We start from the raw sequence: 225040 nt of genomic DNA on the forward strand, positions 1-225040 counted from the left end.
GATGCTCCGCCTTCAATTTGCATTGCTTCTCTGATGAGGGCATCATTCGAGATGACTGCAGTGTTGGACGAATATTTTCCTTGTCGAACTGCAACATTGACCTTCCAGCCATCTGACGCCATGGCTGATAGTTTTTCGGGATAGCCGATTTCAAAGCTTGAATAATTGAATTTTGTGAAGTCTCCAAGTCGGCAAAGAAAGTTTTCCGCTGGATCGTCTAAATCCTCCCAAGGGATTTTGCTTGTTTTGATGAATTTTTTTAGTTTTTTAGGGTTTTGATAATTTACTGGTGATGAGAACACAAAATATGCCCCGTAGGGGTGAATTACTGTTGAATTACCCCCTGAGTAGTCGGTTGTTAGTATTGCAAAATCAAGTATTGATGCCTTTTGGGCGGCGATAGAAAGTGGGTTGAGTGCTTTTTCGCGATCTTCTTTGTTTTCAAATAAATGAACTTGATGAGCTCTTTCAATTTTCAAAGGCTCGACTTCCTCTTGTGGTATAAATTGACTAACTTTATTAATTTCGCCATCTTGATTTGCGGAAATGACTAAGCCGATGGTAGAGATATTTGTTGCCCTTAAATATTCTGAAAAAGGAGTGCTTAGCTCATGCCATTCGGTTGAGACAAGAATTGCTCGAATGTTGTGTATTTTTATACCGAGTGAGGAGGTTAGCAGTGTTGAGTATTTTGTTAGTTCGTGAAGTGCCGCTCTGGCTGCCTCGTTGCTTCTTTTTATTTCTATTATAGTAAAATGCCCTAAACTATCTTTTGCTAAAATATCAATAAAGCCGCCAGCTCCTAAATTGTTCTGAATGTAAAATTCTTTTTTGACGAGGAGCATTCCTTCTTCTATAATTTTGAGATTTTCGCTTAAATAATCTCTAATTCGTGATTCGTGTTGGTTCAAGGTGGTATCCAATGCAATTTTAGTTACAGTGATTCAGTATGGGTATAACGCTTGAATTCTGGTGGGGCTCTTAAATCAAAAATGGTCGCAGTCACGCTATAAAATCAATAAATTAAGCATTGAAAAATGGTTTGAGAAGTCCCTCTTGGCTAAACCGCAGGAATAAATCTACGATACCTGAATTTGCATACATCAGCCAGAATTTTTTGCACTCAAGCCAATGATTTACGCCTGCACAGAGCCAATATTCGGAAGGCTTGAGGGATGCCCAGACATAGACGTCTGGCTTTTTGCTTATCCCAGCAATGGCACCAGATCCGGATCCCCCTTTGCCAGCGCGCGCTGGTACGCCGGCCGCGCGCCAATGCGTTGCAGGTAGGCGCGGATGTTCGGATACGGCGCAAGGTCCAGCGGCTGGAACAGCCGCATGGTGGTGAGCGAGAACACGCTCATTACATCGGCGGCCGTGAACTCCTGCCCTGCGAAATAGGGCACCTCGCTCAGGCGGGCCTCCACCAGCGCCAGCACCCGATCGAGCCGCAGCTGCGCGTTCTGCTGCACCGGGTGGTCCGCCGGCAACTGGGCGCGGTTGACCACCATCATGCGGCCCAGCACGGGCATCAGGTTGCCGTTGGAGAAGTGGAACCAGTACAGGAACGCCGCGTAGTCCGCATGGTCCGGCGAGAGCTTGAGGCGGCCGCCGCCGTGCCTGGCGATGATGTACTCGACGATGGCGGCCGACTCGGCCAGCAGCAGGCCACCGTCTTCGATGACCGGCGCGGCGCCCAGCGGGTGCAGTGCCCTGAGTTCGGGCGGCGAGAGGCGCGTGACGGCATCGCGTGTGTAGTGCACCAATTCATAGGGCAGGCACAGTTCTTCGCAGAGCCAGACGATGCGTTCGGACTGGGAGTGGCCGAGGTGGTGGATTTTGAGCATGGGGAGTGGATGCGGGGGCAGGATTGAAAGTGTCGAAAGGCAGCCGGATCGGAGTGGTGGGTGTGCAAAAGTTTCTGGTTCCTGGCCTTTTTAGGGGGTAGCACCAATCCCATTCTGTGCCAATCCGATCAAGCGGGTGTCCTACAGTGACCGCTTTGCGGGCAGGGCATGGACACGACACACTGGCCGCTTTTCCCACACAGGAGACCTGCATGCCTACCGCCAAGAACACCGTCTGCATCTGGTACGACAGCGAAGCCGAGGCCGCTGCCAATTTCTATGCCCAGACCTTCCCGGACAGCAAGGTGACTGCGGTGCACCAGGCGCCCTCGGACTTCCCGGGCGGCGGCAAGAAGGGCAATGTGCTGACGGTGGAATTCACCGTCGCCGGCATCCCCTGCATCGGCCTCAACGGCGGCCCGCAGTTCAAGCACAGCGAGGCCTTCTCGTTCCAGATCGCCACCGATGACCAGGCCGAGACCGACCGCCTGTGGAACGCCATCGTCGGCAGCGGCGGGCAGGAGAGCCAGTGCGGCTGGTGCAAGGACCGCTGGGGCATCAACTGGCAGATCACCCCGCGCGTGTTGACCGATGCCATGGCCCAGGGCGGCGAGGTGGCCAAGCGTGCCTTCCAGGCCATGATGCCGATGAGAAAGATCGATGTCGCAGCGATAGAAAAGGCCGTTCGCGGCTGAGCCTGACCGCGTGCAGGTTCGTTGGCGCATCGGGAAATATTTTTCTCCGGTGCGGTTGACGGGCAGCGAAACACCACGCCATAATCCGCCCGCAGCTGCCAGCCAGCCTGTCGTAAGCGTTACCGTCATCCAACGCGTCCTTTGTCGAGAGGAGCCCAGTAAGGGCGTGTCTCGGCGTTTTAAAGGCGCGCTCTCCATGACGTCACGCATTTCGCATTCTTCTTCTTCTCCATCCCCCTCCGCTTCTTCCGTAGTTCGCCCGCTCGGGTCCGTTTCTGCACCTGCGCCTGCCTTGTTCGCGGCGCTGGCACCGGTGGCGCTGGCGGTCTTCCTCGGTTTTCTGTCCATCAGCATTCCGCTCGGCGCACTGGCGCTGGAGGTGCGCGACCACCTGGGCTTTGGCGCGGCCACGGTAGGCTGGGCCATCGGCCTGCAGTCGCTTGCCACGTTGCTCACGCGCCACCAGGCGGGCACGCTCTGCGACCAGCGCGGGCCGCGTTTTGCCGTGTTGCTGGGCCTGCCGCTCACGGCCTGCTCGGGGCTGGCCTATGTGCTGGCCAGTGTGCTGCCCTTCGGCGCTGCAGCCAGCCTGGCGGTGGTGATCCTCGGCCGGCTGGTGGCGGGCCTCGGTGAAAGCCTGTTCCTCACCGGCCTCATGAGCTGGGGCATTGCGCGCGTGGGGCCGGCGCGCACGGGCTCCGTGATGTCCTGGGTGGGCATTGCCATCTATGCCGCGCTGGGCCTGGGCGCACCGCTGGGGCTGGCGGTGCAGCCATCCTTCGGCTTTGCCGGCGTGGGCGTGCTCGCGCTGATCACACCGCTGCTGGCCTGGGCCATTGCGCTGCGGCTGCCGGCCGTGCCAGCCTCGGGCGGGCAGCAGCGCGTGCCGTTCCACCGCGTGCTGGGCCTCATCTGGCGGCCGGGCCTGGTGCTGGCGCTGGCCACCGTGCCGTATGCAGCCATGGCTGCGTTCCTCACCCTCAGTTACGCGGCCCACGGCTGGGCCCATGCGGGCACGGCGCTGCTGGGTTTCAGCGCGGCCTACATCCTCGTGCGCCTGGTGGGCTCGGGCCTGCCGGACCGCTTGGGTGCCACGGCCGTGGCCGTAGGTTCGCTGGCCTTCGAGGCTGTGGGCCAGGTGCTGATCTGGCAGGCGGGCAACCCCGCCATGGCGGTGCTGGGCGCCACGCTCACTGGCCTGGGCTTCTCGCTGGTGTTCCCGGCCATGGGCGTGCTGGCCACGCGCTCGGTGCCGCCCGAGCAGCGCGGCCGCGCGGTGGGCAACTTCATCGCCTTTGCCGACATTGCGCTAGGCGTGACGGGGCCGGTGGTGGGCATGGCGACACACTGGTTCGGCATCGGCACGGCCTTTCTGGTGGGGGCAGCGGCCACGTGCGTGGCACTGGCGCTGCTGGCTACCGTGCGCCTGGGGCGCAGTACGTAGCGCCGTGCACCCAGAGGTTACTCCGCATCCACCGACGTGGAGCGCCGCTCGATCAGCCGAAATCCCAGGTCCACAATGGGCTGCGCCACCGCTTCGCCATTGCAGCGCGCCATGATGAGCTGCGCGGCCAGACGGCCGATCTCGGGGCCGTCCACGTGCACGGTGGTGATCGATGGCAGCATGTGCGCGCCGAACTCGGCGTTGCCGAAGCCGACCACGGCCAGGTCCTCGGGCACACGCAGGCCGCGGGCCTGGGCCTCGACCAGCACGCCGTGGGCCAGGGTGTCGGAGCTGCAGCACACGGCCTGCAGCCCTGGTTCCTTGTCCAGCAGTTCGGCCAGTGCGCGGCGGCCCAGGGCCAGGCTGCTGGGGGCGGGCACCACGGCGGTGGGCACGTCGTCGCGGCCCAAGGTGGCCAGAAAGCCTTCGCGGCGCAGCATGGCGCGGTGGTCGCTGCCGGTGGCGATGCCCACCTTGTGCCAGCCGCGCGAGAGGAAGTAACCGGCCACCGCACCACCCACCTTGAGGTGCGAAAAGCCGATCACCATGTCCACCGGCCGGTCGCTCAGGTCCCAGGTTTCCACCACGGGGATGCCGGATCGCCTGAGCCGGTCGCGTGCTTTTTGCGACTGCACCAGGCCGGTCATCACGATGCCGTCCGGCTGGCGGCTGATCATGGTGTTGAGCACAGCCTCCTCGCGCTCGGCGTCGTAGTTGGTCTGCCCCACGATGACCTGGTAACCGCCAGCGGCCAGCGCCGAGGTGAGGGTCTGCACGGTGGGCAAAAATTGCGATACCGACAGCGCCGGCACGATGGCCGCCACCATGCGGCTGCGTTTTGACTTGAGGCCGCCCGCCAGCAGGTTGGGAATATAGCCCGTGGCCTCCACGGCCTCGCGCACCCTGGCGATGGTCTTGTCCGACACCACGCCCGGGTTGCTCAGCGCGCGCGACGCGGTGATGAGCGACACGCCCGCGACCTTGGCCACATCGTGCAGGGTGACGGGCTTGTGAGGGGAGGGGGTGTTCATGGGGGAGGGCAATGCAATGGCAAGGGTGTGGCGAGTGGGGCCATACCCTACCAAAAATCCCGGGAGGCCCCCGCACTGGCAGGGTGGCGCGTGGCGCGGTGACGACGGGTTAGGGGGGCTCTCGCTGGCGGAGCCGATGGGCGTGCGGGCGGTGGTTTGCGGCCCTGGCAGGCCTGTCTTCTTCGGGCAAACCCTGATCCGAATCGGGTTGACGGTACAAAATGACAACGATATCATTTGCGCCGGACTGTGGCAATGAGCAGCTGGTGGGTGCGACAAACCAACATATAAATAGCATCCAACCATTCTGCTCTGGCAATGAAATGACAACGTTGTCATTATTGACTGTGCCATCAGACCTTTTCCCCCAAGGCCACAGCAACTGCGCGGGCAGGCCATCAGGACCATTTTCATAAAGAAGGAGACAACGCATGAAGAAGACACTCACCGCCCTATGCATCGGCCTGGCGGCCCTGGCATCGCACGCGCAGACCTGGCCCGACAAGTCGGTGACGCTGGTCGTGCCGTTCCCGCCCGGAGGCTCCACCGACCAGGTGGCACGCGCCGTGGGCCCGCTGCTCACCAACAAGTTCAAGCAGTCCTTTCTGGTGGAGAACAAGGCCGGTGCCACGGGCACCATCGGCGCCACCTTCGTCAAGCGCGCACCGGCCGATGGCTACACCTTCCTGGTCACCTCGTTGGGCCCGCTGGTCATCACGCCGCACCTGCTCAAGGGCATGCAGTACGACCCGCTCAAGGATTTCGACCTGATCACCGTGGCCGTGCAGTCGCCCAATGTGCTGGTCGTGCCCACCAATTCGCCGTTCAAGACAGTGGCCGACGTGATCGCCAGCCTCAAGGCCAACCCCGGCAAGCTCACCTTTGCCTCGGCTGGCAACGGCTCCAGCGACCACCTGACGGCAGAGCTGTTCTGGCAGCAGACGGGCACCACCGCCATCCATGTGCCCTACAAGGGTGGCGCCCCTGCGCATACCGACATCATGGGCGGGCAGGTGGATGCCTCGTTCCAGAACGTCAACTCGGTGGTGCAGTACATCAAGGGCGGCAAGATGCGCGCCCTGGCCGTCACCAGCGCCGCGCGCTCGCCCGTGCTGCCCGATGTGCCCACCCTGACCGAAGCCGGCGTGAAGAACGTCGTGGTCACCTCCTGGCAGGCCATCGTCGCGCCCAAGGGCTTGCCGCCCGCCGTGCGCGAAAAGGCCCACGCCGCGTTCGCCGAGGCGCTGAACGACCCGAAGGTGAAGGACCAGTTCGTCGGCATCGGCTTCGAGATGGTGGTCAACACCCCGGCCCAGTTCGCGGACTTCCAGAAGAAGGAATACGCGCGCTGGAAGACGGTGATCGAGACCGGAAAAATTTCCATCGACTGATGCATTGCGACCCCAAGGCGAAGTCTTGGGGTCGCGATTTCATTGTTGCTTCGTAGCCCCAGCCCATGACTTCCTCCACCCCCTCCACCGCCAGCGACTCCATCGCCTGGGTCCGCGTTTCTTCGTGCTACCTGCCGCTGGCCAACCCGATCAGCGACGCCAAAGTGCTCACCGGCCGCCAGAAGCCGATGACCGAGATCGCGATGCTCTTCGCCGAGATCGAAACCAAGGACGGCCACAAGGGCCTGGGGCTGAGCTACTCCAAGCGCGCGGGCGGGCCGGGGCAGTTTGCCCACGCCAAGGAGATCGCGCCCGCGCTGATAGGGGAGGACCCGAGCGACATCTCGCGCCTGTGGACCAAGCTGTGCTGGGCCGGGGCCTCGGTGGGGCGCAGCGGCATGTCCACCCAGGCCATCGGTGCCTTCGACGTGGCGCTGTACGACCTCAAGGCGCGGCGCGCGGGGCTGTCACTGTCCAAGCTCCTGGGCTCGCAGCGCGACTCGGTGCAGTGCTACAACACCTCCGGCGGCTTCCTGCACACGCCTATCGACCAACTGGTGGTGAACGCGGGGGCCTCCATCGAGCGCGGCATCGGCGGCATCAAGCTCAAGGTCGGCCAGCCCGACCGGGCGCTGGACATCACGCGCGTGGAGACCGTGCGCAAGCACCTGGGCGAGCAGGTGCCGCTGATGGTGGACGCCAACCAGCAGTGGGACCGCCCCACCGCGCAGCGCATGTGCCGCATCTTCGAAGAATTCAACCTGGTGTGGATCGAGGAGCCGCTTGACGCCTACGACTTCGAAGGCCACGCCGCGCTGGCTGCGACCTTTGACACACCCATCGCCACGGGCGAGATGCTGACCAGTGCCGCCGAGCATGGCGAGCTGATACGCCACCGCGCGGCCGACTACCTGATGCCCGATGCACCGCGCGTGGGCGGCATCACGCCCTTCCTCAAGATCGCGTCGCAGGCCGAGCACGCCGGCCTGAGCCTGGGCCCGCATTTCGCGATGGAACTGCACGTGCACCTGGCCGCGGTGTATGCCACCGAGCCCTGGGTGGAGCATTTCGACTGGCTGGAGCCGCTGTTCAACGAGCGCCTGGAGATCAAGGACGGCCACATGCTCGTGCCCACGCGCCCTGGCCTGGGCCTGAGCCTGAGCGAGCAGGCGCGCGCCTGGACGCGCGAGACGGCAGAGGCAGGCCAGAGGCAATGACGCACCTGCGGTAGATTGAGCAAAACAGCACAGAGAACCCCCATGACCGATAGCACCGCATCCACCACGACCCCGGCGCGGCCGCCCCTGCACATCAAGATGGACGAGCGCGACAACGTCGCCATCGTCGCCAACGACGGGGGCCTGCCCGCAGGCACCGTATTCCCCTCGGGCCTGACCCTGGTGGACAAGGTGCCGCAGGCGCACAAGGTGGCGTTGGTGGACATCCCCGAAGGCGGCGAGGTGCGCCGCTACAACGTGCCCATCGGCTATGCCTTGAAGCCCATCCCCGCGGGCAGTTGGGTGCACGAGCGCCTGCTGCGCATGCCCGAGGCGCGCGAGCTCGAAGGCCTGCCCATCGCCACGGTCAAGCCCGAGCCGCAACCCGCCTTGGAAGGCTACACCTTCGAGGGCTACCGCAATGCTGACGGATCGGTGGGCACGCGCAACATCTTGGCCATCACGCAGACCGTGCAGTGCGTGGCCGGCGTGACCGACTTTGCCGTGCAGCGCATCAAGTCCGAGCTGCTGCCGCGCTTTTCGAACGTGGACGACGTGGTGGCGCTGGAGCACAGCTACGGCTGCGGCGTGGCCATCGACGCGCCCGATGCGGTGATCCCCATCCGCACGCTGCGCAACATCTCGCTCAACCCCAACTTCGGCGGCGAGGTGATGGTGGTGAGCCTGGGCTGCGAGAAGTTGCAGCCCGAGCGCCTGCTGCCGCCCGGCAGCATTCCGCTGGTGGACGAGCGCAACGTGGCCGATACGGGTACGAGCGCCGATACGCCGCTGGACGTGGTGTGCCTGCAGGACGATGCGCACGTGGGCTTCATGTCCATGGTCGACTCCATCCTGCGCCAGGCCGAGCTGCACCTGGAGCGCCTGAACGCGCGCCGCCGCGAGACCGTGCCCGCCAGCGAGCTGGTCGTGGGCGTGCAGTGCGGTGGCAGCGACGCGTTCTCGGGCGTCACGGCCAACCCGGCCGTGGGTTACTGCACCGACCTGCTGGTGCGCGCGGGCGCCACGGTCATGTTCTCCGAAACGACCGAGGTGCGTGACGGCATCGACCAGCTCACCTCGCGTGCCTCCACGCCCGAGGTGGCCGAGGCCATGATCCGCGAGATGGCCTGGTACGACGCCTACCTGCAGCGCGGCCGGGTGGACCGCAGCGCCAACACCACGCCGGGCAACAAGAAGGGCGGCCTGTCCAATATCGTGGAAAAAGCCATGGGCTCCATCGTCAAGTCGGGTAGCTCGCCGATCTCGGGCGTGATCGCTCCGGGTGAGAAGCTCCGGCAGCGTGGACTGATCTACGCAGCCACCCCCGCCAGCGACTTCATCTGCGGCACCCTGCAACTGGCTGCGGGCATGAACCTGCACGTGTTCACCACCGGCCGTGGCACGCCCTATGGCCTGGCCCAGGTGCCCGTCATCAAGGTGGCCACGCGCGACGACCTGGCGCGCCGCTGGCACGACCTGATGGACATCAACGCCGGAACGATTGCCACCGGCGAGAAGACGATTGCCGACGTGGGCTGGGAGATGTTCCAGCTGATGCTGGACGTGGCCAGTGGCCGCAAGAAGACTTGGGCCGAGCATTGGAAGCTGCACAACGCGCTGGTGTTGTTCAATCCTGCGCCAGTGACCTGAAGACCAGGCAACCTTCAGATTCCTTTCAAAACCACAACACAGGAGACAAGAGAGATGACGACAACCAAGAACCAGGGGATGACCTCCGCCCGCCGCCAGTTCCTGAAAACAGCGGCCGGCACCGGCGTGGCAGCCCTGAGCGGCCTTGCCGGCGCGCAGGCCTTCGACTTCAGGCCCAACCAGCGCTACCCCGACCCTTCGGTGTTCATCCTGGACCCGAGCTTTGCCAAGTACCGCATCTACAGCAGCACGGTGGAGCAACTGGGCACGGGCATGCGCTGGGCCGAGGGGCCGGCCTACTTCTCCCAGGGCGGCTACCTGCTGCTCAGCGACATTCCGAACAACCGGCTGATGAAGTACGACGAGAAGTCTGGCCAGTTCTCGGTGCACAAGACCAACGTCAACTACGCCAACGGCAATGTCTGCGACCGCCAGGGCCGGCTCATCACCTGCGAGCATTCGGTGACGCGCCGCGTGGTGCGCACCGAGAAGGACGGGCGCACCACCGTGCTGGCCGACCGCTTCGAGGGCAAGCGCCTGAATGCGCCGAACGACATCGTCGTCAAGTCGGACGACAGCGTCTGGTTCACCGACCCGACCTTCGGCATTGGCGGTGAATGGGAGGGCTCGCGCGCCACGCCCGAGCAGGCCACGACCAACGTCTACCGCATAGCGCCCGATGGCAAGCTCACGGCGGTGATCACCGATCTGGTGAACCCCAACGGCCTGGCGTTCTCACCCGATGAAAAGAAGCTCTACGTGGTGGAGTGGAAGGGCACGCCCAACCGCAGCATCTGGGCCTACGACGTGTCGGCCGATGGCGCCACCGTCTCCAACAAGACCAAGCTGATCGATGCCGCTGGCCCCGGTGCGTTCGACGGCTTCAAGGTGGACCGCGACGGCAACCTGTGGTGCGGCTGGGGCTATACCGGCGCGCTGGCGGCCGAGCCTGCCGACATCGGCGGCGGCATGAAGGCGCACCTGCCCACGGGGCGCTCCGACGAGATGGACGGTGTGAAGGTCTTCAACCCCGAGGGCAAGCCCATCGGCTTCCTCCGCCTGCCCGAGCGCTGTGCCAACCTGGCCTTTGGGGGGCCCAAGCGCAACCGGCTGTACATGACCAGCAGCCATTCGCTGTACGCCCTGTATGTGGAGTCCCACGGCGCGGTGTAAGGTTCTGCTTTCTCCATTGTTTCCTACCCAACAGGAGTATTTGCGTGTCCTCTCTTCCCGCCCAGAAAGTCGCTCTCGTCACCGGCGCCGGCAGCGGCATCGGTCGTGCCGTTGCCAAGGCGCTCGCGCACGACGGTTTCTTCGTCGTGGCGACCGGTCGCCGTGCCGAGTTGCTCGATTCGCTTGTTTCGGAAGTGCATGCCCTGGGCGGCAAGGCCCTGGCCGTCACCTCCGACGTGCGCGACCCCGCCAGCGTGGATGCGCTGTTCCAGGCGGTTGAAAAGGAATGCGGTCGCCTGGATGTGCTGTTCAACAACGCCGGCATCGGCGCGCCCGCCGTGCCCATGGACGAGCTGCCCGTGGAGAAGTGGCTGGACGTGGTGGACACCAACATCACCGGCGTGTTCCTGTGCGCGCGGGCGGCCTTCGGCCTCATGCGCCGCCAGTCGCCCCAGGGCGGGCGCATCATCAACAACGGCTCGATCTCTGCCCACACGCCGCGGCCCTTCAGCAGCCCCTACACGGCCAGCAAGCACGCCGTGCTGGGCCTGACCAAGTGCCTGGCGCTCGATGGGCGCCCGTTCAACATCGTGGGTTGCCAGATCGACATCGGCAATGCGCTGACCGACCTGTCGGCCCGCATGACCAAGGGCGAGGGCGTGCGCCAGGCCAACGGCACCATGGCCACCGAGCCCATGATGGACGTCAAGCATGTGGCCGAGGCCGTGAGCTACATGGCCGGCCTGCCGCTCTCCGCCAACGTGCTGAACATGACCGTGATGGCATCCAACATGCCCTTTGCAGGTCGAGGCTGAGCGCTACTCGGTAGCAGTCTTGGCCTTGGCGCCCGCTGCCTTGGCCTTGCTCTGGGCCAGGGCGCGGCTTTCCTTCTTGAGCCCCGTGGACACGGGGCACACACTCTGCATGAAGCCCGTGAGGGTGTGGGCCAGGTTGTCGCGCTGCAGGCTGTAGAAGACGAACTGGCCGCGCTTTTCCGAGGTGACGAGGCCGGCGTTCTCCAGCACCTTGAGGTGCTGCGAGAGCGAGGGCTTGCTCATCTCGAAGCGCGTGGCGATCTCGCCCGCCGACAGCTCGGTCTCGGACAGGTAGGCCAGGATCTTGCGCCGGGGTGTGGACGCAAGCGCTTCGAAGATTTTTTCCATCCACACATTCTAGCCAAGCTGGGTCGTGATTTATTTAATTAAATAGTTAGGTATTTAACTAAATATTGCTATGATGGCTGCAAAGGAAATAGCCATGCGCAACACCCCCAACCCCACCGCCACTGTGTACTACAACAGTGCCTGCCTGTGTGCGATGCCGGCATCTGCGCCATGCGGGAGCGGCTGGCAACTGATGGGGGTGTGCAGTGGGTGGACGTGCACCAGCACCCCGAGGTGCTCGATGACCTGGGCCTGGACCTCGAGGCCGTGCGCGAGCGCCTGCACGTGGCCGACGGGCAGGGGCGCATGCAGGTGGGTGCCGATGCGCTGGCCGCCACCCTGCGGCGCGTGCCGCGCTGGGGCTGGTTGGCCGCGCCGCTGCGCTGGTGGGGTGTGCGCCGCATCACTGACCTTTTCTACAACGCCTTTGCGCGCGGGCTCTACCGCTGGAACCGGGCCCGGGGCCACTGGTAAGCCGATCGATCGTTTTCCCATTCCAAAGAAGGAGTTGCACCATGGTCCACACCAATTTCGACGCCGCCGAACTCGCCAAATTCCAGCAACTGGCGGACCGCTGGTGGGATCCCCAATCGGAATTCCGCCCGCTGCACGAGATCAATCCGCTGCGCCTGCAGTGGATCGACGATGCGGTGTCATCACTCCAGGGCAAGCGGGTGCTCGACGTGGGCTGCGGCGGCGGCATCCTGGCTGAGTCCATGGCCCGGCGCGGGGCCGATGTGCTGGGCATCGACCTGGCGGACAAGCCGCTCAAGGTGGCCACGCTGCATGCCCGCAAGACCGGCGCCAGCGTGGCCTACCGCGCTGTGTCGGCCGAGGAACTGGCGGCCGAGCAGCCCGGAGGCTACGACGTGGTGACCTGCATGGAGATGCTGGAGCATGTGCCCGACCCGCGCCTGGTGATCGAGGCCTGCGCACGGCTGGTCAAGCCCGGTGGCTGGGTGTTCTTTTCCACGATCAACCGCACGCCCTTCGCGTGGCTGATCGCGGTGTTCGGTGCGGAGCGCGTGCTGCGGCTGCTGCCGGTGGGCACGCACGACTGGCGCAAGTTCATCCGCCCGCACGAGCTGGTGGCCGATGCGAAGGCGGCGGGCCTCACGCTCAAGGATGCGCGCGGGCTGGGCTACAACCCCTTCACACGGACCTTCCGCCTGCACCGCGCGCAGCGCGTGGGCTACCTGCTGGCGATGAAGAAGGACCGCTGAGGCGGGTCAGCCGGCAGCGACCTGCAGCGCCTGCTCCACATCGGCCGCCTGCTGCGGGCGCACCAGGCGCTCCACTTCCTTGCCATCCTTGAGGAAGACCAGCGTGGGCCAGAGCTTCACGCCGAAGGTGCGCCCCAGGCGCTGGCCGGGGCCGTCTTCGACCTTGATGTGGGCCACGTCGGTGCGGTCCTTCAAGGCCCCTTCGATCAGGGGCTGGGCGCGCTGGCAATGGCCGCACCAGGGCGTGCCGAACTCGACGACGGTGGCACCGGCCAACTGGTCCACGTCGTCGCGCGAAGGGGGTTGTACAAGGTGTTTGGCTGCGTAGGGCATGGTGAATCTCGTTCGAATGGGATGTTCAGTACAGCGTAGGCCGTGTTTCGGCATGCGTGGAGAAGTCCATGCCGCACCTGCGTGTCAGATCACGCCGTCAAACACCATCACGTCCACGGGGTCGCCAGGGGCCACATCGCCCTGGCCATGGTGCAGCACGATGAGGCCGTTCGCCTGCACCATGGAGCTGAGCACGCCCGAGCCCTGGTTGCCGGTGGTGCAGACCTGCAGGCTGCCATCGGTGGCCGTGCTCACGGTGCCGCGCTGGTACTCGGTGCGGCCGGGCTTCTTGCGCAGGGCCTCGGTGCTGATGGCGCGCATGAGGGGGGCGGGGGCATGGGTGCTGCCCATCATGCGCAACAGGGCGGGGCGCACGAAGGCCAGGAAGGTGACCATCACCGCCACCGGGTTGCCGGGCAGGCCGAACAGCACGGCGCTGCGGCCATCGGACGTATCACTGGCCAAACGCCCCACGGCCATGGGGCGGCCCGGGCGCATGGCGATGCGCCAGAAGGCCACGTCGCCCAGTTGTTTCATCATGGTGCGCGTGTGGTCGGCCTCGCCCACGCTCACACCACCGCTGGTGATGATGGCATCAGCCTGCTGCGCCGCCTGGCGAAAGGCCGCCTCCAGCAGGGCGGGCTCGTCGCGCACCACGCCCAGGTCGATCACCTCCACGCCCAGGCGCGTGAGCAGGCCGAACACGGTGTAGCGGTTGCTGTCGTACACCGCGCCTTCGCGCGGGGCCTCGCCCAGGCTCAGGATCTCGTCGCCGGTGGAAAAATAGGCCACGCGCAGGCGGCGGTGCACCGTGACCGTGGGCAGGCCCAGGCTGGCCACCAGGCCCAGCGCGGCCGGCGTGAGCAGTTCGCCCTGCGCGAGCGCAACGCTGCCTTGCATCAGGTCCTCGCCCTTGAAGCGGCGGTTGTCGCCCGGGCGCAGCACGTCGGCGGCGATGGTGATGGAGCCGTCTGCCCCGGTGGTGGTGAACTCCTGCGGCACCACGGTATCCAGGCCCGTGGGCATGATGGCCCCGGTCATGATCTTGACGCACTCGCCGGCGGCCACCGTGCCCGCCCAGGCCTTGCCGGCCAGGGCCGTGCCCATGGGGCGCAGCGTGAGCGACTGGCCCGGCACCAACTGGGCGCCGGCCAGCGCATAGCCGTCCATGGCCGAGTTGTCGTGCGGCGGCACGCTCACGGGCGAGACGACATCGCTGGCCAGCACGCGGCCCAGCGCATCGAAGAGGGGCAGGGTCTCGGTGCCTTGAACGGGCTGCACCAGGCGCGAAAGGAAGGCATTGGCATCGCCAACACTCAGGGCCTTGGGGTCGTAGCCCTGCAGTTCGGCGGCAATCTCGGCAAGGGTCTTCATGGGCGGTCGGATGGTGTACCGGCCTCCAGCGCGTGCAGCTCGGCCAGGGTGTTGGCGTTGAAGAAGGCCTGTGGGTCGTCGCCCGGGGCGTTGAAGGGCACGATGGCGCAGGCATGCTGGCCGGTCCACGCATCGATCTTGCGGCCGCCGGCCTGGGTGAAGGCCACCAGGCTCTCCAGCAGGTCCACTCGCAGCAGGCAGAACACGGGCTGGGGGCGCACCGCCACCTCGCCGCTGCCATCGTCCTCGGGGGCGGCCGCCATGGCGATGTCGGCACCCGCTTCGTCGGCCGCTGCGGCCAAGCGCGCGGCCAGGTCCAGCGGGAACAGGGGGGTGTCGCAGGGCACGGTCAGCATCCAGGGGGTTTCGCAGCGCTCCAGCCCGGTCATGAAGCCGGCCAGCGGGCCCGCGTAGTCGGCCAGCACGTCGGGCCACACCGGGGCGCCGAATGATTCGTAGGCTGCCAGGTTGCGGTTGGCGTTGACCATGCTGGCACCGGTCTGCATCTGCAGCCGCATCAGCGTGTGCAGCGCCAGCGGCATTCCGCGAAAGCCCTGCAGGCCCTTGTCGACCCCGCCCATGCGGGAGCCGCGGCCCCCGGCCAGCACAAGGCCGGTGATGTCCTGGATGTCGATCATGGAGAGGGGTGGCCCGGTGTGCGTTGAAGAAAAAGAAAGGGCAGCAGTGCCTGCATCACCCGCCGATATAGCTCATCTCCACCCGGCGCGGCCCCGGCGTGGCATCCGCAGGCAGGCTGCTGCGCAGCTCGGAGTAGCGGTCGCTGCGGCCCTGCCAGATGGGGGCGATGGCCGAGGCGATGGCCTCGTCGCTCGCGCCGCCGCGCAGCAGGCTGCGCAGGTCATGGCCCTGGGTGGCGAAGAGGCACAGGTACAGCTGGCCTTCGGTGGACAGGCGCGCGCGGTTGCAGTCGTGGCAAAAGGCCTGGGTGACGCTGCTGATCACACCGATCTCGCCCAGGGCAGGGTCGTACAGGCCGCTGGCGTCGGCATAGCCCCAGCGCTCGGCGGTCTCGCCCGGGCTGGCGGGATCGAGCGGCACCAGCGGCAGGTGGGCGCGCAGGCGCTCGATGAGTTCGGCCGAGGGCAGCACCTCGTCCATGCGCCAGCCGTTGGTGGCGCCCACATCCATGTACTCGATGAAGCGCAGCGTGGTGCCCGTGCCGCGAAAGTGCCGCGCCATGGGCAGGATCTCGTGGTCGTTGGTGCCGCGCTTGACGACCATGTTGACCTTGATGTGCGACAGGCCGGCCGCATGCGCGGCCTCGATGCCCGCCAGCACGTCGGCCACCGGAAAGTCCACATCGTTCATGCGCCGGAACACCGTATCGTCCAGACCGTCGAGGCTCACTGTCACGCGGTTCAGGCCGGCGTCCTTGAGCGCCTGCGCCTTGCGCACCAGCAGCGATCCGTTGGTTGTGAGCGTGAGGTCGGGGGGCGTGCCGTCCACCGTGCGCAGGGCGGCGAGTTGCGCCACCAGGGCTTCGAGGTTCTTGCGCAGCAACGGCTCGCCCCCTGTGAGGCGGATCTTGCGCACCCCGTGCGCCAGAAAGAGTTTTGCCAGCCGCGTGATCTCCTCGAAGCTGAGCAGCGCACTGTGCGGCAGGTAGGGGTAGTCCTTGTCGAACACCTCCTTGGGCATGCAGTAGCTGCAGCGGAAATTGCAGCGGTCCGTCACGCTGATGCGCAGGTCGCGCAAGGGACGCCCGCGCGTGTCCACCAGGTGGCCGGTGGGCACCTGGCCATGCAGCGGCACCACCGCCCTGAGTGCGGCGCTGCGCTGGTCCACCAGGGGGATCACACGTTCGGCCATGGGGGCATTTTGCCGCAGTTGCTGCATTGGGGATGCGGTCCCCCAACTTGCCCTTGTGAGGGGGGCTTATACGCAGCGGCCGCCGTCTACCTCGATGCACACGCCATTGATGAACGAGGCTTCGTCGCTGGCCAGGTAGAGCGCGGCGTTGGCCACGTCGAGCGCGGTGGAAAAGCGCCCCAGCGGGATGGTGGCCAGGAATTTGGCGCGGCGCGCGTCGTCCACCGGGCCGCCCGCGAACTCGGCGGCCAGGCCCGTATCGGGGTTGAACACGGGGTTGATGCAGTTCACGCGGATGTTGTCGGGGCCGAGCTCGGCCGCCATGGACTTGCTGGTGATGATCACGGCGCCCTTGGAGCCGTTGTACCAGGTCAGGCCCGGGCGCGGGCGCAGGCCGGCCGTGGAGGCGATGTTGATGATGCTGCCGCCGCCCACCTTGCGCAGCACCGGCACGGCGTGGATGGCCGAGAGGTAGATGCTCTTCATGTTGATGGCATAGACCTTGTCGAACTCATCTTCGCTCACCTCCAGCATGGGGCGGTTGCGGTGCGTCCAGCCGGCGTTGTTGACCATCACGTCGAGCTGGCCGTACAGGCGCACGGCCTCATCCACCAGGGCCTTGACCTGGGCCGAATTGGTCACGTCGGCCTTGAAGAAGGCGGCCGTGCCGCCGGCTGCGGTGATTTCGGCCACCACGCGCTGACCGCCGGCTTCGTTGATGTCGTTGACGATGAGCTTGGCGCCCTCGGCCGCCAGGCGCTTGGCGATGCCCTCGCCAATGCCGTTGCCGGCGCCGGTGACGATGGTGGATTTGTTCTGTGCACGCATGGAGTGTCTCCCTGTCTTTGGAAAAAAGTGTGGCGGTAAAAGCGGCGGGCCGGTCGTGGTCAGCGCTCGGCGGGCGGTGCCGCCGTGTCGGGCTTGCTGACCGGGGCAGGCACGCGGCCGTAGAACTGCGGAAAGTGCTCCTTCACGCCGTTGCCGTCGAAGGCCCAGCCCGTGCACTGGTTCAAATGGCGTGGCGGGTCGCCATTGGCGGGCGGCGCGAACACGGCGGTGACAGACTGGAAGGCGGCCGTGGCCAGGTTGAACAGCAGCTCGCGCAGGTGGGTGCAGCTGGCCACGCCACCCAGGTGTTTCTGGATGGCCTGGCGCCAGCCGCGGGTCATGCTGCAGCCCACCATCTGCTGCAGCGCGGCCTGGGCCAGCGGGCAGTCCTTGAGCGGGTGGGCGTCCATGGCCACGTCGATGGCCTGCACCACGAGCTGGCGGTCCACCGTGACGCGCAGCAGCATGTGGTGGATGGGCTCGCCCGCGCGGCGCACGCCCTCGCCACGGTGCACGGGGGCATCGTAGGCCTTGCTGTCGTGCAGCTCGCCTTCGATGTCCCACAGGCCGTCGTCGCGTTCATAGCCCTGGTAGGTCACGCGCCGGACATGCCGGGCGGTGCGGGGGGTGGGGGGGCTCAGGGGCATGGAAAGAGGTCTTGCGCAAATCAGTGCCCGCCAGGTCGGCGAGCGCTGCAATCAACCGTGCTTGATCGCCACGGTCTTGAGCGTGGTGAAGCCGTACAGCGCCTCGAAGCCCTTTTCGCGCCCGTAGCCGCTGGACTTCACGCCGCCGAACGGCAGCTCCACGCCGCCCCCGGCGCCGTAGTTGTTGATGAACACCTGGCCGCTGTGCACGCGCTTGGCCATGCGGAACTGGCGCGAGCCGTCGCGCGTCCAGATGCCGGCCACCAGGCCGAACTGCGTGGCATTGGCCAGCTCCACCGCATGGTCCTCGTCCTGGAAGGCCATGGCCGAGAGCACCGGGCCGAACACTTCTTCCTGCGCCAGGCGGTGCTGCACCGGCACGTCGCGCAGCAGCGTGGGGGCCTGGTAGAAACCGCCCTCGGGCGATTCGTCCACCACCACGCCCTGGGCCACCATGGGGATGCCGGCCACCTGTGCGTCGGACAAAAAATCCCACACGCGCTGTTGCTGGGTCTGGCGGATCAGCGGGCCCACATCGAGGTCCATGGCCGCCGGGCCCACGCGCAGGGCCTCGAAGGCCTTGCCCAGGCGTTCGAGCAGCGGTTCGTAGATCAGCGAGTCGATCAGCACGCGCGAGCCGGCGCTGCAGGTCTGGCCCGCGTTCTGCACGATGGCGTTGATCACCACGGGCACGGCGGCATCGAGGTCCGCATCGGCAAAGATGATCTGCGGGCTCTTGCCGCCGAGCTCCAGCGTCACCGGGCAGTGGCGCTCGGCCGCCACCTGCTGGATCAGCGTGCCGATCTTGGGGCTGCCGGTGAAGCTGATGTGGTCGATGCCCGGGTGGCGCGCCAGCGCGTCGCCCACCTCGTGGCCATAGCCGGTGACGATGTTCAGCGCGCCAGAGGGGAAGCCCACTTCGGCCGCCAGCTGCGCCACGCGGATCAGCGACAGGCAGGCGTCCTCGGCCGGCTTGACCACGCAGACGTTGCCGGCGGCCAGGGCACCGCCCACGCTGCGGCCGAAGATCTGCATCGGGTAGTTCCAGGGAATCACATGGCCCGTCACGCCATGCGGCTCGCGCCAGGTGAGCACGCTGTAGCCGTCCAGGTAGGGCAGGGTCTCGCCATGCAGCTTGTCGCAAGCACCGGCATAGAACTCGAAGTAGCGGGCCAGCGCCAGCGTGTCGGCGCGGGCCTGCTTGGTGGGCTTGCCGCAGTCGCGCTGCTCCAGCGCGGTCAGCTCGTCGGCATGTTCGAGCACCTTGGCCGACAGGCGCTGCAGCAGGCGGCCCCGGTCGGCGGGTGCCATGCGCTGCCACACGGCGTTGTAGCACTGGCGCGCCGCATGCACCGCCGCGTCGATGTCGTCGGCGTTGCTGCGCTGGATCTCGTCGAAGGGCTGGCCGTCCGAAGGGTCGATCACGGCAAGCGTGCGGCCCGACGAAGACGGAACAGAGGCGTTGGCGATGTAGTTCAGTTGCATGCCGCCATTTTGCCCGGAAATGCAAAGTGTTCTTAGTATTTTGCTCCCAAATGCACTTGGGTAATAACCCGCGTGCGCTGGGTGCTATTGATTCAGTAGCAAGTGGCGCGCAGGGCCGCCAGGTCCAGGATCTCCACCTCGCCGCGGTGCACGCGCACCAGGGCGCGGCCCTCCAGGTCCTTGAGGATCTGGTTCGTGGTCTGGCGCGAGATGGCCAGCATCAGCGACAGCTGCTCCTGAGAGATGCCGATCACCCGGCGCGACTGGCCCTCCGCCGTCCACTGGCCATAGCCCTCGGCCATCATCACCAGGCGGCGCGCCAGGCGCTGGCCGGCGGGCAGCAATGCCAGCTCTTCCATGGCCACGAAGGCGGTGCGCAGCTTGTCGGTGAGCAAGAGGGCCAGTGCATGCCAGTGCTGCGGGTGGCCGGTGAGCCAGGCCTGCAGCGGCTCGTGCGGTATCTGCAGCAGGGTGCTGGCCTCGGCCGCATGGGCATCGTGTGTGCGCGCCGAGTTGTCGAACACCGAGATCTCGCCGAACCAGTGCGGCGGCTCCAGCCGCGTGAGCAGGGCGGCGCGCGCCTCGTCGGCCCGCCCGCCGGTGCCCGAGATGCTGATCGCGCCGCGCACCACCGCATACAGCCCGCAGGGTGCATCGCCGCGCAGAAAGAGCACCTCGCCCGGCGCCAGCTGGCGCAGGTGGGCCATGCCCAGCAGCGGCTGGGCGAAGTCGGGCGGCAGGTGGGCGAACCAGCGGCCGGTCTGGAGCACGGGAAGGTAGGCGGCGGGGTCGGTCATGCGGTCAGGGAAGGCTGGGTTTGTGTCGGCTCCCCGACAGACGGGGGGCGGGCGCCGCACGAGTATGGATGCTGCTCACAACAACAACCAGGAGACACCCATGAAAACCCTGATCGACCACCTGGCCCAGTACGCCGACTACCACCGCGACCCGCGCAACATCCACACCCATTTCGTGGGCGTGCCGATGATCATGTTCGCCGTGGTGATCCTGCTCTCGCGCCCCACCTGGCTGCTGGGCGGGGTGCCTGTGGGGCCGGCGCTGGTGGCGGCCATCGCGGCCAGCGTCTTCTATTTCCGGCTCGATACGCGCTTCGGCCTGGTGATGGCCGCGCTGCAGGCCGCCATGCTGGCTGGCGGCCAATGGCTGGCGCTGCAAGGCACCACGCTGTGGCTGGCCACGGGTGTGGGTCTGTTCGCCGTGGGCTGGGTCATCCAGTTCGTGGGCCACTACTACGAGGGCCGTAAGCCCGCGTTCGTGGACGACCTGGTGGGCCTCATTGTTGGCCCGCTGTTCGTGGTGGCCGAACTGGGCTTTCTGATGGGCCTGCGCAAGGAAGTGCAGCACGCCATCGAGCAGCGCAGCGGCCCGGTGCGCCTGCGCACAGGCCCGGCCGCTACTGCCTGAGCTTCGGCTTCTCTCCTTTTCATCGTCTTTCGGCCCACGGCACCGCATGGCGGCGCCGTGGGCTTTGCCACAGGAGCGCGGCCAGCCCAGGCCGCGTGAGCGCACCATGAGTTTCATTTCCATCCTGCCCACGCTGCTGTTCATTGCGCTGGGCCTCGTCATGTTCGGCCTGGGCCTGTCGCTCACCGTGGCGGACTTCAAGCGCCTGCTGCAGTACCCGCGCGCTGTGGTGCTGGCCCTGGTGCTGCAGGCGCTGGTGCTGCCGGCAGCCTGCTACGGCCTCATCGTGCTGCTGGGCGTGCCGCCGCTGTATGCCGTGGGGTTGATGCTGCTGGCGGCCTCGCCGGGTGGCGTGTCGGCCAACCTCTTCAGCCACCTGTTCGGCGGCAACGTGGCGATGAACATCTCGCTCACGGCCATCAACACGCTGCTGTCCATCGTGAGCCTGCCGCTCATCACCAACTGGGCCATCGCCACCTTCGCGAAGACGGGCCAGGTGGTGCCGCTGCAGTTCGGCAAGGTGCTGGAGGTGATCGTGATCGTGCTCATCCCCGTGGTGGTGGGCATGTGGGTGCACCGGCGCGCGCCGGCCTTCAGCGCGCGCATGGAAAAGCCCATGAAGATCTTCAGCGCCGTGGTGCTCGCGGCCTTCGCGCTGATCGCCATTGCCAAGGAATGGGCGGCGCTGTCGGCATCGTTCGCCGACATCGGGCCGGCCGTGCTGCTGTTCAATGCCCTGAGCCTGGGTGCCGGCTACTTCCTGCCACGCGCTGTGGGCATGGACAAGTCCATGGCCACGGCCATCGGCTTCGAGATCGGCATCCACAACTCCACGCTGGCGATCTTCATCGCGCTGTCGGTGCTCAACAACTTCCAGCTCGCACTGCCGGCGGCCATCTACTCGGTGAGCATGTACATCATGGCGCCGCTGTTCGGTGCGCTGGTGCTGCGCAGACCGGGGCAGAACGCCAGGGTCTCATAACCTGCTTTCCACGCTGTTGCGCATGGCGGCCTGCGCAACAGCGTCCAGGGCGACATCCACCACGGGCTGTTGGCTGAGCACCTGCAGGCTGCCTTGCTGGAAGCACCGGTCGAGCAGCCGCAGGGTCATCGACTGGGTGCGCCCGGACGCATTGGTGAAGAGGAAGAAGGTGCCCTGCGAGCCGACCCAGGACAGCTGGGTGCGCTCCCACTGGCCTGCCACCAGCAGGTTCACCCAGCTGCCGACGGCCAGTGCAGGTCGGGTGGGTCCATCCACCGGGGTGGGCTCGGGCGGGGGCTCCAGGATCCCGGGCTGGGAAGGCTGCAAGTCGTCCATGAAGCCGGAATCCTGGGCTTCCGATGGCGCAAGCCACGGCTCCTCGTCCTCTTGCGTGAGCAGGGTTGGCGCCGGCTGCCCTGCAGGCTTCGGCCCGCCCTGGAAGGCCTGCTGGTGCAATTGCATCAACTGCTCGAAGACGGCTTCGGTCCTGTCGGCGGGGTAGTCGATCAATGCGAGGCCCTCGCGCAGGCGAGGCAGCAGTTGGGGGATCAGGCGCGCGAGCTCACCGGTGTTCGTGCGGGTCAGTTCGGGCTGCGCGCTCCAGACCAAGGCGCCCACCAGCTCCTGGTAGCGGCCCGGGTCGGCGCTGCCGGTCCTGTCGGTCAGGCGCGCCTGGGCCAGGACCTGGGCCCAGGGGCCGAGCAGGAAGTGGGCAATCTCGCCGGGAATGTTGTCGATCTGCGGCAGCAACCGGATCTCGCCGGACAACCTGGCCGCCAGTATGTGGCGCTGCTCCGCGTGCTCCAGCGCCTCGATGGCGCGCAGGCGCTCCTGTTCGCGCACCTGCTCGCCGTCTGCCCATTGCGCGTGCAACTGCTGGCGGACCTGCTCGAAGTCGTCGGCCCCTTCGATGGTGGCCGTGGCCAGCGGGCCGGCAATGTCCATGAGGGAGCGCATGAATCGCTTGAAGCCGGGTGCCTCGGCCCCGTTGAAAGCCATGCTGTGGTCGGTGATGTCCTGCAGCAGGCGGCGCGCGGGGTGCTCCTTGTTGCTGAAGAACCGGGGGTCGGCCAACGCCAGCTGCATCAGGGCGGGCTCCAGGGCGCGCACGAACTGCTGCACAGGCCACAGCAGCCGGCTGTCGCGCGCGATGTTGTCCACCATCAGCGCGACCACCTCCATGCCCAGGGCGTCTCCCAGCCCCGCGGCGCGCCTCTGCCCTGGGCCGTCGCCGGGCTGAGCGCGCTGGCTGCCCAGGCGCTCCATCATCTGGCCGACCTGGTTCATTTCCTGCAGCGCCTCGAAGGCGGCGGGCACGGTCATGGCGAAATCCGTTGCGGGCGGGTCGATCTGCGGAAGCTGCACCGGGTTGTCGAACTCGCGTGCAAAACGTTCGGCGAAGGGCTCATCGTCCGGCGTGGCCGCCGGGGCCTGCGCCGGCGCGGGCTGCTCGCTGAACTCGCCGAGCAGCAGGCGGCGCAGCCGGTCGAGCGTGAGCAGCGGGTCGGCGCCGCCGGCCGGTACCGGCATGTCCGTTTCTGCCCCGAACCCGGGGGATGCTCCGCCGCCGCCCGGCGCGACGTATACATACTGGTACTGGCCGTCGGTCTGGCGCATGGCGTAGCCCACGGGCTGCACGCCGCCTTGCTTGAGCAGCTCGATCTGTGCCAGGTAGAGCCCCTTGAGTTCGGTGCCCAGCGCCTTGGCCATGTGCGCCATCCAATCGTTTCGCACCTGCGCGGTGGCCTGCATCTGCGACACCACGGCCTGCAGTGCCTGCAGGAAGACTTCGGGGCGCAGGGGGTTGTGCTCGGGCTGCACCCTCGGCAGTCCCTGTGCTGCGCACACCAGGGCGTCGAGGTCGGCCAGCGGCCCCTCCACGGCAGAAGCCAGGACCTGCCTGGCGCGGGCGCGCTCGACGCTTTCGGTGATCTGCGACTCGTCCATCAGTTCGAGCTCGTCGAAATGGATGGTGAACAGGGAGCGCGAGGGTTTTTCCTCCCCCGGCGCCGCAGTCTGCTGTTCGAGTGCCTTGCGCAGCGCGCCAGGGTAGCGCTCGCCCATCACCGAGGTGAGCCGCATCAACTGCTGCTGCGCTTCGCGCATGCCTTGGTGCTCGCCCGGCGTACGGGCCTGGTCCTGGCGCAGTTGCAAAGACATGCGCGTCGCCTCGGCAACGCGCTCCATCAGGTGCCTGGAATCCGCCAGCACGCCATCGACGATGCGCTGGTAGTGCGGGGCGTTGCCGCCGAGAGGGGCAGGGTCAGGCAGTGCGGAGTGTGTCAAGGCCATCTTCTCTGGTAATACCGGAATGCCTGTGATGGTACGCGGGCTTGCTGCCCAGGTGCCCAAGAATCTGTTCAAGCGGACCTTGAACAGGTTCTAGGTTCCTCAGCCCGGTTGGCCCGGCCCTGGCCGGGCCCAGGCCAGCAGCGCCGCGGTGCATGCAGCGCACAGCGCCACCAGCGCACACAGCTGGGGCAAGGCCGCCGCGAGGGGCGCGCCCAGCTGGTTGAGCCGCAGCGAGGCCTGCACGCCCGAGGTGCTGGGCAGCAGCCAGCGCAGCCACTGCAGCGGCTCGGGCAGGGCCTCCACGGGCCAGGAGAAGCCGGCGACGAAGGCCATGGGCAAGGTGGTGAACAGCAGCACCTGCAGTGCGCGCTCGCGGTTGCCCACCCACAGGCCGATCAGTGCGCCCAGGGCCGCGATGGCGGGCACGTAGCAGGCCAGCAGCGCCAGCGCACCGAGCGGGTTGCCGCCGCGCGGGTAGTCGTGCAGCAGAAAGATCCAGCCGAAGTAGAACAGACCGCTGACCCAGCCCAGCGTGCACAGCGCCAGCAGCCGGCCCAGCCAGGTGCGGGCCCGTGCCCGGTGCTGGCCGGACTCGACCCAGGTGCCGGTGAGCATGGCCGCGCCCATGAGCAGCGTCTGCTGCAGGATCAGTAGCGCCACGGCGGGTACGACGAAGCTGCCGTAGCCTTCGGTGGGGTTGAACAGCGCCACCATCTGCAGCTGCACCGGGTTGCGGCTGGCCGCTGCCTGCTGCGCGCTCTGGCCCGCAGCCTGCAGCTTGCGGATCTCGATGCCGGCGGACACGGTGCCCACGGCCTCGGCAAAGCCGTACTGCACGGCCTTGTTGAGCAGCGCATAGGCGCCGTTCCCTTCGACGCGGACCAGGGCCTCCTCGCCGCGCGCCACGCTGCGCTTGAGGTTCGCGGGGATCAGCGCATAGCCTTCCACCTCGCCGCGCCACAGCGCTTCCTGCGCCTCGCGCTCGCTGGCGGTCACCAGGCGCACCTCGATGCGCGGGTCGGCTTCGGCAAAGCGCGTGATCTGGCGCGACAGGCTGCTGCGGTCCATGTCCACCACGGCCACGGGCACGCGCGTGAGCACCTCATCGGCATAGAACCAGGGGTAGAAGAAGCCGTAGAGCACCGGCGCCGCCACGAGCAGCAGCAGCACGCCCTTGTCGCGGCCAATGGTGGCCAGGGCCTGGAGCCAGGCGCTCCAGAGACTGCCGGGTTCATCGTTGGGTGGGGTCATTGCGTGGGTGGTTTGTTCCATCACCTTCCTCCCCAGCTCTCGGGCCTGCGCCGTGCCAGCTGCAGGGCCAGCGTGCACGCCAGCAGCAGCACGGCAGTGGCCGCCATCAGCGCGACCACGGTGGAAATACTGGTGCGCAGCGGTGCGCCAATCTGCAACTGCTCGATCTGCAGGCGGATGTAGTGGGTGTAGGGCATGGCCTCGGCCCAGGCGCGCGCGCTGGCCGGCATGCCCGCCAGCGGAAAGGCCACGCCGCTGAACGCAAACGCCGGTGCCGCGAAGAAGCCGGCGCCCGACAGCGCCGTGCGCAGCGAGCGCGTGGCGCCCGCCAGCGCCGCACCGGCGGCCAGCGACACGGCCATCAACAGCGCCAGCCCGGCAGCCACCCAGGCCAGGTTGCCCGGCGGGTGCCAGCCGCGCCCCCAGGTGATGCCCGTCAGCGCCATAAGTGCCACCAGCGTCAGCGAGGCCCAGGGCAGGGCGAGCTTGCCCACCAGGGCCGCACCCGTGCGCAGCACACCACCGCCCGCACCCAGCCATTCGCCCAGCGTGCGGTCGCGCAGTTCGCGCCCCACAGCCCAGGCGCCGGCCGTCATGGCCAGGATGTGCAGCAGCGCGGGGATCAGCGCCGCGCCCAGAAACTGCTCGTAGTTGGTGGACACGTTGAACAGCGCCACGAGTTGCGTGTGGATGGGCTCCATGCTCACGCGCACGGCCTGGGCCGGCTCGCCGCGCTGGTTGCGCGCGGCCATCTCGATGCCGGCCGACAGCGTGCCCACCACGGCGCGCACGTCGCGTTGCAGCACGCCCGAATGCGTGCCCAGCTGCGCGTTGTGCAGCAGCGTGACCTGGGCCGTGCGGCCCTCCTTCACGGTGCGCGCGAAGTCGCGCGGGAGGGTGACCACGGCATACACCTCCACGCTGCGCAGGGCGCGTTCGGCCTCGGCCGTGTTGGCGTAGTGCTGCACCACCTGCAGGCCGGGCGTCGCGTCCAGCATGCGCACCACCTGGCGTGACAGGGCCGAGTGGTCGTCGTCCAGCACGCCCACGGGCAGGTGCCGCGGCAGGCCTGCCGAGAAGATCCAGCCCATGAGCAGCACGGCGAGCAGCGGCACCCAGGTGACCATGGCCAGGTCCCAGGGGCTGGCAGAGAGGCGCCGCGCCTCGCGGCGAAAGCTGTGGACCAGGGCGCTCATGGTGGGGTGGCGGTCAGGGTGCGGTGGTGGGGCGTTGCGTGCCGGCTCATTGCACCAGCACCGTCATGCCGGGGCGGGCGCCTTCGATGGGGGTGGCCGGGCGGGCGCGTACTTCGAAGGTGCGCACGTCAAAGCCCTGGCCGGCGCGCGTGGCGCGCCAGGTGGCGAAGTCGGGCAGGGCGGCCGTGTGGTAGACCTTGAAGCGCACGGGCTTGCCAGCGCTGCCGATGGCGGGCAGCGTGGCCTCGAACTCCTGGCCGATGGCAAAGCGCTGCAGGCGGTCTTCGCGCACATTCAGCACCACCCATTGGTCGGCCAGGTCCACCACCGTGACCACGGCCACGCCTTGGGGCGACAGCTCGCCGCTGCGTGCCAGCACCTTGGCCACCTCGCCGGCCACGGGGCTCTTGAGCTCCGTCTCGGCCTGGGCGGCCCTGACCTCGGCGACCACACCAGCCACCTGGCGCGCCTGGGCGCTGGCGGCGGACCGGTCCTCGGGCCGGGCACCGGCACGGGCCAGTTCGTACTGGGCCTTGGCGGCCAGGGCCTGGTCGCGCGCGGCCTTGTGGTTGGCCTCGGCCTCGTCGCGCTTTTGTGCGGCCACCAAGCCTTCGCGGGCCAGGCCGTCCACCCGGCGGTAGGAGGATTCGGCCAGGTCGGCCGCCGTCACGGCGCGCTGCCAGGCCAGGCGGGCCATCTCCACCTCCTGCGGGCGGGCGCCGTGCGCGGCCTTGTCGGCCACGGCCTGGGCCGCTTCCTGCGCGGCGGTGGCTTGCGCCAGCTTGGCCTGCACCTCAGGGCTGTCCATGCGGATCAGCGGGGCGCCCACGGCGATCTGGTCGCCTTCCTTGACCAGTATCTGCGCGATGCGCGCCGTGACCTTGGGCGCGATGTCGGCCTCGCGGGCTTCCATCTGTCCCTGGAACACCTCGGGGGCCGGTTGCGAAGCCTTCCACAGCCCGAAGCCGACGAAGCCACCCACGGCCACCAGGGCCACGGCGCCCAGCACCGCAGCCTTCCGGCTGCCCTTGCCGCTGCGGTTGGCGTTGTTATTGTTGCTGTCGCTCATGTTCATTCCACCTTCACATCGGCACGTGCCATGTATTTGCCAAATTCATCGGACAGGCCGCAGCTTTCGAGCAGCTCGGCCAGGGCCTTCACGTAGTCGTGGGCGGCCTGTGCCCCTTCGGTCTGTGCCTTGGCCTGGTTGACCTGGGCGTCGATCAGGTCCAGCGTGGTGCTGGTGCCTGCGCGGAGGCCCGAGGTGCGCAGGCGCAGCACCTCGTCGGCCACCTCCAGCCCGGGCTGCAGGGCGAAATAGGCGCGCCGCGCCTGCTCCAGCGCCTGCCAGCGCTTTTCCACCAGCAGGGCGATGTCGTTCTGCGCCTGGGCGCCGCTGCGCTCGGCCTGCTCGATCTGGCGCGAGGACGATGCGGCCAGCGCATCGCGGTCGATGGAGTCCCACAGCGTGAAGCGCACACCGATGCCGGCCACCCAGTCGGCATCCCTGCCGCTTTTGAGCTGGCGCTGGCCGAAGGCGAAGACCTGCGGCTTGCGCAAGGCCTCCTGCGCGGCATGCAACTGCTCGGCCTGGCCCTTTTTGGCGGCCACCTTGGCCAGGCCCGGGTGGCGCTGCAGCGCGGCATCAACGAAATGGGGCAGGGGCTCCACCGGCTGGCCGAGCACGAAGAGCGGGCTGGTGGGCGTCACGCGCTCGCTGGCTTTCACCGTGCGGGTGAGGGCGGTGGCGGCCAGGTCGGCGTCGTCGCGGGCCTTGCGTGCGTTGCGGCGGGCTTCCTCCAGTGCGGCGCGGGCCTGCAGGCGCTCCACGCGGGCGATCACGCCGGCGTCCAGCATCTTCTGCGCGGCGGCATCGTGCTGCTCGATGGTGGCCAGGGCCGACTCACGCAGGCGGGCCGCGTGTTCGGCCAGTTGGGCGCCGAAGTAGCGCTGCACCAGCACGGTGGTGACCTCGTGGCCGGTCTTGTCGGCATCGGCCTGCGCCTCGGCGGCCTGCGCCTCCACCAGGCCGCGTGCGGCGTCGCTGGCACCGCCCATGTAGATCGGCCAGATGCCCGAGACCGAGGTGCTGGTGTCCGTCTTGTGGCGGTTCAGCGTGTAGCTGGCCGGCAGGTGCGGCAATTGGGCCAGCGAGCCCGCCAGCTGCGGCGGCAACTGCTGCAGCACGCCCGGCAGGGCCTGGTTCACGGGGTTGAGGTCGAGGTCCAGGTTGGCGTTGTAGGCGTACGCGGCACCGCTGAACGAGACCACGGGCCCGCCCAGGCGCGCCAGGGCCTGGCGGCGCAGCTGTGCGCTTTGCACCGCATTGCGCGATGCGGCGAGCTGGTCGGAGCGCGCCGCCAACTGCTCCTGCGCCGTATGGAAAGCCATGGGTTCGGCCTGCGCAGGCCACTGCATGGCGAGCGCAGCCAGCAGGGCGGCGGCCCGCAGTGTGGAAATACGCAGGCAAGGGCGGGGCTGGCCGGCCGCCGCGTGCGGCCGGTGGGAGGGGCTCTGGATCATGGTGGGAGGGGTTAGCGCGCGCCTACGGGGGTATAGGCATCGCGGTGGTCGGCCAGCCAGCGCTCGGAGAGGTCGCTGCCCTGCTGGCTGGGGTGGAAATCGCGCCGCAGGTACGCGCGCCAGGGGCGCCAGGTCTCGCGCACCAGGCCCCCCTTGCCGAAGAGCGTGCGGGCCGCGCTGCGCCAGGTGCGCCAGTGCCACAGCGTGCCGTCGCGGCGCAGGTTGCCCACGGTCTGGCGCAGCACGTCGCCCAGAAAGACCAGGGTGATGCGCCGGAACCAAGTGATGCGCCAGGCATGGTCGCCGTCCAGCGCCTGGTAAATGTCGAAGGCCGTCCTCTTGTGCTCGGCCTCTTCGGCGCAGTGCCATTGCCACATCGTGGCCAGGCGTGGATCGGAGCCGGCGAGGACCTCGGGGTGGCCCAGCAGCCACTCGGCCAGCAAGGCGGTGAAGTGCTCGTTGGCGGCGGTCACCGCCAGCGGATGGCGCGGGTCGGCGCCCTCGAAGAGCTTCATGCGCTCGGCCGCGCGCGGGCCCCAGGTGTTGACCAGGCCCTGCGTGTCGAGGTGGCCGTTGAACAGCGCGTGGATGCGCCGGTGCGTGGCCTCCTGCCCGATGAAGCCGCGCACCTCGTCGGCGTGCTGCGCCTGCCGGTCGGCGGGCAGGGCCTTGTGGCCATTGCGCACCGCGTCGATGAAGAACTGCTCGCCCACGGGGAAGCTCATGGACAGCGCATTGAAGAGCGCCGTGCGAAAGGCATCGCCGCCGCACCAGTGGCGCGCAAAAGGCGCTTCCAGGTCGATGAGCAGACGGCGGACGACGAGTTCGGTCATGGCGGGCTCCAAGGGATGAAAGGTTTTGGTACTGCATGGTACCAGTTGCATATCATGCGTGGCGAGTGTGGTACTGTCAAGTACCTTTTCGGAGTTTCACCGCGCCATGACCGAAGCCACGACCGCCGCCAGCCCATCCACATCCACCGTACACCGCTCCCGCCTGCTGGAGGGCATGGCGCGCGCCGTGGCCGCGCGCGGCTATGCCGACACCACCATCGCCGACATCGTGCGCGAGGCCAGCGTCTCGCGCCGCACCTTCTACGAGAACTTCGCCGACAAGGCCGAGTGCCTTATCGCGCTGTACGAGGTCGCCAGCGGCAACGCCATCACGGTGCTGCGCAACGCCATCGATCCGCACAGCGACTGGCAGGCCCAGGTGGAGCAGGCCATGGGTGCCTACTTCGGCGTGCTTGAGAGCAACCCCGTGCTTCTGCGCACGCTGTTCGTGGAGATGCTGGGCCTGGGCGCGCCGGGCCTGGCCGCGCGCCGCCGCGCCAACCAGCAGCTGGCCGACCTGATGCTCGACGTGGTGAACAACCGCCCGGGCGAGCGCCTGCGCAAGGCCCCGCTCAAGCCCATGATGGCCATGGCCGTGGTGGGCGGCATCAACGAGATGGTGCTGCAGTCCATCGAGCAGGGGCGCGCCAACGACCTGCAGGAACTGGTGGAGCCGGCCGCGATGCTGCTCAGGGCCGCGATCTCGGCGGAGTTTTGAGTCAGACCTCGTTCGCTATTTCGATCAGGTTCTCGTCCGGATCGTAGATATAGACCGAGCGCATCCGCTGCCGCGCACCGGTGGCACCCACGGGCCCCTGCACCACGGCCACGCCCTCGGCGGCCAGATGCACAAGGACTGCGTCGAGCGGCGTGTGCGTGAGAAAGCACAGGTCGCCCGAGCCTGCCGTGGCATGGCGCACGTTCGGGTCCACCACCGTGCCCACCTCGTGCAGGTTGATCTTCTGTTCGCCGAAATGCAGTGCGTAGCGCCCCGGCTTGAACTCGCGCGCCGCCATGCCCAGCACGCGCTCGTAGAAGGTAATGGTGGCCGGAATGCTGGCGACGGTCAGGACCACATGGTCCAGCGATTGCACGGTGATGGGCATGGCAGTGCGGTGAAATGGCTTGGAAAAAGAAAAGGCCCGCCGAAGCGGGCCGTGGCCGTACAGGCTGCTACCGCAGCGTATCAGCTCCCATGGAATCGCACCACCAGCGGCACGATCAGCAGCGCCACGATGTTGATGATCTTGATCAGCGGGTTGATGGCCGGGCCGGCCGTGTCCTTGTAGGGGTCGCCCACGGTGTCACCGGTCACGGCGGCCTTGTGCGCCTCGCTGCCCTTGCCGCCATGGTGGCCATCTTCGATGTACTTCTTGGCATTGTCCCAGGCGCCGCCGCCCGTGCACATGGAGATGGCGACGAACAGCCCGGTGACGATGGTGCCCATGAGCAGGCCGCCGAGCGCCTTGGGCCCCAGTAGCAGGCCGACCACGATGGGCACCACCACGGGCAGCAGGCTGGGGATCACCATTTCCTTGATGGCGGCGGTGGTCAGCATGTCCACGGCCTTGCCGTACTCAGGCTTGCCCGTGCCGTCCATGATGCCGGGGATGGTGCTGAACTGGCGGCGCACCTCCACCACCACCGCGCCGGCCGCGCGGCCCACGGCCTCCATGGCCATGGCGCCGAACAGGTAGGGGATCAGCCCGCCGATGAACAGGCCGACGATGACCAGCGGGTCCGACAGGTCGAAGCTGATGGCCTTGCCATAGCTTTCCAGCTTGTGCGTGTAGTCGGCAAACAGCACCAGCGCCGCCAGGCCCGCCGAGCCGATGGCATAGCCCTTGGTCACGGCCTTGGTGGTGTTGCCCACAGCATCCAGCGGGTCGGTGACGTCGCGTACGCTGCTGGGCAGCTCGGCCATCTCGGCAATGCCGCCGGCGTTATCGGTGATGGGGCCGTAGGCGTCCAGCGCCACCACGATGCCCGCCATGCTCAGCATGGACGTGGCCGCCACGGCAATGCCGTAGAGCCCGGCGAGCTGGTAGGACGCAAGGATGGCCAGGCAGACGAAGAGCACCGGCCAGGCGGTGGAGCGCATCGAGACCCCCAGGCCGGCGATGATGTTGGTGCCGTGGCCGGTGGTGGAGGCCTGTGCGATGTGCTGCACGGGCGAATACTGCGTGCCGGTGTAGAACTCGGTGATCCAGACCAGCGCGGCCGTGAGCACCAGCCCCGTGGCGCAGGCGCCGAACAGGCGCATCTGGCTGCCGCTGGCGCGGATGGCGTTGTCCGGCATGATCCACATCGTGACGAAGTAGAACGCGATCAGCGACAGAATGCCCGCGATCGCCAGGCCCTTGTACAGGGCGGGCATCACGTTCTTCATGCCCGGCGAGGCCTTCACGAAGAAGCAGCCGATGATCGATGCCACGATGGACACGGCGCCCAGCGCCAGCGGGTACACCGCAGCGTTGACCGGCGCGGCCACCACCATCAGCGCGCCCAGCACCATGGTGGCGATCAGCGTCACGGCATAGGTCTCGAACAGGTCGGCCGCCATGCCGGCGCAGTCGCCCACGTTGTCGCCCACGTTGTCGGCGATCACGGCGGGGTTGCGCGGGTCGTCTTCAGGGATGCCGGCCTCCACCTTGCCAACCAGGTCGGCGCCCACGTCGGCGCCCTTGGTGAAGATGCCGCCGCCCAGGCGCGCAAAGATCGAGATCAGCGAGGAGCCGAAGGCAAAGCCGATCAGCGGGTTGAGCGCCTCGGCCAGCATGGGCCCCGAGGTGATGCCCCGCGACAGCGCCCAGTAAAAACCCGTTACACCCAGGAGGCCCAGGCCCACGACCAGCATGCCGGTGATGGCACCGCCGCGAAAGGCCACGTCGAGCGCGGGGCCGATGCCCTGGGTAGCGGCCTGCGCGGTGCGCACGTTGGCGCGCACCGAGACGTTCATGCCGATGAAACCGCAGGCGCCCGAGAGAAAGGCCCCCAGCACGAAGCCGAGCGCGGAGGTCAGGTCCAGAAAGGCACCGATGAGAATCGCCAGCACCACGCCGACGATGGCAATGGTCTTGTACTGGCGTGCCAGGTAGGCGGCTGCACCGGCCTGTATGGCGGCGGCAATCTCCTGCATGCGCGCGTTGCCCGCATCCTTGGCAAGAATCCACCCACGGGCCCAGATGCCGTAGGCCACCGCAATCAATCCGCAAACCAATGCCAGTATCAGAGGGGACGTCAGCGCTGAGTTGTCAGCCATGCATTTCTCCTTGGTTTTTTCAGTTGCACGGAAGGAAACACAACGCAGGTCGGTGGTGCTTCCGCTGCGTTGCTTCCTCGTGCTCCTGGGGGAAGAATCTGCTCAAAATCGGGAGCAGCTTCTCAAGGAGTCGATTGGCCAACGGACCCAATTTACAGGCAAACGCCGGTTTGCAAGCGGGCAGAAAGGGGCATGCGCCTAAAATCAGGGTTAATCCCGACGCTCTTGGTCCCTATTGGTCCTGAACCGGGCTCGCGGGTTATCGTTTCAAACCACTATCCACAGACATGTCCCTGAACCACGTACCTCCTGGCAAGAACGCCCCCGACTCCTTCAACGTCGTCATCGAGATCCCGATGAACGCCGATCCGATCAAGTACGAAGTGGACAAGGAATCGGGCGCGATCTTCGTGGACCGCTTCATGACCACGGCCATGCACTACCCCACCAACTACGGCTATGTGCCGCAGACGCTGTCGGGCGACGGCGACCCGGTGGACGTGCTGGTGATCACCCCCTACCCGCTGTTCCCCGGCGTGGTCGTGCCCTGCCGCCCCATCGGCATCCTGATGATGGAAGACGAAGCCGGCGTGGACGGCAAGGTGCTGGCCGTGCCCACCGACAAGGTGCTGCCCATCTACACCCACTGGCAGAAGGTGGAAGACGTGAACCCGATGCGCCTGAAGGCCATCAGCCACTTCTTCGAGCACTACAAGGACCTGGAAGCCGGGAAGTGGGTCAAGGTGCTGGGCTGGGAAGGCCTGGACGCAGCCAAGAAGGAAATCATGGACGGCATCGCCAGCTTCAAGGCCAAGAACAGCCAGGCCTGATCCCCGGCTGCCTTGCCGGCGGCCCGCTGACCAAAAAGCATGCATGCCCTCGCGGGCTGCATGCTTTTTTCATGGAAACCCCGCACTGTGCAGTGCCCCGGCCGTTGCTAGACTGCGCAAAGCCAGGGTGTCGGTGCGCAATCCTGCGCCCGCCCTGGCACGAATGGCCGTGGCCAAGGGATGATATGAAGATTTCCGACGTGAGTATCGGGCTCAAGCTGGGGATCGGGTTCTTTGCCCTGGTGCTGCTCACGGCCTTGCTGGGCGCGGTCTCGTTTTTCCAGCTGTCACGCATCCACCACAACGCACAGGAGATCGCCAGCAACCTGCTGCCCAGCGGGGGCTACACGGGCGAGCTCAGGGTGTTGATGAACCGCATGCGGCGCTCCGAGGCCGGCATGATCACCGCGCGCAGCACCGCCGAAGTCCGGGCCTTTGCTGAGCAGATGAACGCGCTTGCCAAAGACCTGGAGCGTGTGGAGGCGCAGTACGAACCGCTGGTCACTGCCGGTGAGGAGCGTGAGGCCTTCCAGACCTTTCGCACGCGCAAGGCCGTGTACTACAAGCTCCAGGCCAACCTGGTGGATGTCGCCAAGGCGGTGGACTTCAGCACCAACGACACCCTGGCGTTGAGCGCCGATGCCTTGTCGGGGCTGTTTGCCGGTGAATCCGAAACCGCCTTCGTGGCCGCTGCCGAAACCCTGAGCGAATTGCAGAAAATCAATTCCGCGCAGGCCGACAAGGAGCAGGCCGAGGTGCAGCCGGTCTTCCAGGCAGCCCGGGTCTGGGTGCTGGGCACGCTGGCAGCCTGTGTGGCGCTTGCGGTCGTGCTGGGCGTGTCGATCACGCGCTTGGTCACTCGCCCCGCAAGAAAGGCGGTGAGCGCTGCGCGCGCCATTGCCGAAGGCGATCTCACGGCGGCCATGCCGGCGCATGGCAAGGATGAAATGGGCCAGTTGCTGTCGGCGCTGGAGGACATGCGCGCCAACCTGGCCCGCGTGGTCACCGGCGTGCGCGGCAACGCCTAAAGCGTAGCCTCGGCCAGCGCACAGATTGCCTCGGGCAACAACGACCTGTCGGCGCGCACCGAGCAGCAGGCCTCGGCACTGGAAGAGACAGCCGCATCGATGGAAGAACTGGGCTCCACCGTGCGCCAGAACGCAGACAACGCACGCCAGGCCAACCAGCTGGCGCTGAGTGCGTCCACCGTGGCCGTACAGGGCGGCGACGTGGTGGCCGAAGTGGTCGAGGCCATGAAAGGCATCAACGCCAGCAGCAGCAAGATCGCGGACATCATCAGCGTCATCGACGGCATCGCCTTCCAGACCAACATCCTGGCCCTGAATGCAGCGGTGGAAGCTGCCCGGGCCGGCGAGCAAGGCCGGGGCTTTGCCGTGGTGGCCAGCGAAGTGCGCAGCCTGGCCGGGCGCAGCGCCGAAGCGGCCAAGGAAATCAAGGGCCTGATCACCGCCAGCGTCGAGCGTGTGGAGCAAGGCACGCAACTGGTGGACAAGGCCGGGGCCACCATGACCGAAGTGGTGGCCGCCATCCGGCGCGTCACGGACATCATGGGCGAGATCAGCGCCGCCAGCAGCGAACAAAGCGCAGGGGTGGGCCAGGTGGGAGAAGCGGTCACGCAGATCGACCAGGCCACCCAGCAGAACGCAGCGCTGGTGGAAGAGATGGCCGCAGCAGCGAGCAGCCTGAACAGCCAGGCGGGCGAACTGGTGAACGCGGTGGCGGTGTTCCGGCTGGCGGGCGATGTCAGCGGTGCTGGCAACTACCGCGCACCGGCACCGGCGCCAACGGCTCGCAAGCCAGCGCCGGCCCCGCGCGCGGCAGTCACGTCCACGCCGGCGGTCAACGCCCCGGTGGCCAGCCGACTGGCGGCGCCCAAGGGCCCCCTGGCGCCCAAGGCCGCACCGGCGGCAAGCCCTGCGCCAGCGCCAAAGGCGCCGGCCAAGGCGGCCGGAGGTGGGGATGATGACTGGGAGAGCTTCTAAGCGCTTGATCGGGATCAAGCGCCTCGTCTGACAGTGCTGCGGCCTGACAGACGTCGCCACGCGCAGCGCGTGGGGCTTACAACGGAAGGACAGCGAGCGGTACCCGAGCGGTGCCGCTTGACAATCCCTTCACTTCCAAGGAGAAGCCCATGATCCCCTCCCTCACCCTGGACAAGGACCTCGCCGAGCAGGCGCGCCCCGGCCATGGCATTCCATCGCAAGACCCCGATCCTGCAGCACAGTTGCCGTTGTCGGATGCCGAGAAAGAGCGTGAGTCCCAGTCGGCCCTCGTGGGCGGCGGTGTCGTGGCCGGCGCAGCGGCAGGGGCTGCGGTCGGCGCGGTCGTTGGCGGGCCGGTGGGCGTGGTCGTCGGAGGAACGCTGGGTGTATTGGCGGGTGCTGTTGGCGGTGCCGCTGCGGGCTCAATCGCCACGCCGGATGAACCCAGCAAGACCATTCCCGATTCCGGGGAGCACGAAGTCGTGCGCACTGGGGAAACCGGGCACGAAGACCTCAATCGCTGAGCACCATGCTCCCGATCGACAATGAAATAACGCGCTAAGGCGGGTCATTGCATTGCATCATTCGAGCTGCCCAGCGTGCCTTGCGTCAGCGTGGCCGGTGCGGATCCGGAAACACGAGCTGCAGCCCCGGCAGGGCAGGGCGTTTGAAGGCTTGCCACGCGGCTCCCGGCACCTGTGGCTGTGCCAGCCGGTCGGCCACAACCCACCAGGCGCTCGGGTTCAGCCCCATGCCGAAATGGCTGGCCACCACCTCGATGTTCTCGGTGTGCGGGTTGTGCGGGGCGGGGGCCTGCAGGCTGCCGCGCCAGGCCACCACGCCATCGCTGCGCGAGTAGATGCTGGTGGTGGGCACGGGCGGGGCCTCGGGAAGGTTGTAGTTCTCGGTCTCGCGCTCGATGCTGCGGCCGCTGGCGAACTGGTAGATGCGCCAGGCATTGGTGGAGGTGTGGGGCCCGGCAAAGGGCGTGCCCAGTGTCACCACGCAACGCACCAGGTCGGGCAGTTCCTTGGCCAGCTCGCGGGCATAGATGCCGCCCAGGCTCCAGCCCACCAGGCTCACCTTGTCGCCACTGCGCTGCGCGGCCTGCTGCAACTGCTGCTTGGCGTTGTCCAGCACGCCTTCGCGCGGACCCAGGTTCAGGCCCTGACCCCAGCCCTGGGTGTCATAGCTGCGCGATTCCAGGTAGCGGCGCAGTGGCGCCGTGGTGGCGTCCCCGGCCGTGAGCCCGGGAAAGACGATGACGGAATGCCCGTCCCCTCGGGGGGCGCGCTGCAGTACCGGCCAGGCGGGCAGCACGGCCCCGAATTCCCAGGGCGCACGCAGCTCCAGCGCCAGCAAGGGCAGGCCGGGTGCGGGCATGTGGTGGGGGTTTGTCTCTTTCCTTGTGAACAGCGGCATCAGGTCATTCCGTGGGGCACCAGACAACAGCCTGGTGGTGCTAGGGATCCTCGGTACCCAGCTCGCCGGGCGGTGTCGGTACGGATCGGGACGGAACGCAAGGCGACTTCTGGCCGCCAACAACCCCGGCTATTGGCAAGAAAAGCACCGCAGCGGACCGCCCGACGCCGGACCACCAAGAGGCGCAGGGATTGGTGCAGAGGGTCCTATGGCAACGGTAACATTTTTTTTGCACCAGAGACCTTGCCGCGAATGGAGGCAGCTCTCCAATGAGGCGGGTAACGGCCATTGTGAAACCAGAAGAAGACAGGCACGCACGGGGTCTATTTGTATCAAATTGCAACAATCGCTGCTATGCTTTGCAGCATGCCTGCATCCGTGGAGCGACCGTCGCTCGAATCGGTTGCGCACGCCCCCCTCCAGACCGAAATGAGTGATCCATGACCGAACCCTTCGCAGCATCCCCACCAGGCGCCCCTTCGCGCAATGTCTCTGCAGGCCCGGCTGGGGAATACCTCAGCTTTCGCCTGGGCGTGGAGGAATACGGCATCGACATCCTGCGCGTGCAGGAGATCCGCTCGTACGAGCGGCCTACCCGCCTGGCCCATTCGCCCGACTTCATCAAGGGAGTGATCGACCTGCGCGGGCGCATCGTGCCCATCCTGGACCTGCGCATGAAGCTGCACTGCCCCGAGGCGAGCTATACCGATTTCACGGTGGTCATCATCCTGGACCTGGGGTCCCTGCTGGTCGGGGCGGTGGTGGATGCCGTGGCCGACGTGGTCACCCTGACCCCGGATCTCATCAAGCCCGTGCCGCAGTTCGAGCCCCAGGGCCACCTGGACCCTGCCTTCATCACCGGCATTGCCAGCCTGGGCGAGCGTATGTTGGTCCTGATGGACATCGAGGCCCTGCTCGGCAGTGCCGACATCGGGCTGGTGAAGGCTGCGGCGACCTGATGCAAAGCCAGGCGGCGCAGGAGTCGGCAGTGGAATGGTACCCTGTGGACCGGTCAGGTATTTTCTGGAAACGACACCATGAACAATCTCAGGATATCGACTCGCATGGCGGGCACCTTTGGCGCCCTTGTGCTGTTGTTGCTCGCAGTCATCGTCACAGCGCTGTCGCAACTGACCGCGATTTATGGCAGTACGTCGGACATCACCGAAAATTGGCTGCCCAGTGTCGAGCTGGTGAATCGGCTCGACGCCCAACTGGCAGAAGCGCGGCTCAATGAGTTCCAGCATCTGACCACCCAGGACCCTTCGGCCAAGGGTCAGGTGGAAAAAGCGATGGAGGGTATGCGCGCCGAGATCAAGACGACAGAGGCCGCCTACGAAGGCTTGATCGCCAGCGATGCGGAACGCAAGCTGTATGAAACCTATGTCCAGGCGCGCAAGGGTTATGGCGAGTCTGCCGTAAAGCTGCTGGAGCTGTCGCGCAAGAACGAGAGCGAGCAGGCTTTTGCGTTCTTGCAGGGCGAATCGCGCAAGTGGTACATGGAGTCGATTGATACCCTGAAGAAACTCGCGGCATTGAACGGCGCTGGTGCCAGGGCCGCTAGCGCCAGCGCCGCTTCGATCTACCTCAATGCGCGTTTCGTGATGTGGGCTGCAGCCGCGTTCGCGATCCTGCTGGCAGTCTTGGCGGCGGTGTGGCTCATCCGCTCCATCACGCGGCCCCTGGCCCAGGCAGTGGAGGCTGCCGACCGCGTGGCCGCCGGCGACCTGAGCGTCGACATCGCCGTGACGTCCCAGGACGAAACCGGGCAGCTGCTCAGCGCCCTGCAGCGCATGCAGCAAAGCCTGGTGAGCACCGTGACCACGGTGCGCATCAACTCCGAAAGCGTGGCGTCGGCCAGCGCGCAGATTGCCTCGGGCAACAACGACCTGTCGGCGCGCACCGAGCAGCAGGCCTCGGCACTGGAAGAGACGGCCGCCTCGATGGAAGAGCTCGGCTCCACCGTGCGCCAGAACGCAGACAACGCGCGCCAGGCCAACCAGCTGGCGCTGAACGCCTCCACGGTGGCCGTACAGGGCGGCGACGTGGTGGCCGAAGTGGTCGAGACCATGAAAGGCATCAACGCCAGCAGCAGCAAGATCGCCGACATCATCAGCGTCATCGACGGCATCGCCTTCCAGACCAACATCCTGGCCCTGAATGCAGCGGTGGAAGCCGCCCGGGCGGGCGAGCAAGGCCGGGGCTTTGCCGTGGTGGCCAGCGAAGTGCGCAGCCTGGCCGGGCGCAGCGCCGAAGCGGCCAAGGAAATCAAGGGCCTGATCACCGCCAGCGTGGAACGGGTGGAACAAGGCACCCTGCTGGTGGACAAGGCCGGGGCCACCATGACCGAAGTGGTGGCAGCCATCCGGCGCGTGACCGACATCATGGGCGAGATCAGCGCGGCCAGCAGCGAGCAGAGTGCAGGCGTAGGCCAGGTGGGAGAAGCGGTCACGCAGATGGACCAGGCGACCCAGCAGAACGCAGCGCTGGTGGAAGAGATGGCCGCAGCAGCGAGCAGCCTGAACAGCCAGGCGGGCGAGTTGGTCAATGCGGTGGCGGTGTTCAGGCTGGCGGGCGATGGCAGCGGAGGCGGCAACTACCGTAGCGCGGCCCCCGCACCGGCCCCCGCGGTGCGCAAGCCGGTGGCCATGGCGGCGCCGGCTGCGCGCGCGGCAGTAGCGTCCAGGCCTGCGGCCAAGGCCCCGGCGGCCAGCCGGCTGGCGGCCCCCAAGGCCGCAGCGGCGGCAAGCCCTGCGCCAGCGCCCAAGGCGCCGGCCAAGGCGGCCGGGGGTGGGGATGATGACTGGGAAAGCTTCTGATTCCCAGTTTCTGTTGTCGTAAGGCACCCCTCATGCGATGACACACCGGGAGAGTAAAGATGCCTTGAACGAGGGGGTGTGTTGGCCTGGATCTTGCGATTCTGTGCTTACAGATCGTTACTTCAGGAGACAGGGCATGAACCGGTTCAAGATTTCCACCCGCCTGGCGGGGCTTCTGGCGGTGTTGTGCTGCCTCGTGCTGCTGGTCGGCGGCGCCGGTCTGCTGGGCATGGGGCAGTCCAACGCCGGGCTCAAATCGGTGTACGACGACCGGGTGGTGCCCCTCAAGCAGATCAAGATCGTGGCCGACATGTACGCGGTCAACGTGGTCGATGCAGCGCACAAGGTGCGCGACGGCGGCATGACCGCCGCGCAGGGCCAGCAATCGGTGGCCGATGCGCGCAAGGCCATCGACACCAACTGGAACGCCTACCTGGCCACAAAGCTGGCGCCCGAGGAAAAGACCCTGGTGGACCGCTTCAAGCCCTTGCAGGCCAAGGCGGACGCGGCCACCGAGGCCCTGGTGGGCCTGTTCCGCGCAGGCGACGTACCCGCCCTCACCGCCTTTGCCGCCAAGGAGCTGTATCCGGCCATGGACCCGCTGCAGGAGGTGCTGGGCCAGCTCATGCAGGTGCAGCTCGACCAGGCCAAGATGGAATACGACCGTGCCGCAGCCAGCTACCAGACCATCTGGGTCCTGGTGGCGGTGGCTGTGGTGGCGGGCGTGTTGCTCGCCGTGCTCGTCGGGGGCTCGATGATCCGCCAGATCTCGCGCTCGCTGGGCAATGCGGTGGACATCACCGATTCCGTGTCCCGCGGCGATCTCACGGTCACCATTCCGGTACAGGGGCGCGATGAGATCGCGCGCCTGCTCACCGGCCTGACGGCCATGCGTGACAACCTGGCCCAGGTGGTATCGGGGGTGCGTGGCAATGCGCAGGGCGTGGCCTCGGCCAGCGCGGAAATCGCCTCGGGCAACCACGACCTGTCCATCCGCACCGAGGAGCAGGCCAGTGCCCTGCAGCAAACGGCCGCCTCCATGGAGGAACTGAGCTCCACCGTGCGCCAGGACGCCGACAACGCGCGCCAGGCCAACCAGTTGGCCATGAGCGCCTCCACCGTGGCCGTGCAGGGTGGCGACGTGGTGTCCGAAGTGGTGGAGACCATGAAAGGCATCAACGACAGCAGCAAGAAGATTTCCGACATCATCGGCGTGATCGACGGCATTGCCTTCCAGACCAATATCCTGGCGCTCAATGCGGCGGTGGAAGCCGCCCGTGCGGGCGAGCAGGGCCGGGGCTTTGCCGTGGTGGCCAGCGAGGTGCGCAGCCTGGCCGGGCGCAGCGCAGACGCCGCCAAGGAGATCAAGAGCCTGATCCACGCCAGCGTGGAGCGGGTCGAGCAGGGCACTGCGCTGGTCGACAAGGCGGGCGCCACCATGACCGAGGTGGTGGCTTCGATCCGCCGTGTGACCGACATCATGGGCGAGATCAGCGCTGCCAGCACCGAGCAGAGCCAGGGTGTCTCCCAGGTCGGCGATGCCGTCACGCAGATGGACCAGGTCACGCAGCAGAACGCCGCCCTGGTCGAGGAAATGGCCGCTGCCGCCGGCAGCCTGAGCCACCAGGCCCAGGCCCTGGTGGGCGCGGTGGAGGTGTTCAAGCTGTCGGGTGATGCGCCAGCGGTTCAGGCCACCACCGCACCTCGCCCGCGCCCTTCTCCCCCGGTATCGCCGCCCGCCGCCCGCAAGCCGGTCGCCGGGGTGGCGCAGCGCAAGCTCGCGGCACCGACTCCCACCGTGGCAAAAACCGCTGCCAAACCGCCTGCGCCCGCAGCGGGAGCCACCGTCAAGGCGGCGTCCGATGATGAGTGGGAAAGCTTCTGAGACGGCGCGCAGGTTCTGCGCTTGGCAGGAGCGGCGATTGCACCAAAGTGATGCGTCTTTTGGCGCGCGATAGCCAAATGGTTGTGAGTTGCCCTTGTTTGGTGCTTTTTGGGTGGTTGGTTGAATCGTTGTGGTGCATCTGATGGGGCTCAAGGCCCATCGTGGTCAAGAATCAACGGCTGGTTCAGTGCACTGGTATGGCGTCCGGCTGTTCCAGGGTGTCAAGCCGTGCCACTGCCTCGGGAGGCAATTGCAGTTGCGCCGCCGCCAGGTTCTGCTGCAGGTGGGTGACCGACGAGGTACCCGGAATCAGCAGCACATTGGGTGAGCGCTGCAGCAGCCAGGCCAGCGCCACCTGCATGGGCGTGGCGCCGAGTTCGGCCGCCACTTCCGACAGCACGCCCGACTGCAGCGGCGTGAAACCGCCCAGCGGGAAGAAGGGCACATAGGCCGTGCCTTCGGCGGCCAGCTGCGTGAGCAGGGCCTCGTCTTCGCGGTGGGCCAGGTTGTACATGTTCTGCACGCAGGCAATCTGGGTGATCCTGCGCCCGTCCTGCACCTGGCGCGCCGTCACGTTGCTCAGGCCGATGTGGCGTATCAGGCCCTGGCGCTGCAGCTCGGCCAGCGCCGTGAGCGGCGCCTCCAGCGATCCTTCTGCCGGGCCGTGCACGCTGAACATGGCACGCAGGTTCACCACGTCCAGCACGGGAAGGCCCAGGTTGCGCAGGTTGTCGTGCACGCCCTGCGTAAGCTCCGCGGCCGAGAACGCGGGCAGCCACGAGGCATCGTCGCCGCGCCTTGCGCCCACCTTGGTCACGAGGGTCAGGCCGTCGCGGTAGGGGTGCAGTGCCTCCTTGATGATCTGGTTGGTCACGTGCGGGCCGTAGAAGTCGCTGGTGTCGATGTGGCCCACGCCGCTCTCCACGGCGGCGCGCAGCACGGTCACGGCCGCGGCACGGTCCTTGGGCGGGCCGAACACGCCGGGGCCGGCCAACTGCATGGCGCCATAGCCCAGGCGCTTCACATCACGGTGGCCGAGGCGGTAGCTGCCGGCCTTGTCGATTGCTGTCATGGGAGAGTCCTTTCAATGGGGATGCATCGACTGTAGGCACGCAGCCTGTGTACGATAAGTCGGTTGAGTGCGCACAGGCTGTGCGGCACAGCGAACAATCCATCAAGGGATCCTGTCCATGGCCGAGCAGTTGGGTGATCTGGCCGCCTTTGTCTCGGTGGCACGCGGCGGCGGTTTCCGCGAGGCGGCACGCTTGGGCGGTGTCAGCGCGTCGAGCCTGAGCGAGGCGGTGCGTCGGCTCGAAGCGCGGCTGGGCGTGCGCCTGCTGCACCGCACGACACGCAGCGTGGCGCCCACCGAGGCCGGGGCGCGCCTGCTCGAACGCCTGGGCCCGGCGCTCGGCGAGGTGCAGGCCGCGCTCGACGTGGTCAACGGCTTTCGCGACCGGCCCGCCGGCACCCTGCGCCTCAACGTGCCCGCCAGCGCGGCACGCCTGGTGCTGCCCGCCATCGTGCCGCCGTTCCTCGCGGCCTACCCCGACATCCGCCTGGACGTGGTGGTGGAGGAAAGCTTTGTCGACATCCTCGCCGAGGGCTGCGACGCCGGTATCCGCTATGACGAGCGGCTGGAGCAGGACATGATCGCCCTCCCCATCGGCCCGCGCTGGCAGCGCATGGCCACGGCCGCTGCACCCGCCTATCTGGCCGCGCGTGGCCGGCCCGAACACCCGCGCGACCTCATGCAGCACGCCTGCCTGCGCGGCCGTTTTGCCAGCGGCACCATGCCCACCTGGGAGTTCGAGCGCGGTGGCGAAGTGGTCGTCGTGGATCCGTCCGGCCCCTTGATCGTGCGCATCTCGGGCGGTGTGGATCTGGCGGTGGAAGCGGCGCTTGCTGGCTGCGGCATCATCCACATGTTCGAAGGCTGGTTGCAGCCCCATCTCGACAGCGGGGCGCTGGTGCCGGTGCTGGGCGACTGGGCGCGGCCTTTTTCAGGGCCGTTTCTCTACTACTCCGGGCGGCGGTACCTGCCGGCGCCGTTGCGGGCGTTTGTGGATTTTGTGCGGGGGCAGGGCGCAGATGGCGCGGTCGCCAACCCGTGAGTGGGCTGGCGATATGTTGACTGGTCAACGCGGATCGTGGATAAACCCTCTCAACGCTGTGACAAGGACAACCATGCAAGCCCAGCTCAACCCGCGCGCCGGCTCTGATTTGCTGCGACGCTACCGCGAGCGCGGACTGTGGGGCGGTTTGGCGCTTGGCGCGATAGGCGGGGCCATGGTCTGCGGCCCGCATTTCCATGACTGGTCGCTCTCTGCTTCAGGTGCTGTGATGCTTGGCCTCAGTACGGGGCTCGGATTGCTGGGCTGGTTTTTCGGGTCCTTGGCGGCGGGCTCGGTCGCAGGTGTGGGAGCGCACGATGCCGCCGAACCGGACGGGCATGCCGATGGTGCGCACCATGCTGACCCGGGCAGCGACGCCAATTGATATCCGCCAGATACCTCACCCCTGCCTGAACGGACTGCGCCCCTGCAGTTCCTCCAGATAGCCTTCCACCCCCTGGCCTTCACGTTCAAGAAAGCGCTCCACCGCTTCGGCAAAGGCCGGGTGCGCGATCCAGTGGGCACTGCTGGCCTGCACGGGCAGCAGGGCACGGGCCATCTTGTGCTCGCCCTGGGCGCCGCCCTCGAAGCGCTGGGCGCCGTGTTCAATGCACCACTGCAGCGGCTGGTAATAGCAGGCCTCGAAGTGCAGGCAGTCCACGCGCTCCAGCGCGCCCCAGTAGCGTCCATACGCCACGAGCCCCTCCGTGCCGTAGTCACCCAGCGCGATCAGGCTGCTGGCGATCGGATGGCCATCCCGCTCGGCGATGAACAGCAGCCAGGCCTCGGGCATGTTCTGCGCCATGCGCGCGAAGAAGTCGCGCGTGAGGTAGGGCGGGTTGCCGTGCTCCAGGTAGGTGCGCTCGTAGCAGCGGTAGAAGAAGTCCCAATCGGCGGGGCTGATGTCGGCGCCGCGTGACCAGCGGAACGTGACGCCCGCCTCGGCCACGCGGCGGCGCTCCTGGCGGATCTTCTTGCGCTTGTCCTGGGCCAGGCTGGCGAGGAAATCGTCGAAGCTGGCGTAGCGGGCTGGTGGTGCTGCGTTGCTCCCATCCGGGGATGCCGTTGACTCGGGTGCCGTCGGCGATTCATTCTTCCAGTGGAATTGCACGGTGTGGCGCAGCATCAGGCCTTCGTCGGCGCTGGTCTTGATGTCGTCATTGCTGGCGAACAGCACATGCACCGACGACACGCCCTGGCTCTCGCACCACTGGCACACGGCCTGCACGAGCAATGCGCGGCTCTCGTCGTCCCGCGCCATCAGGCGGGTGCCGGGCACGGGGGTGAAGGGCACGGCGATGGTGGCCTTGGGGTAGTAGGGCACGCCGTGCTGTTCGTAGGCGCTGGCCCAGGCCCAGTCGAAGACGTATTCGCCGTACGAGTGGCTTTTGAGGTACAGCGGGCAGGCGGCCAGCAGCGTGTCCTCGCCGTCCCACAGCGTCATGAAGCGCGGCGTCCAGCCGCGCTTGGGCGTGGCGCTGCCGCTCTCGTGCAAGGCCGTGAGGTACTCGTGGCGCAAAAAGGGCGTGGGGTGGCTCTGCAAAGCCAGCAGGCCGTTCCAGGCATTGGCGTCCACCTCCTGTGGGGAGGCCAGCACGCGGGCGATAATGTGCAATTGCTCAGCCATGTGTGCCCAGCGGCCTGCATTGCACTGCCAGATGGCGGTCTGCGGCGGGTTGCGGGCCTGCATTGGCGGTTGTCTTCAACCTGGCCCCAAGGGGCTTCTCCAGTTCCATGACGCTCTCCATTTGCACAGCGCAGCTCAATTTTGTGGTGGGCGACATGCCCGGCAATGCGCAGAAGATCATTGCTGCCGCTCGCCAGGCCCATGCCCAGGGTGCGCAGTTGCTGCTCACGCCCGAATTGGCGATCTGCGGCTACGCGGCGGAGGACCTGTTCCTGCGCCCGGCCTTCATCGCTGCCTGCGATGATGCCGTGAAAACCGTGGCCCGTGAGACTGCGGGGTTGAAAGGCCTGGCCATCGTGCTCGGGCATCCGCAGGCGACGCGCGCCGATGCCCCGGCTTTCAGTGCCTGTTTCAACGCTGCCAGCGTGCTGCGCGATGGCGTGGTGGAGCAGACCTATGCCAAGCGCGAGCTGCCCAACTACCAGGTGTTCGACGAACGGCGCTACTTCGTGGCCGGGCGATCGCCCTGCGTGTTCGAGGTGGGCGGGCTGCGCGTGGGCCTGCTGGTCTGCGAGGACGCCTGGTTCGCCGCGCCCGCGCGTGACGCGGCTGCCGCCGGTGCGCAACTGCTGGCGGTGATCAATGCCTCGCCCTTTCACCTGGGCAAGAGCGCCGAGCGCGAGGACACCATGCGCGAGCGCGTGCGCGAAACGGGGCTGCCCCTGGTCTACGCCCACCTGGTGGGCGGGCAGGACGAGGTGGTGTTCGAGGGCCGCTCCTTCGCCCTGGGTGCCGATGGCGCTGTGGCTGCGCGTGCGCCGGGCTTCGAGGAAGAACTGTTCTGCGTGCAGGTGGTGGCCGGAAACGGCACCACGCCGCTGGCGGTCCAGGGTGACATCGCCCCGCTGCGCAGTGCCGAGGCCGATCTGTGGGACGCGCTGGTGATGGGCGTGCGCGACTATGTGGGCAAGAACCGCTTCCCCAGCGTGCTACTGGGCCTGTCGGGTGGCATCGACTCGGCCCTGGTGCTGGCGATCGCCGTGGATGCGCTGGGCGCAGACAAGGTGCGTGCGGTGATGATGCCCTCGCCCTACACGGCCGACATCAGCTGGATCGATGCGCGCGACATGGCGGCCCGCATGGGCGTGCGCTATGACGAGATTTCCATCCAACCGCAGTTCGAGGCCTTCAAGGCCGCGCTGGCCAGCGACTTCGCAGGCCTGGCCGAGGACACGACCGAGGAGAACCTGCAGGCGCGCATCCGAGGCACGCTGCTCATGGCGCTCTCCAACAAATTCGGCTCCATCGTGCTGACCACGGGCAACAAGAGCGAGATGTCCACCGGCTACTGCACGCTCTATGGCGACATGGCCGGCGGTTTCGCCGTCATCAAGGACGTGGCCAAGACCACCGTGTTCGCGCTGTGCCGCTGGCGCAATGCCCACGACCCGTATGGCACGGGCGCCAGCCCCATCCCCGAGCGCATCATCACCCGCCCGCCGAGTGCCGAGCTGCGCCCCGACCAGAAGGACCAGGACAGCCTGCCGCCCTACGACGTGTTGGACGCCATCGTCTCGCGCTACATGGAGAACGACGAGCCCATCGAATCCATCATCGCCGCCGGCTTTGCGCGCGCCGACGTGGAGCGCGTGACCCGGCTCATCAAGATCAACGAATACAAGCGCCAGCAGGCGCCCGTAGGGATTCGCGTCACGCGCCGCAGCTTCGGCAAGGATTGGCGTTACCCTATCACCAATAGCTTTCGCGCTTGAGGCAGTTCTGACGGCATGAGCCCAGGCCACGAGCAGCCGTTCCCTTTTTTTCATCTCCAGGAGACCCGCCATGAAAATGATCACCGCCGTCATCAAGCCCTTCAAGCTCGAAGAAGTCCGCGAAGCCCTGGCCGAATGCGGCGTGACGGGCCTGACCGTCACCGAGGTCAAGGGCTTCGGCCGCCAGAAGGGCCACACCGAGCTGTACCGTGGCGCCGAGTACGTGGTGGACTTTCTGCCCAAGGTGAAGGTCGAGGTCGTGGTCAAGTCCGAGGACGTGGACCGCTGCGTGGACGCCATCGTCAACGTGGCGCGCACCGGCAAGATCGGTGACGGCAAGATCTTTGTGACGGCTGTCGAGCGCACGGTGCGCATCCGCACCGGAGACCTGGACGACGCTGCTGTATAGGCTCCCCCTGAGTCGCTTCGCGCCATCCCCCTGAGGGGAACGCCACCAGTGGCTTGGCAAAGCCAGTTCCACGGTGGCACTGGCTTTGCATCACGCCAGTTTTGGCGGGCCTTTGGCCTAGATCACCGAACGCAGCGGGATGTGGCGCGCATTGCTGCCGGCCTGTTCGACCAGCGTCTGTAGCAGTGCAGGAGTATCACTGCCTGCGTGCAGCAGCCCCATCTGCCATTCGCCCATGAAGCCGCTGGCCACGCTGTGGTTCAAAAAGGCCAGCAGGCCGTCGTAGTAGCCGGCCACGTTGAGCAGGCCCAGGGGCTTGTCGTGGTAGCCGAGCTGGCGCCAGGTCCAGACCTCGAACAGTTCCTCGAAGGTGCCGATGCCGCCGGGCAGGGCGATGAAGGCATCGCTGCGCTCGGCCATCATGGCCTTGCGCTCGTGCATGGTCTGCACGATGTGCAATTCATCGCACTGGCGGTTGGCCAGTTCCTTGTCGACCAGGGCCTGGGGGATGATGCCCACCACGCGGCCACCGGCCTGGCGCGTGGCCTCGGCCACGGTGCCCATGAGGCCGCTGCGCCCGCCGCCATAGACCAGTTGCCCGCCATGCGCGCCGATCCATGTGCCCACGGCCGTGGCCGCCTCGGCATAGGCCCCGTTCTCGCCGGGGCGCGAACCGCAGTACACGCAGATGGAAAAAGCCGGTTCAGCCATGCGCGATCCTTTGAAAAATGGCCCCTGCCCAGATGCCCGCGCACAGCAGCAGGGCCAGCAGCACGGCGGCACTGCCCATGTCCTTGGCGCGCTTGGACAGATCGTGCCATTCAGGCCCGATGCGGTCGATGGCGGTCTCGATGCCGGTGTTGAGCAGCTCGACGATCATCACGATCACCACCGAGCCGGCCAGGAGGGCCACCTCCACCCAGCTGCGCCCCAGCCACAGCGAGGCGGGCAGCAGCACGATGGCGGCGATGGCCTCCTGGCGAAAGGCCTTTTCACCCCAGCCGGCGCGCAGGCCTTCGAACGAGTAGCCGGCCGCATGCCAGATGCGGTTCAGGCCCGTGCGGGCTTTCTGGGGATTGGCGGGGGCAGTGGGCTGGGGTGTGGACATAAGAAAAACCGGGATTCTCGCGCAGTGTTGTGACGGTGGGCTTAAGAACCTGCTCAAAGAAGCCTGCACCGAAGGAGCCTATTTCTTGCGGTGCTCGAAATGCACCAGGCGGGTGCCGGCCAGTGCATCGTGCCAGAACTGCCGCTCTGGATGGAAGCGCGCCAGAATGGCCCAGACGGCCACCCAGCCGATGACGAGGACCGTGGTCTCCCCGCCCGAGAGCGCGAAGGGCGATACGGCGGCCAGCGGCGGCAAGAACCACAGCCAGCTGAGCACGTAGCGCAGCAGAGCGCGCGGCTGGCTGATGGGGCGGCCGGCACGGTCCACCATGCGGATGTTCCAGGTCTTCATGGCCAGGGTCTGGCCCTTGGCCCAGAACCAGGTGAAGTAGATGCCGAACACCACGAACAGAAAGGCCTGCAGTGCATGGCGGTTGTCCATGGCATTGCGTGTCTGGCTCAGGGTGCCGAACAGGTAGCCGGCGATGAAGACCACGCCGAACATCAGCATGCCCTCGTACAGCCAGCAGGCCATGCGGCGCATGAGGCTGGGGGTGGTGGCGGGTGCTGTGGCCGGGGGCGCCATGTCTGCCTGCGGCGTGCTGGGGGTGGGGGATGCGGGCATTCCGGGCTGCGGGATCGGCGCGGCAGGCGCCGTCAGTTGTTGGGGTACAGGCCGGAATTGTCGGCGCTGGGCGGTGCTGCGGGGGCAGCCGGGTCGGAGCCTGCGGGCGCCAGCGGTGGCAGCGCGGCCGGCACGGCGGTGGGCACGGCCACGGGGGCTGTTTCCACCACCACGGGGCCGGCAGGGTTGGAGGCCGAGGCCTCTGCAGCGGGCATGGCGGCGGGTATTGGCATCGCCAGGCGCGGGCCGTGGTCGGTCACCGGGGGAATCTTGGGCGCATTGGGGCGCAGGGGGTTGGCCTGCGTGGCGGCGGGCACCTGCACCAGTTTGCGTGGGGACACAGGGCGCAGCGCGGTCGCCGCACCCTGGGGGTTGGGCGGCGCCGTGGCTGCCAGCAGGTCGCGCTCCTCGGCCGTCAAGGCCTGGTAGGCCTCCCACTGGGCGAGCTTGTTGTCCCGGGCCAGGCGGTTGGTGCTGGCGTAGTTCAGGCGGGCCTGGCTGCGCTGCTGAGCGCTCAGGCTGGCCCATTCGGTCATGCGGCTGTGCAGCTTGGCCTGCTCCTCTTCGGGCAGTTCCGGGAAATTCACCGCCAACGCCAGCCAGCGGCGCTTTTGCACCTCGCTGATCAGCGACCAGCGTTCGGCCAGGGGGTAGAGCGCGAGCTTTTGCCGGGTGTTCAGTGTTTCCCAGCCCGGGCCTGCAGCCACTTCGGCCAGACCTTCGGAGGGCAGGGCGGTGGCGCCGCCCGCGGGGCGCAGGGCTGTTGCCGCCGCAGGGGTGGGGCGCGTGGCGGCCGAGGGCAGCAAGGTGGCTGGCGCCATGCCCACCTGCTGCACGACGACCGTCACGGCGAAGGCGGTCAGCGCGCCCAGAAGCGCCAAAGCCAGCACGATGGCTGGCAGTGGTGGGGGGGCGTCGGGAAGTCCTTTATGCATGCATCGGGCAGTGGGCCAAATCAGTGATTCTGCGCTGCCGTTTTGAGGAACTGGACAAATCCCGGGTCGGAGTAGGCTTCTGGAGGCAACTCATCGGTCAGCAGGGCGGCATCCACCTCGGCGACCTCGTTGGCGCCAAATTCGTCCTGCACCGTGCTGATGAAGAACAGGCCCACCACCAGCGCGATCAGCGGCACGGCGGACACCAGGGCATTCCACCAGCTGTTGCCCTCGCTGCCACCGCCGCCGAGGGCGGCCGAGGCGCCGCCGGCCAGCACCACCGGAGCGGCTGCCCTGGCGGGTGCGCGCACGGGGGCCAGCACCTTGCGCCGGGCCAGTGCCTGCATGCGCGATGCGCGCAGGCGCTCCGAGATGTCATAGGGCAGATCCTGCGAGCCATCCGTCAGCCGCGCCGATACGCGGCGGGCAAAACGTTCTGCTGCAGCTTCCTGGGAGAGGGTAGGGGCGGTGTTCACAGTTCTATTCCTTTGGCTTTCAGTGCCTTGCTCAGGGTTTGTATGGCACGAAAACAGTGCGTTTTCACACTGCCTTCCGAACAACCCATGGCGGCTGCCGTTTCTGATACATCCATTTCTTCCCAGTAACGCATGAGGAAGGCTTCCCGTTGACGTGCTGGCAATTCTTCTATCTCGGCCTCTATCTGGTGGAAGGTCTGGGCCCTTCGGGTCAGGTCTTCGGCACTTTCGGCCTTGTCCCCGTCGTCGGGGCCGGAGTACGCCTCCAACAGATCAAAATCCATGCCATCTTCTCCGGGCCCTTCGAAGTCACTCATGCTCGAAAACAGTGCATTGCGTGTCTTCTGGCGCCGAAACCAGTCCAGGGTGCAGTTGGAGAGGATGCGCTGAAAGAGCATGGGCAGCTCGGCCGCCGGCTTGTCCCCATAGTGTTCGGCCAGCTTGAGCATGCTGTCCTGCACGATGTCCAGGGCCGCTTCCTCATTGCGGACGTGGTAGACCGAGCGCTTGAAGGCACGCTTTTCTACGCTTTTGAGGAAATCGGAGAGTTCTTGTTCGGTTGCCAAGACGGGTCAGCCCGGGAATGGGATGCTGCGGGGCATGCGCCAGTGCGGCGCCCCAACAACAGGTGCAGAACCCCTCCAGAGAAGAGCCCAGCCACCGATTATCGCATCCTCTGGTGTTTTTTTAGACGCAGCATGCATTTGCACGTGTTGCAGTGCGATAATCGCGGCTGCAATTCAAAAGGCAAACGGGTCACGGTCCGGCGCGGCAATCATCCCGCCCATGTCCTTGGCCTCAAGTTCCAAGCTGGCTCCACAAGAGTCCATGCAAGGGGCACCCAAGGTTTTTCGTCAGAGAAATTCACAAAGGTTGATCATGGAAATCTCCAAGGCCGAGCTCACATCGGCAGCCGCTGCTTCGCAGGGCAACAACACCCCCTCCGCTTCCGGCTCTCAGGACCTCATGGGTGCCGAGATCCTCATCAAGTCGCTCCAGGCAGAGAATGTCGAGTTCATCTGGGGCTACCCCGGCGGTGCAGTTCTGTACATCTACGACGCGCTGTACAAGCAAGACACCATCCAGCACGTGCTGGTGCGCCACGAGCAGGCGGCTGTGCACGCCGCCGACGGCTATGCTCGCGCCACCGGTGAAGTGGGCGTCGCCCTGGTCACTTCGGGCCCCGGCCTGACCAATGCCGTCACCGGCATCGCCACGGCGTACATGGATTCGATCCCCATGGTGATCATCTCCGGCCAGGTGCCCACGGCCGCCATCGGGCTCGATGCCTTCCAGGAATGCGACACCGTCGGCATCACGCGCCCCATCGTCAAGCACAATTTCCTGGTCAAGGACCCGCGCGACCTGGCCGTCACGCTCAAGAAGGCCTTCCACATCGCCCGCACCGGTCGCCCCGGCCCCGTGGTGGTCGATATCCCGAAGGACGTGTCCTTCAAGAAGGCGGCCTACACCGGCTACCCCCAGAGCGTGGAAATGCGCTCGTACAACCCCGTGCGCAAGGGCCACAGTGGCCAGATCCGCAAGGCGCTGCAGCTGCTGCTGGCCGCCAAGCGCCCCTACATCTACACCGGCGGCGGCGTGCTGCTGGGCAATGCCACCAACGAGCTGCGCACGCTGGTGGACATGCTGGGCTACCCGGTCACCAACACGCTGATGGGCCTAGGGGCCTACCCCGCTTCGGACCGCAAATTCCTGGGCATGCTGGGCATGCACGGCACCATCGAAGCCAACAACGCCATGCAGAACTGCGACGTGCTGCTGGCCGTGGGCGCGCGCTTCGACGACCGCGTGATCGGCAACCCCAAGCACTTCGCGCAGAACGACCGCAAGATCATCCACGTGGACATCGATCCGTCGAGCATCTCCAAGCGCGTGAAGGTCGACATCCCGATCGTCGGCGACGTGAAGGACGTGCTCACCGAGCTGATCTCCATGGTCCGCGAGAGCAGCACCCGCCCCGATGCCGGCGCCCTGGCCGCCTGGTGGGACACCATCGAAGGCTGGCGCAAGCGCGACTGCCTGAAGTACAGCATGGGCAGTCCCGACGTCATCAAGCCCCAGTACGTGGTGGAAACGCTGTGGAACATGACCAAGGACGTGGACACCTACATCACGTCCGACGTGGGCCAGCACCAGATGTGGGCAGCCCAGTACTACCGCTTCGACGAGCCGCGCCGCTGGATCAACTCCGGTGGCCTGGGCACCATGGGCGTGGGCATTCCCTATGCCATGGGCATCAAGCTGGCCAAGCCGCAAGCCGAGGTGTTCTGCATCACCGGCGAAGGCTCGGTGCAGATGAACATCCAGGAGCTGTCGACCTGCCTGCAGTACAACACGCCGATCAAGATCTGCTCGTTGAACAACCGCTACCTGGGCATGGTGCGCCAGTGGCAGGAGATCGAATACTCCGGCCGCTACAGCCACAGCTACATGGATGCGCTGCCCAACTTCGTGAAGCTGGCCGAGGCCTATGGCCACGTCGGCATGCTGATCGAGCACCCCAAGGACGTCGAGCCCGCGCTGCGCGAAGCACGCAAGCTCAAGGACCGCACGGTGTTTATGGACTTCCGTACCGACCCCACCGAGAACGTGTTCCCGATGGTGCAGGCCGGCAAGGGCATCACCGAAATGCTGCTGGGCTCCGAAGACCTGTAAACACAGGCCTTCGGCTCCCGCTACGGCCTGCAGCAAGCGGCAATTGCGATTGCGACTGCTGCGGGCCAATCTCCTGCTATCAACCTGATAGCGTCACTTCGACGAATCTATTGTCTGCCGAGCCTGCGCATTACCGTGCGCAGGGGAGGGCAGCGAAAAGAGGAATGTCTTCACCATGAAACACATCATTGCCGTTTTGCTTGAGAACGAACCCGGTGCGCTGTCGCGCGTCGTGGGCCTGTTCTCTGCCCGTGGCTACAATATCGAATCGCTCACCGTGGCGCCCACCGAGGATCCATCGCTCTCGCGCATGACGATCCAGACCACGGGTTCCGACGACGTGATCGAGCAGATCACCAAGCACCTGAACCGCCTCATCGAAGTGGTCAAGGTGGTCGACCTCACCGAGGGTGCCTACACAGAGCGCGAGCTCATGATGGTGAAGGTGCGCGCCGTAGGCAAGGAGCGCGAGGAGATGAAGCGCATGGCCGACATCTTCCGCGGCCGCATCATCGACGTGACCGAAAAGAGCTACACCATCGAGCTCACCGGTGACCAGTCCAAGAACGATGCCTTCCTGCAGGCCATCGACCGCACCGCCATCCTGGAAACCGTGCGAACCGGCGCCAGTGGCATTGGCCGTGGCGAGCGAATTCTGCGCGTGTAAGACAATCCACCCCGCTTTTCCAATTTCACCCCCCCAAACAACGCATTTCAACCGGAGCGACCCATGAAAGTTTTCTACGACAAAGACTGTGACCTGAGCCTGATCAAGGGCAAGACCGTTGCCATCATCGGCTACGGCTCGCAGGGCCACGCCCACGCACAGAACCTGAACGACAGCGGCGTGAAGGTCGTGGTCGGCCTGCGCAAGGGTGGCGCCTCGTGGGACAAGGTCGGCAAGGCCGGCCTGAACGTGATGGAAGTCAACGACGCAGTCAAGGCGGCCGACGTGGTCATGATTTTGCTGCCCGACGAGCAGATCGGCGAGGTCTACACCAACAACGTGGCCCCCAACATCAAGCAAGGCGCTTCGCTGGCCTTCGCCCACGGCTTCAACGTGCACTACAACCAGGTCGTGCCCCGCGCCGATCTGGACGTGTGGATGGTCGCCCCCAAGGCCCCTGGCCACACCGTGCGCAACACCTACACCCAGGGCGGCGGCGTGCCCCACCTGGTGGCCGTGCACCAGGACAAGTCCGGCAAGGCCCGTGACCTGGCCCTGTCGTACGCCATGGCCAATGGTGGCGGCAAGGCCGGCATCATCGAGACCAACTTCAAGGAAGAAACCGAGACCGACCTGTTCGGCGAACAGGCCGTGCTGTGCGGCGGCGCCGTCGAGCTGATCAAGATGGGTTACGAAACCCTGGTCGAAGCCGGCTACGCCCCTGAAATGGCCTACTTCGAATGCCTGCACGAGCTCAAGCTCATCGTGGACCTGATCTACGAAGGCGGCATTGCCAACATGAACTACTCGATCTCGAACAACGCCGAGTACGGCGAGTACGTGACCGGCCCTGAAGTCATCAACGAGCAGTCGCGCCTTGCCATGCGCAATGCCCTGAAGCGCATCCAGAGCGGCGAATACGCCAAGATGTTCATCCAGGAAGGCCGCCTGAACTACCCAAGCATGACGGCCCGCCGACGCAACACCGCCGACCACAGCATCGAAGTGGTGGGTGGCAAGCTGCGCGCCATGATGCCCTGGATCGCCAAGAACAAGCTGGTCGACCAGACCCGCAACTGATCTCGCGATCCACTGCGCCCTGCGTACACGATCCCAAAGGCCACTTCGGTGGCCTTTTTCGTTGCCGAGTGGGGCTGGGCATGCCACCTGCGGCGCGCCGCATGGCCTTGCGTAATCAATTGTTAACAGGTGCATGGTCCGGGTGCCTGCCGGTGCAGCTACACTGCGCCTTCGGTTCTCTCGGAGGGGGTGCCATGCGCCGTGCGGCGCAGGTGCCGATTACTATAAATTTGGTGGCTGTTCACGCCGGCTGGTCTGGCGATGGAGATTTGTTCGATGCATGACGGCAAGGATTCCGCCGACGGTTCTGGCGTGATGGTGCGCAAACGGCGCAAGGGCATCTACATCCTGCCCAACCTGTTCACGCTGGCGGCGCTGTTCGGGGGCTTCTATTCCATCGTGATGGCGATGAACGGGCGCTTCGACCTGGCGGCCGTGGGCGTGTTCTGCGCCATGGTGCTCGACAGCCTGGACGGGCGCGTGGCCCGCATGACCAACACGCAAAGCGCCTTCGGTGAGCAGATGGATTCGCTGTCGGACATGGTGTCCTTTGGCGCCGCACCCGCGCTCATCGCCTACGAATGGTCGCTCAAGGGCCTGGGCCGCTGGGGCTGGATCGCGGCCTTCGTCTACTGCGCCTGCGCCGCGCTGCGCCTGGCGCGCTTCAACGTGAACACGGGCGTGGTCGACAAGCGCTACTTCCAGGGCCTGCCGTCGCCTGCTGCCGCTGCGCTGGTGGCCGGCTTCATCTGGCTCATGACCGAGCTCGGGGTGCAACGCGGCATGGACACCTGGCTCACCTGGAACCAGGTCACCTGGATCATGTTCGCCTTCACGCTGTACGCCGGCCTCACCATGGTGACCAACGTGCCGTTCTACAGCTTCAAGGACATCCAGATGAAAAAGAGCGTGCCCTTCGTCGTGATCGTGCTGATCGCGCTGGGCATCGCCGTCATCAACATCTCGCCGCCCATCATGCTGTTCAGCGTGTTCGTGCTGTATGGCCTGAGCGGCTACGGCGTATACGCCTGGCGCAAGGCCAAGGGGCAGCACAGCAGCGTGATCAGCACCTCCACCGACGAGCCCGACGAGCGCGGCCTGCACAAATGACGGCAGGGCGCCGCATTGACCGCACTTGTGCTACATTGCACTGCATGAACACGTTGGCCATTGCAATCCTACTGCTAGCTCCCCACGGGCGGAGACGGTAGGCGCACGCGCACACGTTTTCCACAAAGGCCCGTATGCACCCGCAACGGGCCTTTTGCTTTGGGCGCCAGAATTCAGCGTTGCGGACCACCCCACCATCAATACCAGGAGAACCCCATGGCCGACAAACTCATCATTTTCGACACCACCTTGCGCGACGGCGAGCAATCGCCTGGCGCCTCCATGACCAAGGACGAGAAGCTGCGCATCGCACGCCAGCTCGAGCGCCTGAAGGTGGATGTGATCGAAGCGGGTTTTGCGGCCAGCTCCAACGGCGACTTCGAGGCCGTGCAGGCCATTGCCCACGCCATCAAGGACTCGACCATCTGCTCGCTCTCGCGCGCCAATGACCGCGACATCTCGCGTGCGGCCGAAGCGCTCAAGGGCGCCAACAGCGCACGCATCCACACGTTCATCGCCACCTCGGCGCTGCACATGGAAAAGAAGCTGCGCATGACGCCCGAGCAGGTGCTCGAGCAGGCGCGCCAGTCGGTGCGCTTTGCGCGCAACCTCGTGGCCGACATCGAGTTCAGCCCCGAAGACGGCTACCGCAGCGACCCGGACTTTTTGTGCCGCGTGCTCGAAGCGGTGATTGCCGAAGGCGCCACCACCATCAACGTGCCCGACACCGTGGGCTACGCCATCCCCGAGCTGTACGGCAACTTCATCAAGACGCTGCGCGAGCGCATTCCCAACAGCGACAAGGCCATCTGGTCCGTGCACTGCCACAACGACCTGGGGATGGCCGTGGCCAACTCCCTGGCCGGCGTGAAGATCGGCGGTGCCCGCCAGGTCGAGTGCACCATCAACGGCCTGGGTGAGCGCGCCGGCAACTGCTCGCTCGAAGAAGTCGTCATGGCCATCAAGACGCGCCGCGACTACTTCGACCTGGACCTGAACATCGACGCCAAGCACATCGTTGCGGCCAGCCGCATGGTCAGCCAGACCACCGGCTTCGTGGTGCAGCCCAACAAGGCCGTGGTCGGCGCCAACGCCTTCGCCCACGCCAGCGGCATCCACCAGGACGGCGTGCTCAAGGCACGCGACACCTACGAGATCATGCGCGCCGAAGACGTGGGCTGGAGCGCCAACAAGATCGTGCTGGGCAAGCTCAGCGGCCGCAACGCCTTCAAGCAGCGCCTGCAAGAACTGGGTGTGAGCCTGGAGAGCGAGACCGAGGTCAACAGCGCCTTCACCCGCTTCAAGGAGCTGGCCGACCGCAAGAGCGAGATATTCGACGAGGACATCCTGGCCTTGGTCAGCGACGAAAGCGTGACCGCCGAGAAGGAGCAGTATGGCTTCGTCTCGCTGTTCCAGCAGAGCGAAACCGGCGAGCACCCCCGTGCGCGCATCGTCTTCACGGTGGACGGCCACGAAGTGCGCGGCGAGTCCGAGGGCAATGGCCCGGTGGACGCGTCCCTCAAGGCCATCGAGTCCCACGTCAAGAGCGGTGCCGAGATGGTGTTGTATTCCGTCAACGCCATCAGCGGCTCCACCGAGAGCCAGGGCGAGGTCACCGTGCGCCTGCAGAACAGCGGCCGCGTGGTCAACGGAGTGGGCGCTGACCCCGATATCGTGGTCGCATCGGCCAAGGCCTACCTCAGCGCGTTGAACAAATTACAAAGTAAAGCTGACCGGGTGGCTGCACAGGGTTAAGTGTTGAATTTATAATTCATTCACTTTCTTGGAAAGTCGCGCAAGGTATTGATCTTGCGCGACTTTTTTTGATTCTGTACACTGGCCCACACTTCTTACCCTTTGGAGCACTTTGATGCACCATGGCCGCAGCACCGCAATGAACCGTTTTTTCCAGCTTCTGGGCTTTGTTGTTGTGAGTGCGGCGCTTGCCTCGCCCATGGCACACGCCAACGAGCGCAAGAAGGCGCCCGCCAAGAAGCAGGTGGCATCCGCCACCGCCAAGAAGTCCGCCGGCCCGCGCAAGGCCGCCGTTGCCGCCAAGCCGGTGCGCGTCTCGGCCAAGACCTCCAAGGCCGCCACCCGCGTGGCCTTCATCCCCGCCAAGCAATCGTTTGGCCAACTGGCCGGCCTGCACGAAGTCAATGACCCCCTGGACCTCAAGTCCAGCGTGGCCCTGGTGATCGACCAGGACACCCATGAAGTGCTGCTCAGCAAGAACGACCACGCCGTTCTGCCGATCGCATCGCTCACCAAGCTCATGACCGGCCTCATCATCTCCCAGGCCAAGCTGCCCATGGATGAGCAGCTGACCATTACCCAGGACGATGTGGACACTGAAAAAGGCAGCCGTTCGCGCCTGACGGTGGGCTCCACGCTGACCCGCGGCGAAATGCTGCACCTGGCCCTGATGTCCAGCGAGAACCGCGCAGCCCACGCCCTGGGCCGCACCTTCCCTGGCGGCCTGGACGTGTTCGTGGCGCAGATGAACGCCAAGGCACGCCTGCTGGGCATGACCGACACCAAATATGTCGAGCCCACGGGCCTGTCCAGTCGCAACCAGAGCAGCGCCCGCGACCTGGCCACGCTGGTCAATGTGGCCCATGGCGACCCTGTCATGCGCGAGCTGTCCACCTCGCCCGGCTATGAGCTGGCCCTGGGCGCGCGCACCCTGCAGTTCAACAACACCAACGGCCTGGTGAAGAACCCCACCTGGGACATCGGCCTGCAAAAGACCGGCTACATCTCCGAAGCTGGGCGCTGCCTGGTGATGCAGGCCCAGTTCGCTGGCCGCAAGGTCATCATGGTGTTCCTGGACTCGGCCGGCAAGTTCAGCCGCCTGGGCGACGCCGAGCGCGTGCGCCACTGGGTCGAATCCATGCCCGCCGCCATCAGCCCCGTGAAGACGGTGGTGCACGGCAACACCAACGGCTGAAGAGGCGCTGCCGGCCCCCCGCCTTGACCGGTTGCCAGGCGGTCAGCAACCACCCCACAAAACAAAACCCCGGTGGCGAGAGCCCCGGGGTTTTGTTTTTGCCTGGTGTCCAGCCGCGTTGGCCGCAGCTTTCAATCGGCAGGCGTATGCGCTGCTTCGCTGCCGTGCAGCGATGACGCCAGTGCGGGCATGGGTGCCTTGGCCTGCACATAGCCCAGCGCCAGCGAGATCTCCTGCGCAGTGGCCTGCAGCTTGGCCATCCAGCCTTCGTCCAGCCGGTCGGCCGGGGCCGAGATGGACAGGCCGGCCACTAGCTTGGCCTGGTCGTCATAGACGCCAGCGGCCATGCAGCGCACGCCCAGTTCCAGCTCCTCGTTGTCGCGGGCAGTACCGTACTGGCGCGCCTTGGCCAGCTCGCGCTCCAGCACGGGCAACTGCGTGATGCTGTTGCGGGTATGGCCGGCCAGCCCGGTGCGGGTGGCATAGGCGCGCACGCGCTGCGGGTCGTCCAGCGCCAGGAAGAGCTTGCCGGTGGAGGTCAGGTGCAGCGGCGCACGGCCGCCGATGGCGCGCACCACCTGCATGCCCGAGCGCTCGCTGTAGGCGCGCTCCACGTACACGATCTCGTCGCCCTGGCGCATGCTCAGGTTCACCGGCTGCTGGATCAGCTTGTGCAGGTTGCGCATGGGCGCCAGCGCCGCATCGCGCACGCTCAGGCGCGCCTTCACCAGGTTACCGAGCTCCAGCAGGCGCATGCCCAGCCGGTAGCTGCCCGACTCGGGCCGGTCCACAAAGCGGCCGATGGTCAGGTCGTTGAGGATGCGGTGCGTTGTGGAGGGGTGCAGCCCCGTCTTCTCGCTGATTTCCTTGAGCGAGATGGCGTCCTCACGCGATGCGAGCACGTCGATCAGCGTGAACATGCGCTCCAGTACCTGGACGCTGGGTTTGATCGGGATACCAGGGTCGATTTTTTTCATGGGCTGCAGGAATGCGGGAATGGTGTGGAGTAAGGGATATCCACAACATCCTCTGATCGCTGCATCTTACCTTGTGAAATGCAATGGCACCATCAGGTGCCCTGGGCGGCCCCACCCGGGGTGCCGCCTGCGTGACTGCTGCGGTCCACGCGCTGCCACACATTGTCCTGGCGGATCTCGTGCGGCAGAAAGCGCGCCTTGTAGTTCATCTTCGGGCTCGCGGCGATCCAGTAGCCCAGGTACACATAGGGCAGGCCCATGGCGCGCGCCTGCTCGATCTGCCAGACCACGTTGTAGGTGCCGTAGCTGGCGCGCGCCTCGGGCTCGTAGAAGGTGTACACGGCCGACAGGCCATCGTTGAGCACATCGAGGATGGACACCATCTTCAGCGCGCCGGGCTCGCCGGTGGTGGCATCCACCTCGCGGAACTCCACCAGCCGCGAATTGACCCGGCTTTGCAGCAAAAACTGGGTGTACTGGTCGATGCTGTCCTGGTCCATGCCGCCACCCGCGTGGCGGCCGTTCTGGTAGCGCAGGTACAGCTGGTAATGTTCGGGCACGAAACACAGGCGCAGCACACGCGCCTGCAGCGCACCGTGCTGCACCGCCGAGCGGCGCTGGCTGCGGTCGGGGCGAAACTCGCTGGCGCGCACGCGCAGCGGGGTGCAGGCCTGGCAGCCGTCGCAATAGGGGCGGTAGGTGAACATGCCACTGCGCCGGAAACCCGTGGCCACGAGGCCCGAGTACACATCGCTCTGGATCAGGTGGCTGGGCGTCGCGACCTGTGAGCGCGCCTGCCTGTTCGGCAGGTAGCTGCACGGGTAGGGCGCTGTCGCATAGAACTGCAGGGTCTGCAGCGGCAGGTCGTTGAGTTGCGTCATGCCATGGGCGTGGGGTGGGCCAGCAGTTGATTCCAGTATACGGGCTCGAAAGTCCACGTGCCGCCCGGCAGGTCTTGCGCCACGGCGATCTTGCGCAGGAACTCGTTGCGCGGGATCTCGCGCGCCCCCAGCGACGCCAGATGGCGCGTGTTCTGCTGGCAGTCGATCAGCGCCACCCCCTGCACGCGGCAGATCGCTACCAGCGCCGCCAGCGCGATCTTGGAGGCATCGGTGGCGTGCGCAAACATCGACTCGCCAAACACCGCGCGCCCTAGCGCCACGCAGTACAGCCCGCCCACCAACTGGCCATCGACCCAGGTCTCCACGCTGTGGGCTGAGCCCGCCGCATGCAGCGCCTCGTAGGCGCGCACCATGTCCGGCACGATCCAGGTGCCCGCCTGCCCCTCGCGCGGTGTGGACGAGCAGGCGCGTATCACCTGGCCAAAGGCCGTGTCCACCCGCACCTCGCAGTGGCTGCTGGCGGCGGCAAATTTCTGCAGCGTCTTGCGCAGCGAGCGGTGCAGCCGGAACTCGGCCACCGGCAGCACCATGCGCGGGTCGGGCGCCCACCACAGAATGGGCTGGCCCTCGCTGAACCAGGGGAAGGTGCCCTGCCCATAGGCCGCCCGCAGATGCTCCACATCCAGCGCTCCACCGGCGGCCAGCAGGCCCGGCGCCGGATCGCGGGGGCCCCAGGCACTGGCCGGGTGGGGGAAGGGGTCATGGGGTTCCAGCCAGGGGAGTTGGGCGGGCATGGGGGCAGGGGTTGCGAAGGGTGGTTTGTTGGATTGTGCGGCAACATCCGGTTCCACCGTGGCGCGGGCCGTGTGCGCTATGTCGGCTGCAGGCGACAGATTTCCTGCTGCATCGCCGTGGCATGCGCCATCCGGTGCCAGCGGCCTGCACAATGCCGCGATCACAAGACAGGAGAGGGGATCCCCATGCGCCGTGGATATGGATTGGCATTGCTGCTCACCGTGCTTGCAGGCTGCCAGAAGCAGGAAGCACCCGACGCTTTCTATGAGCGCTACTACCAGAAGTCGGCCAGCGGCATTGCCACCCTGGAGGAAGAAGCCCATTTCTATTCCGCCAGGAAGCGCGCCGATGTGGAGCAGAAGATTCCAGCGATGATGAAGATGATGGGAAAGACGCGCGACGAGGTAGCACGCGTCTATCTGGACATGTCCCAGACACTCGCGCGGTGCAAAAAGATCGAGCTGGCTGGGCAGAGCGTGTCTGGCAACGTGGCCGAGCTCACCTACCGGCAGACGGATGTGTGCGGCAGCACGTCCACATCGCCAGAGAGCCAGAAGGTGCGCCTGGTGAACGAGGACGGGTGGAAGATCGACCACGTGGAAATAAGCCTATAGGGACCCTCTGCACAAATCCCTGCGGCCGTTGGCAGCGCGGACTCGGGCGGTCCGCTGCGTTGCTTCTCTTGCCAATAACCCTGCTATTGACTGCAAGAAGACGCCTTGCGGCCCATCCCGATCCGCACTACCACCGATCCGCGAGGTTTATGCGGAGGGTCCTTAGACCGCCTGGCCGGCGCGGGCGCTACTTGCGCCGGTACTCGCCCACAAAGGTCACGTGCATGCCGCCGCAGCCGTCGTCGTCCTTCACGGCCAGGCCGCCGCGCTCCAATGCCAGCGTGGCCGTGCAGCCATCACCGTCGTACGCCAGCAGCCCGTTGCGCAGGGTGCCCACGCCGCGTATCTCGCCCACATTGACCTGACCATTGGCGGCGTTGGGGCCGTACCAGACTGCATCGCCCGCCAGGTAGACCTTGCCGTCCTGCAGGCCGACGACGGCCAGGCTGGCGCTGTCCTTGTCGGGCTTGCCCTGGTGGTAGCGGGTGTATGCGCCATTCCACTTGGCGCTTGCTGAGGTGGCGGGCGCAACGCTCTGTAGCAGGGCAATGCGGCCCGCGAACTCCTGGCCCAGGCAGCGGGCGTCTTTGCACTGCGTGACCTCATAGGATTGGAGCCATTCGCGCTGCCACTGCACCAGCTGCGGCCGTGCTTTGGAGCGCGTGATCGCATCCTTGAACGCAGTATTGAGCTGTTCATCCAGCGCGGAGAGCGGGGCATCCGAGCAGATCAGCTTTTCCATGGCCGAGCGGGCCTTGGCGCAATCGAAACTGGCAGCGCTGGCCAACGGGGCCAGGGCTGCGATCAGGGCCGCCAGGGCAAGGCGCAACAAGGGCTGGGCAAGGGTGGTCGGCATGGCGGGGTTCCTGCTCGGTAAGATGCGCGCGCGAACAGTGCGGCAGGCAGAAATCATACGATCCCGCCCGGCCAATTGCCGCTTGACACAAGCGCATGCCAATCGCACGCTACGGCCCCGCACCAGCGGTGTATACGAACAACCAACCATCGGAGAGAAGCATCGTGATCAACAAGCGTGATTTTGTCGCCAGCGTCGGCCTGGCAGGGGTGATGCTGCCGGCTGCCAATGCCATCGCGGCCCCCGGCAACAAAGCCGGCAATGCGCAACCCGTTCTGCTGACGGTGAGCGGCGCCATTGGCAAGACCAACCGCGGCGCGCTCGACCCCGTTATCGACCAGATGATGGGCAAGCACAGCATCCAGTTCAGCAAGGCCTTCGCGTTCGACGCGGCCGCGCTGCAACGCCTGCCGTCAGTGACCATCAAGCCCACGCTCGAATACGACAGCAAGCCCCACACGCTGGAAGGCCCGCTTCTGGTCTCGGTGCTTGAAGCCGCGGGCGTGCCGCGCGGCAGCAACGTGCAACTGGGCCTGCGCGCTGTGGACGGCTACAACGTTGCCATCAGCCTGGCCGACGCAGCGCAGTACCGCATGATCGTCGCCACCCGCATCGACGGCCAGCCCATGGCGCTCGGCGGCCTGGGGCCGCAGTGGGCCGTGTACGACGCGGACAACGTGGCCCCCTTCAAGGACAAGCCCGTGAAGGAACGCTTTGCGCTGTGCCCCTGGGGCCTGTACCACATCGACGTGAAAGCCTGAGCCCCCGAGACCTCGACAAAGTCCTCTATAGGTGTCATCGCATCCCTTCTCAGCGGCAACTGGTGCAGGCAGGCAGCAGGAGTCGTCCGGCCAGACGCAGCAACGACGCCAGAAGAGTTTTGTCAGCCGTTTCTCAGCGCGTCTTGTCGTCGGTCTCGCCTGTCACGCCGGTGCCCTGCCGCGATGCCGGCTTGGGGTTCGGATGCTCTTCAATGGCGCCCAACCGATGCCCCGATGGGTCTACCGCATCCACCGGCCCCACCCCGGGCTGCTCTCCGCCGGGCCGGTTGGCGTACGCTGGGCCGGGTGTGCCGCTTTCGTCTTTCAAACCATACTGGTTGTAGCCGGGCTTGGGTGTGTTGCTGGGCATGGCGTGCTCCTGGGGGATTTAAGCCCTCATGCTAGGCGCGCTACCCGTGGCGGCTTGTAGGACCCTGTCGGCTGCGCCGGTGCTCGCCGTCCTGCCAACGCTTTGGCAGTAGGTGGTTCAGTTGCTGCGCAACAGCACCACGGCGTAGGTGCAGTTCGCCGCCGTCTCGTTGCTGAACACGCAGTCCGCAGGCGGCCCCAGTTCCAGGCAGTCGCCCGCATCCATCGCATGCCGGGTGTCGCCCTCCATGAACACCAGCGAGCCGGCCAGCACCCAGATCAATTGCCGCTTGGCGGTATAGGCCGCAGCGGGCATGGGCACCCGCGCGCCCGCAGGCAGCACCACTTGCACCAGGTCCAGCGGCAGGTCGGAAGGGGGCGACACGTGCGTGCGCACATAGCGGGTCTGCGGGTCGGTCCACACCGGCTGGTCGGCCCGGCGCAGCAGCCGGCCCTCCTTGGCCTCGGCGCGGGCGATCAGCTGCGACATGCTCAGCCCGAACGCGCCCGACAGCCGCGCCAGCAAAGTCGCCGTGGGGCTCGATTCGCCCCGCTCCAGCTTGTGCACCATGGCCCGCGACACACCCGAGTTTGCTGCCAGGTCGGTCAGCGACCAGCCCCGGCCCTCGCGCTCGATGCGCACGCGCGCACCGATGCGCTGGCTCAGGCTATCGACTGCGGCATCTACTTTGGTGGACATGTGTTTCATCATGATGGACAATAATCTACCAAAATACGTTATTCGTCCATCATAGTGGATGGCGAGCCCTGCAACCCCTGACAGCCATGACCACCCTACAGATACGCGATGCCCATGCGGGCGACATCGAAGGCATCCTCGCCATCTACAACGACGCCGTGGCCAACACCACTGCCATCTGGAACGAAACCCTGGTGGACGCCGCCAACCGCGCCGCCTGGCTGGCCGACCGCCAGCGCCTGGGCTACCCCGTGCTCGTCGCCGTTGACGAACAGGGCGCCGTGGCCGGCTACGCCTCGTTCGGCGACTGGCGCGCTTTCGACGGCTACCGCCACACCGTCGAGCATTCGGTGTACGTGCACCAGAACGCCCGCGGCGCGGGCCTGGGCAAGCGGCTGATGCAGGCCCTCATCGAACGCGCCCGCGCCATCGGCAAGCACGTCATGGTCGCCGGCATCGAGGCCGGCAACACCGCATCGATCCAATTGCACGAGCGCCTGGGCTTCACCCAGGTGGGCCTGCTGCCCGAAGTGGGCACCAAGTTCGGTAAGTGGCTGGATTTGGCCTTCTTGCAGCTCAAGCTGGATGCGCGGACGGATCCTGATGGGGCAGGGCGGGGTGGTGCCTAAGTCGGTGCTTTGAGCCGCCTTCTCCCTCTTTTTGAAGCAGGAGAGCGGCTGGAAAAACTCAGCGAAGCGGTTCTGGCTAGGCGCTGCGTCGCGGGCAGTACGACTAGTACGACAAGACGCAGCAACAACGCCAGAAGAGTTTTCTCCAGACGCTCAATCGTCTTCTTGGGCGCTGATTTCGGGGAAGAGAATTTCCGTGTACCCAAACTGAGTAAAGTCCCGCACCCGCATCGGGTACAGCTTGCCGATCAGGTGGTCGCACTCGTGCTGCACCACCCGGGCATGGAAGCCATCCACCGTGCGGTCGATCGGGTCGCCATACAGATCGAACCCCGTGTAGCGAATGCGCGCCCAGCGCGGCACCTTGCCCCGCAGGCCCGGCACCGACAGGCAGCCCTCCCAATCCTCTTCTTCCTCATCGCCCAGCGGCGTGATCACCGGGTTGATCAGCACCGTGGGTGGCACGATGGGGCGGCTCGGGTAGCGCGGGTTACGGTCGTTTGAGCCAAAGATCACCAACTGCAAGTCCACCCCGATCTGCGGCGCCGCCAGCCCCGCGCCGTTGACGGACCGCATCGTCTCCAGCATGTCGCGCACCAGCAGGTGCAGCTCGTCCGTGTCGAACGCGGTCACGGGCTGGGCCACGCGCAGCAGGCGCAGGTCGCCCATCTTCAGGATGGTGTGTATGGTCATGGGCTGGAAGCAATGAGTGGATGAATGCTTGCTGTCATCAAGGTCGGCCACATCATGCCGCAAGGCCGCCAACCCCGCAGCCAAGGGGCCCGCCAGCCCCTTGCCACCCATGCATGTTCCGCGCGCAACACAGCCTGATGGCCAAGATCATCGCGCCGAGTGGAAAACGCCCAAGTTTTGTGTATATAATCTAAGTCTTGATGTTCCTCGATAGCTCAGTTGGTAGAGCGCCGGACTGTTAATCCGTAGGTCCCTGGTTCGAGCCCAGGTCGAGGAGCCAAAAATTCAGTGCCAGGCCCTGCATGTGTACGCGGGGCCTTTCACTTAGTCAGCCTAAGAGCAGGCTGGCTGGTCAGTAGATAGTAGTCAGTGCAAGTGTCAGTACCCATCATTCCTCGATAGCTCAGTTGGTAGAGCGCCGGACTGTTAATCCGTAGGTCCCTGGTTCGAGCCCAGGTCGAGGAGCCATTCATTGGCAGTAAAAGGCTACCCTTTGCGGGGTGGCCTTTTTGCTTTGGGGCTGCGGATCATGCTGGTCCGATGGGCGCTGCGATGAGGCGCACATCGTCGGTTGATGGCTGCAGGCATCGCGGGTCGGTGCGGTTCGGCGGGTTCGGCTGCGAGGTTGTTGCATGGAAAGGCTCTGTGGGCCGCTCGGGTCTGCGAACTCTCGGCCATGGGTTGATGATGGCCGGCATCGTCGGGCGCTATGCGCAGGTCTCGCGGGCCTCGATGCGGGGTGGGCCTGGGCGGTGCTCATTGAGGCGATAGATGGCGCGCGGATTGATGCCGGGTGCATCGATGGCGGCTATGACCCTCGGCGGGAGCGGGACGCACCCGTGCACCTCGTCAGGCCGTCACCTTCTTGTCATCGGTAGGGTTCGGACGCGCAATTTCAAGCCGAAGCTTGCGCTACATTGTCCTGATGCGAGGTTGCGAGCGGCCAGCACAGAAACATTCGGGGAGCACGCATGAGCAACGGAGACGAGCCATTCATTGAGGGCGCTAAAGCTGTCCAAGAAGTCGCGAAGACAAGTGGGAAGGCGATTGACGCTGCTGAGAAGTTCGGAAGCTTCGTGTCAACATATATTGCTGGCTCCCTTGAGCAAGGCATGGGCATCTTCGAGGACAAACTGAAATTCATGCGCTGGGAGAGGCAGCTTCGAATGATGAAAAGGGCGAACCAACTGCAAGAGGAGGCAGGCTTGGATGCGCCAACCAGACCCATTCCACTCAAGTTTGCAATCCCCCTCCTTGAAGGCGCATCCCTTGAAGACGACGACTCATTGCAGGACATGTGGGCAAAGCTATTGGTAAATGCTGCCAACAAGGACAGTGGCGTGGATTTGCGAAGGGCGTATATCGATCTCCTTGCACAAATTTCGCCTGAAGAAGCGTCCATCCTTCACCTAATCTACAGCCCCACTCTGCCCTACGACATCACCAAAAGGTACGGCGTCATTGTGGGGGATCTTCCAAATTCCGTCAGAGCTGGGGGTGCGCCAATGGAGCCCATCTACGCGTACAGAGACCCGGTAGCGGGAATTCCTCCGCCTCGCACACCGGAACTGCTAGAGCCTCCGGACCACATCAAGCTTGCACTTGCAAATCTCAAGCGACTTGGCTGCATTTCTCTTCCAGAGACATGGGCGGGTCAGGAGGTTTTCACCCAAGTGCACATCACGTTACTCGGAAAGCACTTCATTGAAGCCTGTACGCTAAAGTTAGCCTAATAAGCTGCTTCGGTCGTGCTTAAGCTGGAGAGTAATTGATTAGGGCTGGGGAAATTTCTGGTGTTTAGGTGTCGCCGGGATCTCACGCCTGTGCTCTTCCATTGATCAAATTGCAAAAGCAGAGCGGTCCTTGTCTGCGATCCACACAGGAGCACGGCCCCGTCCTGTCCAAGTCGCCCCCGTCGCGGGATCGCGGTATTTCGCCTCAACCTTCGTACCTTTGGCGCTGGAAGCCTTCCTAGCCTTGGCGCCGCCGAACACATCCTCGGAAGTCAGTCCGAACTCCGCGATGAGTGCGCGTGCTTCGGCGATAGCGCCTGAGACTTCGGCCTTGCGGGTCTCCTCGATGAGTCGGTCAAGTTCCGCTTTGCGGGCGATGAGTGCTTTGTAGTTGGACATGTGGAGAGTCTAGAAAAGTGAGTTGAGCGCAAGTGTGCCGCCATTCAAAAGAGCGGACAAGGGGGTAGTTTGATGGCACACTTAGCGAGCAACAACACACAAGCAGCTATGTCTGATTATAAAAAAACAAGCCTTTGGAAAAAAGCTTTTGATCAAAAAAATGACGGTTTTGATGATAAACGAGCTTTGCTTGAATGTGCATATGATGCGTTCCGAGAACGTGTGGCAATATTATTGGCGCACATAAGAAGTGAGATACCTAGCCTCACGATTCATGATATCACGCATGTAGATTCTCTTTGGCGTGTTGGATCTGAAATCGCTGGTGCGGACTATGAAATTAATGCAGCAGAAGCATTTGTTTTAGGTGGCGCATTTCTTCTTCATGATGCGGCGCACTGCAGGGCAGCTTTTTCCGGCGGCATTGAGGAAATTCAAAGTATGCCTGAGTGGAAGGATGCCGCAGCACAATTTGGTATTGATTCATCGACTGTTAAAATGGGTTCTGCTGATTTTCAGCGGCTTCTTTTTGAAACGCTTCGGGTTTTTCATCCCAGGCAGGCAAGACGGCTTCCTTTTGCGAAGTGGGATGATGGCTCGGGGAATAATATGTACCTTTTGCCACATGATGATATTCGAGAGGCTTATGGTGACCTCATTGGTCAAGCAGCAGAAAGTCATTGGTTTAACCCGGAACAGTTAGAAGAATTTTATCGAGTGAATCGGTCGGTGCCCATCTGCCTTTCTCCGGCGCCGTGGAATGTTAATTTACTAAAGATTGCTTTGCTTCTTCGAGTTGCAGACGCTGCACATATTGATCAGTTTAGGGCGCCGCGACTGCTGATGCTTATGAGTGGCTTATCGGGTGTATCAAAAGATCATTGGTCATTTCAGGCGCGGATGCACATCCCTCGTTGTGAAGTTAATACTTCACAATTGTCGTTCACTTCTAACCCATTTCCGATTTCAGCGCAGGCGGCTTGGTGGCTTGCTTACGAAACCGCAATGATGGTTGATCGTGAACTTTTGGCGGCAGACCACCTTCTTCGTGAAAATAATTTACAGTGTTTCGCAGCTAGGGAGGTTGCGAGGGTCCGAACGCCAGAGTCGTTTGCAATATTGGTGCCAGCAGAAGGTTGGCAACCGGTTGATGCGTCATTGAAAATTGGCGATGTACGATCTGTAATGAAAAAATTTGGTGGAGAGGAGCTGTATGGGAAAAAGCCTCATTTGGCTCTGCGAGAAATTCTTCAAAATGCGCGTGATGCTGTAATTGCACGCAGAGGAATTGGAGATCTTGAAGTGAATGAAGGAAGTATTCTAGTTCATCTGGAAAATGTGAATGGCGAGGACTGGTTGCACGTCTCTGACACAGGAGTGGGCATGAGTCGATATGTTCTAACTCAGGTTTTATTAGACTTCGGCCGATCTCTCTGGAAGGATGCTGGCGTGCGGCGCGAATGGCCGGGTCTACTATCAAAGCAATTTAACCCTGTTGGGCGTTTCGGCATAGGATTTTTTTCCATTTTTATGCTTGGGGATCATATAAAAGTTGCTACCAAGCGAATAATCAGGGCGCAGCAGGATAGTCACAACGATTTTTTGCTGGAGATAGCTGAGGGGCTTGACTCTCGCCCAATTATTCGAGCGCCAAGTGAAGCTGAACGTCTCCTTAAACATGGGACGCGAGTATCGGTCAGGCTTAAGGATAAGAAAGGCCTACTTTCTATCATTTTTGGTGGATTTGATATTTTTTCATTGCGGCAAGGTTCTGGGCGTGAATCCCTGACCCTTCATGAGTTAGTCGGCGCTCTGGTTCCCGCACTGGATATAGATGTTTATACACAAGAGGGAAATGAATCAAGGGTTAAAACGATATCTGCAGGTGACTGGAAAACTATCTCATCGCGAGAATTGGTTGATAGAATATCTCCGCATGCTGCGAAAAATCCATCTCATTATAGGTATGTGAATATTCCTCTCTCCGTGGAAAATATGGAGGAAATGTTTGATCAGCATGGCAATGTTGTGGGGCGCGCTGCGCTAAGTGGCATTGGTAGTAGGGCGTTTGGTCTCAATGCCGGTGTAATTTCTACTGGCGGTGTTTTGGGTGGAGAGATTTCAAATTTCGCTGGAATTATTGAAGGTGATGTGCCTTTGGGGCTCGATAGAAGTTGTGCGAAGCCGTTGGTTTCTAAAGATGCACTGATTAATTGGGCAACTTCTCAGGCTAAAAAGCTTATTAAAAATGGCCGACTTGGTTTGTCTGATAGTGCTATGCTGATGGAGATGGGCGCAGAAATCGAGGGGCTCTATATAGTCTCCAAGGGTAAGGTGAATCTACGAAGAAGTGAAGTGGCTGAAATTCTCCGGGGTATTGACTTTATATTCATAGCATCGCGAAGGGACTGTGAATACAAGGCTGATGTTGATCTTGTGCTAAAGACGCAGTATGAGGCTGATTTCATTTTTCTTGATAATGTATTTATTCTGAATGAAGGTATTGCTCCAAATAGTTTTATTACAAAAATTCAGTGGCCGAGATCCTTGTTGGGGGAGGAGTCTAGACAGCCGAATGCAGTCCTGGAGAGTTTGATTAACGAAGTTTGGCCCGACTGTGCTGTGGAGGAGGATGTGATGGCTTCAATAGGTGTTGTGAATGGATTTCCTATTAATAGGGAAGTGACCTTGGTGTATAAGGTCGGAGGTAAGAGGCCGTCTTTATCTTCCTAGAACGGCGCCCTCGAAACCACCACCTCGGCGCGCCCCTCGCCCTGGAAAACCACCTCACCGGTGGCTATGACCAACACCGTGCACAACTCCCCGTGGCGCAGCACCTCGTAGTGATCTATGGGCAGCGGCAGCAGGCGGTCGTCCATCACCACGCCATTCTTCACGGGCACCCGGAGCAGGGTGGGGTGACCTAGTGTGACCCGTCGAAGCGACGATCCGTCGATGGGTTGTCGTTGAGTCGTCAGGTCGTCAGATGGTCATGAGAAGTTTTCCCGGAAGCGCAGGTCATCAAGGGGCGGCCTGGCAATAGCATCGGCAGCAACTGCGTGAAGGTGCCGACACACCTCTACAAGCTGGTCTATGACGCCACCACGCAGCGGGCCTGGGCACACTGGCAGCGGAACGAGGAGGGCGAGCGCTCAGGGCCGCCGATCAGCTATCAGGAGCTGGTGAAGCGCACCGGCATTGAATTCCTGCCACGGGTCACACCGCAGCATTGAGATGTCGCGCCACCAGCTACTCGGCAATCTTCCTCTCGTAACTATTCGTGAGCGCCGCTATCATGTTGCCAGCTAGAGAGGGCAGCACAGATGAAATACTTGTTAGTGGTGGCGATTTTTTTCAACATTTCGATTTGTTCAGCGCAGACACCTAAAGCGCCGCTTGGAAAGCAGCCTGCAAAGGTCTCTGTTCCTCCTGCCACGGCACCCGAAAACCGAGCCTCCCCACCGCCAGCGGCTCTGGATCTGTTATCAAAGCCATTTGTGTTTCTCAACATTTATTCGGAACCCGAAGGGGCTCAACTAGTGCTTGTTGAGAGCAACGAAAACTTTGGACGGACTCCTTTTAGTAAAAAGTACAGTGTCGATCTATTTAGGAATCATACTCGGTCTGATGGCTGCTTACACATGTTGCGGATGGAGGCTAGGTGGGTAAGTGGCGCCACCGCTAGTGAGGTAATTAGGCTATGTGGAGGTACCACGGCTGATTATCATTACACATTCAAGCGCCCTAAAGATGCACCATTTTTTGATAGAGATGAAAATTATGCGACTGCACTAAGAGAAAAACGAGAGAGAGAAGATAAGAGTTTGGGTGAATTCGTTGTTGTTGTGAAAACAGTCCCGGAGGGAGCAGAAATTGTTGAGGAAGCTTCATCTGGAAATAAGGTATGGGGACGATCACCAATTCAACTAACCTATGAAGTCGGAGCATGTAAGCGAATCGTGGCCAATTCGCAAGACAATTGTATGTTGTCAAGAAATTTCGTGGCCCACTGGCCGAGTGGCGTTCGATCCAAGGCTGAAAAATTCTCTTTTTGTGGAGAAGTTGGCAAGGAGGAAATACGAGTAATTGAGCGCCCTGTGGACGCACCTGGGCTTCAAGTAGACCAGAACTTCGCCGCTGCACTCATATTGGAGCGTATTCGAAAGGAAAACAACGATCAGCAGGCTCAGCAAGTTCAGCGCGCTCAGGATCAGGCTAATCAAGTGCAGCAACGTTTGGCGCAAGAGGCTCAACGGCAAGCTGAACAAGACGCCTTCGATAACAAGGCAGCCGCCGTGATTAATGGACTGATGTCCCTTGTTCCTCAGCGACAACCTGCACCTATCGTCATCGAGCAACGCTCGGCACCTACTCAACTGCGGTGTGTGACCAAGCCACGCTTCGGAAAGTTGGAAACTGTCTGCGAGTGAGACCCGGTTGGTATGACCATCACCTTTCATCACCCCAGAGCCGCTGTGCCTCGTAGTGGTCGAAGGGTAGCGGCAGCACGCGATTACACAGCAGGCGATTGCTGATGGGCACCCAGAGCAATGTGGGGTGGCTCCCGGTGTCATCGGCACTCCCAGTGTGATCCGTCGAAGCGTCGTCCCGTCGAGGTGTGGTCGTCGAGTGGGCGTGGGGAGTTCCGGCAGTTCGGGCCAGGGTGGGCTCGGCTGGCTCAAGCATGGAACGCAACGGTGTAGATGGTGCCGACACACCTCTTCAAGCTGGTCTAGGACTCCACCATGCAGCATGCATGGACACATTGGCAATACAACGAGAAGGGCGAGCGTGCGGGTGCACCCATCAGCTATCAGGAGCTGATGAAGCGCTCCGAGATTGAATTCCAACCAATGACCACCCTGCAGCACTGAACTGCGCGAAGATTGAATTTGAGCAAGCTTGTGTCTTGGCAACGATGGCTGCTATCGGCTAGAAATGGACCTACGCTATAGAATCCTTCTACGTGCACTGCGAATTGTAAATTGGATACTTCGCTATATCACCGCTGAGCGCCTTTCCTCATCGCTATTTAGAAATGCCGTGAGCAACTTATTGCTTTAAGATGGTCATCCATCTAAATTAAAAATCTAATCATGATAGAGCAATCAAAAGATAAAATATTTATGGCCGCCGCTGTCGAAGAGATGAGGAAAAGCGATACGGCCGTAAAGGTTGGTGTGGTAATTGTGGTGGATGATAATATAGTTGCCAGCGCTTTTCGAGCAAAGGGCGAGCATGCGGAACGTGCTGCGATCCAACTGGCGCGGCAACGCGGGGTAAATTTAAAAAAGGCGACCCTTTACGCCACTCTTGAGCCATGCGTGGACTTGCGGCCTGGACAACAGATTCAATGTTGCGCGGATCTAATTGTTTCTTCAGGAATCAAAGAGGTGGTTATCGGTCGATATGATCCTAATCCGAATATTTACCGCCAAGGCTGGAAACGTCTGAGAGACGGCGATGTATTTTTGCGTGATTTTCATGCGGATCTGCGTGAAGAGATCGACGAGGTCAACAGCCGCTTCATGGGATTTTTCGACAAGGGTATGGGCCCTACCGGGGGGGCAAAGGTGGGGCATAAAGATGGAGGTAAATTCCTCGTTCAATTTGCTGAGGATGATGATCGAACAATGGAAATCGCCTGGACAGTCGCCGGTGTCAACGCGGCTTACGGCTATGCGTTGCAACCAGTCGAAGTAGCAATGGCTAGATTTGCAAAGGCGTTTGACGAAGTTGACGATCCGACTGCCTACGAATTCCGCCACTCGGTTCGGATCGAAGTTGGCGAAATCGGTATATTCAAAGGACCTGAAGCCTGTGTTTTCGTCAAGCCGAAGCAGATTGAAAGTGGCCCCAAATACGGCAACACTGACTATTTTGTCAGCTTCGACTATCAAGTGCGCGTTCTCAAATCGCGTTAAACAATGGCGGTGCCATCAAAGAAATATTCGCGAATATTAAGCAGTGGCGAACCCCATCTGGAGCCCAAGGGCGGCGTTCCCCCTGGGGGCGTCGAGTCGTCAGGTTGTCGGGTGCTCCCGCAGAATCCCTTGCCTGTGCCCGTCGAACTGTCGGGTCGTCAGGTCGCGGAAGACTCCAGCGCCTCAATGAAAACCTTGGCGACCTCCCGCCGAGCATCCGGTGGCCGCTTGTGCAACGCAAGCAGCAGCGCCGCTATCTCGTCATCCTCGCAGTACAGGTAGGCCAGGGGCACCCCGAACACACGCGCAATGAGCCGCGCGGTGCCTACAGGGGGCTCGTGGACGCCCCGCTCGTAGCGGCTGATCCGCATCCGGCTGGCTGATTCTTCCAGGCCGATTTCCACACCAACCTTCTCCTGGGACCAGCCGAGGCCTTCCCGGAGGGCCTGCATGCGTCTTCCCACGATCGCGGGAGAGGAGGACGGCTGGACCTGATGCATGTATCGAGTTTCGTGACAAGACACCATCTGGTCGGCCTATATCCCGATGGGGCACGGACCATGGGACTGTGCCATACGGCACACATCATGGCTTGATGGGCTGCGAATTCTGGGTTGGTTGGCCGTGGCGGCCGCAACACTCTCCGCTGAATTCGGGCTGGCGTGCCGCCTACCCAGCTGCCTTGTTTTGTGTGGGTCTAGGCCTTGCAGGTGCCGGCGGATTTGCCCTGCAAGGCCTGGGTCAGGCGCGCATGCGCATTCAAGGCAAGTTCAAGGTCCTGTTTGAAGTTCGCAACATCATTCTTGGGCAGTGTGACGTAGCCCTTGTCACCGGTCAGCCGGATAGTCAACTGTTTGGATTCCGCCAGCTTCTTGAATACATCCATCTCGTCCTGATTCAGGATGGCCATGCCGCGCTCTATTACGCGCACTTTCTTGAATGATTCGGTGTCCTGCTGGATCGAGTCACGCGGCAAGCTGCGCTCCCACACGACAACCCCATCGGCCAAGATAGCCACGTTGTTCAAGAAAATCCAGGTATCGCCGTAGAAAGTGGGACGCATCACGAGCCTTGGCAGGTTGCAGCCCACAACCACAATTGAAGAGCCAAGGTAGTGTGCCAAGGGCGTCGATTCAGTGATTGCCGTGTACAGGCCGCGCATATGGAAGCTCTTTTTGAACGCGTCGTAGTCGGTGAGCAGGCAGTCGCCTCTTCCTCCATCAGGCGCATTGAAGCAAGCACCGTAGTGCGTGACACCATCCGCAGTCTTGGGGTCTTTTTTGGTAAACGCCCCCTCTACAGCGGCTTGCCACTCGGCAACCGTGGGCGCAGGTGGCGGAGGCGGTGAAGGAGCCGCAATGGCTACCTCCTCAGACTGAGCGGCGGTGCCTGGCGCAGCAGGTTGTTTGGAATCCCCGCACCCACTCAACAGCACCGCCAGTGGCAGCAGCAGTAAACCGCGCATTGCATCCCCCTTGTTCGTGTCTCGGCGTCTTTCCGCTGAGACTTTAGCGCATATGGTGCCGTGGGATAGATCCTCTACGAGCCGAGAAAGGACCGGGTTTTGAGGCCGGGCGTGAGGGTAGTGCAACAGTGCACGCCGCTGTAAACCTGCCCCTCTACCCTGCCACTTTAGGCGTCCAGGGGCAAGAGGCACCACGATCGGTGGACTGGCACACGTGGCACAGGCTCGCTCGGTTGAATTCGGCTTCCGAGCGGCTAAAAAAACTCTTCTGGCGCGGTTGCTGCGTCTTGTCGCGCTGACCGTACTGCCTGCAATGCATCTGGCGTTTTGCGCCTGGCCAGAACCGTTTCGCTGAGTTGTATGAGCCGCTCTCAGTGGGCCTTGTGGCGCACGGGCTTGGTGCCCCTGGTTGTCCCCAGCGCCTGCAACGCCGCCACCGTCTCCCGCAACCCCCGGTGCAGCCGCTTGTCCTTGCGCACCACCACGGCCAGGGTGCGGGCCAGGGGCGGTGACAGCGGGCGCACTTCCACCGCACTGCCATGTGCGCCCTGCACGGCCATGCCGGGCAGCACGGCGCAGCCCAGGCCGGCGGCCACCAGCTCCTTGATGGCTTCCACGCTGCCCAGCGACATGGCGGGCTGAAGGGCCACGCCGGCGCGGGCGAACCAGGCGTCGGCGATGCGGCGGGTCTGGCCACCGGGCTCGAACAGCAGCACGGGGTGGCGGGCCAGGTCGGCGGCGGTCACCTTCTTGTGCAGGGCGGTGCCCTTGGGGGCGATGGCGACGAAGGCGTCCTGCAGCACAGGCGTGACGTCGAGCATGCGGCCGCTGGCGGGCAGGGTGACCAGGCCCAGGTCCAGCGTGTTGTCTTCCACGGCCTGCACGATGTCGGCGGTGTTGCCGGTGCGCACGGTGATCTCCAGGCCCGCAAAGCGCTGGCGCAGCGCGCCCAGCACCGGCGGCAGCAAGAAGATGCAGGCCGTGGCGCCCGTGCCCAGGCGCACGCGGCCTGCCGTGCCGCTGGCGTGGTGGGCCACGGCGTGCAGCGCATCGGCCACGGCGGCGTCGATGCGGGCCACGTGCACCAGCAACTCAGCGCCCGCCGCAGTGGGGCGCAGCACGCGGCCCACGCGCTCCACCAGCGGCGTGCCCAGGCGCTTTTCGAGCTGGCGCACCTGCAGGCTCACGGCCGGTTGGGTCAGGTCCAGCCGCTGGGCGGCGGCCGAGAAGCTGCCCAGTTCGATGGCGGTGGCAAAGCCGTGCAGCTGGTCGAGGTTGATGCGTTCCATACCAAAGAATTTCTCATACTTTGCATAAGTTGTGAAAGCTTCTTTTATGGGCTGTGGCGCGCCACACTGGCGCCATGCATTCCTCTTCAGCGCTCACCGCGCCACTTTCTTCCTCTACCGCTGCGCCGCATGTGCGCGATGCCGCTGATGCCGATTTGTCCGTCATCCAGGCGATCTATGCCCACCATGTGCTCCATGGCCTGGCCTCGTTCGAGGAAGTGCCACCCGGCGTGGACGAGCTGCGCACCCGCCTTGCCGCTGTGCGCGCCGCGGGCCTGCCCTATCTGGTGGCCGAGGTCGATGGCGCGGTGGCCGGCTATGCCTATGCCACGCTGTACCGCCCGCGCTCGGCCTACCGCCACACGGTGGAAGACTCGGTCTATGTGGCGCAGGGCATGGCAGGGCAAGGAATTGGTGCGGCGCTGCTGGCCGCACTCATCGCGCGCTGCGAGGCGGGGCCCTGGCGCCAGATGCTGGCAACCATAGGGCAGGGCGATTGCAATGCGGGCTCCATCGCACTGCATGCGCGCATGGGTTTTGCGCGCATCGGGGCCCTGCGGTCGGTGGGTTTCAAGCACGGGCAGTGGCTCGATACGGTGCTGATGCAGCGGCCCCTGGGTGTGGGTGACGGCGCATTGCCCGCGAGCGTGGCTGCGGCTGGTGCGTGACGGTGGCGCCTGGGCAGGCTCCGTAAACGACAACGCCCCGGCGCAGGCCAGGGCGTTGTCGGTTGCTTCAGGGCTCTTACTTCGGTGCGAGGCGGATCGCGCCGTCCAGGCGGATCACTTCGCCGTTGAGCATGTCGTTTTCGAGGATGTGCTTGACCAGCTTGGCATAGTCCTGCGGGGTGCCCAGGCGGCTGGGGAAGGGCACGCCGGCGGCCAGTGCGTCCTGCACTTCCTGGGGCATGCCGAACAGCATGGGGGTACCGAAGATACCGGGGGCGATGGTCATGTTGCGGATGCCGTTGCGCGCCAGGTCGCGGGCGATGGGCAGGGTCATGCCGACCACGCCGCCCTTGGATGCGGCGTAGGCGGCCTGGCCGATCTGGCCATCGTACGCGGCGACGCTGGCGGTGGAGATCAGCACGCCGCGCTCGCCGGTGGCTTCGGGCTCGTTCTTGCTCATGGCTTCGGCGGCCAGGCGGATCATGTTGAAGCTGCCGATAAGGTTCACCGTGATGGTCTTGCTGAACACGGCCAGCGCGTGCGCGCCGTTCTTGCCCACGGTCTTTTCCGCGGGGGCGATGCCGGCGCAGTTCACCAGGCCGGCCAGCTTGCCCAGCGACACGGCCTTGGCCACCACGGCCTGGCCGTCGGCCTCGTTGCTCACGTCGCACTTCACGAAGGCGCCGCCGATGTCCTTGGCCACGGCTTCGCCCTTGTCGGCCTGCATGTCGGCAATGACCACGGTGCCGCCCTGGGCGGCCAGCATGCGCGCCGTGCCTTCGCCCAGACCCGATGCGCCGCCGGTCACGATGAATACCTTGCCCTTGATGTCCATGTGCTGTCTCCTGAAAAATAAGTGACGTTAACGTAAACGTCAATTATGGCCCAGCTCCCTGCAGGCGCAAAAAAGCCCGGGCGCTGCCGGGCTTGATGGGGTGCCGCCGGCCGGGGCCGGGGCAGGGTGGCGGGCTTACTGGAAGCCCACGCGGTCCAGCATCTGCTGCACCTTGGTCACGTTGGCGCCCACGGCGCTGATCGGGATGGTCTCGCTCTTGAACGGCGCGTTGCCCGTCATGGCCTTGAGGGCCGGGTTGTCGATGTTCAGGCCCTTGGCGGCAGGCCACTCGTTGTTGCCGTTGGCAAAGTAGTTCTGCGCTTCGGCGCTGGCCAGGTACTCGAGGAACTTGATGGCGTTGTCGCGGTTCTTGGCGTTCTTGGCCACGGCGCCGCCAGCGATGTTCAGGTGCGTGCCCCAGGATTGCTGGTTGGGGAACACCACGCCCACCTTGTTGACCACGGCCACGTCTTCGGGCTTGCCCGAGCGCATCATGCGCGCCAGGTAGTAGCTGTTGGTGACGGCGATATCGCATTCACCCGATGCCACGGCCTTGATCTGGTCGGTGTCGCCACCCTTGGGCGCACGGGCCAGGTTGCCCACCATGCCCTTGAGCCAGGCCTCGGCCTTCTGCTCGCCCATGTGCTCGGTCACGGCGCCGAACAGGCTCAGGTTGTAGGGGTGCGAGCCCGAGCGGATGCACAGCTTGCCCTTGTTCTTGGGGTCGCCCAGTTCCTCGTAGGTGTCCACGTCTTCCTTTTGCACCTTGACCTTGTTGTAGACGATCACGCGGGCGCGGGTGGACAGGCCGAACCAGGCAATGCCGCCATCGGCCGCAGGCATGCTGCGCAGATTGGCGGGGATGGCGTCGGTCAGCACTTTTGACTGGATGGGCTGGAACAGGCCATCGACCTCGCCCTTGTACAGGCGGGCTGCATCGACCAGCAGGATCACGTCGGCGGGGGAGGCGGTGCCCTCGGCCTTCAGGCGCGCGAGGATGCCGGCGTCGTCCGCGTCCACGCGGTTGATCTTGATGCCCGTGGCCTTGGTGAAGCCGGTGTACAGCGCTTCGTCCGTGGAGTAGTGGCGCGCCGAGTACAGGTTCACCACCTGCTCCTGGGCAGATACGGCGCCAGCGGCTGCGGCCAGTGCGCAGGCGGTCAGCAGGGCTTTCACGGTCTTCGACATGGAATGCATCTTTCGAGGTGTAACGACAGTGCAATGATAAAACAAACGCGAATTATTCTTAATAAAAACCAAGGGGCGAGGGATGGATTTGATGCCGTGCTCCACAGGCTTGGATCCATCCATGGCAAGCGAAATCGCAGGCCGCCTGCATGCTATCAAATGAGGAGCAAGTCGGGCAAAAAAAAGCCCGGGGTTACCGGGCTTTGAATTGGATCCAGGAAACGGGGGTTTCGAGAGGATCCAAGGAGACAACTGAGGGCCCCGAACTGTGTTCCGGGCCATGGGTTGAATTATCAGGGTAATCCCTGCGTTGCGCCTAGAGTCTGCACTCCAGACGCAGTGGATGGCTTAGCGCTTGCGGGGGGCAGCGGTCTTCGCGGCGTTGGCAGCGGTGCTGGCCACGGCGTTGAAGTTGGCTTCTGCCACGTCCGACGCTTGCTTGACGGCCTTTTGCACCGATTCAAACGCGTTGTTGGCAGCAGAGACGGCGCTCTTCATCACGGCCACGGCGGTTTCGGAACCGGCGGGGGCGTTCTTGGCAGCGCTGTCGACCAGGTTGGTGAAGCTCTTTTGAGCGTCAGCAGCTTGCGATTCGATAGCCTTGCCGAATTCGGCTGCGGTGCCCGACGAGATGTCGTACAGGTGACGGCTGTAGGCAGCGGTCTTTTCAGCCAGGGGCTGGAACAGGCCGGCTTGCAGGGCCAGCAGTTCTTGTGCGTCCTTCACGCCCAGGAAAGCCTGGGTGTGGGTGGAGGCTTCCGACAGGGCAGCGCGCGAAGCGGTCACGTTCAGTTCGACCAGCTTTTCGACGCCTTCGAAAGCCTTGGTGGTCAGACCAAACAGGGTTTCGATGTTGGCCTTGTGGGATGCCAGAATTTGTTCAGCGGTCAGCGACATGTCATATCTCCTAAAAATAAGGCCCGGGGGGCCGAGGTGGTTTACAGACAATCTGCGCTGTCGTTGACCTGGTGAGTCATGTTGCAGTGCAGCATGGGTTGAATTTTAGGGACTTGGTGGATGATTGCAAGTGCTTTTTGTTGCGCTGCAGCAATTTAGAGGTGACACCCCAACACCGCCGCCGTTGCCACAATGGCGTCATGCATGCCTATTACGCAGACCAGTTCGTGCTGCCGCTGCCCGAGGGCCACCGTTTTCCCATGGCCAAGTACCGCCTGCTGCGCGATGCGGTGGCCACCCACCTGCCCGGCGTGGCCCTGCAGGTGGCGCCGCCCGCGTCCGACAGCGAGCTGGCCCTGGCCCACGCGCCGGGCTATATCGACGCCATTGCCACCGGCACCTTGCCGGCGCCCGCGCAGCGCGAGATCGGCTTTCCCTGGAGCCCGGCCATGGCCGAGCGCGCGCGCCGCTCGGTAGGCGCGACCATCGCCGCCTGCCGGGGGGCCATGGCGGGTGGCGTGGGCGGGGGCATCGCGGGCAACCTGGCCGGCGGCACGCACCACGCCTATGCCGACAAGGGCAGCGGCTTTTGCGTCTTCAACGACATGGCCGTGGCCGCGCGGCTGATGCAGGACGAGCATGCGCGCGCCGCCTCGGCCATGGGCGCCAACCCGCTGCCGCTGCGCGTGGCCGTGATCGACCTCGATGTGCACCAGGGCAATGGCACGGCGCGCATCTTCCAGGGCGACGACTCGGTGTTCACCCTCTCGCTGCACGGCGCGCGCAACTTCCCGTTCCGCAAGGAAGCCGGCGACCTCGACGTGGAGCTGCCCGACGGCTGTGGCGACGACGACTACCTGCAGGCCCTGGAGCAGGCACTCGACACGCTGGACCAGCGCTTCGCTCCCGGCCTGGTGCTCTACCTGGCCGGGGCCGACCCGCATGTGGGCGACCGCCTGGGGCGCCTTCACATCAGCCATGACGGGCTGGAAGCGCGTGACCGGCGCGTGTTCGACTGGGCCTGGCAGCGCCGCGTGCCCGTGGCCTTTGCCATGGGCGGCGGTTACGGCACGGACATTGCCGACACCATCAAGGCCCAGCTCACCACCTGGCGCGTGGCGCAGCAGTACCAGCAGCGCTGGCAGAATTTCTTGCAACCCTCTGTTTGACCATGACCGATACCGCTTCTTCCGCAGCCACCGCGCGGCCAGCCCCGCAGCCGCGCAGCGCCTACCGCGCCTTCCGCTCCATCAGCACCCGCTGGGCCGACAACGATGTCTACGGCCACGTGAACAACGTCGTGTACTACAGCTGGTTCGACACGGCCGTGAACGCGCACCTGATCGAGCAGGGCGTGCTCGACATCCACGCCGGCACCACCATCGGCCTGGTGATTGAGACGCAGTGCAACTACTTCGCGCCGCTGGCCTTTCCGCAGACGGTGGAAGCGGGCATCCGCGTGGCGCGGCTGGGGGGATCGAGCGTGCGCTACGAGGTGGGGCTGTTCGCCGAGGGCGAGCCGCTGAGCGCTGCGGCCGGGCATTTCATCCATGTGTACGTGGACCGCGAAACGCGCCGCCCAGTGCCCGTGCCCGAGCCTCTGCGCAAAGTGTTGCAGGCGCTGTTGGCCACGGCCTGAACCAGCTTCCCCGGCAGGACGCCCGTCCATAGGCGCAAACCCCGGGGGGCAGGCGCTGCGGCGATCGGTGCGATGGCCTACACTTTGCGGCTTTGCTGCCCATTGAGCCGGCGGCGCGGACACCCTGGGTCCCTCTGCTGCGGCCCGTTCTCACAATGATCATCACCAGCCTGCTCGACACCGACCTGTACAAGTTCACGATGATGCAGGTGGTGCTGCACCAATTCCCCGGGGCGCAGGTCGAGTACCGTTTCAAGTGCCGCAACCCCGGTGTGCAGCTGGCGCCGTTCGCCAATGAGATCCGCGACGAGATCCGCTCGCTGTGCAGCCTGCATTTCCAGGACGCCGAGCTGGCCTACCTGCGCTCCATGCGCTTCATCAAGAGCGACTTCGTGGACTTTCTTGGGCTGTTCCGCCTGAACGAGAAGTACATCACCATCACGCCGCAGCACAACGGCGAGATCGAGATCACCATCCGCGGGCCCTGGCTGCACACCATCCTGTTCGAGATCCCGGTGCTGGCCATCGTCAACGAGGTCTACTTTCGCAATACGCAGAAGGTGCCGAATTTTCCCGAAGGCCGCCGCCGGCTGGACACCAAGATCGCCCAGCTGCAGGCCGATGGCCTGTCGGAGCTCAAGATCGCCGACTACGGCACGCGCCGGCGTTTCAGCCGCGCCTGGCACGAGGAAGTGCTGCGCGTGCTGTGCGCGCGCTTGGGCACGGGCGACCGCCGGCCTGGTGCGCCAGTTGGCCCCGGACAGTTCGCCGGCACCAGCAATGTGCTGTACGCCATGAAATTGGGCGTGACGCCGCTGGGCACCATGGCGCACGAATATCTGCAGGCCTGCCAGGCGCTGGGGCCGCGCCTGCGCGACAGCCAGGTCTTCGGCTTCGAGATGTGGGCCAAGGAGTACCGGGGCGACCTGGGGATCGCCCTGTCCGACGTGTACGGCATGAGCGCCTTCCTGCGCGACTTCGACCTGTATTTCTGCAAGCTGTTCGATGGCGCACGCCACGACAGCGGCGATCCATTCGCCTGGGGCGAGCGCCTCCTGGACCACTATCGCAAGAACCGCGTGGACCCGCTGACCAAGACGCTGATCTTCAGCGACGCGCTCACCGTGCCGCGCACCATCGAGCTGTACCAGCAGTTCCGTGGCCGCTGCCAGTTGGCCTTCGGCATCGGCACCAACCTGACCAACGACCTGGGCAGCCCGCCAGAGCACGAGCCGCTGCAGGTGGTGATCAAGATGACGCAGTGCAACGGCCAGCCCGTTGCCAAGCTGTCGGACACACCGGGCAAGGGCATGTGCGACGACGAGAAGTACCTGGCCTACCTGCGCCAGGTATTCGACATTCCCGCCGGCGCCTGATCGCTTCGCGCCAGCGGCGCACCCCGTTTTTTGATTGATGGAGTTACGCGTATGAAGATTTCACGCTGGCTGGCCCTTGCGGGCCTTGCCGCGCTGCCGGGCATGGCCATGGCGGCTGACATCGATGGTAGCGCCTTGTCCGTGCTGTGGGGTGTGCCGTTTGCAGGCCTGCTGCTGTCCATCGCTCTCATGCCTTTGCTGGCGCCCAGTTTCTGGCACCACCACTTCGGCAAGGTGGCCGCCGCGTGGGGCCTGGCCTTTCTGGCACCGTTCGCGGTGACTTTCGGTGCCCCGGCCGCAGGCATCAGCCTGGTGCATGCGCTGGTTGCCGAGTACATCCCGTTCGTGATCCTGCTCACGGCGCTGTACACGGTGTCCGGCGGCATCTACATCCGTGGCAACCTGCATGGCAGCCCGGGGCTGAACACGGCCATCCTGGCGATCGGCGCGGTGCTGGCCAGCTTCATGGGCACCACGGGTGCGTCGATGCTGCTGATCCGCCCGCTGATCCGCGCCAACGACAACCGCAAGCATGTGGCGCATGTGGTGGTGTTCTTCATCTTCATCGTTTCCAACGCGGGGGGCTCGCTCACTCCGCTGGGGGACCCGCCGCTGTTCCTGGGCTTCCTCAAGGGCGTGGATTTCTTCTGGACAGTGCGCCAGATTTTTCCTGAAACCCTGTTCCTCGTGGGCGCGCTGCTGGCCATCTTCTATGCGCTTGATTCCTGGTTCTACCACCGGCGCGAAGAGCTGCTGCCGGCCGACCCGACACCCGACAGCCGGGCCATCGGTTTCGACGGCAAGGTCAACTTTGCCTTGCTGGGTGTGGTGGTGGGCCTGGTGCTGGTCAGCGGATTCTGGAAGTCGCCCTTGTCCTGGACCATAGCCGGCGCCGAGGTCGGCCTGCCCGGGCTGGTGCGCGATGTCGGCCTGATCGTTGTGGCGCTGGTATCGTTCAAGCTCACCCCCGCACAGGTGCATGCGGACAACCAGTTCGGCTGGGGCCCGATGCAGGAGGTGGCCAAGCTGTTCGCGGGCATCTTCCTGACCATCATCCCCGTGATCGCCATGCTCAAGGCTGGCGTCAACGGCCCGTTCGGCGCCGTCGTCTCGGCTGTCACGCGGCCCGACGGTTCGCCCGACCCGGCCATGTACTTCTGGGCCACCGGCGCGCTCAGCTCCTTCCTCGACAACGCGCCCACCTACCTGGTGTTCTTCAACACCGCCGGCGGCGACCCGGCCGTGCTCATGACCACGCTGGCCCCCACGCTGGCCGCCATCTCGGCGGGCGCGGTGTTCATGGGCGCCAACACCTACATCGGCAATGCACCCAACATGATGGTCAAGGCGATTGCCGAAGACCGCGGCGTGCAGATGCCCAGCTTCTTCGGCTACATGCTGTGGTCGGGCGGCATCCTGGTGCCGCTGTTCGTCGTGATGACCCTTATTTGGTTTCGCTGATCTGGAGATCGAACTTTCATGAGCAAGCCCCGCATCCTGGTCGCCCGCGCGATCTTCCCCGACATCGTCGAGCGCCTGCGCCAGCACTTCGAGGTGCAGGACAACCCCGAGGATGCGATCTGGACCCCGGCCGAACTGGCCGAGCGCCTGGCCGACAAGGACGGCGCCTTCACCACTGGCAGCCAGCGCATCGACGCAGGGCTGCTGGCGGCCACGCCGCGCCTGCGCATCGTGGCCAACATGGCCGTGGGCTACAACAACTTCGACGTGGAGGCCATGGCCGCCGCAGGCGTGCAGGGCACCAACACGCCCGACGTGCTGACCGAGACCACGGCCGATTTCGGCTTTGCGCTCTTGATGGCCACCGCGCGCCGCATGACCGAGAGCGAGCACTACCTGCGCGCCGGGCAGTGGACCAAGTGGAGCTACGACATGTTCTCGGGCTCGGATATCCATGGCAGCACGCTCGGCATCATCGGCATGGGGCGCATCGGCCAGGGCATCGCGCGCCGCGGTGCCCACGGCTTCGGCATGAACGTGATCTACCACAACCGCTCGCGCCTGTCAGCCGAGCTCGAGGCCGAATGCAAGGCCCGTTACGTGGGCAAGGAGGAGCTGCTGCGCACGGCCGACCATGTGGTGCTGGTGGTGCCCTACACCCCGGCATCGCACCACACCATCGGCGCGGCCGAGCTGGCGCTGATGAAGCCCACGGCCACGCTGATCAACATTGCGCGCGGCGGCATCGTGGACGACGCGGCCCTTGCCGTGGCGCTGCGCGAGCGGCGCATCGCGGCGGCGGGGCTCGACGTCTTCGAGGGTGAGCCCAGCGTGCACCCCGACCTGCTCACCGTGCCCAACGTGGTGCTCACCCCGCACATCGCCAGCGCCACCGTGCCCACGCGCCGCGCCATGGCCAATCTGGCGGCGGACAACCTGATCGCCTTCTTCGAAGCCGGAGCACCGCTGACCCCTGTCAACACCCCTGTGCCACGCGCACGCTGATCCGTTTTTGCATACACAATAGCCGCCTGCCATCGTGCACCGCATCGGTGCGCAATCTCCTAGCCAGGCTTCTTTTTTGACTACCGACACCCTCATCCTGCTGGCCGCGCTGGCCCTTGTCCTGTTGCTGCTGGTGCTCGTGCTGCTGCGCCGCACGCGCGTCGATCTGCCGCCCGAGCTGGCGGCCCGCCTGCAGGCGCTGGAGCAGACGGCCCAGGCCACGCAACTGGCCGTGGCCCGCAACGACGGGGCCATGGAAGCCCTGGCCCAGCAGATGCGTGGCTTTACGCAGACTACCCAGGCTACGCTAGAGACCGTGCGCCACGCCGTGGACGAGCGCCTGGCCCAGGCCGTGACCGAGTCGCGCAATGGCCGGGCCGAACTGCTGGCCGCGTTCGGCGTTTTCGAGGGACAACTGGCCAAGCGCTTCGACGGGCTGCAGCAGTCCGTGGCGGGCCGGCTGGAGGAAAGCAGCAAGGCACTGCTGGCCAACCTGGCGCAGGGCCAGGCCGATTCGGCCGTGGCGCGCAAGGAGCTGTCGGACACGCTCACCGGTTTTCGCACCGAGCTCACCACCACCACGGCCGGGCTGGCGGCCGAAAGCGTCAAGTCGCGCGAGGCCATGGCCGAGAGCGGGGTGCTGTTCGAAAAGCGCATCCAGGAGCGCTTCGAGGCGCTGACCCTGGCCACGCGCACCACGCTCGACTCGCTCAAGGGCGACATCCAGAGCCAGCTCGGGACCATGTCCGGCGCGCTCAAGGACCAGCTCGAAGCCAATGGCAACCAGATCCGCCACCAGTTCTCGGTGCTGCAGGACGCCGTCTCGCAGCAGCTCACCGGCATGCTGCAAGGCAGCCAGACCAATGCCGAGCAGCTGCGCAATGCGCTCAACGAGCGCCTGGCTGCCATCCAGGCCGACAACTCCACCAAGCTCGAAGAGATGCGCCGCACGGTGGACGAAAAACTGCACGCCACGCTGGAGCAGCGCCTGGGCGAGTCCTTCAAGCTGGTGAGCGACCGCCTGGAGCAGGTGCACAAGGGCCTGGGCGAGATGCAGACCCTGGCCGGCAGCGTGGGGGACTTGAAGCGCGTGATGACCAACGTGAAGTCGCGCGGCACCTGGGGCGAAATGCAGCTCGGCGCCATCATCGAGAACGTGCTCACGCCCGACCAGTTCGCGCGCAACGTGAAGACCGTGCCGGGAAGCGACGACCTGGTGGAGTTCGCCATCCGCCTGCCGGGCAAGAGCGACGAGCACCCCGTGTGGCTGCCCATCGACTCCAAGTACCCGGTGGAGCAATACCAGCGCCTTATGGATGCACAGGACGCAGCGGACAAGGGGCTCATCGCCTCGGCCGGCAACGCCTTCGAGACCTCGATCAAGCTTGAGGCGAAGAAGATCTTTGCCAAGTATGTCTCGCCCCCGCACACCACCGATTTCGCCGTGCTCTACCTGCCGACCGAGGGCCTGTTCGCCGAGGTGATCCGCCGCCCCGGTCTGGTGGAAGCGCTGCAGAACGACTGCCGCGTGATGATCACCGGCCCCGCCAACCTGGCGGCCATGCTCAACAGCCTGCAGATGGGCTTCAAGACCCTGGCCATCGAAAAGCGCTCGTCCGAGGTCTGGAGCCTGCTGGGCATGGTCAAGACCGAGTTTGCCAAGTTCGGCGACGTGGTCGAGGCCACCAAGAAATCCATCGACTCGGCCGCCAAGCGCTTTGAAGAAGTCGGCGTGCGCACCCGCGCCATCCAGAAGCGCCTGCGTGACGTGCAGGACCTGCCCGCACCCGATGTGGCAGGCGTCCCCGTGCTGCGGCCCCCGATGTCGGCGGCTGACGCGCAGGACGAGCTGCTGTGAACGCGGCGCTGGCCCGCCTGATCGCCGGCCAGATCTGCGTGCACGCCTGCATGGCGGGCATGCGCCTGGCCGCCCCTCTGCTGGCCCTGCGCGAAGGCTACAGCGCCGCCGCCGTGGGGGTGCTGCTGGCCTTGTTCGCGCTCACCCAGGTGTTCCTGGCGCTGCCGGCCGGGCGCTATGCCGACCGCCATGGCCTCAAGCGCCCGGTGGGCTATTCCGTGGCCGTGGCCACCGCAGGCGCTGCGGCTGCGCTGGTGTTCCCGGTGTTCCCCGTGCTGTGCCTGGCGGCGCTGGCCACCGGGGGCGCCACGGGCGCGGCCACCATTGCGCTGCAGCGCCATGTGGGGCGCGCCGCGCACGATGCCACGGCGCTCAAGCAGGTGTTCAGCTGGCTGGCCATCGGGCCGGCGGTGTCCAACTTCATCGGGCCGTTCTGCGCCGGGCTCATGATCGACCATGCCGGCGTCATCGCCGGCGACACCCAGGGCTACCGTGCGGCGTTCGCGCTCATGGCGCTGCTGCCGCTGGCCACCTGGTTCTGGGTGCGCGACACCGTGGAGCTGCCGCCGGTGATCGCCGCAGCCGGCGGCCCGCCCCAGCGCGCCTGGGACCTGATGAACGAGGTGCCGTTCCGGCGCCTGCTCATCGTCAACTGGATCCTCTCCTCGTGCTGGGATGTGCACACCTTCGTGGTGCCGTTGATCGGGCATGAGAGGGGGCTGTCGGCATCGGTCATTGGCTCCATCCTTGGGGCGTTTGCGATTGCCGCGGCCGTCATCCGCGTGCTGATGCCCCTGGTGGCCGAGCACCTGCGCGAGCGCGTGGTGGTGGCCGCGGCCATGGTCGCCACGGCGGCGCTGTTTGCGGTGTACCCGGTGATGCCCACCGCGCTCACCATGGGCCTGTGCTCGGTGCTGCTGGGCTTTGCGCTGGGTTCGGTGCAGCCCATGGTGATGAGCCTGCTGCACCAGATCACGCCCTCCCACCGCCATGGCGAGGCGCTGGGCTTGCGCCTCATGGCCATCAACGCATCGAGCGTGCTCATGCCCATGCTGTTCGGCACCGCCGGTGCCGTGATCGGTGTGGGCGGGGTGTTTTGGGTGGTAGGCGCCGCCGTGGGGGCCGGTGCGCGCCTGGCCTGGAACATGGGCAAGCCGCAGGCGGCGCACTGATGGCGGCCCTTTTGTAAAAAAACGCCTGTGCTGCTGAAATCGGAGTAGATTTCGGTAGCGTCTGCTCACATCGTTTGCAAAAAGCTGCATGGCCGGCCCGACTTTGGGGTGCCGGCCTGGTGGCCTTGCGGCTGTCTCGGGGCAAGACGCCCAACCCGCATGAGGAGACTTCCCATGGGTGTTTTTCGTCTCGCCCGCTGTGGCGTGGGGCCGCTGGCCCTCTCATCCCTGCTGTGGCTGGCGCCCGTGGTGGCGGCGCAGGCCGATGCGCTGATCGACCAGGCGGCGGCCCTGGTGCAGCGCGGTGCTGCCCGCGAGGCCTTTGACCTGCTCGATGCGCAGGAGGCGGCCCGCGCGGGCGACCCCGCCTTCGATGCCGCGATGGGCAGCGCCGCCCATGCCGCAGGCCAGTACAGCCGCGCCGTGATGGCATGGGAGCGCGTGGTGGCCGCACAGCCGGACAACATGGCCGCGCAGGTGGCACTGGCCCGTGCCCTGTATGCCGTGGGGGACCAGCGCGGCGCGCTGGCCCTGTCCGAACTTGCCCGGGCACAGGGCATCCCGGTGGATGCCGCACTCAGCATCGACCAGTTCCTGGTCTCCTACGACCGGGCCGCAAGCGATGGCGGCTCCAGCCTCAAGGGCTATGCTGAGCTGGCGCTGGGACATGACTCCAATGTGAATGCCGGGCCGGCATCGATGCTGCTCCCATCCCCGGTGCCGGGCACGCCGGCGTGGACGCTGGCGCCCTCGGCCCTGGCGCGGTCGACCGATTTCCTGGCGGCGCTGGTGGCGGTGCGCGGGCGCTACGTGATGGACGCACGCTGGTCCCTGGTCGGCGCTGCGGCGGGTACGCCACGCCGCAACGAGGGCGGCGCCGGCGCATTCGATTCCGACCAGTTCGATGCCAGCGCCGGTGTGTCCTGGCGCTCGGAGCGACACGAATTGATCGTGCAGGGGCAGGGCGCCTACTATGCGCTGGATGGCAAGCGGCTGCGCAGCATCGGCGGGGTGCTGGGCGAGTGGATCTACCGGCTCGATGGCTTTCGCCAGTGGGGTAGCTTTGTGCAGTCGGCGCGCCTGCACTACCCCACGCAGCCGCTGCGCGACGTGCAGCGCACGGTGCTGGGTACCACCTACGCCCATGTGTTCCGCGAAGGCAGCGTGGCCTATGCGGGCGTACATGGCGGGCGCGAGGAGCCCGACGCGGCCGGTGTGGACTACCTCGGCCACCGCCTGGTGGGCGTGCGTGCGGGCGGGCAACTGGCGCTGGCCCGCAACTGGGCGCTGTTCGCCAACCTGGACTGGGAGCGGCGTCGCTATGGCGCGGCCGACCCGTTCTTCGCCGTGGTGCGGCGCGACCGGCAGGTGAATGCCTCGCTGGGAGTGTCATGGGTTCCTGCCACGGCCTGGCGCATCACGCCGCAGTGGACCGGCACGCACAACGACTCCACGCTGCCAGTCTCCGAATACCGGCGGCGCATCTGGTCCGTCACCGTTAGGCGCGAGTTTTGAACACAGAAGAGGTGCAGCCATGAAAACCGAACCTCGCCTGTCCCGTATCGCCCTGCTCATGGCCATGGTGGCCGCCTGGCCGGCATCGGGCCTGGCTGCGGCTGGCCTGGTGCAATTTGCCACCGGCGAGGTCAGCCTGCGCCGGGGCGATGCCACCAGCGGCGTGGCCAAGGGCGCCGAAGTGGACGCGGGCGATGTGCTCCTCACCGGCAGTGCGGGGCGGGCCCAGATCCGCTTCACAGACGGTGGCCTGGTGGCGCTGTACCCGGATTCGCAGTTCACCGTGACCCGGTATTCCGACAGTGGCGACGTGGCGCAGGACGGCTTTGCGGTGACCTTGCTGCGCGGCGGCATGCGTGCGATCACGGGCCTGATCGGCAAGCGCAACCCGGGCAGTTACAAGGTCATCACGCCCACGGCCGTGGTGGGTATCCGGGGCTCGGCCTTCCTGGTGGGCTTCAATGCGCAGGGCCAGCTCACGGTGGCTGGCGAACAGGACGAAATAGAGGTTTGTACCGAGGCGGGCTGTGTCGGCGTGAAGGCCGGCGAGGCGGTGCTGGTGCTGTCCAGCCAGAAGCTGCCGGTGTACACGAACACGCGCGCACTGCTGCCCTTGCCCGCGCTACCCCTGCCGCAGATGGCGGGCGATCAGTTGGGCGGCGATGGCCACCGCACCAGCGTGTTCGTCATTCCACCGCCTCCTCCTCCTCCTCCCCCACCGCCGGTGCATGTGCCGCCTCCGCCGCCTGTGGTGGATCCGGTGTTGCCTTTGCCACCACCTCCGCCGCCACTGCCACCGCCAGCCCCTGTTCCGCTGCCACTACCGCCGCCACCTCCCCCGCCACCGGGGCCGGTTCAGCCGCCGATACCTGCACCGGGTCCTGCGCCGGTACCGGTGCCGCCACCGGAGGTCGTACCTGCGCCGCCACCGCCCAGTACCGGCACGGGCACCACTCCAGGCGCCACGACGACACCGCCCGCCACAACGCCACCCCGACCCGTGCCGCCGCCGCCAACGTTCACGCCCATCTTCGTGCTGCCGCCAGGGGTGGTCTTGCTGCCTCCGTCACCGCCCCCGATACGCTGATTCCGTTCCAGCAGGGCATGCGCAGTGGCGCCCACCACTTGACGGCCCCAAGGGCTGCCGCTGCCGTCCCCGGCCGCGCCGGGGCGCGAAGCGTTCAGATCTTGTAGAACGACTTGATCAGGTCCCAGGCTTCCTGGGGGTCGTCGGTGTAGTGAAAGAGCTTCAGGTCCTGCTCCGAGATCGTGCCTTCTTCCACCAGCACGTCGAAGTTGACCAGCCGCTTCCAGTAGTCGGTGCCAAAGAGCACGATGGGCACGGGCTTGGCCTTGCCGGTCTGCACCAGGGTCAGCACCTCGAACAGTTCGTCCAGCGTGCCGAAGCCGCCAGGGAAGGCCACCAGCGCCTTGGCACGCATCATGAAATGCATCTTGCGCAGTGCGAAGTAGTGGAACTTGTAGCACAGCGAGGGCGAGATGAAGCGGTTGCCGCTCTGCTCGTGGGGCAGGGCGATGTTCAGGCCCACGTTGAGCGCGCCCACATCATGGGCGCCGCGGTTGGCGGCTTCCATGATGCCGGGGCCGCCGCCGGTGCACACGTAGATGCGGTCGGCCGGCGCATTGCGTTCGCTGTGCTCGGCCACCAGGCGGGCGAACTGGCGCGCCAGATCGTAGTAGCGCGCATTGCGCACGGCCTGCCGGGCCTTGGCAATGGCGGCCTCGTCGCCGCCGGCCTCGGCAGCGGTCAGCTGTTCGGCCGCCTCGTCGGGGGCGACGAAGCGGGCGCTGCCATAGACCACCACCGTGCTCTCGATGCCCTGCGCGGCCTGGCCCAGGTCGGGCTTGAGCATCTCCAGCTGGAAGCGGATGCCGCGCGTCTCGCGGCGGAACAAAAATTCGGGGTCGGCAAACGCCAGGCGGTAGGCATCGGCATGCAGCGGGTTGCCTTGGGAGGCATGGGTCTGCAGTTCGGCCCAGGCATCGGCCAGGCGGCTCTCGTTGAGTTGGGTATTGGCGTCCATGGGGCCATTGTGCCGAGATTCTGTGGCACTTTCTGGCGCAAGGGTGCTCTTTTTGTGAGCAACCGCCTCATACGGTTTTGCATTTAATCGGATAACTAGACGGGGAGCCGCAGACAGTGCTGTAGCACGGCAAGGCGAACCAACGACGTTATACGTTTGAAGGCAAATCCGTATCAGGCACGCTGTGCGAGAAACCAGGTGGCGCTCTGGATGCCCAAGACAGTCAGCACCAGCGAACCCACCACGTGCATCCCGGCCGTGCCCAGTGCCAGAAGATAGCGCTGCTGCATCAGCATGGTCACCACTTCGGCCGAGAAGCTCGAGAAGGTGGTGAGCCCTCCGAGGAAGCCGGTGACCAAGGCCAGGCGCCATGCAGGATCGAGCTGCGGCAAGGCCTGGAACACCGCCACGGCCACGCCGATGAGGTAGCCGCCCACCAGGTTGGCGGCCAGCGTGCCCCAGGGCAGAAGGGAGGTGCCTGTGGTGAGCCACAGGCCCAGACGCCAGCGGGCCAGTGCGCCCAGGCTGGCTCCAATGCAGATGGCAAGAATGGGCAGCATGGCGCCAATGTACCAGCGGCAGCGGCACGTCTGTGCCGCTGCTGCTGCGCGTCGCTCAGCGCGTCGTCGCCATCTGCTGCGGCAGCCAGGTGACGATGCCCGGGAAGATGTAGATCAGCGCCACGGCGCCGCACATGAGCAGGAACATCGGCATGGCCGTCTTGGCGATCCAGGGCAACTGGCGATTGGTCATGCCCTGCAGCACGAACAGGTTGAAGCCCACCGGCGGCGTGATCTGCGCCATCTCCACCACCAGCACGATGAAGATGCCGAACCAGATGGGGTCGATGCCAGCCGCCTGTACCGTGGGCATGAGCACGCCCATGGTCAGCACCACCATCGAGATGCCGTCCAGGAAGCAGCCCAGGATGATGAAGAACACGGCCAGCGCAGCGATCAGCTGGGCCTTGTTCAGCCCCAGCGACGCGATCCATTCGGCCAGGTGCCGGGGCAGCCCGATGTAGCCCATGGACAGCGTCAGGAAGGCGGCGCCCGCCAGGATCAGTGCGATCATGCAGTACAGCCGCGTGGCCCCCATGAGCGAATCCCTGAAGGTGCTCCAACTCATGGAGCCCTGTACCGTGGAGAGCACCAGCGAGCCGACCACGCCCACGGCTGCGGCTTCGGTGGCAGTGGCAAAACCGGTGTAGATGGACCCCAACACCGCCACGATCAGCAACACCACCGGAATCAGGCTGCGCGACTCCGAGAGTTTCTCCATGAACGTCATCTTTTTGTCCGCAGCGGGAACCTGGTCGGGATTGCGCAGCGCCCACACCATGATGTAGCCCGAGAACAGGGCCGCCAGCAGAATGCCCGGGAATACCCCCGCGATGAACAGCTGCGAGATCGAGACCTCGGCCGATACGCCGTAGACGATCATGATGATCGATGGCGGGATCAGCAACCCCAGGGTACTGGCGCCCGCCAGCGTGCCTACGACCATCTTTTCCGGGTAGCCCCGTCGCGTGAGCTCGGGCAGCGTCATCTTGCCGATGGTGGCGCAGGTGGCGGCGCTGGAGCCAGAGACGGCCGCGAAGATGGTGCAGCCCACCACGTTGGTGTGCAGTAGTCGCCCGGGCAGCGACTGGACCCAGGGTGCAAGGCCCTTGAACATGTCTTGCGACAGCCGGGTGCGGAACAGGATTTCGCCCATCCAGATGAACAGGGGCAGGGCCGTCAGCGTCCAGCTGGAGGCTGAGCCCCAGATCGTCACTGCCATGGCATCGCCCGCAGGGCGCGCGGCAAACAACTGCATGCCGATCCAGGCCACGCCGGACAGCGTGAGCCCGATCCAGACACCGCTGCCCAGGATCAGGAACAGCGAAAGAACCAACAGGCCGGTAATGGCGATATCACTCATGGGGGCGGCCTTGTGTCATTCGTTTCGCAGGGCTTCGCCAGGCGATGCCTGGCTGCGCCTGTCCAGGATCTCGAGCACCAGCTCGTCGATGAAGGCGATGGCCAGGATCACGGTGCCCAGGGCCATGGCAATCTGGGGGATCCACAGTGGCGTGGCATCGTTGCTGGTGGAGATGTCGTGGAACTCGTGTGACTGCCAGGCCAGCTTGCAGCTGTACGCGGCAAACAGCAGCGCCAGCAGGCAGGCGATGGCCAGCGCCCAGATCTCGAAGGCCTTCTTGGCCTTGCCCTTGAGCGCGTTGAGCAGCAAGGTCACGCGGATGTGCTCGCCCCGCTTGAGCGTGTGAGCCAGTGCCAGAAAGCCCGAAGCGGCCATGAGGTAGCCGGCATAGGCATCGGCCCCGGGAACGTGGAAATGCAGCTGGCGGCTGACGATGGACAGCAGCACCATTCCAAGCAATCCAACCATGAAAAGCGCCGCCAGGGCGGCGGCGCTGTCGTACACGAAATCAAGCAGTCGGCGCATGTTGGCGTCGTGCTTACTTGCGGTACGCGTCGATCAGGGCCTTGCCGTCAGGCCCGGCCTTTTCCAGCCACTCCTTGAGCATGGTGTCGCCCACCTTGGACATGTCGGACTTGAGCTGCGCAGCCGGGGGCAGCACTTCCATGCCGCTGGCCTTGAGTTTGGCCAGGGTGTCCGTGTTGACCTTGGCGCTGGCGGCCCAGCCGCGCGTCTCGGCATCGGCCCCAGCCTTGCGCAGGGCATCCTGGGTAGGCTTGTCCAGCGCGTCGAAGGCCTTCTTGTTCACCAGCACGGCGTTCTTGGGCAACCAGGCCTGGGTGTCGTAGTAGTACTTGAGGTGTTCGTAGAGCTTGCTGTCCACGCCGGTGGCACCGGAGGTCATGGTCGATTCGACCACACCGGTTGCCAGTGCCTGCGAGAACTCTGCGGCCTGCACGGTGACTGGCTGTGCGCCCACCAGTTCGGCGATGCGCGCGGTGGCCGGGCTGTAGGCGCGCCACTTGATGGCCTTCAGGTCGGCAGCGCTGGCCAGGGGCTTTTTCGTGTAGATGCCCTGGGGTGGCCATGCCACGGCGTACAGCAGCGTCATGCCCTGCTCGGCCAGCTTCTTTTCCAGGAAGGGCTTTTGCGCGGCGTACAGCTTCTTGGATTCGTCGTAGCTGTCGGCCAGGAAGGGCAGGCCATCGACGCCGAAGAGCTGCCATTCGTTCTGGAAATTGGCCAGCAGGATCTCGCCCATTTGCGCCTGGCCGCCTTGCACGGCGCGTTTGATTTCAGGCGCCTTGAACAGGGCTGCGTTGGCGTGCACGGTGATCTTGAGCTTGCCGCCCGTGGCCTTGTCCACATCGGTGGCCAGCTGCATCATGTTCTCTGTGTGGAAGTTGGTGGCCGGGTAGGCGGCGGCCAGGTCCCACTTGGTCTGGGCGAAAGCCGCAGGAACAGACAGAGCACAGGCCAAGGCCAGCGCGGTGAGGGGAAGGAATCGACGCTTCATTGATAGCTCCGCAAGGTAGGAAACGGGGGTATGCCACTGTATAGGAAGCACTTCGTTACGACATAGGTGTTTTGCCTGAACGTTGACAAAATGCCAACAAATCATTGGTGACTTGCCTACAATCAGCCCATGCACATCCCGTGCCAGATTCGACTTTTGCGAAAGCATCCTCCATGAAACCTGCGGCCCGCCCCAAGGGCGATTCCGGCCCCATCGTGTCGTCCGCGCACCTGGTATCGGCGCAGAGCGCCGAGATGAGCGAGTTCGAGTTTGGCCTCATCGTCGCGGGCAATGCCTTTCACCGCTGGGTGGTGCACTGCATGTCGGCGGCGGGGCTCAAGGACCTCACACCGCTGGACGTGGTGGTACTGCACCACGTGACCCATCGGGCGCGTGACAAGCGCCTGGCCGACATCTGCTTCATCATGAACGTGGAAGACACGCACCTGGTGAACTACGCTTTGAAAAAGCTGCAGAACCTGGGTGTGGTGGCCTCCCAGAAGAACGGCAAGGAGGTGACCTATGCGGCCACCGACGTAGGCCGGGCCTACGTGCAGCGGTACCGCGAGATCCGCGAGCGCTGCCTCATTGATGCGCTGCACGCCGACGATGCCCTGAACCGCGACATCGGCGAACTGGCACGCCTGCTGCGTGTGCTCTCGGGCATGTACGACCAGGCGGCGCGTTCGGCGGCTTCCCTGTGATGGGCGGCGGCACCGTCCCCTGGCTTCCTCCTTTTTACCTACCGATTTCATGACGATGGCATCCTCTGCTCCCACCCACCCTGCGCGCTGGCAATTCTGGATCGACCGGGGAGGCACCTTCACCGACGTGGTCGGCAAGCGCCCCGATGGCACGCTGGTCACGCACAAGCTGCTGTCCGAGAACCCCGAGCAGTACAAGGACGCGGCCGTGGCCGGCATCCGCCACCTGCTGGGTCTGAAAGCGGGGGAGCCTGTGACGCCGCAGGTGGTGGAGTGCGTGAAGATGGGCACCACGGTGGCCACCAATGCGCTGCTCGAGCGCAAGGGCGAGCCCACGCTGCTGATCACCACCAAGGGCTTTCGCGATGCGCTGCGCATCGCCTACCAGAACCGCCCGCGCCTGTTCGATCGCCACATCGTGCTGCCCGAGCTCTTGTACACCCGCGTGATCGAGGCGCAGGAGCGCATGGGTGCGCATGGCGAGGTGATCGAGGCGCTCGACGAGGCGCACTTGAAGGAACGCCTGTGGGCCGCCTACGACGCCGGCCTGCGCAGCGCGGCCGTGGTCTTCATGCATGGCTACCGCTACACCTCGCACGAAGAAGCCGCCGCCCGATTGGCGCGCGAAGCCGGCTTCACGCAGGTGAGCGCATCGCACGCCACCAGCCCCATGATGAAGCTCGTGAGCCGCGGCGACACCACGGTGGTCGATGCCTACCTCTCGCCCATCCTTCGCCGCTATGTGGAGCAGGTGGCCAGCGAGATGCCGGGCGTGCCGCTGTTCTTCATGCAGTCGTCCGGCGGCCTGACCGACGCGCATGCCTTCCAGGGCAAGGACGCCATTCTCTCGGGCCCGGCTGGCGGCATCGTCGGCATGGCACGCACGGCCGGCCTGGCCGGGCACCAGCGCGTGATCGGCTTCGACATGGGCGGCACGTCCACCGATGTGAGTCACTACGCGGGCGAGTTCGAGCGCGAGTTCGAGACCCAGGTGGCCGGCGTGCGCATGCGCGCCCCGATGATGAGCATCCACACCGTGGCGGCTGGCGGCGGCTCCATCCTCGGCTTCGATGGTGCACGCTTTCGCGTGGGCCCCGAGAGTGCGGGCGCCAACCCCGGCCCGGCCAGCTACCGCCGCGGCGGCCCGCTGGCGGTGACCGATGCCAATGTGATGGTCGGCAAGATCCAGCCCGCGCACTTTCCGCGCGTGTTCGGGCATGGGGCCAACGAGGCGCTCGATGGCGATGCCGTGGCGCAGAAATTCGCCGAGCTGTCGCAGCAGACCGGACGTGCCGGCGAGGACGTGGCCCACGGTTTCATCCAGATCGCCGTGCAGCAGATGGCCAATGCGATCAAGAAGATCTCGGTGGCGCGCGGCTACGACGTGACGCGCTACACCCTGCAGTGCTTTGGCGGCGCAGGCGGCCAGCATGCCTGCCTGGTGGCCGATGCCCTGGGCATGACGCGCGTGTTCGTGCACCCGCTGGCGGGCGTGCTCAGTGCCTATGGCATGGGGCTGGCCGACCAGAACGTGATCCGCGAGCAGGCGGTGGAATGCAAGCTGGCGCCCGAGGCACTGGCGGGCATCGAGTCCACGCTGGAGCGCCTGGCCACGGCCGCGCGCTCCGAACTGGAGCAGCAGGCGGGCGACGGCACTGCCACGGTGCACCGGCGCGTGCACGTGCGCTATGAGGGCAGCGACTCTGCTTTGATTGTTCCATTTGGCAGCGTCGAGGCCATCACGGCCAGCTTCGAGGCCGCCTACCGCCAGCGCTTTGCTTTCCTGATGCAAGGCAAAGGCCTGGTGGTGGAGGCCGTGTCGGTCGAGGCCGTGGTGCCGGGCGATGCGCCCGTGGAGCCGCGCCACGCGCTGCAGCCCGCGCGCGAGGTGCCGCGCCGCAGCACGGTACGCATGTACACCGGCGGCATCGACGGCGTGGCCGCCTGGCATGACGCGGCCCTGGTGGTGCGCGAGGACCTGCGCCCGGGCGACGTGATCCCCGGCCCGGCCATCATTGCCGAGAAGAACGCCACCACGATCGTCGAACCCGGCTGGGAGGCACAGCTGACCCACCTGGACCATCTGCTGCTGGAGCGCCGCGTGGCGCGTGCCGTGCAGCACGCCGTGGGCACCACGGTGGACCCGGTGCTGCTCGAAGTGTTCAACAACCTGTTCATGAACATCGCAGAGCAGATGGGCCTGCAGCTGCAGAACACCGCCTACTCGGTGAACATCAAGGAGCGCCTGGACTTCAGCTGCGCGCTGTTCGACACTGCGGGCAACCTGATCGCCAATGCGCCGCACATGCCCGTGCACCTTGGGTCCATGGGCGAGAGCATCAAGACCGTGATCCGCGACAACGCGGGCCGCATGCAGCCGGGTGACGTGTACGTGCTCAACGACCCCTACCACGGCGGCACGCACCTGCCCGACATCACGGTGATCACGCCGGTCTACATCGGCGAAGAAGCCGAACCCACCTTCTACGTGGGCAGCCGCGGCCACCATGCGGACGTGGGCGGCATCACGCCGGGCTCCATGCCCCCGTTCTCCACGCGCATCGAGGAAGAGGGCGTGCAGATCAACAACGTGAAGCTGGTCGAGCGCGGCGTGCTGCGCGAGGCGGAGATGATCGCGCTGCTCGAGAGCGGCGAGTACCCCTCGCGCAACCCGCAGCAGAACATGGCCGACCTGCGCGCGCAGATCGCCGCCAACGAAAAGGGCCAGCAGGAGCTGCGCCGCATGGTGGGCGAGTTCGGCCTGGATGTCGTGCAGGCCTACATGCTCCATGTGCAGGACAACGCCGAGGAATCGGTGCGCCGCGTGATCACGCGCCTGAAGGACGGGCATTTCACGCTGCCGCTGGACAATGGCTCGCAAATCACCGTGGCCGTGCGCGTGGATGCCAAGAACCGCAGCGCCGAGATCGACTTCACGGGCACCAGCGCGCAGCAGACGCATAACTTCAATGCGCCCACGGCAGTGTGCATGGCGGCCGTGCTCTACGTGTTCCGCACCCTGGTGCAGGACGACATTCCGCTCAACGCGGGCTGTCTCAAGCCGCTCAAGGTCATCATCCCGCCGGGCTCCATGCTCAACCCGAACCCGCCGGCCTCGGTGGTCGCGGGCAACGTGGAGACCTCCACCTGCATCACCAACGCCCTCTATGGCGCGCTGGGCCTGATGGCGGCGGGGCAGTGCACCATGAACAACTTCACCTTCGGCAGCGAGCGCTACCAGTATTACGAGACCATCTCGGGCGGCAGTGGTGCCGGCGGCGTGTGGGATGCCTCAGGTGCGCTGGTGGACGGCTTTGCGGGCACGAGCGTGGTGCAGTGCCACATGACCAACTCGCGCCTGACGGACCCCGAGGTGCTGGAGTTCCGCTTCCCCGTGCGCCTGGAAGGCTACGAGATCCGCAAGGGCTCGGGCGGCGCGGGGCGCTGGGCGGGCGGTGACGGCGGTGTGCGCCGCGTGCGCTTCCTGGAGCCCATGACGGCCAGCATCCTCTCCAATGGCCGCCACCATGGCGCCTTCGGCATGGCCGGCGGTTCACCGGGGGCCGTGGGCGTCAACAAGGTGGTGCGGGCCAATGGCAAGGTGGAAGCCCTGGACCACATCGGCCAGGCGCAGATGCAGCCGGGCGATATCTTCGAGATCCACACGCCAGGGGGCGGCGGCTTCGGAACACCCGGTTGACGTTTCGCGCTCAGGAGTCTTTTTGTCCAGCAGGCGTGACGCTGCTCAGGCTGGGCGGCACGTCCTGCCCAGCCTGGCGGGCCCGGAAGAGGGCTGCACGCATCAGGAAGATCGAGGTCACCGGCACGGTGACCGCCACGAAGCCGGCGATCAGCAGGGCATGCAGTGCCAGGCTGCCGTCCGCGACCGAGAAGTAGACCACCGTGGCATGCATGATGCACCAGCAGCCCATGGTGGCGGCGATGGAGGGCGCATGCATGCGCTCGAAGAAGGTCGGCAGGCGCAGCAGGCCGGTGGCGCCGAGCAGGGCCATGCCCGCGCCCAGCAGCACCAGCGCAGCCACCACGACCTCCAGCCACAGGGGCAGGGCGGCGGTGTTGGTCATTCGATCACCTCGCCGCGCAGCAGGAACTTGGCCATGGCCATGGACCCGACGAAGCTGAACAGTGCCAGCAGCAGTGCCGCCTCGAAGTAGTTCTTGCTGCCGTACAAGAGACCCAGCACCAGCATGGCAAGCATGCCGTTGAGGTACATGCAGTCCAGCGCCAGCACCCGGTCCTGCGCCGAGGGGCCCTTAAGCAGGCGGGCCAGCGCACAGCCCATGGCCAGCACCAGCATGAAGAGGGCGGCGGGCAGGGCCCAGTCGAGTATCGGGGTCATGATTCAAAGATCTCCATCAGGGGGCGCTCGTAGCGCTGCTTGATCTGCGCGGCAACGGCCTGGGCGTCGTCCACCTCCAGCACGTGCAGCATCAGCATGCTGCGGTCCACCGAGAGTTCGGCCCAGGCCGTACCCGGGGCGATGCTGACGATGACGGCCAGCACCGCCAGGGCATTCGCGTCGCGCAGCTCCAGCGGGATCTGCACGAAGCCCGAGGGGTGGCGCCTGCGGCCGGGCGACAGCAGCAGCCGAGAGACGGCGATGTTCGATTGCACGGTGTCGGCCATGACGGTCAGCGCCAGGCGCAGCACCGCTCCCGGCGCGCGGATGCGCACGGGCACAGGGCGCAGCCCTGCCGTGAGCAGTGGAATGGCGAGAGCGAGGAGACCGCCCAGCACGATGTGGCCAGCGCTGACCGAGCGGTTGAGCAGCAGCCACAGGGCGAGCAGCGCCAGCGACAGCACAGGGGCGGGGAGGATGCGCTTGATCATCACTGCGGCCTTCCGTTGGCGCCCGGTGCCGTGCCGGGCGGGTTGGGGATGGGCCTGGCGGACATCACGGCCTGCACATAGGTGCTGGGCGCGTGCAGGGCATCGGCCGTGGCCTGGGTGTAGCGCATCACCGCGCCCGCCTGCCAGGTCAGCAGCGCGCAGCCGGTGAGCAGCAGGGCAATGGGCAGGCCTTCGAGCACCAGCAGCTTGGGCGACGCACGCCCGTGCGATGCCCAGAAATGCCGTATGCCGGCACGGGTGAGTGCGATCAGCGCCAGCAGGCCCGTGCCCACCATCAGTGCCAGCAGCGCCCAGCCCGCAGACCCGAGCACGAGCCCGCCCGATGGCCCCAGGCCCAGCGGGTTGAGCAGGGCATGGATCATTGCGAACTTGCCCACGAAGCCGGGCAGCGGCGGCAGCCCGGCGATCACCAGGGTGCAGGCCATGAAGGCCAGGCCCAGGAAAGCCACGGCGGCGGGAATGACCTGGCCGATCAGCACCTCCTCCTTGTCGTCCAGGTTCAGGCCCTGCGCGGGCACCAGGTCGGGGGTTAAGAAGGGGGCGTCGTCCGTCTGCTCGTAGGGCGCGAGGTTGGAGCCATCGTTGCGCCAGCGGTCGATCAAATCGGTCAGCAAGAAGAGGGCGCTCACGGCCAGCGTGGAGCCCAGCAGGTAGTACAGCAGCCCGGCCGTGAGCAGGGTCTGCCCGAAGCCCAGCGCCGCCAGCAGCGTGCCCGACGAGAGGATGGCCGCGTAGCCCGCAAGGTGCCCCAGGCGCTGCGAGCCCAGCATGCCGATGGCGCCAAAGGCCATGGTCACCAGGCCCGCGCCGATGATCCACTGGCTGCCGAACTGGGCCGAGTCGCCCGCATCGCTGCTGAACATCAGCGTCCACAGCCTGAGGATGCTGTACACGCCCACCTTGGTCATGAGCGCGAACAGCGCGCCCACCGGCGCGGTGGCCGCGCTGTAGGCCGGCACCAGCCAGAAGTTGAGCGGCCACACGGCTGCCTTGATGAGAAAGGCCACGGCCAGGATGCCGGCCGCTGCATGCAGCAGCCCCCGGTCGGACGGGTCGATGCCCGCGATGCCACGCGCCAGGTCGGCCATGTTCAGCGTGCCGGTGATGCCGTAGAGCATGGACACGCCGATCAGGAACAGCGATGACGCCGCGAGGTTGATCGCGATGTAGTGCAGCCCGGCCGACACGCGTGGACGGCCCGACCCGTGCAGCAGCAGCCCGTAGGAGGCCGCCAGCATGATCTCGAAGAACACGAACAGGTTGAACAGGTCGGCCGTGAGGAAGGCACCCGCCAGCCCCATGAGCTGGAACTGGAACAGCGGGTGGAAGTGCACCCCCGCCTTGTGCCAGCGTGCGACCGAGAACAGCACCGTGGCCAGCGCCACCGTGCTGGCCAGCACCAGCATCATGGCCGACAGGCGGTCGAGCGCCAGCACGATGCCGAAGGGCGCCGGCCAGTTGCCGGGCAGGTAGACCCCCAGGCTGGTCTGCACGCCAGGCTGCTTGGCCTGCACCAGCAGCAGCACGGCGATGACGAGGCCGAGGAGCGTGGAGCCCACGTTCATGACCACCTTGGTGCGCTGGCGCTCCTCGCGCAGCAGCAGCATGAGCCCGGCCGTGAGCAGCGGCAGCGCAATCGGCGCCAGGATCAGGTGCGGCATCAGCAGCGCCGTGACGTGTGCGGTCAGCTCGCCCATCATGGCATCTCCTGCGCGTCTTTGGCGCTGGTGCCGTCCACATGGTCGGTGCCCGACATGCCGCGCGATGCCAGCAGCACCACCAGGAACAGCGCCGTCATGGCAAAGCCGATCACGATGGCTGTGAGCGTGAGCGCCTGGGGCATGGGGTCGGCGTAGTGCGCCAGGTCCTGCGGCAGGCCGGCCCGCAGGACCGGCTCCTTGTTGATGGCAAGGCCCAGGCGGCCCATGCTGAAGATGAACAGGTTCACGGCGTACGACAGCAGCGCCAGCCCCATGATGATCTGGAAGGTGCGCGGGCGCAGCAGCAGCCATACGCCCGAACCGGTGAGCACGCCAATGGCCAGGGCCAGAATCAGTTCCATCAGTGGGCTCCTTGGGCGTTGTCGTGGGGGGCGCTGGCGACCGATGCGGCAGCCATGGCGGCGGCCTGTTCCTCCTGCGCTTCCTCGGCAGCGCGGGCGTTGTAGCGGTGGCTGCGCACCGACTGGTGGGCAATGGCCGTGAGGATCAGCAAGGTGGAGCCCACCACCAGCGTGAACACGCCGATGTCGAAGAACAGGGCGCTGGCCACATGCACCTCGCCCACCACCGGGAGGTGCAGGTGTGCCGTGTGGCTGGTGAGGAAGGGGTAGCCCCAGAACAGCGCACCCAGGCCCGTGGCCAGGGCGACAAGCAGGCCCGCGCCGATCCAGCGGCGCGGGTACAGCGGCAAGTGGTCTTCCACCCACGACGTGCCCGACACCATGTACTGAAGCAGCAGTGCCACCGAGAAGACGAGCCCGGCCACGAAGCCGCCGCCGGGCTCGTTGTGCCCGCGCATGAAGAGGTACACCGCCACCAGGGTCGCAAAAGGCAGCAGCAGGCGCACCAGCACGGCGGGCACCATGAGGTAGCCTACGGCGGTGTCCATGGTCTGGCGCGGATTGGCCAGGTCGGTGGCCACGTCGGCCGGCACGGCACGCTGCTGGGGCGGCAGGTCCATCACCTCGCGCGCCGGGCGAAAGCGCCGCAGCAGCGCATACACCGTGAGGGCCACGATGCCCAGCACCACGATCTCGCCGAAGGTGTCGAAGCCGCGGAAATCGACCAGCATCACGTTGACCACGTTGGTGCCACCGCCGTCGGTGAGCGCACGCTCCAGGAAGAAGGTGGAGGTGCTCTCGGGGAAGGGCCGGCTCATCATGGCGAACGACAGCAGCGCCATGCCGCCGCCGGTGAGCAGGGCCAGGGTCATGTCGCGGTAGCGGCGCAGCTGCGTGCGGCGCTCCTGGGCCAGCGTGGGCACCCGCAGGCTCTCGTCGCGCCGGGGCAGCCAGCGCAGGCCCAGCAGGATGAGGATGGTGGTCACCACCTCCACCACGATCTGCGTGAGCGCCAGATCGGGTGCCGAGAACCACAGGAAGGTCAGGCAGGTGCACAGCCCCGCGCCGCCCAGCAAGGTCAGTGCCGCCAGCCGGTGGTACTTGGCCTGCCAGGCCGCAGCCACGGCACACATGGAGCCCAGGAACCACAGCACCGCGAACGCGGGCGAGAGGGGCAACTGCTCGCGCGCACCGATGGGCAGGCCGCGTGCCCACAGCGGCAGCGTGCCTGCCACCAGGGCTGCGGCCACCAGCCACAGCATCTGCCACTGCAGGCGCTCGGTGCCCAGCAGGCGCCGGCCGTTGCGCCCAGCCAGTGAAAGCCGCGCCAGGGTGCCGTCAAACAACTGCTGACCGCTGATGTGGCGCATGAGCGGCGGTGCATCGAGCGCGCCGCGAGCGCGCAGCCAGCGCAGCAGCAGGTACAGCGCAATACCGCCCGCCAGCGCCACCAGGCTCATCACGAACGGGGTGTTGAAGCCGTGCCAGACCGCCAGGCTGTATGTGGGCAGCTCGCCCCCCACCACGGGCCGCGCAGCGGCCTGCAGCACGGCGCCCACGGACCAGGCCGGCAAAGTGCCCACCACCAGGCAGGCCAGCACCAGCAACTCGACCGGCACGCGCATCCAGTGCGGGGGCTCGTGCGGGGTGCGGGGCAGGTCGGTGGCGGGCGGGCCCCAGAACACATCGACCGTGAAGCGCAGCGAGTAGGCCACGCTGAAGATGCCGGCCACGGTGGCGGCTACGGGCAGCAGCATTTCGAGCCAGGGCGTGGTGTTCACGAACACCGTTTCGGCAAAGAACATCTCCTTGGACAGGAAGCCGTTGAGCAGGGGCACGCCCGCCATGGCGGCACTGGCTACCATGGCCAGCGTGCCGGTGATGGGCATCATGCGCACCAGGCCCGACAGGCGGCGGATGTCGCGCGTGCCGCTTTCATGGTCGACGATGCCGGCCGCCATGAACAGCGAGGCCTTGAAGGTCGCGTGGTTCATGATGTGGAACACCGCCGCCACGGCGGCCAGCGGGCTGTTCAGGCCCAAGAGCAGCGTGATGAGCCCCAGGTGCGAGATGGTGGAATAGGCCAACAGCCCCTTGAGGTCGTTCTGGAACATGGCCGCATAGCCGCCCACCAGCAGCGTGCACAGGCCCGCGCCACCCACCAGCCAGAACCACTGCTCGGTGCCCGCCAATGCAGGCCAGAGGCGTGCCAGCAGGAACACGCCGGCCTTGACCATGGTGGCCGAATGCAGATAGGCCGACACCGGCGTGGGCGCCGCCATGGCGTTCGGCAGCCAGAAGTGGAAAGGGAACTGCGCGCTCTTGGTGAAGGCGCCCAGCAGGACCAGCACCAGCGCCGTGAGGTACAGCGGGTGCGCCTTGATCAGCGCGCCTGCGGCCAGCACGTGGTCCAGGTCGTAGCTGCCCACGATGTGGCCCAGCACCAGCATGCCGGCCAGCATGCACAGCCCGCCGGTGCCCGTGACGGTGAGCGCCATGCGCGCCCCGCGCCGCGCATCCTTGCGGTGGTGCCAATAGCCGATCAGGAGGAAGGAGAACAGGCTGGTCAGCTCCCAGAACAGCGCGATCTGGATGATGTTGCCCGAGAGCACCACGCCCACCATGGCGCCCATGAAGGCCAGAAAGAACGAGAAGAAGCGCGGCACCGGATCGGCCGCCGACATGTAGTAGCGTGCATACAGCACCACCAGCGACCCCACCCCCAGCACCAGCATGCAGAACATCCAGGCAAAGCCGTCGAGCCGTATCACCAGGTTCAGGCCCAGCGCCGGCAGCCAGCTGATCTCCTGGCGCAGCACCTCGCCGCCCGCGATCTGGGGGAAGTACAGCGCGGCCTGCACCGTGCAGAACAGGGCGATGAGCCCGGCCAGGGTGGACTCGGTGTTGCGGGCGTTGGCGGGCAGGATAGCCGCCAGAAGACTGCCGATGAAGGGGAGAAGGATGAGGGTGATCAGGGACATGCCCGAACGATTTTAGGGTGTGCCTCGAAAGTCCCTTTGTGAGGTCCGGAGAGGCTGCGCCTGCAGGGCACGGGCTGCGCCCATGAAAAAGCCCGCCGAAGCGGGCTGGTGGGCATGCGGGTGGGCCCGGGGCGCAGTCCGAGCCTTACTTCTTTGCGTCGCTGGCAGCTGCCTGGGGGGTGGACGCAGCGGTAGCAGGTGCGGCCGCTTTGTCCTTCTTCTTGCTGGCGGGCTTGTCATCGCCTTTGGCGGTCTTGCTCGCCTTGGTTTCTGCGTCTTTCTTCTTCTTGTCGGCCTTGGCCTGGGCTGCGGCGCTGAAGCGCTTGCCGTTGACGGTCAGGCCCTCGGCCGAGAACTTGGCCGCCGTCTTCTCGCCCACGCCGCCGACGCGGCCGATGAAGTCGTTCCAGTCCTTGAACTCGCTGGCCTTGCGCTCGTTGATGATCTTCTCGGACATGGCCGGGCCGATGCCCTTGATGCCGTCCAGTTCGGCCGCGCTGGCCTTGTTCACGTCCACGGCCGCAAATGCGGTGCCGGCAAACAGCAGGGCGATGATGAACAGGAATTTCTTGAACATGGATACGACTCCCTCGGTGTTGTGGTGCCGATCATCATATCGGTCGGCACCCGGGGATCAAGTCTCTTGTGCCACCGCTACAGTTCTTCCACGCGCCGAGCCGGGTAGCTGTCCCAGGTCTGGCAGCCCGGGCATTGCCAGAAGTGCTGGCGCGCCTCGAAGCCGCAGGCCGCGCAGCGGTAGCGGGTGAGGGGCTTGACGGCGTGGTCCAGCGCGCGCTGGACCTGCGGGTGGAAGGACTCGTGCTCCAGCTTCTCGCCCGCCAGCCACTTGGCGGCGGCCACCAGGGATTTCTCCTTGTCCAGGTGGTCCACATAGCGCTGGCGGGCGCCTTCGCCTGCACCCTGCGCCGTGTCAATGGCGACCAGGCTTTCCAGCACGTCGAGCGAGGGCGCGCTGTCGTAGTGCTCCTGCAGCAATGCCTGGGCTTCCGTGCTGCGCCCGGTGCTGGCTGCGGCCTCGACCATCAGCGGTGCGGCCAGGGGCAGGGCGGCAGGGTTGTGCTCGCCCAGCGCCTTCAGGGTGGCCAGCGCGGCGGCGGGCTGGCCCATGAGGTGCTGCAGGCGCGCCATGTCGATGCGCGCGCGTGCGGCGCCGGGGGCAGCGGCCACGGCCTGCTCCAGCAGGGCCAGGGCGCCGGCATGGTCGGCCTGGCCGCTGAGGGCCGCTGCCTGCTCGCACAGGTAATGCGCCTGGCGGGTGCTGAAGTCGCCCTGGTCGGCGTCGTGCATCTTGCGCGCAATGGTGGTGGCATGGGGCCAGTCGCGCGAGCGCTCGTAGATGGCCAGCAGCGCCAGCCGGGCCTGGGCCTCGAAGGGCGTGCCTTCCAGGCGGTTCAGCGCGTCTTCTGCACGATCGAGCAGGCCGGCCTTGAGGAAGTCGAGCGCCAGCGCATGCTGGGCACGTTCACGGTCGGTGCGGCCCAGGTCGCCGCGCGAGAGCAGGTGCTCGTGCACACGCACGGCCCGGTCGTACTCGCCGCGGCGGCGAAACAGGTTGCCGAGGGCAAAGTGCAGCTCCGAGGTGTCGGGGTCGTTCTGCACCGCCTCGATGAAGGCATCGATGGCCTGGTCCTGCTGCTCGTTGAGCAGGAAGTTCAGGCCCTTGAAGTAGGCCTTGGGTGCGCGCCGGTTCTCGGCACGCAGTTGGCGCAGGTCGAAGCGCGATGCCAGCCAGCCAAGCACGAAGGCCAACGGCAGGCCCAGCAAAATCCAGCTGAGGTCAAATTCCATGGATGGGCGGCATCTCGGCAGGTGCGGCTTCGGCGGGGACGGCGGCCTTGGCGGGTGGCGCCTGCTTGAGGGCCTGGCGCGCCGCGCTGCGGTGCTTCCACCAGCGCGGCACCATGCCCAGCACGCCCACGATGAGGCCGGCGGAGAAGGCCGTGAGCACGACCAGCACCAGCGGCGCGCGCCATTGCGTGCCGAAGAAGAAGTGCACGGTGGCGTCCTGCTGGTTGTTCAGCGCGAAAGCGAAGAGGGTAAAAAAAATGGCTGCCTTGAGCAGCCACAGGAGGTATTTCATGGGGCTCCCCGGTGGTGGGGAGATTCTACGGCGCCAAAATGGTGTGCACCCCCATGGGGAGCGTGTCATCTGGCAGCGCTGCGCCCGTCTGGTGCGTCAACCCGACGTGCCAGTGGCTTTCGCGGGTGCCTGCACCACGGGCGTGCTGTCTTCCATTTCCGCCGTGCGCTTGTCCACGGCTTCGCGCAGGGCCTTGCCCGGCTTGAAATGGGGCACGCGCTTTTCCGGGATCGCCACGGCTTCGCCGCTGCGTGGGTTGCGGCCCATGCGCGGTGGACGGTGGTTCACCGAGAAGCTGCCAAAACCCCGGATCTCGATGCGATGGCCGCGCACCAGCGCGTCGCCCACCGCGTCAAGAATGGTCTTGACGGCGTATTCGGCATCGCGGTGGGTGAGCTGGCCAAAGCGGGCGGCCAGTTCTTCAACAAGGTCAGAGCGGGTCATGGCGTCAATGTAGGGGTGAATGAGCAGCGGGCGCACTAGGCGCCCGCTGACTGACCTTCAAGGGGTCAGATTATCACTTGTCGGAGTTGTCCAGCTTGGCGCGCAGCAGGGCGCCCAGGCTGGTCGTACCGGCGCTTTCGCGGCTCGATTGCTGGCTCAGGTTGGCCATGGCGCCTTGCTCGTCGGCCATGTCCTTTTGCTTGATCGACAGCTGGATGTTGCGGGTCTTGCGATCCACATTGACCACCACGGCAGTGACTTCGTCGCCTTCCTTGAGCACGTTGCGGGCATCTTCCACGCGGTCGCGGGAGATTTCCGAAGCGCGCAGGTAGCCCACGATGTCTTCGCCGAGGTCGATTTCAGCGCCACGGGCGTCCACGGTCTTGACCTTGCCGGTCACCGTCTGGCCCTTGTCGTTCACGGTCACGAACGTGGTGAACGGGTCGCCGTCGAGCTGCTTGATGCCCAGCGAGATGCGTTCGCGGTCCACGTCCACGGCCAGCACGATGGCTTCCACTTCCTGGCCCTTCTTGTAGTTGCGAACGGCGGCTTCGCCGGGTTCGTTCCACGAGAGGTCGGACAGGTGAACCAGGCCGTCGATGCCGGCAGCCAGACCCACGAACACGCCGAAGTCGGTGATCGACTTGATCGGACCCTTGACGCGGTCACCGCGCTTCGTGTCCTGTGCGAATTCTTGCCATGGGTTGGCCTTGCACTGCTTCATGCCCAGGCTGATGCGGCGCTTGTCTTCGTCGATTTCCAGAACCATGACTTCGACTTCGTCGCCCAGCGAAACCAGCTTGGCGGGAGCGATGTTCTTGTTGGTCCAGTCCATTTCGGAGACGTGCACCAGGCCTTCGATGCCCGGCTCGAGTTCGACGAACGCGCCGTAGTCGGCAATGTTCGTGATCTTGCCGAACAGGCGCGTGCTCTGGGGGTAGCGGCGGTTCACGCCCATCCATGGGTCGTCGCCCATTTGCTTCAGACCCAGCGAGACACGGTTCTTTTCGGTGTCGAACTTGAGGATCTTGGCGGTGATTTCCTGGCCAGCCGTCACCACTTCCGATGGGTGACGCACGCGGCGCCATGCCATGTCGGTGATGTGCAGCAGGCCGTCGATGCCGCCCAGGTCCACGAACGCACCGTATTCGGTGATGTTCTTGACCACGCCTTGAACGATGGAGCCTTCCTTCAAGGTTTCCATCAGCTTGGCGCGCTCTTCGCCCATGGAAGCTTCCACCACGGCGCGGCGGCTCAGCACCACGTTGTTGCGCTTGCGGTCGAGCTTGATGACCTTGAATTCCAGGGTCTTGTTCTCGTAGGGCGTCAGGTCCTTGATAGGACGCGTGTCGATCAGCGAACCGGGCAGGAATGCGCGGATGCCGTTGACCAGAACGGTCAGGCCGCCCTTGACCTTGCCGCTGGTGGTGCCGGTGACGAATTCGCCGGATTCCAGGGCCTTTTCCAGGCTCATCCACGAAGCCAGGCGCTTGGCGGTGTCGCGCGACAGGATGGTGTCGCCGTAGCCGTTTTCGATGGAGCCAATGGCCACCGACACGAAGTCACCCACTTGGACTTCGACTTCGCCCTTGTCGTTCTTGAATTCTTCCAGCGGCACGTAGGCTTCGGACTTGAGGCCGGCGTTGACCACGACGAAGTTGTGTTCCACGCGCACGACTTCGGCGGTGATCACTTCGCCTGGGCGCATTTCGGTACGCTGCAGGGATTCTTCAAAAAGGGCGGCAAAAGATTCTGACATGTGTTTCCTTGCCACAAACAGGATTCCGGGAGCACCATTGCTTCCGTTTTTATAGCTGCTTGCGGTGGTTTTTTGCGGCAAAGCCGCGGTTAGGTGGTGGTTGATCCACAGGGCCCGTGCGCTGGTGAGCGAGCGGTGCCATTGGGGCCGTGCAGGGCTTGCGCCCTGGCTTGCAGCGCCTTGCGGCCCTGCCAGTCAGCCCTGCGCGGCCGGGGCTGCGAAAGGCTGCCGCTCCTGCCACCAGACAAGCACCTGATCGACGGCTTCATCAATCGTCAATTCGGAGTTGTCCAGTACCAGGGCGTCCTGCGCGGGCTTCAAGGGGGCGACGCTGCGGGAGCTGTCCCGCGCATCGCGCGCCTCTAGGTCTGCACGAAGGTCGGCTATGTTAGCCGAAAATCCCTTTGAAATCAACTGCTTATATCGGCGCTCCGCGCGGCAGGCGGCGCTGGCCGTCAGATACACCTTGAGCGGGGCTTCGGGGAAGATCACCGTGCCCATGTCGCGGCCGTCCGCCACCAGGCCTGGCAGACGCCGAAAGCTGTGCTGCAGGTCCACCAGGGCCTCGCGCACGGCGGGCAGGGACGATACGCGCGAGGCGTTCATGCCCGCCTCTTCGGTGCGGATATCGTCGGTGACGTCGTCCTGGCCCAGCAACACGCGCCCACCCTCGAAGTGCACGGGCAGGGTCTTGGCCATGTCGGCAATGCGGGTTTCGTGTGCCGCGTCGATGGCCAGGCCCTGGCGGATGGCCGCCAGAGCCGTGATGCGGTACATGGCGCCCGAGTCGAGGAAGCGGTAGCCCAGGCGCTGGGCCACGGCCGCCGCCACAGTGCCCTTGCCCGAGGCGGTGGGGCCGTCGATGCAGATCACCGGGGTGCGCTCGGTGGCCGCATGCGCCACCGAAAACAGTGCCTCGAAATAGTCCGGGAAGGTCTTGGCCACGCACCTGGGGTCTTCGATGCGCACCGGCAACCTGGCAGGATTGAACGCCGCGAGCGAGAAGCACATGGCCACGCGGTGGTCATCGTAGGTGTGGATGCTGGCGGCCTTCCAGTCGGCCAACTGCGCGGGCGGGGTCACGCGGATGAAATCGGTGCCTTCCTCCACCGTGGCGCCGAGCTTGCGCAGCTCGGTCGCCATGGCGGCGATGCGGTCGGTTTCCTTCACGCGCCAACTGGCGATGTTGGTCAGCGTGGTGGTGCCCTCTGCGTACAGCGCCATCACCGCCAATGTCATGGCCGCGTCGGGAATGTGGTTGCAATCGAGGTCGATGGCCTTCAGGGGCCAGCCCTCGCCGGGCGCGCCGCGGCGGATGTGCAGCCAGTTGGCGCCGCCGGTGACCTGCGCGCCCATGGCGCGGGCCGCCTCCACGAAGCGGATGTCGCCCTGGATGGAGTCGAGCCCCACGCCATGGATGCGGATGCCTTCGGGCAGGCCTTCGTGCCCGGCGGCAATGGCGCCCAGCGCAATGAAGTAGCTGGCCGAGGAGGCGTCGGCCTCCACATGGATGTCGCCGGGCGAGCGGTACTGGCTGCCCGCAGCAATGGTGAAGCGCTGCCAGTCCTGGTGTGTGACCTCGATGCCGAAGCGGGCAAGCAGCTGCAGCGTGATGGCGATGTAGGGCTTGGAGATCAGCTCGCCCACCACGTCGATCACGATGTCCTGGTCGCGTGCTGCCAGGGGCAGCGCCATGAGCAGGGCCGTGAGGAACTGGCTGGACACGTCGCCGCGCACGCGGATGGGCGCGGCCAGCGCCAGGGCCGGCACACCCTGGCCGTGCGCAATGCGCAGCGGCGGGTAGCCATCATTACCCAGGTAGTCGATGCGGCAACCGAGCTGGCGCAGCGCATCGACCAGGTCGCCGATGGGGCGCTCGTGCATGCGCGGCACGCCCGACAGCTCGAACTCGCCGCCCAGCAGCGACAGCGCGGCGGTGAGCGGGCGCATGGCCGTGCCGGCATTGCCCATGAACAGCCTGGCCGGTGAGCGGGGTGTGGCGCCGCCCAGGCCGGTGATGCGCACGGTGCTGCCGTCCTCGTCCACCGTGCAGCCGATCTGGCGCAGGGCGTCGAGCATGACGCGCGTGTCGTCCGAGGCCAGCAGGTCGTGCACGGTGGTGGTGCCTGTGCTCAGTGCGGCCAGCAGCAGCACGCGGTTGGAGATGCTCTTGGAGCCGGGCAGGTGGACTTCGCCGCCCGCCGCGTCAAGGGCCGGCAGGTCGAGATAGGGTGTGCTGAACATCAGCGCCCCTTGCTCGTGCGCTGCGCGCCCATGCGCCAGTGCGCGCGGGTCTCGCTGGCCAGGGTGATCATGTCCTCGAGCGCCTGCGCGTCGCTCTTTTGCATGGCCTGCTCGATGTTCTGCAGGGTCTGCTGGAACAGGCGCGACTGGGCCAGCAATTCCTCGCGGTTGGCCAGCAGGATATCGCGCCAGACCTTGGGGTCGCTGGCGGCAATGCGCGTGAAATCGCGAAAGCCCGGACCTGCCAGCGACAGGAAGTCGTCGCCATCGTTCTGGCCGGTGATGCTGTTCATCATGGCAAAGGCCAGTAGGTGGGGCAGGTGGCTCACGGCGGCAAAGGCCGCGTCGTGCGATTCGGGCGACATGCTGCTCACGCGGCAGCCCAGCGCGGTCCACACGGTCTCGGCCTGGCTGAGCTGGGTGGTCAGCGTTTTCTCGGTGGGGGTCAGGATGACCTGGCGGCCGGTGTACAGCTCGGCATCGGCGTGCTCCACGCCCGCGACCTCGCGGCCCGTGATGGGGTGGGCGGGCACGAACGAGCCCACCTGGTCGCGCAGCGCGCGGCGTGCGGCCTGCACCACGTCGGCCTTGGTGGAGCCCACGTCCATGATCAGCATGTTGGGCGTGACCAGGTGCTTGATGGCCTTGAGCGTGGCTTCGGTGGCAGAGACGGGCACGGCCACCAGCACGATGTCGGCGCCGGCCACGGCCAGCAGGGCCGAGGGGGCCTCCACGTCGATCACGCCCATCTGGCGCGCACGGTCCGTGGTGGAGGGCGACTTGCTGTAGCCGACCACGCGCTTGACCAGGCCGGCCTTTTTCATCGCCAGGGCGAAGGAGCCGCCCATGAGGCCGCAGCCGATGAGTCCCAATTGTTCAAACATGGTGCGATTCCGGCATGTATCGGTGCGGGGCTGTTCCCCGCGAGAGCGCAGCCGTCCCCAGGGGGGCGGTGGCCAGGCATCGGGCGGTGCGCGCTGGCGTCATGGCGCGACCGGGTAGGTGCCCAGCACCTTGTAGAAGGCGCACAGGCTGCGCAGCTCTTCGAGCGCGCGCGCCAGGTGGGGCTGGGCGGGGTGGCCGTCCAGGTCGATGTAGAAGTAATACTCCCACTGGCCGGTGCGCGCAGGGCGCGATTCTAAGCGCGTCATGGACACGCCGTGGGTCTTGAGCGGCACCAGCAGGTCGTGCACGGCGCCGGGCCGGTTGGGCACCGAGACCACCAGGCTGGTGCAGTCCTTGCCCGAGGGCGGTGGGGTCTGCAGCGTGTGCGGCAGGCAGATGATGGCAAAGCGCGTGCGGTTGTAGGCATCGTCCTGGATGGCGTGCGAGACGATGTGCAGGCCGAACTGGGTGGCGGCGCGTTCGCTCGACAGCGCGGCCCAGGCAGGGTTGGTCGTGGCCAGCCGGGCGCCTTCGGCATTGCTCGACACCGGGCGGCGCTCGGCATGCGGCAGGTGCTTGGACAGCCAGGCCTGGCATTGCGCCAGGGCCTGCGGGTGGGCCAGCACCGCCTCGATGCCGTCCAGCGAATTGCTGGTGCGCAGCAGGTTGTGGCGCACCAGCAGGCTGACCTCGCCCACCACATGGGTGGGGGTGTGCAGGAACAGGTCGAGCGAGCGCGTGACCACGCCTTCGGTGGAGTTCTCCACGCCCACCACGCCGTACTGGGCGCTGCCTGCGGCCGTGGCGTGGAACACCTCGTCGAAGTTGGCGCAGTACATCAGGTCGGCGGCGCCGCCGAAGAACTCGATGGCCGCCTGCTCGCAGAAGGTGCCCTCGGGGCCGAGCACGGCCACGCGCTGGGGCGATTCGAGCGCCAGGCAGGCGGACATGATCTCGCGCCAGATGGCGGCCACGTGCGCGCCCTTGAGCGGGCCCGGGTTGGCGGTCTGGATCTTGTCGATGACCTGGGCCACGCGGTCGGGGCGAAAGAACGGCGTGCCCTCGCGCTTCTTGACCTCGCCGACCTGTTCGGCCACCAGGGCCCTCTGGTTGAGCAGCGTGAGCAATTGCTGGTCGATGGAGTCGATCTGCACGCGCAGGCTGGCGAGATCAGGGGAGGCTTGCGGTTGGGTCATGTAAGAGGCAACTTTTCGGGCTGGCGTCCGGATGAGAGGGAGGGGCAGGGGCTCAGGCGCGCTTTTGTTCAAATTCTCGCATGTAGTCCACCAGCGCCTGTACACCGGCCAATGGCATGGCGTTGTACACGCTGGCGCGCATGCCGCCCACGGACTTGTGGCCCTTGAGTTGCAGCAGGCCGCGCTCGCGCGCGCCGGCCAGGAAGGCATCGTTGCGCGACTCGTCGCGCAGGAAGAAGGGGATGTTCATGCGCGAACGGCAGTTGACGGCCACCTTGTTCACATAAAGCTGCGAGGCGTCGATGGCGTTGTAGAGCAACTCGGCCTTGGCGATGTTGCGCTGCTCCATCGCGGCCACACCGGTCAGCTCGCCCTCGCGCTGGCGCAGCAGCCACTGGAAGGTCAGGCCCGCCACGTAGATGCCCCAGGTGGGCGGAGTGTTGTACATGGACTCGTTGTCCGCCACAGTCTTGTAGTCGAAGGCGCTCGGGCAGGCGGGCAGGGCATGGCCCAGCAGGTCCTCGCGCACCACCACCAGGGTCAGGCCGGCAGGGCCCAGGTTCTTCTGCGCGCCGCCAAAGGCCAGGCCTACGCGCGACCAGTCCACGCTGCGCGAGGCCACGTGGGACGAGAAGTCTATGACCAGGGGGGCATCCGAGCCCAGGGCCTTGAGGTCGGGCAGTTCGTGGAACTCGATGCCGTTGATGGTCTCGTTGCTGCAGATGTGCAGGTAGCTGGCGCCCCGGCTCAGGCTCCAGGTGGCGGGGGCGGGCAGGGTTGTGAAGTCGCTGTCCTGGCTGCTGGCGGCGATGTTGACTTCGGAGGCGTACTTGCGCGCCTCCTTCTGCGACTTCTGGCTCCAACTGCCGGTGACCACGAAGTCCACCGCGGCGGCGCGCGAGAGGTTCAGCGGCACGATGGCGTTCTCGGCCAGGCCGCCGCCCTGCATGAACAGGATCTTGAAGTTCGCCGGCACGGCCAGCAGCGTGCGCAGGTCGGCCTCGGCCTGCTGGTAGATGGACAGAAACTCCTTGCCGCGGTGGCTCATCTCCATCACGCCCATGCCGCTGCCGTGCCAGTCCAGCATTTCGGAGGCGGCTTGCTGCAGCACTTCGGCGGGGATGGCGGCGGGGCCGGCGGAGAAGTTGTAGGGGCGGTTCATCTGAAAACGAAAAATAAGACTGTCGTTCGATGGGCCTGGCGGCTTGCTGCCCGCTGTGGCCCGCACTGCTGTCGCTTGCTGCCCGATGGGTAGGGCCTGCGGCACCCGGCGCCCCGGTGTGCCGCAGCCTGCAAACGGCCCCTCAGGACTCTGGAGTACCGTCGGCGCCTGGCGCGGCATCGCCTTCGGTTCCGGCGCCACCCTCATCCGAACCCTCTGGCTCGATCACGTTGGCGTCGTTCTCCACGATGCGTTGCAGGCCGCTCAGTTGCGAGCCTTCATCCATTGCGATCAGCGTCACGCCCTGCGTGGCACGGCCCAGTTCCCGGATCTCGGACACGCGGGTGCGCACCAGCACGCCCTTGTCGGTGATCAGCATGATCTCGTCGTCTGCATGCACCAGGGTGGCGGCCACGACCTTGCCGTTGCGCTCGCTCTGCTGGATGGCGATCATCCCCTTGGTGCCCCGGCCATGGCGCGTGTACTCGACGATGCTGGTGCGCTTGCCGTAGCCGTTCTCGGTGGCGGTGAGCACGCTTTGCGTTTCGTCCTCGGCCACCAGCATGGCGATCACGCTCTGGCCATCTTCCAGCGTCATGCCGCGCACGCCGCGGGCCTGGCGGCCCAGGGGGCGCACGTCGTTCTCGTCGAAGCGCACGGCCTTGCCGCCATCGCTGAACAGCATCACGTCGTGCTGGCCATCGGTGAGTGCGGCGCCGATCAGGTAGTCGCCGTCATCGAGGTTGACGGCAATGATGCCGCCCTTGCGCGGGTTGCTGAATTCGTCGAGCGCGGTCTTCTTCACGGTGCCCATGCTGGTCGACATGAACACGTAGCGGTCTGCCGGGAAGGTGCGCATATCACCCGTGAGCGCCAGCACCACGTTGATCTTCTCGCCCTCTTGCAGCGGGAACATGTTCACGATGGGGCGGCCGCGCGAGCCGCGCGAGCCTGCGGGCACTTCCCAGACCTTGAGCCAGTACAGCCGGCCGCGGTTGGAGAAGCACAGGATGTAGTCGTGCGTGTTGGCGATGAAGAGCTGGTCGATCCAGTCGTCTTCCTTCGTCGCCGTGGCCTGCTTGCCGCGCCCGCCGCGCTTTTGCGAGCGGTACTCGGACAAAGGCTGGCTCTTGATGTAGCCCGTGTGGCTGAGCGTCACCACCATGTCGGTGGGGGTGATCAGGTCCTCGGTGGAGAGGTCCTGCGCGCTGTACTCGACGATGCTGCGGCGTGCGCCCAGCTTGTTCTGGCCGAACTCCGTCTTGATGGAGGTGAGCTCTTCGCTGATGATGGTCGAGACGCGCTCGGGCTTGGCCAGGATGTCCAGCAGGTCTTCGATGACCGACATGACTTCCTTGTATTCGGCAACGATCTTGTCCTGCTCCAGGCCGGTGAGGCGCTGCAGGCGCATCTGCAGGATTTCCTGGGCCTGCGTTTCCGACAGGCGGTACAGGCCGTCCTGGCCCATGCCGAATTCCTTCTCCAGCGAGTCGGGGCGGTAGTCGTCGGCGCTGATCACGCCGCCGTCGGCACGCGTGCGGGTGAGCATCTCGCGCACCAGCTTGCTGTCCCAGGGGCGGGCCATCAGCTCGGCCTTGGCCACCGGCGGGGTGGGGGCGTTGCGGATGATGGCGATGAAGTCGTCGATGTTGGCCAGCGCCACGGCCAGGCCTTCGAGCACGTGGCCGCGGTCGCGCGCCTTGCGCAGCTCGAACACCGTGCGGCGGGTGACCACCTCGCGGCGGTGCTGCAAAAAGACGCTGATCAGGTCGCGCAGGTTGCACAGGCGGGGCTGGCCGTCGATCAGCGCCACCATGTTCATGCCGAAGGTGTCCTGCAACTGCGTCTGCTTGTACAGGTTGTTGAGCACCACCTCGGGCACTTCGCCACGCTTGAGCTCGATCACCAGGCGCATGCCCGACTTGTCGGACTCGTCCTGGATGTGGCTGATGCCCTCGATCTTCTTCTCGTGCACCAGCTCGGCCATGCGCTCCTGCAGCGTCTTCTTGTTGACCTGGTAGGGCAGCTCGTCGACGATGATCGCCTGGCGCTGGCCGCGGTCGATGTCCTCGAAGTGGCACTTGGCGCGCATCACCACCTTGCCGCGGCCGGTGCGGTAGCCATCCTTCACGCCGTTGATGCCGTAGATGATGCCGGCCGTGGGGAAGTCGGGTGCCGGGATGATCTCCATCAGATCATCGACCGTGGCATCGGGGTTGCGCAGCATGTGCAGGCAGCCGTCGACCACTTCGTTCAGGTTGTGCGGCGGGATGTTGGTGGCCATGCCCACCGCGATGCCCGACGAACCATTGACCAGCAGATTGGGCAGCTTGCTGGGCAGCACGATCGGCTCTGTCAGGCTGCCGTCGTAGTTCGGTCCGAAGTCGACAGTCTCCTTGTCGATGTCGGCCAGCATTTCGTGGGCAATCTTGTCCAGGCGAATTTCGGTGTACCGCATGGCTGCGGCGTTGTCGCCATCGACCGAACCGAAATTGCCCTGGCCATCGATCAACGGGTGGCGCAGGCTGAACGGCTGGGCCATGCGCACGATGGTGTCGTAGATGGCAGAGTCACCGTGCGGGTGGTACTTACCCATCGTCTCGCCAACCGCCTGGGCACTCTTGCGGTACTTGCTGTTGTAGTTGTTGCCCATCTCGTGCATGGCATACAGCACGCGCCGGTGTACGGGCTTCAGTCCATCGCGCGCATCGGGCAGGGCCCGGCCCACGATCACGCTCATCGCGTAGTCGAGGTAACTGCGCCGCATCTCCTCTTCGAGGCTGATGGGCAGGGTTTCTTTGGCAAACTGGGTCATAGGACGGCGGTGGCGGCGAAGGAGAATCATTTTAGAGGGGAAAGCGTGTCGCGCTCCCGCAACATATCGTCGCAATTACGGTTTTGTCCTACGGGCCCCAATGCGGTGCGGGCGCTTTTGCCTAGTTACGTATGGCACAATCGTTTGAACGCTTTGGGTGATGGTCACCTCAAGCGTCCTGATTCGCAGCGAGGCTGCGGCTTTTTCCCCAAGAGGAGAACCATGAAGAAACTGAACAAAGTGGCGATGTTGTTTGCCTCTGCAGCGCTCGCAACCGCCGCTGGCGCCCAAACCGTTGACAACTGGAGAGATGCTTCTGGCCAACTGGTCTGGAAGAACGGCACCAACGAATACTGCTGGCGCAATGCCAACTGGACGCCAGCCACCGCTGCTCCAGGCTGCGATGGCGCTATCGCCGCTCCAGCTTCCGCACCTGCTGCTGCTCCAGCACCTGGCGCTGCTCCAGCACCTGCCGCTGCTGCGCCTACGCCTGCTGCTCCCGCAGTCATGGCAAGCAAGGTGACCTACGCTGCCGACGCATTCTTCGACTTCGACAAGTCGGTGCTGAAGGCAGAAGGCAAGGCCAAGCTGGACGACCTGGTCTCCAAGGTCAAGGGCATCAACCTGGAAGTCATCATCGCCGTGGGTCACACCGACTCCGTGGGCTCCGATGCTTACAACCAGAAGCTGTCGGTCCGCCGTTCCGAAGCCGTCAAGGCTTACTTGGTGTCCAAGGGCATCGAAAAGAACCGCGTGTACACCGAAGGCAAGGGCGAAAAGCAACCAGTGGCTGACAACAAGACCGCTGAAGGCCGCGCCAAGAACCGCCGCGTGGAAATCGAAGTGGTTGGCACCCGCGCTCAGTAATCTTTCGATTGCTCTGCACAAAGAAGCCCCGGCAACGGGGCTTTTTTTCGTCTGGACCTTTTCGAATTTTGTACTAGTACAAAGTGCCCTGGGGTGAATCCATGGCACGTTGCACATATATATAGACGCGGTCCGAAAACTCTCTGGAGCCCGGCTTTAGGCGCGAAGTCATTGCGGCGGCCATCATCGTTGACAATGCACACCATGAGCGAAGAAACGACCACCATCCCCCTCAACGCCGACCCGGCCGAACTGGCCAAGTTTTCTGCACTGGCCCACCGCTGGTGGGACCCGGAGAGTGAATTCCGTCCGCTGCACCAGATCAACCCCTTGCGCCTGGACTGGATCCACGCCCTGTGCGGGCTGGGCGGCAAGCGCGTGCTCGATGTGGGCTGCGGCGGCGGCATCCTGGCCGACTCCATGGCCCGCAAGGGGGCCGATGTGACAGGCATCGACCTGGCCACCAAGGCCCTGCGCGTCGCCCAGTTGCATGCACTCGAAGCTGGCACCAAAGGGGTGCAGTACCGCGAGATCAGTGTGGAGGCGCTCGCCGCAGAGCAGCCCGCCAGCTTCGACGTGGTGACCTGCATGGAGATGCTTGAGCACGTACCCGACCCGGCGTCCGTCGTCAAGGCCTGCTCCGAACTCGTCAAGCCCGGCGGCTGGGTGTTCTTCTCCACCATTCATCGCAATGCCAAGGCCTTCATGCTGGCCATCGTGGGGGCCGAGTACGTGCTCAACATGCTGCCGCGCGGCACCCACGAATACGCCAAGATGATCCGCCCGAGCGAACTGGCATCGCATTGCCGTGCTGCGGGCCTGGACGTGCAGCAGACCCGCGGGCTGGAATACAACCCGCTCACCAAGCGTTACTGGCTCAGTGCCGACACCAGTGTGAACTACATGTTCGCAACACAGCGCCCCGCTTGATTCGACCTGACAACCCTTGCCTGTGACGACTTCCCCTGTGACCCCCATCTTCCACAACATCCGCGCCGTGCTGTTCGACCTGGACGGCACCCTGATCGACAGCGCCCCCGACCTGGCCGCTGCCGCCGACAAGATGCGCACCGACCGGGGCCTGGAATCCTTGCCTTTGGCGCGCTACCGCCCCATGGCCGGTGCCGGCGCGCGCGGCATGCTGGGCGAGGCCTTCGGGCTCAGGCCCGAGGATGCGGAGTTTGCCGCCCTGCGCGAAGAGTTCTTTGCCAACTACGAAGCGCGCATGACGCTGCTCACCGAGGTGTTCGACGGCGTGCCCGCGCTGGTCGAGGCGCTGCAGGCCCGGGGTCTGGTCTGGGGCGTGGTCACCAACAAGGCCATGCGCTTCACCGACCCACTCACGCGCGCCATGCCGCTGTTTGCCAGCGCGGGCGCGGTGGTCAGTGGCGACACCACGCCGCACGCCAAGCCGCACCCGGCCCCACTGCTGGAGGCGGCCGCCCGCTTGAAAATCGATGCCAGCCAATGCATCTACGTGGGCGACGACGAGCGCGACATCGTGGCGGGCCTGGCCGCCGGCATGGGCACGGTCGCCGCCACCTACGGCTACCTGGGCTCCGCGCAGGCCCCGCATGCCTGGGGCGCGCACGCTGCAATTAAATCTCCCTCCGAGCTCTTGCAACTGCTGGGACAGGCCTAAAATAGGAAGTCTGGGGCTGTCCTGGTTTCGACGTGGGTTCGGAGCCGGTGTGGTGCATGTCGAGCTTGATTCACGCTCGTAAATCTCGATTTAACAAACTAACTGCAAACGACGAACGTTTCGCACTCGCTGCTTAATTGCCAGTGAGCCTTGCAACAGTTGGCCGATGGGCTGGGCAAGGGGGTTCTGAGCAATCAGAGCCTCCCGGCTGCAAGGATAATTACATGGGCTGGCTCCGATCCGGGTACCTTGGATTGGGGCGAGACTTAAGGGTACTGGCGGCCTGTGTAGCGTGCGACTGCGCGACACAGGTGGCGAGACTCAAATCAGACCGCTAAACATGTAGATCTGCCCGGTGAAGGCTTGCGGACGCGGGTTCAATTCCCGCCAGCTCCACCATTACAACGTCCAAGGGCGTTCACTGAAGTCCAGTGAACGCCCTTTTTCTTTGGTGAATCAACGACTTACAGTGCATGGACGTTCGCTGTAGTCCATCTACATCCGAGGCAAAGCGGGGGAACAGACGGGGGAACAAATCCCGAAAGTCGTAGACTCGGGCCAGTTGTTCCCCCGTTTCCCTATGGGGGAGGCCGTTCCCCCACCCCTGGAGCTGTTCCCCCATGCTGACCGATGCTCACTGCAAAAACGCGAGTTGTTCCCCCGGCGCCAAGCGCGAGCGCCTGGCCGACGCGGGAGGCCTCTACCTTGAGGTCAGCCCTTCGGGTTCAAAGCGGTGGTTCTGGAAGTACCGCAAGGACGGGAAGGAAGGCCGCATGGCGCTGGGCAGTTACCCGGCCGTGGGCCTGACGGCTGCACGCAAGGCGCGGGATGCCGCCAAGAGCCAGAAGGCCGCTGGCATTGACCCGGTGCAGGCCCGCAAGGTGGAAAAGCTCAAGGGCGCCCGGCAGGATGGCGACACCTTCAAGGCCGTGGCCCTGGAGTGGCACGGCAAGCAAGTGCCCGAGTGGAGCCCGGGCCACGCCGAGCGCACCAAGCGCCAGCTTGAGCGGGATCTGTTCCCCTGGATCGGCGAGCGCTCGATGGCCAGCATCGAACCCATGGAGCTGCTGGCCGCGCTGCAGAAGGTGGAGGAGCGCGGCGCGATAGAAACCGCCGACCGCGCCCTCATGCTGTGCCGCCAGGTGTGGCGCTACTGGCTCCCCACCGCCGCCAACACCCAGCGCGACATTACCGAAGGCCTGAAAAGCCGCCTCACGCCCTATCGCGGCACGAACTTCCCCGCCGTGGTGGAGCCCAAGCGCTTCGGCGAGCTGTTGCGGGCCATGCACGCCTACAAGGGCGGGCCGACCGTGCGCACGGCGCTGCTGCTGGCCCCGTTGCTGTACCAGCGGCCGGGTAACCTGCGGGCCATGGAGTGGGCCGAGCTGGACCTTGATGCGGCACTGTGGACCATCCCCAGCGCGAAGATGAAGCGTACCAAAAGGGAAAAAGAGCAGGGCGCTGCCCACGTGGTGCCCCTGCCCACCCAGGCCGTAGAGCTGCTGCGCGATCTGCACCCCCTCACAGGCCACGGCGCATACGTGTTCCCTGGCCAGCGCGACCACGGCCGGCCCATGTCGGATAACTCGGTGCGCAGCGCCCTGTATTCGCTGGGCTTCGGTGATGAGCAGTCGTGGCATGGCTTCCGTGCCAGTGCCCGCACGATGCTGGTGGACCAGCTCGATTTGGACCCGCTGGCCATCGAGGCGAACTTGGCCCACGCGGTGAAGGACTCCAACGGCCGCAGCTACAACCGCACCCAGTACCTCACGAAGCGCTTTGACCAGGTGCAGCAGTGGGCGGACTACCTGGACAAGCTGCGCAAGGGTGCAGACGTGTTGTCAATGCCGCAGCGCGCCGCCTGACGGGCGGCACCAGCACCAGACACAACGGGCCGCGAGGCCCTTTTTTCATGGGCGCGCGATGGTCGTGCAAATTTCCTTCACCACCATTCCCGGGAAAACCGTGGGAACAGTGGGAACAGACACCATGAATCCAGCAGCCATGCGGATTACCGGCCGGTAGCGAGTGGGAACAAAGTGGGAACAGACTGGGAACAGAGTGGGAACACTTTTACATAGTGAGAAAAACACTCACACAACACTGTTTTCTCCCTATTCCCATCCCTTCGCGCCCTCGCTGCCGGCCCTTTGGCCCTTCTGTGCCACCGGCGCACCGACACGCACATTCGTGGAAATGAGCTCGTGAGGGCCTTCCCCTGGAGCCACCTCACCGGCATGCGAGCGTGCACACGTGTGCACTCGGTGACGGAGCTCCCAGCGGCGCCAGCGATGCACGGGGCCGACCTTGCGGCAGGCACCGTATCGATGTGGATAACTTTTGCCGCTAGCTTGCGCAAAAAATAGGCATCTGCGCATCGGCCGCAAACCTGCATGAATGCTGGGTTTCCCGTAAATGTGCGAAAGTTGTTCACAGTGCACAGTAAATACGACGGGCGTTATGTTTAATAGTGTGCCGTATCTCTATATTTTGCACACTATCGGGCGAGCGTGCCACAATGCTCCACAACGCCAAAGGATGCATTCATGACGCTTGATGAGTTTGACGCCGCGCTGGTCGCACTGGGTTGGAAGGTCAGTGAGTTCTGCAGGGCCACGGGCTTGCACCGCAACACCCCCAGCCGCTGGCGGAATGAGGGGGTAGAGATACCCGAGTGGGTGCCGCAGCACTTGGGCTTGTTGCTCGATCTGCGGCGCCTGCATGCGGCGTCTCTGGTACCTCCCAGTCCCAAGGCCGAGGGGTGGCTAGTTCAAGACCTGGCCCGCCTTCACGCTGCCTACCTGGTGCCATCACGCGGAGATGGGGGCGATGATGGCCAGTGAGCATATTCCCGCCCCCGCAGGCCCGGATGGGGCTGCTACCGCCCTTGCCACCACGAGAAAGCCCCGGCCGCGGCCGCCCGAGGTTGTGCCACCCGAAGGCTTCGAATGGCATGTGCAGTCCCCCTATGGCACGCTGAAAAAGGATGGTGGCGGGAAGCTGGTGCGGCTGGAGGATATGCACGCCTGGTTGATGCGGCGTGACGGCATCCCTTCAGCCTCGGCAGTGGCAAGAGTGTTCGGCGTGTTCGCGGCCGATACAAATTCCAAGCTGGGGATGGAGAAGGGGGCTGCAGAGGTGCGAAAGCACCTCTACCTCCTCGATTTGTCGGGCTATGCGCAGCCCATCGCCGGGTTCACGGGCAAGTATTTTTTGGGTGAAGTCGAGGAGCTGATTCCCTATGTGCCCGACTCTCATTTCGAAAGGGGAACCAAGGAGCTGCTCTTTTACACGCTTGGGCTGATGGCCGGTGAGGTGTGGGCGCCGCACGCGTGCGAGATTGATTTAAATCACCGCCTGGACGGCTATTGCCCGCAGGGTGACTTTCCCTCTGTCGAAAAGAGCAAAGAGATATTGGGCCGCTTCGCTGTGCCCTTCATTGCCGCGCATGCGTTATGGGACTGGGGCACTGTTGCCGTGCCTGTAGTTACGGCGGCCGAAGCGGCGCCGGCCGTGGTGCCCGTTGCGGCCGAGGTCGAAGCCGCGCCAGCCGCTGCGCCTGCTGAGTTGGTAGAGGCCGACGTGGTAAGCCCTGAAACCCTGGTGCGTTACCGTGAGCAGTTCAAAACTCTGAAGCCACAGAAGCGGCCAAGGTGGACAGAGAAACAGCGGGAGTATCTGCCGGGAGCTGTGCAGCTCCACGGTGGTGCTACCGAGCTGGGGGAGAAGTTGGGCTTGTCTTACGAGCGCGTGCGAGCCCAGCTCAGCGAGGCTAAAGAGGAGGCTGTAGAACGTGCCAAGGCAACACCCTGGAATGCCGTACATCCGCGAAAGACCGCATAGCTCCACGCCGCTTGTAGTGCCGACCAACTCCCGGGGCAGGGCTTGGTGTTTGCAGTACCTGCAACCTTCGCAGGCTGCGCATCGGGTGTCACCTGAAGGCGATAACGCATGAGAAGGCGGCCATCGGTGGTAGTTGAAATTAGGCCGGCAGCGTTGGATGCAACGGGCGCAGCTGCGTTTGTCGCTCTCTCTGTGCCCACTATGCAGAGGCTAGTGCGCCAAGGCCAGTTCCCGATGCCCCGGCAGCTTTCGGCGAGGCGCGTGGTGTTCCTTGTGCGCGAGTTGGAGGCTTGGCTGGAAGCGCGGCCCGTTGCCATGCTTCCACCACCTCCAAACGTCGCTAGTAATGAGCACTGATTGCACAATTCGAGTGCATAATTACTCAACCCTTCACAGGGCCGGTGCGTAAGAACACCATTGGTTCAGAGGTTGCAGCCCCCACCTGAAAGCGGGGCTTTGTCACGCCTAAATTCCTGGTCGGTGCGCCTGCGCCGCCTCTCATGGTTTCGGGCGGGATGGGGCGAACGGCAACGCCGCCCGCACGGCTGAACCCGTGTTCTTAACATCCCGTCCACCTGCTGCGCGTAAGAACGCAAACGGTGGCTTCTCTGTCTCGTTCAGGAGCCAAGACCATGACTGCCACTACGTCGGCCGGCCGCAGCGCCGCGCCCAAATCGCCCACCTCGGGCACCCCCGACCCCATCCAGTTGTATGCCGATGCGCACAACGCATTGGCTATGGCACTGCATTACCTGCGCATGCCGCAGGCCAATGTGCTCGGCGCATCGCGCAAGGCAGTGCAGGCCCTGGCCGCGCTGCGCAGCCTGGCGAGTGCAGACGTGTGCACAAGCCGCGATGGGAGGGCTTGACCATGGCACATCCCCACATGCCGGCCCCGGACACCATGGCCACCTTTGCGGCCTGGCTGGCAGCGCGCCAGCAACGCGCCCTGCAGGGCATGCAGGGCAGCACGGGCGAGGCCTTCGGCGTGCACTGCGATGCGTTCGCTGCACTGGCCGCCGTGCACCGCGTGGTGCAGCAGTTTGAAGGTGAGCAAGCGGGCCAGGTGACCCTGTGCGCGCCTATCGATGGGAGGGCCTGAGCCATGGCACAAATGCAATGGAGTCGGGGCCAGCTCGCTTGCGCCCTGTCGGAGATTTCACGTACCGCACGGGCCATGGAGCGCATCGGCGGTATGCAGCAATCCGCACCACTCAATGGCGATCTTGAGGATGAAGACGCGCTTGCTTTTGCAAGCCGATGCCTTGCGCAGCGGATTGGATGGCTTGCAGACATGGCCTCGCAATGCACTGCGCCAGGTGGTGAGTATGTGGACCTCCATTCGCCGCTGGAATGGACGATGCCGCCCGTTTTTGCGGCCCGTGGGAGGGCATGAGCCATGGCAATCCCACCACCAAAGGAGTTGCTAGAACTGCGCGAATCAGTGGAGCTGATGGACGCCTTTTCTCAGGATGGCTTCACTGAAATTGCAACGCTGGCCAGGCTCGCCCTCAGGAGCTTGGAAGCACCGGCCGGGTATCTCCACCTCGATGACATTGGCCATGCTTTGCAGGCAATCCATGCCGCTGCGGTGCAGGCTAGGGAGTCAATCCATGACGAAGCCGGGCGAGTGGATTGCGGACACGTGGACGAGGCCGCACAACGGCGCCTCTGTGCCTGGCAAACCGTTTACGAGAAGGGGGCCATCCATGCTTGCAAATCACACTGAGGATACGGGCGTGACGCTTTCCGAGAAGCGCGAGCGCATTTGCCTGGAGGTGGCGTGGGAGCTGGACGCACTGGCCAGGCTGCTGCCCGGCCTGGTGCCCAACATCGAAGAGGCGCACGGTGCGCACCACGCGGTGCGAGGAATCGCAGGACGCTTCCTGCGGCTTGCGGAAGCCCTGATGGGAGCTGTTCAGGCGCCGGCATACCTCGATGAGCACCTGGAGCAAATCATCAGCCTCAAGTCGCCAGGACAAGGCTAGTGAGTCGCCTTGTACGCCGCCTTGCAATGCCTTGCGGTGGGGCGGACCTTCACGGCCTTCGCTCCCTTTGCCGGGCCTTGCACGGACGAACACAAGGCGACACAAGGCGCTTGCATTTGAAGAATTGCCGTTCATACCAGCTTGATCCATGTCGGATGCGCTGGGACTCACCTGGAAGGTTCTCCGCAATGCAAGTTGTTCACTCCACCAAACCCGTTGTTCCCCGTGATCGGTTGCTCCGACTACCCGAGTGTGAGGCCTTGACTGGCTGCAAAAAAAGCACCATCTACAAGCTGATGAAAGAAGGCAAGTTCCCCCGGTGCGTGCGCATCACGGCACGCATGGCTGCGTGGCCGGAATCTGCGGTGCTGAACTGGGTGCAAGAGCGCATTGCCGGAGTCGAGGTGAAGGCATGAGCTCACGCAATCACCGATCGGCACACCGTACCCTGGATGCGGGGAACATGGCGCTCTGTGCCAGCGTGGAAGCTGCGATGCTGGTGCACGCGCGCAACGCGCCTGATTTTGGAACTGGCCGGATCCAGGAGGACGCCCACCTTCGAGCTGCATACATGCAAGCGGCTGCAGCTATGCACGCTGCCGGCCTGCAAGCAATGGCGCAGGTCGAGGCCGCGCAGGTGTTGGCGGCTGCAATGGACAGGCGCACGGCAGCTGTAAAGCGACGGAATTGCACACGGGCGCTGTTGTTCCCATGACAGCGCCTATCGCCCCCGGTTCAATCCGTGCAGCCATGTCGCACATACCCGCCAGCCTGGCACGCGACGAGTGGGCGCGGGTGGGCATGAGCCGTCCTATGAACGAAGCGGATCACGCGGCCCACCTGCAGGCATGGTGCATCTTTCAACACGAAACCCTTTTTGGGCCGCTGGGGTTTGGCGAGCTGCTGCCGCACCAGTTGGCCGGCGTCGTGGAAAACGAGCGCATGGCCTTCTTCAAGGCGGACCACCTGGCAGAGCAGCGCCTCGATGAACTGGCCGAGTTGCTTGTGCAGACGTATGCACCGGTTGCCCCCGAGGTCTGGCGCAAGCTGGATGAGGCTCGCGCTGCCCAGCAAGTGGCAACCACCCACGGCGACAGCTGCCGCTACCTGCAGGCGGCGGAGCTGGCCTACCTGCGCCCCATCGTTTGGCGCAATGAAGAGTGGTTCAACCACCCTGGTACATGACAACACCCATCACCCCCGACCTGATCCGCGCAGCCCTGGCGCACATTCCTGCAAGCCTGCCGCGTGATGATTGGGCGCGGGTGGGCATGGCCATCAAGAGCGAGTATCCCGACACTACGGGCCGGGATCTCTTTGAGGACTGGAGTGCGACCGCAGATACCCACGATGCGCGGGCTACGCGCAGCACCTGGCAGAGCATCAAGGCGGGCGGCGGTGTCTCCATCAACACGCTGCTCTACATCGCCAAAGAGCACGGCTTCAAGCTGCCCAAGGCCACCGACTTGCCGGCCCCGCCCGACCCTGCAGAGCTGGCCAGGCGTGAGGCCGAGCGTGCTAAGCAGCGCAAGGATGAACAGAACAGCCGCCAGCTTGCACAAGCTGCAGCGGCAGCCGAGGCACTGGCCTTGTGGGATGCCGGCAGCGACAGCGGCACTAGCGCTTACCTGGCCCGAAAGGGCGTGCAGGCCTTTGGCGTGCGCTTCACGGCAGATGGCTGGATGCTGGTGCCGGTGCGTGATGCTGCTGGCAAGCTGTGGAACCTGCAGCGCGTCGCGCCAGAGCGCGCACGGTATGGAACAGACAAGCTGTTTTTGAAGGGCGGGCGAAAGGCTGGCCTCTGGCACTGGTGCGGTGACCCGGCCGGCGCTGATGTGCTGCTGATCGCCGAGGGCTACGCCACGGCCGCGAGTCTGCACCAGGCCACTGGCCGGCCTGTTGCCGTGGCCTTCGATGCCGGCAGTCTTGCGCCGGTGGCTAAGGCGCTGCGCCAGGCTTACCCGGCTGCTCTGCTGGTGCTGTGTGGCGACGATGACCAAGCCACCGAAGCCCGCACAGGCACCAATACCGGGCGGGTGAAAGCGACGGCTGCAGCGCATGCGGTGGGCGGCCTGGCCGTGTTCCCTGAGGGCCTGCCCGAGGGCGGCAGCGACTTCAATGACATGGGCCAGGCGCATGGCATGGACGCCGTGAGCGAGTGCATCGAGGCCGCGATACATGCCAAGGCCACAGAGCCCGCAGAGCCTGTGGACGAAGGGCAGGGCGGGCCAGGCGGCAATGCGCCCCCGCCTGGCCCGCCTGGCCCGCCTGGTGGTCCTGCTGGGCCTGGTAGCGGCCGTACGGGGGGCGGTCGATCCTTTGATCCCTTTATCGTTGATGACTCGGGTGTGTTGCATATCGGCGTGGACCGAGAAGGCCAGCCCAAACCGCCGCAGTGGGTGTGCAGCCGGCTGGATGTGCAGGCTCAAACCCATGATCAGGATGGCGCCAGTTGGGGCTACCTGCTTGGCTTTGCCGATCCCCGGGGCAATCCCAAGCAATGGGCTATGCCTGCCCGCATGCTGTCGGGTGATGGGGGGGAATACCGCGCTGTGCTGCTGAGTATGGGTCTGCAAATCGCCCCATCGTCTAGCGCTCGTAATCTGTTGACCCAGTACATCCAGACCCGCCAGCCAGGCGAGTTTGCGAGCTGTACGGACCGCATCGGCTGGCACGGCCGGGCTTTCGTGCTGCCGCATGAAACCATCGGCGACGATGCCGAGCGCATCGTGTTCCAGTCTGAAAACCAGATGGAGAACACCTTCCGGGTGAAGCACGATGCAGAGGCCTGGCGCGACCGCATTGGGGCGCTGTGCATGGGTAATTCCCGCCTGGTGTTCGCTGTGGCATCTGCATTTGCTGGGCCGCTGCTGCGCCCTGCAGGCATGGAGAGCGGCGGCTTCCATTTTCGTGGTGACAGCTCCAGCGGCAAGACCACGGCCCTGCGCCTGGCCGCCAGCGTGTACGGTGGCCCGAGCTACATGCAGCGCTGGCGCACCACCGATAACGCGCTTGAGGCCATTGCAGCGCAGCACTGCGATTCGCTGCTGATCCTCGATGAGTTGGCGCAGGTAGAGGGCAAGGTTGCAGGCGAGTGCGCCTACATGCTGGCCAATGAGCAGAGCAAGGCGCGCGCCACACGCAACGGTGCGCCACGTGCCCGCCTGTCCTGGCGCCTGCTGTTCCTGAGTGCCGGCGAGCTGGGCCTAGCGGACCACATGGCCGAGGGCATGAAGCGCACGCGCACAGGCCAAGAGGTGCGCATGGCCGACATCCCGGCCGATGCTGGCGCGGGCCTCGGCACGTTTGAGAACCTGCACGACTTTGCTGGTGGTGCTGCCTTCTCAAGTCACCTGACGCGGGAGGCACAGGTTTGCTACGGTGCACCAGGCCGTGCATTCCTTGAGTGGGCATGTGACAACGCCGAAGGCCTGGGCAAGCGGGTGCGCGCGCGCGTGCAGGCCCTGGCCAGGCAGTGGGTTCCCGATGGCGCCTCGGGCCAGGTGGAGCGGGTAGCCGCCCGGTTTGCGCTGGTGGGCGCTGCCGGCGAGCTGGCCACCGAAGCGCAGCTTACGGGCTGGCCCGTGGGTGAAAGCGAGCGGGCTGCATGCGTGTGCTTTGAAGCCTGGATGCGCGCACGTGGTGGAGCTGGCAATGGCGAAGTGGTATCCATGCTGCGGCAGGTGCGCCGCTTTCTGGAGTCGCATGGTGAAGGCCGCTTCACCTGGTGGCACCGGGCATCCGATGACCATAACGCCAAGACGTTGCAGCGGGCCGGATACCGCCGCCTGGTGGACAAGGATGGCAAGCCCATCAAGATGGCGAAACAGACGGCCGCGCCTGGAACGTCGGCCAGGGATGCGGAGATATACGAAGCCGCGACCCGTCCAGACGATGAGAGCACCAGCGTTGAATACTTCGTGCTGCCTGAGGTGTTCCGTGCCGAGGTGTGCCAGGGCTTCGACTACCAGGCCGTGGCCCGTGTGCTCTTTGAGCATGGGGCGTTGATCCCCGGTGCCGGCCGTGCATACGACTGCAAGCAGCGCTTGCCTGGCTTGGGCCTGTCCAACTGCTACCGCATCTCGCCGGCACTGTTCGCCATCGACGTGTAGGCGTTGCCCCAGGTCCCCCCATCATGGCAACACCGAAAAAGACAGCCGCCGGCACCTGGCGCATGCAGATCGAGGTCGGCGGTGTTCGTGACAGCAACACCTTGCCTACCAAGCGCGAGATCCAGGAATGGGCAGCGCGGCGCTCCATCGAACTTAAGGCGGCCGCCTCGGGCCGCGCTGGCGAACTGCGGTCGCTGCAGGACGTGCTGCAGCGCTATGCCCTGGAGGTGAGTCCGGACAAAAAGGGGTGGCAGAAGGAAGCGATCCGGCTGAAGGCGTACCAGGGAAAAGCGCATGTGCTGCCACTCAAAAAGGCCATCACGGATCTGACCGAGGCGGATCTAATCGCCTGGCGTGATGACCGATTGAAAAAGGCTAGCCGGGGTGCTGTGCTGCGGGATATCACACTGCTGGGCTCGGTGCTGGAGCATGCACGGCGAGAGTGGAAGTACATCAGCAGCAATCCCATGCGTGACGTGTCGCGGCCACAGGAGCCGGACCATCGGGAGAGGTTGATCACTTGGCGGGAAACGAAACAGGTGTTGCGCAAGCTGGGGCACAAGCCCACGCGCCAGGCCGGCAACGTGCGCTCGGTGAGCCAAGCCGTGGCGCTGTGCTACCTGGTGGCGCTATCGACCGGCATGCGCGCCGGCGAGCTGGCCGGGCTGACCTGGGACCGGGTCTACCCCGACTACGTGCGCCTGCGGGTGGCGGACACCAAGACCAGCACAGCGCGCGACGTGCCCCTGTCGCGCCGGGCGCGGGCCTACATTGCGCGGATGCGGGGATGGGACGATGAGCGGGTGTTCGGCGTTGCGACGGGAAGCCTCGATGCGCTGTTTCGCAAGGCGCGAGTGCGGGCGGGGCTGAGCGGGTTCACCTTCCACGACTCGCGGCACACGGCGGCCACGATGATCGCCGGCCGCATGCGAAGCCAGCACTTGCCGGCTCAGCAGGCGGTGCTAGACCTGTGCAAGATTTTCGGGTGGAAGCGGATTGACCAGGCGCTGGTCTACTTCAACCCTGCAGCCAGCGACATTGCATCGCGGCTGGGCTGATCTGCCGGCCTGGTCAGCGGCGGCCGGCCTCCCACTCCACCACCTCGGCCAGCAGCCATTGGCCGTCGGTCGCGGGCTCGGGGAAGTCCTTGCGGCGGACCATGGCGGTGAGGGTCTTGCTGCACACGTCCAGGCGCTCGCAAACCTGTTTGCGTGACAGCCTGGCACCCATGGTGCGAGTCAGCTGCAGAACGGTGTCTGTGAGGCGGCCCACCATGCTGGTGAGGGTGTCGATGCGTTCTATCAGGGCGGTATCGGTCATTCGTTGCCTTTTGTAGGGCAGGGCATTTTGCAGTACCAGGTTGCAGCATCTCGCGCAGCTTGTGGCGGGGGGCGGCATGTATTGGTGCCTGTGGGCATCGCGAGCGGGTTTGCACATTCGCGGCAATCGCGCCAGAGGCAAAGCTACAGCGCTGCGCCTGGCCGCCAGCGTCTACGGTGGCCCGAGCTACATGCAGCGCTGGCGCACCACCGATAACGCGCTTAAGGCCATCGCCGCACAGCACTGCGATTCGTTGCTGATCCTGGATGAGCTGGCACAGGTAGAGGGCAAGGTGGCGGGCGAGTGTGTCTACATGCTGGCCAACGAACAGAGCAAGGCTTGCGCCACACGCAACGGCGCGCCACCTGCCCGCCTGTCCTGGCGCCTGCTGTTCCTGAGTGCCGGCGAGCTGGGACTAGCGGACCACATGGCTGAGGGCATGAAGCGCACGCGCACAGGCCAAGAGGTGCGCATGGCCGACATACCGGCCGATGCCGGCGCCGGTCTCGGCGCCTTCGAGAACCTGCACGACTTTGCAAGTGGTGCCGTCTTCTCCGGCCACCTGACGCGGGAGGCACAGGTTTGCTACGGTGCACCAGGCCGTGCATTCCTTGAGTGGGCATGTGACAACGCCGAAGGCCTGGGCAAGCGGGTGCGCGCGCGCGTGCAGGCCCTGGCCAGGCAGTGGGTTCCCGATGGCGCCTCGGGCCAGGTGGAGCGGGTAGCCGCCCGGTTTGCGCTGGTGGGCGCTGCCGGCGAGCTGGCCACCGAAGCGCAGCTTACGGGCTGGCCCGTGGGTGAAAGCGAGCGGGCTGCATGCGTGTGCTTTGAAGCCTGGCTGCGCGCACGCGGTGGGGCTGGCAATGGCGAAGTGGTCAGCATGTTGCGTGCCGTGCGGCGGTTCCTTGAGTCGCACGGTGAAGGGCGGTTCACCTGGTGGCACCGGGCATCGGATGACCACAACGCCAAGACGCTGCAGCGTGCCGGCTTCCGCCGCATGGTGGACAAGGACGGTAAGCCCATCAAGAGCGATGCAGAGCACCAGCGGGAGTACGGCGAGTGCATGGCTCCGACCGATGGTGAGTGCGTGAGCGTTGAACACTTCGTGCTGCCCGAGGTGTTCCGTGCCGAGGTGTGCCAAGGCTTCGATTGCCAGGCCGTGGCCCGTTTCCTTCTGGAGCATGTGGCACTACCCCCCGGCGCCGGCCGTTCATTCGTCTGCAAGCAACGCTTGCCAGGCATGGGCCTGCCCAACTTCCACCGCATCAGGCCTGCGCTGTTCGCCATCGACGTGCAGCCGGTGGTTCCGGCTTGGCTGGGCTTGTGCACACGTCTGCACGGCCTGCCGCCAGGCGGTAGCCACGCCGGCCGCCTGGTGGGGCGGGGCAAGATTTCACCCCGCGCCGCAATTTCTGAAACGCACCAAAATGTGCATCAGCGTTTTTTACGCTCGCGCCAGAAAGTGGGTTTGAGTTGTAACGGTGACAGGCCCGCACGCCCGTAAATGTGCGGAACTCGCGCTCTTGCCCGAAATTTGTTCCCACTCACGCACGCAGTGGGAACAGAGTGGGAACGCGCTAAGCCCCTGTTTATGCGGTGTTCCCACTGTTCCCACTGTTCCCACACAAAAATGCAAGGGGGCGAAGGATGCGGGCTCGCACGGTTTCGCCCGATGCCCAAAAATGTGCATCTGCCTGCCTTGCTTGGTGCCCTGCAGCCAGCCTGCCAGGCTGGGGTGTGTGGCCTGCCTCGGGGCGGTAGGGGTGGGGCAAAAGTCTGAGCATCGGTCCTTGGAAACCGACTGTTCAAGTGCCCATTCATGGACAGAAAAAACTACCCCCCTGGGGTTTGGCTGGCCTGGTCCTGCCCGGGCGGTGGAGGGGGAGGGGGGGGCTTCTAAAGTTTGGAGGTCTTGCCCCGGAAACCGATCAGTTCCCTAAATTTTTACGCGCGCAGGTTTTGGGGGAGGGGGGTGGGTCAAATGGTGCCGGTGGTTGGGGTAGCAAAACCAAAGCGGGGGAACAAATGGGGGAACATTTGCCTTGCTGAGAAATGGAAACCTATATTCCATGCGGGCTGCAGAGGGACTTTCAATTGACGCCAGCCCACCATCTCTCGACCAAAGGCGCTCATCCTGATCGGATGAGCGCCTTTTTTCTTGGCCAATGCCCGCTGGTTCGCGTCATTTGGCGTTGATTGACGCAAGCTCACCCCTGCCGGCGCCGCCACAGCTGCTGCCCCAGGAATCCCACGACCGCCACGTTGGTCAGCGCCACGGCGGCCGATGCCACGCTCGGGTGGTGCGCGAAGTGCCAGAGCTCGAACGGGATGTACAGCGCGCCCGAGAGCGCGCCCAGCCACTCGCCCCACCGCCGATCATTCCACAGGCCATAGGCTTCGGTAAAGCGCACCAGCACATAGGCCGTCGCGGCCAGCAACAAGGGACGGAGGTCGGCGCTGAGCAGTTGGTCGATGTCGGTGAGGACCATGGCAGGGTAGCGGTCACCGGGCTTGAGGCCAATATGGCCGATGAACGAAGCCACGATGTGGTGCAGGTCGTGGTGCAGCAGGCCCACGAATCCCAGGCTGGCCGCCAGCGCTGCAAAGCCCTTGAGCGCCTCGAATGCGGCGATGGCGCGCAATGCCTGGCGATGGGGCGGGGCGCCATCGCGTGCAGGCGGCTGGTTCGATGGGGTGGGTCGTCGGTGCATGCCTGCCATCGTAGCTGCGGGCGAGGCGTGCTCTCTCCCTGTCTCTATCGCCTGGGCTTGCTGGTGCGTGGCGCCCTGGGCGCCGGGCGCGCCAGGTCGGCATTGGTCTGCTCCAGCCAGAGCAGCGCATCCATTTGTGCCATGAACCGGCGCAGGTAGTCCGGCGAAAGGGTGCGCATCAGGCCCAGCGAGCGCAGCATGAGCTTGTGCGAGTTGAGGGGGCCGGCGTTCTCGGGCGCCTTGTGCAGCGCCTGCGTGACCTGCTGCTCGGCGGAGATCTTGGACCAGACCTCGCTGAACTGGCGCACACTCTTCATCTCCGATGTGCTGGTGCTTTCGCTGGTGCGCACGTGGTCGGCCTCGGCCTGCGCGCGTGCAGCCAGGTCGCGGTTGAGCAGGGCCAGGGGCGAGTCCGTTGCGCAGGTGGCCAAGGGTGGTGCTGGTGGTGTGGCGGGCGCAGTGCCGGCCCGCGTGGCGTAGTCGGCCACGGCGGCCTGCAGCCGCTGCTGCAGCAGCGCCTGTACGGCGGGCGGCTGCGCCTGCATGCGCCGCGCCAAAGCCTCCAGGTAGTGGAATCGCGCGGGGTCATGGCCGTCGCTGCCATCCGCCTTCAGTGACTCCAGCGTGGGCTGCTCGCTCATGGCGGCTTGGGTTTGGTGGCCCGGGGCACAGGTGCCATCTCCACACGCCGGTTCTGCGCGCGGCCCTTTTCGTCGGCGTTGTCGGCCACGGGCTGTTCAGCGCCGAAGGCGGCGGCGAACACCTGGGAGGAGGGCATGCCCTCTTCGGCCAGTGCGCGCGTCACGGTCAACGCGCGCTGGGCCGAAAGCTCGAGGTTGTCGGCAAAGCGCTGGTTGCCGCCGCTGCGCAGCAGGGTGTTGTCGGTGAAGCCGCTCACCATCAGCATTTCGTCACGCTCGCGCAGGTACACCAGCAGGGGTTGCACCAGGCTTGTCAGCAACTGGCGGCCTTCGGGCCGCAACTCGGCCGAACCCGCCCCGAACAGCACGCTGCCGCTGATGCCGATGCGGCCATTGCTCACGGTCACGCGGCCGCTGGCCAGGGGGATGGCCAGGGCCTTCTCCAGGGCCATGCGGCGCTGCTCTTCCATCTGGCGCTTTTCCACTTCCTGCTTGAGGCTGGCCACCAGATCGATCTGCACCACCAGCACGCCCACCAGGATCAGCACGAAGGCGCCCAGCAGGCCGGCCATCAGGTCGCCGAAGACGGCCCAGACCGGGGCCGTCTGTTCGGTGGCGTCGTCCAGGGTGTCGTCGTAGCCGGTCACGCGGCCACTCCCTGCGCCGATGCAGCTGCGGCCGCCTGGCCATGCAGGCGGCGCAGGTCTTCGACGATGCCCTGTTGCGAGGAGATGCTCAGGTCGATCACCTCGCGCGCCTGGGCCACGTAGTAGGCCAGTTGCTCATCGCTGCGGCCCAGCGACTGGCCGATGGCGCTTTCGATGCCCTGCAGGCCCTTCACCAGCTTGTCGTTGCTGGCGGTGAACAGGCCCACGCCATGGCTGAACGACTCGCCCAGGCTGGCCAGCTCCACGGCGCTGGCGGCGACGTGCACGGCCACCTCGTCGACCTTGCCGGCCTGCGTGCCCAGCGCTTCGCTGAACTGCTGGCCGGCCTGTTCCAGCACCTGCGTGGCCGAGCCCACCATCGATTCGATGGCCGCACGCTGCTGCCCTGCGGCCTCGTTCACGGAATGCAGCAGGGCGGAGAGCTGCTCCATCATGGCCGTGCGCTCTTCCAATGCGATGTTGTCGCGCTCGCCCAGGCGCGTCATCTCCTGGCGCAGCTGGGTGATCACCTCGGCTGCAGCTTGCGGCACGTCGGACGCCGTCTGCAGCAGCCGCGTGAGCGGCGCTTCGAGGGCCGAGCCCAGCGTGGCCAGATGTCCGGCCACGGCGGCCTGCAGGGTGTCCAGGCGGCCGACCGCAGCCTGGCCGCGCGCGGCCTCGTCGTCGCGCAGGGCCGCCAGCTCGGTGCGCCACACGCCGGTGAGTGCGTCCATGCGCTCGCCCTGGGCCTGCTCCCAGCGGGCCTCGGCGTCCACGCGCGCGCGCAGTAGCGCGTCGGACTGCTCCATCAGCCGGGCCGTGCTGCCCAGGGTCTGCTGCACCTGGCCGGACATGCGCTCGGTCAGCTGGGCGGCGGTGTCTTCGAGGGTGCGGTACAGGCCTTGCTGCAGCTCTGCGGCCTGGGCGCCTGCGCGCTGCAGCTCTGCGGTGACCGTGCCGGCCATGCCTTCCATGGAGCGGCTCCAGGCCTCCAGGCGCTGCTGGTCTGCCTGCACCTGGGCCGTGTGCGACTGGGCCACAGTGTCCTGCAGCGATGCCAGCAGTGCGTTGGCGCGCTGTTCGAAGGACTGTGTGGCCGCCTGCAGTGCCCGGTCGAGTTGCGTGGCCGCGCCCTCCAGGGCCTGGCTCACGGCGCGCTGCTGCTCCACTGTCTGGGTGCCTGCGCGTTGCCATTCGGCAGCGAGGGTGCCGGCCATGCCTTCCATGGACCGGTTCCAGCCTTCCAGGCGCTGCTGGTCGGCCTGGACCTGGGCCGTGTGGGATTGGGCGACCGTGTCCTGCAGCGATGCCAGCAGGGCATTGGCGCGCTGCTCGAAGGACTGCGTGGCTGCCTGCAGTGCGCGGTCGAGTTGCGTGGCCGCGCCTTCCAGGGCCTTGCCCATCGTGCGCTGCTGTTCCACCGTCTGGGCGCCTGCGCGCTGCCATTCGGCAGCGAGGGTGCCGGCCATGCCTTCCATGGAGCGGTTCCAGCCCTCCAGTCGCTGCTGGTCGGCCTGCGCCTGGGCGGTGTGCGATTGCGCCACGGTGTCCTGCAGTGCGACAAGCAGGGTGCCGGCCCGTTGGTCAAAGGCCTGGCTGGCCGTCTGCAGGGTCTGGCCCAGTTGCTCGGCGGCGCCGGCCAGTGCCTGGCCCGCTTCGCGTTGCTGTGCCGCGGCCTGGGCGCCTGCGCGCTGCCATTCGGCAGTGAGCGCGCTGGCCGTGCTCTCCATGGATCGGCTCCAGCCTTCCAGCCGCAACTGGTCGGCGGCGGCCTGGGCGGCGTGGGATTGGTCCACGGTTTCCTTGAGCGAACCCAGCAGCGCACCGGTGCGCTGCTCGAAGCCCTGCGTCACGGATTGCAGCGCCCCATCGAGCTGCGCGACCAGATGGCCCTGGGTGTCTTTGTGGCTGTGCAGCGCGTCGGTCCAGGTGGCGGCCACCTGGCGGGCTGTACCCTCCCACTGGGCGGACAGGGCTTGCATCTGCGCATCGGTGGCCTCGCGCAGGCGCTGGTGCGAGCGCTCGGCCTCCTGTGCCAGGGCGGCCATGGCCTGTTCGACCACGGGGCGGATGGTCTCGCCGGCCTGGCGGGCGCTGGTGGTCAGGCTCTCCTGCAGCGACGCGCCCACGGTGCTGGCCAGCGTGGTGTACGCACTGGCCGCCTCGCGGTGAAAGCCCTGCTGCTGGGTGACCAGTTGCTCGTTGAGCTGCCCATGGCGGCGCTCCAGGCCCTCCATCAGGCCCTGCAGGCGCTCGGCAATCAGTGGCATGGCCTGGGCCTGGGCCTGCAAGGCGGCAAACATCGCTTCGCGCCGGTGGGTCGCCGAGAAGGGCCGCAGCACGGTGGCGATGCGGGCATCGAGCAGGCGCAGTGTCTGCAGACGCTCTCGGCGGGCGATGGCGGACATCAGGCCCAGCATGGCCGAGGTGGCGACGCCGGCCACCGAGGTGCCGAACGCCAGGCCCAGGCCCTTGATGGGCGCGGCCAGTGCCGCGCGGATGGCCTCGAGGTTGGACGATGCCTCCAGCGCGAACACGGCGCCATTGAAGGTGACCACCATGCCCAGAAAGGTGCCCAGCATGCCCAGCATGACCAAGAGGCCCACCAGGTAGGGGGTGAGGGCCGGACCGGGCAGGGCCACGCGCTCGCCTTCGATGCGCTGGCGCACGGGCGTGCGCAAGGCGGGGTGCAGGCGCTCCAGCCAGGCACCCAGGTCCGCCTGCGGCTGATGAGCCGGGTCGTCGGCCAGCGCCGCAGCCAGCGAGGTGCTCGCCGAGCGGAACTGCGTCAACTCATAGGCGCCCAGCAGGTACACCCCGGCGATCACCGCTGTCATCGCCAGCGCCAGCGGGCTGGTCCCCACGAAGCCCCAGGCTACCCATCCCACCACCGCCAGGCCGGCTGCAAACACGCCGGCCATCACACTCTTGTTCATTCCTGAATACCCGTTCTTTTGTTCTCGTTGCGGGCTGCTTCCAGCAGCCCCGTGATCGGTTGCAGGCGCACCTGCATTTCTGCCAGCAGCAGGGCCTGCAGGTCCTGCTCGAAGCTGGCCAGCCAGCCGCCCGCCCGGCGCCAGCGCAGCGGGTCATCGGCCTGGCCCGAATCCTGAAGCCGCGCCTGGTGGGCTTTGCGCAGTTGCACGAAGCGCCGCTCCAGGTGGCCGGGCAGCGAGGCCCACAGCCGCTGCTCGCGTGCGCCCAGCATCTGCTCCATCACCCCGTCCAGCGCCGCCAACTGCCTGAGCGTGGCCGAGCCCTTGAGCAGGCCGGCCCGCACCTGGGTGCGCAGTGCCACCAGGCGCATGTCCATCTGCTTTTGCTGTTCCAGGTAGCGTGGCCCGTGGGCCGCGAAATCGGCCTGGGCTTGCGGGTCGGGCTGCTCGACGGGCGTGTTGTCTGCGCGCTCGCGCACGGGCCTGGCCGGTTTGGCGGGTGCCGTGGCCAGGCGCGTGAGGTCCGCCTTGGCTTTCTGAAAGAGCTCCTCCAGTGCCAGGGCATCGAGGGCAAGGTCCTGCGGCACTGGTGCCTGCGCGGCGTGGGTCTCGATGGAGCGCAGCGAGCCGTTGAGCTCGACCGCATCCACCACGCTCAGCCATTGGCCGAGTTGCCCGGCCACATCGCTGCCCACCGACGCGCGCTGCGCCTGCGTCCATTGCGCAAGCAGGACGACGAGGCGTGAACTATCGAGTCGGTGGGGTAGGGGCATCCGGAAAAAACCAATCCACTGCGCCATGTCCTCTGGGAGGGCTGGCATCGGGGGCAGTCCCCGGTGGGCAAAACCGCGTATTTTCGTTCATATGGGCCAGCATCCTGAAAAGCGGGGCCCGGGCGTTGCAGGTGTTACATGCCCTGCTGGCCGAAAAATAGGCGCTGGCGGTGAATTTTTGACAAATAGATGGCAAGGGGATGTCTTTTTCTGCCATTTGTTGTCAAAATTCGCGAAACCATGGATGCGCGCAGAAGGGGTAATATTCCGGCGCCGGGGTGCAGTGGGCCAGTGCTGTATAAGCAATCAGTAATGCAATCCCCCAAATACTCTCCTGCGAATTCCTGCGGCTTTTGCGGTGCGACCAGCTACCGCCGCGTCGTGGCACGTGACACCCTGGGGGTTCTGCGCGCCACCGAGCGCCTGCTGTGCACGGGCTGCACGCGCGAGTTTCCCGATGTGAAGACCTGGCGCCAGGGGCGGCAGGATACGCCTGCGGCCTTTTCTCCTGCAGGGTAGGGGCAGGTCTTCGCGCTGGCGGTTACAGGAACTGGGCCCGTAGTCCGAGCATGATTCGCCGGCCGGCGGCGGGCTCGAAAAAGCGGCCATTGCCGTCGTTCACGATGAGCGAGCCGGCGTAGCGCCGGTCCAGCAGGTTATCCAGGCGCGCCCAGGCCTGCCAGCGCGGGCTCGCGGTGGCTTTGCCGAAGGTGTACCCGGCGCGCAGGCCCACCACCGCAAAGCCGGGTGCGGCTTCGCTGTTCACATCGTTCGCAAATACCTTGCCGGACACATCCAGCGTGGCGCCCAGTTGCCAGGCGGCGCCGGGCGTGTAGTCCAGCGCCAATTGCGCCACGTGGCGCGCGGTGCCGGGCAGGCGGTTGCCGGCGGCCACGCGGGCACCCCCTGCACCGCTGTAGGCATCACCGAAGAACGCATCCAGATAGGTGTAGGCGGCACGCGGCTTCCAGGCGCCGGCCTGCGCGCTCCAGGCCAGCTCCAGCCCACGGCGGCGCACGTTGTCGGCGTTCTGAAAGATGGTGCGGCCGTTCACCGTGGCGGCGGGCACGATCTCGCTGCGGCTGCGCGCCTCGAACCAGGCGGCCTGCACCTGGTGCACTGCTCCCTGCCACTTGGCACCGATCTCCATCTGCCGGCTGCGCGAGGCGCCCAGGCCGAAGTTGGGCCCGGTGTTGTCCCGGCTGTAAGCCATCTCGGCCAGGGTCGGGGTCTCGAAGCCACGGCCCAGGTTGGCATACAGGTTGAGCTGGTCGCTGGCGCTCCACACCACCCCCAGCACCGGGCTGGTCTGGCGCCAGGTGCGGGCACCGCTGTCGTCGGGGTTGGTCGGGGTGATGAAGTGGTCGCTCACGCGCATGTCCACGCGACTGCTGCGCAGGCCGGCCACGGCGCGCCAGGTGGGCGTGATCCATGCGTCCACCTGCGCGAACAGGTCGGTGTTGCCCGCCCGGTCGCGCTCGTTGCGCCGCAGGGCGCCCGGTGTGCCGTTCTGGTTGACCAGGCCCTGGCGCTGCTCTGCGAGCCGGTCGGCATCGATGCCCAGGGTCCAGGTGAGCGGCAGGCCCGAGGGTGTCCTGGCGCTGTGCGTCCAGGCCAGGCCCAGGCCGTGGTAGTTGCGGTCCAGGTCCACCACGCCGCCTGCGCTGTTCTCGGCCGCGCCGCTGAACGAGAGGTACTGGGTGAGTTGGCGCGTGCCGCCATAGGCGCGTGCGCGCACGCTGTCGGCCGCGCCCAGTTGCCGCTCCAGCACCAGGCCCCACTGGTTCTGCGCCACCGACTTGCGGGTGCCGAACGTGCTAGCCACCTCGGGCGCCTGGCGTGGGTTGGCGTTGAACTGCGCGCGCGTCAGGCCCAGCGGGTCCTGCGCACCGGGCTGGTCGTAGAGGTTGATCAGTGCGGTGATCTTCGTGTCCGCATCGGGGCGCGCCACCAGCTTGCCGTTGAGGTGGGTGCGCCGCGCGGCGCTGTGCTCGCGCCAGCCGTCGGTCTCGAAACGCGATACGTCCAGCAAGCCGCCCAGCGTGCGGTCGCCGAAGTCGAACGACACGTCCGCCAGGCGCTGGCCGAACGAGCCTGTCGCGATGGAGGCCTGCGCTGCGCCGCCCTCGCGCGGCTCGCGCGTGGTCACGTGCAGCACGCCGCCAGCCGCATTGCCATAGAGCTGGGCCAGCGGGCCGCGCAGCACGTCCACCTGCGCGGCGGACTGCAGCTGCGCCGTGGCTGCCTGGCCCTGGCCATCGGGCATGGTGGCGGGGATGCCGTCCACCAGAATGCGCACGCCGCGCACGCCGAAGGTGGAGCGGGCGCCGAAGCCGCGCACCGCGATCTGCAGGTCCTGCGCATGGTTCTGCCGGTCCAGCGCCACCACTCCGGCCTGGCCGGCCAGCAGCTCCGACAGGTTGACCAGTGGCGTGGGCGCGGTGAAGCCATCGACCTTCACGCTGGTATGGCTGGCCGCGCTGTCAAAGCGCCGCTGGGCCTGCGCGCTGCCCTGCACTTCGACGGGGGCGAGGGTGCCGCCTTCGCGGGTCTGTGCGGTGGCTGCGCAAGGCGCCAGACTGGCCAGCGCCGCGAATGCCGTGGAGAGTGCCTGTGCGCGGCGGTTGGCAGGAAGGCGGGGGTGGGCGAGGGAAGGGGGCATGGGCGGCTTGGAAGGAGTGGCGCGGCCAGCGTAGCGCAGGATGCCTGCACGGCCTGTCAGCCAATGTCCCTTTGATACGGATTTGCCTTCAACCGTCTAACTTCGTTGGTCCGCCTTGCCGTGCTACAGCACTGTCTGCGGCCTCCCGCCTGGTTATACGATTGCATGCAAATCCATATGACCGCTCCGATCCAGCTATCAGGCCATGCCCGCCAGGAAGTCCGGCTGCTGGAACTTCATCTCCAGGAACTTGCCGTTGGCCAGCAGGGCATGCGCATCGGCCCCTGCGACGTTGGCCACGATCTCGCGCATCTTGCCGTCGAGCAGGGCCAGTTGGTCGGCCAGGATCTGGCGCGCGGTCTTGCCGTCCGTGAGCACATGGGTGGTGCGAAACGCGGGCGGCAGGGCCACGTAGTTGGCCAGTGTCTCGGGCAGGTAGCGCAGCACCGTCTCGCGCACGGTGAACAGGTTGGCGTCGTGGTGGCTGCGCTCGCCGAGCAGCCGCGGCAGCACCTCGGCAATGGAGGTGCGCACGCTGCGCAGGTGGCCGTTCATGTCGGACGTGAGGTGCGGCGCAACGCCTGCAGCCAGGGTGTCCAGCCGGGCCAGCGTCTCTTCGATGGTGAGCGTGTCCTCGATGCGGCGCTCGATCAGGGGCGCCTGGCGGCCGGCCCAGCCCAGCAGCCAGCCTCCCGCATAGAGCCCGGCGGTAATGATCAGCCAGCCCGGGCCGATGACGCCCGCGAACAGCAGCACCGGCCCGAGCAGCGCCAGCGCGCAGCCGGCGATGTTGCCGTTGCTGTACAGGGTGAGCAGCAGCCGCAGCTTGAGCGGGCGGCGGCCCTGCCCGGCCTTGCCGGTGGAGGAAACGGTTGGCATCACTGGTAACCCCGGATCTCCTTGAAGACGAGCGCCAGCGCCGCCTTGCGCCCGTCGAACACCCGTCCGCCCGTGAGCTGGGCCAGGGCCCCCATGTCTGCATTGCTGGCTTCGCCGAACAGGATGGGGAAGACGCGCGTTGCCTGCCCGCTGCCGGCCATGCGGTTGCGGAAGGCGTCGAGGTTCGGGCCATCGGTGTTCACGCCGTCTGTGAGCAGCACGATGCTCACGTAGCGCTCGGGGTCGCTGGCGCGCTCTTTGGCGGCCAGAGCCTGGGCCTGCAGCAGGGCGGCATAGATGCCGGTGCCACCCGAGGCGCTCAACGCATCGGCATAGGCGGTGACCTGGGCCTGGCTGCCCGCCAGCGAGGCGCGCTCGAAGTTGACCCGCACCGGATCGCCCACGGTGTCGGAGAATGACAGCAGCACCACCCGCTCGCGGCTTTGAAAGCGCGCGTAGCGCGCGCTGGCCGTGCTTGCCTGACCCCCGGCCAGCACCTTCAGGGCCTCGCGCATGGCGTCGATGCGTGGGCCCTGCATCGATCCGCTGGTGTCCAGCACGAATATCGAGGTGGCGGGCCGGCGCCATTCGCCCTGGTAGGCCGAGAGCACCGCGTCGATCACTTCCAGCCGGTTGGGAAAGCTCAGCTCCGCCACGGTGTCGCTGGGCAGGCTGGCGGGCAGCATGATGTCGGGCGCCGTGGGGCGCAGGAAGGCATCGGCAGCCAGTTGGCGCTGCAGCGCAGGCGCCTTGAGGGCGGCCACCAGGCGGTCATAGGCCCCGCGCTGCTCAGCGCGCAGCAGCATCAGCGGGTAGTCGGCGGAGATCACGCCGTCCCTGGGGTAGACCAGCGCAAGCCCGTCCGCCGCAGCCAGCTTCTCGTTGGTGCGCAGGATCACGGCCTCGTAGTTGACCATGCCGTCGAGCGCCGCAGGGTCCTTCACGAAAGCTTCGGCCAGCCAGCCCGAGCTGCCGGCCGTGAGCTTCTGGCCCGACAGGAAGGCGGTCAGCACCTGGGTGTTGACCTCGGCGATGTCCAGGTCCTCTGTCTTGCCGGCCACGGCCGAGGCCACGGCGAACAGCGCGCTCATGCCGGTGTTGGAACTCGTCGGGTTGGTCATGGCGTAGCGCAGGCGCCCGGCGCCTGCGGCTTTGGCGATGTCGGCCCAGGTCGGGGCCTGCCTGTCCCAGCCCAGCGCGGCGGCCTTGACCGTCTTGACGCCCAAAGCCACGCGCGAGTAAAAGAGCTTTTCGCGCGCCAGCGGTTTGGCTGCAAGGGCCAGGGCCGGGTAGGCGCCGTTGGGCGGCAGGATGGCGTCGAACTGCTCTCCGGCGTTGATGCGTTCCACGATGTCCAGCGTGCCCGCATAGGAAAGCTGCAGCCGCACGTTGGCATCGGCGGCCGCTTTGAGCAGCGCGGGTTCGATGTCCTTGATTTCCGAACCCGCGAGCACGCTGAAGATGGCCTGCGGGGCCGCCGCCTGAGCGGGCGCCGCCGTGCCATCTTCGCGCTGGCCGCAGCCGGCCAGAGCCAGCATCAGGCCGAGGGCTCCGGCCGCCAGCAGGCGGGCGCGGCGCATGGTCACAGCCGGACCTCGGTGCTGGCGCTGGCCGCCTCGGCCGTGCCGCGTGCACGTTCCAGGTAGGCGCGCGACTTGTCGACTTCGCTGGTCAGCGTGTTCACCGTGGTCTGCATCGAGTCCAGCGCCTTGAGCTTGAAGTCGGCGATCGTGTCCATGGTCTGGTAGATGTTCTGGAAGGCCTGCTGCAGCTTGGCGATGTCGATGGTGCCCGAGGCCGCCTGCTGGTGGATGGCCGCGCTCTGGTCGCGCAGCATCTCGCTGGTGGATGCGATCAGGTTGCCGGTGGTGGTGTTGAGTGCGCTGATCTGGTCGAGCACCAGCTTCTGGTTGGCCAGGGCCTGGGCCACGATCACCGCCGTGCGCAGCGCCGAGATGGTGGTCGTGGTCGCGCGGTCCACGCCCTTCATCAGCTCCAGGTTGTTCTTGCGGATCATGTCCAGTGCCAGGTAGCCCTGGATGTTCACACTCATCTGCGTGAGCAGATCGGTGACCTTCTGGCGCGTGTAGAACAGCATCTCCTCGCGCACCACGCGGGCCTTCTCGGGGTCTGCGGCGTCCAGCGAGTAGGCCTTGGCCTGCAGCTCGGTGTCGAGCTTCTTGCCGATGTGGATGTATTTTTCGAGCCGCTCCATCAGAGACCACAGGTTCTGCTTTTCCTGGTCGATGGCGGCGTTGTCGCGCAACAATTCGTCCTTGCCGCGCTTGAGGGTCTCGATGATGGCGTTCAGGTGAGCCTGCGAGGACTGGTAACGGTCAAAGTAGGCCACCAGCTTGCTGCCCATGGGGATGATGCCGAGCAGCTTGCGCACCGAGAACAGGTCGCCCTGGCGCGAGGGGTCGAGCTCCTCGATCTGCTGGCGCAGGTCGATCAGACCCTGGCCGATCTCCGTGCCCTTGCCGAACAGGCCGTTCTGCATGGACTGCACGGGCCTGTCCAGCATGCGGTTGGACACGTTGGCCGATGCCTCGATGTCCTTGTTGCCCATGGAGTGGATGCGCTCCACGGCCTCCTTGAATTTGGGGTGCTGGCTGTCGCTCTGTGTGATGTCGTCGATGAACTGGCGCACCTGCGTGTCCAGGGCCTGTACGTCCTCGGGCTTCAGGCGCACCCGCCCGCTGGCCGACTCGATGGGCACGGCCGCGACCGGCGCAGGGGGTTCCAGCACGAAGGCTGGCGCCGCCGCAGCCATGGCTGGGGGCGGCAGGGTGTCGGGCAGGGAGGTGTCGGTCATGGGGCAGTCCTTACTTGAATCGGGTTTCGATGGCCTCGATCATTCGCTCCAGCCATTCATGGCTGGGCGGATCGATCACGTCCACGAGCACCTCGGGCACCGCGATGCCGCGCTGGGCCCAGGTTTCGGGCCCCCGTGTGGCGCCACCGGTGCGAAAGCCGTACTCATTGGCCAGGGTACGCAGGGCGGGGTCGTTCTCCAGCGCTTCGCCCACGCGCACGCCGGCGGGCGTGTAGGGAACCAGCACGTGTTTGGAAAACACCGTCGGCCTGGGGTACATGAGCACCATGTCGCTCTTGATCTTGTTCGGGTGCTTGAGCCAGAACTCCACCATCTGCGACTCGTAGGCCATGAGCAGCGGTGCCTTGCCCATGCCCAGCGCCAGGTAGTCCTCGAACGGTCCGGACGAGGACTGTTCCTGGAAACCCTGGCGCAGGAACAGCGGCGCCACCGTGGGCAGCACCCGGTCCACATCGGCCTGGCTCTGCACGATCTGCTGGTTGTTGACCAAGTAGCTGGCCAGCGCCAGGTACATGGCGGCGCTGTTGGAGGTGCGCACATCGGTGGAGCTGATCAGCAGCGACTTGTTGGTCGAGAACGCCTGGCTGCCCTTGAGGTCACGCCAGCGCTTGCCTTTATCTATCAGGTCCATCAGGGCCGGCAGGTCTACCAGGTAATAGATGTCGCCTTGGCGCTCGGCGATGCCGTTGGCCACCAGGATGTCGGCGATGGGGCGCCAACTGGCCAGCACCATGGGGGTGTAGAAGGGCGTGAACACCGCGCTGGCCTTGGCCTGCGCCTTGAGCTGCGCGGCGGCGGGTGCACCGGAGGGAAAGCCGAAGTCGTAGGCCTTGGCGTCGTAGCGTCCGGCAATGGCGCGCGAGCCGGCTTTCTCGATCACCACGGTGATGCCGCGCGCGGCCAGGGCCTGCTGCACGCGCGGGTCGGCAAAGAAGGCCTCCTTCTCCGAGCCGATAAGGCCGCGCGCCTGGACCTGCCGGGCCTGCTCGATGCGTGCAGCCTCCTGGGCATTGCGTTCGCCGGTCACGCTGGTGTTGGAGAACCAGATACCCCCCGCGACACCGGCCAGCAACAGGGCGGCGAGGAGCGGGGCGACGAACTTGCGGATTTCCACCGGTGGATGCCTCTTGGATTGTGTTTTCTGTGACAACCATGCTAGGGACGATTTGTGACAATTTGATTGCAATGATGTGGCAGACGCAGACCCTGAGGCATGCGAGCTGGGCGTGCCAGGGCGCAGGAACCGTGTGAAAACGCAGGGCTTTGCCGCATTGCTGTCACATTGGCCTGCGATGGTGGGCAGGTCCGCCGTGTGACCTGGCAACTTGCAGGTTGCTCCTTCCTGCGACCTCCGTATGCCTTCGCAACCCTTTCCCGCAACCTCCCATTCCCTGGCGTTCGACGACAAGCGCGGCCTAGCGGGCGCACTGCTGTGGATGCTGGTCGCCGAGGCCTCGCAGGCCTATGCGTTTGGCAGCCTGGACATGAGCCTCATCTGGCCGGCCGACGGTATCGCCATCGGGCTGGTGCTGGCCTACGGGCTGCGCATGCTGTGGTACCTGGGGGCAGCTGTGGCCTTGTGGCATGCACTGCATGGCATCCCCGTGCTTCAATCGCTGATCGGCGTGCTGGCCCTGGTGGCCGCTGTGTCGCTGGTGTGGTGGCTGGTGCAGCGTGACCGGCGCAGCGAGGCAGAGCGCAACCCGGTCGCTACGGCCATCCGCTTCCATGCCTTCACCGTGCTGCCGGGGGCGGCGGTCCTCACGGCGTTGGGCAGCTGGCAGTTTTTGCTCACGCCGGGCGAGCAGCAGGGCGGTGTCCTGCGCGTGGCGGGGGTCATGGGCATGTCCGAAGTGTTTGGCATTTTGCTGTTCTGCCGGTTGACCGAGCTGGCCGCCCATGCCCTCGATGGAGGCTGGAGGGCGGGCCCGCTGCGCTGGGCACGCTGGCAGACCTTCTGGGTGGCTGGGTTGGTGGCGGTGATGGCGGTGGCACACTGGGGCCCTTCCCTGGCGGGTATGGGCGTGGGCCCATCGGCGCGCTACATCGTCTTTCTGCTGGTGGCCTGGGCAGCCTACCGTGGCAGCCCCTTGTTCGTGCACCTGACCACGGCGCTCTCGGCGCTGACCCTGCTGGCGTTTGCGCCGCCTTTGGTGGCCGGCCAAAGCCCTTACCTGGTCGTGTTGGACCAGGCCGTGCTCATGGTCTGCCTGGCAGCGCTCAGCTTCTTTGCCTCGGCGACGATGGAGCATCGCCGGCAGATGGAGCGCAGCCTGCACGAGGCCGCCAGCAACGATGGCCTGACGGGCTTTCTCAACGAGCGCGGTCTGCTCAAGACCCTCCAGGCGGCGGGGCCGGTCCATCTGGTGGGCATCAGCCTGCACAACCTGGAGCATGTGGTGGGACTGATCGGCCTGGGCCGCACGCGTGAGATCGAGCAGGACGTGTCGATCTACCTGCGCAACCAATGGGGTCGCAGCTGCTTTTACGCGCGGCCACGCGATGGCTTCTTCGTGGTGGCGGTGCCTTTGGCAGGGGGCGATGTGAACGCGCGGCTGTTGCAGCTGCGTGCCGCCCTCGACGGGCGCCGCTATGTCTTTGCCGAGCACAGCGTGCGCATCCAGGCCGCGCTCGGGCTGCTGCCGCTGGACGAGGGGCAGGCCCTGGGCGACGACATCCTGGCGGCACTGATGCTGCTGTGCGAGGTGGACGGCGACCCTGCATTGAGCGACCGCCATGCGCAGGGCGGTGACCTGGCACCCGGCCACCTGATGCGCATCCGCCGAGGGCAGCTCTCGCAGGTCGAGGCGCTCAAGGACGCGCTGCGTCTGCCGGCCGGCAGCCCCGAGGCCAGTGGCCTGTGGCTGGCCTGCCAGCCCATCCGCTCGGCGCACGGCGACCACGATGGCGACCTGGGGGTAGAGGTGCTGCTGCGCTGGGCGTCGGGCAACGGATCGAACCACCTGCCTGGGGAGTTCCTGCCGCTGGCCGAACGCTATGGGCGCATGCCCCAGGTGGACCGGTGGGTCATCACGCAGGTGTTCGCGGCCCTCGTGGCCCATGGCATCACCCACAGGGACCTTGGCAAGGTGGCCATCAACCTGTCGGGCTCGTCGGTGTCGGACCCGCGGCTGCTGGCCCACATCGACCAGTGCCTGGCCGCCAGCGGGCTCGACCCCGCGATGTTCTGCTTCGAGGTCACGGAGACCGCCGGCATCGTGCAGCGCAGCCGCGCGGTGGACCTGCTGGCCAGCCTGCGCGCCATGGGGGCGCGCACCTCGCTCGATGATTTCGGCACGGGCCTCGCCACTTTCGACTACCTCAAGTCGCTGCCGCTCGATTTCGTGAAGATCGACGGCAGCTTCGTGCGCGACGTGCTCTCCTCGCGGGTCGACCAGCGCATCGTGCTGGCCATCTGCGACGTGGCCCGGACCATGGGGCTCACGACCATTGCCGAGTTTGTCGAGACTCCAGCCCAGCGCTCGCTGCTGGCGGCCTACGGCGTGGACTATGTGCAGGGCTTCGGCATTGCCAGGCCCGTGCCGCTGACACACTACCTGCAGCAACTGGTGCGCCGCGATCCGCGCTCTGCCACGCAGGCGGCGCCGACCCATGCCATGGCCGGCCGATGGCAGGCAGGGCATGGCCGCCTGGTGCCGGGCATGGCGCCAAGTGAATGACATGGTGCAAGGGCCGGAGCCTTTTGTCACGCAATCGCAATATGCGACTTGTAAGCTCTGGTGTCATTCCCTGCCGCATGGGCCATCCCCTTCATGTCCGAACTCCCCGCCTATCTGCACGACTGCCGCCCGCGTTTTCGCCAGCCCAGCGCTGGAGACATGTGCACCGAGGTGCCCTTCATGGCGGTGGAAGAGACCAATGAGAAGGTCATGGAGATCTTCAGCGAACACAAGGACCTGATCAGCCTGCCGGTCGTGGAGGGCGGTCGCCCCATCGGCCTGATCAACCGCGACATCTTCATGTCCGAGATGAGCAAGCCCTACCGCTGGGAAATCTACGGGCGCAAGAACTGCATCGCCTTCATGGACAAGGCGCCGCTGATCGTCGATGCCGAGATGGGCATCGAGGAGCTGACCTTCAAGACCGTTGAGTATGGCGAGAAGGCGCTGTCGGACGGCTTCATCGTCGCCCGCGAAGGCGCTTTCGTCGGCGTGGGCCACGGCCTGCAACTGATGCGCGTGGTGGCCGAACTGCAGGCCGCGCGCAACCGCCAGGTGATGCACAGCATCGAGTACGCCAGCGTGATCCAGCGCTCCATGCTGCGTGCATCGCGCGATGCCCTGGTGCAGGCACAGGCCGATGCCGACCTGGTGTGGGAGCCGCGCGACGTGGTGGGAGGCGACTTTTACCAGTTCACCGCCATGCCCGACGGCTGGTTCGCCATGGTGGCCGACTGCACCGGCCACGGCGTGCCGGGCGCCTTCATGACGCTGATCGCATCGAGCACCCTGGGCAAGGCCATTGAGCAGTACGGACCGCGCGACCCGGCGCAACTGCTCTCCAGCGTCAACCGCAGCATCAAGCAGATGCTCGGCCAGATGGATGGCCAGGACGACACCCCGGGATCTGACGACGGCATGGACGCCGCCTGCTTCTGGTACCAGCCAGCCACGCGCGAGCTGCGTTTTGCCGGCGCGAACCTTTCGCTCTTCGTGCTGGCGCCCGGTGCGCAAGCGGTGCAGGTGGTGGCCGGCGAGCGCAAGGGCGTGGGCTACGTGGACAGTGACTTCGACCACACCTGGACCAACCAGACGGTGGCCCTGGCGCCTGGCAGCCTGGTGTTCGTGACCACCGATGGCCTCATCGACCAGGTGGGTGGCCCCAAGGCCATCACCTTCGGCAAGCGCCGCATCCAGGAGGTGATCGTGGACCAGCGCGAGCAAACCCCCGCGCAACTGAACGCCGCCATGCAGCAGGCGCTGCAGGATTGGCAAGGCAGCCACCAGCGCCGCGATGACCTGACCTTCTTCTGTTTTCGGGCCCAGGTTCACACCCCCGGCCCCACACCCTGAAATCCCGGATGGACAACCTCTACATACCCCCCACACCCAGCTCGCCGGAAGTGGACTTCAAGTTCGACGAGAACACGCTCAGCCTGCGCGGCGAGTCGTACCCGGAGAATGCCGCCGCGTTCTATGGCGACATCCTGCGCCAGCTGCAGGCCTACCTGGGCGCCCGCAGCGGCCAGAAGATCCAGGTCAGCATTGCCCTGGCCTACTTCAACAGCTCCAGCACCAAGATGCTGTTCAATCTGGTCGGCCTGCTCAGCGATGCGGCGGAGGCGGGCAACGAGGTGGTGCTCAACTGGTTCCACGACGAAGAGGACGACACGATCTTCGAGTTTGGCCAGGAGCTCAAGGACGACTTCACGGCCATCCAGTTTGTCAACCACGCTGTGAAATCGGCGTGACGGGTTTCGATGTCCGACGCACCTGACCTGTTCGACGCCGAAAGCCGTGCCTTGCTCGCGGCCCGCCTGGCCTTCGATGATGCGGCCAGCCCCCCGGGGATGCACCGCCATGCCCTGGGCGAACTCCTGACCTCCTACGAGCGCCTGCTGCGCGAAACGCGCCGCATGGTGCGGCGCAGTGATCGGGCCGAGCTGGAGATGAACCAGCTCAACCAGCGTCTGCAGGACCTCACCGGCCAGCTGGAGTACCGCGCCACGCACGACCCGCTCACCGGCGTGCTCAACCGTGCGGCCATCATCGAGCGCTCCAACCGCTACCTCGCCAGCGACAGCCTGGCGCTGATCGTGCTCGATATCGACCACTTTAAGCGCGTCAACGATTCTTTCGGCCATCCGGTGGGCGACACGGTGATCTGCGGGGTGGTGGACTGCCTCAAGGGTGTGGCACCCTCCATCGCCCAGATCGGGCGCGTGGGCGGGGAGGAGTTCACGGCGCTGCTGCCCGGTCTCTCGCTGGAGTCTGCGGCCCACGCCGCCGAAGGCATGCGCCGGGCGATTGCGTCCCATGATTTCCAGCTGCCGGACGGCAGCCGCGTGACCGCCAGCTTTGGCGTGAGCTGGCAAGAGCGCGGCAGCAGCTTCGACGCGGCCTATGGCAGCGCCGACGAGGCCCTGTACCAGGCCAAGCGGGCCGGGCGCAACCAGGTGGCCCGCGCTGCCATGGCCGTGGCCTGAGGCATTGCACTGCGCGTGGTGCATTGTCGCCACACCGGCCCGCCATGGGTGCATTTGTCTTTGAAATACTGTATATTTTTACAGTATCTAGAAGGAGCCACCCATGGACACCATCGAAACCACCTACAGCGTCGCCCTGCGCGACTACCCTGAACTGCCTGCCAAAGAGCGCACAGCTGCCGAGGCCCGCTACCTGCGTGTGCTGGAGCGCAAGCTGGGCGGCCCCGACGTGGTGGCCGACGCGCTGCGTGCCGTGATGCAACTGGAAGAGTCCGATGGCAACGATGTCAGCGCCGAGGACCTGGCCATGGCCGGCCAGTGGACGAAGGCGGCCAATGCCGCCCGCGAGGCCGGCTACCAGGGCCTGGGCGAGGTCGATGGCGCGTACTTCGAAGTGCGCCTGGCCTGATGCCGGGCGCAGAGATCGCTGGCATGACGCTCGATCAATGGGCCATTGCAGTGCTCGGCGCCGTGGCCGTGTGGCTGTCCCAGTCCGCCCATGAACCGGTGCGGCGCTGTGCCTGCCTGGCCGGGTTGATGGCGCAGCCGTTTGCCTTCTACACCGCATGGCAGTTGCAGCACGCGGGGGTGCTGGTGCTGGCGCTGGTCTTCACCCTGGCGTGGCTGCGGGGCCTGTGGGTGCATTGGCTCGCGCCGCGCCGCCAGGCAGGGGTGGGCACTATCCAGATGGTGCCGGGGCGCAAAGCCTGAAGCCCGACTCTCTTGCGCCGGCCCATGGCCGCCTGTGCGATGGTCTTAATTTTCTTGACCGCAGCCTCCCCACCTGCCACGTTCGGTGATCTACCGGAGATTGCCTATGTTCACAGAGAAGATGCCTTCCAACAGCCAGACTGCCTTGCGCAGGGCGCGCGACTGCCATGAAATCCGGCAGGCGTATACCGCGTTTCTTGCCTCGCTCAAACAGGCCAGTGGCCTGCCGGATGTGGGCTTCTTCGTGGCCGATGTGGGGCAGGACGTGGTGATCACCACGCCCTCGGGTGAGTCGTCGCCTTACCTGCTGATCTGCAGCGATGGCGCCGAGGCGGTGTGGGGCCGGGTCTTGTTTCTCACGCTCAATCCTCTTACCGGAACCCGGTTGCCCATCTTTGCCGTGCGCCTTCGCCCCGACGCGGTGGTGCTCAACGACGAAGGTACTCGGGAGTGGGAAGCCAGTTTCAAGGAGGGTGATCCTTTCAACCAGATCGAGATCAAGCAGTTGGTCTATGAGCTGATGTACGGCCAGATCGCATTCAACAGCAAAGGGCTGATTCCCGAGGACGCCTGAGAAGGGGAAGGGCCGCGGCGCTGCCGTCAGGCGCCTTGCTGCAGCTGCGCCCGGTACTGACCGGGCGGCATGCCGAACCAGCGCTTGCAGGCGCGGAACATGTTGCTCTGGTCGGCAAAACCCAGCAGGTCGGCCACTTCGGTCAGGTTGCGGCGGGGGTCGGCCAGGTACTGGCGTGCGAGTTCGCAGCGCGTGTCGTCCAGCAGTTGCTGGTAGGTGGCCGATTCGGCCTGCAGCCGGCGCTGCAGGGTGCGGTCGGTCATGTTCAGGCGCGCGGCGATGTCGTCGCGGCGCGGCTCGCCCTTGTGCAGGATGCGTGCCACCTCGGCGCGCACGCGCGTGCTCGCCAGCGAGTGGCCCAGGTGGTCGAGCTCGGTCTCCACCAGCCGCTCGTGCATGGCCCACAGGCTGGGGTTGTGCGTGGGGATGTCGGCCAGCATGTCGGCTTCGGCCAGCAGGATGCGGCTGGCCGGCTGCGCGAAGCGGGGCAGCAGGCCGAAGGCTTTTTCGTAGTGTGCCTCGCTACCAGGGGCCGGCTGTGGCGTGGTCAGTTCCACGGCGATGGGCTTGAGCTCGCGGCGCGTGAGCCAGCCGCACAGCGTGAACAGGGTGAGCAGCGCGTATTCGACCCGCTGGCGCGGCACCGGGCGCGTACCGCCGATGTGCGCGATGGAGAACCAGTAGCCGCGTGCTTCGCGCTCCAGCTCGAAGGCGGTGCAGTCGGAGATCACCGCCATGTGGCGCGTGAGGTGCTGAAACCCCACCAGCAGGTTCGGTCCCGATGCGAGCGCGTAGCCCACCACGTCCACGTTGCCGTAGCGCGCGGTGAGCTGGGGGCACAGCCCCAGGTCCAGCTTGCCAGAGCGCGCCACGGCCAGCTCCCACAGCTGGCTGATCCGGTCCACATCCACGCGTGCATGGGGCTGCTGCAGGGCCGCCAGGTCGATGCCGGCCTCGCTGCACAGCTCGGCCACGGGCAGGCCTTCGGCAGCCATCATGTCGGTGGTGCCGCGCACCCAGGCGGCGGAACTTGTGCGGGGAGTCATCGGGTTGCGATCGAGGTCACGGTGGGCTCAGGGTTTACGCGAGGTGGGAGCTGAAGTCAGTGTTTTGGCAAGGTTGCGATAGTAGCGAAAGGCCTGCTCCTTTCCACAATCGGCGTCGAGGTTGTGCCCTGGCGTCACGTTACTGTACACAGAGGCCCGACCCGTTTTGAGAAAACCCCAAAGGAGACAAGACATGGTCGATTCGCGCTGGCGTGTGCAATGCCTGGGAGCAGTCCTTTCCGTGCTGGCGGTGGCCGGCTGTGGCGGTGGTTCGGGCACCGCGCCCGAGGTGCGCGAGACCGCGTACGGCACGGTGCGCGGCGCCGATGCCAGCGCCACCACGGGCACCTATTCGTGGAAGGGCATCCCCTTTGCCCGGCCCCCCGTGGGCGAGCTGCGCTGGCAGCCCCCCGTAGCGCCTGTGGCCTGGAGCGGCGAGCGCGATGCCACGCGCTTTGGCAATGCCTGCCTGCAGATGGGGCGCCTGTACGGCCCTGGTGCCAACAACCGCTTTGACGACAGCATCGGCCAAACCCTGGGCACGCCCGTGGGCAACGAGGACTGCCTGACGCTGAACATCTGGCGCCCTGCGAGCACGCAGGACAACCTGCCCGTGCTGCTGTTCCTGCACGGCGGCAGCGCCATCTCGGGCTACACGGCCGACCCGGTCTATGATGGGGCGGCGCTGGCCCGCTCGGCCAACGCCGTGGTGGTCACGGCCAACTACCGGCTCGACGTGCTGGGCTTCTTCCAGATGCCGCAGCTGCATACCGGGACGCAGGCCTATACCGGCAACTACGCGCTGCTCGACAACGTGCAGGCCCTGACCTTCATCCAGCGCAACATCGGCAACTTTGGCGGCAATGCGGGCAACGTCACGCTGATGGGGCAGTCGGCCGGTGCCGGTAACGTGCTGGCGCTGCTCACCTCGCCCCAGGCGGCGGGCCTGTTCCACAAGGCCCTGCCGATCAGCGGTGGCACCTCGCTGGCGAGCCAGTTGCCTGCAGGCTCCATCCCCACGCTCAACCCTGCCTCCAAATACGCGGGCCAGTCGGCGGCGCTCCTGGCGGCCCTGGCGCTGGCCGATGGCCTGGCGCCCAATGCTGCGGCCGCTGCGGCGCTGGTGGCTGGCTGGACACCGGCACAGACCGCCAGCTACCTGCGCGGCAAGGACGGCCGCGTGGTGCTGCAGACGGTGCTGAAAAGCGGGCTCACGGGCTCGGGCCCGATTCCCGACGGCGTGGTGCTGCCGGCAGACCCGATCGCAGAGATGGCGGCCGGCCGCTACCACAAGGTGCCAGTGCTTTCGGGTTACACGGCCGACGAGGCCAAGTTGTTCGCGCCCTTCCTGGCGTTGCTGGGCGGCAAGCCGGGCATGAAGATCAGCGATGCCGAGCGCTTCGCGATGACGCAGGCCTTCAACCCCGATGCGCCCACCACGCTGACGGTGGCGGACATCATCGATGCCTCCTACCTGCCGGTCACGGCGCCGGCCACGGGCTACAACGCACGCATGAAGCTGCTGGGCAGCGTATTCATCGACCCTAGCCGAGACAGCCTGCTCAATACCCTGCGCACGCAGCAGACCAACGTCTGGAGCTACCAGTTCAACTGGGCGCAGCAGCCCGCGCCCTGGAACGACGTGTACGGCGCAGCCCACGGCTTTGATCTGCCCTTCGTGTTCGGCAACTTCGGGCCCTCGCTGCTGGCCAAGGCGGCCAACAGCACGGCCAACCAGCCGGGCCGGCTGGCGCTCTCGGGCGTGATGATGGACAGCGTGCGTGCCTTCGTGCACACCGGCAATCCCAACCATGCGGGCCTGGGCCAGGATTGGCAGCCGTGGCCGCGCAAGTTCATCTTCGACGCCGACCAGAAGGCCACGCGCCTGAGCCTCCAGTAAGCCAGGATCCTGATGCCCCTTTTAATGTCCTTTCAGGCGGCTGCGGTGGCGGCGAGGTATGCGCCCAGCGCGTCGTCGTCCACGATGGCCACCTTGCCGAAATCCAGCGACACGATGCCCATGCCTTCGAGCGAGCGCAGCACGCGGTTGACCGTCTGGCGCGACAGGCCCACGAGCTGGCCCAGCTCGTCCTGCGTCAGATTCAGCCGGCGCGTGCTGGGCCAGAACAGGCGGCTCAGGTACAGCGCCACGCGGTGCTCGGTGGTCTGCGTGCGCCCGGCCTCGATGATGCTCATCGCCTGCCCGAGCCGCATGTTCAGGTGCAGCACCAGGAACTGGTTGAAGGCCAGGCTGCTCTCGCGCAGCGCGGCAAAGACCGGCAGCGGCAGGCACATGAGGCGGGTAGGGCGCAGGGCCACCACGTGGTACCTGCGCGGCTCGGGCTTCATGGCCGAGCCTTCGCCGAACCATTCGCCATCGGGCACGCCGATGAAGGCCGAGGAGCGGCCGCGGCTGGCCGGGCTCTGCAGCATCACCAGGCCCGAGAGCACGGCATGCCAGCCCTGCACGGCGCTGCCGGCGGGCATCATCACCTCGCCCTTGTCGCCGCTTTCCTCGAACACCTCGGCGCGCACGCGCTCCTGCATGGTGGCCGGCAGCCCGGCGAACCAGGGCTGGGCGGTGATGAAGCGCTGGACGTGCGGGGCGAGGCAGAGCATGCGGCCGATTCTCGCAGCGCAGGGCGGCATGCAGGGTAATCCCTTGGCCTTTGTCGGGCGGGCGACAGGTGTTGGCGCCAAGCGGCCCACGCCGCACACTGCGCAGCCAGGAAACCCGCCTGGCACGCAGCCGAAAGGGGCGCTTCGGAGACCCCGCAGCAGGCCAGCGCGCGTTACGATGATTGCCCACTTCACCACAACATTCAAGGAGCACACATGCTGGGTCTGATGCAGAGCCAACCCCTGTTGATCTCGTCGCTGATCGAGTTTGCCGAGCGCCACCATGGCGACGCCGAAATCGTCTCGCGGCGCGTGGAGGGCGACATCCACCGCTATACCTACAAGGACCTGGGCCAGCGCGCGCGCCGCCTGGCCAATGCGCTCGACGGGTTGGGCCTGCAGTTCAGCGACCGCGTGGCCACGCTGGCCTGGAACGGCTACCGCCACTTGGAGATGTACTTCGGCGTCTCCGGCTCGGGCCGCGTGCTGCACACCATCAACCCGCGCCTGCACCCCGAGCAGATCGCCTGGATCGCCAACCATGCCGAAGACCAGGTGCTGTGCTTCGACATGACCTTCCTGCCCCTGGTGCAGGCCGTGCATGCCAAGTGCCCGACCATCAAGAAGTGGGTGGCGCTGTGCGACGCCGACAAGCTGCCTGCGGATTCCGGCATCCCCGGCCTCACGAGCTACGAGGCCTGGATCGGTGCCCACTCGCCCGACTCCGCCTGGCCCGAGTTCGATGAAAACTCCGCATCGAGCATGTGCTACACCAGCGGCACCACGGGCAATCCCAAGGCCGCGCTCTACAGCCACCGCTCCACCACATTGCACGCCTATGCGGCAGCACTGCCCGACGTGATGTGCCTGTCGGCCCGCGACTCGGTGCTGCCCGTGGTGCCCATGTTCCACGTCAATGCCTGGGGCATCCCGTACTCGGCCGCGCTCACGGGCTGCAAGCTGGTGTTCCCTGGACCGGCCATGGACGGCAAGTCGATCTACGAACTCATCGAGTCCGAGAAGGTCACCTACGCCGCCGGTGTGCCCACGGTGTGGCAGATGATGCTCGGCCACATGAAACCTGCGGGCCTGAAGTTCTCCACCCTCAAGCGCACCGTCATCGGCGGCTCGGCCTGCCCGCCCGCGATGATCCACGCCTTCAAGGAAGACTTCGGCGTGGAAGTGCTGCACGCCTGGGGCATGACCGAGATGAGCCCGCTTGGCACGCTGTGCACCTTGAAGAACAAGCACCTGGCGCTGCCCAAGGAAGAGCAGATGAAGGTCCTGCTCAAGCAGGGCCGCGCGATCTATGGCGTGGACATGAAGATCGTCGGTGCCGACGGTGAAGAGCTGCCCTGGGACGGCAAGACCTACGGCGACCTGCTGGTCAAGGGCCCGTGGATCGTGGACAGCTACTTCAAGGGCGAGGGCGGCCACCCGCTGGTCAAGGACGCGCAGGGCCGCGGCTGGTTCCCGACCGGCGACGTGGCCACCATCGATGCCGACGGCTTCATGCAGATCACCGACCGCAGCAAGGACGTGATCAAGTCCGGCGGCGAGTGGATCAGCTCCATCGACATCGAGAACATCGCCATGGCCCACCCGGCCATCGCCATGGCCGCGTGCGTGGGCATGCCGCACCCCAAGTGGGATGAGCGCCCCATCGTGGCCGTGGTCAAACGCCCGGGCACCGAGGTCACGCGGGCGGAACTGCTGGCCTTCTTCGAGGGCAAGACGGCCAAGTGGCAGATCCCCGATGACGTGGTGTTCGTGGAGGCCATTCCTATCGGTGCCACGGGCAAGATGCTCAAGACAAAGTTGCGTGAGCAACTCAAGGATTACAGGCTTCCGGGCCTGTGATCCGGGGCTGCGCTGGACAGGTCTTCGCGAAGGTCGCGAGGGCTGTTGTCAGCGCTGCCCCAGGCTGGTGCGGCGCTCGGGGGAGTGCCCGCCAGTCACGTGGGCGACGCCGGTAGGGGCAATCCCTGAGGGGCGTCGTGTTGCAACGCGGTACGCTGCGTCGTGTCGATTTACAAGGAGACAAAACCATGAAATTCGCTATGAAGGCTGTAGCAGCCACCGTCCTGTTGGCGAGCGCTGGCGCCGCATTCGCTCAAAAGGGTGAGACCGTCAAGATCGCCTGGCTCGACCCGCTTTCGGGTCTGATGGCGGCCGTGGGAACCAACCAGCTCAAGAGCTTCCAGTTCATCTCCGAAGAGTTCAACAAGAAGAACGCTGCCGGAGTGAAGTTCGAGATCATCGGCATCGACAACAAGCTCAGCCCACAGGAGACCACCAGCGCACTGCGTTCGGCCATGGACCAGGGCGCGCGCTACGTCGTGCAGGGCAACGGCTCGGGCCCGGCCCTGGCGATCATGGATGCGCTGGAAAAGCACAACGCACGCAACCCCGGCAAGGAAGTCGTGTTCCTGAACTACGCCGCCGTGGACCCGGACCTGACCAACAGCAAGTGCAGCTATTGGCACTTCCGCCTGGACGCAGACACCTCCATGAAGATGGAAGCGCTGACCACCTTCATGAAGGACATGCCCGAAGTCAAGAAGGTCTACCTGATCAACCAGAACTACGCGCACGGCCACCAGGTCTCCAAGTTCGCCAAGGAGATGATGAATCGCAAGCGTCCGGACGTTCAGTTCGTCGGCGATGACCTGCACCCCCTGGCCCAGGTGCGCGACTTCTCGCCCTACATCGCCAAGATCAAGCAGTCGGGCGCCGACAGCGTGATCACCGGCAACTGGGGTTCCGACCTGGCGCTCCTGATCAAGGCCGCCAACGACGCCGGCCTGAACAACGTCAACTTCTACACCTACTACGGCTCCGTCACCGGCAGCCCGACCGCAATGGGCTCGGCCGCCGCTGGCCGCGTGTACATGGTGGCCTACGCGCACATCAACCTGCCGGGCGAAATCAACAAGATCGTGGTGGACTACAAGAAGAAGTTCAACGACGACATGTACACCGGAGCCGTGTACCACGCCTTCTCCATGCTCACCGAAGCCTTCGTCAAGACCAAGTCCACCGACCCTGTGAAGGTGGCTGCGGCCATGGAAGGCATGAAGTTCAAGAGCTTCAATGGCGAAGTCGAAATGCGCAAGACCGACCACCAGCTGCAGCAGGGCCTGTTCATCTCCAAGTGGGAGAAGGCCGGCGGCAAGTTCCCGCTCGACTCGGAAAGCACCGGCTACACCTTTGTGCCGGTGAAGTACTACGAGCCCTTCGTGGCCAGCACGCCCACCTCGTGCCAGATGAAGCGCCCATAAGCGGCCATAGGCGCCCATCGGGGCCTGACCAGGCCTTTGCTGCGTATCGAGGCCCGACCTGGCTCGGGCCTCTTTTTTTACCCTTGACCTGAAAAATTCCAATGAATCCTGAGTTTTTCGTGATCTCCCTGCTCAATGGCGTGAGCTACGGGCTGCTGCTGTTCATGCTGAGCTCGGGACTCACACTGATTTTCAGCATGATGGGTGTGCTCAATTTTGCACACACCAGCTTCTACATGCTGGGTGCCTACTTCGCCTTCAGCATCTCCAGCGTCATCGGCTTCTGGCCGGCGCTGGTGATCTCTCCGCTGGTCGTATTTGCGCTGGGCGCCGCGTTCGAGCGCTACTGCCTGCGCCGCGTGCACAAGTTCGGCCACGTGCCTGAGCTGCTCGTGACCTTCGGCCTGTCCTACCTCATCCTGGAAGTCGTGCAACTCGTCTGGGGCCGCGCCACGGTGCCCTACGGCCTGCCCGAACAACTGCAGGGCCCGCTGTTCAGCCTGTACGGCACGCAGTTCCCCAAGTCGCGCTCGTTCGTGATGCTGATCGCTTTGCTGATGCTGGTGTCGGTGTGGCTGCTGCTTACCCGCACGCGCATCGGCCTGGTGATCCAGGCGGCGCTCAAGTACCCCGAGATGGTCGAGGCGCTGGGCCACAACGTACCGCGTGTGTTCATGCTGGTGTTCGGCGGCGGCGCGGCCCTGGCCGGCCTGGCCGGCGTGATCGGCGGCAACACCTACGTCACCGAGCCAGCCATGGCGGGCTCGGTCGGCTCCATCATCTTCGTGGTGGTGGTGGTCGGCGGCATGGGCTCGCTGGCGGGTGCCTTCCTGGCCTCGCTGCTGATCGGCCTGGTGCAGACCTTCGCGGTGGCGCTCGACTATTCGATGATCCACGTGCTGCGTCCCCTGGGCGTGGCGGTGACCGACCAGACCTTTGGCTACCCCTTGCTCAAGCTCACCATCTCCCAGGTGGCGCCCATTCTTCCGTACCTGTTCCTGGTGCTCATCCTGATCTTCCGTCCCAAGGGCCTTCTGGGCACCCGCGAGGACTGATGCCATGACCTCATCCACCACCACCGTTTCCGGCGCTGCGCCACAGGCCAGCGCCCCACAGGGCACCTCCCACTACCGGTTCAAGCCGTGGAACGTGGGCCGCTTCGTCGTCTGGTCGCTGTTCGCCGCGATGCTGATCGTGGCGCCCCACGTGTTCCGCAGCGGCCTGGCGCTGACCATGCTCTCGCAGATCGGCTACCTGATCATCATCTGCCTGTCCTACAACATCCTGCTGGGGCAGGGCGGCATGCTCAGCTTCGGGCACGCGGTGTACACCGGCCTGGGCTCGTTCATCGCCATCCACGCCATGAACACGGCGACCAAGGGGGGGCTGCCCATCCCGCTGGTGCTGATCCCCTTGGTCGGCGGGCTGGCGGGCATGTTCTTCGCCATCCTGCTGGGCTTCGTGACCACCAAGAAGTCGGGCACCACGTTTGCCATGATCACGCTGGGCATTGGTGAACTGGTGGCCTCCATGGCGCTGATGTTCCCCGAGTTCTTCGGCGGCGAGGGCGGCATCACCACCGACCGCGTCTACGGCAAGCCCTTCTTCGGGCTGAATTTCGGCTCGGGCATGCAGGTGTACTACCTGATTGCCGCCTACTGCTTCGTCTGCACGGCGGCCATGTTTGCCTTCACGGGCACGCCGCTTGGCCGCATTCTGAATGCCGTGCGCGACAACCCTGAGCGTGTCGAGTTCATCGGCTACAACACGCAGCGCGTGCGCTACTTCGCGTTCATCATCGCGGGCTTCTTCGCCGGCATCGGCGGCGGGCTGGCCACCATCAACTTCGAGATCGTGACCGGTGCCGACAGCGTGAACGTGCTGCGTTCGGGCGGCTACCTGCTGTTCACCTTCCTGGGCGGGGCCACGTTCTTCTTCGGGCCCATCATCGGCGCCGTGCTGCTGGTGCTGGCCTCGGTGCTGCTGTCCGAAATCTCCAAGGCCTGGCTGCTGTACCTGGGCCTGGTGTTCCTGTTCATGGTGATGTATGCCCCCGGCGGCATCGCCAGCCTGATCATGATGAACCTGCGCCTGGCCAAGTACGGCAAACTGCGCCAGCTCTGGGTGTCCTACCTGGGCCTGGCCGGCACCGGCCTGGTGGCCGTGCTGGGCGCTGCCTGCATGGTGGAGATGACCTACCACCTGCAGCTCAATGCGGCCCTGGGATCCGAGCTCAAGTTCATGGGCGCCATGATCGATGCCAAGGGCCTCACGGCTTGGTTCGGTGCGGGCTTCGTGTTCCTCACCGGCCTGGCGCTCTTCGAGATATGCCGGCGCCAGTTCCTGCGCCAGTGGAGCGCCATCCAGGAAGAGATCGAACATGCCATCAAGCGGGGGGAGGCACAGTGAGCAATACCATGACCCCTCAAGCGTCCTGCGCGCTCGAACTGCGTGACCTGCGCAAGAGCTTCGGCAAGACGGAGATCATCCGCGGTGCCAACCTGGTGGTGGCACCCGGCGAGCGCGTGGCCATCATCGGCCCCAACGGCGCCGGCAAGTCCACCCTGTTCAACCTCATCAGCGGGCGCTTCGCCCCCACCAGCGGCGACGTGATCCTGAACGGCCAGCGCATCAACGGCCTGGCCCCGTACGAGATCAACCGCATGGGGCTGTCGCGCAGCTTCCAGATCACGAACATCTTCCCCAAGCTGAGCGTGTTCGAGAACCTGCGCTGCGGCGTACTGTGGAGCATGGGCTACCGCTACACCTTCCTGCGCTTCCTGTCGAACCTGCACGATGCCAACCAGCGCGCCAAGGAGCTCATGGAGATGATCAAGCTCGACAAGAAGCGCGACACGCTGGCCATGAACCTGACCTATGCCGAGCAGCGCGCCCTGGAGATCGGCATCACCATTGCCGGTGGCGCCAACGTGATCCTGCTGGACGAGCCCACGGCCGGCATGAGCAAGAGCGAGACCACCCGCTTCATCGGCCTCATCAAGGAGGTGACCGAGGGCCGCACCCTGCTGACCGTGGAGCACGACATGGGCGTGGTGTTCGGCCTGGCCGACAAGATCGCCGTGGTGGTGTACGGCGAGGTGATCGCCTTCGACACCCCTGACAAGGTGCGCGCCAATGCGCGCGTGCAGGAGGCCTATCTGGGCTCGGCCGTGGCCGACGAGCAGGGCGCGGGACACTGACTATCTATGCTGAAAATTGACAACCTCCACGCCTACTACGGCAAGAGCCATGTGCTGCATGGCGTGAGCTTCGACGTGCAGCCCGGCGAGATCGTGGCGCTGCTCGGGCGCAACGGCTCGGGCCGCTCCACCACTGCCAAGGCCATCATGGGCCTGGTGGACTGGGAGGGCACGCTCGAGTTCAAGGGCCAGAGCCTCACGGGCAAGAAGGCCTACGAGATCGCCCACCTGGGCCTGGGCTACGTGCCCGAGAGCCGCGACGTGTTTCCCAACCTTACCGTGCACCAGAACCTGCTGCTGGGCCAGAAGGGCAGCGGCAAGGGCAGCCGCTGGTCGTTCGACGACATGTACGAGATGTTCCCGCGCCTCAAGGAGCGCCAGCACACCGAGGCGGGCGTGATGTCCGGCGGCGAGCAGCAGATGCTCACGCTGTGCCGCACGCTGATGGGCGACCCCGACCTGATCATCATCGACGAGCCTACCGAAGGCCTGGCGCCCAAGATCGTCGAGCTGGTGGGGCAGTACCTGCAGACCATCAAGGCGCGCGGCATCTCGGTGCTGCTGATCGAGCAGAAGCTGACCATCGCCATGAAGATCTCCGACCGCGCGCTGGTGATGGGCCACGGCTCCATCGTCTTCCAGGGCACGCCCGACAGCCTGCGCGCCGACAACTACATCCGCAAGGAGTGGCTGGAGGTCTGACGACTTCCGGCCAAAGCACGACAAAGAGGCGCCTGACAGCTCATGGCGCCTCTTTTTTTGCCCGACGAGACTTTTTTCGACCCAGAGCCATGTCCCCACCGGGACAAATTGACACGCCATGGCCGCGCGAAGTCTCTACAATAAAAACGCACGATCGTTCTTTTTCACTCTCCAAGGAACAACAGCATGACCGCTGAATACAAAGTCCACGGCTCCGTTGCCGTGATCACCCTGGCCAACCCCCCCGTCAACGGACTGGGCTTGGCAACCCGCCAAGGCATCGTGGAGGGCCTGGGCCGCGCCAATGCCGATGCAGCGGTCACGTCCATCGTCGTCACCGGCGCTGGCGGTGCGTTTTCCGGCGGCGCCGACATCAAGGAGTTCGGCACCGACAAGTCCCTGCAGGAACCCAACCTGCTGTCGGTGATCGCCGCCATCGAGAATTCGTCCAAGCCCGTCGTGGCCGCCGTGCACACGGTGGCCATGGGCGGTGGCCTGGAGCTGGCCCTGGGCTGCCACTACCGCATTGCCGCGCCTGGCTGCAGCCTTGCGCTGCCCGAAGTCAAGCTGGGCCTGATCCCCGGTGCCGGCGGCACGCAGCGCCTGCCGCGCGTGCTGGGCGTGGAAGCCGCCCTGAACCTGATCGTCAGCGGCGAGCCCGTCAAGAGCGAGCTGATCGCCGCTGTGCCGGGCCAGAAGCTGTTCGACAAGATGGCCGCCTCTGCCGAGGCGCTGGCCGCCGAAGCCCTGGCCTTTGCCCAGAGCGTGGCCGACGTGCGTCCGCTGCCGCTGGTGCGCAACCTGCCCTGCAAGCACCCCGAAGGCGATGCGTACTTCCAGTTCGCGCGCAACATGGTCAAGGGCATGGCCAAGAACTACCCCGCGCCCGCCAAGTGCGTGGACGCGGTCGAAGCCGCCACCAAGCGCAAGTTCGCCGACGGCATGCTGTTCGAGCGCGAGGTCTTCATCAACCTGATGTGGACCCCCGAGTCGCGCGCCCTGCGCCACCTGTTCATGGCCGAGCGCGCCGCCTCCAAGATCCCCGACGTGCCGTCGGACACGGCGAAGCGCGAGATCAAGTCTGTCGCCGTGATCGGTGCCGGCACCATGGGTGGCGGCATCTCCATGAACTTCCTGAACGCGGGCATCCCCGTCAAGATCCTGGAGACCAAGCAGGAAGCCCTGGACCGCGGCGTGGCCACGATCAAGAAGAACTACGAAGCCCAGGTCAAGAAGGGCAAGCTCAAGGAGGACAAGTACGCGCAGCGCATGGCCCTCTTGACGACCACGCTCGACTACGCCGACCTCAAGGACGCCGACCTGGTGATCGAGGCCGTGTTCGAGGAACTGGGCGTCAAGGAGACCGTGTTCAAGCAACTCGACGCCGTGATGAAGCCCGGCGCCATCCTGGCCTCCAACACCTCCACGCTGGACGTGGACAAGATCGCCGCCTTCACCAAGCGCCCTGAGGACGTGGTGGGCATGCACTTCTTCAGCCCCGCCAACGTGATGAAGCTCCTGGAAGTGGTGCGCGGCGCCAAGACCTCCAAGGACGTGCTGGCCACCGTGATGGCCATCGGCAAGAAGATCAAGAAGACCTCGGTGGTCTCGGGTGTGTGCGACGGCTTCATCGGCAACCGCATGATCGAGCAGTACAGCCGCCAGGCCGGCTTCCTGCTGGACGAGGGCTGCACGCCCCAGCAGGTGGACAAGGCCGTCGAGAAGTTCGGCTTTGCCATGGGCCCGTTCCGCATGGGCGACCTGGCCGGCAACGACATCGGTTGGGCGATCCGCAAGCGCCGCTCTGTCGAGCGCGCCGACATGAAGTACAGCCGCACGGCCGACAAGTTGTGCGAGCTGGGCCGCTTCGGCCAGAAGACCGGCGCAGGCTGGTACGACTACCAGGCCGGCAAGCGCGATGCGATCCCGAGCGATCTGGTCAACAAGATGATCGAAGACCACCGCAAGGAGTTGGGCATCACGCCACGCAAGATCTCCGACGAGGAAATCGTGCAGCGTCTGGTTTTCTCCCTGGTCAACGAAGGCGCGCACATCCTGGAAGACGGCATCGCCAGCAAGTCCGGCGACATCGATATGGTCTACCTCACGGGCTATGGCTTCCCCATCTACCGCGGCGGCCCCATGCACTACGCCAGCGAAGTGGGCCTGTTCAACGTGGTGCAGGCCATGGACCGCTTTGCCAAGAACCCCAACGACGATGCCCAGTTCTGGAAGCCCGCGCCGCTGCTGGCCAAGCTGGCCGCCGAAGGCAAGGCGTTCGCCTGAGCGAACCACAGATTGATGCAGTGAAGCCGCACCGGATGCGCACGCCCCTGGCGGCCATCGGTGCGTTCCACCCCTGAAAGGATTTTTCCCATGACCTCCGCAGTGATCGTTTCCACCGCCCGTACCCCGCTCGCCAAGAGCTGGAAGGGTGCCCTCAACATGACCCATGGCGCCACGCTGGGCGGCCATGCCGTTCGGCACGCCATCGAGCGCGCCGGCATCGACGGCGCCGACGTCGAAGACGTCATCATGGGCTGTGCCAACCCCGAAGGCGCCACTGGCGCCAACATCGCGCGCCAGATCGCGCTGGCCGCCGGCCTGCCGGTCACGGCATCGGGCGTCACGGTCAACCGTTTCTGCTCTTCGGGCCTGCAGACCATCGCCCTGGCCGCCCAGCGCATCATCGCTGGCGAAGCCGACGTCTACGTGGCTGGCGGCGTGGAAAGCATCTCCTGCGTGCAGCAGGAAATGAACCTCCACATGCTGCGCGACCTGGCCCTGGACAAGGTCAAGCCCGAGATCTACTGGAGCATGCTGCAGACCGCCGAGCAGGTGGCCAAGCGCTACAACATCGGCCGTGAAGCCATGGACGAGTACGGCGCCGCCAGCCAGCAGAAGGCCTGCGCGGCCCAGGCCGCCGGCCTGTTCGATGCCGAGATCGCCCCCATCACCGTGACGGCTGGCGTGGCCGACAAGAACCTGGGCCTGATCACCAAGCAGGTGACCCTGAGCAAGGATGAAGGCACGCGCGAAGGCACGACGGTCGAGTCCATCAGCGGCCTGCGCTCGGCACTGCCCGGCGGCCTGATCACGGCCGGCAACGCCAGCCAGTTCTCCGACGGTGCCGGTGCCTGCGTGGTGGTGAGCGAAGAGTACGCCAGCAAGAAGGGCCTCAAACCCCTGGGCCGTTTCCTCGGCTTCGCCGTGGCCGGCTGCGAGCCCGATGAAATGGGCATCGGCCCGGTGTTCGCGGTGCCCAAGGTGCTCAAGAAGCTGGGTCTCACGGTCAACGACATCGACCTGTGGGAGCTGAACGAAGCCTTTGCCGTGCAGGTGCTGTACTGCCGCGACAAGCTCGGGATTCCGGCCGACCGGCTGAACGTCAACGGCGGTGCCATCGCCGTGGGCCACCCCTACGGCGTGTCGGGCCAGCGCCTGACGGGCCACGCCCTGATCGAAGGCAAGCGCCGCGGTGCCAAGCGCGTGGCGGTGACTATGTGCATCGGCGGCGGCATGGGCGCTGCGGGCATCTTCGAAGTGCTCTGATGCGCCGGTGATGGTGGGGCAGGGGTAGGGCGTAGCGCTTACGTTTGCTCACACCGGGCTTTGGGACAATGCGGGCCGGCCACCCCGGTGGCCGGCCCGCAGCCGGTGCGCGGCAAGTGCAACGCACCGTCCCGGGTCCATAACCATCACCATCGCACCAAGAGAGATCCATCCATGTACACGAAGGTTTGCGCAGCCCTGGCCATCCTGGCCGCCATCACCCTGGGCGCTGCGGGCACTGCCCACGCACAGAGCTACCGGCTCAATCAGCCGCTGCCTGAAGACCGCGACACCATCCTGCAGGAAATCAACGTGGCGGCCGACCTCACCACCGCGACCATCGTGCTGCGCAACACCAGCAAGGAAACCATCGAGGCCTGTGCCCACGCCACCACGCGCACCGAGTCGTTCTCGATCAAGGACCTGGATACCGGCAAGGTCTGGAAGCAACTGGGCACCACCGGCCTCAAGGCCTGCGACGAGGGCATGGACACCATCAAGCCCGGCAACCGCAAGACCTTGAAGGTCCAGTTCCCCGGCCTGCCCGCCACGGCGCGGCGCCTGCAACTGGGCGAGAACAACTGCCAGCCCAAGCCCGATGACGACATGGACTACTGGTGCTTTGCCGAAGTCGTGCTGACCAACAAGAAGTAGCAACTGCCTGGCATGCGACCGCCGCCCCGTGCGGCGGCGGTGCGGTCCGGTGGTTCATCCCTGCGCCCCGTGCGCGTTTTCTCCAGGGTTTTCACACATGAGCCTTCGCCCCACCGTCGAATTCCTTTTGTACCAGTGGCTGCACGCGCAGACCCTGCCCGAGCGCGAGCGCTTTGCCGACCATTCGCGCGACACCTTCGACGCGGTGCTCGACACCTGCGAGCGCATCGCGCGCGAGAAGTACGCCCCTTTCAACCGCACGGTGGACACACAGGAGCCGCATTTCGACGGCGAGAAGGTCACGCTGCCCCAGTGCACGCACGATGCGAACAGGGCCTATGCGGCCTCGGGCATGCTCAGCGCCGCGCAGGACTACGACATCGGCGGCATGCAACTGCCCTACACCGTGGAGGCCGCAGCCAACAGCTTCTTCGCCGTGGCGTCGATCAGCATGGGCTCGGGCCTGCTCACGGTGGGCAATGCCAACCTGCTCATGGTGCATGGCACCGAGGCGCAGAAGAGGGTTTTTGCGCTCAATGAATTCTCGGGCCGCTTCTCGGGCACCATGTGCCTGTCGGAGCCGCAGGCCGGCTCCAGCCTGAGCGACGTGGCCACGCGCGCCGTGCCCGATGGCGAGGGCTTCGAGAGCGACCCGCTGGGTCCGCGCTACCGCTTGAAGGGCAACAAGATGTGGATCTCGGCCGGCGAGCATGAGCTCACCGAGAACATCATCCACCTGGTGCTGGCCAAGATCCCCGGCCCCGACGGCAAGCTGGTGCCCGGCACCAAGGGCATCTCGCTGTTCATCGTGCCCAAGAAGATGGTGGATACCGATGGCCAACTGACCGGGGTGCGCAACGACGTGGCGCTGGCGGGCCTGAACCACAAGCTCGGCTGGCGCGGCACCACCAACACGCTGCTCAACTTCGGTGAGGGCAAGTACCCGGTCGACGGCCAGGCGGGCGCCGTGGGCTACCTTGTGGGCCAGGCCGGCAAGGGCCTGCACTGCATGTTCCACATGATGAACGAGGCGCGCATCGGCATCGGCATGGCGGCGACCATGCTCGGCCTGGCCGGCTACTACGCCAGCCTCGACTACGCCAGGAACCGCCCCCAGGGCCGCCCGGTGCAGGGTCCCAAGGACAAGGAAGCTGCGGCCGCCGCCGTGGTCAAGGACGTTGCGCAGCCGCAGGTGCGCATCATCGAGCACGCCGACGTCAAGCGCATGCTGCTGGCGCAGAAATCGTATGGCGAGGGCGCGCTGGCGCTCAACCTGTTCTGCGCGCGCCTGGTGGACGAGCAGGCCACCGGCGATTCGGCTGCGGCCGACGAGGCCCGCCTGCTGCTGGAAGTGCTCACTCCCATCGCCAAGAGCTGGCCCAGCGAGTGGTGCCTGGAGGCCAACAGCCTGGCCATCCAGATCCACGGCGGCTACGGCTACACGCGCGACTTCCCGGTGGAGCAGTACTGGCGCGACAACCGCCTGAACATGATCCACGAAGGCACGCACGGCATCCAGGCCATGGACCTCTTGGGCCGCAAGGTGCTGATGGAAAACGGCCGGGGCCTGCAATTGCTGGCGGCGCGCATCAACGAAACCATCGAGCGCGCCATCCAGGTGCCAGCCATGGCTGCCCACGCCAATGCCCTGGGCAGCGCGCTGCAGCAGGTGGGCGCCGCCACCAAGGCCGCCTGGTCCACAGGCCAGCCGGCCGATGCGCTGGCCAATGCAGTGCCCTACATGCAGGCCTTTGGCCACATGGTGCTGGCCTGGGTGTGGCTGGACGTGGCCCTGGCCACGCTGCAGGCCGACCCTGCGCTGGCGCAGCCCGCGAGTGTGGGCAGAATGGGCGCCATGCGCTTTTTCTTCCACTACGAGCTGCCCAAGATCGGCGCCTGGCTGCAGGTCGTCAGCACGCGCGACGCCACCTGCGCGGTGTTCCCTGAGGACGCCTTTTGATGACCGCACCGCAGACACTGCAGCGCATGCACCAGCTCATCTGGGCGCTGATCTATGGCGGCCTGTTCGCGCTGGTGCTGGGCATTGCCACGGCCCCGGCGGACGAGCCGCTGGGCTGGGCCCTGGGGTTCACCGGCGGTGTGCTGGCGGCCGTGGGCGTGGTGTTGATCGGCGTGCGCTCGCGCATGCAGCCCGGCGCCTGAGAATTGCGGGGCGCCAATCGCGCAGGCGACACGGCCCTGTTTGGTTGCGCCGCACAATGACTGCGCAACCGCCATTTCACATGTGCATGGCGACCACGCCTTGCGCAGTTACCGACGACCATCCAAGGAGACAACATGACCACCCGCACCATCCAACAACTGTTCGACCTGACCGGCAAGACTGCCCTGGTGACCGGCGGCTCGCGCGGCCTGGGCCTGCAGCTGGCGCAGGCGCTGGGCGAGGCCGGCGCCAAGGTGCTGCTGAGCTCGCGCAAGGCGTCCGACCTGGAAGAGGCAGCTGCAGAGCTGAAGGCCGCCGGCATCGATGCGCAGTGGATCGCCGCCGACTGCTCCAACGAGGCTGACATCCGCCGCCTGGGCGACGAGACCCTGGCGCGCCTGGGTCATGTGGACATCCTGCTCAACAACGCCGGTGCCGCCTGGGGTGCACCGGCGGAAGACCACCCCGTGGAAGCCTGGGACAAGGTCATGAACCTCAACGTGCGCGGCTACTTCATCCTGTCGCAGCACATCGCCAAGCACAGCATGATCGGCCGTCGCAGCGGCAGCATCATCAACGTGGCGTCCATCGCCGGCCTGGGCGGCAACCCCAAGGGCATGAACACCATTGCTTACAACACCTCCAAGGGCGCGGTGATCAACTTCACGCGTGCGCTGGCGGCCGAATGGGGCCAGTACAACATCCGCGTCAACGCCATCTGCCCGGGCTTCTTCCCGAGCAAGATGACGGTGGGCACGCTCAAGGCCATGGGCGAGGAGGCGCTGGCCGCCCACGCCCCGCTGGGCCGCCTGGGCGATGACGAAGACCTCAAGGGCCTGTGCGCGCTGTATGCGTCGGACGCCGGCAAGCACATTACCGGCCAATGGCTGGCGGTCGATGGCGGCGTGAGCATCGTCACGGGCGGCTGAGGCCGGCCAAGGCCTGCGCGCCGGTGGCGCGCGGTCCTGCCATTCAGGGGCAGCAGCAGGGTCTATGCTTGCAGCTTTCCCTTTGCATTCTGGAGTTGCCTGTGCTGAATTTCGGTGTTCCCATTCCTTTTGTCAGCCACCTGGGCTTCACGCTGCACCGCATGGAGCAGGGCGAGTCGGAGCTGCACTACGAGGCGGCGCCCGAGCACCTCAATTCCTTCGAGGTCACGCACGGCGGCGCCACCATGACCTTGCTCGACGTGACCATGGCCACGGCCGCGCGCAGCGAGACGCCGGACCACGGCGTGGTCACCATCGAGATGAAGACCAGCTTCATGCAGGCTGCCCGCGGCCCGCTGGTGGCCAAGGGGCGCCTGCTGCACCGCACGGCTTCGATGGCCTTTACCGAGGCCTCGGTCCATGACGCCCAGGGCCGGTTGTGCAGCCATGCCACCGGCACTTTCAAGTACGTGCGCCGCCCTGCGGTGGACCCTGCCACCGGGCAGCCGCTGAAGACCCTCTCCAGCGACTGAACGCTGCTACTTTTCCTGCGAAGGCCCAAGCCTTCAACGCCCATTCATTTTTCAAGGAGTTCCCCATGGCCCGCAACCAACAGATCGTTCTCGACAACCGCCCGCAGGGCGAGGCCGTGGCCGGCAACTTCAAGCTCTTGGCCACCGACACGCCCGCGCTGCAGGATGGCCAGGTGCTGGTGCGTCACCATTTCCTGAGCCTGGACCCCTACATGCGCGGCCGCATGAACGAGAGCAAGAGCTACGCTGCATCGCAAGGCCTGGGCGAGGTCATGATCGGCGGCACGGTGGGCGAGGTGGCCGAGAGCCAGAACCCCAAGTACGCCGTGGGCGACAAGGTCGTGGGCATGGGCGGCTGGCAGGAGTACAGCGTGGTCGACGCCAACACGCCCGGTGCCCTGCGCAAGGTGGACACCACGCATGTGCCGCTGTCGCACTACCTGGGCGCCGTGGGCATGCCCGGCGTGACGGCCTGGTATGGCCTGGTGAAGATCATCGCGCCCAAGGAAGGTGACACCGTGGTGGTGAGCGCCGCCACCGGCGCCGTGGGCAGCGCCTTCGCCGCATTGGCCAAGGCCCGCGGTTGCCGCGCCGTGGGCATTGCTGGTGGTGCCGAGAAGTGCCGCTACGCGGTCGAAGAACTGGGCTTCGACGCCTGCATCGACTACAAGGAACACAGCGACGTGAAGGCGATGTCCAAGGCGCTCAAGGAAGCCTGCCCCAAGGGCATCGACGGCTACTTCGAGAACGTGGGCGGCTGGATCATGGACGCCGTGATGCTGCGCATGAACGCCTTCAGCCGAGTGGCCCTGTGCGGCATGATCGCCGGCTACGATGGCCAGCCCCTGCCCATGGCCAACCCGGCGCTGATGCTGATCAACCGCATGAAGATCGAAGGCTTCATCGTCAGCGAGCACATGGAAGTCTGGCCCGAGGCGCTGAAGGAGCTGGGCACCCTGGTGGGCACCGGCAAGCTGCGCCCGCGCGAGACCGTGGCCGAGGGCATTGCCGCAGCCCCCGAAGCCTTCCTGGGCCTGCTCAAGGGCAAGAACTTCGGCAAGCAACTGGTCAAACTTATCTGAAAGAGCGCACCCGCACATGGCGCTGAACCTGCACTGGACCTGGGCCCGCTTCGATGACCTCGGCGTGCATGCGCTGCACGACGCGCTGGCACTGCGCTGCAAGGTCTTCATCCTGGAACAGGGGCCCTACCAGGACCCGGACGGGGCCGACAAGCAATCCTGGCACCTGCTGGGCTACGATGGTGCCGGTACGCTGCAGGCCTGCCTGCGCGTGGTGGACCCGGGCGTGAACTACCCCGAGCCCTCCATCGGCCGCGTGGTGACCGCGAAGGAAGCCCGTGGCGATGGCTCGGGGCGGCTGTTGATGCAGGAGGGCCTGGCCCGCTGTGCGCAGGCCTGGCCGGGCCGCAGCGTGCGCATCAGTGCCCAGGCGCACCTGCAGCGTTTTTATGGCAGCCTGGGTTTCGTGGCGGTGTCGGACGAGTACCTGGAGGACGACATCCCCCATATCGAAATGCTGTGGAGTGCACCATGACCTCTCTGTCCGCCACGGTTTCAGCCACGCACACGGTCTTCAACCAGAGTGCGCAGTTGGCTGACCTGAACCTGTTCACCAGCAACCGGCCGCTGCAGGATGCCGTGGCCCTGCATGCCCCGGCGCTGGACCGCAGCGCGCTCACGGCACTGGGCGCCGAGATAGGCTCGGCCGCGATGCAGGAGCACGCGCGCCTGGCCAACACCCACAAGCCGCAGTTGCACACGCACGACCGCGTGGGCCGACGCACCGATGCAGTGGAGTTCCACCCCAGCTACCACGCGCTGATCGGCGTGGCGCTGCGCCACGGCCTGCACGCCACGCCCTGGTCGCGCACGGACGCGGGCGCCGCGCACGCGCATGTGGAGCGCGCGGCGGGCTTCATGCTCTTCACCGAGACCGAACCCTCGGTACTGTGCCCCGTCTCCATGAGCTATGCCGTCACCCCGGCGCTGCGCGGCAACCCTGCCGTGTGGGCCGACTGGAGCGCCGGCCTGGCCAGCACCCGCTACGACCCGCGCCTGGCACTGTTCTCGCAAAAATCCGCGCTCACCATGGGCATGGGCATGACCGAGAAGCAGGGCGGCTCGGACGTGCGCGCCAACACCACGCAGGCCGTGGCCGACGGCAGCGATGCCTGGGGTGCGCGCTACCGGCTCACAGGCCACAAGTGGTTCTTCTCGGCCCCCATGTGCGATGCCTTCCTGGTGCTGGCGCAGGCGCCGGGCGGGCTGACCTGCTTCTTCCTTCCGCGCGTGCTGCCAGTAGAAGGCAGCGGCGAAGGAGCGCTCAACGCCATCCGCATCCAGCGCCTCAAGGACAAGCTCGGCAACCATGCCAACGCCAGCTCCGAAGTCGAGTTCATCGATGCCCTGGCCTGGCGCGTGGGCGAAGAGGGGCGCGGCGTGGCCCAGATCCTGGAGATGGGCACCATGACGCGACTGGACTGCGCGCTGGGCACCAGCGGCCTCATGCGCCAGGCGCTGTCGCTGGCGCTGCACCACACGCGCCAGCGCATGGCCTTTGGCAAGAAGTTGATCGGCCAGCCGCTGATGCGCAACGTGCTGGCCGACCTGGCGCTGGAGAGCGAGGCCGCCACGGCCCTGTCCATCCGCCTGGCCAGCGCCTTCGACAAGAAAGACACCGATCCGCACGAGGCCGTGATGGCCCGCCTGCTCACGCCCGTGGCCAAGTTCTGGGTCTGCAAGCGCGGCAGCGCGTTCGCGCAGGAGGCCATGGAATGCCTGGGCGGCAACGGCTACGTGGAGGAGGGCGGTGAGGGCACCATGGCCCGCATCTACCGCGAGATGCCGCTCAACTCCATCTGGGAGGGTGCGGGCAACATCATGGCGCTGGACCTGCTGCGTGCCGTGCGCCGCGCTGATACGGCCGCCGCCCTTGCCGACGAGCTGGCCCCTGCACGCGGCGCCCACCCGGCGCTGGACCGCATGGCCAGCGCGCTGCCGCTGCGCGTGGACGCCATGACCACCGAGGCCGAGGCCCGGCGCCTGGCGCAGGACGTGGCCCTGGCCGTGCAGGCTGCGCTGCTGCACAAGAGCGCCCCGGCCAGCGTGTTCGGCGCCTTCTGCGCATCGCGCCTGGGCGGCGACTGGGGCTACAGCTTCGGCACCCTGGGTGCGGGCGTGGATTTCGACACCTTGCTGGACCGCGCGCTGCCCGCCTGAATCTCACCAACAACCATTGAACTGCCGGAGAACCCCCGATGACCACGCCCCTGATCCTGCACCATTACCCTTCGTCCCCATTCTCGGAAAAGATCCGTCTGGCACTGGGCTACAAGCAACTGGCCTGGAAGTCCGTGGTCATCCCCAGCATCGCGCCCAAGCCCGATGTGGTGGCCCTCACGGGCGGCTACCGCAAGACGCCGTTCCTGCAGATCGGCGCCGACATCTACTGCGACTCGGCCCTGATCTGCGACGTGCTCGAGCATGTGCAGCCCGAGCCGGTGCTCTACCCGCCGCACCTCAAGGGCGTGGCGCGCGTGTTCGCGCAGTGGGCCGACACCACGCTGTTCTGGGCCGCCATGGCCTACAACCTGCAGCCCAAGGGCGCGTCGGCCATGTTCGCCAACCTGCCCCCTGCCGCAGCGCAGGCCTTTGGCGAAGACCGCCGCGAGATGAGCGCGGGCATGCAGCGCCTGCGCCCGGCTGATGCCACGGGAGCCTACCGCTCGTACCTGCGCCGCATCGCGCACATGGCCGAAGAGCATGACTTTCTGTTCGGCGCCGAGCCCTGCCTGGCCGACTTCGCCGCCTACCACCCGCTGTGGTTCACGCGCCAGTGCGTGCCGGTGATGGCCGACATCTTCAGCGCCACGCCCGCCGTGCTCGAATGGATGGACCGCGTGGCGGCGCTGGGCCACGGCCGCATGGAAAAGCTTACGTCCGAAGACGCCATCACCGTGGCTGCGGGGCTGGACCCGCTGCCGCTGGCCGACGATCTGTTCCAGGACGACCATGGCATTGCCCTGGGCAGCCTGGTGACGATTGCCGCCGAGAGCTTTGGCACCGAACCCACGGAGGGCGAGCTGATCGCCGCCACCCGCACCCGCTACACACTGCGCCGCACCGACCCGCGTGCGGGCTTGCTGCACGTGCACTTCCCCCGGATTGGCTACACATTGCGAAAGGCCGAGAAAGCAACATGATCGACGACTTCAAGGGCAAGACGGCCGTTCTCACCGGCGCGGGCTCGGGCTTCGGCCTCGAATGCGCGCGCATCGGCGCCCGCCTGGGCATGAATTTGGTGCTGGTGGACGTGCAGCAGGACGCGCTCGACGCAGCCTCTGCCGAGGCGCAGGATGCCGGCGTACAGGTGCTGGCGCGCAAGGTGGACGTGTCCGACGCCGCGCAGATGGAGCAGCTCGCTGTGGACGTGGAGCAGCGCTTCGGCGCGCCGCACCTGGTGTTCAACAACGCCGGCGTGGGTGCGGGCGGCCTGGTGTGGGAGAACTCGCTGAAAGACTGGGAATGGGTGCTGGGCGTGAACCTCTGGGGTGTGGTGCACGGCGTGCGCCTGTTCACCCCCATGATGCTCGCCGCCGCCAAGAAAGACCCCTCCTGGCGCGGCCACATCGTCAACACCGCCAGCATGGCCGGCCTGCTCGATGCGCCCAACATGGGCATCTACAACGTGAGCAAGCACGCCGTGGTGAGCCTGTCCGAAACCCTGTACCAGGACCTGGCCCTGGTGACCGACCAGGTCAGCGCCAGTGTGCTGTGCCCCTTCTTCGTGCCCACCGGCATCGCCCAGAGCCACCGCAACCGCCCCGGCGAACTGCCGGCCGGCAAGCCCACGCGCAGCCAGCTCATCGGCCAGGCCATGAGCGACAAGGCCGTGGGCAGCGGCAAGGTGACGGCGGCCGAAGTGGCGCAGAAGGTGTTCGACGCCGCTGCCGCCGGCCAGTTCTACATCTACAGCCACCCCAAGGCGATTGCCTCGGTGCAGACGCGCATGGAAGACATCATGCTGGGGCGCAACCCCACCGATCCGTTCGCGGGCAAGCCCGAGATCGGCGAGCAACTCAAGACCGCCTTGCGTGCCGACTGAAAAACGCGGGCCTGCAGTGGCCCAGGGCTTCGCGCTGTTTTCGACGGCGGTGGGGCACTGCGGCCTGGCCTGGAATGGCCCCTTGCTGGTCGGTGTGCAACTGCCCGAGGACGCGGGCGAGGCGCATACCCGTGCGCGCATGGAGCGACGCTTTCCGGGGGCGCCCGAGTCACCCATGCCACCCGAGGTCGCTGGCTGGGCGGACCGCGTGGTGGCTTTGCTCGCAGGCGCGCACGACGATTTGCTCGACGTGCCCTTGGCCACCGAGGGCGTGCCGCCCTTCAGTGCCCGCGTGTACGAACTGGCCCGGCGCATCCCGCCCGGCAAGACCATGTCCTATGGCGAAATGGCTGCGGCCCTGGGCGAACCCGGCGCCGCACGCGCCGTGGGCCAGGCGCTGGGCCACAACCCGTTTGCACCGGTGGTGCCGTGCCACCGCATCCTGGCCGCCAACGGCAAGACCGGCGGCTTCTCGGCCGGCGGTGGTGCCGCCACCAAGATGCGCATGCTGGAGATCGAGGGCGCGTTTGCCCACGACACGCTGGCTTTGTTCGCGCCGCGCCACTAACCCCGTTTCTTCAACAGAGCCGACCCGCCGCTGGCCATGGCCAGCTCGTGCGTGGTGTTCAGCAGGGCGGGGCCCAGGGCCTGCATGCGCTCGGGCGTCAGGCGCACCAGCGGGCCGGCAATCGTCACCACGCCGATCACCGTGCCATTGCCCCGGCGGATGGGCGCGGCCATGGCCGTCATGGCCGGCGCGAACACCTCGACGATGGTGCTGAAGCCCTGCTGGCGTGCGGTGCGCAGATAGGCCAGCAGCTCCTTGACCGTGGTCGGGGCATTGGGGCCGTAGTCATCCGGCTTGCCAAAGCCCTGGCGCGATACCAGGGCCAGCGCCTCCTCATCGCTCATGGTGGACAGCCAGGCATGGCCAGCCGAGCTGCACGAAAGGTTGACCGACAGGCCCATGTCCGGGTCATAGCGCAGCCCGCGCAGCGCTCCCTGCGCCTTGGCCACGAAGGTCAGTTCGTCCCCATCCACCACCGCCAGGCGCACCAGCTCGCCGGAATCGGCCGCCAGCCGGTCCAAGAGCGGCTGGGCGATGTCCACCACGCCCGTGGCGCTCAGGAAGCCCAGGCCCAGCGACACCAGCTTGATGGTCAGCATGTAGTTGCCCTGGCTGTGGTCCTGGCGCACGTAGCCACAGCGCACCAGCTCGGCCAGCAGGCGGTGGGTGGCGCTCAGCGGCATGTCGAGTTCCGAGGCCAGACTCGACAGGGCCTGGCCCTCGGGGTGCGGGGCTAGTTGCTCCAGGACTTTGAAACTGCGCTCGAGGATGCTGCTCATGGCGGGTCTCTTTCGGTGATCGTCTTTTGTACTGACGGCAATGTACCAAAATTTGTTAAAGGGTTTCTACTATGGAAAGAGTTTCCACTTTTTAACTACGATTGGTCCCCATGGCGCAACCGGTCTGCCGGCTGCAGGTCCCTGGTCCGACTTTTGATGGAGATGTCCCGTGAAAAAAACTGCTTGCATCCTGGCGGCCGCCGGCCTGTCCCTTTTGATGGCGTTGCCCGCCGCCGCGCAGCAGGAGCGCGTGATCCGCTTCGGCCACCTGAACAACGCCGACCATCCCGTGAGCTTCGGCGTCAAGCGCTTTGGCGAGCTGCTGGCCGCCAAGAGCGGCGGCAAGATGAAGGTCATGGAGTTCCCCGCCTCTCAGCTGGGCAACGAGATGCAGCAGCAGTCGGCCCTGCAGGGCGGCGTGCAGCAGATGTCGGCACCGGCCACCACCTCGCTGGCCGGCATCGTCAAGGAATTCGGGCTGGTGGACTTTCCGTTCGCCGTGGCCAACTTCGCCCAGGCCGATGCACTGCTCGACGGCCCGCTGGGCCAGGCGCTGATCGCCAAGCTGCCCGAAAAGGGCCTGGTGGCCCTGGGCTACTGGGACCTGGGCTTTCGCAACGTGACGAACAGCAAGCGTGCCATCACCAAAGCCGATGACTTCGATGGCCTCAAGCTGCGCGTGATCCCCAACCCGGTGTTCCTGGAGACCTTCAAGGCCTTCAAGGCCAACCCCGTGCCCATGCCCTTTGCCGAGCTCTACGGCGCACTGGAAGCCAAGGCGGTCGATGGCCAGGAGAACCCCTATGCGGTGATCCTGTCGAACAAGATGTTCGAGGTGCAGAAGTACGTGAGCGCCACCAACCACGTGTATGCCGCCAACATCGTGCTGGTGAGCAAGAAATTCTGGGACCAGCTCACCCCCGCCGAGCAGAAGATGATGAACGACGCCGCCAACGAGGCGCGCGGCTACCAGCGCCAGGTGAGCCGCGCCGCCGCGCAGCGCTCGGTGGGTGACCTGCAGGCCAAGGGCATGGCCTACAACGAGATCGCGCCCGCCGAGCTGGCGCGCATGCAGCAGATCGCCAAGCCCGTGATCGAGAAGTTCGCCGCGACTTACGACCCGGCCATCGTCAAGCTCTACAACGACGAGTTGGCCCGCATCCGCAAATGAGCCACCTGGCGCGAAATCCCATGAAAATCCTCGTCCTTCACGGCCCCAACCTCAACCTGTTCGGGCGCCGCGAACCCCATATCTACGGCACCACCACCCTGGCGCAGATCAATGAGCGCCTGCAGAAGCTCGCAACCGAGCTCGGCGTGGAACTCGACATCCTGCAGTCCAACCACGAAGGCGCGCTGATCGACTTCCTGCACGAGCACATCGACGCGGCGCAGGGCGCGCTCGTGAACCCCGCCGGCCTCACGCAGCACGGCGTGCCGCTGCACGACGCGATCAAGGCCATGCCCTTCCCGGTGATCGAGGTGCACATGTCCAACATCGCCGCGCGCGAGGCCTGGCGCGCGCACTCCATCATCTCGCCGGCCGTCAAGGCCACGGTACAGGGCTTCGGGCCGCATTCTTACCTGGCAGCGCTGCGCTCGCTGGTCGAAAGCCTGCGCGAGGCCGCCGCACAGTAAGGCCCAGGCGGGATGGCTCCCGCCTGCAATCTCCCATCCCAAGAGAACAACATGAATAGATGGATAGATCGCGCCTGCCGCGGCCTGGAGGCGGTGATTGCCGCCCTGCTGGCGCTGATGGTGGTGCTGGTGTTCGGCAACGTGGTGCTGCGCTACGGCTTCAACTCCGGCATCACCGTGTCGGAAGAAGTGTCGCGCTGGCTCTTCATCTGGATGACCTTCCTCGGGGCCATCGTCGCACTGCGTGAGCACGGCCACCTGGGGGTAGACATGGTGGTGCAGCGCCTGCCCGCGCTGGGCAAGAAGATCTGCCTGGCCCTTGGGCATCTGGTGATGCTCTACATCGTCTGGCTGCTGTTCCAGGGCAGCCTGGCGCAGGCGCGCATCAACTGGGACGTGACGGCACCGACCACGGGCGCTTCCATGGCCATCGTCTACAGCGCGGGCCTGGTGTTCGCGGTGTGTGCGGCGCTGATCCTGGCCATCGACCTGTACAAGCTGCTCAGCGGCCAGATCGCCGAGGAGGACCTGGTCATGGTGCAGGAGTCCGAAGAGGCCGTGCAGTTGCAGCAGATCTTGGGCTCTGCAGCGGTCGATGTGCCGCGTGGCAAGGAGGGCGCGCAATGACCATCTTCGTCTTTGTCGGATCGCTGCTGCTGGCCATGGCCATGGGCATCCCGATCGCGTTCTCGCTGCTGGCCAGCGGCGTGGCGCTGATGTGGCACTTGGACCTGTTCGACGCGCAGATCCTGGCGCAGAACCTGATCGGCGGGGCCGACAGCTTTCCGCTGCTGGCCGTGCCCTTCTTCATGCTGGCGGGCGAGATCATGAACGTCGGCGGCCTGTCGCGCCGCATTGTGGACTTCGCGCTGGCCCTGGTGGGCCATGTCAAAGGTGGGCTGGGCTACGTGACCATCATGGCCGGCTGCCTGCTTTCGGCCCTGTCGGGCTCGGCGGTGGCCGATGCGGCCGCGCTCACGGCGCTGCTCTTGCCCATGATGGTCAAGGCCGGGCACGACAAGTCGCGTGCCGGCGGGCTGATCGCGGCCACCGGCGTCATCGGCCCGGTGATCCCGCCGAGCATCGGCCTGGTGATCTTCGGGGTGGCGGCCAATGTGTCCATCTCCAAGCTGTTCCTGGCGGCCATCGTGCCGGGCATCCTTATCGGTGCCGCGCTGTGGCTGACCTGGGCCTTCCTGGTGCGGCGCGAGAAGATCGTGCCGCCGCCGCGCAAGTCCGCTGGTGAGATCCTCACGGCTCTGCGCAAGGCGCTGTGGGCGCTGATGCTGCCGGTGATCATCCTCGTGGGCCTGCGCATGGGGGTGTTCACGCCCACCGAGGCGGCCGTGGTGGCGGCGGTGTATGCGCTGTTCGTCTCGGCCGTGATCTACCGCGAGATCAGCTGGCGTGACCTGTACGGCATCTTCGTTGCTGCGGCCAAGACCAGTGCCATCGTGATGTTCCTGATCGCCGCGGCCATGGTGAGCGCCTGGCTCATCACCGTGGCCGACCTGCCTTCCAAGGTGGTGGGGCTGCTGCAGCCCTTCATGGACAACAAGATCCTGCTGATGGCGGCCATCATGGTGCTGGTGATGGCGGTGGGTACCGCCATGGACATGACGCCCACCATCCTGATCCTCACGCCTGTGCTGATGCCGGTGGTGAATGCGGCGGGGATCGACCCGGTCTACTTCGGCGTGATGTTCATCATCAACAACTCCATTGGCCTCGTGACGCCGCCCGTGGGCACGGTGCTCAACGTGGTCGCGGGGGTGGGCAGGATGTCGATGGACGACGTGACCAAAGGGGTGGTGCCCTTCATGATCGCCGAGTTCGCCGTCATGTTCCTCATGGTGATATTCCCGTGGCTCGTGACCTGGCCGGCCAAGTTCTTCCACGGGTGATCTTCAGGTCATCAATCGGTAACCGACGGCTGTTTCCGTCAGCAGGTGGCGAGGCTGGGCCGGGTCGGGTTCGAGCTTTTGGCGCAGGTGGCCCATGTAGATGCGCAGGTAGTGGCTTTGCTCGGTGTGCGAAGGGCCCCACACCTCGCGCAGCAACTGGCGGTGGGTGAGCACGCGGCCGGCATTGGCGATCAGCACCGACAGCAGCCGGTACTCGATGGGCGTGAGGTGAACTTCCTGTCCGGCGCGGTGCACCAGGCGGGTCTGGCGGTCAACGGTGACCTCGCCGAAGGTGAACGAAGTTTCCTCCTCCTGCGATGTGCCGGTGGCACGTGGCCTGCGCAGGTTGGCGCGCACGCGCGCCATGAGTTCGCCCACGCCGAAGGGCTTGGTCAGGTAGTCGTCGGCACCGGCGTCCAGCGCGGCGATCTTGTCGGCCTCGCCGATGCGGGCCGACAGCACGATCACCGCCACGGTCGACCACTGGCGCACGTCGCGGATCAGCGTGAGGCCGTCGCCGTCGGGCAGGCCCAGGTCCAGCACCAGCAGGTCGGGCTTGCGCGTGCCGGCCTCGGTCAGGCCGCGCTGCAGGGTGTCGGCCTCGTGCACCTGCCAGCCCTCGGCTTCGAGCGCGCCGCGCACGAAGCGGCGGATCTGGGGCTCGTCTTCGATCACGACGGCGACGGGGGCTAGGCTGGCCATGCGGGAGGCTCTTTCAGGGGTGGAGGGGGTCTGCGGGGCAGGCGCAGTGTGAATTCTGCCCCACCCCCATCGGCGTTGCGGGCTTCGATCTGGCCCTGGTGGGCATCCACGATGGCCTTGCAGATCGCCAGGCCCAGGCCCACGCCCGGCGTGGCCGATTCGGCCTGCCCGCGTGTGAACTTCTCGAACAGCAGGGCGGCATCGCCCTGCATGCCCTGCGGCAGGCCGGGGCCGTAGTCGCGCACGCTCAGCACCAGGGCCTCGGGTTCTGCATGGGCCTGTACGCTGATGGGTGGGGCACCGTATTTGGCCGCGTTCTCCAGCAGGTTCACGAGCACGCGCTCGATCAGCACGGCGTCGAACTCCACCAGGGGCAGGTCGGCCGGGATGCGTGCCTGCACCTCGCGCCCTGCGAGGGCCGGGCCGGCGGCACGGATGGCGCTGCCCACCACTTCTTCCGTCGACTGCCAGTCCATGCGCAGGTGCACGGCACCGCTTTGCAGGCGTGCCATCTCGAGCAGGTTGTTGACCAGGGTGTTGAGTTCGCGCGACTGCGCCACCATGGCGGCGGCGGCGCTGGCCTGGTGCGCGGGCAGGGGTGGCATGGCATCGCGCAGCGACTCGGCCAGGCCGATCAGGCTGGTCAGCGGCGTGCGCACGTCGTGCGAGATCGCCGCGAGCAGGGCATTGCGCAGCCGCTCTGATTCCATCTCCACCACGGCACCCTGCGCCACCTCCACGTAGTGCACGCGCTCCAGCGCAATCGCGATCTGGCGCGCCAGGGTATCGAGTTGCTTGGCCTGTTCGGGGATCAGCAGCCAGCGCGGCTGGGCGGGCCTGAGCGCCAGTACGCCGCGAACGCGCATGGGCGCCTGCAGCGGAACGTAGTGCCAGCTGTGCGCGGCCAGGGTGGTGGTGGCCAGGCCGGCGGGCTGGGCATTGCGCAGGCACCAGTCCGCAACGGAGGCATCAAAGCCTTCGGGGGCAGGGTCGGGCAGCACCAACTGGTCGCGCGCATCGGTGGGCAGCACCACGGCCTGGCCGCCGAAGTTGCGTTCTGTTGCCGTGCGGCCCAGCTCCACCACCTGCGAGGCCATGAGCGCAGCCGAGAGGTCGCGCGTGAGCTCGAACAGCGACTGCGCGCGCTGCTCGCGGCTGGCCGCGATGCGCGCCTGGAAGCGCAGCCCCGCCGTGAGCTGGCCGATGAGCAGGCCCACGGCCAGCATGACAGCGAAGGTGAAGAAATACTGCACGTCGCTCACGGCGAACGAAAACCGGGGCGGCACGAAGAACAGGTCGAACGACGCCACGTTGAGCACGGCCGACAGCGCGGCTGGCCCACGGCCCTGGCGCACGGCGACCAGCACCACGCCCATGAGGAACAGCATGACGATGTTCGCCAGCTCGAAATAGCCGTGCAGCGGCGCGGCCAGCGCCGTGGCCAGCAGGCTCCCGCCCACCGCCCAGGCATAGCGCCGCCAGCTGTGCGGCAGGCTGCTGTCCGGCTCCTCGTCCCCCACACGTCGCAGGGTCTGCGCAATGCGCCGGGTGCTCGGGGTGTGGCCCACCTCCATCACGTCCAGGGCCGGCGCCAGGGTGGCCAGCTTCTGGGTCATGCCCACCTGCCATGGCCAGCGGCGGCGCGCCTGGGCGCGGCGGCCTACGATCAGGGTCGCGCAGTTGAGCGCCTGGGCATGCGCCACCAGGGCCGCAGGCAGGTCGTGCCCGGTGAGCACGGCGGTCTGTGCACCCAGGTCGCCCGCAAGCTGCAGCACGGCCAGGATGCGGTCGCGCTCGGCGGCTGCCAGGCGCTGCAGGCGCGGCGTCTCCACATAGGCCGCATGCCAGCGCACGTTGAGCTGGCCCGCCAGCCGTGCGGCCGTGCGCACCGTCTGCTCGGCGCCCGCCTGCGGGCCGATGCAGGCGAGGATGGCGCCGTCGGTGTTCCATGCCGGGGTGATGGATTGCTCGATGCGGTAGCTGCGCACGTCGTCTTCGACATGCTCGGCCGTGCGGCGCAGCGCCATCTCGCGCAGCGCGATCAGGTTGCCCTTGCGAAAGAAGTTCTGCGCCGCGCGCTCGGCCTGGGGCGCCAGGTAGACCTTGCCGGCTTTCAGGCGCAGCAGCAATTCGTCGGGCGTCACGTCCACCAGCACCACTTCGTCGGCGCTGTCGAGCACGGTGTCGGGCACCGTCTCGTGCACGCGGATGCCGGTGATGGCGCCCACCACGCCGTTCAGGCTCTCCAGGTGCTGCACGTTGAGCGTGGTCCAGACGTCGATGCCGGCGTCCAGCAGTTCGCGCACGTCCTGCCAGCGCTTGGGGTGGCGTGAGCCTTCCACGTTGGAGTGGGCCAGTTCGTCCACCAGCAGCACGGCGGGCTGGCGTGCCAGCGCGGCATCGAGGTCGAACTCGGGCAGGGTGCGGTCCCGGTAAGGCACTTCGCGCAGGGGCAGGCGCGGCAGGCCCTGGAGCAGCTCGGCCGTCTCGCTGCGTCCATGGGTTTCCACCACGCCGGCCAGCACATCGGTGCCTGCGCGGTGGGCGCGCTGTGCGGCGCTGAGCATGGCGTAGGTCTTGCCCACGCCGGCATTGGCACCGAAGTACACGCGCAGGCGTCCGGTGCGCGCCTGCTGCGCGTCTCGCTGGATGCTCTCCAGCAGTTCATCGGGGTCGGGTCGGCTGTCGCTGTGCAAGGCCATCAAGGTTCCTGGGATGTGTTCATGGGTCGCCGCTTGCTGCACGGCCGGCGGGCCACCAGCAGCCAAGCCAGCGCCAGCGGCACCAGCAGCACGGCCACCGCGCACAGGGCCGCCAGCAGGTCATCGCTGGGCATGGCTCAGCGCAACGCGTCCAGCGCCAGGTTCAGCTGCAGCACGTTGATGCGTGCTTCGCCCACGAAACCCAGCCATGGTAGCTCTACCTGCGATTCCACGAGGGCCGCCACCTTGTCGGCGCTCACGCCTTTGGCCTTGGCCACGCGCGCCACCTGGTAGCGTGCGGCGGCAGGGGTGATGTGCGGGTCCAGCCCGCTGGCCGATGCGGTGACCAGGTCCACGGGCACCGGCGCGGTGTTGCCGGGGTCGGCTTCGCGCAGGGCGGCGATGCGGGCGCTGACGGCGTCCTTGAGCGCCGGGTTCAGTGGCCCCTGGTTGGAGCCGCCCGAGGCGCTGGCGTTGTAGGGCATGGGCGCAGTGGCCGAAGGCCGTCCCCAGAAATGCCCGGGCGCGGTGAAGTTCTGGCCGATGAGCTCGGAACCCACGGCCGCGCCATTTTTAACGACCAGGCTGCCATTGGCCTGGTGCGGGAAGGCGGCCTGCGCAATGCCGGTGACGACCATTGGGTAGATCACGCCCGTCGCCAGCGTGAGCGCGGCGAACAGGACCAGAGTGGGACGAAGAATATTGTTCATGGAGAAATGTCCTAGTGTGTTCAGACCAGGCCCATGGCCGAGAGCAGCAGGTCAATGGCCTTGATGCCGATGAAGGGCACGATGAGACCGCCCAGCCCGTAGATGGCCAGGTTGCGGCGCAGCAGGGCAGCGGCCCCCACGGCGCGGTAGCGCACGCCCTTGAGCGCCAGCGGAATCAGGAACACGATGACCAGGGCGTTGAAGATCACGGCGGCCAGGATGGCCGACTGCGGGCTGGCCAGCTGCATGACGTTGAGCGCCGCCAGCTGCGGGTAGGTGCTGACGAAGATCGCCGGGATGATGGCGAAGTACTTGGCCACATCGTTGGCGATGGAGAAGGTGGTCAGCGAGCCGCGCGTCATGAGCAGTGCCTTGCCGGTCTCCACCACTTCCAAGAGCTTGGTGGGGTTGGAGTCCAGGTCCACCATGTTGCCGGCCTCCTTCGCGGCCTGGGTGCCCGAGCCCATGGCCACGGCCACGTCGGCCTGGGCCAGCGCGGGCGCATCGTTGGTGCCGTCGCCGGTCATGGCCACCAGCCGGCCTTCGGCCTGGTACTGGCGGATCAGCGCCAGCTTGGCCTCGGGCGTGGCTTCGGCAAGGAAGTCGTCCACGCCGGCCTCGGCGGCGATCGCGGCGGCCGTGAGCTTGTTGTCGCCGGTCACCATCACGGTCTTGATGCCCATGCGGCGCAGCTGCGCAAAGCGCTCGCGGATGCCGGTCTTGACGATGTCCTTGAGCTCCACCACGCCCAGCACCCGGCTGCCGTCGGCCACGGCCAGCGGGGTGCTGCCGCGGCGTGCCACCTCGTCGGCGGCGCGCAGCACCTCTGCGGGCATGTGGGCGCCCAGGGCCTCCACATGGCGGCGCACGGCGTCCACCGCGCCCTTGCGCAACTGGCGCACGCCGCCGTCTGCCTGGGCAATGTCCACGCCGCTCATGCGTGTCTGCGCTGTGAAGGCGATGGCGGTGACGCTGCCATCCGCAGGCACGGCCACGGGCTCGCCGGCGGCCTGCACCAGCGCCACGATGCTGCGGCCCTCGGGCGTTTCGTCGGCGGCGGATGCCTGGGCGGCGCAGGTGCCCAATTGGGCCTGCGTGACGCCCGGTGCGGGCAGCAGGGCACTGGCCTGGCGGTTGCCGTGGGTGATGGTGCCGGTCTTGTCCAGCAGCAGCACGTCCACGTCGCCTGCGGCTTCCACGGCGCGGCCCGAGGTGGCGATCACGTTGGCCTGCATCATGCGGCTCATGCCGGCCACGCCCACGGCCGACAGCAGGCCGCCGATGGTGGTCGGGATCAGGCACACCAGCAGCGACACCAGGGCCGTGAGGCTGACCACGGTGCCGGCCTGCGCGGCCTGCACGCTGTAGAGCGAGTAGGGCAGCAGGGTGACCGTGACCACCAGGAAGACGATGGTCAGCGCCACCAGCAGGATGTTGAGCGCGATCTCGTTGGGCGTCTTCTGGCGCTTGGCGCCTTCGACCATGCTGATCATGCGGTCCAGGAACGAATCGCCCGGGTTCACGGCCACACGCACCACCAGCCAGTCCGACAGCACGCGCGTGCCGCCGGTGACCGATGAGAAGTCGCCGCCCGATTCGCGCACCACGGGGGCCGATTCGCCGGTGATGGCCGATTCGTCCACCGAGGCCACGCCTTCGATGACCTCGCCGTCCATGGGCACCATGTCGCCGGCTTCCACCAGCACCACGTCGCCCTTGCGCAGGTTTTCGGCCTGCTCGGGCAGCCAGGTGCCGCCGTGGCGGGGCTCCTTGAGCTTCTTGGCCCAGTTGCTCTTCTTCAAGGTGCGCAGCGATGCGGCCTGGGCCTTGCTGCGGCCTTCGGCCAGGGCCTCGGCGAAGTTGGCGAAGAGCACGGTGAACCACAGCCACACGGCCACCGCGAGCACGAAGCCGGCGCCCTGGTCACCCTGGCCACCCAGGGCGTTGAGCCACAGCAGCGTGGTCAGGATGCTGCCGATGTAGACCACGAACATCACCGGGTTGCGCCATTGCACGCGCGGGTTGAGCTTGGTGAAGGCGGCACGCAGGGCGGGCAGCACGAGGGCCTTGTCCATCAAGGCCAGGGCAGGGGTTGCTTGCATGGCAGGGGTACCAATGGGGGTGGAAGGGGCAGGGTTGCGCGGGGCGTTCATGGGGCCACTCCCAGCATCAGGTGCTCGACCACGGGCCCCAGGGCCAATGCCGGCACGTAGTTCAGCAGGCCCACCAGCAGCACGGTGCCGATCAGCAGCACCACGAACAGCGGGCCGTGGGTGGGCATGGTGCCGGCCGTCACCGGCAGGCGCTTCTTGCGCGCCAGGGCGCCAGCAATCGCCAGCACCGGCACGATCACCGCGAACCGACCCAGCCACATGGCCACGCCCAGCAGCACGTTGTAGAACGGCGTGTTGGCCGACAGGCCCGCGAAGGCGCTGCCGTTGTTGTTGGCGGCCGAGCTCAGCGCGTACAGCACCTCGCTGAAGCCGTGCGGGCCGGCCTGCACCATGCCTGCGGTGCCGGAGGTGGTGGACACCGCGATGGCCGTGCCCAGCAGCACCAGCAGCGGGGTCGCCAGGATGGCCAGCGAGGCCAGCTTCATCTCGTGCGCCTCGATCTTCTTGCCCAGGTACTCGGGCGTGCGGCCTATCATCAGCCCGGCGATGAACACCGCCAGGATGGCGAACACCAGCATGCCGTACAGGCCCGATCCCACACCGCCGAACACCACCTCACCCAGTTGCATCAGCACCATCGGCACCATGCCGCCCAGCGGTGTGAGGGAGTCGTGCATGGCGACCACGGCACCGCACGAAGCGGCTGTCGTGACCACGGCGAACAGGCCCGAGGCGGTGATGCCAAAGCGTGTCTCCTTGCCCTCCATGTTGCCGCCGGCCTGGGCCGCGCTGGCCACCTGGTCCACGCCCAGCGGTGCGAACAGCGGGTTGCCCGCCTGCTCTGCCGGCAGGATGGCCAGCACGGCAGCCACGAACAGCACGGTCATGGCCGCCAGCACCGCCAGGCCCTGGCGCTGGTCGCCTACGCAGCGGCCAAAGGCGAAGCACAGCGCGGCCGGGATCAGGAAGATGGCCAGCATCTGCGCCAAGTTGGTCCAGGCCGTGGGGTTCTCGAACGGGTGGGCCGAGTTGGCGTTGAAGAAGCCGCCACCATTGGTGCCCAGCATCTTGATCGCCTCTTGCGAGGCCACCGGGCCCATGGCCAGGGTCTGCGTGGGGGTGGTCAGTGCCTGCAGGACGGGCTGGCCCTGGGCGTCGAGCAGCGGAGCACCCTGGCCGTCCACGGCCGGCTGCTGGTAGCTGGTGGATTCGAGGGTGGCCACGTCGGTGTAGGCATTGAAGTTCTGCACCACGCCGCTGCCGGCCAGGAACAGGGCCAGCACCAGCGACAGCGGCAGCAGCAGCCATACGGTGATGCGCGTGATGTCCACCCAGAAATTGCCCAGCACGGCGCTGGATCGGGCCGTGAAACCGCGGATCAGCGCGAACGCCACGGCGATGCCGGTGGCGGCCGAGAAGAAGTTCTGGCCGGCCAGCGCCACCATCTGGGTGAGGTAGCTCATGGTGGCTTCACCCCCGTAGCCCTGCCAGTTGGTGTTGGATACGAAGCTGATCGCGGTGTTGAACGACGAATCGGCCGACACGGCGGGCATGGCCTGCGGGTTCAGGGGCAGCAGGCCCTGCAGGCGCTGCACGGCGTACACGAAGAGGAGGCCGGTACCATTGAACACCAGCAGGCACAGGGCATAGCGCGACCAGCCCATGCCTTGCTGCGGGTCCACACCTGCCAGGCGGTACAGGCCGGATTCGGCCTTTTGCATCCAGGCCGGGGGCGTGCCGGTGGCGAGCACCGCCACCCAGCGACCGAGCGGCCAGGCCAGCACCATCAACAGGACGAGAAAAGAGGCCAGAAGGGCCCAGGCTGCTGCGGTCATCAGAATTGCTCCGCGCAGATCAGTGCGTACACCAGGTACGCGAGCAGCAGCACCGCGATCAGGCCGCTGAGCCCATACAGCAGTTCGACGGCGATCATGCGCGCTCTCCTGCGGGTTTTTGTTCCAGGCGGCTGCAGCCGCGCACGAGCAGCAGGACCAGGCCCCACAGGCCGGCGGCTGCCGCGATATAGACGAAATCCATGGTTTGCTTCTCCATTTGGGCAATGGGAGAAGTCTCGGGATCCGCGCGTAAAAACAGGGCACAGACTGCGGGCCGTGCCGTAAAAAAAGCGTAAAGAGAAGGCTCGGCGTGGCTTGGGGCGGTGCCCGCCGTGCCGTCAGTCGGTGTGCGTGCGCACCAGGCGGATGTGGAGTTTGCTGAACTTGGCGGCGTCGCTGCGGATGTCGCCGGTCGCCAGGTCCACGGCAAAGCGCTGGTTCACGCGCGTGGTGTCCAGGCTGTCGCCGCCCTGGCCCTGGCGCTGGGCCTTTTCCACGTTGCCGTAGTTGTACTGGTTGCCCGCCAGGCCCCCCTTGACGTTGGCGTTGACCGCCCAGTACCAGCCCGAGGGCGCGGCCGGGAACAGCCGTGCATCGAGCCCCGGCGTGCGGGCCGACTTGTCCACCAGCCGGCGCAGCTCGGCGGCGCGCGGCAGGCGCCAGGGCAGGCCCTCAGCCTTCCAGCGCGCCTGGGCGTGGGCCAGGGCCTGGGCATGATCGATCTCCAGCGGCGTGCCCGTGCAGGTGGTGCCGGTCCACTGCATGCCCTCGACGCAGCGCGGCCAGGCCAGCCTGGCGCGCGTGTCGATCACGAGGCTGCCATCGGCCGAGAGCACCAGGGCAGCTGCAGGCTCGGTGTTCGGGGTCTGAGCCAGGCTGGGCAGGGGGGCGATGAGGCAGGCCAGCACCAGCGATGCGGTGCGGCCCGTCCGTGTGTTGGGGATGTGCGTCATACAGGCGATGTTCGCATGGGAGTGCGTGCAGTATGCATGGCCGCCCTGGGTGCGGGGTGCTAAAGTGCATCGCGCGCTACCCGGAACATGGACCGGGGGCCGTGCGGACCCGCATGGCGGTGCACCGCATGTTTTTTCAGGATGCCCTGACGAGGAACCCGCACGCATGCGACCGGATCGCCAGCCCCTCATCCGCCAACTTTTCGACGACTACATCGCGCTGTACTCCACGCGCGACGAGCGCCTGATAGCGCGCCTGAGCACCCAGTTCAGCGGCTACGCCAGCCGCAGCGACCGCCTGGTGCACACCCGCAGCGAGTGGGTGGCCGCCATCCTGCAGGACTTTGCCCTGGTGCCGCAGCACATGCGCATCGAGGTGCTCGACCTGTGCCTGCAGGACCTGGCCGAGGACGTGGTCTCGGCCACGGCGCTGGTGCATGTGCGTGGCCCCGATGCGGGCGAGACCCCGGCCGGCCAGGTGCCGGTGGCGCGCCTGGTGCTGGTGTTCCGCCTGGAAGGCGCGGAGTGGAAGATCGTGCACAGCGGCACCTCGGTGCCCTCGGGCCCTTTGCCGCAGGGGAGCTCTGCCGCCATGGTGCGCCTGCAGAACGACCACCGCGTGCTGCAGGCCCAGTTGCAGGAGAGCGCACGGGCCCTGGCCGAGGCGCAGCAGCGCATCGACGCCATGGACCGCACCGACAGCCTCACCGGCCTGGGCAACCGGCGCCAGTTCGACCACGTGCTTCAGCAGGCCTGGGAGCGCGCCCAGCGCGCCGCCACCCCGCTGGCGCTGGTGCTGCTGGAGGTGGATGCGCTGCGCCACTTCATGGACCGCCATGGCCACCTGGCGGGCGATGCCTGCCTGCAGACCCTGGCCGTCACGCTCACCCAGATCGTGCAGGAGCGCCCAGGCGGCCTGGTGGCGCGGTTCGCGGGCGATGCCTTTGCCCTGCTGCTGCCCGGCGCGACTTTCGATGAGGCCCAGGTCCTGGCGCAGGGCGCCGTGGTCGCGGTGCGCTCGCTGGCACTGCCCCACGAGGGCTCGGCCCTGGGCCGGCTCAGCCTGGGCGGGGGGGTGGCCGCGCTGGTGCCTGTGCGCGACCAGCGCGCCGATGAACTGGTGCGCGCCGCCAGCAGCGCCCTGGCCCGGGCACGGCAGGCCGGCGGCAACCGGGTCGAGCCACAGGCCGACTGAACAGGTCTCCTACCTCGAAACGGCCCAGTCTGCCGATAAGGGTTTTTCCGGGTGCCCGCGACAATGGCGGGCTATGCATTTTTCCCGCTTCTTCAAGATGGCCCTGATCCTGGGCCTGCTCTCGGCCATCGGCCCGTTTGCCATCGACATGTATTTGCCCGCGCTGCCCGAGATCGGGGCCAGCCTGGGTGCCTCGGTGGGGGCCGTGCAATGGAGCCTCACGGCCTTCTTCCTCTCGCTGGGGGCCGGCCAGCTGTTCTACGGCCCCGTGTCGGACATGGTGGGGCGCAAGCCGCCGCTGTACTTCGGCCTGGTCTTGTTCACCCTGGCCAGCGTGGGCTGCGCGCTGGCCACCGACATCGAGACCCTGATCGCCCTGCGCTTCGTGCAGGGCCTGGGTGCGGCGGCGGGCATGGCCATTCCGCGCGCCGTGGTGCGCGACCTGCACACGGGCACCGATGCGGCGCGGCTGATGTCGCTGTTGATGCTGGTGTTCAGCGTCTCGCCCATCCTGGCACCGTTGGCGGGCAGCGGCGTGATCGCCCTGGCCGGCTGGCGCGGCGTGTTCTGGATGGTGGCGGTGGCTGCCGTGGCCGGCCTGGCGCTGGTGTACGGCAGCCTGGGCGAAACACGGCCTGCGGCCGATCGGGTGGAAAGCAGCCTGGGCGGGGCCCTGGGCGCTTACGGGCTGCTGCTGCGCGACTGGCATTACCTGGGCCTGGTATTCATCGGCGGCTGCGCCATGGCGGGCTTCTTCGTGTACCTGGCAGGCTCGCCCTTCGTGCTCATCAACCACTATGGCCTGACGCCCACGCAGTACAGCCTGGCGTTCTCGGTCAATGCGGCAGCCTTCATCGGCACCTCGCAGTTCACGGCCGCGTTGGGCGAGCGCTTTGGCCTGGTGCGCCTGGTCAAGGCGGCGGCCACGGGCTCGGGCGTGGTCATGGTGGCGATGCTCAGCTACTACCTGCTCGGCGGCGATGAGCTCGCGGTGCTGATCGGCCTGTACTTCGTGGCCAGCGCGCTGATGGGGCTGGTGATTCCCACCACCTCGGTGCTGGCGCTGGAAAAGCACGGCGCCATTGCGGGCACGGCCTCGGCCCTGCTCGGTACGCTGCAGATGCTCACGGGCGCGGCCGCCATGGGCGTGGTGGGCCTGTTCGCCAACGGCAAGCCGCTGCCCATGGTGATCGGCATGGCCACGGGCGCACTGGTGGGCGTGGCGCTGGCCTGGATCACGCTGGCGGGCCACAGCGACGAGTCGGTGGCCGCAGCCAGCGCCTGATCCTTCAGGTCTTCTTTCGTGCGGGGGGCTGCGCAGCCACCCGTTCGGCCAGGGCGCGGATGGTGATCGGTGCCGAGCCCTCGGCGTGGTTGCTGATGCAGACATAGGCGTTCTGCCCGGCACCGGTCACACCGGCGATCAGGCGCGCCAGCTCTTCACGGTTGTGTTGGTCGGGGTGGTGCAGCCTGTCGAAGGGCTCGTAGAGCTTTTCTGCCTCTTCATACCCATAGGGGCCGTGCACCGGGTTCAGCATCCAGCGGCAGACCAGCGGGCCGGGCCACAGGGCGCGCAGCATGTGCAATTGGTCGGCCAGCGGGGGCATCTTGGGGTGCAGGTCGATGCAGTAGGTGGCACCCGCCTCGCGCAGCACGGCCGCGAAGTCGAGGGCCATCCAGTGCGAGCTGATCCATTCGGGGTCGCGCACCTCCACGGCCAGGATGCCGTCGGGCGCAATGGGGGCGAGCATGGGCTGGGCCAGCAGCATGGCGCGCAGGCGCTGCAGCACCTCGGGCAGGCGGTCGAGCTGGTCCATGGGCAGGGGGCTGAGCTGGAACACCAGCGCCCCGATCTTGTGCCCCAGGCCCTGCAGCGCGGGCTCCACGAACTCGGTGCGTGCCAGGTCGGCATTGAGGAAGGCGGGGTTGGGCTCGCGGCCCCGGCCATCTTCGCTGCGCACCAATGCATCGGTCACCAGGCTCGGGGCCTTGACCACGAAGCGGAAGTCGTCGGGCACCTGGCTGGCATAGCGCTCGTACTGGCTCACCGTGAGCGGGCGGTAGAAGCTGCGGTCGATGCTCACCGTGCGCAGCAAAGGGTGCTGGACGTAGATGGACAGCCCGTTCTTGGACAGCTGTGCCGGGGAGTGCTCGCCCTCCCAAACCAGGCCCTTCCAGCCCGGGTAGGTCCAGGTGGAGGTGCCCAGGCGCAGATGGGGCGGCAGGCTGGCGGCCAGGGCGTGCAGGGCCTCGTCCTGGGGCTGCGCGCTGACGGCGATGCCTTTCTTGCGCGGGGGCGGGGCAGGGGGCGGGTCCGCCTGCAGGGCGGGGGGCGGTACGGGTGGTGGCGGCGCAGGGGAGGCGCCGAACAGGTCGTCCTGGATGCTCATGCAGCCTTTCTCTCAGGCCAGTGGGGTGGCTACCGGCTGCCGTGGCTCCTCGATGGCGTCGGCCGCCTCCTCGTTGAGCGCCCGGCCTTCGCGCTGGGGCTGGGTGAGGGGTGTGGGCACCCATTTGTCGCCGTTGAAGAAACTGCGCGCGCCGTCCTTGTCGCCGGCCAGCTCCAGTTGCAGGCGCTCGGCATCGCGGGCGCGGATGCGCTCGGCCAGCTCCGTCACTTCCTCGGCGTCCACGCCCAGGGTCTGCAGCGCCTGCATGCCAAAGCCCATGGCCGACTCGAAGGTCTCGCGCATCTGGTAGTCCACGCCCAGGCGCAGGAGTTCGATGGCATGCTGCCGGTCGAAGGCGCGGGCCAGCACCGGGATCAGCGGGCATTCGTGTTTGAGCAGTTCGACGATGCGGGTGGTGGTCCTGGCGTCGTCCACGCACACCAGGATGGATTTGGCATGGTGTGCGCCGCTGGCATGCAGTACATCGAGGCGCGTGCCGTCGCCGTAATAGACCTTGAAGCCGAATTTCGCGGCCGCACGGATCATGTCGGTGTCGTTCTCGATGATGGCGATGTCCACCCCGCGCGCCAGCAGCAGCTGGCTGGCGATCTGCGCAAAGCGGCCGAAGCCGATGATCAGCACCGTGCCCTGGAGGCCATCGGCCGCGTCGATGCCCGCCATGTCCTGCGCGGGCTCGGGCGGCATGAGCCAGCGCAGCGAGAGCACGGCCAGCGGCGTGAGCGCCATGGAGATGATCACGGCAGCCGTCAGCACCGCGTTCATGCGCGCCTCCACGATGCCTGCGGCAGCGGCGGCCGAATACAGCACAAAGGCGAACTCGCCGCCCTGGGCCATGAGCATGGTGCGCTGCAGCGCCTCGCCATGGGCGGCCCTGGTGAAGCGCGCCACGGCGTACACGCCGATGCCCTTGACGGCCATGCAGGCCACCACGCCGCCCAGCAGCAGCGTCCAGTTCTCCAGTACCAGTTGCATGTCGAGCGCCATGCCCACGCCCATGAAGAACAGGCCCAGCAGGATGCCCCTAAAGGGTTCCACATCGGCCTCGAGCTGGTGGCGGAAGGTGGATTCGGACAGCATCACCCCCGCCGCGAAGGCGCCCATGGCCATCGACAGCCCGCCCCATTGCATGGCCAGCGCCGCGCCCAGCACCACCAGCAGGGCGGCGGCGGTCATCACCTCGCGCGCCTTGGAGCGGGCCAGCACGCTGAACAGCGGGTTGAGCAGCCAGCGGCTGACTGCGACCAGGCCGACCACGGCCGCCAGCGCCACGCCCACGGTGACCCAGCGCGAGACGGCCTCCCCGGTCGGGGCAGGCGAAAGGAAGGCGACGATGGCCAGCAAGGGCACGATGGCCAGGTCTTCGAGCAGCAGGATGGAGACGATGCGCTGGCCGCGCGGCGTGGAGGTGTCGCCGCTCTCGTCGAGCAGCTGCATCACGATGGCCGTGGACGAGAGCACGAAGCCCGAGGCCGCGATGAAGGCCACTGAGGCCGACAGCCCTGCCAGCACGCCCGTGGCGGTGAGCAGTGCGATGCAGACCAGCACCTGGGTCAGGCCCAGGCCAAAGATCTGGCGCCTGAGGTTCCACAGCCGGGTGGGCTGCATCTCCAGGCCGATGACGAAGAGGAACATCACCACGCCGAGCTCGGCCACGTGCAGGATGGTCTGCGCATCGCTGAAGAAGCCCAGCCCGAACGGGCCGATGGCCAGGCCCGCTGCCAGGTAGCCCAGCACCGAGCCCAGGCCCAGGCGCTTGAACAGGGGCACGGCGATGACGCCAGCGGCCAGCAGCACGACGACTTTGACGAGTTCGGTGCCTGATTCAGCAGCCATGGGGACTCCGGGACAACAAAGGGACAAAACGAACGGCGCAAACGGGGGATTCCCGGGATGGTAGCGTCATCCGGCCACTGCATGGCCGGTTCGCCCGCGCCCTCTCACGAACCGGCGAACAGCCCGCCCTCGTTGAGCAGCTCGTAGGCAATCTCGGGGCGCTGGTCCATGCCCTTCTTGATCGCAGCCGGGATGGACTGGCGCGTCTTGCGGCACAGGCCGGGCTGCTCGTGCACCAGGATGGCGATACCACGCAGGGTGCGCACTTCGTTGGGGCTCGGTGTGACGGTGATGCGGATGCCGAGCTGCTGCTCCATGCGCTCCTGCATGCGGCGCAGGTCAGACAGGCTGGCGATGTTTTCCAGCCGGGTGAGCAGCTTCTTTTCCTCGGTCTGGGTCAGCTGCAGGATGCGCGTGTCGCCATCGGGGGCCTGGAGCAGGGCGTCCCGGTCGCAGACACAGGCGCCAGGCGGGCACTCCGTGCGGACGGGGAAGGGTACAGGCTTCATGGAGGGAGAGGGGGTGCGGGTCTGGCGAGCGGCGTGGTCCCTGCATTCTAAGAAGGTCCGGCATTTCCGAGGGTAAGCCAGGGCGTTGCCCCGGCTGTTACCAAAAGTGGCTGTGGCAAACTCCCGCGCTTCGCGTATTTTTTCGAGTTTCAGAGAGTTTGCCCACCCATGCAGCAGATCGTCCGGCAGTTGGCCGCAGAAATCAAAGTCAGTGAATCCCAGGTGCGTGCAGCGGTGGAGCTGCTCGACGGGGGGGCCACGGTGCCCTTCATCGCCCGCTACCGCAAGGAAGTGACGGGCGGGCTCGACGATATCCAGCTGCGTGAGCTGGAAGCGCGCCTGTCCTACCTGCGCGAGCTCGAAGACCGCCGCGCCACCGTGCTCAAGAGCATCGACGAGCAGGGCAAGCTGACCGACGCCCTGCGCGTGGCCATTGCCAGTGCCCCTACCAAGCAGGAGCTGGAGGACATCTACCTGCCCTTCAAGCAAAAGCGCCGCACCAAGGGCCAGATGGCGCGCGAGTTCGGCATCGAGCCGCTGGCCGACAAGCTGTTTGCCGACCCCACGCTGGACCCTGCGGCCGAGGCCGCCGCCTTCACCAAACCGCCCGAGGTGCTGGACGACGGCAAGACCGGCGCCGATTTCTCCACCGTGCCGGCCGTGCTCGATGGCGTGCGCGACATACTGTCCGAGCGCTGGGCCGAGGATGCGGTGCTGGTGCAGTCGCTGCGCGAGTGGCTCTGGTCCGAAGGCCTGTTGCGCAGCAAGAAGGTGGATGGCAAGAACGAGAACGACCCCGAGGTCTCCAAGTTCCGCGATTATTTCGAGTACGACGAGCCCATCGGCCGCGTGCCATCGCACCGGGCGCTGGCAGTGTTCCGCGGCCGGGCGCTCGAGATCCTCGAAGGCAAGCTGGTGCTGCCGGTCGAGCCCGAGCCGGGCAAGCCCAGCCTGGCCGAAGGCAAGATCGCCCTGCACCTGGGCTGGAGCCATGCCGGTCGCCCGGCCGACGACCTGCTGCGCAAGTGCGTGAGCTGGACCTGGCGCGTGAAGCTGAGCCTGTCGACCGAGCGCGACCTGTTCGCGCGCCTGCGCGACGATGCCGAGAAGGTCGCCATCAAGGTGTTTGCCGACAACCTGCGCGATCTGTTGCTGGCGGCGCCTGCCGGCCCGCGCGTGGTGATGGGGCTGGATCCGGGCATCCGCACGGGCGTGAAGGTGGCCGTGGTGGACGCCACGGGCAAGTTGGTGGAAACCGCCACCGTGTTCCCGCACGAGCCGCGCCGCGACTGGGAAGGCTCGCTGCACACGCTGGCCAAGCTGGCCGAAAAGCACGGCGTGAACCTGATCGCTATCGGCAACGGCACGGCCAGCCGCGAGACTGACAAGCTGGCGGCCGACCTGATCAAGCTGGCCGCCAAGGCCGAGCGCGCCATCGAGAAGGTGGTGGTGAGCGAGGCCGGCGCCTCGGTGTATTCCGCCAGCGAATACGCCTCACAGGAGATGCCCGACGTGGACGTGAGCCTGCGCGGCGCTGCCAGCATTGCGCGCCGCCTGCAGGACCCACTGGCCGAACTGGTGAAGATCGACCCCAAGAGCATCGGCGTGGGCCAGTACCAGCACGACGTGAACCAGAGCGAGCTGGCCCGCACCCTGGGCACGGTGGTGGAAGACTGCGTGAACTCCGTGGGCGTGGACCTGAACACGGCCAGCGTGCCATTGCTCAGCCGCGTCTCGGGCCTGTCGCCCAGCGTGGCCAAGGCGGTGGTGCGCTGGCGCGAGGCCAATGGCGCCTTCAAGAGCCGCAAGCAGCTGATGGACGTGTCGGGCCTGGGTGCCAAGACCTTCGAACAGAGCGCGGGCTTCCTGCGCATCCGCGGTGGCGACAACCCGCTGGACATGACCGGCGTGCACCCCGAGACCTACCCCGTGGTCGAGCAGATCATGGAAAAGACCGGCAAGCCCGTGGTCGAGATCATGGGCCGCAGCGACATGCTCAAGGCCCTGAAGCCGGAGCTGTTCGCCAACGAGAAGTTCGGCGTCATCACCGTCAAGGACATCCTGGGCGAGCTGGAAAAGCCCGGCCGCGACCCGCGACCGGACTTCAAGGTGGCGCGCTTCAACGATGGCGTGGAAGACATCAAGGACCTCAAGGAAGGCATGATCCTGGAGGGCACGGTGAGCAACGTGGCCCAGTTCGGCGCCTTCATCGACCTGGGGGTGCACCAGGACGGCCTGGTGCACGTGAGCCAGCTGGCGCACAAGTTCGTGAACGACGCGCGCGAAGTGGTCAAGACCGGCGACATCGTCAAGGTCAAGGTCATGGAGGTGGATGTGGAGCGCAAGCGCATCGGCCTGTCGATGAAGCTCGGCGATGCGCCCCCGCGCCAGGGCGGCGACCGGGGCGGTGCGCGCGATAACCGCTTCGAGGGGGCCGGGCGCGGCTACCAGCAGCAGCCCCAGCGCCGTGGCCCCGAACCGGCGCAGCAGTCGGCCATGGCCTCGGCTTTTGCCAAGCTGCAGCAGGCCAAGGGCCGCTGACCGTTGATGCGGCCACCGCAACCGCCCGTGCAGGTAAGACTGCATGGGCAAAATGGGTGATGGGCTGGTGGTACGGGCAGCGCCATAATCGCCGCTTGTCCCACCAGACGCCTGATTACCCATGGAGTTGAATGCCCTGCTGGCCCAGCCGGCGGCCCTGCCCAGCCTGCCGCGCACCGTTGCGCTGCTGATGAGCGAGCTGGCCCAGCCCGAGCCCAGCCTGCGGCGCATGAACCAGCTCTTCGGCACCGACCCGGCCCTGGCCGCGCGCCTGCTCGAGCTGGCCAACTCCCCCGCCTTCCAGATGCCGCGCCAGATCGCCGGCATCCCCCAGGCCCTGGCCCTGCTGGGCACCGGCCAGTTGCGCACGCTGGTCACCTCGGCGCCCCTGGGAACCACCTCGCGCTCCGTGCCCGGGATCAACATGCAGCAGTTCTGGCGCTACAGCCTGAACACCGCCAAGCTCTCGCGCTCGCTCGCGGGCCTGGTGCACCATGACCAGATCGCTGCCTACACAGCCGGCCTGCTGCACGGCCTGGGCGAGCTCGTGATCCACCTGGCCGACCCCGAGAAGGCCCATTCGGTCAACACCCTGGTGCCGCCGCTCGACATGCGGCGCAGCAAGGTGGAGCAGCGCATCTTCGGTTACTGCTATGCCAATGTGTCGGCGGGGCTGGCCCGGCGCTGGCAATTGCCCGAGGTGGTGGTGGACGCCCTGCAGTACCAGGACGCGCCTTTCGAGAACAAGGCCTACGAGCCGCTGGCGGGCGTGATCCATCTGGCCTCCTGGCGCGCCCGCGCGCGCGAGGCCGGGCTCAACGAGAACGAGCTGGCCGTTTCCTTCCCGGGCGAGGTGGGGCTGGTGCTGGGGCTGGACATCGACATGGTGCTGCAGCAGGATCCCATCGACTGGAACGTGCGCCCCGAGGCCGCCGCAGATTACGTGGTCTGAGCCTTCGCTCTGGGACAATGCCGGGCATGAAAGCACTGCGCATCCACGCGGGCCCGCGCGCCCGCCAGCACCTTGAACAACACGGCCTGCAAGCGGGCGACGTGCGCGTGATCCCGGCTGCGGCCGGTGGCCCCAAGGGGCTGATTTTGGGGCCGCTGGACCGCTTCCTCTTCGGCGAATGGCTGGCCGGCTCCAGCCAGCCGGTGCATCTGGTGGGTGCCTCCATCGGCGCCTGGCGCATGGCCACGGCCTGCCTGGGGTCGTCGGTGGCCGCCTTCGAGCGGCTGGAGCACGACTACATCCACCAGAGCTATGAGCTGCCCCCGGGCAAGAAGCGCCCCCTGGCCTCCCATGTGAGCGAGCGCTTCGGCCAGAACCTGCAGGCCTTCTACGGCGGGCGGGTGGCCGAGGTGCTGAGCCACCCACGCTTTCACCTGCACATCGTCACCTCGCGCGGCCGGCATGTGCTGGCGCGCGAGCACAGGGTTGGCACGCCGTTCGGCTATCTGGGGGCCTTCCTGAGCAATACCCTGCACCGCAAAGCCCTGGGCGCCTGGCTGGAGCGCGTGGTGTTCTCGTCGCCGGATGAAGGGGCCTCGACGGGGGCGGCCTTGCCCTTCGGGACCGCCGACTTTCGTACCCGCCAGGTGCAGCTCACCGTGCAGAACTTCATGCCGGCGCTGCAGGCCAGCTGCTCGATACCGTTCGTGCTGCAGGCGGTGCACGACATTCCGGGGGCACCGCGCGGCGCCTACTGGGACGGGGGCATCACCGACTACCACCTGCACCTGGGCTACGACCGGGCCCAGGGCACCCCTGCGGCCGGTGCAGAAGGCGTTGCGGCGCAGGCAACGGGTGGGCTGGTGCTCTACCCGCATTTCCAGCACCAGGTGGTGCCGGGCTGGCTGGACAAGGGGCTCAAGTGGCGGCACCGTTCCACGAGCGCGCTCGATTCCATGGTGGTGTTGTCGCCCAGCGCCGATTGGGTGCGCTCGCTGCCCAACAGCAAGCTGCCGGACCGCAACGACTTCAAGCACTACGGCCTGGACAGCGCGGCCCGCGCCAAGGCCTGGCTGGCAGCCACGGCGGCCAGCCGTCAGTTGGCCGACGAGTTTATAGAGTGGCTGCACCGGCCGGACATGGAGGCCGTGCAACCGCTGTAGTCAGCGGGTGACCGTTGGCGCCGCCTGCTGCGCGTGGTGCCTCTGCTCATAGGCTCGGGTCCAGGCCAGCACCTCGTGCGCGGGCATGGGGCGCGCAATGCCAAAGCCCTGGGCCCGCTCGCAGCCCAGCTCCAGCAGCTTGTCGCAGTGGGCCTGGGTTTCCACGCCTTCGGCGATCACGTGGCGCTTGAAGGCGCGGGCCAGGGAGATGACGGCGTTGACCAGGGTCAGGTCGTCCTCGTCGTGCAGGATGCCCTGCACGAAGGACTGGTCGATCTTGATGGTTTCCGCCGGCAGGCGCTTGAGGTAGGACAGCGACGAGAAACCCGTGCCGAAGTCGTCGAGCGCGAAGCGCACGCCCAGTGCCTGGCAGCTGTGCATCATGCTGCGCATGTACTGCATGTCCTGCAGCGCGGCGGATTCCAGGATCTCGAGTTCGAGCCGGGCGGGGGACACTTCCGGGCAGGTCAGCAGCAGGTCCTTGAGCCGGTCCACGAAGTCGGGGCGGTGAAAGTGCTGCGCAGCAATGTTCACGCTGACCTCCCACTGCACGCCCACCAGGCTCCACTGCCGCATCTGGGCCAGGGCTTCCTTGAGCACCCATTCGCCGAGTTCGGCCACGACCTCCACATCCTCCAGCAGGGGGAGCACGTGCTGGGGGCCGAGCAGGCCCTGCTCCGGGTGCTGCCAGCGCAGCAGCGCTTCCATGCCCAGCACCTCGCCGGTGCGCAGGTTCACCTTGGGCTGGTAGTACAGGCGCATCTCGCCGGCCTGCAGCCCTTGGGTCACCCGGGTCTGCAGCGAATGCTGGGTCTGCACCGCATGGTCGAGCTGCACATCAAAGAGGTGCATGCGGTTGCGGCCCGAACGCTTGGCCTGGCACATGGCCTGGTCGGCTTGGCGCAGCAGGGTATCGGGGTTCACATTGTCCTGCGGAAAAACGGCCACTCCGATGCTGGCCGTGGTGTGCAGCATGCGGTCGTCGATGGCATAGGGCTCGGCCAGCTGCTGCATGAGCTGGCGCACATGCTCCTCGATGGCGGGCACGTCGGTCTGGTGGTTGAGCAGCAGCACGAACTCATCGCCTCCGAGGCGTGCCGCAGCATTGCTGCCGGTGGCAAAGGCGTTCAGGCGCTGGGCCACCTCCTTGAGCAGGCGGTCGCCCATGCGGTGGCCGTGGCTGTCGTTGATGGCCTGGAAATGGTCCAGGTCCAGCATGCACACGGCCAGCAGGGTCGGGCTGCGGCCCGTCACGAACAGCGCGTGCGTGAGCCGCTCGGCCAGGGCGGCGCGGTTGAGCAGGCCGGTCAGGCCATCGTGCCGCGCATGCCAGGAGATCTGGTGGCGCAGGTGGCTGGCCTCGGTCACGTCGCGGAACACCAGCACGCAGCCCGACGCGCGCCCACTGCCCTGGCGGATGGCCGATGCCGTGTACTCGATGGCATAGCGCTCGCCCGAGCGGTGCAGCAGCACCTCCTGCATGGCCGGGCGATGGGCGTTGGCATGGGCCTGTTCCCCGGTGGCACGGCCGGCCGCCTGGCTCGCGGGCTCCTCGTACAGCCGGAACACGTCGTCCAGCAGTTCACCCACCGCCTGCTCGGCGGTGTAACCGGTCATGAGCTGGGCCGCCTCGTTGATGGTCTCGATGCAGCCGGCCAGGTCGGTGGTGATCACGCCATCGCCGATTGAGGCCAGCGTGACCTCGGCGCGGTCCTTCTCGTTGCGCAGCGCCTGCTCCGCGCGTTTGCGCTCGGTGATGTCCACCAGCGTGCCCACGGTGCCGGCCACGGCGCCGTTCGTGTTGGTAAAGGGCGCTTCGTAGTAGGCCATGGTGCGTGCCAGCTGGCCCGGCGGTTGCACCAGGACCTCATTGTCCTGGGACATGGCCAGTTGCCGGGACTGGGCGGGGGAGAGCAGGTGCGGCGCCGTGAGGCCCGGGAACATGCCCTGGCCCGGCAGGCCTGGGTCGCCGTTCTGGAACAGCCGTTGCCAGGCCCGGTTGGCATCGACGAAGGTGCCATTGGCCTCGCGCACGAACACCGGCAGGGGCAGGGCGTCGATGAGCTGGCGCGTGAAGTGCAGTTGCTCGCTCTGCAGTTGCTGCGTATCGCGCAGCGAGTGCACCAGCGATTGCACCTTGCCCGCCATGTCATTGAAGGTGTTGGCCACCGCCCGTGACTCGAGGGTGCCCTTGATGTCCATGCGCGTGTCCAGGTGCCCTTGGCGGAATCGGTCCGTGGCCTCGGTCAGGCGGCGCAGCATGCGGGCGTTGGCGCGCAGGATCAGGGTCAGCAGGAACAGGATGGTGAAGATGTTCAGCGCCGAGATGCGGGCCTGCACCACCACCGTCTTCCAGACCCGGTCCACCAGGATGCCGGGATCGGCGGTGAGCGTGAGCACGCCGGCGCGCCCGTCCGCGAGCGCCTGGCCGAAGCGCTGCGTGGGCGGGGTGATGTCCAGGACCTGGGCAAACCACGCAGGGGCCTGCATGGCCACGGGGGGCGCGGTCCATTGCAGGGGCGCCTGGCCTGGGGCCTGCCACAGCAGCGACTGCACGGCCGGGCCGAAGCGCGTGGGTGTGGCCTGCAGCACGCGTGCGGCCGACTCGCGGTTCGCCGGGTCCAGGGCCACCAGGGTGGGCAGCAGGCTGTCGCCTACACGCGCCAGTTCGGCCACGGCGCGGTCGTGGGCTTCCTGCTCTTCCAGCGACACCAGTTGCTGGTAGCGCACGGCCACGACCGCCACGATGATCACCAGGATCGCGAGGTACAGCCGGGGAATGGTTCCCTGTGTCAGCCAGGCCCTGAATTTTTCTGCGCGCATGGATGGATCAGCCAGTCATTTCATGGATTGGATGAAAGAGCGCACACGGCACCACCATCGGCAGGCGCCCGCCCGTTTCCGGTGGCGCAGCCGACAGCCCAGCCCGCATGCCGGCCATGCAATCCACCATGCATGCCGACTCGCTCAGCGGTGGCAACGGCCCATGGCGCCCTGCGGCGCCGCTCCGTTAATTATTTTGTTAATTATTGTTTGACAGTGCCGCAGTTTAGCTGCACGGGCGCTGTCTGTGCCCTGCCCGTATGGGGGAGGCTGCTGCAGGGGGGCGCCGCACGCGCACTGCCCCCGCCATGGAACTGGCATGGCCTGGGGCCAGTCCGTCCGGCGTTACATCGACTGCGTGAGCATGTCCCGGTATTCCTCGGGCGTGGCGATGCGCGGGTTGGTCTTGTGGCAGTGGTCGGCCAGGGCGCCCTTGATGATGTCGTCGAACATGCTTTCGGTCACGCCCATGGCCGCCAGGCCCGTGGGCAGGCCCAGGCGGGCGTTCATGTCGCGGATGGCCTCGGGGATGTCGCCCGCGCCGGCCAGACCCATGGCGTGGGCCATGCGTTCCAGGCGCTTTTCCTTTTGCACCGACTCGGCCCCGGCGTTGAAGCGGACCACCGCCGGCAGGAACATGGCGTTGAGCGTGCCGTGGTGCAGGCGCGGGTTCACGCCGCCCAGGCTGTGGCTCAGCGAGTGCACGGCGCCCAGCCCTTTCTGGAAGGCCATGGCGCCCTGCATGCTGGCGCTCATCATGTGCAGGCGCGCATCGCGGTCGCTGCCGTTGCGCGTGGCCGGCTCGATGTGTGCCCACCCGCGCGTGAGGCCGTCCAGCGCAATGCCGTCGGCCGGCGGGTTGAACGCGGCGGACATGAAGGTTTCCATGCAGTGCGCGATGGCATCCATGCCCGTGGCGGCGGTGAGCGAGGGCGGCAAGCCCAGGGTGAGCTCGGGGTCGCAGATCGCGGTCCTGGGCACCAGGTTCCAGGAGTGGAAACCGAGCTTGCGGTGGTCATCGACGATGATGATGGCGCCACGTGCCACCTCGCTGCCGGTGCCGCTGGTGGTGGGCACGGCGATCAGCGGCGCGGCGCGCTCGGTGATGCGCGGCGAGCCGCCTTCGATGGTGGCGTAGTGGGTGAGCGGGCCTTCGTGCGTGGCGGCGATCGCGATGCCCTTGGCGCAGTCGATGGCCGAGCCGCCGCCCACGGCGATCAGGCCGTCGCAGCCCTCGCGTTTGTACACCTCCACTGCGGCGCGCACGGCGGCCTCGGTAGGGTTGGCCGGGGTCTGGTCGAACACCGCCACGGGCAGGCCGGTGAGCGCGTCGAGGGCCTTTTGCAGTACGCCCGCAGCCTTGACACCAGGGTCCGTCACGACAAGCGGGCGGGTGATGCCCACGCGCTCGCATTCCTGCTGCAGCAGCTTCACGGCGCCGAACTCGAACTGGATCTGGGTGACGTAGTAGATGAAGGCCATGGCGTTGCGGGAAGTTGCGTGGACGATGGTTGTCGACTTTACAACCCAGGGGGCGGCATGGCCCTGAAGCAAACCCTCATGGATGCCGCTTTTTTCGTCACCTCCGTGACAACGGCGTGGCCGGATTTTCAGGGCGCTGCGGCATGGTGCAGGGCGTTCGGGTAGATTCGTCCCTGCCTTTTTTGAAATTGAGCGAGTTTGCCCTTTGACCGATCTGCACATCCACGCCAACCGCCTGACCCCCCAGATGCGCAGCGTGCTCGAACGCATGGCGCGTGCGGGCCACCCGCCGCTGTACACCCGCACCCCGCAGGATGCCCGCACCGCCTATGCGGCCGGTGCCGATGTGCTGGAGATCCCCAAGCCCGTGCTGCCACGGGTGGAGGACTTCACCATCCTTGCGCGCGACGGCCATCCGCTGCCTGCGCGCCTGTATTCCCCCTCGCTGCAGGATGCGGGCCCGCTCCCCGTTCTGCTGTACACCCATGGCGGCGGTTTCACCATCGGCAGCATCGCCACGCACGACATTCTGTGCCGCGAACTGGCGCGGCTGGCGGGCTGCATGGTGGTCTCGCTCGACTACCGGCTGGCGCCCGAGCACCGCTTTCCCACCGCCACCCAAGACGCCTGGGATGCGCTGGCCTGGCTGCAGGCGAATGCAGCCGGCCTGGGTGCCGACCCGGCGCGCATCGCCGTGGGCGGTGACAGCGCGGGCGGCACGCTGGCCACGGTGAACGCCATCCTGGCGCGCGATGCGGGCCTGCCGCTGGTGCTGCAGCTGCTCATCTACCCCGGCTGCGCGGCGCACCAGGACACACCATCGCACGCCCGCTTTGCCAGCGGCCTGGTGCTCGACGAGCCGGCCATCACCTGGTTCTTCGGCCAGTACGTGACCACCCGCGAGCAGCGCGAGGACTGGCGCTTTGCGCCCCTGCATGCGAGCGACGTGGAGGGCGTGGCCCCCGCATGGATCGGTTTGGCCGAGTGCGACCCGTTGGTGGACGAGGGCGTGGACTATGCCGACAAGCTGCGTGCGGCCGGCGTGGCGGTGGACCTGGAGATCTACCGTGGCGTGACGCACGAATTCATCAAGATGGGCCGCGCGATTCCCGAGGCGCGCCAGGCCCACGCCGACGCAGCGCGCGCGCTGCGCAACGCTTTTCAATTGGAGTGAGACACAAGCTATGCAACGCCGTGATTTCCGTTGTTTCCACCGCCTGAGGGTGCGCTGGGCCGAAGTGGACATGCAGAAGATCGTGTTCAACGGCCACTACCTGATGTACATCGACAACGCCATGTCCGAATACTGGCGCGCCCTGGCCTTGCCTTACGAGGCCAGCATGCACGCGCTCGACGGCGAGATGTTCGTGAAGAAGGCGAGCCTCGAATACCACGCCTCGGCGCGCATGGACGATACGCTGGACGTGGGCATGCGCTGCGCGCGCGTGGGCAACTCCTCGTGCCTGTTCGAGGCGGGCATCTTCAGTGGTGACCGGCTGCTGGTCTCGGGCGAGCTGGTCTATGTGTTCGCCGACCCGGTGGCGCAGAAGTCGCGCCCTGTGCCCCAGGCGCTGCGCGACACCATCACCGCCTTCGAGGCCGGGGAGGACACGGCCGAGGTCTGGACCGGCGACTGGAATGCGCTAGGCCGTGATGCGGGCCGCTTGCGCACCGCCGTGTTCGTCACGGAGCAGGGCATTCCTGCCGAGATCGAGGCCGATGCGCTGGATGCCACTGCGCGCCATGCGGTGGTTTACAACCGGCTGGGGCAGCCGATTGCGACGGGGCGGCTGTTGCAGGAGGCACCGGGTGTGGGGCGCATCGGGCGGTTGGCGGTGGACCGGTCGGTGCGGGGGACGCGGTGGGGGCGCAAGGTATTGGATGCCTTGGTGGATGCTTCACGGGTTCGCGGCGACCGGGAGGTGCAGTTGCATGCGCAGGGCAACGCGGAGGGGTTCTATCGGAGGGCAGGGTTTGCTGTTGTGGGGGAGCCTTATGAGGAGGCGGGGATTGCGCATGTGGTGATGGCGCGGTGTTTTTGATTTTTTGGCTTTGGGTGTCGCTTCGCTTTGATGAGGCGTGCCTTTGTTGAGGGCGCACACCCCGGCCTCAGCCCTTTACAGGGGCATGCGGCATGCCTGCCAACAAACGAATCAGATATCGTCAAGCAAAGCGTAAGGCAACGGCTGCAACGTGAGGGCAACCCCCTCCGGCGCACCCACTTGCAGCGAGCCTTCAGCCGCCGAAATCTGCATAGAAAGGATCAGGTCGAACCCACCACCCGGTGCAGTGGCCACCTGCACCACCGTCCCGCAAGGTTGCTCCAGATCTCCGACAGCAAACACCTCCGCCCCCACCGTCACAGCATTGTCGGCATGCGCGATGTACGCCCGCCGCTTGAGCGTGCCGCGGAACTGGCTGCGCGCCACCACCTCCTGGCCGGGGTAGCAGCCCTTCTTGAAATTCACGCCACCGACGGACTCGTAATTGAGCATCTGCGGCACGAAGGCTTCGAACAAAGGCTGGGTCAAGGTAGGTACGCCGCTTTGCACCTCGCTCCACTGCCACAGGCCAGGGTCGAGCGCAGGACCTGTCGGAGCGGGTTCGGAGGAGGGCGCTATCCACAGGGCGCGCGGCTGACCGGCAGCAGGGTAGAGGTAGATCACGCTGGCGGAGCCAACGTCTGCCTTGGTCCAGGCCGGGGCCGTGCTGCCGGCCACGGCGGCGACGGTGTCGCCCACCAGGCCATACAGGGCAAAGTCGGCAGACGCATCGGTCAGCTTCGCCTTGGCACGCATCACGAACATCGACAAACGTTTGAGCGTGGTGGCCAGCAGGTCCTGGCTGATCACGAGCAGCACCTCGGTAGTGCTGCGCTTGAGGCCGACCATGCTGGCCTGCATGCGGCCCTTGGCCGAGAGAAAGGCGGACAGGCGCGCCTCGCCCAGGCCCAGCAGGGCGTAGTCCTGCGTGAGCTGGCCATGCAGGAATTTGGCGGCGTCGTCGCCTTCCACGCGTATCACGCCAAGGTGCGACAGAGGGGCAATGCCATTCAGGGGAAGCTGGGTCATGCCTGAATTATGATGCCCGCTCCCTTTATCTACAGGCAGCAGGGTTGTGCGACGCTTACTGGTTTTTGTCTTGGTGATCGTGATCGCCGCAGGTGGAGCCGCCTTCTGGTGGCTGCACCAGCCCCTGCCCATGGTTGGCAATGAGCCGCTGGAACTGGCCATCGAGCCCGGCACCACGCCGCGCGGCGTGGCCCGCGACGTGGTGGCGGCCGGTGTGCGAACCGATGCGCAATTGCTCTATGCCTGGTTCCGATTTTCGGGGCAGGACCGCATGATCAAGGCGGGCAATTACGAGATTCCGCCCGGCACCACGCCGCGCAGCCTGCTGGCCAAGCTGGTGCGGGGCGAGGAGGCGCTGCGTGCCCTGACGCTGGTGGAGGGCTGGAACTTCCGCCAGGTGCGCCAGGCCCTGGCCAATGACGACCAGATCAAGCCCGACTCCAAGGGCCTGACCGACGAGGCGCTGATGGTGCAACTGGGCCGCCCTGGCGTGGCGCCCGAGGGCCGCTTCTTCCCCGATACCTACACCTATGCCAAGGGATCGAGCGACCTGGCGGTGCTGCGCCGCGCCCTGCACGCCATGGATCGCAAGCTCGAAGCCGCCTGGAGCCAGCGCTCGCCCGACACCCCGCTCAAGTCGGCCGACGAGGCGCTGGTCCTGGCCAGCATCGTCGAGAAGGAAACCGGCCGCGCCAGCGACCGCGCGCAGATTGCCGGGGTGTTCGTGAACCGCCTGCGCACCGGCATGCTGCTGCAGACCGACCCCACGGTGATCTACGGCCTGGGCGAGAAGTTCGATGGTAACCTGCGCCGGCGCGACCTGCTGGCCGATACGCCCTGGAACACCTACACCCGGGGCGGCCTGCCTCCGACCCCGATTGCCATGCCGGGCAAGGCCTCGCTGCTGGCCGCCGTGCAGCCCGAGCGCACCAAGGCCCTGTATTTCGTGGCCAAGGGTGACGGCACCAGCCACTTCAGCGCGTCGCTGGACGAGCACAACCGTGCCGTCAACCGCTACCAGCGCGGGCAGCAGTAGGCTGCCTCAGCGCGCCATGCCCCCCCGCCTGCATACTCTGGACAAAGGTTTTCATGTCACGACCCGGCCTCTTCATCACCTTTGAAGGCATCGACGGTGCCGGCAAGTCCTCGCACATCGAAGGGCTGGCCTCGGCATTCCGCTCGCAAGGCCGCACGGTGACGGTGAGCCGCGAGCCCGGCGGCACACCGCTGGCCGAAAAGCTGCGCGAGATGGTGCTCAACGACGCCATGGACCCGCTGACCGAGTCGCTGCTGATCTTTGCCGCGCGCCGCGACCACCTGTGCAATGTGATCGAGCCGGCACTGGCCCGGGGCGATGTGGTGCTGTGCGACCGCTTCACCGATGCCACCTTTGCCTACCAGGGGGCCGGGCGGGGCTTCGACCTCATGACCTTGTCCACGCTGGAGCGCATGGCCCAGGGCGGCCTGGTGCCGGGCGCGGGTGCAGGTACCTTGCGCAACCCGGACCTGACCGTCTGGTTCGACCTGGCGCCCGAGGTGGCGGCCGAGCGTTTGGCCGGCGCCCGCGTGCCCGACCGCTTCGAGGCGCAGCCCGTGGAGTTCTTTCGCCGCGTGGCCCAGGGCTATGCCGACCGCGCCGCCGTGGAGCCCGCGCGCTTTGCCCGGCTCGATGCCGCGCTGGACCGCCACCGTGTCTGGCAGCAGCTGACCAGCGTGTTCGTGCGCAAGGGCTGGCTGTCCATCATGGTGCCCACGCCGAAGGACCTGGCATGAGCGACGCCACCACCACCCCGCTGGCGCCTTGGATCGCCGCGCAGCGCAGCACCTTGCTCGCCCAGCGCGGCCATGCCTGGCTGCTGCAGGGCCCATCGGGCCTGGGCCAGTACGCGCTGGGCCTTGAGATGGTGCGTGCCTGGCTGTGCGACCGGCCCACGCCAGATGGCGCTTGCGGCCAGTGCGGCAGCTGCCACGCCATCGAGGTGCGCACCCACGCCGACCTGTGCGTGCTGATGCCTGAGGTGCAGATGATGGCCCTGGGCTGGCCGCTTTCCGAAAAAGCGCAGGCCGACATCGACGACAAGAAGCGCAAGGCCAGCCGCGAGATCCGCGTGGAGGCCATGCGCGATGCGGTGGAGTTCTCGCAGCGCACCTCGGCGCGCGGGCGTGGCAAGGCGGTGCTGGTGTACCCGGCCGAGCAGATGAACCACATCACGGCGAATGCCCTGCTCAAGACGCTGGAGGAGCCGCCGGGCGATGTGCGCTTCGTGCTGGCCAGCGAGGCCGCGCACCAGTTGCTGCCCACCATCCGCAGCCGCTGCCTGGGCCACACCATGGTCTGGCCGGCCGAGGCCGAGATGCTGGCCTGGCTCAAGGGGCAGGGCATTGCCGCCGATGCGGCGCCGGCGTTCCTGCGTGCCGCAGGCGGGCGGCCCGACGATGCGCTGGCCCTGGCCCGCTCGGGCCGCAGCCCGCAGGCGTGGGCCCTGCTGCCGCAAGCCGTGGCGCGCGGTGATGCCACGGCGTTGGGTGACTGGTCGCCCGCACAGGTGATCGACGCGCTGCAAAAGCTCTGCCACGACCTGCTGGCCGCCAGCGTGGGTGCCGCGCCGCGCTACTTTGCCCCGGCCGACCTGCCCAAGCCACCGCCGCTGGGCCCGTTGACGCGCTGGTCCAAGGCGCTGGCCAAGGCGGCACGCACGGCCGATCATCCCTTCAATGCCGGCCTCATGCTGGAGGCGCTTGTCGCCCAGGCGCGAAACACCCTACACTCCAGGCACTGAAGCCGTCCCACCCACCATGAGCAGTCCATCCACCGCCCCCCGCCCCAGCGTCATGCAGCTGGCCATCAAGGAAAAGGCGGCTTTGTATGCGGCCTATATTCCCTTTTTCGTCGAAGGGGGCATTTTTGTGCCCACACAGCGCGACTACAAGCTCGGCGACGATGTGTATGTGCTGCTGACCTTGCCCGACGATACCCAGCGCTACCCCGTGGCAGGCCGCGTGGCCTGGGTGACCCCCGCCCGTGCTGCCGGCAACCGTACGCAGGGCGTGGGCATCCAGTTCCCCAAGGACGAGAAGTCGCGCCAGCTCAAGCTCAAGATCGAGGAGCTGCTGGGAACTTCGCTGGGTTCGGACCGTCCCACCCAGACGATCTGAAAGCTTGTCGCACCCTATGCCGACCCGCGCAGGCTGGTCGGCTTTTTCCATTTTGAAACCACATGTTCGTTGATTCGCATTGCCATCTCACCTATCCCGGGCTGGTTGACCAGCTTCCGGCCATCCGCCAGGCCATGGCCGAGGCCTCGGTGGACCGGGCCCTGTGCATCTGCACCACCATGGAGGAGTTCGGCGATGTGCACGCGCTGGCGCTGGCGCACGGCAACTTCTGGAGCACGGTGGGCGTGCACCCCGACAACGAGGGCGTGACCGAGCCCTCGGTGCAGGACCTGCTGGACCGCGCGGACCTGCCGCGCGTGGTGGCCATCGGCGAGACGGGCCTCGACTACTACGGCATGGAAGACCGCAAGGGCGGGCGCAGCATTGCCGACCTGGAGTGGCAGCGCGAGCGCTTTCGCACCCACATCCGCGCGGCGCGCGGCTGCGCCAAGCCGCTGGTGATCCACACCCGCAGCGCGTCGGACGACACGCTGGCCATCCTCAAGGAAGAGGGCGAGGACGGCGCGGGCAACCTGGCGGGTGGCGTGTTCCACTGCTTCACCGAATCCATGCAGGTGGCGCGGGCGGCGCTGGACCTGGGCTACTACATTTCGTTCTCGGGCATCATCACCTTCAAGACCGCACAGGAGCTGCGCGACGTGGTGGCCTTCGTGCCGCTGGACCGCATGCTGATCGAGACCGACAGCCCCTACCTGGCGCCCGTGCCCTACCGGGGCAAGACCAACAGCCCTGCCTACGTGCCCCATGTGGCCAAGCAGGTGGCGCTGACCCGCGGCATCGCCGTGGAGGAGGTGGCCGAGGCCACCAGCCGCAATTTCGAGACCTTGTTCAAGGGAGTGAACGCATGACGAGCCACACGCTGCGCCGCCGCACCGCGCTGTTGGGCGCCCTGGCACTGGCCACCGGTGCCGCTACCGCCTGGGCGGGTGCCTATGAGGACTTCTTTTCGGCCGTGGAGCGCGACGACGCCGACACCGTCAACAGCCTGCTGCGCCGCGGGTTCGACCCCAACATCCGCGATCCGAAGGGGCAGGTGGGGCTGACGCTGGCGATCCAGGCCGAGTCGCTCAAGGTGTTTGCCGCCCTCATCGCCAACCGGCGCCTGAAGGTGGAGATCCGCAACCGGCAGGACGAAAGCCCGTTGATGATGGCCGCGCTCAAGGGCAACGTCGATGCCGTCAAGGCCTTGATGGGGCGCGATGCCGACGTGAACAAGGAAGGCTGGGCGCCGCTGCACTATGCCGCCTCGGGCATCAAGCAGGAGCACGTTCGCATCATCGGCATGCTGCTGGAGAACCATGCCTACATCGACGCCACCTCGCCCAACGGCACCACGCCGCTGATGATGGCCGCGCAGTACGGCTCCAACGATGCCGTGCAACTGCTGCTCAACGAGGGGGCCGACCCCACGCTCAAGAACCAGCTGGGCCTGACGGCCGTGGACTTCGCGATGCGCGTGAGCCGCACGGAGGCGGCCGAGAAAATCGCCACGGCCATCCGCCGCCGCCAGCCCAACGCGGGCAAGTGGTAAGCCCTTAATTGGCCGTCGTCGGCGTGCCTGCTGCCACGACAGCAGGCCTTGCCGCGGTGGCAGGGCGGCTCTGCAGGCGCGCATACAGCCCGCCTGCGGCCACCAATTGGGCGTGCGTGCCTTGCTCGGCGATGCGGCCCTGCTCCATCACCACCACGCGGTCCGCATGCTCGATGGTGGACAGGCGGTGGGCAATCACCAGCGTGGTGCGGCCCTGCATCAGCCGGTTCAGCGCGTCCTGCACCAGGCGCTCCGACTCCGTGTCCAATGCCGAGGTGGCTTCGTCCAGGATGAGGATGGGCGCGTCCTTGTAGAGCGCGCGTGCAATCGCCAGGCGCTGGCGCTGCCCGCCCGAGAGCTGGGTGGCGTTGTGCCCCACCACGGTGTGGATGCCCTGCGCGAGCGACGCCACGTGGTCCGCCAGGTTGGCGGCGGCCAGGCAGGCCAGCACCTTGCCGTCGTCCACCGCATGGCCCAGCGCCACGTTGGCGGCGATGGTGTCGTTGAACATCACCACGTCCTGGCTGACCATGGCGATCTGGGTGCGCAGGGCCGGGAGGTCCCAGTCCTGCACGGCGTGGCCATCGAGCAGCACGGCGCCCGAAGATGTGGCGATGAAGCGCGGCAGCAGGTTCACCAGCGTGGTCTTGCCGGCGCCCGAGGGGCCCACCAGCGCCACGATCTCTCCGGGTGCCACGGTAAGGCTTACGCCGTCGAGGGCCGGCGCATTGTCGGGGCCGAAGGATACGAAGACATCGCGCAGCTCCAGCGCGCCCTGGGCCCGGTCCGTGCGATAGCTGCCGCCTTGCTCGGCGCCCGTGTCGCCCAGCAGGGCCAGGCCACGCTCCAGCGCCGCCACGCCGCGCGTGATGGGGTTGGCCACGTCCGCCAGGCGGCGGATGGGGGCGATCAGCATCAGCATGGCGGTGATGAACGAGACGAAGCCGCCCACTGTCACGTCCTTGGCGTTCAGCGTGCCACGGCTTTGCCACAGCGCAATGCAGATCACGACCGACAGCGCGGCAGCGGCCAGCAGCTGCGTGAGTGGCGTCATCGCGGCCGAGGCGATGGTGGACTTGATGGCCAGGCCGCGCAGGCTCTGGCTCAGGCCTGCAAAGCGCTTTGATTGGCCCTCTTGCGCGCCGTGTAGGCGCACCATGCGGTGGGCCAGCACGTTCTCTTCGACCACATAGGCCAGCTCGTCGGTGGCCTGCTGGCTGCTCTTGGTCAGGGTGTACAGGCGCTTGGACAGGGTCTTCATGATCCAGGCCACGCCCGGCACCACCACGGCCACGATGAGCGTGAGCTGCCAGTTCAGGTACAGCAGGTAGCCCAGCAGCGCGAGCAGCGTGAAGCCGTCGCGCGACAGGCCCAGCAGGGCCTGCACCAGCAGCGTGGCGCCGGTCTGCACCTCGTACACCACAGTGTTCGACAAGGCGCTGGCAGACTGGCGCGAGAACAGCCCCATCTCGGCCGCCAGCACGCGATCGAACAGCGCACGGCGCAGCAGCAGCATGCCTTCGTTGGCGATGCGCGCCAGCGCGTACTGGCCCACGAACTGCGCCAGGCCGCGCACCAGGAACACCCCCATGATGGCCAGGGGCACTGCCCACAGCGGCAGGTTGCCCTGGGTGAAGCCGCGGTCCAGCAGGGGCTGCAGCAGCGCGGGGATCAGGGGCTCCGTGGCGGCACCCACCAGGGTCGCCGCGATGGCCAGGCCCCAGGCCAGCCGCTGGTTGCCGAAATACACGGAAAGCCGCGCCAGGCGGGCGGTGAGGGTGGGGGCAGGGGGGGCGGGCGGCGCAGCGGGGCCCGTGGCGCTCGGATCGGTGGCTTGCATGTGCAGCGGATTCTAAGGCGGCGATGCGTGATGCCCCCTGGCATGCGAGAGGGCATCTCTCGCGCATGTTGGTGCTGCAGTGCAGCGATTGACCATGAGCCCCTGCACAGTTTGTCACAGCGGGTCTTCCCCAGTGTGTAACATTGGCGCTGCCAACCGGCATTTGTTCGGCTACTGCGGCTGCCAATGACCACAGATCACAACACCAACTCCAACACCTCCCTCCAAGCGGCCCTGCCGCGTCCCATGCGCCGCCAGATCCTGGCGGCCGCCCTTGCATCCACCGCCTCCTTGCCCGCTCTCGCGCAGTTCCGCGTGGAAGTCACGGGCGTGGGCCTGACCCAGTTGCCGATTGCCATCGTTCCTTTCCGTGGCGAGGCGCAGGCGCCGCAGAAGATCGGCGCCATCGTGCAGGCCGATCTGGAGCGCAGCGGACAGTTCCGCGCAGTGGACACGGCCGGCGTGGTGCTCGACGAGACCTCGCGCCCCGACGTGGCCCTGTGGCGCCAGAAGACGGCCGATTCGCTGGTGACCGGCAGCGTAACGCGCACACCCGATGGCCGCTACGATGTGCGCTTTCGGCTGTGGGACGTGGTCAAGGGCCAGGACCTGGGCGGCCAGAGCTTCGCCGTGTCCCAGGCCGACCTGCGGCTGGTGGCGCACCGCATTGCCGACTTCGTCTACGAAAAGCTCACGGGCGAGCGCGGGGTCTTCTCCACCCGTATCGTCTACGTCACCAAGACCGGTAGCCGCTACAGCCTGTGGGTGGCCGATGCCGATGGCGAAAATGCGCAATCGGCCCTGTCGAGCCCCGAGCCCATCATCTCGCCGGCCTGGTCGCCCTCGGGTGGGCAGATCGCCTATGTGTCGTTCGAGTCGCGCAAGCCCGTGGTGTATGTCCACCAGGTCGCCTCGGCCCAGCGCCGGCTGGTGGCCAACTTTCGCGGCTCCAACAGCGCGCCGGCCTGGTCACCCGACGGCCGCAACCTGGCCGTGACGCTGAGCCGCGATGGCGGCTCGCAGCTCTACATGATCGACGCCAATGGCGGCGAGCCCAAGCGGCTGATGCAAAGCCCCGGCATCGACACCGAACCCATGTTCTCTGCCGACGGCCGCAGCATCTACTTCGTGAGCGACCGGGGCGGTGCGCCCCAGGTCTACCGCGTGCCCGCCGGCGGCGGCAGTGCCGAACGCGTGACGTTCACCGGGTCCTACAACATCTCGCCCAGCATCAGCCCCGATGGCAAGTGGTTGGCCTACATTTCCCGCGTGGGCGGGGCCTTCAAACTGCATGTGATGGACTTGGCCTCAGGCACCGTCACCGCAATCACCGACACCTCGGCCGACGAGAACCCCAGCTTTGCACCCAACAGCCGCCTCATCGTGTATGCCACGCAGCAGCAGGGCCGCGAGGCGCTCATGACCACCACGTTGGACGGAAAAATCAAGGCACGCCTGGCTGGCCAGCCTGGAGACATCCGCGAGCCCGATTGGGGCCCGTTCCAGAAGCAATGAACTTTTCAACACTTTTCACAATCTAGTTTCCAGGAGAATTTTGGATGATCAGCAGCAAACTCAAGCGTTTTACCCTTGCCCTTACCGTCACCGCCCTAGTGGCCGGCTGCAGCTCTGGCGTCAAGCTCGACGATGTGCCGGTGGAAGACAAGGGCGCAAGCTCGACCATGGGTACCAACCCAGGCGGTGCCAACACGGGCAACACCGGCCAGAGCACCGTCGCCCCCCTGGACCTGACCGGCTCCGGTGCCAATGCACAAGGCCCTGTGGGCGTGGCCCGCATCGTCTACTTCGACTACGACAGCTACGTCATCAAGTCGGAGTTCCAGTCGCTTCTGGAAGCCCATTCGCGCTTCATCAAGGCCAACTCCGGCCGCAAGGTCATGATTGAAGGCCACACCGATGACCGCGGTGGACGCGAGTACAACCTGGCCCTGGGCCAAAAGCGTGCCGAAGCCGTGCGCCGTTCGCTGGGCCTGCTGGGCGTGCCGGATTCCCAGGTCGAAGCCGTGAGCTTCGGCAAGGAAAAGCCTGCCGCCTCCGGCAATAGCGAAGACGCACACGCGCAGAACCGCCGCGCCGAGCTGTCGTACCGTTGATGCCCGGGTTCAGCCTTTCACAACCCCTGCGGTCCGTGGCCGCAGGCCTGGCGCTGGCCTGTGTGGCGCTGCCAGGTGCGCACGCAGCCATCTTCGAGGACGGCGAGGCGCGCCGCGCCATCCTCGAAGTGCGCCAGCGCGTGGACGCCATGCAGCAAGCCCAGCAGCGCACGGCTGACGAACTGCGCCGTGCCAACGAGGACACCGCCCAGTTGCGCCGAGGCCTGCTGGAGCTGCAGACCCAGATCGAGACCCTGCGCAGCGAGAACGCCCGCCTGCAGGGCCAGAACGAGCAGCTGACACGTGAGGTGTCCGAGCTGCAGCGCCGGCAGAAGGACATCGCCCAAGGGGTGGACGAGCGCCTGCGCCAGTTCGAGCCCATCAAGGTCACGGTGGATGGTCTGGAGTTCCAGGCCGATGCCGCCGAGAAGAAGGACTTTGAAGCTGCGCTGGCCATCTTCCGCGCCGGCAAGTTTCCCGAGGCCAACCAGGCCTTCGGCAACCTGATCCGCCAGTACCCGCGCAGCGGCTATGTGCCGTCGGCCCGCTTCTGGCTGGGCAATGGCCAGTACGCCGCGCGCGACTACAAGGAAGCCATCAACAACTTCAAGGCCCTGCTCGCCGAGGCGCCCACGCATGCGCGTGCGCCGGAGGCTGCCCTGTCGATCGCCAACTGCCAGGTGGAATTGAAGGACGCCAAGGCCGCGCGCAAGACGCTGGAAGATCTGGCCCGGGCCTATCCCCAGTCCGAAGCTGCCATGGCCGCCAAGGAACGCCTGGCGCGGATGAAGTGAGCACTGCGGACACAACGCCCGAGGTAAAGGAACTGCTGGTCGGGAGCGAAACCGCTCCCGTGCCCATGGTTCCTTTTGCCGATGACGTGACCGATGAGGTCACACAGCGGCGCTTCGGCGGGCTCGAGCGCCTGTATGGCGTGGAAGGTGCCAAGCGCATCCGTGCCTCGCATGTCGTGGTCGTGGGGATCGGCGGCGTGGGCTCCTGGTCCGCCGAGGCGCTGGCCCGCAGCGGCGTGGCGCGCCTCACGCTGGTGGACCTGGACCATGTCTCAGAGTCCAATATCAACCGCCAGATCCACGCCCTGTCCACCACGGTGGGGCAGGCCAAGATCGAGGCCATGCGCGACCGCATCGCGCTGATCAACCCCGAATGCGATGTGCGCTGCATCGACGAGTTCGTGGAGCCGGGCAACTGGCCCCAGTTGCTGGGCAGCGACCCTGTGGATGCGGTGATCGACGCCTGCGACCAGATCAAGGCCAAGACCGCCATGGCCGTGTGGGCGCGCGCCACGGGCCAGGCCTTCATCAGCGTGGGCGCGGCCGGCGGCAAGCGCCAAGCGCACAAGGTGGACATCGACGACCTGTCGGCTACCACCCACGACCCCTTGCTGGCCCAGTTGCGCTACCAGTTGCGCAAGCACCACGGCGCCCCACGCGAGGGACGCAAGATCGGCATCACCTGCGTCTTCAGTCGCGAAGCCGTGGCGCAGCCCGACGCCTCCTGCGCCATAGAGGGCGGCGACGGCTCGCTCAACTGCCATGGCTACGGCTCGGTGGTGGCAGTGACGGCGACCTTCGGCCAATGCGCGGCGGGCTGGGTGATCGACCGTCTGGCCCAAGGTCCGCTGAAACCCCTGAAAATCAAGCTATAATCTTAGGCTTTGCAGCAGCCAAGGTTCAGCAATGGGCAGGCGGCAGTTGCAATGTTGGGACGTTAGCTCAGTTGGTAGAGCAGCGGACTTTTAATCCGTTTGTCGTGGGTTCGACCCCCGCACGTCCCACCAGGATACGCAAGGCGCTACAGCTCTCAAGGCTGTAGCGCTTTTTGCATTGTGCTCTCGACGGGGTGGGTCATCTGCCTTGGCGCGCCGACAGCCAGGCCAGCAATTCCCCCCGGTCCTGCACGCCCAGGCTGTTGTAGAGCTGGCGGCGGTGGTAAACCACGGTGTTTGCGCTGATGTCCATGCGCGCCGCTACCTGGGATTCCGGCAGCCCGAGCGCCAGCCAGTACGCGAGCTCCTGCTGGCGCTGCGACAGCCCTTGGGCCTGCAGCAAGGCTTGCAGGCGTGCCTCCCGCGGCACGCTCTGCGTGATGTGGATCCCCACCGCCTGGCCCATACCCGAGGCGGCCTTCATGGGTGTCGCGCGCACCGAAAAATGGCCGTGCACAGTGCGCAACTCACGGGTGGGCAGTGCCGGGAGGTGTTGTGCTTGCATGCGCTGCAGCAGTTCGTGCAGTTCCTGGGGCAGCCCTGCGCCGCGCCGCCAGCGCCAGCCGAAGGCCAGTGGCAGCAGGGTCTCGGCTTCGGGCGACAGCCACAGCAGCCGCCCCTGGGGGGTGGTGATGAGCATGCCCTGGCTGTGCGTCTCGCTGGTTCCGCTGCCCATCTCGCCGTCTTGCAGGATGTGCGCCAGATAGGGCTCCAGCCGCGCCAGCAGCGCAGCGTCGCCGGGCCCGAAGGCCGGCGACGCCGCTTCGCGGTAGAACTTGAGCGTGCCTATCCCTTCGCAGTCGGGTGCGCGCAGTACCAGGCTCATGCAGTCCACCGTCCCCATGGGCCGCATCACCACGTTGTAGAAGTCGCTGCGCTGCAACTCAGGCATCGGTACGCGCACGAGCTGTTCGAGCAATTGAGGCCCGCGTTCGTACCGCACCGCTTCGCTGAAATCGCGCGAGCTGCGCACCAGCACCTGGCGCTCGCTGCGCAGAATGCGCGCATCAAAATAGTCGGCCACCACCGACTGAGCGGCCGGCACCTCCATGTGCACCGCCAGTTCGCCTCCATCGGCGGGATAGACGTACGCGCTCGAGTCGAAGCCGAGAACACTGTGCAGTGTCTCCAGCAGGGGGACGATCATGGGTGGCCCGCCCGCTTCCATGCGGGTCATGTGCTGCAAGCGTGCAATGGCTTGCTGGGTGGAGCTGGGCGAGGGCATGTCGGCTGCGGTCCGGTGAAGCGGTGGTGGGAACAAGACCCCAAATCTAGGGGCGGTGCCGCGCAGGGTCAACACACCGGCGCAACACCCTATCCGCCGAGGGTGGGGTGCGCGCCGCTGCGCGCCTGTAGCCTGCGCCGTCCCCTGATCCACCAAGGAATTTGTCCATGCCCACCCTTGATGCTGCGGCCCGTGGCCGCGCCCTGAAAACCTGCTTGCGACGCTGGCTGGCCGCTTCGCTCTTGCTGTTTGGCGGCAGCCAGGCCATGGCGCAGCCGCAGTGCGCGCCCGGCCAGTGGCTGGCCGAGTACTTTCCCAACACCCACCTGTCCGGGGCACCCGCGCTGCAGCGCTGTGAAACCGGGCCCATCGACCACTACTGGACGGCCCTGGGCGGCAGCCCCGACCCGGCCCGCCTGCCGGTGGACGGGTTCTCTGCACGCTGGATCGCAACGCTGCAGTTCCCCGCGGGCGCGACCCGGTTCATCACCTTCACCGACGATGGCGTGCGCGTGCTGGTCGATGGCCAGCGCGTGATCGACAACTGGACGCGGCACGGCATCACCATGGACAGCGCCACCGTGCCCCTGGCGGCCGGTCCGCACACGGTGCGCATGGAGTATTTCGAGGCCGGTGGCGAGGGCCTGGCCCAGCTGGTGATGGAGAACACCCATCCGGCGCCACCTGTGCCGCCGAACATTCTGTCCTTCGTGGCGCAGCCTGGCGCCATCGACCTGGGCGGCAGCAGCACCCTGGCCTGGAACGTGGACAACGCCACGGGCTGCACGGCATCGGGGGGCTGGAGCGGTGAGCGGCCGACCAGCGGCAGCGCCAGCGTCCGCCCCGGCACGAGCACCCACTACAGCCTGAGTTGCCGCAACGCGGCCGGTGCCACCGCGAGCGCCTCGGCCGCGGTGGCGGTGCGCAATGCCCCGCCGCAGCCACTGCCCACCATCGACAGCTTCGGCGCCACCCCTTCCCGCATCGCCCCGGGCGACAGCGCCCGCCTGGCGTGGCGGGCGAGCCATGCCGCCAGCTGCACGGCGTCGGGCGGATGGAACGGCACGCGCGCAGCCGAGGGCAGTGTGCTGGTGCAGCCCCAGGCCAGCAGGTCCTACACCTTGAGCTGCACCAACATTGCCGGGCAAAGCGTCACCGCCACGGCCCAGGTCGCGGTGGATGCCGCCAACCCCCGTCCGCCGGTGAGCGGCGTGACGGCCCGCGCCACGCCGCAGGGCGTGCGGCTGGACTGGAACCCCGTGACGAAGAGCGGCAAGTGGGTCAACGGCTACTACACCGGCTGGTTCTGGGAGCAGTTCCCGCCAGAGGCCGTGGACATGAGCACCATGACGCACTTCATCTTCGGCCGCTATGCGCCAGGCCAGGGATCGCTGCCCGGCGGCCGTGTGGGCGAGTTGATGGAGGGCGCAGGCACCGCGCACACGCAGGTGGAAGACACCCTGATCGCCAAGGCCCACGCGGCAGGCACCAAGGCCATCATGATGATCGGCGGCGAATTCGATGGCCCCGGCTTCATGGCCGCCACGGCCAACCCGCAGATTCGCGCGGTCTTCATCAAGAACATCCTCGACAAAGCCGAACAAAAGGGCTACGACGGTGCCGACATCGACTGGGAGGAAAACCTGGACACCGAACAGGGCCGCGCCCAGGCGCTGGCACTGCTGCGCGAACTGCGCGTTGCCGCCCAGCAGCGCCCGCGCTACCAGGCCAGCCCGTTCGAGATCAGCTGGCCCGGCTTCTGGGTCAACGTCAACTTTCCGGACATCCTGCCCTGGCACGTGGAGGTGGCCCACGCAGTGGACCGCTTCAACCTCATGACCTACAGCATGGCCGGCGACTGGGGCGGCGGCTGGCTGTCCTGGCACCACTCTCCGTTGTTTGGCGAAGCCCCCAGCCACCCCACCTCCATCGCATCCACCGTGCAGGCCTATCTGAACGCGGGCGTGCCCCGTGCCAAGCTGGGCATCGGGGTGGGCCTGTACGGCCTGTTCTACAACAACCCCGTCACTGGCCCGCGCCAGGCCGCGACGAGCGGCTCCAACGGCGGAGACGGCGTGAACAACTACCGGCGCCTGCGGGAAGACAACGCCTTCGGCCAGCGGGGCGCCGTCTACCACTGGGACGACGTGGCCAAGCAAAGCTACATCCGGTACAGCCAACCCTGGTGGCGCGCCAGCGATGCACCCGTCACCTACCTGAGCTACGAGGACGAGCGTTCCATCGCAGAAAAGGGCAAATGGGTGCACGAGCAGGGCCTGGGCGGCACGCTGGTATGGACCATCAACTATGGCTATCTGCCCCAGCAGGGCACCAACCCGCCGATGCAGGCCATCAAGCAGTCCTTCATTGCGGCCAGCGCCTCGGGATACCGGTTGTACCGCAATGGGGTGGCCATCGCCACCGTGACCAGCGGTGCGAGCTACACCGATGCA

At 66.2% G+C, this 225040-nt stretch carries 209 protein-coding genes, 3 tRNA genes, 1 other RNA gene and 2 pseudogenes (1 of these 215 cut by a window edge); 120 read left to right on the top strand and 95 right to left on the bottom strand.

Translation table 11 applies throughout. The features are described from left to right. Window positions 1-911, bottom strand: a 911-nt coding sequence (locus tag QYL93_RS11810; protein WP_305743816.1) for an endonuclease NucS domain-containing protein, incomplete at its 3' end; no start/stop codon positions are given. Window positions 912-1205: 294 nt separating this feature from the next. Then, window positions 1206-1847: a glutathione S-transferase family protein gene (locus QYL93_RS11815; RefSeq protein ID WP_305743817.1), complete on the bottom strand. Its 642-nt coding sequence runs from the start codon at window positions 1845-1847 to the stop codon at window positions 1206-1208. A 212-nt stretch (window positions 1848-2059) separates the two neighbouring features. Between QYL93_RS11815 and QYL93_RS11820 the strand changes: the two genes are divergently transcribed. Both QYL93_RS11820 and QYL93_RS11825 read left to right on the top strand, forming a co-directional pair. After that, entirely contained in the window at window positions 2060-2542 is a 483-nt protein-coding gene (locus tag QYL93_RS11820) for a VOC family protein (RefSeq protein WP_305743818.1), read from the top strand. A gap of 196 nt (window positions 2543-2738) precedes the next feature. Continuing rightward, window positions 2739-3986, top strand: coding sequence for an MFS transporter (locus tag QYL93_RS11825; protein WP_305743819.1), 1248 nt, complete (start codon window positions 2739-2741; stop codon window positions 3984-3986). Window positions 3987-4003: 17 nt separating this feature from the next. Here QYL93_RS11825 and QYL93_RS11830 read toward each other — a convergent pair whose 3' ends face one another. Beyond that, window positions 4004-5017, bottom strand: a complete 1014-nt coding sequence (locus tag QYL93_RS11830; RefSeq protein WP_305743820.1) for a LacI family DNA-binding transcriptional regulator — start codon at window positions 5015-5017, stop codon at window positions 4004-4006. A 431-nt stretch (window positions 5018-5448) separates the two neighbouring features. Between QYL93_RS11830 and QYL93_RS11835 the strand changes: the two genes are divergently transcribed. The 5 genes from QYL93_RS11835 to QYL93_RS11855 all read left to right on the top strand — a co-directional run bounded on the left by QYL93_RS11835 (window position 5449) and on the right by QYL93_RS11855 (window position 11263). Continuing rightward, the gene (locus tag QYL93_RS11835) at window positions 5449-6408 is read left to right on the top strand and encodes a tripartite tricarboxylate transporter substrate binding protein (RefSeq protein ID WP_305743821.1); all 960 of its coding nucleotides are present in this window, start codon (window positions 5449-5451) and stop codon (window positions 6406-6408) included. 65 nt (window positions 6409-6473) lie between these two features. After that, the gene (locus QYL93_RS11840) at window positions 6474-7625 is read left to right on the top strand and encodes a mandelate racemase/muconate lactonizing enzyme family protein (protein WP_305743822.1); all 1152 of its coding nucleotides are present in this window, start codon (window positions 6474-6476) and stop codon (window positions 7623-7625) included. Window positions 7626-7667: 42 nt separating this feature from the next. Further along, window positions 7668-9275, top strand: coding sequence for a galactarate dehydratase (gene garD / locus QYL93_RS11845; RefSeq protein ID WP_370876967.1), 1608 nt, complete (start codon window positions 7668-7670; stop codon window positions 9273-9275). Window positions 9276-9329: 54 nt separating this feature from the next. Beyond that, on the top strand, window positions 9330-10448 hold the full coding sequence (locus QYL93_RS11850) for an SMP-30/gluconolactonase/LRE family protein (protein WP_305743823.1): 1119 nt from the start codon (window positions 9330-9332) through the stop codon (window positions 10446-10448). A gap of 44 nt (window positions 10449-10492) precedes the next feature. Beyond that, window positions 10493-11263 (top strand): SDR family oxidoreductase, encoded by a 771-nt coding sequence (locus QYL93_RS11855; protein WP_305743824.1) that lies wholly within the window; start codon window positions 10493-10495, stop codon window positions 11261-11263. A gap of 3 nt (window positions 11264-11266) precedes the next feature. Here QYL93_RS11855 and QYL93_RS11860 read toward each other — a convergent pair whose 3' ends face one another. Then, complete coding sequence (locus tag QYL93_RS11860) at window positions 11267-11611, bottom strand: metalloregulator ArsR/SmtB family transcription factor (RefSeq protein WP_305743825.1); 345 nt, start codon at window positions 11609-11611, stop codon at window positions 11267-11269. Window positions 11612-11782: 171 nt separating this feature from the next. Between QYL93_RS11860 and QYL93_RS11865 the strand changes: the two genes are divergently transcribed. Both QYL93_RS11865 and ubiG (QYL93_RS11870) read left to right on the top strand, forming a co-directional pair. After that, complete coding sequence (locus QYL93_RS11865) at window positions 11783-12085, top strand: thiol-disulfide oxidoreductase DCC family protein (protein WP_370876968.1); 303 nt, start codon at window positions 11783-11785, stop codon at window positions 12083-12085. A gap of 41 nt (window positions 12086-12126) precedes the next feature. Then, window positions 12127-12834: a bifunctional 2-polyprenyl-6-hydroxyphenol methylase/3-demethylubiquinol 3-O-methyltransferase UbiG gene (gene ubiG, locus QYL93_RS11870; protein WP_305743827.1), complete on the top strand. Its 708-nt coding sequence runs from the start codon at window positions 12127-12129 to the stop codon at window positions 12832-12834. Between the two features lie 6 nt (window positions 12835-12840). On the opposite strand, the gene QYL93_RS11875 is transcribed toward ubiG (QYL93_RS11870), so the two are convergent. The 8 genes from QYL93_RS11875 to QYL93_RS11910 form a co-directional block, all read right to left on the bottom strand. Then, window positions 12841-13167, bottom strand: coding sequence for a thioredoxin family protein (locus tag QYL93_RS11875; RefSeq protein ID WP_305743828.1), 327 nt, complete (start codon window positions 13165-13167; stop codon window positions 12841-12843). A gap of 84 nt (window positions 13168-13251) precedes the next feature. After that, on the bottom strand, window positions 13252-14541 hold the full coding sequence (gene glp, locus QYL93_RS11880) for a gephyrin-like molybdotransferase Glp (protein ID WP_305743829.1): 1290 nt from the start codon (window positions 14539-14541) through the stop codon (window positions 13252-13254). Then, window positions 14538-15179, bottom strand: coding sequence for a molybdenum cofactor guanylyltransferase MobA (gene mobA, locus QYL93_RS11885; protein WP_305743830.1), 642 nt, complete (start codon window positions 15177-15179; stop codon window positions 14538-14540). Before mobA ends, glp begins: the two co-directional genes overlap by 4 nt. Window positions 15180-15234: 55 nt before the next feature. After that, the gene (moaA, locus tag QYL93_RS11890) at window positions 15235-16371 is read right to left on the bottom strand and encodes a GTP 3',8-cyclase MoaA (RefSeq protein ID WP_305743831.1); all 1137 of its coding nucleotides are present in this window, start codon (window positions 16369-16371) and stop codon (window positions 15235-15237) included. A gap of 66 nt (window positions 16372-16437) precedes the next feature. Next, a complete protein-coding gene (locus tag QYL93_RS11895; RefSeq protein ID WP_305743832.1) occupies window positions 16438-17199 on the bottom strand; it encodes an SDR family oxidoreductase in 762 nt (253 codons plus the stop codon). 59 nt (window positions 17200-17258) lie between these two features. Further along, entirely contained in the window at window positions 17259-17846 is a 588-nt protein-coding gene (locus QYL93_RS11900; RefSeq protein ID WP_305743833.1) for a DUF2889 domain-containing protein, read from the bottom strand. A 51-nt stretch (window positions 17847-17897) separates the two neighbouring features. After that, window positions 17898-19331, bottom strand: coding sequence for an aldehyde dehydrogenase family protein (locus tag QYL93_RS11905; RefSeq protein WP_305743834.1), 1434 nt, complete (start codon window positions 19329-19331; stop codon window positions 17898-17900). Between the two features lie 92 nt (window positions 19332-19423). Next, window positions 19424-20128: a Crp/Fnr family transcriptional regulator gene (locus QYL93_RS11910; RefSeq protein WP_305743835.1), complete on the bottom strand. Its 705-nt coding sequence runs from the start codon at window positions 20126-20128 to the stop codon at window positions 19424-19426. 100 nt (window positions 20129-20228) lie between these two features. Between QYL93_RS11910 and QYL93_RS11915 the strand changes: the two genes are divergently transcribed. Further along, the gene (locus QYL93_RS11915) at window positions 20229-20756 is read left to right on the top strand and encodes a DUF962 domain-containing protein (protein WP_305743836.1); all 528 of its coding nucleotides are present in this window, start codon (window positions 20229-20231) and stop codon (window positions 20754-20756) included. 106 nt (window positions 20757-20862) lie between these two features. Continuing rightward, entirely contained in the window at window positions 20863-21738 is an 876-nt protein-coding gene (locus QYL93_RS11920) for a bile acid:sodium symporter family protein (protein ID WP_305743837.1), read from the top strand. Here QYL93_RS11920 and QYL93_RS11925 read toward each other — a convergent pair. The 6 genes from QYL93_RS11925 to QYL93_RS11950 all read right to left on the bottom strand — a co-directional run bounded on the left by QYL93_RS11925 (window position 21733) and on the right by QYL93_RS11950 (window position 29833). Continuing rightward, window positions 21733-24030 (bottom strand): DUF1631 family protein, encoded by a 2298-nt coding sequence (locus QYL93_RS11925; protein ID WP_305743838.1) that lies wholly within the window; start codon window positions 24028-24030, stop codon window positions 21733-21735. The two genes, QYL93_RS11920 and QYL93_RS11925, sit on opposite strands and share 6 nt — an antisense overlap. Before the next feature lie 99 nt (window positions 24031-24129). Beyond that, complete coding sequence (locus QYL93_RS11930) at window positions 24130-25281, bottom strand: ABC transporter permease (RefSeq protein WP_305743839.1); 1152 nt, start codon at window positions 25279-25281, stop codon at window positions 24130-24132. A 20-nt stretch (window positions 25282-25301) separates the two neighbouring features. Continuing rightward, complete coding sequence (locus QYL93_RS11935) at window positions 25302-26477, bottom strand: ABC transporter permease (protein ID WP_305743840.1); 1176 nt, start codon at window positions 26475-26477, stop codon at window positions 25302-25304. A 46-nt stretch (window positions 26478-26523) separates the two neighbouring features. Then, window positions 26524-27546: an HlyD family secretion protein gene (locus QYL93_RS11940; RefSeq protein WP_305743841.1), complete on the bottom strand. Its 1023-nt coding sequence runs from the start codon at window positions 27544-27546 to the stop codon at window positions 26524-26526. 2 nt (window positions 27547-27548) lie between these two features. Next, window positions 27549-29000: a TolC family protein gene (locus QYL93_RS11945; protein WP_305743842.1), complete on the bottom strand. Its 1452-nt coding sequence runs from the start codon at window positions 28998-29000 to the stop codon at window positions 27549-27551. Between the two features lie 11 nt (window positions 29001-29011). Beyond that, window positions 29012-29833 carry a metal-dependent hydrolase gene (locus QYL93_RS11950; RefSeq protein WP_305743843.1) on the bottom strand — a complete coding sequence of 274 codons (822 nt, stop codon included), beginning with the start codon at window positions 29831-29833 and terminating at the stop codon, window positions 29012-29014. A 106-nt stretch (window positions 29834-29939) separates the two neighbouring features. Between QYL93_RS11950 and QYL93_RS11955 the strand changes: the two genes are divergently transcribed. Further along, entirely contained in the window at window positions 29940-30551 is a 612-nt protein-coding gene (locus QYL93_RS11955) for a TetR/AcrR family transcriptional regulator (protein WP_305743844.1), read from the top strand. A 1-nt stretch (window position 30552) separates the two neighbouring features. On the opposite strand, the gene QYL93_RS11960 is transcribed toward QYL93_RS11955, so the two are convergent. Both QYL93_RS11960 and QYL93_RS11965 read right to left on the bottom strand, forming a co-directional pair. Then, window positions 30553-30939 carry a VOC family protein gene (locus QYL93_RS11960; protein WP_305743845.1) on the bottom strand — a complete coding sequence of 129 codons (387 nt, stop codon included), beginning with the start codon at window positions 30937-30939 and terminating at the stop codon, window positions 30553-30555. Window positions 30940-31019: 80 nt separating this feature from the next. Next, a complete protein-coding gene (locus QYL93_RS11965; RefSeq protein ID WP_305743846.1) occupies window positions 31020-33095 on the bottom strand; it encodes a sodium-translocating pyrophosphatase in 2076 nt (691 codons plus the stop codon). A gap of 287 nt (window positions 33096-33382) precedes the next feature. Between QYL93_RS11965 and ppa the strand changes: the two genes are divergently transcribed. From ppa to QYL93_RS11980, 3 genes and pseudogenes are all read left to right on the top strand, one after another. Then, complete coding sequence (gene ppa, locus QYL93_RS11970; protein ID WP_305743847.1) at window positions 33383-33925, top strand: inorganic diphosphatase; 543 nt, start codon at window positions 33383-33385, stop codon at window positions 33923-33925. A gap of 185 nt (window positions 33926-34110) precedes the next feature. Continuing rightward, window positions 34111-35928: pseudogene (locus tag QYL93_RS11975) on the top strand (methyl-accepting chemotaxis protein). A 149-nt stretch (window positions 35929-36077) separates the two neighbouring features. After that, window positions 36078-36452: a bacteriocin gene (locus tag QYL93_RS11980; protein ID WP_305743848.1), complete on the top strand. Its 375-nt coding sequence runs from the start codon at window positions 36078-36080 to the stop codon at window positions 36450-36452. Window positions 36453-36537: 85 nt separating this feature from the next. Here QYL93_RS11980 and QYL93_RS11985 read toward each other — a convergent pair whose 3' ends face one another. Beyond that, on the bottom strand, window positions 36538-37350 hold the full coding sequence (locus QYL93_RS11985; protein ID WP_305743849.1) for an alpha/beta hydrolase: 813 nt from the start codon (window positions 37348-37350) through the stop codon (window positions 36538-36540). Window positions 37351-37790: 440 nt separating this feature from the next. On the opposite strand from QYL93_RS11985, the gene QYL93_RS11990 reads away from it, so the two are divergent. The 3 genes from QYL93_RS11990 to QYL93_RS12000 all read left to right on the top strand — a co-directional run bounded on the left by QYL93_RS11990 (window position 37791) and on the right by QYL93_RS12000 (window position 42054). Further along, on the top strand, window positions 37791-38309 hold the full coding sequence (locus tag QYL93_RS11990; RefSeq protein ID WP_305743850.1) for a chemotaxis protein CheW: 519 nt from the start codon (window positions 37791-37793) through the stop codon (window positions 38307-38309). Window positions 38310-38387: 78 nt separating this feature from the next. Then, a complete protein-coding gene (locus tag QYL93_RS11995) occupies window positions 38388-40169 on the top strand; it encodes a methyl-accepting chemotaxis protein (protein WP_305743851.1) in 1782 nt (593 codons plus the stop codon). Between the two features lie 136 nt (window positions 40170-40305). Then, complete coding sequence (locus QYL93_RS12000; protein ID WP_305743852.1) at window positions 40306-42054, top strand: methyl-accepting chemotaxis protein; 1749 nt, start codon at window positions 40306-40308, stop codon at window positions 42052-42054. A gap of 184 nt (window positions 42055-42238) precedes the next feature. On the opposite strand, the gene QYL93_RS12005 is transcribed toward QYL93_RS12000, so the two are convergent. Then, entirely contained in the window at window positions 42239-43126 is an 888-nt protein-coding gene (locus tag QYL93_RS12005; protein ID WP_305743853.1) for an aldo/keto reductase family oxidoreductase, read from the bottom strand. 118 nt (window positions 43127-43244) lie between these two features. Between QYL93_RS12005 and QYL93_RS12010 the strand changes: the two genes are divergently transcribed. Together QYL93_RS12010 and QYL93_RS12015 are read left to right on the top strand one after the other, a co-directional pair. Then, window positions 43245-44168 (top strand): LysR family transcriptional regulator, encoded by a 924-nt coding sequence (locus QYL93_RS12010; protein WP_305743854.1) that lies wholly within the window; start codon window positions 43245-43247, stop codon window positions 44166-44168. A 73-nt stretch (window positions 44169-44241) separates the two neighbouring features. Continuing rightward, window positions 44242-44553: a hypothetical protein gene (locus tag QYL93_RS12015; RefSeq protein ID WP_305743855.1), complete on the top strand. Its 312-nt coding sequence runs from the start codon at window positions 44242-44244 to the stop codon at window positions 44551-44553. 15 nt (window positions 44554-44568) lie between these two features. Here QYL93_RS12015 and QYL93_RS12020 read toward each other — a convergent pair whose 3' ends face one another. Beyond that, window positions 44569-45795, bottom strand: coding sequence for a GNAT family N-acetyltransferase (locus tag QYL93_RS12020; RefSeq protein ID WP_305744056.1), 1227 nt, complete (start codon window positions 45793-45795; stop codon window positions 44569-44571). Between the two features lie 107 nt (window positions 45796-45902). On the opposite strand from QYL93_RS12020, the gene QYL93_RS12025 reads away from it, so the two are divergent. Together QYL93_RS12025 and QYL93_RS12030 are read left to right on the top strand one after the other, a co-directional pair. Continuing rightward, window positions 45903-47567 (top strand): NAD+ synthase, encoded by a 1665-nt coding sequence (locus tag QYL93_RS12025; protein ID WP_305743856.1) that lies wholly within the window; start codon window positions 45903-45905, stop codon window positions 47565-47567. Between the two features lie 70 nt (window positions 47568-47637). Then, complete coding sequence (locus QYL93_RS12030; protein WP_015013651.1) at window positions 47638-47976, top strand: P-II family nitrogen regulator; 339 nt, start codon at window positions 47638-47640, stop codon at window positions 47974-47976. Window positions 47977-48093: 117 nt separating this feature from the next. Here the strand turns inward: QYL93_RS12030 and QYL93_RS12035 are convergent, their stop codons facing one another. The 6 genes from QYL93_RS12035 to QYL93_RS12060 form a co-directional block, all read right to left on the bottom strand. After that, a complete protein-coding gene (locus QYL93_RS12035) occupies window positions 48094-48687 on the bottom strand; it encodes a TIGR00730 family Rossman fold protein (RefSeq protein ID WP_305743857.1) in 594 nt (197 codons plus the stop codon). After that, window positions 48680-49084 (bottom strand): diacylglycerol kinase, encoded by a 405-nt coding sequence (locus QYL93_RS12040; protein WP_057205793.1) that lies wholly within the window; start codon window positions 49082-49084, stop codon window positions 48680-48682. The genes QYL93_RS12035 and QYL93_RS12040 overlap by 8 nt, the downstream gene beginning before the upstream one ends. 78 nt (window positions 49085-49162) lie before the next feature. Further along, entirely contained in the window at window positions 49163-49708 is a 546-nt protein-coding gene (locus tag QYL93_RS12045) for an RDD family protein (protein ID WP_370876969.1), read from the bottom strand. 32 nt (window positions 49709-49740) lie between these two features. After that, window positions 49741-50643 (bottom strand): DUF3106 domain-containing protein, encoded by a 903-nt coding sequence (locus QYL93_RS12050; protein ID WP_305743858.1) that lies wholly within the window; start codon window positions 50641-50643, stop codon window positions 49741-49743. Window positions 50644-50663: 20 nt separating this feature from the next. Beyond that, a complete protein-coding gene (locus tag QYL93_RS12055; RefSeq protein ID WP_305743859.1) occupies window positions 50664-51119 on the bottom strand; it encodes a DUF3619 family protein in 456 nt (151 codons plus the stop codon). Continuing rightward, window positions 51116-51685: an RNA polymerase sigma factor gene (locus QYL93_RS12060; protein WP_057205797.1), complete on the bottom strand. Its 570-nt coding sequence runs from the start codon at window positions 51683-51685 to the stop codon at window positions 51116-51118. Before QYL93_RS12060 ends, QYL93_RS12055 begins: the two co-directional genes overlap by 4 nt. A gap of 313 nt (window positions 51686-51998) precedes the next feature. On the opposite strand from QYL93_RS12060, the gene QYL93_RS12065 reads away from it, so the two are divergent. The 6 genes from QYL93_RS12065 (at window position 51999) to QYL93_RS12090 (ending at window position 59602) form a co-directional block, all read left to right on the top strand. Further along, a complete protein-coding gene (locus tag QYL93_RS12065) occupies window positions 51999-53795 on the top strand; it encodes an acetolactate synthase 3 catalytic subunit (protein WP_305743860.1) in 1797 nt (598 codons plus the stop codon). A 175-nt stretch (window positions 53796-53970) separates the two neighbouring features. Beyond that, window positions 53971-54462 (top strand): acetolactate synthase small subunit, encoded by a 492-nt coding sequence (ilvN, locus tag QYL93_RS12070; protein ID WP_007857867.1) that lies wholly within the window; start codon window positions 53971-53973, stop codon window positions 54460-54462. Window positions 54463-54525: 63 nt separating this feature from the next. Continuing rightward, complete coding sequence (gene ilvC, locus QYL93_RS12075; protein ID WP_057205799.1) at window positions 54526-55542, top strand: ketol-acid reductoisomerase; 1017 nt, start codon at window positions 54526-54528, stop codon at window positions 55540-55542. A 276-nt stretch (window positions 55543-55818) separates the two neighbouring features. Beyond that, complete coding sequence (pssA, locus tag QYL93_RS12080; RefSeq protein ID WP_305743861.1) at window positions 55819-56652, top strand: CDP-diacylglycerol--serine O-phosphatidyltransferase; 834 nt, start codon at window positions 55819-55821, stop codon at window positions 56650-56652. A 216-nt stretch (window positions 56653-56868) separates the two neighbouring features. Then, a complete protein-coding gene (locus tag QYL93_RS12085; RefSeq protein ID WP_057205802.1) occupies window positions 56869-58407 on the top strand; it encodes a 2-isopropylmalate synthase in 1539 nt (512 codons plus the stop codon). A 115-nt stretch (window positions 58408-58522) separates the two neighbouring features. After that, window positions 58523-59602 carry a serine hydrolase gene (locus QYL93_RS12090; RefSeq protein WP_305743862.1) on the top strand — a complete coding sequence of 360 codons (1080 nt, stop codon included), beginning with the start codon at window positions 58523-58525 and terminating at the stop codon, window positions 59600-59602. A 131-nt stretch (window positions 59603-59733) separates the two neighbouring features. Here QYL93_RS12090 and QYL93_RS12095 read toward each other — a convergent pair whose 3' ends face one another. The 3 genes from QYL93_RS12095 to aat all read right to left on the bottom strand — a co-directional run bounded on the left by QYL93_RS12095 (window position 59734) and on the right by aat (window position 62215). Next, entirely contained in the window at window positions 59734-60579 is an 846-nt protein-coding gene (locus QYL93_RS12095) for an IclR family transcriptional regulator (protein ID WP_305743863.1), read from the bottom strand. A 92-nt stretch (window positions 60580-60671) separates the two neighbouring features. Next, window positions 60672-61460 (bottom strand): arginyltransferase, encoded by a 789-nt coding sequence (locus QYL93_RS12100; protein ID WP_305743864.1) that lies wholly within the window; start codon window positions 61458-61460, stop codon window positions 60672-60674. Beyond that, complete coding sequence (aat, locus tag QYL93_RS12105; protein WP_305743865.1) at window positions 61457-62215, bottom strand: leucyl/phenylalanyl-tRNA--protein transferase; 759 nt, start codon at window positions 62213-62215, stop codon at window positions 61457-61459. Before aat ends, QYL93_RS12100 begins: the two co-directional genes overlap by 4 nt. Before the next feature lie 186 nt (window positions 62216-62401). On the opposite strand from aat, the gene QYL93_RS12110 reads away from it, so the two are divergent. Beyond that, on the top strand, window positions 62402-62830 hold the full coding sequence (locus QYL93_RS12110; protein WP_305743866.1) for a hypothetical protein: 429 nt from the start codon (window positions 62402-62404) through the stop codon (window positions 62828-62830). 187 nt (window positions 62831-63017) lie between these two features. Here QYL93_RS12110 and QYL93_RS12115 read toward each other — a convergent pair whose 3' ends face one another. Beyond that, on the bottom strand, window positions 63018-63686 hold the full coding sequence (locus tag QYL93_RS12115) for a lysozyme inhibitor LprI family protein (protein ID WP_305743867.1): 669 nt from the start codon (window positions 63684-63686) through the stop codon (window positions 63018-63020). A gap of 167 nt (window positions 63687-63853) precedes the next feature. Here QYL93_RS12115 and QYL93_RS12120 point away from each other — a divergent pair, with 167 nt between their 5' ends. Beyond that, on the top strand, window positions 63854-64447 hold the full coding sequence (locus QYL93_RS12120; protein ID WP_305744058.1) for a molybdopterin-dependent oxidoreductase: 594 nt from the start codon (window positions 63854-63856) through the stop codon (window positions 64445-64447). A gap of 133 nt (window positions 64448-64580) precedes the next feature. Here QYL93_RS12120 and QYL93_RS12125 read toward each other — a convergent pair whose 3' ends face one another. After that, window positions 64581-64817: a hypothetical protein gene (locus tag QYL93_RS12125; protein ID WP_057205816.1), complete on the bottom strand. Its 237-nt coding sequence runs from the start codon at window positions 64815-64817 to the stop codon at window positions 64581-64583. 117 nt (window positions 64818-64934) lie between these two features. Beyond that, complete coding sequence (locus QYL93_RS12130; RefSeq protein ID WP_305743868.1) at window positions 64935-65516, bottom strand: XRE family transcriptional regulator; 582 nt, start codon at window positions 65514-65516, stop codon at window positions 64935-64937. A gap of 86 nt (window positions 65517-65602) precedes the next feature. On the opposite strand from QYL93_RS12130, the gene QYL93_RS12135 reads away from it, so the two are divergent. Next, on the top strand, window positions 65603-66145 hold the full coding sequence (locus tag QYL93_RS12135) for a GNAT family N-acetyltransferase (RefSeq protein ID WP_305743869.1): 543 nt from the start codon (window positions 65603-65605) through the stop codon (window positions 66143-66145). Between the two features lie 153 nt (window positions 66146-66298). Here QYL93_RS12135 and def read toward each other — a convergent pair whose 3' ends face one another. After that, on the bottom strand, window positions 66299-66838 hold the full coding sequence (gene def / locus QYL93_RS12140; protein ID WP_305743870.1) for a peptide deformylase: 540 nt from the start codon (window positions 66836-66838) through the stop codon (window positions 66299-66301). Window positions 66839-67042: 204 nt separating this feature from the next. Here def and QYL93_RS12145 point away from each other — a divergent pair. The 3 genes from QYL93_RS12145 to QYL93_RS12155 all read left to right on the top strand — a co-directional run bounded on the left by QYL93_RS12145 (window position 67043) and on the right by QYL93_RS12155 (window position 68571). Beyond that, window positions 67043-67118, top strand: a tRNA-Asn gene (locus QYL93_RS12145). A gap of 112 nt (window positions 67119-67230) precedes the next feature. Then, window positions 67231-67306 (top strand) — tRNA-Asn (locus QYL93_RS12150). 503 nt (window positions 67307-67809) lie between these two features. Next, a complete protein-coding gene (locus QYL93_RS12155; RefSeq protein ID WP_305743871.1) occupies window positions 67810-68571 on the top strand; it encodes an Abi-alpha family protein in 762 nt (253 codons plus the stop codon). Between the two features lie 105 nt (window positions 68572-68676). Here QYL93_RS12155 and QYL93_RS12160 read toward each other — a convergent pair whose 3' ends face one another. Next, complete coding sequence (locus tag QYL93_RS12160; protein WP_305743872.1) at window positions 68677-68970, bottom strand: H-NS histone family protein; 294 nt, start codon at window positions 68968-68970, stop codon at window positions 68677-68679. 108 nt (window positions 68971-69078) lie between these two features. Between QYL93_RS12160 and QYL93_RS12165 the strand changes: the two genes are divergently transcribed. Then, entirely contained in the window at window positions 69079-71703 is a 2625-nt protein-coding gene (locus QYL93_RS12165; protein ID WP_305743873.1) for an ATP-binding protein, read from the top strand. On the opposite strand, the gene QYL93_RS12170 is transcribed toward QYL93_RS12165, so the two are convergent. Next, complete coding sequence (locus tag QYL93_RS12170; protein ID WP_305743874.1) at window positions 71700-71873, bottom strand: hypothetical protein; 174 nt, start codon at window positions 71871-71873, stop codon at window positions 71700-71702. The genes QYL93_RS12165 and QYL93_RS12170 overlap by 4 nt on opposite strands. Window positions 71874-72011: 138 nt before the next feature. Here QYL93_RS12170 and QYL93_RS12175 point away from each other — a divergent pair. The 4 genes and pseudogenes from QYL93_RS12175 to QYL93_RS12190 form a co-directional block, all read left to right on the top strand. Then, a pseudogene (locus QYL93_RS12175) lies at window positions 72012-72203 on the top strand (DNA/RNA non-specific endonuclease); the annotation flags it as partial. Window positions 72204-72293: 90 nt separating this feature from the next. Then, entirely contained in the window at window positions 72294-73400 is a 1107-nt protein-coding gene (locus QYL93_RS12180) for a hypothetical protein (protein WP_305743875.1), read from the top strand. Between the two features lie 315 nt (window positions 73401-73715). Next, window positions 73716-73844, top strand: coding sequence for a hypothetical protein (locus QYL93_RS12185; protein ID WP_305743876.1), 129 nt, complete (start codon window positions 73716-73718; stop codon window positions 73842-73844). Window positions 73845-74066: 222 nt separating this feature from the next. Next, window positions 74067-74894 (top strand): deaminase, encoded by an 828-nt coding sequence (locus tag QYL93_RS12190; RefSeq protein ID WP_305743877.1) that lies wholly within the window; start codon window positions 74067-74069, stop codon window positions 74892-74894. Window positions 74895-75052: 158 nt separating this feature from the next. On the opposite strand, the gene QYL93_RS12195 is transcribed toward QYL93_RS12190, so the two are convergent. The 3 genes from QYL93_RS12195 to QYL93_RS12205 form a co-directional block, all read right to left on the bottom strand. Further along, a complete protein-coding gene (locus tag QYL93_RS12195; protein WP_305743878.1) occupies window positions 75053-75394 on the bottom strand; it encodes a helix-turn-helix domain-containing protein in 342 nt (113 codons plus the stop codon). A 197-nt stretch (window positions 75395-75591) separates the two neighbouring features. Next, on the bottom strand, window positions 75592-76359 hold the full coding sequence (locus tag QYL93_RS12200; RefSeq protein WP_305743879.1) for a hypothetical protein: 768 nt from the start codon (window positions 76357-76359) through the stop codon (window positions 75592-75594). A gap of 371 nt (window positions 76360-76730) precedes the next feature. Further along, window positions 76731-77648, bottom strand: a complete 918-nt coding sequence (locus tag QYL93_RS12205) for a LysR family transcriptional regulator (protein WP_305743880.1) — start codon at window positions 77646-77648, stop codon at window positions 76731-76733. Window positions 77649-77722: 74 nt separating this feature from the next. On the opposite strand from QYL93_RS12205, the gene QYL93_RS12210 reads away from it, so the two are divergent. Continuing rightward, entirely contained in the window at window positions 77723-78316 is a 594-nt protein-coding gene (locus tag QYL93_RS12210; RefSeq protein WP_305743881.1) for a GNAT family N-acetyltransferase, read from the top strand. A 76-nt stretch (window positions 78317-78392) separates the two neighbouring features. Here QYL93_RS12210 and QYL93_RS12215 read toward each other — a convergent pair whose 3' ends face one another. From QYL93_RS12215 to QYL93_RS12225, 3 genes are all read right to left on the bottom strand, one after another. Then, the gene (locus QYL93_RS12215; protein ID WP_007857914.1) at window positions 78393-79151 is read right to left on the bottom strand and encodes a 3-hydroxyacyl-CoA dehydrogenase; all 759 of its coding nucleotides are present in this window, start codon (window positions 79149-79151) and stop codon (window positions 78393-78395) included. Window positions 79152-79286: 135 nt separating this feature from the next. Beyond that, the gene (locus QYL93_RS12220) at window positions 79287-80339 is read right to left on the bottom strand and encodes an extracellular solute-binding protein (RefSeq protein WP_305743882.1); all 1053 of its coding nucleotides are present in this window, start codon (window positions 80337-80339) and stop codon (window positions 79287-79289) included. Window positions 80340-80687: 348 nt separating this feature from the next. Beyond that, window positions 80688-81236, bottom strand: coding sequence for a phasin family protein (locus tag QYL93_RS12225; RefSeq protein WP_057205851.1), 549 nt, complete (start codon window positions 81234-81236; stop codon window positions 80688-80690). Between the two features lie 200 nt (window positions 81237-81436). Between QYL93_RS12225 and QYL93_RS12230 the strand changes: the two genes are divergently transcribed. The 9 genes from QYL93_RS12230 to QYL93_RS12270 all read left to right on the top strand — a co-directional run bounded on the left by QYL93_RS12230 (window position 81437) and on the right by QYL93_RS12270 (window position 92349). After that, window positions 81437-82405, top strand: coding sequence for a histone deacetylase (locus QYL93_RS12230; RefSeq protein ID WP_305743883.1), 969 nt, complete (start codon window positions 81437-81439; stop codon window positions 82403-82405). A gap of 2 nt (window positions 82406-82407) precedes the next feature. After that, window positions 82408-82875, top strand: a complete 468-nt coding sequence (locus QYL93_RS12235; RefSeq protein ID WP_305743884.1) for a thioesterase family protein — start codon at window positions 82408-82410, stop codon at window positions 82873-82875. 155 nt (window positions 82876-83030) lie between these two features. Next, complete coding sequence (gene pncB, locus QYL93_RS12240; protein ID WP_305743885.1) at window positions 83031-84251, top strand: nicotinate phosphoribosyltransferase; 1221 nt, start codon at window positions 83031-83033, stop codon at window positions 84249-84251. A gap of 51 nt (window positions 84252-84302) precedes the next feature. Beyond that, a complete protein-coding gene (locus QYL93_RS12245; protein ID WP_305743886.1) occupies window positions 84303-85712 on the top strand; it encodes a sodium:proton antiporter in 1410 nt (469 codons plus the stop codon). A gap of 18 nt (window positions 85713-85730) precedes the next feature. Further along, window positions 85731-86717 (top strand): D-glycerate dehydrogenase, encoded by a 987-nt coding sequence (locus QYL93_RS12250; protein ID WP_305743887.1) that lies wholly within the window; start codon window positions 85731-85733, stop codon window positions 86715-86717. Window positions 86718-86793: 76 nt separating this feature from the next. Beyond that, window positions 86794-88575 carry a DNA recombination protein RmuC gene (rmuC, locus tag QYL93_RS12255; protein WP_305743888.1) on the top strand — a complete coding sequence of 594 codons (1782 nt, stop codon included), beginning with the start codon at window positions 86794-86796 and terminating at the stop codon, window positions 88573-88575. Continuing rightward, complete coding sequence (locus QYL93_RS12260) at window positions 88572-89747, top strand: MFS transporter (RefSeq protein ID WP_305743889.1); 1176 nt, start codon at window positions 88572-88574, stop codon at window positions 89745-89747. The genes rmuC and QYL93_RS12260 overlap by 4 nt, the downstream gene beginning before the upstream one ends. Before the next feature lie 174 nt (window positions 89748-89921). Next, window positions 89922-91262, top strand: a complete 1341-nt coding sequence (locus tag QYL93_RS12265) for a hypothetical protein (RefSeq protein ID WP_305743890.1) — start codon at window positions 89922-89924, stop codon at window positions 91260-91262. A 19-nt stretch (window positions 91263-91281) separates the two neighbouring features. Further along, window positions 91282-92349, top strand: coding sequence for a FecR family protein (locus QYL93_RS12270; RefSeq protein ID WP_305743891.1), 1068 nt, complete (start codon window positions 91282-91284; stop codon window positions 92347-92349). A gap of 94 nt (window positions 92350-92443) precedes the next feature. On the opposite strand, the gene QYL93_RS12275 is transcribed toward QYL93_RS12270, so the two are convergent. From QYL93_RS12275 to QYL93_RS12295, 5 genes are all read right to left on the bottom strand, one after another. Next, a complete protein-coding gene (locus QYL93_RS12275) occupies window positions 92444-93307 on the bottom strand; it encodes a TIGR00730 family Rossman fold protein (protein ID WP_305743892.1) in 864 nt (287 codons plus the stop codon). Window positions 93308-93480: 173 nt separating this feature from the next. Next, on the bottom strand, window positions 93481-93867 hold the full coding sequence (crcB, locus tag QYL93_RS12280; protein ID WP_305743893.1) for a fluoride efflux transporter CrcB: 387 nt from the start codon (window positions 93865-93867) through the stop codon (window positions 93481-93483). Between the two features lie 55 nt (window positions 93868-93922). Beyond that, window positions 93923-95230: a TRAP transporter large permease gene (locus QYL93_RS12285; protein ID WP_057269529.1), complete on the bottom strand. Its 1308-nt coding sequence runs from the start codon at window positions 95228-95230 to the stop codon at window positions 93923-93925. Window positions 95231-95245: 15 nt separating this feature from the next. Further along, window positions 95246-95755 (bottom strand): TRAP transporter small permease, encoded by a 510-nt coding sequence (locus tag QYL93_RS12290; RefSeq protein WP_305743894.1) that lies wholly within the window; start codon window positions 95753-95755, stop codon window positions 95246-95248. Window positions 95756-95768: 13 nt separating this feature from the next. Beyond that, a complete protein-coding gene (locus tag QYL93_RS12295) occupies window positions 95769-96746 on the bottom strand; it encodes a TRAP transporter substrate-binding protein (RefSeq protein WP_305743895.1) in 978 nt (325 codons plus the stop codon). Between the two features lie 173 nt (window positions 96747-96919). Between QYL93_RS12295 and QYL93_RS12300 the strand changes: the two genes are divergently transcribed. Both QYL93_RS12300 and QYL93_RS12305 read left to right on the top strand, forming a co-directional pair. Next, window positions 96920-97450, top strand: coding sequence for a winged helix DNA-binding protein (locus QYL93_RS12300; RefSeq protein WP_305743896.1), 531 nt, complete (start codon window positions 96920-96922; stop codon window positions 97448-97450). A gap of 55 nt (window positions 97451-97505) precedes the next feature. Then, a complete protein-coding gene (locus tag QYL93_RS12305; protein ID WP_305744059.1) occupies window positions 97506-101150 on the top strand; it encodes a hydantoinase B/oxoprolinase family protein in 3645 nt (1214 codons plus the stop codon). A gap of 10 nt (window positions 101151-101160) precedes the next feature. On the opposite strand, the gene QYL93_RS12310 is transcribed toward QYL93_RS12305, so the two are convergent. From QYL93_RS12310 to gyrA, 16 genes are all read right to left on the bottom strand, one after another. Then, window positions 101161-101535 (bottom strand): Na+/H+ antiporter subunit G, encoded by a 375-nt coding sequence (locus QYL93_RS12310; protein WP_305743897.1) that lies wholly within the window; start codon window positions 101533-101535, stop codon window positions 101161-101163. Next, the gene (locus QYL93_RS12315; protein ID WP_179681188.1) at window positions 101532-101810 is read right to left on the bottom strand and encodes a K+/H+ antiporter subunit F; all 279 of its coding nucleotides are present in this window, start codon (window positions 101808-101810) and stop codon (window positions 101532-101534) included. The genes QYL93_RS12310 and QYL93_RS12315 overlap by 4 nt, the downstream gene beginning before the upstream one ends. After that, complete coding sequence (locus QYL93_RS12320) at window positions 101807-102301, bottom strand: Na+/H+ antiporter subunit E (RefSeq protein WP_305743898.1); 495 nt, start codon at window positions 102299-102301, stop codon at window positions 101807-101809. Before QYL93_RS12320 ends, QYL93_RS12315 begins: the two co-directional genes overlap by 4 nt. Further along, on the bottom strand, window positions 102301-104019 hold the full coding sequence (locus tag QYL93_RS12325; protein WP_305743899.1) for a monovalent cation/H+ antiporter subunit D: 1719 nt from the start codon (window positions 104017-104019) through the stop codon (window positions 102301-102303). The genes QYL93_RS12320 and QYL93_RS12325 overlap by 1 nt, the downstream gene beginning before the upstream one ends. Next, window positions 104019-104384 (bottom strand): Na+/H+ antiporter subunit C, encoded by a 366-nt coding sequence (locus QYL93_RS12330; protein ID WP_305743900.1) that lies wholly within the window; start codon window positions 104382-104384, stop codon window positions 104019-104021. The genes QYL93_RS12325 and QYL93_RS12330 overlap by 1 nt, the downstream gene beginning before the upstream one ends. Further along, on the bottom strand, window positions 104384-107365 hold the full coding sequence (locus QYL93_RS12335; protein ID WP_305743901.1) for a monovalent cation/H+ antiporter subunit A: 2982 nt from the start codon (window positions 107363-107365) through the stop codon (window positions 104384-104386). The genes QYL93_RS12330 and QYL93_RS12335 overlap by 1 nt, the downstream gene beginning before the upstream one ends. A gap of 145 nt (window positions 107366-107510) precedes the next feature. Next, the gene (locus QYL93_RS12340) at window positions 107511-107942 is read right to left on the bottom strand and encodes a helix-hairpin-helix domain-containing protein (protein ID WP_305743902.1); all 432 of its coding nucleotides are present in this window, start codon (window positions 107940-107942) and stop codon (window positions 107511-107513) included. A 77-nt stretch (window positions 107943-108019) separates the two neighbouring features. Next, on the bottom strand, window positions 108020-109174 hold the full coding sequence (gene lapB, locus QYL93_RS12345) for a lipopolysaccharide assembly protein LapB (protein WP_305743903.1): 1155 nt from the start codon (window positions 109172-109174) through the stop codon (window positions 108020-108022). After that, window positions 109164-109466, bottom strand: a complete 303-nt coding sequence (locus QYL93_RS12350) for a lipopolysaccharide assembly LapA domain-containing protein (RefSeq protein ID WP_305743904.1) — start codon at window positions 109464-109466, stop codon at window positions 109164-109166. Before QYL93_RS12350 ends, lapB begins: the two co-directional genes overlap by 11 nt. A gap of 96 nt (window positions 109467-109562) precedes the next feature. Next, window positions 109563-109910: an integration host factor subunit beta gene (locus tag QYL93_RS12355; protein WP_179681180.1), complete on the bottom strand. Its 348-nt coding sequence runs from the start codon at window positions 109908-109910 to the stop codon at window positions 109563-109565. Between the two features lie 73 nt (window positions 109911-109983). Further along, a complete protein-coding gene (gene rpsA / locus QYL93_RS12360) occupies window positions 109984-111669 on the bottom strand; it encodes a 30S ribosomal protein S1 (RefSeq protein ID WP_057205905.1) in 1686 nt (561 codons plus the stop codon). A 195-nt stretch (window positions 111670-111864) separates the two neighbouring features. Then, entirely contained in the window at window positions 111865-113913 is a 2049-nt protein-coding gene (locus tag QYL93_RS12365) for a bifunctional 3-phosphoshikimate 1-carboxyvinyltransferase/cytidylate kinase (RefSeq protein ID WP_305743905.1), read from the bottom strand. Then, window positions 113913-114797, bottom strand: a complete 885-nt coding sequence (locus tag QYL93_RS12370) for a prephenate dehydrogenase (protein ID WP_305743906.1) — start codon at window positions 114795-114797, stop codon at window positions 113913-113915. Before QYL93_RS12370 ends, QYL93_RS12365 begins: the two co-directional genes overlap by 1 nt. A gap of 99 nt (window positions 114798-114896) precedes the next feature. Then, window positions 114897-115994: a prephenate dehydratase gene (pheA, locus tag QYL93_RS12375; protein ID WP_305743907.1), complete on the bottom strand. Its 1098-nt coding sequence runs from the start codon at window positions 115992-115994 to the stop codon at window positions 114897-114899. A 52-nt stretch (window positions 115995-116046) separates the two neighbouring features. Continuing rightward, window positions 116047-117156, bottom strand: coding sequence for a 3-phosphoserine/phosphohydroxythreonine transaminase (gene serC, locus QYL93_RS12380; protein ID WP_305743908.1), 1110 nt, complete (start codon window positions 117154-117156; stop codon window positions 116047-116049). Between the two features lie 142 nt (window positions 117157-117298). Further along, the gene (gene gyrA / locus QYL93_RS12385; protein ID WP_305743909.1) at window positions 117299-119971 is read right to left on the bottom strand and encodes a DNA gyrase subunit A; all 2673 of its coding nucleotides are present in this window, start codon (window positions 119969-119971) and stop codon (window positions 117299-117301) included. A gap of 222 nt (window positions 119972-120193) precedes the next feature. On the opposite strand from gyrA, the gene ompA reads away from it, so the two are divergent. The 17 genes from ompA to QYL93_RS12470 all read left to right on the top strand — a co-directional run bounded on the left by ompA (window position 120194) and on the right by QYL93_RS12470 (window position 133481). Further along, on the top strand, window positions 120194-120838 hold the full coding sequence (ompA, locus tag QYL93_RS12390) for an outer membrane protein OmpA (protein WP_305743910.1): 645 nt from the start codon (window positions 120194-120196) through the stop codon (window positions 120836-120838). Between the two features lie 204 nt (window positions 120839-121042). Next, window positions 121043-121768 carry a bifunctional 2-polyprenyl-6-hydroxyphenol methylase/3-demethylubiquinol 3-O-methyltransferase UbiG gene (ubiG, locus tag QYL93_RS12395; protein ID WP_305743911.1) on the top strand — a complete coding sequence of 242 codons (726 nt, stop codon included), beginning with the start codon at window positions 121043-121045 and terminating at the stop codon, window positions 121766-121768. A gap of 46 nt (window positions 121769-121814) precedes the next feature. Beyond that, window positions 121815-122480 carry a phosphoglycolate phosphatase gene (gene gph / locus QYL93_RS12400; protein WP_305744060.1) on the top strand — a complete coding sequence of 222 codons (666 nt, stop codon included), beginning with the start codon at window positions 121815-121817 and terminating at the stop codon, window positions 122478-122480. A gap of 12 nt (window positions 122481-122492) precedes the next feature. Then, window positions 122493-122879, top strand: a transfer-messenger RNA (tmRNA) gene (ssrA, locus tag QYL93_RS12405). Window positions 122880-123100: 221 nt separating this feature from the next. Then, the gene (locus QYL93_RS12410) at window positions 123101-124345 is read left to right on the top strand and encodes an integrase arm-type DNA-binding domain-containing protein (protein WP_305743912.1); all 1245 of its coding nucleotides are present in this window, start codon (window positions 123101-123103) and stop codon (window positions 124343-124345) included. Window positions 124346-125026: 681 nt separating this feature from the next. After that, the gene (locus QYL93_RS12415) at window positions 125027-125323 is read left to right on the top strand and encodes a hypothetical protein (RefSeq protein WP_305743913.1); all 297 of its coding nucleotides are present in this window, start codon (window positions 125027-125029) and stop codon (window positions 125321-125323) included. Then, on the top strand, window positions 125313-126323 hold the full coding sequence (locus QYL93_RS12420) for a hypothetical protein (protein WP_305743914.1): 1011 nt from the start codon (window positions 125313-125315) through the stop codon (window positions 126321-126323). The genes QYL93_RS12415 and QYL93_RS12420 overlap by 11 nt, the downstream gene beginning before the upstream one ends. Window positions 126324-126431: 108 nt before the next feature. Further along, a complete protein-coding gene (locus QYL93_RS12425) occupies window positions 126432-126680 on the top strand; it encodes an AlpA family transcriptional regulator (RefSeq protein WP_305743915.1) in 249 nt (82 codons plus the stop codon). Between the two features lie 275 nt (window positions 126681-126955). Beyond that, the gene (locus tag QYL93_RS12430; RefSeq protein ID WP_305743916.1) at window positions 126956-127192 is read left to right on the top strand and encodes a hypothetical protein; all 237 of its coding nucleotides are present in this window, start codon (window positions 126956-126958) and stop codon (window positions 127190-127192) included. A 2-nt stretch (window positions 127193-127194) separates the two neighbouring features. Next, window positions 127195-127425, top strand: a complete 231-nt coding sequence (locus QYL93_RS12435; RefSeq protein WP_305743917.1) for a hypothetical protein — start codon at window positions 127195-127197, stop codon at window positions 127423-127425. Between the two features lie 3 nt (window positions 127426-127428). Continuing rightward, window positions 127429-127719 carry a hypothetical protein gene (locus tag QYL93_RS12440; protein WP_305743918.1) on the top strand — a complete coding sequence of 97 codons (291 nt, stop codon included), beginning with the start codon at window positions 127429-127431 and terminating at the stop codon, window positions 127717-127719. A gap of 3 nt (window positions 127720-127722) precedes the next feature. After that, window positions 127723-128052 (top strand): hypothetical protein, encoded by a 330-nt coding sequence (locus tag QYL93_RS12445; protein WP_305743919.1) that lies wholly within the window; start codon window positions 127723-127725, stop codon window positions 128050-128052. A 10-nt stretch (window positions 128053-128062) separates the two neighbouring features. After that, window positions 128063-128311, top strand: a complete 249-nt coding sequence (locus tag QYL93_RS12450) for a hypothetical protein (RefSeq protein ID WP_305743920.1) — start codon at window positions 128063-128065, stop codon at window positions 128309-128311. 188 nt (window positions 128312-128499) lie between these two features. Next, window positions 128500-128727 (top strand): AlpA family transcriptional regulator, encoded by a 228-nt coding sequence (locus QYL93_RS12455; RefSeq protein ID WP_305743921.1) that lies wholly within the window; start codon window positions 128500-128502, stop codon window positions 128725-128727. A gap of 334 nt (window positions 128728-129061) precedes the next feature. Then, the gene (locus tag QYL93_RS12460) at window positions 129062-129496 is read left to right on the top strand and encodes a hypothetical protein (RefSeq protein ID WP_305743922.1); all 435 of its coding nucleotides are present in this window, start codon (window positions 129062-129064) and stop codon (window positions 129494-129496) included. Further along, window positions 129493-132423, top strand: a complete 2931-nt coding sequence (locus QYL93_RS12465; protein ID WP_305743923.1) for a DUF927 domain-containing protein — start codon at window positions 129493-129495, stop codon at window positions 132421-132423. Before QYL93_RS12460 ends, QYL93_RS12465 begins: the two co-directional genes overlap by 4 nt. Window positions 132424-132446: 23 nt before the next feature. After that, window positions 132447-133481, top strand: coding sequence for a tyrosine-type recombinase/integrase (locus tag QYL93_RS12470; protein WP_305743924.1), 1035 nt, complete (start codon window positions 132447-132449; stop codon window positions 133479-133481). A 13-nt stretch (window positions 133482-133494) separates the two neighbouring features. On the opposite strand, the gene QYL93_RS12475 is transcribed toward QYL93_RS12470, so the two are convergent. Further along, window positions 133495-133743 (bottom strand): AlpA family transcriptional regulator, encoded by a 249-nt coding sequence (locus QYL93_RS12475; RefSeq protein ID WP_305743925.1) that lies wholly within the window; start codon window positions 133741-133743, stop codon window positions 133495-133497. 76 nt (window positions 133744-133819) lie between these two features. Between QYL93_RS12475 and QYL93_RS12480 the strand changes: the two genes are divergently transcribed. Continuing rightward, a complete protein-coding gene (locus QYL93_RS12480) occupies window positions 133820-135247 on the top strand; it encodes a DUF927 domain-containing protein (protein WP_305743926.1) in 1428 nt (475 codons plus the stop codon). Between the two features lie 703 nt (window positions 135248-135950). Here the strand turns inward: QYL93_RS12480 and QYL93_RS12485 are convergent. The 5 genes from QYL93_RS12485 to QYL93_RS12505 are packed head-to-tail and all read right to left on the bottom strand — an operon-like array spanning window position 135951 to window position 141499. After that, on the bottom strand, window positions 135951-136454 hold the full coding sequence (locus tag QYL93_RS12485; protein ID WP_305743927.1) for a DUF2127 domain-containing protein: 504 nt from the start codon (window positions 136452-136454) through the stop codon (window positions 135951-135953). A gap of 44 nt (window positions 136455-136498) precedes the next feature. Further along, window positions 136499-137095 (bottom strand): DUF2894 domain-containing protein, encoded by a 597-nt coding sequence (locus QYL93_RS12490; protein ID WP_305743928.1) that lies wholly within the window; start codon window positions 137093-137095, stop codon window positions 136499-136501. Next, the gene (locus tag QYL93_RS12495) at window positions 137092-137742 is read right to left on the bottom strand and encodes an OmpA family protein (protein WP_057205925.1); all 651 of its coding nucleotides are present in this window, start codon (window positions 137740-137742) and stop codon (window positions 137092-137094) included. Before QYL93_RS12495 ends, QYL93_RS12490 begins: the two co-directional genes overlap by 4 nt. Then, on the bottom strand, window positions 137739-140678 hold the full coding sequence (locus QYL93_RS12500; protein WP_305743929.1) for a DUF802 domain-containing protein: 2940 nt from the start codon (window positions 140676-140678) through the stop codon (window positions 137739-137741). The genes QYL93_RS12495 and QYL93_RS12500 overlap by 4 nt, the downstream gene beginning before the upstream one ends. Next, a complete protein-coding gene (locus tag QYL93_RS12505; RefSeq protein WP_305743930.1) occupies window positions 140675-141499 on the bottom strand; it encodes a DUF3348 family protein in 825 nt (274 codons plus the stop codon). Before QYL93_RS12505 ends, QYL93_RS12500 begins: the two co-directional genes overlap by 4 nt. A gap of 264 nt (window positions 141500-141763) precedes the next feature. On the opposite strand from QYL93_RS12505, the gene QYL93_RS12510 reads away from it, so the two are divergent. Beyond that, window positions 141764-141970, top strand: a complete 207-nt coding sequence (locus QYL93_RS12510) for a hypothetical protein (RefSeq protein ID WP_179681168.1) — start codon at window positions 141764-141766, stop codon at window positions 141968-141970. Window positions 141971-141992: 22 nt separating this feature from the next. Here QYL93_RS12510 and QYL93_RS12515 read toward each other — a convergent pair whose 3' ends face one another. The 5 genes from QYL93_RS12515 to QYL93_RS12535 form a co-directional block, all read right to left on the bottom strand. Then, window positions 141993-144113, bottom strand: coding sequence for a TonB-dependent receptor (locus QYL93_RS12515; RefSeq protein WP_305743931.1), 2121 nt, complete (start codon window positions 144111-144113; stop codon window positions 141993-141995). Between the two features lie 198 nt (window positions 144114-144311). Further along, window positions 144312-144992: a hypothetical protein gene (locus QYL93_RS12520; RefSeq protein ID WP_057269512.1), complete on the bottom strand. Its 681-nt coding sequence runs from the start codon at window positions 144990-144992 to the stop codon at window positions 144312-144314. Then, window positions 144992-146572, bottom strand: a complete 1581-nt coding sequence (locus QYL93_RS12525; protein ID WP_305744061.1) for a substrate-binding domain-containing protein — start codon at window positions 146570-146572, stop codon at window positions 144992-144994. Before QYL93_RS12525 ends, QYL93_RS12520 begins: the two co-directional genes overlap by 1 nt. A 2-nt stretch (window positions 146573-146574) precedes the next feature. Next, a complete protein-coding gene (locus QYL93_RS12530) occupies window positions 146575-147807 on the bottom strand; it encodes a toxic anion resistance protein (RefSeq protein WP_305743932.1) in 1233 nt (410 codons plus the stop codon). A gap of 10 nt (window positions 147808-147817) precedes the next feature. Continuing rightward, window positions 147818-148942 carry a hypothetical protein gene (locus QYL93_RS12535; RefSeq protein ID WP_305743933.1) on the bottom strand — a complete coding sequence of 375 codons (1125 nt, stop codon included), beginning with the start codon at window positions 148940-148942 and terminating at the stop codon, window positions 147818-147820. 241 nt (window positions 148943-149183) lie between these two features. On the opposite strand from QYL93_RS12535, the gene QYL93_RS12540 reads away from it, so the two are divergent. The 7 genes from QYL93_RS12540 (at window position 149184) to QYL93_RS12570 (ending at window position 155279) form a co-directional block, all read left to right on the top strand. Continuing rightward, complete coding sequence (locus QYL93_RS12540; RefSeq protein WP_305743934.1) at window positions 149184-151508, top strand: EAL domain-containing protein; 2325 nt, start codon at window positions 149184-149186, stop codon at window positions 151506-151508. Between the two features lie 93 nt (window positions 151509-151601). Beyond that, on the top strand, window positions 151602-152861 hold the full coding sequence (locus tag QYL93_RS12545) for a SpoIIE family protein phosphatase (protein ID WP_305743935.1): 1260 nt from the start codon (window positions 151602-151604) through the stop codon (window positions 152859-152861). An 8-nt stretch (window positions 152862-152869) separates the two neighbouring features. Beyond that, window positions 152870-153259 carry a DUF1987 domain-containing protein gene (locus QYL93_RS12550; protein WP_305743936.1) on the top strand — a complete coding sequence of 130 codons (390 nt, stop codon included), beginning with the start codon at window positions 152870-152872 and terminating at the stop codon, window positions 153257-153259. A 9-nt stretch (window positions 153260-153268) separates the two neighbouring features. After that, on the top strand, window positions 153269-153994 hold the full coding sequence (locus tag QYL93_RS12555; RefSeq protein ID WP_305743937.1) for a GGDEF domain-containing protein: 726 nt from the start codon (window positions 153269-153271) through the stop codon (window positions 153992-153994). A 103-nt stretch (window positions 153995-154097) separates the two neighbouring features. Beyond that, on the top strand, window positions 154098-154403 hold the full coding sequence (locus QYL93_RS12560; protein WP_057205941.1) for a hypothetical protein: 306 nt from the start codon (window positions 154098-154100) through the stop codon (window positions 154401-154403). 23 nt (window positions 154404-154426) lie between these two features. Then, window positions 154427-154705, top strand: a complete 279-nt coding sequence (locus QYL93_RS12565; RefSeq protein WP_305743938.1) for a hypothetical protein — start codon at window positions 154427-154429, stop codon at window positions 154703-154705. 106 nt (window positions 154706-154811) lie between these two features. After that, on the top strand, window positions 154812-155279 hold the full coding sequence (locus tag QYL93_RS12570; protein WP_057205943.1) for a hypothetical protein: 468 nt from the start codon (window positions 154812-154814) through the stop codon (window positions 155277-155279). 26 nt (window positions 155280-155305) lie between these two features. Here the strand turns inward: QYL93_RS12570 and QYL93_RS12575 are convergent, their stop codons facing one another. Then, the gene (locus QYL93_RS12575) at window positions 155306-156325 is read right to left on the bottom strand and encodes an AraC family transcriptional regulator (protein WP_305743939.1); all 1020 of its coding nucleotides are present in this window, start codon (window positions 156323-156325) and stop codon (window positions 155306-155308) included. Between the two features lie 193 nt (window positions 156326-156518). On the opposite strand from QYL93_RS12575, the gene QYL93_RS12580 reads away from it, so the two are divergent. Further along, complete coding sequence (locus QYL93_RS12580; RefSeq protein ID WP_305743940.1) at window positions 156519-158225, top strand: carboxylesterase/lipase family protein; 1707 nt, start codon at window positions 156519-156521, stop codon at window positions 158223-158225. 32 nt (window positions 158226-158257) lie between these two features. On the opposite strand, the gene QYL93_RS12585 is transcribed toward QYL93_RS12580, so the two are convergent. Next, window positions 158258-158944, bottom strand: coding sequence for a Crp/Fnr family transcriptional regulator (locus tag QYL93_RS12585; RefSeq protein WP_305743941.1), 687 nt, complete (start codon window positions 158942-158944; stop codon window positions 158258-158260). A gap of 216 nt (window positions 158945-159160) precedes the next feature. Here QYL93_RS12585 and QYL93_RS12590 point away from each other — a divergent pair, with 216 nt between their 5' ends. From QYL93_RS12590 to QYL93_RS12680, 19 genes are all read left to right on the top strand, one after another. After that, window positions 159161-160804: a 3-(methylthio)propionyl-CoA ligase gene (locus tag QYL93_RS12590; RefSeq protein WP_305743942.1), complete on the top strand. Its 1644-nt coding sequence runs from the start codon at window positions 159161-159163 to the stop codon at window positions 160802-160804. A gap of 188 nt (window positions 160805-160992) precedes the next feature. Further along, complete coding sequence (locus tag QYL93_RS12595) at window positions 160993-162225, top strand: branched-chain amino acid ABC transporter substrate-binding protein (protein ID WP_305743943.1); 1233 nt, start codon at window positions 160993-160995, stop codon at window positions 162223-162225. A gap of 101 nt (window positions 162226-162326) precedes the next feature. Continuing rightward, window positions 162327-163280 (top strand): branched-chain amino acid ABC transporter permease, encoded by a 954-nt coding sequence (locus QYL93_RS12600; protein WP_305743944.1) that lies wholly within the window; start codon window positions 162327-162329, stop codon window positions 163278-163280. Window positions 163281-163284: 4 nt separating this feature from the next. After that, window positions 163285-164634 (top strand): branched-chain amino acid ABC transporter permease, encoded by a 1350-nt coding sequence (locus QYL93_RS12605; RefSeq protein WP_305743945.1) that lies wholly within the window; start codon window positions 163285-163287, stop codon window positions 164632-164634. 8 nt (window positions 164635-164642) lie between these two features. Then, complete coding sequence (locus QYL93_RS12610; RefSeq protein WP_305743946.1) at window positions 164643-165425, top strand: ABC transporter ATP-binding protein; 783 nt, start codon at window positions 164643-164645, stop codon at window positions 165423-165425. A 6-nt stretch (window positions 165426-165431) separates the two neighbouring features. Further along, window positions 165432-166127 carry an ABC transporter ATP-binding protein gene (locus QYL93_RS12615; RefSeq protein ID WP_057205959.1) on the top strand — a complete coding sequence of 232 codons (696 nt, stop codon included), beginning with the start codon at window positions 165432-165434 and terminating at the stop codon, window positions 166125-166127. Window positions 166128-166313: 186 nt separating this feature from the next. Continuing rightward, entirely contained in the window at window positions 166314-168413 is a 2100-nt protein-coding gene (locus QYL93_RS12620) for a 3-hydroxyacyl-CoA dehydrogenase NAD-binding domain-containing protein (RefSeq protein ID WP_305743947.1), read from the top strand. Between the two features lie 90 nt (window positions 168414-168503). Beyond that, window positions 168504-169679, top strand: a complete 1176-nt coding sequence (locus QYL93_RS12625; RefSeq protein ID WP_305743948.1) for an acetyl-CoA C-acyltransferase — start codon at window positions 168504-168506, stop codon at window positions 169677-169679. Between the two features lie 174 nt (window positions 169680-169853). Continuing rightward, complete coding sequence (locus tag QYL93_RS12630) at window positions 169854-170333, top strand: hypothetical protein (RefSeq protein ID WP_305743949.1); 480 nt, start codon at window positions 169854-169856, stop codon at window positions 170331-170333. A gap of 97 nt (window positions 170334-170430) precedes the next feature. Continuing rightward, window positions 170431-172293, top strand: a complete 1863-nt coding sequence (locus QYL93_RS12635; RefSeq protein WP_305743950.1) for an acyl-CoA dehydrogenase — start codon at window positions 170431-170433, stop codon at window positions 172291-172293. After that, on the top strand, window positions 172293-172496 hold the full coding sequence (locus tag QYL93_RS12640; RefSeq protein ID WP_305743951.1) for a hypothetical protein: 204 nt from the start codon (window positions 172293-172295) through the stop codon (window positions 172494-172496). Before QYL93_RS12635 ends, QYL93_RS12640 begins: the two co-directional genes overlap by 1 nt. Window positions 172497-172631: 135 nt before the next feature. Continuing rightward, window positions 172632-173426 carry an SDR family oxidoreductase gene (locus tag QYL93_RS12645; protein WP_057205971.1) on the top strand — a complete coding sequence of 265 codons (795 nt, stop codon included), beginning with the start codon at window positions 172632-172634 and terminating at the stop codon, window positions 173424-173426. 101 nt (window positions 173427-173527) lie between these two features. Next, window positions 173528-173959 carry a PaaI family thioesterase gene (locus QYL93_RS12650; RefSeq protein WP_305743952.1) on the top strand — a complete coding sequence of 144 codons (432 nt, stop codon included), beginning with the start codon at window positions 173528-173530 and terminating at the stop codon, window positions 173957-173959. Between the two features lie 65 nt (window positions 173960-174024). Beyond that, entirely contained in the window at window positions 174025-175041 is a 1017-nt protein-coding gene (locus QYL93_RS12655; protein WP_305743953.1) for an NADP-dependent oxidoreductase, read from the top strand. A 16-nt stretch (window positions 175042-175057) separates the two neighbouring features. After that, on the top strand, window positions 175058-175516 hold the full coding sequence (locus tag QYL93_RS12660; protein WP_305743954.1) for a GNAT family N-acetyltransferase: 459 nt from the start codon (window positions 175058-175060) through the stop codon (window positions 175514-175516). After that, complete coding sequence (locus tag QYL93_RS12665) at window positions 175513-177201, top strand: isovaleryl-CoA dehydrogenase (RefSeq protein ID WP_305743955.1); 1689 nt, start codon at window positions 175513-175515, stop codon at window positions 177199-177201. The genes QYL93_RS12660 and QYL93_RS12665 overlap by 4 nt, the downstream gene beginning before the upstream one ends. 38 nt (window positions 177202-177239) lie before the next feature. Continuing rightward, window positions 177240-178184, top strand: a complete 945-nt coding sequence (locus QYL93_RS12670; protein WP_305743956.1) for a glutathione S-transferase family protein — start codon at window positions 177240-177242, stop codon at window positions 178182-178184. Continuing rightward, complete coding sequence (locus QYL93_RS12675; RefSeq protein WP_305743957.1) at window positions 178181-179086, top strand: SDR family oxidoreductase; 906 nt, start codon at window positions 178181-178183, stop codon at window positions 179084-179086. Before QYL93_RS12670 ends, QYL93_RS12675 begins: the two co-directional genes overlap by 4 nt. Then, the gene (locus QYL93_RS12680) at window positions 179076-179654 is read left to right on the top strand and encodes a methylated-DNA--[protein]-cysteine S-methyltransferase (RefSeq protein ID WP_305743958.1); all 579 of its coding nucleotides are present in this window, start codon (window positions 179076-179078) and stop codon (window positions 179652-179654) included. Before QYL93_RS12675 ends, QYL93_RS12680 begins: the two co-directional genes overlap by 11 nt. Here QYL93_RS12680 and QYL93_RS12685 read toward each other — a convergent pair. Then, window positions 179651-180433: an IclR family transcriptional regulator gene (locus QYL93_RS12685; RefSeq protein ID WP_305743959.1), complete on the bottom strand. Its 783-nt coding sequence runs from the start codon at window positions 180431-180433 to the stop codon at window positions 179651-179653. The genes QYL93_RS12680 and QYL93_RS12685 overlap by 4 nt on opposite strands. Window positions 180434-180650: 217 nt before the next feature. On the opposite strand from QYL93_RS12685, the gene QYL93_RS12690 reads away from it, so the two are divergent. Genes QYL93_RS12690 through QYL93_RS12705 form a run of 4 tightly spaced genes read left to right on the top strand, consistent with a single transcriptional unit; the run spans window position 180651 to window position 183975 of the window. Continuing rightward, window positions 180651-181604: a TRAP transporter substrate-binding protein gene (locus QYL93_RS12690; protein WP_305744062.1), complete on the top strand. Its 954-nt coding sequence runs from the start codon at window positions 180651-180653 to the stop codon at window positions 181602-181604. 20 nt (window positions 181605-181624) lie between these two features. Continuing rightward, entirely contained in the window at window positions 181625-182071 is a 447-nt protein-coding gene (locus tag QYL93_RS12695) for a type II 3-dehydroquinate dehydratase (RefSeq protein WP_305743960.1), read from the top strand. A 51-nt stretch (window positions 182072-182122) separates the two neighbouring features. Beyond that, window positions 182123-182698 (top strand): TRAP transporter small permease, encoded by a 576-nt coding sequence (locus QYL93_RS12700; protein ID WP_305743961.1) that lies wholly within the window; start codon window positions 182123-182125, stop codon window positions 182696-182698. Beyond that, window positions 182695-183975, top strand: coding sequence for a TRAP transporter large permease (locus QYL93_RS12705; protein WP_305743962.1), 1281 nt, complete (start codon window positions 182695-182697; stop codon window positions 183973-183975). Before QYL93_RS12700 ends, QYL93_RS12705 begins: the two co-directional genes overlap by 4 nt. A gap of 3 nt (window positions 183976-183978) precedes the next feature. Here QYL93_RS12705 and kdpE read toward each other — a convergent pair whose 3' ends face one another. The 8 genes from kdpE to QYL93_RS12745 all read right to left on the bottom strand — a co-directional run bounded on the left by kdpE (window position 183979) and on the right by QYL93_RS12745 (window position 192991). Continuing rightward, complete coding sequence (gene kdpE / locus QYL93_RS12710; protein ID WP_305743963.1) at window positions 183979-184677, bottom strand: two-component system response regulator KdpE; 699 nt, start codon at window positions 184675-184677, stop codon at window positions 183979-183981. Continuing rightward, window positions 184665-187379: a DUF4118 domain-containing protein gene (locus QYL93_RS12715; protein ID WP_305743964.1), complete on the bottom strand. Its 2715-nt coding sequence runs from the start codon at window positions 187377-187379 to the stop codon at window positions 184665-184667. The genes kdpE and QYL93_RS12715 overlap by 13 nt, the downstream gene beginning before the upstream one ends. After that, a complete protein-coding gene (locus tag QYL93_RS12720; protein WP_305743965.1) occupies window positions 187379-187513 on the bottom strand; it encodes a hypothetical protein in 135 nt (44 codons plus the stop codon). Before QYL93_RS12720 ends, QYL93_RS12715 begins: the two co-directional genes overlap by 1 nt. A gap of 3 nt (window positions 187514-187516) precedes the next feature. Continuing rightward, entirely contained in the window at window positions 187517-188089 is a 573-nt protein-coding gene (kdpC, locus tag QYL93_RS12725) for a potassium-transporting ATPase subunit KdpC (RefSeq protein WP_305743966.1), read from the bottom strand. Window positions 188090-188109: 20 nt separating this feature from the next. After that, entirely contained in the window at window positions 188110-190191 is a 2082-nt protein-coding gene (gene kdpB, locus QYL93_RS12730) for a potassium-transporting ATPase subunit KdpB (RefSeq protein ID WP_305743967.1), read from the bottom strand. 47 nt (window positions 190192-190238) lie between these two features. Further along, complete coding sequence (gene kdpA / locus QYL93_RS12735) at window positions 190239-192038, bottom strand: potassium-transporting ATPase subunit KdpA (RefSeq protein ID WP_305743968.1); 1800 nt, start codon at window positions 192036-192038, stop codon at window positions 190239-190241. Next, complete coding sequence (kdpF, locus tag QYL93_RS12740; RefSeq protein ID WP_057206008.1) at window positions 192038-192136, bottom strand: K(+)-transporting ATPase subunit F; 99 nt, start codon at window positions 192134-192136, stop codon at window positions 192038-192040. The genes kdpA and kdpF overlap by 1 nt, the downstream gene beginning before the upstream one ends. A 240-nt stretch (window positions 192137-192376) precedes the next feature. Further along, window positions 192377-192991 (bottom strand): DUF1566 domain-containing protein, encoded by a 615-nt coding sequence (locus tag QYL93_RS12745; protein ID WP_305743969.1) that lies wholly within the window; start codon window positions 192989-192991, stop codon window positions 192377-192379. Between the two features lie 166 nt (window positions 192992-193157). On the opposite strand from QYL93_RS12745, the gene QYL93_RS12750 reads away from it, so the two are divergent. Both QYL93_RS12750 and QYL93_RS12755 read left to right on the top strand, forming a co-directional pair. Continuing rightward, a complete protein-coding gene (locus QYL93_RS12750; RefSeq protein WP_305743970.1) occupies window positions 193158-194186 on the top strand; it encodes a diguanylate cyclase domain-containing protein in 1029 nt (342 codons plus the stop codon). Between the two features lie 73 nt (window positions 194187-194259). Further along, complete coding sequence (locus QYL93_RS12755; RefSeq protein WP_305743971.1) at window positions 194260-195471, top strand: multidrug effflux MFS transporter; 1212 nt, start codon at window positions 194260-194262, stop codon at window positions 195469-195471. A 4-nt stretch (window positions 195472-195475) separates the two neighbouring features. Here the strand turns inward: QYL93_RS12755 and QYL93_RS12760 are convergent, their stop codons facing one another. The 3 genes from QYL93_RS12760 to QYL93_RS12770 all read right to left on the bottom strand — a co-directional run bounded on the left by QYL93_RS12760 (window position 195476) and on the right by QYL93_RS12770 (window position 198939). Beyond that, window positions 195476-196570: a DUF72 domain-containing protein gene (locus QYL93_RS12760; RefSeq protein ID WP_305744063.1), complete on the bottom strand. Its 1095-nt coding sequence runs from the start codon at window positions 196568-196570 to the stop codon at window positions 195476-195478. 18 nt (window positions 196571-196588) lie between these two features. Next, entirely contained in the window at window positions 196589-198430 is a 1842-nt protein-coding gene (locus tag QYL93_RS12765; RefSeq protein ID WP_305743972.1) for a monovalent cation:proton antiporter-2 (CPA2) family protein, read from the bottom strand. A 104-nt stretch (window positions 198431-198534) separates the two neighbouring features. Then, window positions 198535-198939, bottom strand: a complete 405-nt coding sequence (locus tag QYL93_RS12770; protein WP_305743973.1) for a hypothetical protein — start codon at window positions 198937-198939, stop codon at window positions 198535-198537. Window positions 198940-199107: 168 nt separating this feature from the next. Between QYL93_RS12770 and QYL93_RS12775 the strand changes: the two genes are divergently transcribed. The 3 genes from QYL93_RS12775 (at window position 199108) to QYL93_RS12785 (ending at window position 203595) form a co-directional block, all read left to right on the top strand. Beyond that, on the top strand, window positions 199108-201480 hold the full coding sequence (locus tag QYL93_RS12775) for a Tex family protein (RefSeq protein ID WP_305743974.1): 2373 nt from the start codon (window positions 199108-199110) through the stop codon (window positions 201478-201480). Window positions 201481-201601: 121 nt separating this feature from the next. Then, window positions 201602-202432 (top strand): HDOD domain-containing protein, encoded by an 831-nt coding sequence (locus QYL93_RS12780; protein WP_057206022.1) that lies wholly within the window; start codon window positions 201602-201604, stop codon window positions 202430-202432. Window positions 202433-202458: 26 nt separating this feature from the next. After that, window positions 202459-203595 (top strand): phospholipase, encoded by a 1137-nt coding sequence (locus tag QYL93_RS12785; RefSeq protein ID WP_305743975.1) that lies wholly within the window; start codon window positions 202459-202461, stop codon window positions 203593-203595. Here the strand turns inward: QYL93_RS12785 and QYL93_RS12790 are convergent, their stop codons facing one another. Further along, window positions 203596-206418, bottom strand: coding sequence for an EAL domain-containing protein (locus QYL93_RS12790; RefSeq protein ID WP_305743976.1), 2823 nt, complete (start codon window positions 206416-206418; stop codon window positions 203596-203598). A gap of 345 nt (window positions 206419-206763) precedes the next feature. Beyond that, window positions 206764-207900, bottom strand: a complete 1137-nt coding sequence (locus QYL93_RS12795; RefSeq protein WP_305743977.1) for an iron-containing alcohol dehydrogenase — start codon at window positions 207898-207900, stop codon at window positions 206764-206766. A gap of 205 nt (window positions 207901-208105) precedes the next feature. Here QYL93_RS12795 and QYL93_RS12800 point away from each other — a divergent pair, with 205 nt between their 5' ends. Both QYL93_RS12800 and QYL93_RS12805 read left to right on the top strand, forming a co-directional pair. After that, window positions 208106-209074, top strand: a complete 969-nt coding sequence (locus tag QYL93_RS12800; RefSeq protein WP_305743978.1) for an alpha/beta hydrolase — start codon at window positions 208106-208108, stop codon at window positions 209072-209074. A gap of 10 nt (window positions 209075-209084) precedes the next feature. Continuing rightward, window positions 209085-209942, top strand: coding sequence for a YbgC/FadM family acyl-CoA thioesterase (locus QYL93_RS12805; RefSeq protein ID WP_305743979.1), 858 nt, complete (start codon window positions 209085-209087; stop codon window positions 209940-209942). A 111-nt stretch (window positions 209943-210053) separates the two neighbouring features. Here QYL93_RS12805 and QYL93_RS12810 read toward each other — a convergent pair whose 3' ends face one another. Beyond that, window positions 210054-210971, bottom strand: a complete 918-nt coding sequence (locus QYL93_RS12810; protein WP_305743980.1) for a folate-binding protein YgfZ — start codon at window positions 210969-210971, stop codon at window positions 210054-210056. Between the two features lie 46 nt (window positions 210972-211017). Between QYL93_RS12810 and mltG the strand changes: the two genes are divergently transcribed. The 6 genes from mltG (at window position 211018) to QYL93_RS12840 (ending at window position 215679) form a co-directional block, all read left to right on the top strand. Further along, window positions 211018-212007: an endolytic transglycosylase MltG gene (mltG, locus tag QYL93_RS12815; protein ID WP_305743981.1), complete on the top strand. Its 990-nt coding sequence runs from the start codon at window positions 211018-211020 to the stop codon at window positions 212005-212007. Between the two features lie 53 nt (window positions 212008-212060). Further along, window positions 212061-212744, top strand: coding sequence for a dTMP kinase (gene tmk, locus QYL93_RS12820; RefSeq protein ID WP_305743982.1), 684 nt, complete (start codon window positions 212061-212063; stop codon window positions 212742-212744). Then, the gene (locus QYL93_RS12825) at window positions 212741-213751 is read left to right on the top strand and encodes a DNA polymerase III subunit delta' (protein WP_305743983.1); all 1011 of its coding nucleotides are present in this window, start codon (window positions 212741-212743) and stop codon (window positions 213749-213751) included. Before tmk ends, QYL93_RS12825 begins: the two co-directional genes overlap by 4 nt. Before the next feature lie 16 nt (window positions 213752-213767). After that, entirely contained in the window at window positions 213768-214127 is a 360-nt protein-coding gene (locus QYL93_RS12830) for a PilZ domain-containing protein (protein WP_057206042.1), read from the top strand. 62 nt (window positions 214128-214189) lie between these two features. After that, window positions 214190-214996 carry a TatD family hydrolase gene (locus tag QYL93_RS12835; protein WP_305743984.1) on the top strand — a complete coding sequence of 269 codons (807 nt, stop codon included), beginning with the start codon at window positions 214190-214192 and terminating at the stop codon, window positions 214994-214996. After that, window positions 214993-215679, top strand: coding sequence for an ankyrin repeat domain-containing protein (locus QYL93_RS12840; RefSeq protein ID WP_305743985.1), 687 nt, complete (start codon window positions 214993-214995; stop codon window positions 215677-215679). The genes QYL93_RS12835 and QYL93_RS12840 overlap by 4 nt, the downstream gene beginning before the upstream one ends. Before the next feature lie 4 nt (window positions 215680-215683). Here QYL93_RS12840 and msbA read toward each other — a convergent pair whose 3' ends face one another. Next, a complete protein-coding gene (gene msbA, locus QYL93_RS12845; protein ID WP_305743986.1) occupies window positions 215684-217519 on the bottom strand; it encodes a lipid A export permease/ATP-binding protein MsbA in 1836 nt (611 codons plus the stop codon). 186 nt (window positions 217520-217705) lie between these two features. On the opposite strand from msbA, the gene tolB reads away from it, so the two are divergent. From tolB to QYL93_RS12870, 5 genes are all read left to right on the top strand, one after another. Further along, entirely contained in the window at window positions 217706-219034 is a 1329-nt protein-coding gene (tolB, locus tag QYL93_RS12850; protein WP_305743987.1) for a Tol-Pal system beta propeller repeat protein TolB, read from the top strand. A 44-nt stretch (window positions 219035-219078) separates the two neighbouring features. Next, window positions 219079-219633: a peptidoglycan-associated lipoprotein Pal gene (gene pal, locus QYL93_RS12855; protein WP_305743988.1), complete on the top strand. Its 555-nt coding sequence runs from the start codon at window positions 219079-219081 to the stop codon at window positions 219631-219633. Beyond that, window positions 219633-220427, top strand: a complete 795-nt coding sequence (ybgF, locus tag QYL93_RS12860; RefSeq protein ID WP_179681110.1) for a tol-pal system protein YbgF — start codon at window positions 219633-219635, stop codon at window positions 220425-220427. The genes pal and ybgF overlap by 1 nt, the downstream gene beginning before the upstream one ends. A gap of 65 nt (window positions 220428-220492) precedes the next feature. Further along, a complete protein-coding gene (locus tag QYL93_RS12865; protein ID WP_305744064.1) occupies window positions 220493-221302 on the top strand; it encodes a tRNA threonylcarbamoyladenosine dehydratase in 810 nt (269 codons plus the stop codon). A gap of 56 nt (window positions 221303-221358) precedes the next feature. Further along, a tRNA-Lys gene (locus QYL93_RS12870) sits at window positions 221359-221434 on the top strand. Window positions 221435-221501: 67 nt separating this feature from the next. Here the strand turns inward: QYL93_RS12870 and QYL93_RS12875 are convergent. Next, the gene (locus tag QYL93_RS12875; protein ID WP_305743989.1) at window positions 221502-222587 is read right to left on the bottom strand and encodes a helix-turn-helix transcriptional regulator; all 1086 of its coding nucleotides are present in this window, start codon (window positions 222585-222587) and stop codon (window positions 221502-221504) included. A gap of 167 nt (window positions 222588-222754) precedes the next feature. Here QYL93_RS12875 and QYL93_RS12880 point away from each other — a divergent pair, with 167 nt between their 5' ends. Beyond that, on the top strand, window positions 222755-225040 hold the 5' portion of the coding sequence (locus tag QYL93_RS12880) for a glycosyl hydrolase family 18 protein (protein WP_305743990.1). 99 nt of this gene lie beyond the right edge of the window; only the first 2286 of its 2385 coding nucleotides appear in the window; it begins with the start codon at window positions 222755-222757; its stop codon lies off the right edge, out of view.

The sequence above is a fragment of the Acidovorax sp. A1169 genome (assembly GCF_030704685.1).
Lineage (GTDB): Bacteria > Pseudomonadota > Gammaproteobacteria > Burkholderiales > Burkholderiaceae_C > Acidovorax.

Excerpts from the sequence above, each read along its gene's own strand:
- QYL93_RS11815 (WP_305743817.1), bottom strand. The coding sequence starts at position 1,847 with ATGCTCAAAATCCACCACCTCGGCCACTCCCAGTCCGAACGCATCGTC.
- QYL93_RS11820 (WP_305743818.1), top strand. The coding sequence starts at position 2,060 with ATGCCTACCGCCAAGAACACCGTCTGCATCTGGTACGACAGCGAAGCC.
- QYL93_RS11825 (WP_305743819.1), top strand. The coding sequence starts at position 2,739 with ATGACGTCACGCATTTCGCATTCTTCTTCTTCTCCATCCCCCTCCGCT.
- QYL93_RS11830 (WP_305743820.1), bottom strand. The coding sequence starts at position 5,017 with ATGAACACCCCCTCCCCTCACAAGCCCGTCACCCTGCACGATGTGGCC.
- QYL93_RS11835 (WP_305743821.1), top strand. The coding sequence starts at position 5,449 with ATGAAGAAGACACTCACCGCCCTATGCATCGGCCTGGCGGCCCTGGCA.
- QYL93_RS11840 (WP_305743822.1), top strand. The coding sequence starts at position 6,474 with ATGACTTCCTCCACCCCCTCCACCGCCAGCGACTCCATCGCCTGGGTC.
- garD (WP_370876967.1), top strand. The coding sequence starts at position 7,668 with ATGACCGATAGCACCGCATCCACCACGACCCCGGCGCGGCCGCCCCTG.
- QYL93_RS11850 (WP_305743823.1), top strand. The coding sequence starts at position 9,330 with ATGACGACAACCAAGAACCAGGGGATGACCTCCGCCCGCCGCCAGTTC.
- QYL93_RS11860 (WP_305743825.1), bottom strand. The coding sequence starts at position 11,611 with ATGGAAAAAATCTTCGAAGCGCTTGCGTCCACACCCCGGCGCAAGATC.
- QYL93_RS11865 (WP_370876968.1), top strand. The coding sequence starts at position 11,783 with ATGCGGGAGCGGCTGGCAACTGATGGGGGTGTGCAGTGGGTGGACGTG.
- ubiG (WP_305743827.1), top strand. The coding sequence starts at position 12,127 with ATGGTCCACACCAATTTCGACGCCGCCGAACTCGCCAAATTCCAGCAA.
- QYL93_RS11875 (WP_305743828.1), bottom strand. The coding sequence starts at position 13,167 with ATGCCCTACGCAGCCAAACACCTTGTACAACCCCCTTCGCGCGACGAC.
- glp (WP_305743829.1), bottom strand. The coding sequence starts at position 14,541 with ATGAAGACCCTTGCCGAGATTGCCGCCGAACTGCAGGGCTACGACCCC.
- mobA (WP_305743830.1), bottom strand. The coding sequence starts at position 15,179 with ATGATCGACATCCAGGACATCACCGGCCTTGTGCTGGCCGGGGGCCGC.
- moaA (WP_305743831.1), bottom strand. The coding sequence starts at position 16,371 with ATGGCCGAACGTGTGATCCCCCTGGTGGACCAGCGCAGCGCCGCACTC.
- QYL93_RS11895 (WP_305743832.1), bottom strand. The coding sequence starts at position 17,199 with ATGCGTGCACAGAACAAATCCACCATCGTCACCGGCGCCGGCAACGGC.
- QYL93_RS11900 (WP_305743833.1), bottom strand. The coding sequence starts at position 17,846 with ATGCCCCTGAGCCCCCCCACCCCCCGCACCGCCCGGCATGTCCGGCGC.
- QYL93_RS11905 (WP_305743834.1), bottom strand. The coding sequence starts at position 19,331 with ATGCAACTGAACTACATCGCCAACGCCTCTGTTCCGTCTTCGTCGGGC.
- QYL93_RS11910 (WP_305743835.1), bottom strand. The coding sequence starts at position 20,128 with ATGACCGACCCCGCCGCCTACCTTCCCGTGCTCCAGACCGGCCGCTGG.
- QYL93_RS11915 (WP_305743836.1), top strand. The coding sequence starts at position 20,229 with ATGAAAACCCTGATCGACCACCTGGCCCAGTACGCCGACTACCACCGC.
- QYL93_RS11920 (WP_305743837.1), top strand. The coding sequence starts at position 20,863 with ATGAGTTTCATTTCCATCCTGCCCACGCTGCTGTTCATTGCGCTGGGC.
- QYL93_RS11925 (WP_305743838.1), bottom strand. The coding sequence starts at position 24,030 with ATGGCCTTGACACACTCCGCACTGCCTGACCCTGCCCCTCTCGGCGGC.
- QYL93_RS11930 (WP_305743839.1), bottom strand. The coding sequence starts at position 25,281 with ATGACCCCACCCAACGATGAACCCGGCAGTCTCTGGAGCGCCTGGCTC.
- QYL93_RS11935 (WP_305743840.1), bottom strand. The coding sequence starts at position 26,477 with ATGAGCGCCCTGGTCCACAGCTTTCGCCGCGAGGCGCGGCGCCTCTCT.
- QYL93_RS11940 (WP_305743841.1), bottom strand. The coding sequence starts at position 27,546 with ATGAGCGACAGCAACAATAACAACGCCAACCGCAGCGGCAAGGGCAGC.
- QYL93_RS11945 (WP_305743842.1), bottom strand. The coding sequence starts at position 29,000 with ATGATCCAGAGCCCCTCCCACCGGCCGCACGCGGCGGCCGGCCAGCCC.
- QYL93_RS11950 (WP_305743843.1), bottom strand. The coding sequence starts at position 29,833 with ATGACCGAACTCGTCGTCCGCCGTCTGCTCATCGACCTGGAAGCGCCT.
- QYL93_RS11955 (WP_305743844.1), top strand. The coding sequence starts at position 29,940 with ATGACCGAAGCCACGACCGCCGCCAGCCCATCCACATCCACCGTACAC.
- QYL93_RS11960 (WP_305743845.1), bottom strand. The coding sequence starts at position 30,939 with ATGCCCATCACCGTGCAATCGCTGGACCATGTGGTCCTGACCGTCGCC.
- QYL93_RS11965 (WP_305743846.1), bottom strand. The coding sequence starts at position 33,095 with ATGGCTGACAACTCAGCGCTGACGTCCCCTCTGATACTGGCATTGGTT.
- ppa (WP_305743847.1), top strand. The coding sequence starts at position 33,383 with ATGTCCCTGAACCACGTACCTCCTGGCAAGAACGCCCCCGACTCCTTC.
- QYL93_RS11980 (WP_305743848.1), top strand. The coding sequence starts at position 36,078 with ATGATCCCCTCCCTCACCCTGGACAAGGACCTCGCCGAGCAGGCGCGC.
- QYL93_RS11985 (WP_305743849.1), bottom strand. The coding sequence starts at position 37,350 with ATGCCGCTGTTCACAAGGAAAGAGACAAACCCCCACCACATGCCCGCA.
- QYL93_RS11990 (WP_305743850.1), top strand. The coding sequence starts at position 37,791 with ATGACCGAACCCTTCGCAGCATCCCCACCAGGCGCCCCTTCGCGCAAT.
- QYL93_RS11995 (WP_305743851.1), top strand. The coding sequence starts at position 38,388 with ATGAACAATCTCAGGATATCGACTCGCATGGCGGGCACCTTTGGCGCC.
- QYL93_RS12000 (WP_305743852.1), top strand. The coding sequence starts at position 40,306 with ATGAACCGGTTCAAGATTTCCACCCGCCTGGCGGGGCTTCTGGCGGTG.
- QYL93_RS12005 (WP_305743853.1), bottom strand. The coding sequence starts at position 43,126 with ATGACAGCAATCGACAAGGCCGGCAGCTACCGCCTCGGCCACCGTGAT.
- QYL93_RS12010 (WP_305743854.1), top strand. The coding sequence starts at position 43,245 with ATGGCCGAGCAGTTGGGTGATCTGGCCGCCTTTGTCTCGGTGGCACGC.
- QYL93_RS12015 (WP_305743855.1), top strand. The coding sequence starts at position 44,242 with ATGCAAGCCCAGCTCAACCCGCGCGCCGGCTCTGATTTGCTGCGACGC.
- QYL93_RS12020 (WP_305744056.1), bottom strand. The coding sequence starts at position 45,795 with ATGGCTGAGCAATTGCACATTATCGCCCGCGTGCTGGCCTCCCCACAG.
- QYL93_RS12025 (WP_305743856.1), top strand. The coding sequence starts at position 45,903 with ATGACGCTCTCCATTTGCACAGCGCAGCTCAATTTTGTGGTGGGCGAC.
- QYL93_RS12030 (WP_015013651.1), top strand. The coding sequence starts at position 47,638 with ATGAAAATGATCACCGCCGTCATCAAGCCCTTCAAGCTCGAAGAAGTC.
- QYL93_RS12035 (WP_305743857.1), bottom strand. The coding sequence starts at position 48,687 with ATGGCTGAACCGGCTTTTTCCATCTGCGTGTACTGCGGTTCGCGCCCC.
- QYL93_RS12040 (WP_057205793.1), bottom strand. The coding sequence starts at position 49,084 with ATGTCCACACCCCAGCCCACTGCCCCCGCCAATCCCCAGAAAGCCCGC.
- QYL93_RS12045 (WP_370876969.1), bottom strand. The coding sequence starts at position 49,708 with ATGCCCGCATCCCCCACCCCCAGCACGCCGCAGGCAGACATGGCGCCC.
- QYL93_RS12050 (WP_305743858.1), bottom strand. The coding sequence starts at position 50,643 with ATGCATAAAGGACTTCCCGACGCCCCCCCACCACTGCCAGCCATCGTG.
- QYL93_RS12065 (WP_305743860.1), top strand. The coding sequence starts at position 51,999 with ATGGAAATCTCCAAGGCCGAGCTCACATCGGCAGCCGCTGCTTCGCAG.
- ilvN (WP_007857867.1), top strand. The coding sequence starts at position 53,971 with ATGAAACACATCATTGCCGTTTTGCTTGAGAACGAACCCGGTGCGCTG.
- ilvC (WP_057205799.1), top strand. The coding sequence starts at position 54,526 with ATGAAAGTTTTCTACGACAAAGACTGTGACCTGAGCCTGATCAAGGGC.
- pssA (WP_305743861.1), top strand. The coding sequence starts at position 55,819 with ATGCATGACGGCAAGGATTCCGCCGACGGTTCTGGCGTGATGGTGCGC.
- QYL93_RS12085 (WP_057205802.1), top strand. The coding sequence starts at position 56,869 with ATGGCCGACAAACTCATCATTTTCGACACCACCTTGCGCGACGGCGAG.
- QYL93_RS12090 (WP_305743862.1), top strand. The coding sequence starts at position 58,523 with ATGCACCATGGCCGCAGCACCGCAATGAACCGTTTTTTCCAGCTTCTG.
- QYL93_RS12095 (WP_305743863.1), bottom strand. The coding sequence starts at position 60,579 with ATGAAAAAAATCGACCCTGGTATCCCGATCAAACCCAGCGTCCAGGTA.
- QYL93_RS12100 (WP_305743864.1), bottom strand. The coding sequence starts at position 61,460 with ATGACGCAACTCAACGACCTGCCGCTGCAGACCCTGCAGTTCTATGCG.
- aat (WP_305743865.1), bottom strand. The coding sequence starts at position 62,215 with ATGCCCGCCCAACTCCCCTGGCTGGAACCCCATGACCCCTTCCCCCAC.
- QYL93_RS12110 (WP_305743866.1), top strand. The coding sequence starts at position 62,402 with ATGCGCCGTGGATATGGATTGGCATTGCTGCTCACCGTGCTTGCAGGC.
- QYL93_RS12115 (WP_305743867.1), bottom strand. The coding sequence starts at position 63,686 with ATGCCGACCACCCTTGCCCAGCCCTTGTTGCGCCTTGCCCTGGCGGCC.
- QYL93_RS12125 (WP_057205816.1), bottom strand. The coding sequence starts at position 64,817 with ATGCCCAGCAACACACCCAAGCCCGGCTACAACCAGTATGGTTTGAAA.
- QYL93_RS12130 (WP_305743868.1), bottom strand. The coding sequence starts at position 65,516 with ATGTCCACCAAAGTAGATGCCGCAGTCGATAGCCTGAGCCAGCGCATC.
- QYL93_RS12135 (WP_305743869.1), top strand. The coding sequence starts at position 65,603 with ATGACCACCCTACAGATACGCGATGCCCATGCGGGCGACATCGAAGGC.
- def (WP_305743870.1), bottom strand. The coding sequence starts at position 66,838 with ATGACCATACACACCATCCTGAAGATGGGCGACCTGCGCCTGCTGCGC.
- QYL93_RS12155 (WP_305743871.1), top strand. The coding sequence starts at position 67,810 with ATGAGCAACGGAGACGAGCCATTCATTGAGGGCGCTAAAGCTGTCCAA.
- QYL93_RS12160 (WP_305743872.1), bottom strand. The coding sequence starts at position 68,970 with ATGTCCAACTACAAAGCACTCATCGCCCGCAAAGCGGAACTTGACCGA.
- QYL93_RS12165 (WP_305743873.1), top strand. The coding sequence starts at position 69,079 with ATGTCTGATTATAAAAAAACAAGCCTTTGGAAAAAAGCTTTTGATCAA.
- QYL93_RS12180 (WP_305743875.1), top strand. The coding sequence starts at position 72,294 with ATGAAATACTTGTTAGTGGTGGCGATTTTTTTCAACATTTCGATTTGT.
- QYL93_RS12185 (WP_305743876.1), top strand. The coding sequence starts at position 73,716 with ATGCAGCATGCATGGACACATTGGCAATACAACGAGAAGGGCGAGCGT.
- QYL93_RS12190 (WP_305743877.1), top strand. The coding sequence starts at position 74,067 with ATGATAGAGCAATCAAAAGATAAAATATTTATGGCCGCCGCTGTCGAA.
- QYL93_RS12195 (WP_305743878.1), bottom strand. The coding sequence starts at position 75,394 with ATGCATCAGGTCCAGCCGTCCTCCTCTCCCGCGATCGTGGGAAGACGC.
- QYL93_RS12200 (WP_305743879.1), bottom strand. The coding sequence starts at position 76,359 with ATGCGCGGTTTACTGCTGCTGCCACTGGCGGTGCTGTTGAGTGGGTGC.
- QYL93_RS12205 (WP_305743880.1), bottom strand. The coding sequence starts at position 77,648 with ATGGAACGCATCAACCTCGACCAGCTGCACGGCTTTGCCACCGCCATC.
- QYL93_RS12210 (WP_305743881.1), top strand. The coding sequence starts at position 77,723 with ATGCATTCCTCTTCAGCGCTCACCGCGCCACTTTCTTCCTCTACCGCT.
- QYL93_RS12215 (WP_007857914.1), bottom strand. The coding sequence starts at position 79,151 with ATGGACATCAAGGGCAAGGTATTCATCGTGACCGGCGGCGCATCGGGT.
- QYL93_RS12220 (WP_305743882.1), bottom strand. The coding sequence starts at position 80,339 with ATGTCGAAGACCGTGAAAGCCCTGCTGACCGCCTGCGCACTGGCCGCA.
- QYL93_RS12225 (WP_057205851.1), bottom strand. The coding sequence starts at position 81,236 with ATGTCGCTGACCGCTGAACAAATTCTGGCATCCCACAAGGCCAACATC.
- QYL93_RS12230 (WP_305743883.1), top strand. The coding sequence starts at position 81,437 with ATGCATGCCTATTACGCAGACCAGTTCGTGCTGCCGCTGCCCGAGGGC.
- QYL93_RS12235 (WP_305743884.1), top strand. The coding sequence starts at position 82,408 with ATGACCGATACCGCTTCTTCCGCAGCCACCGCGCGGCCAGCCCCGCAG.
- pncB (WP_305743885.1), top strand. The coding sequence starts at position 83,031 with ATGATCATCACCAGCCTGCTCGACACCGACCTGTACAAGTTCACGATG.
- QYL93_RS12245 (WP_305743886.1), top strand. The coding sequence starts at position 84,303 with ATGAAGATTTCACGCTGGCTGGCCCTTGCGGGCCTTGCCGCGCTGCCG.
- QYL93_RS12250 (WP_305743887.1), top strand. The coding sequence starts at position 85,731 with ATGAGCAAGCCCCGCATCCTGGTCGCCCGCGCGATCTTCCCCGACATC.
- QYL93_RS12265 (WP_305743890.1), top strand. The coding sequence starts at position 89,922 with ATGGGTGTTTTTCGTCTCGCCCGCTGTGGCGTGGGGCCGCTGGCCCTC.
- QYL93_RS12270 (WP_305743891.1), top strand. The coding sequence starts at position 91,282 with ATGAAAACCGAACCTCGCCTGTCCCGTATCGCCCTGCTCATGGCCATG.
- QYL93_RS12275 (WP_305743892.1), bottom strand. The coding sequence starts at position 93,307 with ATGGACGCCAATACCCAACTCAACGAGAGCCGCCTGGCCGATGCCTGG.
- crcB (WP_305743893.1), bottom strand. The coding sequence starts at position 93,867 with ATGCTGCCCATTCTTGCCATCTGCATTGGAGCCAGCCTGGGCGCACTG.
- QYL93_RS12285 (WP_057269529.1), bottom strand. The coding sequence starts at position 95,230 with ATGAGTGATATCGCCATTACCGGCCTGTTGGTTCTTTCGCTGTTCCTG.
- QYL93_RS12290 (WP_305743894.1), bottom strand. The coding sequence starts at position 95,755 with ATGCGCCGACTGCTTGATTTCGTGTACGACAGCGCCGCCGCCCTGGCG.
- QYL93_RS12295 (WP_305743895.1), bottom strand. The coding sequence starts at position 96,746 with ATGAAGCGTCGATTCCTTCCCCTCACCGCGCTGGCCTTGGCCTGTGCT.
- QYL93_RS12300 (WP_305743896.1), top strand. The coding sequence starts at position 96,920 with ATGAAACCTGCGGCCCGCCCCAAGGGCGATTCCGGCCCCATCGTGTCG.
- QYL93_RS12305 (WP_305744059.1), top strand. The coding sequence starts at position 97,506 with ATGGCATCCTCTGCTCCCACCCACCCTGCGCGCTGGCAATTCTGGATC.
- QYL93_RS12310 (WP_305743897.1), bottom strand. The coding sequence starts at position 101,535 with ATGACCAACACCGCCGCCCTGCCCCTGTGGCTGGAGGTCGTGGTGGCT.
- QYL93_RS12315 (WP_179681188.1), bottom strand. The coding sequence starts at position 101,810 with ATGACCCCGATACTCGACTGGGCCCTGCCCGCCGCCCTCTTCATGCTG.
- QYL93_RS12320 (WP_305743898.1), bottom strand. The coding sequence starts at position 102,301 with ATGATCAAGCGCATCCTCCCCGCCCCTGTGCTGTCGCTGGCGCTGCTC.
- QYL93_RS12325 (WP_305743899.1), bottom strand. The coding sequence starts at position 104,019 with ATGGGCGAGCTGACCGCACACGTCACGGCGCTGCTGATGCCGCACCTG.
- QYL93_RS12330 (WP_305743900.1), bottom strand. The coding sequence starts at position 104,384 with ATGGAACTGATTCTGGCCCTGGCCATTGGCGTGCTCACCGGTTCGGGC.
- QYL93_RS12335 (WP_305743901.1), bottom strand. The coding sequence starts at position 107,365 with ATGTCCCTGATCACCCTCATCCTTCTCCCCTTCATCGGCAGTCTTCTG.
- QYL93_RS12340 (WP_305743902.1), bottom strand. The coding sequence starts at position 107,942 with ATGTTCAAGAAATTCCTGTTCATCATCGCCCTGCTGTTTGCCGGCACC.
- lapB (WP_305743903.1), bottom strand. The coding sequence starts at position 109,174 with ATGGAATTTGACCTCAGCTGGATTTTGCTGGGCCTGCCGTTGGCCTTC.
- QYL93_RS12350 (WP_305743904.1), bottom strand. The coding sequence starts at position 109,466 with ATGAAATACCTCCTGTGGCTGCTCAAGGCAGCCATTTTTTTTACCCTC.
- QYL93_RS12355 (WP_179681180.1), bottom strand. The coding sequence starts at position 109,910 with ATGACCCGCTCTGACCTTGTTGAAGAACTGGCCGCCCGCTTTGGCCAG.
- rpsA (WP_057205905.1), bottom strand. The coding sequence starts at position 111,669 with ATGTCAGAATCTTTTGCCGCCCTTTTTGAAGAATCCCTGCAGCGTACC.
- QYL93_RS12365 (WP_305743905.1), bottom strand. The coding sequence starts at position 113,913 with ATGTTCAGCACACCCTATCTCGACCTGCCGGCCCTTGACGCGGCGGGC.
- QYL93_RS12370 (WP_305743906.1), bottom strand. The coding sequence starts at position 114,797 with ATGTTTGAACAATTGGGACTCATCGGCTGCGGCCTCATGGGCGGCTCC.
- pheA (WP_305743907.1), bottom strand. The coding sequence starts at position 115,994 with ATGACCCAACCGCAAGCCTCCCCTGATCTCGCCAGCCTGCGCGTGCAG.
- serC (WP_305743908.1), bottom strand. The coding sequence starts at position 117,156 with ATGAACCGCCCCTACAACTTCTCCGCCGGCCCCGCCGCCATCCCCGCC.
- gyrA (WP_305743909.1), bottom strand. The coding sequence starts at position 119,971 with ATGACCCAGTTTGCCAAAGAAACCCTGCCCATCAGCCTCGAAGAGGAG.
- ompA (WP_305743910.1), top strand. The coding sequence starts at position 120,194 with ATGAAGAAACTGAACAAAGTGGCGATGTTGTTTGCCTCTGCAGCGCTC.
- ubiG (WP_305743911.1), top strand. The coding sequence starts at position 121,043 with ATGAGCGAAGAAACGACCACCATCCCCCTCAACGCCGACCCGGCCGAA.
- QYL93_RS12410 (WP_305743912.1), top strand. The coding sequence starts at position 123,101 with ATGCTGACCGATGCTCACTGCAAAAACGCGAGTTGTTCCCCCGGCGCC.
- QYL93_RS12415 (WP_305743913.1), top strand. The coding sequence starts at position 125,027 with ATGACGCTTGATGAGTTTGACGCCGCGCTGGTCGCACTGGGTTGGAAG.
- QYL93_RS12420 (WP_305743914.1), top strand. The coding sequence starts at position 125,313 with ATGGCCAGTGAGCATATTCCCGCCCCCGCAGGCCCGGATGGGGCTGCT.
- QYL93_RS12425 (WP_305743915.1), top strand. The coding sequence starts at position 126,432 with ATGAGAAGGCGGCCATCGGTGGTAGTTGAAATTAGGCCGGCAGCGTTG.
- QYL93_RS12430 (WP_305743916.1), top strand. The coding sequence starts at position 126,956 with ATGACTGCCACTACGTCGGCCGGCCGCAGCGCCGCGCCCAAATCGCCC.
- QYL93_RS12435 (WP_305743917.1), top strand. The coding sequence starts at position 127,195 with ATGGCACATCCCCACATGCCGGCCCCGGACACCATGGCCACCTTTGCG.
- QYL93_RS12440 (WP_305743918.1), top strand. The coding sequence starts at position 127,429 with ATGGCACAAATGCAATGGAGTCGGGGCCAGCTCGCTTGCGCCCTGTCG.
- QYL93_RS12445 (WP_305743919.1), top strand. The coding sequence starts at position 127,723 with ATGGCAATCCCACCACCAAAGGAGTTGCTAGAACTGCGCGAATCAGTG.
- QYL93_RS12455 (WP_305743921.1), top strand. The coding sequence starts at position 128,500 with ATGCAAGTTGTTCACTCCACCAAACCCGTTGTTCCCCGTGATCGGTTG.
- QYL93_RS12460 (WP_305743922.1), top strand. The coding sequence starts at position 129,062 with ATGTCGCACATACCCGCCAGCCTGGCACGCGACGAGTGGGCGCGGGTG.
- QYL93_RS12465 (WP_305743923.1), top strand. The coding sequence starts at position 129,493 with ATGACAACACCCATCACCCCCGACCTGATCCGCGCAGCCCTGGCGCAC.
- QYL93_RS12470 (WP_305743924.1), top strand. The coding sequence starts at position 132,447 with ATGGCAACACCGAAAAAGACAGCCGCCGGCACCTGGCGCATGCAGATC.
- QYL93_RS12475 (WP_305743925.1), bottom strand. The coding sequence starts at position 133,743 with ATGACCGATACCGCCCTGATAGAACGCATCGACACCCTCACCAGCATG.
- QYL93_RS12480 (WP_305743926.1), top strand. The coding sequence starts at position 133,820 with ATGTATTGGTGCCTGTGGGCATCGCGAGCGGGTTTGCACATTCGCGGC.
- QYL93_RS12485 (WP_305743927.1), bottom strand. The coding sequence starts at position 136,454 with ATGCACCGACGACCCACCCCATCGAACCAGCCGCCTGCACGCGATGGC.
- QYL93_RS12490 (WP_305743928.1), bottom strand. The coding sequence starts at position 137,095 with ATGAGCGAGCAGCCCACGCTGGAGTCACTGAAGGCGGATGGCAGCGAC.
- QYL93_RS12500 (WP_305743929.1), bottom strand. The coding sequence starts at position 140,678 with ATGAACAAGAGTGTGATGGCCGGCGTGTTTGCAGCCGGCCTGGCGGTG.
- QYL93_RS12505 (WP_305743930.1), bottom strand. The coding sequence starts at position 141,499 with ATGCCAGCCCTCCCAGAGGACATGGCGCAGTGGATTGGTTTTTTCCGG.
- QYL93_RS12510 (WP_179681168.1), top strand. The coding sequence starts at position 141,764 with ATGCAATCCCCCAAATACTCTCCTGCGAATTCCTGCGGCTTTTGCGGT.
- QYL93_RS12515 (WP_305743931.1), bottom strand. The coding sequence starts at position 144,113 with ATGCCCCCTTCCCTCGCCCACCCCCGCCTTCCTGCCAACCGCCGCGCA.
- QYL93_RS12520 (WP_057269512.1), bottom strand. The coding sequence starts at position 144,992 with ATGCCAACCGTTTCCTCCACCGGCAAGGCCGGGCAGGGCCGCCGCCCG.
- QYL93_RS12525 (WP_305744061.1), bottom strand. The coding sequence starts at position 146,572 with ATGCGCCGCGCCCGCCTGCTGGCGGCCGGAGCCCTCGGCCTGATGCTG.
- QYL93_RS12530 (WP_305743932.1), bottom strand. The coding sequence starts at position 147,807 with ATGACCGACACCTCCCTGCCCGACACCCTGCCGCCCCCAGCCATGGCT.
- QYL93_RS12540 (WP_305743934.1), top strand. The coding sequence starts at position 149,184 with ATGCCTTCGCAACCCTTTCCCGCAACCTCCCATTCCCTGGCGTTCGAC.
- QYL93_RS12545 (WP_305743935.1), top strand. The coding sequence starts at position 151,602 with ATGTCCGAACTCCCCGCCTATCTGCACGACTGCCGCCCGCGTTTTCGC.
- QYL93_RS12550 (WP_305743936.1), top strand. The coding sequence starts at position 152,870 with ATGGACAACCTCTACATACCCCCCACACCCAGCTCGCCGGAAGTGGAC.
- QYL93_RS12555 (WP_305743937.1), top strand. The coding sequence starts at position 153,269 with ATGTCCGACGCACCTGACCTGTTCGACGCCGAAAGCCGTGCCTTGCTC.
- QYL93_RS12560 (WP_057205941.1), top strand. The coding sequence starts at position 154,098 with ATGGACACCATCGAAACCACCTACAGCGTCGCCCTGCGCGACTACCCT.
- QYL93_RS12565 (WP_305743938.1), top strand. The coding sequence starts at position 154,427 with ATGACGCTCGATCAATGGGCCATTGCAGTGCTCGGCGCCGTGGCCGTG.
- QYL93_RS12570 (WP_057205943.1), top strand. The coding sequence starts at position 154,812 with ATGTTCACAGAGAAGATGCCTTCCAACAGCCAGACTGCCTTGCGCAGG.
- QYL93_RS12575 (WP_305743939.1), bottom strand. The coding sequence starts at position 156,325 with ATGACTCCCCGCACAAGTTCCGCCGCCTGGGTGCGCGGCACCACCGAC.
- QYL93_RS12580 (WP_305743940.1), top strand. The coding sequence starts at position 156,519 with ATGGTCGATTCGCGCTGGCGTGTGCAATGCCTGGGAGCAGTCCTTTCC.
- QYL93_RS12585 (WP_305743941.1), bottom strand. The coding sequence starts at position 158,944 with ATGCTCTGCCTCGCCCCGCACGTCCAGCGCTTCATCACCGCCCAGCCC.
- QYL93_RS12590 (WP_305743942.1), top strand. The coding sequence starts at position 159,161 with ATGCTGGGTCTGATGCAGAGCCAACCCCTGTTGATCTCGTCGCTGATC.
- QYL93_RS12595 (WP_305743943.1), top strand. The coding sequence starts at position 160,993 with ATGAAATTCGCTATGAAGGCTGTAGCAGCCACCGTCCTGTTGGCGAGC.
- QYL93_RS12600 (WP_305743944.1), top strand. The coding sequence starts at position 162,327 with ATGAATCCTGAGTTTTTCGTGATCTCCCTGCTCAATGGCGTGAGCTAC.
- QYL93_RS12605 (WP_305743945.1), top strand. The coding sequence starts at position 163,285 with ATGACCTCATCCACCACCACCGTTTCCGGCGCTGCGCCACAGGCCAGC.
- QYL93_RS12610 (WP_305743946.1), top strand. The coding sequence starts at position 164,643 with ATGACCCCTCAAGCGTCCTGCGCGCTCGAACTGCGTGACCTGCGCAAG.
- QYL93_RS12615 (WP_057205959.1), top strand. The coding sequence starts at position 165,432 with ATGCTGAAAATTGACAACCTCCACGCCTACTACGGCAAGAGCCATGTG.
- QYL93_RS12620 (WP_305743947.1), top strand. The coding sequence starts at position 166,314 with ATGACCGCTGAATACAAAGTCCACGGCTCCGTTGCCGTGATCACCCTG.
- QYL93_RS12625 (WP_305743948.1), top strand. The coding sequence starts at position 168,504 with ATGACCTCCGCAGTGATCGTTTCCACCGCCCGTACCCCGCTCGCCAAG.
- QYL93_RS12630 (WP_305743949.1), top strand. The coding sequence starts at position 169,854 with ATGTACACGAAGGTTTGCGCAGCCCTGGCCATCCTGGCCGCCATCACC.
- QYL93_RS12635 (WP_305743950.1), top strand. The coding sequence starts at position 170,431 with ATGAGCCTTCGCCCCACCGTCGAATTCCTTTTGTACCAGTGGCTGCAC.
- QYL93_RS12640 (WP_305743951.1), top strand. The coding sequence starts at position 172,293 with ATGACCGCACCGCAGACACTGCAGCGCATGCACCAGCTCATCTGGGCG.
- QYL93_RS12645 (WP_057205971.1), top strand. The coding sequence starts at position 172,632 with ATGACCACCCGCACCATCCAACAACTGTTCGACCTGACCGGCAAGACT.
- QYL93_RS12655 (WP_305743953.1), top strand. The coding sequence starts at position 174,025 with ATGGCCCGCAACCAACAGATCGTTCTCGACAACCGCCCGCAGGGCGAG.
- QYL93_RS12660 (WP_305743954.1), top strand. The coding sequence starts at position 175,058 with ATGGCGCTGAACCTGCACTGGACCTGGGCCCGCTTCGATGACCTCGGC.
- QYL93_RS12665 (WP_305743955.1), top strand. The coding sequence starts at position 175,513 with ATGACCTCTCTGTCCGCCACGGTTTCAGCCACGCACACGGTCTTCAAC.
- QYL93_RS12670 (WP_305743956.1), top strand. The coding sequence starts at position 177,240 with ATGACCACGCCCCTGATCCTGCACCATTACCCTTCGTCCCCATTCTCG.
- QYL93_RS12675 (WP_305743957.1), top strand. The coding sequence starts at position 178,181 with ATGATCGACGACTTCAAGGGCAAGACGGCCGTTCTCACCGGCGCGGGC.
- QYL93_RS12685 (WP_305743959.1), bottom strand. The coding sequence starts at position 180,433 with ATGAGCAGCATCCTCGAGCGCAGTTTCAAAGTCCTGGAGCAACTAGCC.
- QYL93_RS12690 (WP_305744062.1), top strand. The coding sequence starts at position 180,651 with ATGGCGTTGCCCGCCGCCGCGCAGCAGGAGCGCGTGATCCGCTTCGGC.
- QYL93_RS12695 (WP_305743960.1), top strand. The coding sequence starts at position 181,625 with ATGAAAATCCTCGTCCTTCACGGCCCCAACCTCAACCTGTTCGGGCGC.
- QYL93_RS12700 (WP_305743961.1), top strand. The coding sequence starts at position 182,123 with ATGAATAGATGGATAGATCGCGCCTGCCGCGGCCTGGAGGCGGTGATT.
- QYL93_RS12705 (WP_305743962.1), top strand. The coding sequence starts at position 182,695 with ATGACCATCTTCGTCTTTGTCGGATCGCTGCTGCTGGCCATGGCCATG.
- kdpE (WP_305743963.1), bottom strand. The coding sequence starts at position 184,677 with ATGGCCAGCCTAGCCCCCGTCGCCGTCGTGATCGAAGACGAGCCCCAG.
- QYL93_RS12715 (WP_305743964.1), bottom strand. The coding sequence starts at position 187,379 with ATGGCCTTGCACAGCGACAGCCGACCCGACCCCGATGAACTGCTGGAG.
- QYL93_RS12720 (WP_305743965.1), bottom strand. The coding sequence starts at position 187,513 with ATGCCCAGCGATGACCTGCTGGCGGCCCTGTGCGCGGTGGCCGTGCTG.
- kdpC (WP_305743966.1), bottom strand. The coding sequence starts at position 188,089 with ATGAACAATATTCTTCGTCCCACTCTGGTCCTGTTCGCCGCGCTCACG.
- kdpB (WP_305743967.1), bottom strand. The coding sequence starts at position 190,191 with ATGCAAGCAACCCCTGCCCTGGCCTTGATGGACAAGGCCCTCGTGCTG.
- kdpA (WP_305743968.1), bottom strand. The coding sequence starts at position 192,038 with ATGACCGCAGCAGCCTGGGCCCTTCTGGCCTCTTTTCTCGTCCTGTTG.
- kdpF (WP_057206008.1), bottom strand. The coding sequence starts at position 192,136 with ATGATCGCCGTCGAACTGCTGTATGGGCTCAGCGGCCTGATCGCGGTG.
- QYL93_RS12745 (WP_305743969.1), bottom strand. The coding sequence starts at position 192,991 with ATGACGCACATCCCCAACACACGGACGGGCCGCACCGCATCGCTGGTG.
- QYL93_RS12750 (WP_305743970.1), top strand. The coding sequence starts at position 193,158 with ATGCGACCGGATCGCCAGCCCCTCATCCGCCAACTTTTCGACGACTAC.
- QYL93_RS12755 (WP_305743971.1), top strand. The coding sequence starts at position 194,260 with ATGCATTTTTCCCGCTTCTTCAAGATGGCCCTGATCCTGGGCCTGCTC.
- QYL93_RS12765 (WP_305743972.1), bottom strand. The coding sequence starts at position 198,430 with ATGGCTGCTGAATCAGGCACCGAACTCGTCAAAGTCGTCGTGCTGCTG.
- QYL93_RS12770 (WP_305743973.1), bottom strand. The coding sequence starts at position 198,939 with ATGAAGCCTGTACCCTTCCCCGTCCGCACGGAGTGCCCGCCTGGCGCC.
- QYL93_RS12775 (WP_305743974.1), top strand. The coding sequence starts at position 199,108 with ATGCAGCAGATCGTCCGGCAGTTGGCCGCAGAAATCAAAGTCAGTGAA.
- QYL93_RS12780 (WP_057206022.1), top strand. The coding sequence starts at position 201,602 with ATGGAGTTGAATGCCCTGCTGGCCCAGCCGGCGGCCCTGCCCAGCCTG.
- QYL93_RS12785 (WP_305743975.1), top strand. The coding sequence starts at position 202,459 with ATGAAAGCACTGCGCATCCACGCGGGCCCGCGCGCCCGCCAGCACCTT.
- QYL93_RS12790 (WP_305743976.1), bottom strand. The coding sequence starts at position 206,418 with ATGCGCGCAGAAAAATTCAGGGCCTGGCTGACACAGGGAACCATTCCC.
- QYL93_RS12795 (WP_305743977.1), bottom strand. The coding sequence starts at position 207,900 with ATGGCCTTCATCTACTACGTCACCCAGATCCAGTTCGAGTTCGGCGCC.
- QYL93_RS12805 (WP_305743979.1), top strand. The coding sequence starts at position 209,085 with ATGCAACGCCGTGATTTCCGTTGTTTCCACCGCCTGAGGGTGCGCTGG.
- QYL93_RS12810 (WP_305743980.1), bottom strand. The coding sequence starts at position 210,971 with ATGACCCAGCTTCCCCTGAATGGCATTGCCCCTCTGTCGCACCTTGGC.
- tmk (WP_305743982.1), top strand. The coding sequence starts at position 212,061 with ATGTCACGACCCGGCCTCTTCATCACCTTTGAAGGCATCGACGGTGCC.
- QYL93_RS12825 (WP_305743983.1), top strand. The coding sequence starts at position 212,741 with ATGAGCGACGCCACCACCACCCCGCTGGCGCCTTGGATCGCCGCGCAG.
- QYL93_RS12830 (WP_057206042.1), top strand. The coding sequence starts at position 213,768 with ATGAGCAGTCCATCCACCGCCCCCCGCCCCAGCGTCATGCAGCTGGCC.
- QYL93_RS12835 (WP_305743984.1), top strand. The coding sequence starts at position 214,190 with ATGTTCGTTGATTCGCATTGCCATCTCACCTATCCCGGGCTGGTTGAC.
- QYL93_RS12840 (WP_305743985.1), top strand. The coding sequence starts at position 214,993 with ATGACGAGCCACACGCTGCGCCGCCGCACCGCGCTGTTGGGCGCCCTG.
- msbA (WP_305743986.1), bottom strand. The coding sequence starts at position 217,519 with ATGCAAGCCACCGATCCGAGCGCCACGGGCCCCGCTGCGCCGCCCGCC.
- tolB (WP_305743987.1), top strand. The coding sequence starts at position 217,706 with ATGACCACAGATCACAACACCAACTCCAACACCTCCCTCCAAGCGGCC.
- pal (WP_305743988.1), top strand. The coding sequence starts at position 219,079 with ATGATCAGCAGCAAACTCAAGCGTTTTACCCTTGCCCTTACCGTCACC.
- ybgF (WP_179681110.1), top strand. The coding sequence starts at position 219,633 with ATGCCCGGGTTCAGCCTTTCACAACCCCTGCGGTCCGTGGCCGCAGGC.
- QYL93_RS12865 (WP_305744064.1), top strand. The coding sequence starts at position 220,493 with ATGGTTCCTTTTGCCGATGACGTGACCGATGAGGTCACACAGCGGCGC.
- QYL93_RS12875 (WP_305743989.1), bottom strand. The coding sequence starts at position 222,587 with ATGCCCTCGCCCAGCTCCACCCAGCAAGCCATTGCACGCTTGCAGCAC.